This is a genomic window from Acetobacter sp. ESL1128 (assembly GCF_058505085.1).
The window spans coordinates 672,156-902,841 of sequence record NZ_CP196369.1; the positions used below are offsets into that span (position 1 = coordinate 672,156).

Here is a 230,686-nt window from a genome sequence, read left to right on the forward strand (position 1 = left end):
CTAAGCGGTAGGCCGGTCCTCTGCTGCATGGAGCGCCATTTTGGCCGGGTTGCCGCGCGGGAGGATTGTCCGCGTTGGTATGGGAAAAACCTGCTCACACCTGTTTAGGACTGGGGGCTGAGAACGCGGAAGGGGGAGGGGGCTGATCGTAAAAATCCACCCTCATCGCCACCTTGCCCATGGGTGTTACAAAATGAGGCTGCAGCGGTTCGATCAGGCCGGGGGTGGCCGGTGTCAGCAGAAGTTCAGATGGAGGGGCCAGATAAGTGAGCTTCAACTCCCCTTCAAGCACACGGATCACGCCCCACACACCCGCCTTGGTATTATGGCGCGTGCGCAAGGCAGCAGGTAGCGTGTCCTGATCGAATACGGGCGTGGAGCGATAGGGCAGGACTTCGGTCATGGGTATCACTTTTCGGGGAACAGCGCCTCAAGGTGCTGTGTTGCGCCGGGGCATGGCCCGTTTGGCGTAAAAAGAGAGAGCAAGCTGCAAGCTTCTGGCAATGTTGGCTGCCTTGTCCTGTAGAACAGCGGCCACATCTGCTGGCATGTGCGTGGAGGTGGTCTCACCCCACAGTGCCAGCCACCGATCAAACAGTTCTGGCGTCATCCGGTCACGGTGCTGCATATGCACGGGCACTGGCTGGCCTTTGTAACGCCCGGTACCCAGCATGACGGAAGACCAGAAAGCCGTGAGCGTTTGCAGGTGCTCAGGCCAGTTGGTCACGGCATCTTCAAAAATGGGGCCAAGCTCGGGGTCCGCGCGCACACGTGTGTAAAAGGCGTTTACAAGTGTTGCCAGCCCGTCCTCGTTTAGTGGCAGCCTGCTCATAATATGAGCCTCCTTAACAGCCTGATGTTGCGCACAGTCTATCTGATGCGACTGGCAGAAAGGTTGCGCCAGCGCAAACCCGGCACGCCCCCAACGCAGTAGAAATATGGTGAGACAGGCAAATATGGCAATCTTCCCAAGGAGGGATGGATGAACGAACTGGCAATTGCCCGGGCACTGCACGTGATCGGGGTCGTGATCTGGATTGGCGGGGTCTCCATGGCGACAACAGCGGCTTTGCCTGCCCTGCGCTGTGGTGTGTTCGGGGCGGACAGGCTTGCAGCTTTTCAGGCTTTTGAGCGTCGTTTTGTGTGGCAGGCGCGCGGTGCTGTGGTTCTGGTCGGGCTGAGTGGGCTTTTTATGGTCATGAAAATGGACCTCTGGGCACGTTTTGCTGAACCCGGTTTCTGGTGGATGCACGCCATGGTGGGGTTGTGGTTGGTGTTTGCCATTGTTCTGTTTATTGCGGAGCCTCTTGTTCTCCATCGGCGCTTTAATGTCTGGGCAAAGCGTGACCCGGATGCCGCTTTTACCGCCTTGCATCGCGCGCATATTGTTCTGCTGGTGCTGGGTCTGGTAACCGTTTTTGGTGCGGTGGCGGGTAGCCATGGCTGGTCGCCGGTCTGATCGTATGCGTGGCACAATACCCTGCGCGGCATAAGGGGTGTATGGGTCATGGCATGTCTGAGCAAAAAGCGCCTTTGCAGAATACGGTCAGGGCCATATGCGCACTGGGTCTGGTAAAGGGGTTGCCGCCCGAAGTGGCAGAGCATGTTGCGTCTTTGGTGCGGGTTGATGTTCTGCCCGGTGGGGCTGGTGTGTTCACGCAGGGAGCGGTGGCGCAACGGGCCTATGCGGTGCTTGTGGGGGCGGTGCGTATCCGCCAGATCGGGAGCGATGGCGCGCAGGCACTCATGCGCATGATTGCACCGGGGGAGATGTTTGGCACCGTCGCGCTGTTTACCGAAGGGTATTACCCGGCGGACGCTGAAACAGCGATGCCCTCGCATATTGCAAGCTGGTCAAAAGCGGATTTTATGGCGCTGACCATGAACTCCCCGCAAATTGCGATCAACATTATCGGCATGGTCGGGCAGCGGTTGGCCAATGTTCAAAACCGCCTGCGTGAAATGGCAACCCAGAGCGCAGAGCAGCGCATTGCCCATGCCCTGCTTATGCTGGTTGAGCAGAGTGGGGCCATACAGGCCGGGGCTTGTGAGATTTGTATTCCCCTGCGCCGCAGGGATGTGGCGGAACTGGCGGGCACAACGCTCTATACCGCCAGCCGCCAGCTGGCCGCGTGGGAGAAGGTGGGGCTTTTGGCCCGCTCCCGCCAGATGCTGGTTGTGCGTGATGCCAATAAGCTGCGCAGAATTGCGCAGGGCGGGCTTCTTTAAAAACATTTTGAATGGACTACACTCTTTGCAGAGTGTCTTGCTGCTGCATGGCTTGGCTCCTTGCGCGGCCTGTGTGGCAAAAAACAAACAGCATCCTGCCAGGATGTCGCCTGCGCACAGAAACATTTTGACATCGGAATGATATGCCGTCATCCTTGGGTCAGATCTGGTAAATGTCAACGCTGGCATTCGATCCATAAGGTCATGATGATATCTACATTGGGGGCCAATGATGGCCTTCTTGCCCATGGTGGGCGTGCCTGACGTTTAGTCCGGCACTAGGTATTAGTGTTATGGATAGAGGTTTCCTCAAAGCTGGTCATCCCCGCACTCTGCTTGCTGCTTTTCTTTATTTTGATGTGTCTTTCATGGTCTGGGTGCTGCTTGGGCCGCTTGGCATAGCCATATCACATGACCTGCACCTGAACTCCGGCCAGAAGGGGCTTCTGGTGGCCATGCCTGTGCTTGCAGGTGCTTTGCTGCGGGTTGTTGCTGGCGCACTGGTTGACCATTATGGCCCGCGCCGTGTTGCCATAGGCATGCAGTCCTTTGTGATTGCAGGGCTTGCCGCGACGTGGGTGCTGGCACCACATAGTTACGCCGGTCTGTTTCCCGTAGCTTTTGTTCTGGGTGTGGCTGGGGCTTCCTTTGCTGTTGCTCTGCCTTTGGCATCTGGCTGGTATCCTCCGCAGTATCAGGGCACGGCACTGGGTATTGCCGGGGCTGGTAATTCCGGCACGGCGCTTGCCTCCCTGTTCGCGCCCGGGCTTGCGGCCCTTTATGGCTGGACCAACGTGTTCGGGCTGGCCACGCTGCCGCTTGTTCTTGTGCTGTGTGCCTTTATCTACCTTGCCAAAGAACCACCCCGCCGCCCGAGTGCCGGCCTTGTGGCGTGGCTCCCGGTTTTGAAAAAAGCCGATTGCTGGGCTCTGATGTTCTTTTACGGCGTAACATTTGGCGGCTTTGTTGGGCTGGCCTCCTTCCTGACCATCTATTTTAATGACCAGTATGGCCTTTCCCCCGCGGTGGCTGGGAGCTGCACCGCGCTGGTGGTGTTTGCTGGTTCCTTTATCCGCCCGCTGGGTGGCGCACTGGCAGACCGTATTGGGGGCGAGCGCGCGCTGTGCATACTCTATGGGGCCGCAACCGTTATTTTTGGCCTGATCGGTTTTGGTCTGCCTACGATCTGGCTGGCGTTCCCCGCTTTTTTTGCAGGCATGCTGGTGCTGGGTCTGGGGAATGGCGCCGTTTTCCAGCTTGTTCCCACACGTTTTGCGCAGCAGGTGGGCATATTGACCGGGCTGGTCGGCATGAGTGGTGGGGTTGGCGGGTTTTATCTGGCCTCCTCTCTGGGAGCCGCACGGCAGGCAACGGGGTCTTATAGTCTGGGATTTCTGGCTTTTGCCGGTATCGCTCTGGTGGCTCTTGTCTGCGTCTCCATCTGCCGCAGAAGCTGGAACAAACCAGCCGATGCACATGGGTCTGACACGACCGGCCTTTCCGCAATTTCCTGATCTTCCTTACAGCCACGGATTATGACACGTGACCTTGAACAAGAATCGCGTGCGCCCCAGGTGCGCCCTTTTTCAGACCTGGCCAATCTCGGTTCATGCGGCTGTGCTGCTGGGCACTGTGGGGATACACCCCGCCTTGGCGCAGGCTGCCAGTGCTCCCGCGCAGGATACAGCCCCGACTGCACGCCAGACCATTGTGGCGGTGGAGAAAAACAACACGCCCAAACCCGCAAAAGCGGCGGGGCACATCCCCCATACACAGGATTGGGGGGTGTTCAACGCAGGCAAGCAGGCTGCCAGCGGCTTTGGAACAATGGCAGGCTTTGGGCAGGTCCGCTGGGCCGAGGACTGGAGCGATCTCGCAAACGTTCCGGAATCAAAAAGAAACAAGGACTGGTTCAATCGCCTTAAATACATACGCCTGAACACCACAGGCAGTATCTGGCTCTCCCTGAGTGGGGAGGAGCGGCTACGCTATGTGTTTGAAAACCAGCCCATGATGGGCACCGCAGGCAAAACCAACGCCAACCGCGTGCTGTTGCGCAACATGTATGGTGCAGACCTGCATCTTGGTGAACATGTGCGCGCATACGCCGAGTTTTTGTGGGGGGTGGCCGGTGGCTCCAATTACTACGGGTATCAGGCAGGCACACAGCGCGAGCGGCTGGACCTTCAGCAGGGGATTCTGGAGGTAAAGGGGCATTTGCTGGGGGCGAGCGTGGGGGTTATTGGCGGGCGGCAGGTATTTTTGGATGCGCCGGTTTCCATGCAGTCGGCCCGTGACCTGCCTAACGTGCAGCAGACATGGGATGGCGTGCGGGGCTACGCGGTGTGGAAGTCCTTTCGTGTTGATCTGTTTGACTTCATGCAGACCAATAAAAAGCCGATTGATGTGTTTGCAGATGGCACAAGTTACAATGCCCGCATGTATGGGGCCTACACATCCACGGCACTGCCATCATTTTCTTTTATGAAGCAGAAGAGCCAGCTTTTTGCCGATGTGTTTTTTCTTGGCTACCTGTTTAACGGTGCCAATGCGGCCCTGCCTCTTGCTCAGGCAGGCAAGACGGAAGCAGGCTCCACCCGCCGGGATAATATAGGCGGGCGTTTATGGGGGAATGCCGGCCCGTTTGATGTTAATCTGACCGGGGTTTTTCAGGGTGGGCAGTTTCGTCCCGCGCAAAAGGATGCGCAAACCCGTCCGGTCCGGGCATTTGCGGTTAACGGCAGTATTAGCTGGAATGCAAAAAACCTTCTGGGTAAACCTTCTTTCGGGATTCAGGCCGATGTGTTTTCCGGCGGGAATTACAACAGCAAGAATGGTGCAGTTGGCACTTTTGCAACACCGTATGTCGCATTGCCATATTATAACGATGTTACACTCGCCCTGACATCCCAGAACCTTGTGGGGGTTGGCCCGCTGATTACAGCCGCCCCTAAACCCAACCTGCGCCTGAGGCTGCACGTGCCGGCCTTTTGGCGTGAGAGCACACAGGACGCCGTTTACGGAACAGGCAAGACCTATGCCTGGCGCAATAACCTGCATGGTGGCTTTGTTGGTGTTTCTCCCCAGGTGCAGGTTGCCTGGAGCTTTGCCCCACATTTTACATGGACGCACGATATTGCAGGTTTTGCCTCATCCCACGGTATGCGGGAGGCCGGGGCCAAAAGCGGCATGTTTTATATGCAGACCATGGAGTTCAAGTTCTAGGTCCGTATGCCATGAGCCGGGGCAGCTTTTGGCGTGATATGTGGTTCCCTATTTATTTTATTTCGTGTAAGGAACTAATTGGAAGCATCCCATAACAGTTACCGTCAACGGCGGTGGTAACGGGTTAACGGCGAGTTGTTCAGGGGTCAACGGCGGCTCCTTGGCCTGAACAAGGCGCGTTTGCACACAGTGCAAACGCAGGAACCGTTCCATAATGGTGCAGCGTTTTTCCCATTCTGTTTTCTGTAACATGCGTTCTTCCTTGTGTGCATGCCTCCTGCAGGGGCGGTTGCACGCTTCCGGGCAGCCATGCGCGCATATGGGCATTTGCGTTGCCACCCCCTGTTCCCAAATTGCGAGGAGTTACTGACCATGGCCACTACCGGCACTATCGTTATCATCGGCAATGGCATGGTGGGGCACTACTGTGCAGAACAGCTGGTCATGCACGGCCTGCACGAAAATTGCGCAATCCACGTATTTGGCGAGGAACTGCACGATGCATATGACCGCGTGCACCTGACCGAATACATGACCGGGCAGGATGCGCTGGCCCTGCGCCTGCATGCGGAAGATTTTCATGTAGCACACGGCATTACCCTGCACCGTGGGGTACGTGTGAGCAGCATAGACCGGCAGGCACAGACCGTACACAGTGCAGAAGGCGCTTTGCAGTACACAACCCTGATTCTGGCAACCGGCTCCACCCCCTTTGTGCCTCCGGTGCCCGGAAATACCGGTACGGCAGGGCTTGTTTACCGGAATCTGGAAGATCTGGACCTTATCCGCGCAGCAGCACAGGGTGCACAGCACGGCACGGTTATCGGGGGTGGTCTGCTTGGGCTGGAGGCCGCCAATGCCCTGAGAATACTGGGCCTGCACACAAGCGTTATCCAGCTTGGCGGGCACCTTATGTCTGCCCAGTTGGATAAGGAAGGCGGGGATGCGCTCAAATGCCGGATCGAGGCATTGGGGATAGATGTGCGTACCTCCCACGCCACAAAGCAGATTGTGCCGGGGCAGACCTGCCGGCACCGCCTGATTTTTGCAGACGATACGTTCCTTGAAACCGATATGGTGGTGTTTTCCGCTGGTATTCGTGCGCAGGACCAGCTTGGACGTGAGTGCGGGCTGGAGGTGGAAGCACGTGGCGGTATTGTGATTGACCAGAGCTGCCGTACGTCAGACCCAGCCATTTTTGCCGTTGGGGAATGTGCCTCCTGGCAGGGGCAGGTTTTTGGTCTGGTTGCGCCCGGCTATGCCATGGCCCGCACGGTTGCGTCCATTCTGGCAGGCGAGGAAGCGGCTTTTACCGGGGCAGACATGTCCACCAAGCTCAAGTTGCAGGGTGTGGATGTGGGCTCCATTGGCGATGCCTACGGGGCAACACCGGGGAGCAGGAGCTACCGCTTTATAGGTGAGGCAGATGGCACCTACAGGCGGCTTGTGCTGTCTGGGGATGGTACCCGTGTTCTGGGTGCCGTGCTGGTGGGGGATAATTCGTATTACGACACCATTCTCCAATACGTGCAAAACGCGATCAAACCCCCGGCCGACCCGGCAGCACTTATTCTCCCGCGTGGGGAAGGGGCGGAACTGCTGGGGGCCGATGCCCTGCCCGATACGGCCATGGTCTGCTCATGCCATAACGTGACCAAAGGGGCGATCTGCGCAACAATAGATGCCGGATGCACTGATCTGGGGGAACTCAAGCAGACCACAAAAGCCAGCACAGGGTGCGGCGGGTGTGCCGCCCTTTTGAAAAGTGTTTTTGAAACAGAGCTGGAAAGCCGTGGCATTACGGTTGATCGCAGCCTGTGCGAGCATTTTTCCCATACCCGGCAGGAGCTGTATTCTCTGGTCAGGGTGCACGGTATCCAGACATTTGAAGAGCTGATGCAGCAGCATGGCCATGGCGGTCTGGGGTGCGATATCTGCAAACCTGCGGTTGGGTCCATTCTTGCTTCGGCCTGGAACAAGCCCATAACCGACCCGCTGTATATTCCCCTGCAGGACACGAACGACACGTTCATGGCCAATATGCAAAAGAACGGCACCTACTCGGTTGTGCCACGCATAGCCGGGGGGGAAATTACACCGGACAAGCTGATCGTGCTGGGTCAGGTTGCAAAAAAATATGATCTCTACACCAAAATTACCGGTGGGCAGAGGATCGACCTGTTTGGCGCGCAACTGCACCAGTTGCCAGAAATCTGGACCGAACTGCTCGATGCAGGGTTTGAAACGGGGCAGGCTTACGGCAAGTCCACCCGCACCGTAAAATCATGTGTGGGGAGCACATGGTGCCGTTACGGTGTGCAGGATAGTGTGGGCAAGGCCCTTGATCTGGAAAACCGCTACAAGGGGTTGCGCTCGCCCCACAAACTCAAGTTTGCGGTTTCTGGCTGCACGCGTGAATGTGCGGAAGCACAGAGCAAGGATGTGGGGGTTATCGCCACAGAAAACGGCTGGAACCTTTATGTCTGCGGTAATGGCGGCATGCGGCCGCGCCATGCGGAACTGTTTGCAACCGACATCGATTCAGAAACTCTGATAAAATATATAGACCGTTTTCTCATGTTCTATATCCGCACGGCCGATAAACTCCAGCGGACTTCTGTCTGGCGTGAAAATCTGGAAGGTGGGCTTGATTACCTCAAGGACGTGATCATCAACGACAGTCTTGGCATTGCCGAAGAGCTGGAACGCCAGATGCAACTGGTGGTGGACCGCTACCATTGCGAATGGCGGGACGCACTGAGCGACAAGGACAAACTCAAGCGCTTCCGCACATTTGTAAACGATGCCCGCCCAGACCCCAACATTCGCACCGTGGCCGAGCGTGATCAGGTCAGGCCCGCTGCCAACCTGCCCGAGGCAGGGAGCCTTGCAGGCCCGCAGGCATGGACGGAACTGTGCGCGCAAACGGACCTTGTGGAAAAATCCGGTGTGGTCGCATGGTGCGAGGGTAATCAGGTTGCCCTGTTCTATGTTCCGGCCACGCAGGCCGAGCCCGCCTGTGTGTATGCGCTGGATAACCATGACCCGTTTTCGCATGCCAATATTATTGGCCGTGGGCTGATAGGGGAGATCAAGGGGCAGCGGGTTGTGGCCTCACCACTATACAAGCAGCACTTCCGTCTGGAAGATGGTCAGTGTCTGGAGGATGCATCTGTCCGGCTGCGCACATGGGATGCACGGCTGGTGGACGGCAAGGTGCAGATCAGGGTGCGCGCTGGGCAGGGCACACCTGAACTGACGCCTGCCTGACGTGGCCATGCCTGATACTTCATTCCGTTCTGTCTGCCCGTATTGTGGCGTAGGGTGCGGGATTATTCTGGATGTAAAGGATGGAAAAATTGCAAAGGTGCGGGGTGATGCCGCGCACCCTGCCAATGCCGGCCGTTTATGCACAAAAGGCAGTTCGTGCGATAAGCCCTTATATGCTCAGGAGCGTTTAAAAACAGCCTTGTTGCGCCCGCAACGTGGGGCGGATGCCGTGGCGGTTCCGCTTGAACAGGCTATTGGCAAAACGGCAGCAAGGTTAAGGAGCATTCTGGATACACATGGGCCGGACGCAATCGCGTTTTATGTTTCCGGTCAGATGTCTGTGGAGGCACAGTACCTCATTAACAAACTGGCAAAAGGGTATGTTGGAAGCCAGTATATAGAATCCAATTCCCGCCTGTGCATGGCAGCGGCAGGTACAGGCTACAAGCTCTCGCTCGGGGCAGACGCACCACCGGGCAGTTATGAGGATATAGACACCACCAACCTGTTTTTTGTCATCGGGTCCAATATGGCCGATTGCCATCCGATCCTGTTCCTGCGTCTGATGGAGCGGAAAAGGGCCGGGGCCAAGCTGATTGTGGTGGACCCACGCAAAACGGCCACGGCGGAAAAGGCGGACTTGTACCTGCCCATCCGCCCGGGAACAGATCTGGCCTTGCTGAATGGTCTTTTGCATATTCTTGTTGAAAATGGAGACATAGACAAACAGTTTATCGCGCAGGCAACCCGTGGGTGGGATGCCATGCCTGCATTTCTGGCAGAGTATGCGCCCAGCACTGTTGCCGAAATAACCGGCCTGCCTGTTGCGGATATTATGACCGCCGCCCGCTGGATTGCTCAGGCCGGGGACTGGATGAGTCTGTGGACCATGGGGCTGAACCAGAGCGTTGCGGGAACATGGAACACCAATGCGCTATGCAACCTGCACCTTGCCACAGGCGCGCTGTGCAAACCCGGTTGCGGCCCGTTTTCCCTGACCGGCCAGCCCAACGCCATGGGGGGGCGCGAAATGGGCTACATGGGGCCGGGGCTACCGGGGCAGCGCAGCGCGCTGGTGGCGGAAGACCGCGCGTTTGTGGAGGCGCAGTGGAAGCTCCCCCCCGGCACCCTGCGGGATGTGGGGGGCAATGGCGCCATTGCCATGTTTGAGGCCATGGAAGAAGGCCGCATAAAAGCCTGCTGGATTATCTGCACCAACCCTGTGGCCACTGTTGCCAACCGCGGCCATGTCATACGGGCATTGGAAAAAGCAGATTACGTGGTTGTGCAGGACGCTTTTGCAGATAGTGAAACCACAGGATTTGCCGATAGTCTGCTCCCAGCTGCCCTTTGGGCAGAAGCGGATGGCGTGCAGGTTAATTCTGACCGGACCATGACCTTGGCACAAAAGGCGGTTGCTCCACCGGGGGAAGCACTGGCCGACTGGGAGCTTATTGCCCGTGTTGCGTGCGCCATGGGGTTTGAGCAGGGTTTTTCCTTTACTTCCGCCGCTGAAGTGTTTGCTGAACTCAGCCGTTTTACAAACCCCAAAACCGGCTATGACTGTGCCGGAGTGAGCTATGAGCGCCTGCGCCAGGGCCCGGTGCAGTGGCCTGCCCCTGTGGGGGACACGCAGGCCCGCCACCCGGTGCGCTATGTGCCGGCCGGGCAGGTGCTACCGGTTTTTCCCACCCCCGATGGGCGTGCGATTTTTTACGCGCGCCCGTGGATGCGCCCGCAGGAATGGCCAGATGAGCAGTTCCCCTTTGTGCTCAACAGTGGCCGACTGCAACACCAGTGGCATACCCTGACCAAAACAGGCCGTGTTGCCAGCCTGAACCGCCTGAACCCCGGCCCATTTGTGGAGGTTTCGGTGCAGGATGCACAGTTGCTTGGGTTGCAGGTGGATGATTGTGTCAGGGTAACGTCCCGCCGTGGGCACATTGTTCTGCCTGTTCAAATCAGCCAGCGCGTGGGGGCGGGGCAGTGCTTTGCCCCATTCCACTGGAATGACCGCTTTGGCCCGGACATGGCCGTTAATGCGGTTACGTCGGATGATGTGGACCCGCTCTCTCTCCAGCCCGGCTTCAAGCTCTGTGCCGTTAAGCTGGAGCGGGTTGCGCCAGATGTCTTGCCGCTCCCAGCCCCCCGTCAGGAAGAAGGAAGTGCCCCTATGCCGCTTGATACCCTGATGCGCCATTTCTCCCTTGATGATCCAGCCCTCCAGCCAGATTTGCCCGAACAGGCCAGAATATGGCTGAAAGGTTTTCTGGAAGGGTTGCGTATGGTGCCCCCACAACCCGGTCTGGTGCCGGATGTACCCGCATCCGCCCCCCTGCCTGTGGAGGCGCGGAGTTATGTAAATGGCCTGCTGGCGGGCCTGTTCAGCCGTGTGGGGGAAGGGTGTGCCCAGCCTCTTCCCCCGGATGTTCTTGCCGTGCGGCAGAGCATCCGGGTTTGGTGGGCATCGCAGACTGGTCGGGCGGAGGCGCTGGCCGCTACCGTGGCTGTCTGGCTGCGGGAGGCTGGATATACGGTGGAACTCGCCTGTCTGGATCACTGCAAGGATGCGGACCTCGGGCAGGGGAAGGCGATTTTTGTTGTCTCCACTTTTGGGGATGGAGATCCCCCCGATTGTGCAACCCCATTCTGGGACACCCTGCGTGCGCGTAAGGAGGCACTGACTGGCCTCTCCTGCGCGGTTCTGGCGTTGGGGGATTCCTCCTATGCCAGTTTCTGCGGGTTTGGCTGTGCGCTGGATGGCCGCCTGCGGGAGCTGGGTGCCTGTATGATCATGGACCGCGTGGATTGCGAACCGGATTTTGAGGATACGGTAGAAGTCTGGCGTGGCCAGCTTCTGGCTGTGCTGGACAGCACAACACCCCCAGTGGACCCACCCGCCGGAGGGGAGGCCGCACCCACCACCACGCTGCCCGAGCCCAGAGTTGGCACAAGGGATGCGCCGGTTATTGCCCGCCTTGCACTGAACGAACGCTTGTGTCAGGGCGCTGCCAGCAAGGATACACGCCGTATTGGTCTGGACCTGGGCAAGAGCAGCCTGGACTGGAAGCCCGGAGATGCGCTGGGGATATGGCCCTGCAACGCAGTAGAGGTTGTCAAAACCACTCTGGCGGCACTGGGCCTGCCAGCGGATACTCCCGTGACCCTAAAGGGCGCAGGCACCGTTGGGCTGCACGATGCCCTGTTGCGCCATTTTGATCTGGCACGCCCCAACCCGGCAATGCTGCATGCACTTGGCCGGTCCGAAGGCGGTTACCTGCCCGCACTGTTGCAGGCGGCCCGCCTTGATGTTGCGGCACAGGATGTGCCCGCCCTGTTCCGCAGGATGCAGCCCCGGCTTTATTCCACAGCCTCTTCCCCGCTCGTGTCGGGGCGGGTGGTGGAACTGACTGTGGGCGTGAATAACGACCCATGGCCCGGTGTGTGCACAAACTGGCTTGCCGGGTTGCCCGCCGGGGCCGATGTGCCGGTTTTTGTTCAACCCACAACGCATTTCCATCTTCCCGCAGATGGCGGGACGGATGTGATCATGATCGGCCCCGGCACGGGTATTGCGCCATTCCGCGGGTTTTTGCAGGAGCGTGAAGCCCTTGGCGCAACAGGGCGCAACTGGTTGTTTTTTGGCGAACGGCACGCTCAGGAAGGATTTTACTATCAGGAGGAACTGGCCCGCTTTGCGCATGCCGGGTGCCTGACACGGCTTGATACCGCATTTTCGCGCGATCAACCCAAGCGGATCTATGTGCAGGACAGGATGGAGGAAGCCGGGGCAGAGCTATGGAACTGGTTGCAGGCCGGGGCTTTCCTTTATATCTGTGGAGATGCGGCGCGTATGGCGCGTGATGTGGATGCCGCATTGCGCCGTATTGTGGCACGGCATGGGGCCATGCCAGCAAGCCAGGCAGATGATTATGTTGCCGGGCTGACCAGAGGGGGCCGCTACCTGCGAGATATTTATTAATGGATAAATATCCTGCCCCATCCCCCATGCGCACCCGCATCAAGGTGCTGGTTGCCGATGAAAACCCCGGACGGGCAAAGGCCTTGTCCGATACGCTGCGGGCGGACCCGTCGCTTGATGTACAGTCCGTTCCTGTTGGCATGAGCCTGATAGAAGCCGTGCACCAGTACTACCCCGATGTTGTGCTTGTGGACATGGCCCGCGCAGACCGTGATGCGCTGGATAGCGTGCGCGCACTGTCTGTTCCAGCACTGGAACGGCCCATTGCCCTGTTTGTGGATGAGGACGATGTGGACCTTATGGAAACCGCGTTTGATACAGGGGTATGCTCCTACAATGTTCTGGATGCCCCCCCGGATGATGTTAAGCCGCTGCTCCGTGCAGCCATTGCGCTCTATGCGCGTTTTCAGCGCACACGGGCGGAACTCAGTGCCGCACAGCAGGAAATTGAAGAGCGCAGGATTATTGATCAGGCCAAAAAGCTGTTCATGAAAAATGAAAAAACAAATGAAACACAGGCATATCGCTGGTTCCGAGGGCGGGCAATGCAAACATCCCAGCGTATTGTCACCGTGGCCACCCAGTACCTCGCCGCCCAGCAGAAAAGCGACACACCATGACCAGACCTCTCCGTATCGGGTTGTTGCGCCTGTCTGATAGTGCGCCCGTTATGCTTGCCCATAATGCGGGCCTGTTTGCACAATACGGGCTTAGGACGGAACTGGTGGTTTCTCCCTCATGGGCCAATATCGCAGATGGTCTGGTCTGGAAAACACTGGATGCAGCCATTATGTTTGCGCCACTGGCTATGATGACCTCTTTGGGCAGGCGTGGGCATATGCCAGCACTCAAGCCCCTTGCGACGTTAAGCTATGGGGGCAACACCGTTATACTGCGTGGCACCAACCCGCTGATGGGCCAGTGGCCCACGGGGGATAAAGGGCGTGAGGCCTTTGAGACATGGCGCGCTACAATCGGCCGCCGTCCAAGGCTTTCTGTTGTGCATATGTATTCAACTCATTTTCTTATCCTCAAGCGGTTCCTGTTATCCATAGGGGTGAACATGGAGCAGGATATTGAAATTCAGGTCATGCCCCCACCTGATATTATCAGCGCCCTGATGAATGGCTCCATAGATGGCGGGTGTGTAGGCCCGCCATGGGGGACAGAAGCATGCCTGCAAAACCTTGCTTTTCTGGCTGGTGGTTCTCAAACCGTTATGCCGCGCCATATTGAAAAGCAGTTTGTTGTGCCACAAGGCACGTCTCAAAATCAGGATGTCTGCAAAGCAATTATCAACGCGCTGAACGATGCCAGGATTTTTTTGCGCAATGCGGAAAACAGGCAGACTGTTGCGCATGACCTAGCCGCACCGCTGGAAGAAAAAGGATTAAACCTGCCCGAAGCCGCAACCCTTAAAACCTTGAGTGGCGAAGGCTTTACAGAAAAAACACATTACATCCATGGTCATACAGAAGCAGGGAACGTGGCGTGGATGCTGGATGACATGCAGGGGCTGGGCTGGATTACTCAAACGGAACACAGTTTTCTGGAAGAAAAATGGAACGTGCCATTGTTGTTTTAAGCAATGATGGCACGCTTCTGTGCGCATTCTCTGGTTGGTATGGTGGGGCGCAATCAGTGGAGATATTCCACAGGAAGTGGAACAAAACCTGCCATGCAATTTATTGAGTACAGACAGAATTTTGAAATAGAAGACAATGTATTACAACAAGGCGTGACGCTCATAATGTGGGGAGCGGATGGACCATGTCTGACAGACGAGACAAGAAATCCGGTGTGTTCGATTTTTCACTCAACCCGATAAAGGACTAGTCATGTTTGGCCTGTTTTTAGAAAAAAGTGGTAATTACTATGATGAAGACGGGTACTGGGGAAAAATAATCATCAATGATTTCAATGAGAGGTTTTTTTCGAATACAACTTTTTTCGATAAGGCTTCTTACCAGAAGCAGTGGCGGCATGCCGCAGAGTTACTTTTAAAGAAGAGAAAATCTTATTTTCTTGTTGATGTTCATAATCCAAACACATCTAATTTCTTTATGTCTTGGCCGTGTTATTTACAAGGTGATATTGTTTATTTGCAAAATTGGATGATTCTTGCTGATCAACATCCATTGGATAAAATAATTTCTAATGAGGCTGATTTGGGAGATTTAAGGTTTACCAATGAAGATGATCAAAAAATATCAACTTGGGAAACCGACATACAGTCATTTGTTAATTTTAAAGATAAAATCAATAAAATCAATAAAATCCAAGAATGATAATTCAATAGAAACTTCGAAAAAATATTGATTAAAGAAGCAAGTATCAGAGTTTAGTAGCAATTTTGACGAAGCCAACTGGAAGGCCAATTATGGGCGCACTTTGCTTGGAGTGGCCGGAAGCACTGGCATTGTGGTTCCGAGGCATAGGAATATAGCCATTTCTGGCTTGGGGGGCAGCGATAGCGTGGGAAGTCAGCGGTCTCGGTCAGGCTGTTTCCTATGGGCTGCCCTGCAATATAGTAGCCCGAACACGCAGACAATTCCGGTCAGTGTAATGATGAACAAGCCTTACGGATGCAGTTTCCGCATCGGGGGCAGCACCTGGCAGAAGCCAGACAGATACCATTCTCAACCGGGTGGGAAGGTGCTCACTATTGAACGAACACTTAGGCTTCTTGCTGTTGAAGTTGTTTCCATCGCTCTGGAAGTAAGTAAGGAGATGGCAGCCAACAGGGGCCAGTGTTGTTCGAACTGTCGCAGTGCCCTTGTAGGCGAGTGTAAAAATGCGAACACGCACAAAGAGCGATGAGCACAAATTACATCAAATTGTCACGGGAGATGCAGTTTACTGCGTTATAATGGTGCCCAAGACCGGGATCGAACCAGTGACACTGCGATTTTCAGTCGCATGCTCTACCAACTGAGCTACTTGGGCACCGCAGCCTTGCGGCGTGAGAGAGGATTTATCTCAGCTCGCTGTAGAGATCAAGTCATGTTTCATCATTTATTTCAGGTTTTTCACCATCTGGTTCCTGAACAGGTTCGCCGGGGATGCGGTAGTTGCCGCCAAACCAGCGGCCAAGGTCCACATCCGCACAACGGCGGGAGCAGAAGGGGCGGTAGTCAGGGGTACTGGGTTGCCCGCAGATCGGGCATTTGGTGGCTTTGCTCATCAGGATTCCTGAACAGTCCATGTCAAATCGGGCAGGGCGTGGTTTGTGTGCAGGCTCAGTTTGTGGCCAAGCTGGCGTGCGCAGTCGGCCACGGCTTCGGGGTCCTGCTCCAGTGCGCGAATAATGCCTGCTCCACCCGTTATCTGCGTTGTCTGGGGGGCATGCACCAGAATATGCCGGAGCACCCGCAGCGCGCGGCCGTGCGGGCTGTTCAGCAGCTCGGGCAGGGAGGGATAAATACGGGCACGCACAATTTCTATCAGCCCAAGGGCAGTAATGCCCAGGCAGCGCGGGTTAAGCGGGTCTGGCTTGAGCGCGGCATTAACCGGTTCCAGCAAGGCCTGGCGCTTACGGGTGGCAAGGCCTGCCGGGTCTATCAGAATGGCACCAGACAGGTTGCGTAGCCGGATCTGGCGCATAAGTGCGGGCAGGGCATCGCGGTTGGCAGCAAATTGCGCGGTCTGTTTGGTACGGCCCGTTTGTGCGGGGGGCGCGTCCATATCAATCGCGATCAGGGCAGGAGTGGGGGTTATGGTCGCTTCCATACCACCGGGCAGGGCAACAAGCGGTTCCTCCAGCGCATCACAGGCTGCGGCTATGGAGTCGGGGTAGGGGGCAAAACCCGGTTCACGCCGGTCACGGAGTGCGGGTGGAATAAGGGCTGCTGCTGCCGGGCTGTCCACCACCACAGCGGCGGTAGGCCACAAAGCTGCCAGCCGGGCCAGTGGTGTGGGGCCGGGGGTTACAAGCCCCTTTTGCTCCGAGGTTACGTCAGCGGCCAGCAGGCGCAGGCGCAGGCCCTTGCCACCCTGCGCGGCACGGCTGACCTCCACCGTGACGGCCTGCCCCTCCGTTAGTTTAGGGGCGTTGTTCTGCAAGGGTAAAAAACCGCTCTGGTTACCACCAAGTGCAACAAAAGCGCCCCCCATGGCTGGGGTCAGGGTTTCTATGCGGGCGTGGTATACGCTGCCCACCATGTCCGGGGCAGCGGGGCGCCAGAGCGCAAAATCCAGCAACGTGTCGTTTTTGGTAACGGCAATGCGCATTTCGCCGGGGAAGGTGGCAATGCGCAGGAACAGGCTCACGCTAGCCAGCCACCGGGTTGCCCGCGCAGGAGTTGGCCTGTTTCAAACAACGGGAGGCCAATAACGCCCGAGGCACTCCCGGACAGAGCCCGGATAAAACCAGCCGCATGGCCTTGCAGGGCATACCCGCCCGCTTTGCCAGACCAGTCCCCCGCATCCAGCAGGGCATCAATCTGGTAGGGTGTCAGGCGTGAGAATGTTACGGCGGTTTCCACCAGCCGTGTGCCATGCCGCCCAAGGGGCCAGCTGGCTGTGGGGGCAACCACAACGCAGGTCAGCACGGTGTGCCGCCTGCCAGAGAGACGCTCCAGGCAGAAGCGTGCACTCTCCCGGTCTTCGGCCTTGGGCAGAATACGCCGGCCAAGGGCCACCACCGTATCGGCTGCCAGTACCAGAGCAGGGTCTTCCAGCGTTGCGGCAACGCATCTGGCTTTTTCGGTTGCCACGCGCTGGGCATAGGCCCTTGGCGTTTCACCCTTTGCGGGTGTTTCGTCAATATTGGCAGGCAGAACGCGGTCGGGCACAAGCCCGATCTGTTCCAGCAAAGCAATACGGCGGGGGGAGGCGGACGCAAGAACCAGCAGAGGGGCTGTAGCCTGCCCCGCCTGTGTCTGCCCGGAGGAAGTCATGCTTACTTGAAGCGGAAGGTGATACGACCTTTGGACAGGTCATAAGGGGTCATTTCCACATTCACCCGGTCACCCGCCAGAACGCGAATACGGTTCTTGCGCATCTTGCCGCTGGTGTGGGCGAGAATAACGTGTTCGTTGTCCAGCTTTACGCGGAACATGGCATTAGGCAGCAGTTCGGTCACTGTGCCGCTAAATTCGATCATGTCTTCTTTAGACATTGCATCCTTCGTGTATGTTGAAACTGACGGGAGTTTGGTCAGCAGATATGGTTGAGGGGCGCTTGGCGGTCAAGCATTAGGTGTTTGCTCTGCCAGGGCATCCAGCCGGGCAGAAACGCTAAGGGCGTGGGCTTGCAGCCCTTCGGCATGGGCCAGAGCCACGGCGGAAGGGCCAATCCGGCGCAGGGCATCCGGCCCGCCGGAAAGGAAAGTGGTGCGCTTCATGAAGTCGTAAATCGACAGGCCAGAGGCAAAGCGCGCGGTGCGTGATGTGGGCAGAACATGGTTTGGCCCCCCCACGTAATCGCCTACCGCTTCCGGGCAGAAACGGCCAAGGAATGCGGCTCCCGCGTGCCGGACATGGACAAAAAGGGCCTCGGGGTCATCCACCATCAGCTCCAGATGTTCGGGTGCCAGACGGTTGGCCAGCTCCACGGCTTCCAGCAGATCGCGGGTGATCAGCACAGCCCCGTTACGGGCCCAGCTTGCACTGGCAATGGCCGTGCGGGAGAGAACCTTAAGTTCTGCATCCACAGCCGCAATGACCTTGTCGGCAAAAACTGAATCGGGGGTAATCAGGGTGGCCTGTGCAAGCTCGTCATGCTCGGCCTGCGCCAGCAGGTCGAGTGCGATCACACGCGGGTCGGACCCCGAATCGGCAATGACCACCACATCGGACGGTCCTGCAATGCTATCAATCCCCACATGGCCAAAGACCTGCCGCTTGGCTTCGGCCACATAGGCGTTGCCGGGGCCAACAATGCGGTCAACGGGGCGGATGGTCTGGGTGCCATAAGCCATGGCCCCAACGGCCTGTGCGCCACCTACCCGGTAGATTTCGGTCACGCCTGCGCGTGCGGCTGCGGCAAGCACCAGCGGGTTGATCACCCCGTCAGGCGTTGGCACACACATGGCCAGCCGACTGACCCCGGCTACCTTGGCGGGAATGGCGTTCATCAGCACGGAGGAGGGGTAAGCCGCCTTGCCACCGGGCACATACAGCCCCGCCGCATCCAGCGGAATCCAGCGCATGCCCAGAGTCATGCCCTCGGCATCCGTGTAGCGCATGTCGGATGGAAGCTGCTTTTGGTGGAAGCTTTCAATCCGCCGGGCCGCTACGTCCAGTGCTTCAAGCAGTTCGGGGCTGACCTGTGCAGTGGCTTCGGCAATTTCCTGCGCTGTAAAGGCCAGCGTGGCCGGGGTTACAGGCAGGCGGTCAAAGCGTTCGGTCAGGGCGCACAGGGCGTCGTCGCCCTCCTTGCGCACGGAGGCCAGAATATTGGCCACGGGGGTTGTAACTTCCTGCCCCTGTTCTTCCCGGTTGGTCAGCAGCGCGTTGAAGGCGCTCTCAAAACCGGCATCACGCGTATTAAGCCGTTTCATGGAATCCGATCTGCCTTACACATTATTTTGCAGCGGTTGTGGTGCCCGCAAGCGCCGTGCGGAAGCGGGAGAGAATGCAGTCAATCTGGTCAGGGCGGGTTTTGAGCGCCGTGCGGTTGATAATCAGGCGGCTGGAAACCTGCGCAATGGTTTCAACCTCTTTCAGCCCGTTGGCCCGCAGTGTGGAGCCGGTGTCCACCAGATCCACAATCAGGCGGGACAGGCCAAGCATGGGGGCCAGTTCCATCGCGCCGTGCAGGTGCACAATGGTGGCGTTAATACCGCGTGCGGCAAAAAAGCGGCGGGTAATGGCGGGGTATTTGGTCGCCACCCGAACTTCCGACCAGCGCGCCCATTCCTGCGGGTCATGCGGCAGGTGGGCTGGCTGGGCCACGGCAATGCGGCACGCCCCTATGCCAAGGTCCAGTGGTGCATAAATTTCGGGGTAGTCAAATTCCATCAGCACGTCAGAGCCGCAAATACCAACCTGCGCGCCGCCTGCGGCAACAAAGGTGGCTACGTCAAACGAGCGAACGCGCACGATGTCCACGCCGGGGTCTTCGGTGGAAAAACGCAGCTTACGGCTGCTGTCACCAAGGCAATCGGCCGAAGGGGCCATGCCGGTACCCGCCATAAGGGGGGTTACGGCCTTGAGAATACGGCCCTTGGGCAGGGCCAGAACCATCTGCCCGTCATGGCCCGCACCGAGCGCGTTGGCGGTCTGGGGGTCTGGAAAGGGCTGGTTCATGCAAACTCCGGCAGGCAAGGCATTGAAATGCGGCCTGCTCTCCTAGCACAAGGTGGCCGGGAAGAAAAACCGGCAGCCTGTTTTCCGGGTGGAAGACGTTCCTCCACCCGGAAAAGACAGTGCGGGTTTTAGCGCTTCCACCACCCGGTACGGCGGCGGGTAGCGGGTGGGCTGTCTTCAATCACGATCGGCTGTACCAGAGGTTCGGCTTTTTCCTCTGTGACAGGGGCGGTCGTGGTGTCTGCCTGCGGTGCGGCCTCTGCGCTGGTTTTGCGCGTGGTGCGGCGGCGGGTTGGCTTTTTGGGTGCCTCCTCCTCCGCGCCCTGTGCAGCAGGGGTATCCTGCACCGTTTCGGCTTCCGTGCTTGCAGCAGCGGTTCTGCTGCGTGCTGCGCGGCGGCGTGCCGGCTTTTTGGGAGCTGCCTCGGCAGTTTCACCCGCATCGGCCACTGGGGCTGCTGCCTTGGGTTCTGCCGGTGCGTCTGCCGTATCCGCCGGTGCCTCGGCCTTGGCTGAAGCAGGTTTGCGCGCGGCGCGGCGGCGGGTTGGCTTTTTGGGGGCCTCCTGCTCCTCAACCTGTGCGTCTGCCTGCGGGGCTGGTGCGGCTTCGGCCACCACATCCTTGCGGGCGGGTTCTCTGGCTGCGGGGGCAGGGGCGGGCTTGGCCTGCGCACTGTTTTCCAGCAGTTCAAAAATATCCGGCCCATCGCCAAACGGGTTGGCAGGGGTTGGCCCGGTCCAGACCGCGCGTTGCGGGCGGGGAGCGGGGCCTTCCTCTATGGTTACGCGCTGTTCTGCCCCCGATTCGGGAGCCTGACGCTGCACACGGGAGTGGCGTGTGCGGCGGCGACCGGGAACAAGGTGCTGCCCATCGGCACCCTGCTGCTGTGCGGGAGCACTTGGAGCGGCCTCGTTTGCTGCGGGTTCCTCGGTGTCTTCCGCGTCCGTTTCGGCGGAAGCGGGCGTGCCATTCTGGCCCTGCGCATTACCGTTGCCATTCCCGCCACGGCGACGACGGCGACGGCGACGACGGCGTGGTTCCTCATCCCCTGTGGCGGCTTCTGCCGTGTCTGGGGTGGGGCTGGAAGGTGTTGCCGCGGGGGCGGATGAGGGAACATCCACATCCACATTTTCAACCGGAGGCAGCGCGTGCTGCTGTGCGGCCGCCATGGGGCGGGCCGGGGAGCGGCGTTCGATGCGGATTTCCGGCGCGGGGAGTGTGTTATCGGGCGAGAACAGCACTTCCATCTGGTGGCGCTGCTCAATATTGGCCAGCCAGTCACGCTTGTTGTTGAGGATGTAGAAGGCAATCTCGGCCGCTACATGCACCGTAATGGCGCCAGCGCGGCGGCGTGCGCCTTCCTCTTCCACGGAGCGCAGCACGTGCAGGGCGGAGCTTTCCACGCTGCGGGTCATGCCGGTGCCGTTGCAGTGCGGACAGACCGTAAAGGCCGCTTCTGCCACAGACGGGCGCAGCCTCTGGCGGGACATTTCCAGCAGGCCAAAATGCGATATGGAGCCGATCTGGATACGGGCGCGGTCGTGGCGCAGGGCGTCCTTCAAGCGGCGCTCGATGGTGGCGTTATGGCGGCGGGATTCCATGTCAATAAAGTCAATGACAATCAACCCGGCCAGATCGCGCAGGCGAAGCTGGCGGGCCACTTCGTCCGCTGCTTCCTGATTGGTACGGAAGGCGGTTTCTTCAATATTCCGCTGGCTGGTGGCCTTGCCGGAGTTTACGTCAATGGCGACGAGTGCTTCGGTCTGGTTGATGACCAGATACCCACCCGAGCGTAGCGCCACCACGGGGGAGAACATGGCATCCAGATGCCCTTCCACATGGTAGTGGGTGAAGAGCGGCTGATGCTCCTTGCTCCACAGGCGCACTTTTTCGGCGTGCTGGGGCATAAGCATGCGCATGAAGTCGCGCGCGGCTTTCCACCCGCTTTCACCATCCACCACAATCTCGCTGACATCACGCGTGTACACATCGCGGATGGCGCGTTTGACCAGACTGGCTTCCTCATAAATCAGGGCCGGGGCCATGGACTGGAGCGTGTGCTCGCGAATGTCGTCCCACAGATGGAGCAGGTATTCGCAGTCACGCGTAATTTCGGGGCCGGGGCGCTGGGCACCGGCGGTGCGCACGATCATGGCCATGCCGCGCGGCAGGTTCAGGCTGCTGACAATATCGCGCAGGCGGCGGCGGTCGGCCACGGATGTAATCTTGCGGGAAACACCGCCCCCACGCAGCGCGTTGGGCATGAGCACGCAGTAACGGCCGGCGAGCGAGACGTAGGTGGTGAGCGCTGCACCCTTGTTGCCGCGTTCTTCCTTGACGACCTGCACCAGCAGAACCTGACGGCGGCGGATAACTTCCTGAATACGGTAGTTGCGCAGGAAGCGTGCAATCCGCTTCTGAATAAGCGCTTCCTCGCCCGTATCGGTTTCACCGCTTACGTATTCGGGTGTTTCCTGCCGGTCTTCATCCCCTTCGGCGCCGTCGTTCTCGGCGGTGCTGGAGGTTTCATCCGCTTCGGCATCCGCATTGTGGGCGGTGGCTTCGTCCTCATCGGAATCGGAGCCAGCGTCGTCCATCAGCGTTTCTTCTTCGGCCTGAAGGGCGAGAAGTTTTTCGCGGTCAGCTACCGGGATCTGGTAATAATCCGGGTGAATTTCGCTAAAGGCGAGAAAGCCGTGCCGGTTGCCGCCATATTCTACAAAGGCAGCTTGCAGGCTGGGTTCTACACGAATAACGCGAGCGAGGTAGATATTGCCTTTAAGCTGTTTTTTTGCAGCAGATTCAACATCATAATCTTCGAGTCTATTTCCGTCCATCACAACAACACGCGTTTCTTCTGCGTGTGTTGCGTCGATCAGCATCCGCTTTGACATAAAAAGAAAAACTCCGGTGCGCTGGTGGCCAGCCTGAGCGGTGCTTTTGCCAACGTGGCGCAGCACGGAGCAGGGGCGCTTCCAGCGGGTATAAACAGGCGTGAAATGGAAAACCGAAGGTGCACCCAACGCCCGCTGGCAGCCGCGCGCCAGTGCCCGGCAGGCATGCTGGTGCCTGTGGTCTGGCCGAGATACTCAGGGCAATGGGGCGAGCTATGGTCGTGTATCCTTCAATCATCACTTTGCTCGGCTTCCGGGTGCTGGGTGGTGGCGGGGCATGCCGCGCAAACACAACGCCCAAAAGGCTACAAGCAGGGCGCACGGCAGGTACACTAATGCCCAGATGCCATGCACATTAAGCATGACCCAAATACAGCAAGACTGCAAGCTATTCGTAATAAAGGCTTTGGGGTGTAAATGGGTGGTTATTTTTTTGCCATTTTTCGGGCACAGTGTCCGCCAGATAACCCAAAGATAAAGGCGCGCTTGATGGCACCGCACAGGCCGGACCACGTTTGGTCGGATACGCACCTGCTGCTCCCTGCACCGCAGAGCCTGTCCGTGCCGCGCAGAACCTTCCTGACCACTGCGGCAGGCGGGCTGGTGGGGGCTGGTATTGTGGCCAGTTCTCTGGCTCCCGCCAGTGCGCGTACGGCGCATCATACTGCGGCGGTGCATGCACCTGCTGTGGTCGGGCGTGCCCAGCCACCCAAGCCGCTGGTCATGCTGGACCCGGGGCATGGGGGCAAAGACCCCGGAGCCATTGGTTTTTCCGGCACCTATGAAAAGCACGTGGCCGAGGCCGCAGCGCAGGAATTAGCACGGCAGTTGCTGGCAACGGAGCGCTACCGCGTAGCCCTTACGCGTTCGAGTGACCACTTTATTCCGCTGGACGGGCGGGTGGATATGGCCCAGCAGCACGGGGCGTCTCTTTTTGTGTCCATGCATGCAGATGCGCTGCATAATGCCAGTGTGCGTGGGGCGAGCGTGTACACCCATGCTCACGGGGCATCGGACAGCCAGACGGCAGATCTGGCCCGTACAGAAAATAGTGCAGACCGCTTTGGTGGCCCCATGGTGCACGGAGCTTCGCCCGAAGTGCAGCGTATTCTGGCCAGTCTGGTAACGGAGGAAACCCGCAAGGGGTCCTCGCATATGGCGCAGGCGGTGGTGTCTGCTTTTCAGTCCCGCGTGCAGCTTTTAACGCACCCGCACCGCCATGCGGCATTTGCGGTGCTTAAATCCGCACAGATTCCCTCGGTTCTGGTGGAAATGGGCTTTATGTCCAACAGGCTGGATGAGGCGGCTCTGCGGCAGGCAGGGCACAGGGCTATGGTGGCAGGGGCCATGTGCCATGCCGTTAACCTGTATTTTGCCTCTGCTGGTGCGGGGCTGGCAGGCTGAAACTATTTTGGGGTGTGTGCTGTTGCCGGGGTAGCAGGAATAGCCTGCGGCCAAAATGCTGGCGGCTTGCGCTCAGGGCATCAGCATTTTTGAAGAGGGGAGAGTAAAGCGGGAGGCCAGAAAAGCAGAAGCCCCCTTGCGGGGGCTGCTTTGCTTGACAAATTCCCGGGGGAGAATTTGGTGCCCAGAAGAAGACTCGAACTTCCACAACCTTTCGGTCACAGGTACCTGAAACCTGCGCGTCTACCAATTCCGCCATCTGGGCTCAAATGGCAACCCGGAGTGTTCCGGGCTGGTGAAGAGGCATTTACCCCGCACGCATGCTACCGTCAACAGGTAAAATGATTTTTTTTGACGAATTTGTGTCGGCCCCTCCTCTGGCCTGTTGGGAGCGAATGCAACACAGTGCATGTATTGCGTGAAGCGCAAGAGACTGAAGCAAGGGAATGCGGGCATGAGTGGGAACAAGACTGCGGCCGTGCTGGGCGGGAATGGATTTGTTGGCCAGTATGTTGTGCAGTGTCTGGCGCAGGCCGGGTACACGGTGCGTGTTGCCAGCCGAAGGCCGGACCAGGGTGCCCTGCTGCGCCCCATGGGACGGGTGGGGCAGGTTGCGCCCTTTTATGCCTCGGTGCTGGATGACAGCACGGTAGCCTGTGTCGTGCGCGGGGCGGATGTGGTGGTCAACCTTGCGGCGGTTCTGTCCTCCTCCTCCGCGCAGAGCCTTCAGGCGGTCAATGTGGAAGGGGCGGGGCGCGTGGCCCGCCTTGCGGCGGAGGCCGGGGTTGCGCGCTATGTGCATATGTCCGCCCTTGGTGCTTCGGCCGATGCGCCCTCTGCCTACGGGCGGAGCCGCGCTGCGGGGGAAGAGCTGGCCAGGCAGTTCCGTCCGGATGCCTCCCTTGTTCGCCCTTCGGTTATTTTTGGGCCGGAAGACAAATTCTTTAATCTGTTCGGTACGCTGGCGCGCTACCTGCCGTTTATGCCGGTCTATGGGGCAACTACCCGCGTGCAGCCTGTTTATGTGGGGGATGTGGCGCAGGCCGTGGCGCAGTTGGCGACCACGCCCGAACTGGCCGGGCGGGAATGGCTGCTTGGCGGGCCAGATATTATGACCATGCAGGATATTGCCGAGTTCGCATTGCAGCAGACGCAGCGTGACAAGCCCGTTATGCGTGTGCCTCTGGCGCTGGCGCGGTTGCAGGCAGCGGTGCTGGAGCGCTTGCCGGGCAAGCTGCTCACGCGCGACCAGTTGCTCATGCTCTCGCAGGATAATGTTGTGCCACCAACGGAATCGGGGTTCGAGGTGCTGGGTATTGTGCCGCGCAGTGTGGCGGCCTGTGTGCCCTTCTATCTGGAACGGTACAGGGCTGGCGGCGGTCGGTCCGGGGTTTTTGTTCCGCAACGGTAGGTTGGGTTCATAAAGGTCCGGAATGGAACCAATTATTTTATAAAAAATACGCCATTTAACGCCATTCCGGGCCTAAAATTAAAATAGGTAAGCAATGCTGTCTTTTTATCCGGAAGGATAACAGGCACTTTCCCTCCTGCTTGATTTTAGGGGGGCGAGGACTGTCTGCCGCGCCCTTGTTAGCCGGGGATGGCGTATGACAACCAAGATGCTGAAATTTGTCTCCGTTCCGCAAAAGCAGCCACAAAAACGCACGGCGGCTGAGCGGCGGACGGATTTTGACGAAATTTACGACGACTTTAAGCCAGAACAGGCCACCGAACAGGCTAGCCGCTGCTCGCAGTGCGGCGTGCCGTTCTGCTCTGTTCACTGCCCGCTGGGGAACAACATTCCCGACTGGCTGATGCTCACGGCGCAGGGCCGGCTGGAGGAGGCTTATGGTGTTTCCTCCGCTACCAACACCTTCCCCGAAATCTGTGGCCGCATCTGCCCGCAGGATCGCCTGTGTGAAGGAAGCTGCGTGATCGAACCGGGGTTCGAGAGCGTGACCATTGGCGCGGTTGAGCGGTTTGTAACGGACACGGCGTTTGAAAACGGCTGGGTCAAGCCGGTTAGCCCCCTGCGTGAGCGCACCGAATCCGTAGGGATCGTCGGGGCTGGCCCCGCAGGGCTGGCCGCGGCAGACCAGCTGCGTGCGCAGGGTTATCAGGTCCATGTCTATGACCGGTATGACCGCGTGGGCGGCCTGCTGGTGTATGGTATTCCCGGCTTCAAGCTTGAAAAGCATATTGTGGCCCGCAGGCATGAACTGCTGGTGGAGGGCGGTGTTGTCTTCCATCTGGGGCAGGGTATTGGCAACGGTCCGGGCGAGTTGTCCTTTGCTGAACTGCGTGGGCGGCATAATGCGCTGCTGATCGCAACAGGCGTGTACAAGTCCCGCGCAATTGGTGGCCCCGGTGCGGGCCTTGCCGGGATTGAAAAGGCGCTGGATTACCTGACCGCCTCCAACCGTCGCTCCCTTGGGGATGTCCTGCCTGATGAGGCGCAGGCGCTGGATGCCGCAGGTAAAAACGTGGTGGTGCTGGGTGGTGGTGACACGGCCATGGACTGCGTGCGTACGGCTATCCGCCAAGGTGCCAAATCGGTGCGCTGCCTCTATCGCCGTGACCGCGCGAACATGCCCGGCTCCACGCGTGAGGTGAAGAACGCGGAAGAAGAAGGTGTGCAGTTTGAATGGCTGGCCGCCCCCGAAGCTTTTCTGGGCGACACCCACGTAACAGGCGTGCGCGCATCCCGCATGAAGTTGGGCCTGCCCGATGCCTCGGGCCGCCAGTCGGTGGAACCGCTGGAAGGGTCTTCCTTTACACTGGAAGCGGATCTGGTGATCGCAGCCCTCGGCTTTGACCCCGAACCCCTGCCGCAGTTGTGGGATGAGCCCGCTCTGGCGGCATCGCGCTGGGGTACGCTCAAGGTGGACCAGAAAAGCTTCATGACCTCGCTGCCCGGTGTGTTTGCGGCAGGGGATATTGTGCGTGGGGCCAGTCTGGTCGTGTGGGCGATCAAGGACGGGCGGGAAGCCGCCCAGAGCATCCATGAGTGGATCAAGGCCGATGCAATGGCTCGTACGGCGGAGCAGGGATAATGGATATGGAACAGTTTTCGCACACTGTTTCCGCTGAAAGCGGTGAAGAGTTTCTCAAGGCGTGGGACGCCAACGTACAGGCGCTGGATGGGCTGTATGACCCGGCGGACGAACGCGATTCCTGCGGTGTGGGCCTTGTGGCGGCACTGGACGGCAAGCGCCGGCGTGAGGTGGTGGAAGCCGGCATTGCCGCGCTTAAAGCCATCTGGCACCGTGGCGCGGTTGATGCCGATGGCAAAACGGGCGACGGCGCGGGCATTCATGTAGAAATCCCGCAGGAGTTTTTTGCTGACGCCATCACCAGCACGGGCGACCGCCCGAGCGATGGCCCCATTGCCGTGGGGCAGGTGTTTTTACCCAAGACCGATTTTGTGGCGCAGGAACAGTGCCGCCAGATTATCGAAACCCAGATTCTGGCCTTTGGCTATGGCATTTACGGCTGGCGTCAGGTGCCGATCGACACCTCCTGCATTGGTGAAAAAGCCAATGCAACCCGCCCCGAAATCGAGCAGATCCTTATCCGCAACCTGCCGGGCAAAACGGAGGAAGCGTTTGAGCGCGACCTCTACGTTATTCGCCGCCGGATAGAAAAGGCTGCCATTGCGGCGCAGGTGGACCTGTATATCTGCTCGCTCTCCTGCCGCTCCCTTATCTATAAGGGCATGTTCCTTGCCGAGCATCTGACCGAGTTCTACCCGGATCTGCTGGACGAACGTTTTGTCAGCCGCTTTGCCATTTACCACCAGCGGTATTCGACCAACACCTTCCCCACATGGAAGCTGGCTCAGCCGTTCCGCCGTCTTGCTCATAATGGTGAAATCAACACCATTTCGGGCAACATCAACTGGATGAAAAGCCACGAAACACGGCTGTCTCACCCAGATCTGGACCCGTGGATGGCGGACATCAAGCCGCTGGTGCAGGCCGGTGGGTCGGATACGGCAACGCTGGATAACGTGTTTGAACTGCTGACCTTTGCCGGGCGGGATGCGCCCGCTGCCAAGGCGCTGATGATCCCCGCCAGCGTGGGCGGCAATGCGGCCATGAAGCCCGAACACCGGGACATGTTTACCTACTGCAACGCGGTTATGGAACCGTGGGACGGCCCCGCCGCCCTGTGCGCGACCGATGGCCGTTGGGTTGTGGCCGGGCTGGACCGCTCCGGCCTGCGCCCGCTGCGCTATACGGTTACAACCGATAACCTGCTGATTGTGGGTTCGGAAACCGGTATGGTGCGCGTGCCTGAAAACGCCATTGTCAGCCGTGGCCGCCTTGGCCCGGGCGAGATGATTGGCGTGGATCTGGACGACGCCAAACTCTACGGCAACAGCGCCCTGCTGGATGTGCTGTCCTCCCGTCAGGATTTTTCTGACTGGATCAAACGCACCCAGAAGATCGGCCATCTTGTCCGCTCCGAAGTGACCGAGCCGGTTTACTACACGGGCGATGAACTGCGCCGCCGCCAGCTGGCCGTAGGCACCACGCTGGAAGAGCTGGAAACCCTGCTCCACCCGATGGTGGAAGACGCGAGCGAAGCCATTGGCTCCATGGGGGATGATACACCTCTGGCCGTGCTGTCGCCCCGTTACCGTGGCCTGTCGCACTATTTCCGCCAGATGTTCAGCCAGGTGACCAATCCGCCCATCGACAGCCTGCGTGAATCGGGGGTGATGAGCCTTGCCACGCGTCTGGGCAACCTTGGCAACATTCTCGACCAGTCGGCCGAACAGTGCGACATGCTGCAACTGCCCAGCCCGGTTCTGACCTCGGGCGAGTATGAGGCCCTGCGCGGCTTCTGCGGTACGTCCGCCAGTGTGATTGACTGCACCTTCCCCGCAAAGGATGGTGAGGCCGGTCTGCGTGAGGCCATTGCCCGCATCCGCCGCGAGGCGGAGGAAAGCGTGCGGGGTGGCTGCACCCATGTCTTCCTGACGGATGAAGGCCAGTCCCCCGACCGGGCTTCCATCCCCATGATTCTGGCCACCGGGGCCGTGCATACGCATCTGGTGCGGACGTCCCTGCGTACCTTTACCTCGCTTAACGTGCGCACCTCCACGGCGCTGGATGTGCATGCCATTGCCGTGACCATTGGTGTGGGGGCCACAACGGTTAACCCGTATCTGGCGCAGGAAAGCATTGCAGACCGCCATCGTCGTGGCCTGTTTGGCAGCCGCAGCCTGCGTGAATGCATGGAGCGTTACCGCAAGGCGGTGGACAAGGGTCTGCTCAAGATCATGTCCAAAATGGGTATTTCCATTGTGGCGTCCTACCGTGGTGGCTGCAACTTTGAGGCCGTGGGCTTGTCCCGCGCGCTTACGGCGGAGTTCTTCCCCGGTATGCCTTCGCGCATTTCCGGTATTGGCCTGTCGGGTATTGCCCGCAACGCGCTCAGCTTCCACGAGCAGGCATGGGGTTCGGCTTCCGCGCTCACCCTGCCGGTTGGCGGGCTGTACAAACTGCGCCGCAGTGGGGAGCAGCACGCATTTGATGGCGGGCTGATCCATATGCTCCAGACCGCCGTGGCAACAGACAGCTTTACCATTTACCAGCGTTATGCCGATGCCGTGCGTGCCCAGCCGCCCGTGGCCCTGCGTGACCTGCTCGACTTCCGCGAAGGGCGCACGCCTATTCCGGTAGAAGAGGTGGAAAGCATTACGCAGCTGCGTAAACGCCTGATCTCGCCTGCCATTTCGCTCGGCGCACTCAGCCCTGAAGCGCATGAGACCCTCTCCATCGCCATGAACCGGATTGGCGCAAAATCCGATTCCGGTGAGGGCGGGGAAGACCCGGCACGCGCCAAACCACGCCCGAATGGGGATAACGCATCCTCCGCCATCAAACAGGTCGCGTCTGGCCGCTTTGGGGTGACCGCGCAGTATCTGAACGACTGCCGCGAGCTGGAAATCAAGGTGGCCCAGGGAGCCAAGCCGGGTGAGGGCGGGCAGTTGCCCGGCTTCAAGGTCACCGAGCTTATTGCCAAGCTGCGCCATGCAACGCCGGGGGTCACGCTGATCTCCCCGCCGCCGCACCACGATATTTATTCCATCGAGGATCTGGCCCAGCTTATTTATGACCTCAAGCAGATCAACCCCGATGCCAGCGTAACCGTTAAGCTGGTGGCCCGTTCGGGTATTGGTACCATTGCCGCGGGTGTGGCCAAGGCCAAGGCCGACGCCATTCTTATTTCCGGCCATTCCGGTGGTACGGGGGCAAGCCCGGTCAGCTCCATCAAATACGCGGGTCTGCCGTGGGAGCTGGGGCTGGCGGAAACGCATCAGGTTCTCATGCTCAACCGTCTGCGCCACCGCGTGCGCCTGCGTGCCGATGGTGGCATCAAGACCGGGCGTGATGTGGTGATCGCCGCCATGCTGGGTGCGGAAGAGTTTGGTATTGGCACGGCCAGCCTTGTGGCCATGGGCTGCATTATGGTGCGCCAGTGCCACTCCAACACCTGCCCGGTTGGCGTGTGCTCGCAGGACCCGGCCATGCGCGCCAAGTTTGAAGGCACGCCGGAAAAGGTGATCAATCTGTTCTCGTTCATTGCGGAGGATGTGCGGAACATTCTGGCCTCTCTTGGCTTCCGTACGCTGAACGAGATTATCGGCCGCACGGACCTGCTGCGTCAGGTTTCCCGCGGGGCGGATTATCTGGACGATCTGGACCTGAACTCCCTGCTTTCGCAGGCAGACCCGGGGCCGTTTGCCCGTTACTGCACGCTTGAAGGCCGTAACGAGGTGCCTGATACGCTGGACGCGCAGATGATCAACGATGCCCGTCCGCTGTTTGACCATGGTGAGAAAATGCAGCTGCATTACAATGTGCAGAACACCCAGCGCGCCATTGGCACGCGCATTTCCTCCCTCATCGTGCGCCAGTTCGGCATGAAAACGCTGGCTCCGGGCCACCTGACCGTGCGCCTGCGCGGCTCGGCCGGGCAGTCCCTTGGGGCGTTTGCGGTGCAGGGCCTCAAGCTGGAAGTGCTGGGCGATGCAAACGATTACGTGGGTAAGGGCCTTTCGGGCGCGACCATTACGGTTCGCCCGTCTCCGTCCTCTACGCTTGTGTCCAACCAGAACGCCATTATTGGCAACACGGTGCTTTACGGCGCTACAGCGGGTGAGCTGTATGCCGCAGGGCAGGCGGGTGAACGCTTTGCCGTGCGTAACTCTGGCGCGACAGCGGTTATTGAAGGCTGCGGTTCCAACTGCTGCGAATACATGACCGGTGGTACCGTTGTGGTGCTGGGTGAAGTGGGCGACAACTTTGGCGCAGGCTTTACCGGCGGCATGGCCTTTGTGCTGGACAGCAATGGGGGCTTTACCAAGCGCATCAACCCCGAAGCTCTGCTGTGGTCGCGTGTAACCGACCCCAAATGGGCCGAAAGCCTGCGTGCTCTGGTGGAACGCCATGTGGAGGAAACCGGCTCGGCCTACGCCTCCATGCTGCTGCATAAGTGGGACGAGGTTCTGCCCCAGTTCTGGCAGATTGTGCCCCGCGACTACGCCAGAATCATCGGCTTTGATGTTGAAGGCGCAGAACAGGCCAAATCGGCCTGAACCAGCCTTAACAGGGCATGCGTGCACAAAACGGGCGGGGGCTTATGGCTCTCGCCCGTTTTGCCGTTCTGGTGCCTTGTCTTTGCATGTAAGGGCTCTCGCCTCTGGTGGATTTGCGCGGTAGAGTGGGGGCATGGAACATACCGCGCATTTTTCCCGTTCGCTGTCACTTCCGCTCATGGCGGCGGAAGCCGGACCTGCCCCTTCCTCCGACCAGAGCGTTGCTGCCCTGCCGCGCTGGGACCTGTCGGCCCTGTACGCGGGCATGGACGACCCGCAACTGGAGGCCGATCTGGCTGGAGCTGCCGCGGCTGCCAAAAGCTTTGCCAAGCTGTATCAGGGCCGCCTGAACAGCCTGAACGGCGGGCAGCTGGCGCAGGCCATGAGCGAGTTTGAAGAGATAGAGGAAAAACTGGGCCGGGCAGGCTCCTATGCCTCCCTGCTGTTTGCTGCGGATTCGTCCAACCCGTCCATCAGCCGCTTCAGCCAGTCCATTAACGAACGGCTGACCGATATTTCCACCGACCTTTTATTCTTCGGGCTGGAACTCAACCGGCTGGAAGAGGCCGACCTTCAGGCCAAAATGGACGATCCCGCTCTTGCCCGCTGGCAGCCTTACCTGCGTGACGTGCGCATGTACCGCCCCCACCAGCTTGGCGATGACGTGGAAAAAGTGCTGCTGGAAAAATCCGTAACCGGCGCGCAGGCATGGTGCCGCCTGTTTGATGAAACCATAGCCGCTCTGCGGGTTACGGTAGACGGGCAGACCATGACGGTGGGCGATGCGCTTAACCGCCTGTCCGATACAGACCGTGGAGTGCGCGAGCGCGCAGGCAAGGCTGTGGGGAGCGTGTTTGAAGGGAATGTGCGCCTGTTTGCGCTCATTACCAACACGCTGGCCAAGGACAAATCCATATCCGACGGGTTGCGGCATTTTGCCCGCCCCACATCCTCGCGCAATCTGTCCAACATGGTGGAAGATGGCGTGGTGGATGCGCTGGTTTCAGCCGTGCGCACGGATTATCCGCGTCTGTCCCACCGTTATTATGCGCTCAAGGCCAAATGGATGGGGCTGGACAAGCTGGAGCACTGGGACCGCAACGCCCCCCTGCCCGGTTGCGAGGACCGCCAAATTCCGTGGACTGAAGCCAAATCCATTGTGCAGAAGGCGTATGACGGGTTTGACCCGCGCATGGGCAAGGTGATCAACACCTTCCTGACCAGCCCGTGGATTGATGTGCCGCCTGCTCCCGGCAAGTCCCCCGGCGCGTTTGCCCACCCCACCGTGCCATCGGCCCACCCCTATATCCTGCTCAACTACCACGGCCGCATTCGGGATGTGATGACGTTGGCGCACGAACTGGGGCACGGCGTGCATCAGGTTCTGGCGGCAAAGCAGGGTTACCTGATGTCCGACACCCCGCTCACACTGGCCGAAACCGCCAGCGTGTTTGGTGAGATGCTTACTTTCCAGTCCCTTCTGGATACGGAAAAAGACCCCGCCCGCCGCCGCCTGCTGCTGGCTGGTAAGGTGGAGGATATGCTCAACACCGTGGTGCGCCAGATTGCGTTCTACGAGTTTGAAACCCGCGTGCATGACGAGCGGAAAAAAGGCGAACTGCTGCCCGAACGGATTGGTGAAATCTGGCGCGCTGTGCAGACCGAAAGCCTTGGTCCGGCCTTTAACTTTACCCCTGATTACGATGCGTTCTGGGCGTATATCCCGCACTTTATCCATTCCCCCTTCTATGTGTACGCCTATGCGTTCGGGGATTGTCTGGTAAACGCGCTGTACAAGGTGTTCAGCGAAGGGGCTCCGGGTTTTCAGGACAAATACATTGCCATGCTGGAAGCCGGTGGCACGCTGCGCCACAAGGAACTGCTGGCCCCCTTCGGGCTGGATGCCTCGGACCCCGGTTTCTGGCGCAAGGGGCTGGATGTGATTTCCGGCTTTATTGACCAGTTGGAGCAGGCAGAGCATGGCGCGTGATCTTGATAACTCCGGCATGTTCGGGGAATTGCGGCGTATGGTGCAGACCACCGGCACGGTGGGGGGCATTGCCGCACGTATGGCCGGGCACAAAATGGGGATCCGCACCACGGGCCTGACCCACGCGGAAGACCTTAAATCCGTGCTGGGGGGGCTTAAAGGCCCGCTCATGAAGGCCGCGCAGCTTCTGGCCACCATCCCCGGCGCATTACCGGAAGAATATGCGGAGGAACTGGCCCAGCTCCAGTCCAACGCACCACCCATGGGCTGGAACTTTGTGCGCCGCCGCATGACGGCGGAACTTGGGGCAGGGTGGGAGAAAAACTTCCGCGCCTTTGGCAAGGAGGCCGCCGCCGCTGCAAGCCTTGGGCAGGTGCACCAAGCCATTCTGGCCGATGGCCGCCGCGTGGCCTGCAAGCTCCAGTACCCGGACATGAACTCGGCAGTGGAGGCGGACCTCAAGCAGTTCCGCATGGCCATTGGTGTTTACCACAAGCTCGACAATGCCATCCGTCAGGATGATGTGGTGGAAGAACTGGCCGAACGCCTGCGGGAAGAGCTGGATTACCGGCGTGAGGCTGCCAATATGCGCCTCTATCACGCCATTTTGCGTGACTGCCCGGATGTGACCGTACCGCTGCCGGTAGATGAGCTGAGTACCCGCCGCCTGCTGACTATGGAATGGGTTGCTGGCCAGAACCTGAATGCCGCCATCAAGGCCGGGCTTTCAGATGAACAGAAAAAGAAAATTGCCCGTGCCCTGTTCCGGGGGTGGTACGTGCCACTCTACCAGTATGGTGTGGTGCATGGTGACCCGCATATGGGCAACTTTACCGTGCGTGAGGATGGCGGGCTGAACCTGCTGGATTTTGGGGCGATCCGCATTTTCCGGCCCTCGTTCATCAAGGGCAATATCGACCTGTACAACGCCCTGCGCACGAAGGATGAGGACCTGGCAGCCCATGCGTACGAGGCATGGGGCTTCAAGGATCTCTCGCGCGAGAAGGTGCGTGTGCTCAATGAATGGGCAAGCCTGCTTTATGCCCCGCTCATGGATAACCGCGAGCGTTACATTCAGGAAGAGAACACCCCCGAATACGGGCGCGAGGTGTTGAGCCGTGTGCATGAAGGGCTGCAAAAAACAGGAGGTGTGCGCCTGCCGCGCGAATTTGTGCTGGTGGACCGCTCGGCCATTGGGCTTGGGTCGGTGTTTATGCGGCTCAAGGTTAAAATGAACTGGAGCGAACTGTTCCACGAAATTGTGGAAGGGTTTGATGAGCGGGCCCTGACCGACCGGCAGAACGCCGCCATAAAAGAGGCCCGCTTCCCCCCTGACGCACCGCCCGCCACCTAATGGGCGGGGCGCGCGTTACAGGCTTGTAAAGGTGGGGTGCACAAGGGCGGATGCTCCCTTGCGCACCCCAATTTGCTTAGTAAGCCTGATAGTTCGCCCGTTTGAGGTGCGTCTGGTTATATTCAAGCTGGCGTGGGCTTAGCTGGAATCCCACCTCGAACCGGTAGTCGGAATCGACATTGCGGGGGGGAATTGGCAGGTCGATCGTGACCACCTTGCTGGTGGTGTCAAACGTTGCAAGGTTGGCCGGGAACGTAACGGTGTGGCGGAAGATGTGCTTGTTCACAATCCGGTCGCCATGCATCACGGCAATAAACCACGGTATGTTCAGCATCTCGGTAGAGGAGGCTGGGCCGCGTTCAACCGTAATATGCAGTACGACTCGGGTCTTCAGGTCCTTGGGGCCGCCGGCGGAGCATTCTCCCTCCAGCTTGACAATACTGGCCCGCGCCACCAGATCACCAAAACCGGTACCTTTCCCGTTATACAGGTAATAGTCCGCTGCCTCGGAGGGGATATGTGTAATGGGGCAGGCAGGTGCGAACTCCATGGAGGCGCTTTCTCCGCCACTGCATGCCGCCAGAGTTGTCAGCAGGCCCATGGCCAGTGCGCCACAAGCAGTTACGCGGGGGAGCAGGCGGCGCAGGCGGGTAAGATCATAAGGCATGGAGTGATCCGGCATTATAAGGGGTGGAGGAACAAAAATAGGTGACGCACCAACCCGCAACGCCCGGCAGCGCGCGTGTTTCACGTCTTGAATGCTGCAAAACGGGTTGCATCACATGCGTCCTTTGCGTAGGCCACAACTGCCACGGCCTTTACCGGGTTTCGGGCGTAGCCTGTTTTCAGTATGCGTCTTCATAGCCAGTTATCTTCTCTATACAGTCCGCTGCAACTTTGGGGAACACCATGCCCGATCAAACTGACACCCTTACCACCACCCAGACCGCGGATACGCAGCATGGCCGCTCACTCAAGGTCCTTCTGGCTGGCCCGCGCGGCTTTTGTGCCGGGGTGGACCGCGCCATCCGTGTGGTGGAGGAAGCCATTCGCCGTTACGGCGCGCCGGTCTATGTTCGACACGAGATCGTTCATAACCGCACCGTTGTAGAGGAGCTGGAGGCACAGGGTGCCATCTTTGTGGAGGAACTGGACGAAGTTCCCGCAGATGGTCACGTTGTTTTTTCCGCCCATGGCGTGCCCAAGACCGTGCCGGCCGAAGCCGAGCGCCGCAACCTTTTGTATCTGGATGCCACATGCCCGCTGGTGTCCAAGGTCCACCGCGAGGCCGAGCGCCATTATGCCGCAGGTGGCCCGGAAAGCCGCCATATCCTCATGATCGGCCATGCCGGCCACCCCGAGGTTGTGGGTACCATGGGCCAGCTCCCCGCCGGGGCTGTAACCCTGATCAACGATGCAGACGAAGCCCGCAGCGTGCAGCCTGCGGACCCGAGCATGCTGGCGTTTATTACCCAGACCACCCTCTCGGTTGATGATACGGCAGAAATCGTGGACATCCTGCGTGAGCGCTTCCCCCTGATCGAAGGGCCAAAGCGCGAGGATATCTGCTACGCCACCACCAACCGGCAAGAAGCGGTCAAGACCATAGCCCCCGAGTGCGATCTGGTTATTGTTATTGGCTCGCCCAACTCCTCCAACTCCCAGCGTCTGCGGGAAGTGGCTGAACGCTCTGGCGCTGCCCGTGCCCTGCTGGTGCCCCGCCTGGATGCGCTGGACTGGTCCGTGCTTGATGGCGTGGGTACGCTGGGCATTACGGCGGGTGCCTCCGCACCGGAAGCACTGGTGCAGGAAATGCTGGCAGAAATGGCCAAGCGTTACACCCTGTGCATTGAAGAACGGATCGTGAAGGAAGAAAACGTAACGTTCCGTCTTCCCGCACCCTTGGGCTAAAGGTGGTTTATGGCCGTTTACACGGACGTTAGCGACGAGGCGCTGCAGGACTTTCTGGCAGATTTTGCCATTGGGGATCTGGTGTCGTTCCGTGGCATTGCCGAGGGGGTGGAGAATACCAACTTCCAGCTGCGTACAACCGAGGGGGATTTTATTCTCACTCTGTACGAAAAGCGGGTGAATGCGCGCGAACTGCCCTGGTTTCTGGGGCTGATGCAGCACCTTGCGCGGGAAGGGGTTACCTGCCCGCAGCCGGTGGCAGACCGGCGGGGGGAAACGCTAAAAACCCTTGCGGGCCGTCCTGCGGCCATTACCACGTTTTTGCCCGGTGTCTGGCCGCGTACGGTGCGTGGCGAGCATTGCCGCCCTCTGGGCCGTGCGCTGGCGCAACTGCATGCGGCAGGTCGGTCCTATGCCCCAGAGCGCGCCAATGCGCTGGGGCCAACCGCATGGGCACCCCTGCTGCAAAGCTGCGCGGGTGGGGCCAACACGGTGCAGCCGGGTTTGCAGGCGGAGCTGGAGCAGGCTCTGGCCCGTATTGTGCCCGCATGGCCGGGCCACGGTGGCAATCCAACCCTGCCGCGCGGGCAAATTCATGCCGATCTGTTCCCCGATAACGTATTTTTCCTCAACCACGGTGTATCGGGGCTGATTGATTTCTATTTTGCCTGCACGGACTACCTTGCATACGATGTGGCCATCTGCCTGAACGCGTGGTGCTTCCAGCCCGATGGCGCGTTTAACGTGACCTTTGCCCGCCAGATGCTGCTGGGGTATGAGGAAGTGCGGAAGCTTGATGAGGCCGAGTGCTGTGCCATGCCGGTTCTGGCCCAAGGTGCGGCCATGCGCTTTTTGCTGACCCGGCTGTACGACTGGATCAACACTCCGGCCGATGCGCTGGTCACGCCCAAAAACCCGCTGGATTACCTCAAACGGCTCAGGTTCCATCTGGCAACGCAGACTGTGGGTGGTTATGGACTCTGAACCTTCTTCCCCAACCCCGGAAAACCGGATGCAGGTTGAAATCTGGACAGATGGCGGGTGCAAGCCCAACCCCGGCCCCGGCGGCTGGGGGGTGTTGCTGCGCTGCAAGGGCGTTGAGCGCGAACTCTCGGGCGGGGAACTGGCAACCACCAATAACCGCATGGAACTGACAGCCGCCGCTGAAGCACTGGAAGCGCTGACCAAGCCCTGTACCGTTAACCTGCATACCGATAGCGAATATGTGCGGAACGGCATTACGCGCTGGCATACGGGCTGGGTTCGCCGGAACTGGCGCAATGCGGCGGGGGACCCTGTTGCCAATATGGATTTGTGGCGGCGCCTGCTGGATGCGGCCAAACCGCATGATGTGTCATGGCACTGGGTCAAGGGCCACTCTGGCGTGCCGGAGAACGAACTGGTGGACCAGTTGGCCACACAGGCCCGTATCCGCATGGAAGAGCAAAAAGCAGGCGCGTAGTGCCGCCTGCTGACCACCTTTACCTTACAATCTGAGTGGTTTGTGCATCGCCCCCGGCAGGCTGGGGGCGAGCCGTGCGCCGTAGCGGCTTATGCCGCGTTATGGCTCCATGTCAGACTGGTAAATATCAATATAGTCCTGTGGCGCATCTGGCTTGGCGTTCTGGGGCTGACCAATAACCCGCACATAAATTCTGGTCGAAGGCGTTCCGCCGTTCATCAGCACGCTCCGCGCTGCCAGGCCGCGGGCAAGAGCCATGCGCCGTGGGAGCGAGGGGTCATCCGCCGACCCTGAACTATAGGCATCCACAAGGGCGCGAACATGCGGCTTGTACGCAAGGTTCTGCCCGAATGCCAGAATAGCCTGATGCGTTTCGGGGTTAAGGTCGGCCGAGCCGGGGGCAAATGTCAGGCGCACACCACCGGGAATGGGCGTGAGAGTGCCGGTCGCCTGAAGCTGCACGGCAGGCTGCGGCGGAATGGGGAAGGGGTGCACCTCCACATCGGAGGGGGGCGGAGTAAGCTGCGGCACGCCCGGTGGCGCATTGGGGATAGTGGCTTCCGGCGCGGGGCGTACCGGGGCAGGGGCTGCAACCGGTTGTGCCTGCGCGGTGCCAGCCCCACCCGCAGGAGCAGGAGCAGGAGCAGGAGCAGGAGCAGGAGCAGGAGCAGGAGCAGGTTGGGCCGTGCCGGGATTACCTGCTGGCGTTGGCAATGGCTGCGTGTTCTGCCCTGCTGGTGCTGGTGCTGGTGCTGGTGCTGGTGCTGGTGCTGGTGCTGGTGCTGGTGCTGGTGCTGGTGCTGGTGGCGTTGTTCGGGTGGCGGCAGCATTTGCCGTGGCGGCTGGCTGGGTGGTTCCGGGTGTGGAGGTCTGTGCCTGCGGCCGCGACGTAGGCCGGGGGGCTACGTGGCGCTGCGTGCGTGGGTGCTGGGGTGTGTTCTGCCTTGCCTGCGTGGCGGCTGTTCTGGAGGCCGCGGGGGGCTGTGCGTCTGCCAGACTGTCGAGTGCCTGTGTGTTGGTCGTGATCTGGGCATGGGCCGTGCCCGCTCCGACCAGCCCTGCGGCGCAGAGCAGGGACAGACGGCACGAAAGGGAGAACATTTTTTTCATTGCAGTGCAGACTAGCCCAGAAGGTGGGAGGGATAAAACGGGGTATTCTGGCAAGATGGGGCAAAACGGCGCGCAGTCATGCGGAAAATTGCTCTTCTGCAATACGTTCGGAGAGTGTCTGCCCCGGATCAAACAGCAAGGTTACGGTCAGGTTACGGTCTTCGCGCACCTGAACCGAGGTCACGTCGCGTACTTCTACCGAATCGGCCACAGCAGCCACGGGCCGTTTTTCGGCCTCCATGACCGTAAAACCTACATGGGCGGTGGAGGGCAGCAGCGCGCCACGCCAGCGGCGGGGCCGAAAGGCGCATATGGGGGTAAGCGGGAGCAGATTGCCCGAAAGCGGAACAATAGGCCCGTGAGCGGAAAGGTTATAGGCGGTGGAGCCTGCCGGTGTTGCCAGTAATGCGCCATCGCAGATCAGCTCAGGCACACGGACCAGCCCATCCACATCTATGCGGAGCTTGGCGGCCTGGCGTGTCTGGCGGAACAGGTACACGTCATTCAGGGCGAGCGCTTCGTGCGTTTCATTGCTGCTGGTTGTGGCGGTCATGCGCAACGGGTGCAGGGTGGCGGCCTGTGCGTGAAAAAGGCGGTGGGGCAGGTCTTCTTCGTCCATCGGGTTCATCAAAAACCCAACGGAGCCACAGTTCATGCCATACACCGGGGCGGTGAGCTGTGTTTCCAGCACCACGCGCAGGGTTTCGAGCATAAAGCCGTCCCCCCCCAGACAGACAATAATTTCCGCATCGCCAGGGTGGCAGTTGCCGTAATGGGCTACCAGCCGGTCAAACTCCATCCGTGCCTCATGCGTGGGGGCGGCCATAAAGGCCAGCTTGCGCGGCGTCTGGGCAAAAAGGGGCTGCGTGGAGGGGGATGCGGCACTCATGCTCTGCCCTGTGGGTGGAGGAAGGAAGAGTGTGTCTTACCCCGCAAGACCGTGGTCCTGAAAGGGGGCGGTCTCATTTTTGGTGTGGAGGAAGGCAGGGGCCAGCCGGGTGCCCAGTAACTCGTCATAGACGCCCAGTGTTGCGTGCTGCATGGCCTCGGTTGTGTAGTGCGCCATAACTGCCTGCCGGGCGGCCGTGCCCATATGGACGAGTGAGGCTGCCGGGGCATTGAGTACGGCCAACATGGCATCGGCCAGCGCCTCCACATTGTTGGGAGGAACAGATAGACCGGTTACACCATTCTCCACCGTTTCCACCGCCGCCCCGTGGTGGGAGACAATAACCGGGCGGCACATGGCCTGTGCTTCCACCACAACACGGCCAAAGGGTTCGGGGCGGAGGGAGGGCACAAGCACCATGGAGGCCAGTGCCATGGCGGCGGGCATGTCCTCGCAGTGGCCGGCAAAGCGGATTCTGTCGTCCAGCCCAAGGCTGCTGGCCAGTTGGGTGAGTTCCTGCACGTAGCGCCCGTCTGCCTTGTCGGACCCGGCAAACACGCAGTGCCATGGCTGGTCGGGCAGCCCGGCTTCCAACTGCGCCAATGCCTGCAGCACAAGGGTCTGCCCTTTCCAGCCGGTAAGCCTGCCGGGCATGAGAATAATGGCTGACCCTGCGGGAATGCCCCATTGCTCGGCAAGCTGGTGCATGCGCTGCCCGCTGACCGCATGGGGGCTGAACTGCCCTATATCCGCCCCGCGCGGAATAACCCGCAGGCGGGTGGCAGGCACATTGTAGTCTTTGTGGAGCATCCGCCCGATATGCGCGCTTATGGCAATAACCCGGTCCCCGCTGGCCAGCACGGAATTATACAGCTTTTTGCCCGGCATGGTGTTGGCATGCACGCCATGCCATGTGGTGACAAACGCGGTGCGGGTACGCTTGCACGCCATTCTGGCTGTCCAGGCGGGAATGCGGGAGCGGGCATGCACCAGAGCTACATTGTGCTGGCCCAGTATGCGGGCCAGTACACGGGCATTCTTCCAGACATGTGCGGGGTTGCGGCTGCCACATTCGGGGAGGGTAATATGCTCTGCCCCCAGACTCCGCAGCATGGGCACAAGGCGGCCACCGCTGCTGGCAACAAGGGCCTTACCCCCGGCCTGAGTAATGGCCTGCGCCATTTCCAGCGTGCCGCGTTCAACCCCCCCCTGCTGCAGGGCAGGAAGAATTTGCAAAATAACAGGAGAGCTTAGAGAACTGGCCATGGTGCTCCTATTATCACGCACAGGGGCAAAAGTGCCATATTCTGAACATGCTGGGGTCCGCGCTTGACCAGTATGGGCCAGAGTTTGCTATGGATGGTCTATGAAAGCAGTTTTCTCTGCGCGTCGGTCCTTGCCCTGCATGCTGGCTGGCGCTGTTGTTCTGGCGGGAGCATCTTCGTTTGAAGATGTCGCACAGGCCCGCACGCAGCAGGCGTCGGGGGATAAAAAACAGGTCTGGTCCGTGACCACCTGCATGGCCATGATCGGTGATGACCCCTACGGCGCGCGGGATTACGCGCTGGACTGGCTGCACCATGGCGGCGGGCGGGATGCCCGGCACTGCCACGCTCTGGCCCTGCTTGAAGCGGGGGATGAAGACGAATCCGCACGTGAGCTGGATGAACTGGCCCACCAGACCGCACCCAAGGGGGATGTGCCTCCGCCAGCCCTGCGTGCAACTCTGGAGGATGAGGCCGCCGAGGCATGGCTAGCCGCCGGAGTGCCGGGCAAGGCGCAGGCCAGCGCGGATTTTGGGCTGCTGGCCCAACCCCATGACCAGTCCTTGCAAATTGCGCGGGCGCGCAGCGTGCTGGCCCAGAACCGGGCCGATCTGGCGGAGCAGGAACTCACGGCCCTGATAGCCCACCAACCCGGTGCCATGCCCGAAGCCTATGTTCTGCTGGCCGAGGCCGAGCGCAAGATGGGGCGCCTTGACCTTGCCATGCAGCATGTTGCCCATGCTCTGGCTGTGGCGCCAGACAGTGCAGCCGCCCTGCTGGAGCGCGGGATTATTCGCGAACGCAAGGGCGATGCCACCGGTGCGCAGCAGGACTGGCAGAAGGTGCTGGACCTCTCCCCCGATAGCCACGAGGCAGACATGGCCCGTCAGGATCTGGCCGTGATGGCGGCAGACCCCGATTCTCCATGAGTGGAGTGCCGGGGCTGGACCCGCAGCGTATTCTGGTTATCCGGCTGAGTGCGCTGGGGGATTTTGTGCAGAGTTTTGGCCCGTTCGAGGCCATAAGGCGCGCACACCCCAACGCCAGCATAACCCTGCTGACAACCCGCCCCTTTGTGGAACTGGCCCGCCTTGCCCCATGGTTTGACCATGTGGAAGTGGACCACCGCCCCCGCTGGACCAACCTTGCCGGGCTACGCACCCTAAGGCGGCAGTTGCGCGGGTATGACCGGGTTTATGATTTGCAGACATCGGGGCGCACTGCGCGGTATTTCTGGCTGGCGGGGCGGCCGGTGTGGTCCGGGCATGTGGGGCGCGCTGCCTTGCCCCACGCCAATCCGTGGCGGGACATCATGCACACACGCCCCCGCCAGCGTGACCAGTTGCGTATGGCGGGCGTTACCCCGGTGGACCGGCCCGACCTTGGCTGGCTGGTGGGTGGTGGGCCGCACCTGCCCCAGCCCTATGCCTTACTGGTACCCGGTGCGGCCCCCCATCGTCCCGCCAAACGCTGGCCCGCCGGGCATTACGGCCAGTTGGCGGCCCAGATGGTAGCGCACGGCATAACCCCCGTTGTGGTTGGCAGTGCCGGGGAGCAGCCTCTGGCAGCACAGATCCTGCGGCATTGCCCGCCGGCGCTGGACCTGACAGGCCAGACCAGCCTGCCCGACCTAGCGGGCCTTGCCGCACGGGCATGGGGGGCGGTAGGGAACGATACAGGCCCCATGCACCTGGCTGCCGAGGTTGGATGCCGCTGCCTTGTCCTGTTTTCGCGTGACAGTACGCCTGCGCGCACAGCCCCTTTGGGGTATGCGCCGGGGCAGGTGGACGTGTTATGGGCGCGTGATCTTGCATTCCTTTCGGTGCAGAGGGTTGCAGCCGCGCTCTGGTAGCGCCATTAAACACTCTTTGCTTTTATTCTTCCTATCCTTTTGGAGCTTGCACCTATGCCCGCTATCACCCTGCCCGACGGTTCTGTTCGCAGTTTTGACGGGCCAGTTACGGGCACTACGGTGGCAGAGTCCATTGGTGCAGGACTGGCCAAGGCCGCTTTGGCCATGGAAGTAGACGGCCAGCTCAGCGATATTCGCCAGACCATAAAAGCCGATGCCAAGGTCCGCTTTATTACCAAAAAAGACCCGGAATCGCTCGAACTGATCCGCCACGATGCCGCCCATGTGCTGGCCGAGGCCGTGCAGGAACTGTTCCCCGGTACTCAGGTGACCATTGGCCCGTCCATTGAACACGGGTTCTATTACGACTTTTTCCGTGCCGAGCCGTTTACCCCCGAAGACTTTGCCGCCATCGAAGCCAAGATGAAGGAAATCGTGGCACGGGCCGAGCCGTTCGAGCGCGAAGTCTGGCCGCGTGATGCCGCCATTGCGTTTTTTGAAGAACGCGGCGAATCGTTCAAGGCCGAGCTGATCCGTGACCTGCCGGAAACGGAAGATATTTCCATCTACCGGCAGGGCCAGTGGCTGGACCTGTGCCGTGGCCCTCACCTGCGCACCACCAAGGATGTAGGAACTGCCTTCAAACTGATGAAGGTCGCCGGCGCTTACTGGCGCGGGGACCACCGCAACCCCATGCTGACCCGCGTGTACGGCACCGCATGGCGCGACCAGAAGGAACTCGACGCCTACCTGCTCCAGCTTGAGGAAGCCGAAAAGCGTGACCACCGCCGTATCGGGCGGGAGATGGGGCTGTTCCACTTCCAGGAAGAAGCCGTGGGGCAGGTCTTCTGGCACGCCAAGGGCTGGCGCGTTTATTCCGTGTTGCAGGACTACATGCGTCGCGCACAGACCCGCCACGGATACCAGGAAGTGCGTACCCCCCAGCTTGTGGACCGTGGTCTGTGGGAGGCATCGGGCCACTGGGACAAATACCGCCACCACATGTTTGTCGCCACGGTGGAGGATGAGGATAAAACCCTCGCCCTCAAACCCATGAACTGCCCGTGCCATGTGCAGATTTTCCGCCATGGGCTGCGCTCCTACCGCGAGCTGCCGCTCCGCATGGCCGAGTTTGGGGCCTGCCACCGGTACGAACCCTCGGGCGCGCTGCATGGCCTGATGCGTGTGCGTGGCTTTACGCAGGATGATGCGCATATCTTCTGCACCGAGGACCAGATTGCGGCCGAGACCGTACAGTTTGTGAAGATGCTGCACGAAGTGTACCAGGACCTCGGGTTTGAGCACGTACGCGTCAAGTTTGCTGACCGCCCAGAACAGCGCGCAGGCAGCGAAGCGGTGTGGGACAAGGCCGAAGCCGCACTCAAGGAAGCCTGCACCGTTGCCGGGGTTGAGTACGAATATAACCCGGGTGAGGGGGCATTCTACGGTCCCAAGCTCGAATTCGTGCTGCGTGACGCCATTGGCCGTGACTGGCAGTGTGGCACCTTGCAGGTGGACCTTGTGCTGCCCGAACGGCTGGATGCCAGCTATGTGGGCGAGGACTCGGCCAAGCACCGCCCCGTTATGCTGCACCGCGCCATTCTGGGCTCGTTCGAGCGGTTCCTCGGGATTCTGATCGAGCAGCACGCTGGGCGCTTCCCGCTGTGGCTGGCACCTGTTCAGGTGGTTGTGGCCTCCATTGTCAGCGATGCCGCACCCTATGCGCAGGATGTTGCCGCGGCCCTGCGTAATGCCGGGCTGGTGGCTGAGGCGGATGTCCGTAACGACAAGATCAACGCCAAGGTCCGTGAGCATAGCGTAGGCCGCGTACCGGTTATTCTGGTCGTCGGGCGGCGTGAGGCGGAGGAAGGCACTGTGGCCATGCGCCGCCTTGGCTCGCAGGCGCAGGAGGTGCTAACGCTGGATCAGGCCATTGCTGCACTCAGCCACGAAGCGACACCACCCGATCTGCGCAAAAAGGCGTGAAGCAGGCCGGGTTTTTGTGGCAATGCTGCAATGCCCCTGATTTATTGCATGGACCGCTTGATAAACAGCGGAGAATTGCGCACATACTAACCGCAGGCGGAGCACCGGGTAACGGTGCTTCTGTTTGTTTTTGAAATGTATTACAGGAGCCGACCATAGTCAGATCCCCTTACCCCGCGGCACCCAGCAAAGAAGGGCCGCGCGTGAATGAAGAAATTCGTGTGCCGCAGGTTCGCCTGATTGATGAAACAGGCGAAATGGCGGGCGTTATGTCCGTGCGTGATGCGCTTGCCCGTGCCTATGGCGTTGGGCTGGACCTGCTGGAAATAAGCCCCAATGCTGAGCCGCCGGTAGTAAAGATTCTTGACTACGGCAAGTTCAAGTACGAGCAGCAGAAAAAGCGCAACGAAGCCAAGAAAAAACAGAAAGTTATTGAAATCAAGGAAGTCAAGGTTCGTCCGAACATCGACGAAAATGACTACCAGGTTAAGATGCGCTCTGTGAAAAGCTTTATTGGCGACGGGGATAAGGTCAAGGTCACACTGCGTTTCCGTGGGCGTGAAATGGCGCATCAGGAACTGGGGATCAAGGTCCTGGAACGGATTCGGACAGAGATTGATGAACTGGCCAAGGTTGAGCAGATGCCCCGCCTTGAAAACCGCCAGATGATTATGGTGCTGGCACCGCGTTAAGCATTTTTTTGTCTGGACTGGTTATAAAAAACCGCCCGGGGTTGGCCCCCGGGCGGTTTTTTTGTGCGTGCATTCTTCTATGCCGCGTTTATGCGCCCCGGTTTTGGGGCGCAGCTTACCACTATGATACCCGACCCCAGAGATCTGCTCAGGGTTCGAGAAGAACGGTTGCCCGCAGGTCTGCGCGCACGGTCTGGGTTTCCGCCGTGCTGGAGGGGCTGGCATCGAGCGAATCGTTTGCCGCACCGGCAACAGCAGCCCGGAGCATAATGGGCATAGGGTGGGGGTAGCCCTGGTCGGAAACACTGATCTGCGTAAACCGGGCTACGTGGAGGCCAAGGGACTGCGCAAGTGTATCGGCCTGTTTTTTAAGCTCGATAATGGCTTTTTTCTCGGCTTCCAGAAACAGGCTCTGGCGTTTTTCGTCCGAAAGTGACCAGTCCAGCCCTTCCAGAATAAGCCCCTTGGCTTGCAGCTGCCCGGCCAGTGGCAGCAGGTTTTTGCCATCTGTGGCAGAAAAGCTCAGGGTCTGGCTGGCAGTCCAATAAGGGGAGGCTTTTTCGGGCCGTGTCTCGTACACCGAATACTGGAGAACAGCGGCTTTGATGTCGGCATTTTTGGCGGCTTCATCCGTGGCTTTTTTGACCACAGCATTGACGCCCCCTTGGGCGGAGGCCGCATTCTTGTTCTGGCTTTCCGCCCTGAAGCGCGCACTCAGCTTGTCTGGAGCCGCCTCTGTGGTGCCCGTGGCATGGATTTCCAGCCGGGTATAAGGCTCTTTGTTGTCCTCGGCATGGGCGGCAGGCGTGTGGGCCAGCACGGCCATGCCCGAAGCCAGAGCCACAAGACCCATGGATTTGAAAGATGGGAGGAGAGTCACGATGGTGCTCCTTCTGCATTCAGTAGGGCGCGGCGCAAGCGCACCAGTCCGGGGCGGACATGCCCGTTTTCGCAAAGGTTTATGCCTTCCGCCTTCAGGCTGGAGACGGAGGCAGAAGACTTCGTGGCTGAATATGAATCTATCAAATGGGCAAGTTCAAGGCAGAAGGAGAGACTGTCAGACGTAACAACAACTGGGGTGGATAATCTGGGAGCGGGAAAAAAGTGCCAGCCAAACGGCAGCGATGTTGGCAGGTGCGTGTTACTGGCAAGGGTGACGGAACCGCCCGTAATAACGCACGCCAAAGCTAATGACAGAACAAGGGGTAAGCGGAAATTCATAGAGACACTAAGAGACGCAATTGCATGTTATTTCAACAAAACTATCCACCAAAAACGATCTATTAACGTTAATAGATTTACGTCATCATTGTAATATTACGTATAGTTTAGGTTTTATCTGGATAATCATGTATTGCGGGCACATCTATAGTCACCGCAAGACCGGGATTGTTGTGCGACAAACGCAATGTGCCGCCATGCAGTTCTACAATGGCCTGCACAAGGGATAAACCCAGCCCCGAACCGGGGGTATGGCGCGCCCGCTCTGCCCGAAAGAAGCGTTCCGATGCCCGGGCAAGGTCTGCTTCGTTCATGCCAATGCCCCTGTCCACCACCATAATGCGGATGGTGCCTGACTGCTCACGCTCCGTAGCGGGCGGGGCGGGAATGTGCCACGCGCTCAGGCTTATGGCCCCTTGTGGGGGGGAGAATTTGATGGCGTTGTCCAGAATATTGGCCAAAGCCTGCTGGAACATGGCCTGATCCCCCCAGAATGGCAGGTGGGGGGGTAAATCTGTCCGTAATTTAAGGCCGTGGTCATCTGCTACGGCTTCATACAATTCCGTAATGTCGCGCAAGGTGGTGGCCAGATCGAATATGGCAAAGGCCGAGCGGCGTGTGCCTGCCTCAATCTGGGCAATGCGCAGCAGGGCTTCGCAAATGCCGGTCACGTTATCCAGATTGACCACGGCCTGATCTATGGCAGCACGGAGAGCCTGCTCGCTTGTGGCGGAGCGGGAGGCATCTTCCAGCTCGGCACGGGCACGGGCAATGGGGGTGCGCAGGTCATGGGCAATGGAGTTGGAAACCTGTTTGACCCCATCCATCAGCCGGGTAATGCGGTCTAGCATCTGGTTGATGGTCAGGGCCACATCGTCCAGTTCGTCCCCCATGCCGGATACGGGAATCCGGCGGGACATATCACCCTGCGTAATGGCAAGGGTTGTACGGTTGATGGAGTGGATGATCCGCCGGAACAGGATGCGCACAACCCAGCCCCCGCCAATGGCCAGCAACCCGACCATAAGGCAGGTCCAGACCATGGCATCGGTGAGCATGCGCTGGATCTGGGTACGTTCGCTAATATCGCGCCCGATGAGCAGAAGGTAATCGCCTTGCAGCGTCCATACGCGGACCTGCGCAAGGTTGAGTTGCCCATCACGGAGCACGGGCAGGGTCTGCCAGATCTGGGTAGGGTCGAGCCGTACGGGCCAGTGGGCCAGATTGCCAGCCAGCAGTTTGCCGTCCGGCGCACTCAGCAGGTACAGGGCGTTGTCGTCTATATCCTGCGCCAGACGGTTGCTGATCAGGTTTTCCAGCCCCAGAATACCGTCATGCCGCCATTCCGTCAGCAGGGCATGGGCATCAAGCGCAATGGAGTGGCGTACGCGCTGTTCCAGCAGGCCAATGGTGCCCCACCATACAAACGACAGGAACAGTATGGCGGAGCTGATAAACAGAACACTGTAAACAAGACCAAAACGCAGGCTGACGGATTGTATGCGGACCTTGCGTAAAATGGTCTGCATAAATCGGCCTGGTCCGGTCATTCTTGCAGCATGTATCCGGCGTTGCGCACGGTATGCACCAGCGCGTGCTCAAAAGGTTTGTCTATTTTCTGGCGCAGGCGGGAGATGTGGACGTCAATCACGTTGGTCTGCGGGTCAAAGTGGTAGTCCCACACGCCTTCAAGCAGCATGGTGCGGGTTACGACCTGCCCGGTGTGACGCATTAAAAATTCCAGCAGCCGGAACTCGCGCGGTTGCAGGTCTATTTTCTGCCCACCCCGGCGCACAGCGCGGGAGAGCAGGTCTATTTCCAGATCGCCCACGCTCAGTTTGGTCAGGGGCTGGGCCTCGTTGCGGTTGCGCCGCACAAGGGCTTCCAGCCGGGCCTGTAGCTCGGAAAAGGAGAAGGGCTTGCTTACGTAGTCATCCCCACCTGCTTTAAGCCCGGCGACTTTCTCGTCCACATCCGCCAGAGCGGACAGCAGGAGAACGGGGGTCAGGTTCCCTTCACGGCGCAGGGTTTCCAGAATATGGAGCCCCTCCACCCCACCGGGGAGCATACGGTCGAGGATGATGACATCGAACTTATCCTGGCAGGCAAGGGAGAGCCCCTGCTTGCCGTCTGCCGCCTGTTCCACCAGATGACCTGCTTCGGACAGACCCTTGGCAACAAAGTTACGGACCGTTTGATCATCTTCTATTAGAAGAACACGCATAGACAGACCTCAATTACCCAAACGGATTACCAAATTCTTACAAGGAATATATGTTCTTGTCACGGGTTAGTGCGGAAATGTTTCATATACGGTCTGTTTCGGCTAGGGGTTTTGTGAGGGAATCAAGGATTGCCAGCAGAACCGCCGTAAGGGGAGAAGCAAAAATCAGCCCCGGAAAGCCCAGAATAGCCCCGAACAAAGTCTGGGAGAGCACGGTAAGGGCCGGTGGCATCTGCACCGCATGGCGCTGGATAACGGGGGCAAGCACGTTGCCTTCAAAAAACTGGATCACGCTATACAGCACGGCCACCATAATGGTCTCACGCGTGCCGAGCGAGAGAGCAAGCAGCAGGGCAGGCACAGCCCCCATAATGGCACCAATATAGGGGATAAAATTACACATCCCCGCCAGTACACCCAGTGCCAGTGCCAGAGGCACGCCAATAAACCACAGCCCGATGCCCGAGAGCGTGCCAACCACCAGCATGTCCAGAGACTGGCCAGCAACCCATGCCCACAGGGTCTGCCCCGCGCGCAGCAGCAACTGCCGGATGACCGGGCGGCGTTCTTCTGGCACCAGACGCAGCAGGCCATTGGCATAGGTGGCGGGGGACATGGCAAAATACAGCCCGGCAATCAGCACCACAACCAGCGTGCCTATGGCACCAAAGGCAGAGCCCAGTATGCCGGTCATGGACCCGGCAATACGTGAGCCAAGCGAGGCCAGACCACTATCGCCCCCGGTATGGTGCCCCCCGAGGGAGGCAGGCAGGTAGTTGAGGATCATCTGCCCGGTGGGTGTGCCCTGCAGGGTGCCCCGCAAGGCCATTTCCTGCTGGCGCAGGGCTTCTTGCAGGCGGATGGCCTCGCTCACAATGGCAGGGCCACTGTTCCAGACCAGCAGGGCGGCACTGGATAGCAGGGCCAGCACGACAATGCTGAGCGCCCATGCGTGCGACACGCCAAGGTGGCGGCGCAGGATGCGGGCCAGCCCGTAAAGTACCACCGCACACAGCACGGAGGCAAACACCACCATAAGCACATCACCCAAAAGCCATATGAGCAGGCCCATGCACACAGCCCCCACGGACAGGCGCAGGATGCGGGCAATATGTTCGGGGCCAAACACTGGCGAGTCCGGCCGTGGCGTGGGTGGGGGAGGGGAACCGCTATCGGATGGCATGCAAGAAAACTCTTTCAGGATCGGGGGAGGCTGTGTAACGGCTGTCCGTTCGTTAATCTGTAAGCACACGATGTCTTACTTTTTTGTGTACTCTTATCCATTCATGCACGGATGTGAGAAGAAAATTCTTTATATAGTTGCAGGAGCATAAACGGACATGTCTGGCGGGAACGACGGTGGGCTGGCGGCTGCCTCCAAAGCCATTCTCGCTCTGGCGGTGGGCACTTTTGCCATCGGCACGGGAGAATTTGCGGCAATGGGGCTGCTGCCCCAGATGGCGGACAGCATGCATGCCAGTATTCCACGCACGGGGGAGGCTATTTCAGCCTATGCTCTGGGGGTTGTGGTGGGGGCTCCTGTTGTGTCGGTCATGGCCGCGCAAATGTCGCGCAGGCAGTTGCTGGTGCTGCTTATGGGCTGGTTTGCCGTAGCCAATGCACTGGGCACACTGGCCGCCTCGCTGGGTATGCTTGATCTGGCGCGGTTTGTAACCGGGCTGCCACATGGCTCCTTTATGGGGGTTGCGGCACTGGTTGCTGCGGGGCTGGTGGACCGTGGCTACCGTGGGCGGGCCGTGGGGCGTGTTTTTTCAGGCCTGACCATTGCCAATGTGGTGGGGGCTCCCTTTGCCACTTATGCCGGGTCGTATTTCGGGTGGCGGCTGTCCTACCTGTTTATTGGCCTTATTGGCGTTGCGTGCTGCCTTATGGTGCTGGCATGGGTGCCGTATGATGCGCCTAACCGGGCGCGCTCGGCCTTGTCGGAGCTTGGTGCGTTTTCACGCAAGCAGGTCTGGTACGTCATGGGCACCGTGGCGGTGGGGTGTGGTGGCATGTTCTGCGTGTACACCTATTTTTCCGTGACGTTGCAGGATGTGACCCATGTGCCGCTCTGGGGTGTGCCGCTTTTTCAGGCGCTCTGGGGTGTTGGCATGTGTGCGGGCGCATGGGCAGGTGGCCACCTGATGGACAGGAACCTGAAATGGGCAACCATTTTTGCGTTTTTGTGGAATGCCGCCGCACTGGGGCTGTTTGCACTGGTTGCACATTCGGTCTGGCTGACGGCGCTGGCCGTTTTTATGCTTGGCGGTGGCATTGCCATTGGCCCGGCCATGCAGGTCCGCCTGATGGATGTGGCAGCCGATGCACAGACCCTTGCCGCTTCCATGAACCACGCGGCCTTCAACCTTGCCAACGCCATTGGGGCCTGGCTGGGCGGGATGGTGCTGGCTGTGGGGTTTGGGCTGGAAGCCACAGGCTGGGCCGGTATGGCGCTCTCGCTCGTGGGGCTGGTGCTTTTCCTGCTCTCGCTACGGGTGGAAACGCTGGACGCCAGAAAAGCTGCGCTGGCAGAAGGTGGTGCTGCGTAAGCCGAACAACAGGCCCTGTACGCGCATAAGGGCTGCTTTGCGGCCCGGAGGGCGCACAGGGCCGTTACCGCAGGTATTGCCGTGGTTTTTACTCGACCTGCTTGCTGTTTATTTATAACCCTGAGCGGGCAGGTGCAAAAAGCAGATCAATACTGAAGGTGTGTGAGCATGGAAATCAGCAGCCCCTACCAGATCCTGAACAGCCCGGCGAGCGCGGCCCAGCAAAGCCAGAACAGGAAATCCCTCGGGCTGGATTTCAGCAACATGACACCACAGGAAATGGAATCCGCACGGCGGGAGCTGTCGCTGGAGGGCAAGATTTCGCTCCATCAAAGTGTGACAATGGCTCTGATGGATGGCTATGCGCTGGAAGGCGTGAATGGTGGAAAGCTCGTGAGTGGCTCAACCAACATGTACGCCATGATTGATTCGCTACTGGATTATCAGGAAAAAAACGGCGTCTTCAACGTCCAGCAAAACATTGAATCGCTTAAGTCTCTTCGCAAGGTGCTTGAGGAGAACGATGTGAATTACACCTCCTCCACAACATCCATAACGGCCTGAAAGCCCCCCCCTAGCCCAACCGGAAAGGGGGAGGTGGAAAGGCACCGGGTTGCGCCTATGGGGCGCTGGCCGTGTCCTCTTCCATCTGGGCTTCGGCGGTTAGCCAGCGTTCTTCGGCTTCGGATTCCTCTTTGGCAATGGCGGCCAGTCGGGTGTTCAGGCGGGTTACTTCTGCCGCCTTGCCCGGTTCGTACAAAGCCGGGTCAGCCAGTGCGGCTTCCAGCTTTGTGCGCTCAAGGGCCAGCTTGGCCAGCTTGGCTTCCGCATCCTTAACAATTTTACGCAAGGGAGCCTGCGCCTTGCGGATTTCGGCCCGGTCGCGGCGTTCGTCCTTGCGACTGTTCTGGCTTGTGGCGTCCTGTTTGGGGCGGTTGCTGGCGCGGCTACGCTCAAGCAGCCATGTGCGGTATTCGGTCATATCCCCTTCAAACGGGGTGACCTGCCCATCTGCCACCAGCCACAGCCGGTCCGCCACCAGTTCCACCAGATGCGGGTCATGGCTGATCAGCACCACGGCCCCTTCAAAATCCGCCAGAGCGCGGATCAGCGCATCACGCGCGTCGAGGTCCAGATGGTTGGTGGGTTCGTCCAGAATAAGCAGCTGGGGGGCATCTCGCGTGGCAAGGGCCAGCAGCAGGCGGGCTTTTTCCCCGCCCGAGAGGTCTTTGACCGCGGTTTCCGCCCGGTCCACATCCAGCCCGAAGCGGGCTAGCTGCGCGCGTACAACCGGCATGGTGGCTTTGGGCAGGGCACGCGCCATGTGCTCGATCGGGGTCTGGTCCAGATGCAGTTCTTCGGTCTGGTGCTGGGCAAAATACCCAACCCGGAGCCGGGCATTGCGCTCCACATCGCCCGAAAGCGCCTCAAGGCGGCCAGCTATCAGTTTGGCGAGGGTGGATTTACCATTGCCGTTGGCGCCAAGCAGGGCAATCCGGCTTTCCATATCCAGCCGGAAGGAGAGGTTGCTCAGCACAGGCCTGCCCTCATACCCCACGCTTGCGCGGTTGACGCTCAGGATGGGGGGAGGGAGCTGCTCGGGCTCGGGGAAGGAAAAATGTGCAGCGGTATCTTCCACCACAGCGTCGATCACGGGCAGTTTTTCCAGCGCCTTGAGCCGGGCCTGTGCCTGTTTGGCTTTGGTGGCCTTGGCCCGGAAGCGATCCACAAAAGACTGCATATGAGCGCGGCGGGCGGCAATTTTTTCGGCCTGCCGGGTCTGCTGCAACGCCTGTTCGGTACGGATTCGGACAAAATTTTCGTAGCCACCGGGGGTCAGGCTCAGCTTGCCGCGTTCCAGATGGGCAATGGCGTCCACACAGGAATCGAGCAGGCCACGGTCATGGCTGACAATAAGGGCAGCCCCTGCGAATCGGCGTAACCAGTCTTCCAGCCAGAGTGTGGCTTCAAGGTCCAGATGGTTTGTGGGTTCGTCGAGCAGCAGCAGGTCAGGTTCCAGAAAAAGGGCCGTGGCCAGCGAGACACGCATGCGCCACCCGCCCGAAAAGTCCGATACCGGGCGCATCTGCGCCTGAGCACTAAAGCCCAGTCCCGCCAGCACGGCCCCGGCACGCGCGGGGGCGCTGTCTGCCCCTATGGCGCGCAGGCGTTCGTGTATTTCGCCAAGGCGCATGGGGTCTGTGGCCTGTTCGGCCTCGGCCAGCAGGGCTGTGCGCTCGGTATCGCCTGCCAGAACGGTGTCCAGCAGGTTGGCGCCATCTGCTGGGGCTTCCTGTTTAACGCGGGCCATGCGCGCGCGTGAGGATAGGCGGATTTCCCCCCCATCGGGGGCAATGTCCCCCGCAATGGCGGCCAGCAGGGTGGACTTGCCAGCACCATTGCGCCCGACCAGCCCGACCTTGCGGCCGGGGTCGATGGAAAGGCTCGCCTGGTCCAGCAGAACGCGGCCAGCCATACGCAGGCTAAGGTTGGAGATGACAAGCAGGCTCAACTCAAGTCTCGTTTCTTCTGGAATTGTTCATTACATTCTGTGTGGTACCTACCAGCCAGCGCCGATATGCTCTAGATGGAAACGCTGAACGTTCGCCAGACCAAGGCGGATATCTGCGTTTATACCCAAGGAGGGCCTTATGGCTAAAGAACGTACTCTGTCCATTATCAAGCCGGATGCAACCCGTCGTAACCTGACCGGCAAGATCAACGCCGTGTTTGAAGATGCAGGCCTGAGCATTGTTGCGCAAAAGCGCGTCCAGCTGTCCCACGCTGTGGCTGGCGCTTTTTACGCTGTGCACAAGGAACGCCCTTTTTACAACGATCTGGTGTCCTTCATGATCTCCGGCCCGGTTGTGGTGCAGGTGCTTGAAGGCGAAAACGCCGTTGCCAAAAACCGTGAAGTCATGGGTGCAACCGACCCCAAAAAGGCCGACCCCCAGACCATTCGCGCCCAGTTTGCTGAAAGCATTGAAGCAAACTCCGTGCATGGTTCCGACAGCGCGGAAAATGCTGCAAACGAAATCCGCTTCTTCTTTGCAGAAACGGAAATCCTGCCCTAATTCTGGCAGGTCACACCCCGGCGTTGTGCCTTGCGCATACGTCGGGGCCGCCATAATGGCGGTTAAACGCCAAGCCAGACGTCTTGCGCATGGGAGATACCCGGCTGCAGGATAGGGCAATGGGGTGCATTTCTTATATAATCATTTCTTATGCTCGAGCGTTATGGGCAAGGCGGGATGCCGTTCGCATTCCCGGCCCGCAGTAGGCAGAAAGGAATGTCATGAAAGTTCTGGCGGTTCATCCCAGCGCCCTGATGTACACCAAGGTTTTCCTGCGGCTGGAGCCGCTGGGGCTGGAACTGGTGGCAGGTGCTGCGCGGAATGCCGGACACGACGTGCGGATTATCGACCTTCAGGCCGAAACGCACGAAGATTACTGGAAGCTGGTTGACGAGTTCCAGCCTGATGCCGTGTGCTACTCGGGCAGCTATCTGGCCAATGTGCCGGAAATTCTCGATCTGTGCCGCGAAACACGCTACCGCTTCCCGCAGGTGTTCCAGTTTATTGGCGGGCATTCGGTTTCGTTTATCGCCAAGGATGTGCTTGATCTTTCCGAAGGGACAGTCAACTGCATTCTCAAAGGGGAGGGCGATGCTACGGTCGGCCTGCTGCTGGATGCGGTGCAGAACGGCACGGATATTCTGGAAGTTCCCGGCACCATTACGCTGGACGGGGAAGGCCCGCCCCCCATTTTTGTCAAATCGCTTGATGAGGTCCGCCCCGCGCGTGACCTGCTGCGCCACCGCAACAAGTACTTTATTGGCACGCTGGACCCCGCAGCCTCCATTGAATTTGCCCGTGGCTGCCCGTGGGACTGCACGTTCTGCTCGGCTTGGACCTTCTATGGTCGCTCCTACCGCACGGCCAGCCCGCAGGTCATTGCGGATGAGCTGGAGGAGATCAAGGAACCCGGCATCTTTATTGTGGATGACGTGGCCTTTGTGCATGAAGAACACGGCATGGCCATTGCCAACGAAATTAAAAAGCGTGGCATTAAAAAGGAATATTACCTTGAAACCCGCGCAGACGTGCTGCTGCGCAACAAGGAAGTGTTCAAGGTCTGGAGCGAGATCGGCCTCTCCTACATCTTCATCGGTCTGGAAGCGGTGGATGAGGAAGGGCTCAAGCAGTTCCGCAAGCGTGTTTCACTCGACAAGAACTTTGAGGCCCTTGAATATGCCCGCTCTTTAGGGCTGATCGTGGCCATCAATATTATTGCCGATCCATCGTGGGATCGTGCGCGGTTTGAGGCTGTGCGGCAGTGGTGCCTGGAAATTCCTGACATTGTGAACATTTCCGTCACAACGCCTTATCCGGGGACGGAAATCTGGCACAAGGAAGCACGCCGCCTGACCACGCGTGACTACCGCCTGTTTGACATCCAGCATGCCGTGCTGCCCACCACACTGCCTCTGCCCGAGTTTTATGAAGAACTGGTCAAGACCCAGCAGGTGCTCAACACCAAACATATGGGCTGGCAGGCACTCAAAGACACGGCAGGGATTGCGGTTAACCTGCTCAAGAACGGCCAGACCAACTTTGTTAAGATGTTGTGGAAGTTCAACTCGGTCTTTAACCCCGAACTCCAGCTTGCCGACCACCAGCGCCCTGCGCGCTACCTTATGCCCGTGCAGCCCGATGCGGTGGACAAGGTGGACCGTAACGACCTGTACGTGCATGGCCCCGGCGGCCGCAAAACCCGCGCGCTGGATGATGCGACCGAAACCTTTGTGGACAAGACCCGTATGGGGGAAGATGCGTAACCCGCATCTTTCAAACAGTTTTACCAGCACTCAGGCGTTTGCCTGAGTGCTGGTGCTGCCTCTGCTGGCCTGTGCGGTGTTTAACGCACAGGGGGCGGAGTAAAGGCAAAGGCCTGCGGGGTGTAGGTTTCCACCACCAGACTGAACGGCGTGCCGGCATGGGTCCGTAACAGGGCAATATGCCGGAAAAGATGCGGGGGCAGAGCCAGTGGGTCTGCCCCCGTTGTGCTGTTTGGCGGCTGGGGCTGCATTTCCCACAAATCTGGCAAGGGGGACCATAGGGTTTCCCGCCGGATCAGCTGGCGGGTAAACCGCAGGGGGGATACAACACGGCCAAAGGGTGTGTCGGTTTGCTCCAGTGCCTCGGTCATGGCTTTTGTCAGGCGCTCTGGCACAAACCAGTTTTCCGCTTCCGAATAAATGCGGTTGTGCCCTGCCAGCCGTATTTTGCGGTAGCGCAGGCTTTGGCCACCTTGTGTGGTGGGCAGGTCCAGTGCGGCCAGCAGGTCGGGTGGGCAGGGGCTGTGGGCACCGGCTTCACGCTCGGCGCGCAGGGTTTCATGCGCGCCAAGGAGTGCGTGCTCGCGCAGCCAGTGTTCCAGCGTCTGTGTGGCGCTGTTTTCGGCCAGCAGGCGGTTTTCCATCTGGCTGATCAGGGTTGCCAGCATAAGCCGGTGCATAAAACTGTTCCGCCAGAGGGGGCGTGCAGGCTCCGTGGCGGGTTGAGGGGGCGCAAAGTTGGGCATGTGGGTCTTATATCATGCTTTGGGGCAGGTATGGGCTGCACATCACTGTTTCGCATCAAGGCGGAGTTGCGTTATGGAAGAAGCAGAATGGCCGTGTAAAAATGCCATGTATGGAATTTTGTAAAAAGGATGCAAACGCAATGAGCCAGACGACAGCAAGCTTTATGGTCGAAGGAATGACATGCGACGGTTGTGTTTCGTCCGTAAAACGTGCGCTGGCCGCAATTGACGGTGTGGATGGTACGGATGTGAATCTGGCCAATGGTGAGGTCAAGGTAACGTATGACCCCGCACGTGTTGGTGTTTCTTCCCTGCGGGACGCCATTCGTGGTGCTGGTTACGAGGTAAGCTGAGCGGCATTGTGCCGTGTCATGCAACCAGCGGAAAGGGGGCGTGAGCTGCGCTCTCTGGTTGTTGGGGGGCAGGCATGGCACCATGGGGTGTGCCGGAGTAACCGGTGCTTAAAAGCCGCTCGACAGGCAAAAACAGAGGTAAGCTGGTCCGTGACGCAAAAAACAAACAAATTTGCTCTGGGTGTAATGGCGGCGGGCGGTTTGCTGCTGGCTGGGTGTTCATCCGAAATCGGGCGTGTGCCCATGCTGGATACGGATATAAGCTGCCTGCACAAGCAGATGGCTGGCCCCATGTTTTTGAGTTTTCCACTGGCGGCCAATACCTGCCAGCGCATGAGCAATAATGGTTTTGTGCTGGGCGAAGCCAAGGCCAAGCCGCTTCCCCTTGACCTGAAGGGCGCACCGGACCTGCAAAAACTGGCGGATGAATACGGCTACACCTACACCCGCTAGGGCGTGTGGGCGGGTTTAACCTTCCAGTTCCGCATCCCAGTATAAATAGTCATGCCAGCTTTTGTGCAGGTAGTTGGGTGGAAAAGCCCGCCCGTTTTCCTGCAGTTCCCATGATGTGGGGCGTACAGGGGTGCGGCGGGGCAGCATGCCAATATGGTGCGGCATGTGCGGGCCCTTGCGCAGGTTGCAGCAGCCACACGCGGTAACAACATTTTCCCAGCTTGTGCGCCCGCCCTTGCAGCGGGGAATAACGTGGTCAAATGTCAGTTCCTGCGTGGGGTGGCGCTCCCCGCAATACTGGCAGGAAAAGTTGTCGCGCAAAAATACGTTAAAGCGCGTAAAGGCCGGTTTGCGGGCGGCGGGCACATAGTCCTTGAGGGCAACCACGCTGGGCAGGCGGAAGGCCTGGCGGGGTGAACGTACTTCCATGTCATATTCGCTCAGGACCGAAACCCGGTCGAGGCACACCGCTTTTATGGCATCCTGCCATGCCCAGAGGGAAAGCGGGAAATAGGAAAGTGGTCGGAAGTCTGCATTCAGAACAAGGGCTGGGTAGTTTAGAGTACTGCCATCGGCCAAGATGTGTCTCCTCGTTAGCACGAGAACACAGTCCCGAAGGGGTCAGAACAACTCAAGCCGACCGCCAGCAGAAGTGCGTCGTCGAGATAATTACCGCCAAGACTATTGCAGACACAAAGAGGTGTGGCAAGAAAATGCGGGCCAATAGTCACCGATATTTGGCATCTTTATATATCTGGTAAGATTAATATGACTATTCGATTACAGTACAATGAACATTGCAAAACAGAATGGGTTACGCGGTTCGCCCCCAGCCCCACAGGGGCGCTGCATCTGGGCCATGTGGCGTCTGCCCTGTTCGGGTGGGAACTGGCGCAGCCCGGCGGGCAATGGCTGGTCCGCATGGAGGATATAGACCCCCAGCGCTGCAAACCTGCCTATGCCACCGCTCTTTTGGAAGACCTCGCATGGCTCGGGCTGGTGCCAGATGGGTCTGTTCTGTACCAGTCCACCCGTATGGCGGTTTACGGGGCCGTGCTGGACACGCTTGAACATATGGGTGTGCTGTATCCATGCTTTTGCACCCGATCGGATATTGCGCGGGAGAGTGCGGCCATGTTCTCCGCCCCCCATACCGCCCCCGATGGCAGCCTGCTCTACCCCGGGCGTTGCCGCCAGCTTGATGCCCACACACGGGCGCAGCGTATGGCGCAGGGCCAGCCATACGTGCTGCGCCTGCACATGGCGCGCGCCATGGAGTGTGCCCGCACGCTGGCCCGCACCCGGAGTGGTGGGGAGCATGGCGGGGCAGGGGCCTGTGGTCCGCTCACCTACCATGATCTGGCCTGTGGCCCGGTCCCCTGCCACCCCGAACTGTTTGGCGATGTGGTTCTGGCCCGGCGGGACGTGCCTGCATCCTACCACCTGTGCGTGACGTGTGATGATGCCGCGCAGGGTGTCACGCTGGTCACACGGGGGGAGGACCTGCGCCCCGCCACCAGCCTGCACCGGTTGTTGCAGACCCTTATGGGCTGGCCCGCCCCGTATTACGCGTTCCACCCCCTGCTGTGCGATGCCACGGGCCGCCGTCTGGCCAAGCGTGATGGTGCGTTGAGCGTGCGCGCCATGCGCCAGAACGGGCTGAGTGCCCAGCAGGTGCGGGACAAGGCCGTGTTTGCGGCGGCTCCCCATGGCAGCGCGCCCTTGCAGGGTTAGGTGTTCCTGCCCACTGCCCTCCTTTTTGCATGACAGGGAAAAAGCCCGCGCAGAACAAAAAAGACAGAGCAGGTGGAATCTCCGGTTCCGCCCTGACCGGAAGAGGATTACTGTGCGCGCCGGAGCAGCGCATTTGCCGCCTTTGTCCGGGTCTGTGCCCGCGTAGGTGCCGAGTGCCTTAAAATATTGTGTCGGAAAGTAAGAAAACCATGAGCCTTGTTGCTGACCGCCTGAACAGGATCAGTCCTAGCCAGACAATCGTCATTTCAACGCGTGCACGGGCGCTGAAGGCAGAGGGGCGGAATATTATCAGCCTTTCTGCGGGTGAGCCGGACTTTAATACACCCGACAACATTGCTCAGGCTGCCGTAAAGGCCATTGCCACAGGCCAGACCCGCTATACGGATGTGGCTGGCACGCCAGAACTGCGCAAGGCCGTGGCAGAGCGCTTCAAGCTGGATAGCGGGCTGGATTACACGCCTGAGGAAGTTATTGTTTCCACCGGCGGCAAGCAGATCATTTACAATGCCATGATGGCGACCCTGAACCCGGGTGATGAGGCCATTATTCCCGCGCCATGCTGGGTGTCCTACCCCGATATTGTCACGCTGGCCGAAGGCGTACCCGTGGTGGTGCCCTGCAAGCGCGAAAACGGTTTTCGCCTTCAGGCGGATGAGCTGGAAGCCGCCATTACCCCGCGCACCAAATGGGTGTTCCTGAACTCGCCCTGTAACCCCACCGGGGTTGCCTACTCGGCCGAAGACCTGCGCCCGCTGTGTGATGTGCTGCTGCGCCACCCGCATGTGTGGATTTTTACGGACGATATTTACGCCAAGCTTGTGTACGACGGTTTTCGCCCCGCAACATTCGTGGAGGTCGAACCCCGCCTGCGCAGCCGCACCGTAACCATGAACGGCGTATCCAAGGCTTATGCCATGACCGGCTGGCGTATTGGTTTTTCCGGCGCGCCGGTGGAACTGACCAAGGCCATGAACAAGTTGCAGGGGCAGTCCACCTCCAATACCTGCTCCATTGCGCAGGCCGCAGCGGTGGAAGCCCTGACCGGCCCGCAGGACTTTATCCAGACCATGGTCGATACCTATCAGGGGCGGCGGGATATGGTGGTCAGCATGATCAATCAGGCCAAGGGCATGGAATGCGATGTTCCCCAAGGGGCGTTCTATGTTTTTCCCTGCATTGAAAAATGCCTTGGCAAAACCTCCGCTGGCGGAAAACTGCTTAAAACGGATGAGGATTTTGTAACGGCCCTTCTGGAAGAAGAAGGCGTGGCAGCCGTGCATGGGTCGGCCTTCATGTATCCGGGGTATATGCGTATTTCCTACGCAACCGATACGCAGAGCCTGCGGGACGCCTGCACCCGGATCCAGAATTTTTGTGAAGGTCTGCTGTAAACCATGTCCCGGAGTTTCGCGCACCGCCTGAATGGCCTGCCAGCCCCTGCAACAATAGAGATGGCCCGGCGCGCCCGGGCTCTCAAGGCGGAGGGCAGGCCGGTTATCTCGCTTGCTCTGGGCGAGCCCGATTTTGCAACGCCGCCTGCGGTGGTGGAAGCCGCCCATCAGGCTGCGCTGGCCGGGCAGACCAAATACCCCCCTGTGGATGGTACGCCCGCGCTCAAGGCGGCCATTGCCCGCAAGTTCGCGCGGGAGAACGGGCTGGACTACACGCCCGAGCAGATCATGGTTTCCAACGGGGGCAAGCAGGTCATCTTCAACGCCTTCATGGCGACCCTGAACGCGGGGGACGAGGTGGTGGTGCCAACACCCTACTGGGTCAGCTACCCCTTGATTGCGCGCATGTTCGGGGCAACGCCGGTGTTTGCTCCATGCCGGGAGGAGGACGGGTTCAGGCTCCGGGCAGATGTGCTGGCGCAGGCTCTTACGCCCCGTACACGCTGGGTTGTGCTGAACTTCCCCAACAACCCTACCGGGGCCATCTGCCCGGCCGAGGATCTGGCCGCTCTTGCCAAAATCCTGCGCGATTACCCCGATGTATGGATTTTGTCGGACGAAATATACGAACATCTGGTGTTTGACGGAGCACGCTCCGCATCAATTGCCGCCGTGGCGCCCGACCTCAAGGACCGCACCATTACGCTTAATGGTGTTTCCAAGGCTTATGCCATGACCGGGTGGCGCGTGGGGTTTGCCGGTGGACCAGCCGACCTTCTAACCGCAATGCGCGGTGTGCAGGGGAACGCCACATCGGGCGTGTGTTCCATTGCGCAGGCGGCTGCCGCTGCCGCACTGGATGGGCCGCCGGACCTTGTGCAGACCATGGTTGCCACATACAGCCGCCGCCGTACCAATGTGGTGCAGGCCCTGCGTGCAGTGCCGGGCCTGACCTGCGCCATGCCCGAAGGGGCTTTTTATGCCTATCCCGGTGTGGCCGCCTGCCTTGGGCGCACAACAGCCGCCGGACGCCTGCTAGAGACTGACCACGACTTTGCCGCAGCTTTGCTGGATGAAGAGTTCGTGGCAACAGTACCCGGTAGCGCCTTTGGGCAGTCCCCCTACCTGCGTCTGTCCTGCGCAACCTCGGACGAGGTTCTGGCCGAAGCCTGCCAGCGTATTGCGCGCTTTGTAGGCGGATTAACGTAATCATACGGTCGGGCAGGTTCCAAGGCCCGGCCAGGAGTGCCTGAACGTGCCTGACCAGCCCCAGCCCGCGCCGCTACCTGCGGGGGAGAAACGTGTATTCCGGAGCTTCTCGCGTGAGGAGATGGCTCTGGTCTGCATTACCGTTCTGTGGGGGGTAACGTTTTTGGTCGTGCATACGGCCATGCGTTACACGGGGCCCATGTTTTTTGTGGGGCTACGCTTTACCACGGCGGCTCTGCTTTCCATGCTGCTGTTCCGCCGCCTGCTGCTGGACCTGACCCTGCGGGAAGTGCAGGCGGGGGCCTGTGTGGGGGTGGCCATTTTTTTTGGCTATGCGCTGCAAACTCTGGGGCTTGGGAGCATTTCCAGCAGCCAGTCGGCCTTTATTACGGCTATGTATGTGCCTATTGTGCCGTTTTTGCAGTGGTTTTTCCTGCGTAAACCCCCTCATCTTATGGTGTGGCTGGGGGTGCTGTTCGCTTTTTCCGGTCTGGTGCTATTAACCGGCCCGCAGGCCATAGCCCATATGCACCTCCAGTTTGGGGAGGTTGTAACCTTGGTCAGCGCTGTGGCCATTGCGATGGAAGTTGTGCTGATCAGCCGTTTTGCCTCCCCCGCCATTAACAGTTTTCGGGTAGCGATCGTGCAGCTGCTGGTTGCCGGGCTGCTGGCATTTGCTGCCATGCCCATTATGCACGAACACGTACCGGCTCTGACGTGGTGGTGGGTGCTGCCCGGTCTGGGCCTTGGTGCCATGAGCGCGGTTATTCAACTGGTTATGAACTGGGCGCAAAAAACAGTTTCTCCCACACGGGCAACACTTATTTATGCGGGTGAGCCCGTATGGGCCGGGCTGGTGGGGCGTCTGGCGGGGGATATGCTGCCAGCCAGAGCGCTGGCAGGTGGCGCGCTGGTTATTCTGGGCGTGTTGGCCAGCGAGGTGCGCCTGCCACGCAGGCAGGGGCGTTCCCTGTAAAGAGGCTCCGGTCATTCTGCCTGAGCGTGTGGCACAGGCAGCCAGTTAGAAAAAACCGTTTATTCGTGCAGAACATTCAAGGTGTAAGCACGGGAAAGGGCGGTGGAATCCTCTCCATCGGCCATCATGCCCACAAGCTGGAGTTCATCGCAGTACTGCGCGATCTGCTCACGCAGGCCGTGGCCTACAAGGGGGCGGATAACCGGCTCGTTGCGCAACATGCTGCGGGCACTGGCCACGGGCAGACCGGCGGCGTTATCGGCTATCAGGGTTGCGGCATCATCGCGGTGGGTGTTGACCCATAGGGCCGCGTCGCGCAGGGCCATAACCAGTGCCGTGGCGGCTGTGGGGTCTTTGTCCTGTGCGGTGTCTGCAACGCCCAGAATAAGGCTGGTGCGTGCGGCGTAATGGCCTGTATCGCTGCCAACAAGTTCGTACAGAAGGTCCGGGTAGTTCTGGAGCAGGCTCCACGCATCGGGATCATGCGTGACCACAGCTTCTATTGTCTGGTCATGCAGAGCCTGTTCTATTTGCGGGATGGGCAGGTCAACCCAGTTGATGTGGTTGAGTGCATCCATGCCCTTGCGGCGCATCATGATACAGAAGAACAGTTTGTCTGCCGCGTTCTGGTCTGGCACCGCCACGTTGCGGCCCATAAGCTGGTCCAGCCGTGTAATGCCGCTGCTCCGCCGCACCAGCAGGCGGCGGCTGCCCGACTGTACCCCCATAACCAGATGAGCCGGCAACCCCGAATGCAGGTGTTGAAGCCATGTGAGAGCAGGGGCCAGCGCGTAAGAGGTTTTTTGCTGCGCCAGTGCTGCAAGCGCTTCCTGCCCGTTATGAATATTGGGCAGGGGGTCCACGTCCAGATTGTACTGGGCAAAAAAGTTCTTTTCCAGTGCTGCTGCCAGCACGGGGGACATGGCGGCCTCTGGCCAGGCAATCCGGAGCTTGCGGTAAACGCCATCGGGCTGTTTGCGGGGCTTGCGGGGGTGCTGCTGGCTGGCCAGAAGCACAACGCCACCTACGGCAACGCAACTTCCGGCCCCCCAGAGCAGGGCACGGCGTGAAAAGGGGGAAGGTGCGGGTGCGCTCATATGCGTTATCTTACACCGTGTTGGCGGAGGTGTCCCGGTTAAGGGGGCAGAAAATCAAAAAAACAGGAGCATGCCAGAGCCTTATAGCCGCAGTGGTGAAGAGGGAACTATGCCGTTATTTTTATTGTTTGTTGTTTTGGAAAGGTTTTTCAAAAGTTCTTTGTGCATTCTGGCGACGTGTGCGCAGGTATGTGTTCTGCCAGTTTGGATGCGGCGCAAAATGTGCGGCGCGAGGGTAGGTCATACAGGCCAGCGCATTGGCCAACAGGCAGCAGATAGGGGTTTTGGCAGAGACGGTGCGGGCGGAAACAGCGGGGCAAACGGGGTGCGTTTACAGGGGAAGATTGATTAACATTTTGTAATATAAAAAGGGTCTTGCACCCTCAAAGGGTTGCCGTTATACACCCATTCAGCAGCACAACGGGCGGCATCTTGAAAAAGATTATGCCCTGAAATGCCGCTAAGTGGTTGTAAAATAATTATTCCCGAATAGCTCAGTTGGTAGAGCAAGCGACTGTTAATCGCTGGGTCGTAGGTTCGAGTCCTACTTCGGGAGCCACACTTATTCCCCCCTAAAATACAATTCCTTACGCCATAGCTTCAAACGCTCTGTGTGCGTTCGCGCATGTCTTTGCCGCCCGAGTGGTGTGCCAGCACGGGCGGCGGAATGTGGAGTGTGTTGCGTGGGCTCAGGCCTGAGCGGCAACGCCAGTGAGTTCCACCTTCCAGGACGGATCAGCCAGCTTGGCTTCTACCGTGGCGCGGGCGGGTTTGTTGCCCTTGTCCAGCCATGCATCCCATGCGCGGTTCATGCCTGCCATATCGGCCATGTCGGCCAGAAAAATCTGGACTGAAATCAGGCGGCTTTTATCTGTTCCGGCTTTGGCCAGAATGGCATCCACCTGACGCAGAATATCTTCCATCTGCCCCTGCGCATCCAGTGTGGCGTCATCCGCGACCTGCCCCGCCAGATAGACCAGACCGTTGTGAATAACAGCGCCGCTCAGGCGTTCTTCAGGTTCAAGGCGGGTTATGCTCATGCTGTTGTCTTTCCTGTGCAAAAAAGCTTGGTGGGTAACGGAGTTTACGCAGCTGCCATGTTGTCAATCAGGCGGATGTCGCCCAGACTTGCGGCAACAAACAGGCGTGCATCGGGTGTGAGCGTTTCGGTCGCAAGGAGTGTATCGCCCGAACGCAGGTCCAGATAATGCACGTTAAAGCCATGGCTTTTCAGGTTTTCACGGCAGGATTGCAGGCAGGTATCAACCGCTTTGCCAGCCTGAATCTCCGCAATGCAGGCCCGTAATGCCGCAGGCAGGGAAGGAGCCTGTTCGCGCTGCTGGGGGGTGAGCCTGCGGTTGCGTGAGGACAGGGCAAGTCCATCGGCCTCGCGCACGGTGGGGACGGGTTTTATGCGCACGGGCAGGTTCAGGTCTTGCACAAGGCGGCGGATCAGGCAGAGCTGCTGGTAATCTTTTTCGCCAAACGCGGCTATGTCGGCCCCGGTCTGGAGCAGCAGCTTGGTAACAACCGTTGCAACGCCATCAAAATGGCCCGGTCGGTCCGCGCCACACAACATGCCATCCAGCCCGGAAACCGTAATGCGGGTTGCAAAACCTTCAGGGTACATTTCCGCTCCGTCCGGGGCGTAAAGCACATCTACTTTGCCTGTGCCTTCCAGCAGGGCGGCATCGGCTTCCAGCCCGCGGGGGTAAAGTTGGAAGTCGGCTGCGTTATCAAACTGGATTGGATTGACAAAAATACTCACAATCCGGCGCGTGGCCTGCCCGTCCAATGCGTTAACAAGGGTAAGGTGGCCATTGTGGAGCGAGCCCATGGTGGGCACAAAACCTATGGTTTCGCCCGCGTTGCGCCATTGGGCTACCAGTGTGGCCAGTTCGGTTCTGGATCTGATAATCCGCATGAAAAATCCTGAAAAACAGATGAACCCCCATAAGGGGATTGCCCGGACAGGGCAGGAATATCCGCATTGTAGTGCTGATTGGCGCGCGGTTCCAGAGAGGGCGGTTTTACAGCATGCGGGATTTAAAGTGCAGACAACCCGGTGGAGAGGGGCCGGGCCTGTGCTATAGGGGGCGTATGTCCTACGCTGATTTTGTTCATCTTCGTGTGCACTCTGCCTACTCGCTTAGCCAGGGGGCAATCCGGGTGCCGGAAATTGCATCCCTCGCGCAGGAAATGCATATGCCTGCCGTGGCTATTGCCGATTCGGGCAATCTGTTCGGCGCTTTGGAATTTTCGCAGTACTGCACAAAAAGTGGCATTCAGCCCATTATCGGGGCCCAGATCGGCCTGCCTGCCCGCAATGACAAACCCGGGGCCCCGGCTGAACCGGTGGTGTTGCTGGCCCAGAACGAGGTGGGGCTGACCAATCTCCAGTTCCTCTCATCCGAAGGGTTCAAGACATCCGACCCGTCTGACCCGTTTGTAACGCTGGACACACTCTGCGCACGCGCTGAAGGGCTGATGCTGCTTAGTGGCGGCACACGCGGCCCGCTGTTCCAGATGCTGGCCGAAGGGCAGAAGGACGAGGCCACACGCTGGCTGGCCCGTATGCAGGAAGCGTTTGGCGATAGGCTGGTGGTGGAACTGCACCGCCACGGGCTGGCTGTGGAAAAAGCGGTGGAGCCGGGTGTGCTGGGCCTTGCAAGCCAGTTTGGTCTACCACTTGTGGCCACCAATGAGTGCTTTTTCCCCAAGCCGGAAATGTACGAGGCGCATGACGCGCTGGTGTGTATTGCTCAGGGCCGCACCATGGCGGAAAAAGACCGCTTCCGCGTGACCCCCGAACACTGGTTCAAACCCCCGCAGATGATGCGCGCCCTGTTCGCGGACCTGCCCGATGCGTGTGACAATACGCTCGAAATTGCCCGCCGCTGCGCCATAAAGGTGGAAACCCGCAAACCCCTGCTGCCCGTCTGCCCCAAAGTGCGTGAAGGTGCGACCGAGGACCAGACCCTGCGCGCCATGGCGTGGGAAGGGCTGGAGCGCCGCATGGCCTCCATGACGCTGGATGACGCAACGCAGGACCGCTACCGCGAACGGCTGACATTCGAGCTGGATATTATCTCCAAAATGGGGTTCCCCGGTTACTTCATGATCGTGGCGGACTTTATCCAGTGGGCCAAGGCGCATGATATTCCGGTAGGCCCGGGGCGTGGTTCGGGTGCAGGCTCGCTGGCAGCATGGGCGTTGACCATTACGGATATTGACCCCATTCCCTTCAACCTGCTGTTCGAACGGTTTCTTAACCCCGAACGTGTCTCCATGCCTGACTTTGATATCGACTTCTGTCAGGACCGACGAGACGAGGTGATCGCGTATGTCCGGCGTGAATATGGGGGCGACCGGGTTGCCCAGATCATTACCTTCGGTAAGTTGCAGGCCCGTGCGGCCGTGCGTGACGTGGGGCGTGTGCTGGGGCTGCCCTATGGCATGGTCAACCGTGTGGCCGAGCTTATTCCCAACAACCCTGCCAAGCCTGTTACGCTCAAGGAAGCCATAGCAGGCGAACCCAAATTGCAGGAAATGCGCGATAACGACGAGGCTTTGCGCAGACTGCTCGAAATTGCCCAGCAGCTTGAAGGGCTGTTCCGTCACGCCAGCACCCATGCCGCCGGGGTGGTGATCGGGGACCGCCCGCTGGTGGAACTGGTGCCGCTGTACCGAGACCCCAAGAGCGATACGCTGGTCACCCAGTATAACATGAAGTTTGTTGAGCAGGCCGGTCTGGTCAAGTTCGACTTTCTGGGCCTGACAACACTGACCATTCTCAAACGCGGTGTGGATTTTATCCACCGCATGGGCAAGGACGTGGATCTGGCGAGCATCCCGCTCAATGATGCGCCAACCTATGACATGCTCAGTAGGGGGGATACGGCAGGCGTTTTCCAGTTCGAAGGTGCTGGCATGCGCGATGTTCTCAAGCAGATGCGCCCCACCCGGCTGGAAGACCTGATTGCCGCCGTGGCCCTGTACCGCCCCGGTCCAATGGCCAATATTCCCGATTACTGCCGCCGTAAACATGGAGAGGCATGGGAACCCCCGCACGAGGAAATCCGCGATATTCTTGAAGAGACCTACGGTATTATGGTCTATCAGGAACAGGTCATGCAGATTGCCCAGAAGATGGCGGGCTACAGTCTGGGTGGGGCAGATTTGCTCCGCCGCGCCATGGGTAAAAAAATCCGTGCGGAAATGGACCACCAGCGCGAGATCTTTACCAAAGGGGCCACCGGGCGCGGCATAGATCACGACAAGGCGGTAGAGGTGTTCGACCTCATGGCCAAGTTTGCGGATTACGGGTTTAACAAATCCCATGCTGCGGCCTATGCTCTTGTCTCTTACCAGACTGCATGGATGAAGGCTAACCACCCTGTGGCCTTCCTTGCGGCCTGTATGTCACTCGCGCGGGAGCGGACGGAAAAACTGGCCGCTCTTCGGCAGGAAGCCGAGCGCATGGGCATTGCCGTGCTGCCGCCAGACATCAACCGTTCAGAGGCCGACTTTGCCGTGGAGGTCATGCCCAATGGTGAATATGGCATTCGTTATGCACTGGCCGCGGTTAAAAAAGTTGGTTTTGGGGCCATGGAGGTTCTGGTTGCCACAAGAGGGGACAAGCCTTTTGCCGATCTGACCGATTTTGCAACGCGCATAGACCCCAAACACATCAACCGCATGCAAATGGAAAATCTGGCCAAGGCAGGCGCGTTTGAATGTCTGGATAAAAACCGGGCGCGTGTTTTTCATTCTGCCGATGCCCTTTTGCGCCGTGCCCATAGTCAGGCGCAGGAGGCGGCATCTGGCCAGATTGGCCTGTTTGGGGGTGGCGGGCAGAAGGAACCCCTGCGTCTGGCCGAAGGGCCGGACTGGCCGGAGTTTGAAAAACTGGCTATGGAAGCAGAAGCAATTGGCTTCCATATGACAGCCCACCCGCTGGATTCCTACGGCCCGGTGTTGCGCAGGTTGGGGGTTGTTAAATCCTCCCAACTGCTTGCCGCAGCAGAAGCCGGGGTGGGGCGGGTTAAAATTGCGGGCTGCGTGGTGGACCGCAAGGAACGCCCGACCCGCACAGGCAATAAAATGGCATGGGTGCGCCTGTCCGATGCCACAGGTGGGTGTGAGGTCACGGTCTTTTCCGAAGTGCTGGGCCGTGTGCGGGAAAGTCTGGTGGCGGGCCGGGCTGTGCTGGTTACGGCCGAGCTTAAGCTGGAGGGCGAGGCCATGCGCATAACCGCGTCCGACATTGTGGAACTGGAGGACGCAGCCGCCCAAGGCCAAAGCGAATTGCGGATATGGCTGGAAAAGGAAGAGGCTCTGCCCGCCCTGCAAACCGTGCTGAGCGACCAGAAAGGCGGAGCAGGCCGCATTGTGCTACTGCCCGGTGTGGCTGAAAGCTGCGATGTGGAAATCCGGTTGCGTGGTGGCTACAAGGTGACCCCTCTGCTCGGGCAGAAGCTGCGTACCCTGAATGGTATTTCCCGCGTGGAGCAGGTCTAGCCCGTGGCATGGACGCGCACCCTGCCATGGCGGGAGCCGGATACGGTTCTGGCCCTGTGGGGCAGTGCCCCGTGGTGCGCTTTTCTCGATAGTGGCGGAGTGCTGGACGCGCGCAGCCGGTGGCGTATCTTCTGCCATAATCCACGCCACACCCTACAGGTTTTTGCAGATAGGGTGGAAGTGGATGGGGTGTCTCAGGCTCGGGGAACGCCTGAGCAGATATTGGATATTCTGCGTCAAATACAGGCAGGTTTCAGGGGTGGTGCCTGTCAGGCTGATGTGCCGTTCTGCGGTGGCTGGGTTGGCTTTGCCAGCTACGCATTTGGTCGGGCCCTGCAAGGTGTTCCGTCCCGGCATGCGGAAGGGGATGCTCCTGTATTTTCCGCAGCTTTTTACGATCATGCTTATATATGGGACCGCAAAAACCGGCAGGTGGTGCTGGCAGGGCTGGCGCATGGTGGGTTAACGGCCCTGGCTCGTGAGCAGGCTCAGGCACTCTGGTCCGCCCTGCCTGAACGCGCGGAGCCTGCGCCACAGGTGCCCCCGTTGCATTTGCGGGCCAGTCAGACACAGGCGGAATACTGCCGGGCAGTTAGTGCGGCGCAACGCTATATTGCTCAGGGGGATATTTTTCAGGTTAACATCACCTGCCAGCATGTTGCGGACCTGCCGGCAGATGTGTGTTCATCTGGCCTGTATCGCCGGTTGCGGCAGGTGGCCCCGGCACCCTTTGGAGCGTTTTTATCCTGTGGGGCAGGGTTTTCGCTGCTTTCATGCTCGCCAGAGCGGTTTTTGCAGGTTGACCGGCACGGGCATATGACAACCCGCCCCATAAAAGGCACAGCCCCACGGGGCCAGAGCGGGGCGGAGGACCAGCTTCTGGCTCAGGCTCTGGCAGCAGACGACAAGGAACGTGCTGAAAACCTGATGATTGTGGACCTCATGCGCCATGACATCGGGCGTGTTGCCCGTATTGGCAGCGTACGTGTGCCAGAATTATGGGCGGTGGAACGGTTTGCGCATGTGCATCATCTTGTTTCCGAAGTGCAGGGGCATTTGCGGCAGGGGTGTGATGTGTTTGACCTGCTGGCAGCGACCCTGCCGCCCGGCTCCGTAACAGGTGCGCCCAAACACCGCGCCATGGAAATTATTGACGAACTGGAAGCCACACCCCGCGGGGCTTACTGTGGGACGGTTTTTTGCCTTGGTGTGGATGGGCGGATGGATAGCTCCGTGATCATCCGCAGTTTTGTTGCCCATGGGGGGCAGTTGCGTATGGGCACGGGGGGCGGGATTACCATTCTGTCCGACCCGCAAAAGGAATATGAGGAAATGCGCCTGAAGCTCGCCCCTTTTGCTGCCTTTGCGGAGGGAGCATGACCGTCGTCTGGCTCAATGGTGCGCTCCTCGCGCGTGATGAGGCCCGCATAAGCCCGGCAGACCGTGGCTTTACGTTGGGTGATGGCCTGTTTGAGACCATGCGCGCGGTTGGCGGGCAGGTTCTGCATCTGCCCCGGCACATGGCGCGTCTGGCATCGGGCGGAGGTGTGCTGGGCATGCCCGTGCCGCAGGTGGGTGTGGTGGAGGAGGCGGCCACGGCGCTGCTACAGGCATGCGGGTTGCAAAACGCGGTGCTGCGGCTGAGCGTGGCGCGCGGGGAGGGGCCAAGGGGGCTGCTGCCTCCGGCTCATCCGCACCCTACCGTGTTGCTTACGGCGGCCCCGGGGGAGTTTAGCCTTGCCCGTATTCAGGCCGTGACCAGCCGGTTGATCCGGCGGGATGAGGCCTCTCCCCTGTCTTATATCAAGAGCCTGAACTATCTGCCCGGTATTCTGGCCCGGCAGGAGGCCGAGCGTTTGGGGGCGCAGGATGCGCTGTTGCTCAATACGCAGGGGCGGGTGGCGGAAAGTACAATCAGCAACCTGCTGGTAGCAACGGATGCGGGGCTGCTCACGCCCCATGGGGCGGAAGGTGCGTTGGCGGGCATTGCTCGTGGGCGCCTGCTGGAGCAGAATCTTGTGCGCGAGGCTCGTCTGGCCCCGGCGGACCTGCTGCGCGCGCGTGGCGTGTGGCTGGTCAACTCTCTTTCGCTCCGGGTGGTGACCGCACTGGACGGAACGCCCTTGCCGGTGGACGAACCACATACCGCGCAGCTGGAGCAATGCCTGCGGCAGAGCGTATAAGCCGGTTTTGATTTATGCCCTTTTCGTTTAGAGGGCAGGCATGCGACGATAAGGGCTTGTGCAGACCTGCCTGAATGCTCAATCGTTCGCCCGTCCTTTTCAGGCCGGAATGATATGCATCGGAACAGCCGGTCTGTGGTATTCTGATGAGGTGACACCATGCAACAGGCAGCAACAGCCACGGAGCAACAGGCGGAGCAGGGTCATGCCCCCCGTTATGATCTGAGGCAGATCGATGTTGATCCCAATTTCTGGTACCCTGTGGCATGGTCCAGCAAGGTACGGCAGGGCAAGGCATTTGCCGCCCGCTTTGCAGGCCACCCCATTGCGCTTATCCGCCCCGAATACGGCCCGGTCTATGCGCTGGAAGACCGTTGCGCCCACCGCCAGGTCCCGCTGAGCAAAGGCGTTGTGGACGATAAGGGCTGCATCAAGTGCTGTTATCATGGCTGGGCGTTTGACCAGCAGGGCAAATGCGTAACCGTGCCTTACCTGAACAAGGAAGGCGTGGGCCGCCCGGTTAAATCCTACCCCTGCCGCGAAAAAAGCGGGCTGATCTTTATCTTCCCCGGCGACCCCGATCTGGCGGACAAGGTGCCTGTGCCCGACATCGCGCAGGTGGGGAATCCCGAATACAAGACCCGCCAGTTCAGTCCGCGCCTGAAGTGCCACTACACGTTCATGCACGAAAACCTGATGGACATGAACCATCAGTTCCTGCACCGCCGCCAGATGGGTTCCATCACGGCCCGTTTTCTGGGGCAGGACAAGGGCGACAACTTTATGGAAGCCCGCTACAGCTTTGCGCGCAAAGGGGGCAACCAGCCGCTGGCCGAAGCCCTGATTTTTGGCAAACACCATGATGACGGGCGCGAACAGCCGGTGGAAGAGGTCGTGTCCATCCGCACTACCTATCCGTACCAGACGCTCCAGATCCACGATAAGGACGGCGACCTGATCATGGACCTGTGGGCATGTTACCTGCCGCTGGGGGAAACCCAGCAGGTTACTCAGGCGTTTGGTCTGCTGTCGGTTAAAAAGCCCAAATGGACTTTCCTGCTTGATATGGCATGGCCGGTGCTGGGTCTGTTTACGCATCGCATCTTTGAAGAAGACCGCGAAATTGTGGAAATGGAACAGAACGCTTGGCGTGAACTGGGCGGGGACCACAACGTGGAAGTGTTCCCTGTTGTCAAAAGCCTGCGCGAGCTGCTGGCCCGCAGCGGGGTGCCCAACCGTTACGCCAAACCGCTCAAGCAGGGCTGAACGCACTTTTTGGCCTTGCCCGCAGGGCCAAAAAACGCCATATAGAGCCGCCCCGGCGCAGGCCGGGGTATAACACACGCGGGGCCATACACCTCTGGTGCCCAGTCAGATGGCTGGGTGGTGTCTCGCGGAGGTTTAACCAGTTAGGTAGGAATACGCCCCATGGCGATGCCCGATTTCACACTGCGCCAGCTGCTTGAAGCTGGTGTTCACTTTGGTCACCACACACGCCGCTGGAACCCGCGCATGGCGCCGTTCCTGTTCGGTGTGCGCAACCAGGTTCACATCATCGACCTCCAGCAGACCGTTGGCCTGCTCGACCGCGCCCTTAAGGCGATTCGCGATGTTGTAGCTGGCGGTGGCCGCGTTCTGTTCGTTGGCACCAAGCGCGCCGCACAGGACCCGATTGCAGAAGCAGCACGTCGCTGCGGTCAGTACTACGTCAACCACCGCTGGCTGGGCGGCATGCTCACCAACTGGAAGACCATTCAGGGCTCCATCAAGCGTCTGCGCCAGATTGAAGAAACGCTCGAAGGCGCGACTTCCGGCCTGACCAAGAAGGAAGTGCTGGAACTGACCCGCCAGCGTGACAAGCTGGAACGCTCCCTTGGTGGTATCAAGGAAATGGGTGGTCTGCCCGACGTCCTGTTCGTGATCGACACGAACAAGGAAAAGCTGGCCATTGAAGAAGCCAACAAGCTGGGTATCCCGGTTGTGGCCATTCTGGACAGCAACTCCGACCCGCGCGGCGTGACCTACCCGGTCCCCGGCAACGATGACGCCATTCGCGCCATTGGCCTTTACTGCGACCTTGTTTCCGCTTCCGTGCTCGACGGTATTTCCGCCGAACTGGGTGCAGCGGGCCATGACGTGGGTGCATCTGAAGAACTGCCGGTTGAACCCGCTCTGGAAGCGGCTCCGGTGGCGGAAGAAGCTCCGGCAGCAGGCTGAAGCCTTTAAAAAACAGCCCGGCTTAAACCGGGCTGTTTTTTTGCATGAGATGCCTGTGGTTTTTACAGGCAACGGAATGTTCTGCCACGCGCCCTGCCAGGGGCGCGTTGCGGTTTTCTAAGGAGTAGGAATATGGCGGAAATTACCGCAGCATTGGTCAAGGAACTGCGCGAAAAAACCGGCGCAGGCATGATGGATTGCAAAAAGGCGCTGAACGAAGCGCAGGGTGATATTGAAGCCGCCATTGACTGGCTGCGCACCAAGGGCCTTGCCGCCGCCGCCAAAAAATCCGGCCGCGTGGCAGCAGAAGGTCTGGTTGCCGTTGCCTCTGGCGACAAAACCGCCGCCATGGTGGAAGTCAACGCCGAAACCGACTTTGTTGCCCGTAACGAAGCGTTCCAGAACTTTGTGGAATCCGTTGCTCAGGTTGCACTCAAGGTTGGTGATGATCTGGAAGCCATCAAGGCAGCTACGCTGGACACGGGCCGCACCGTTGCTGACGAACTGACCCACCTGATCGCCACCATCGGCGAAAACATGACCCTGCGCCGCGCACGCGTGTTCACCGTACCGTCTGGTGTGGTGGCAACTTACGTGCATGGCGCCCTGCGCCCCGGTCTGGGCAAAATTGGCGTTCTGGCAGCTATTGAAGCTCCGACGGCTGATGAAGCCATTGAACAGCTTGGCCGCCAGGTTGGCATGCATGTTGCAGCTACCCGCCCGTCCGCGCTGGATGTCAGCAGCCTGAACCAGGAAGAAGTCGAGCGTGAACGCGCTGTTCTGATCGAACAGTCCCGCGCATCCGGCAAGCCTGAAGCCATTATTGAAAAAATGGTCGAAGGCCGTATCCGCAAGTTCTATGAAGAAGTGGTGCTTCTGGAACAGGTTTGGGTGCATGACGGCGAAACCCGCGTGAAGGACGTTGTTAAAAAAGCTGGCGTCAAGCTGGCTGGTTTTGACCGCTTCCATCTGGGTGAAGGCATTGAAAAGACCGTTGATGACTTTGCCGCTGAAGTGGCGAAGGTTTCCGGCGTCTAAGACCGGGTCTTTTGCATGTTGAACAAGAGCGGGACTTCTCTGCAAAGGGAGGCTCCCGCTCTTGTTGTTTTTGTGGCCCCGCAGGGCGAAAATGGCGCGCGGGTTCATATGCTGACCGAGCAGGACGGGCTGGTGCGTGCCCTGGCTTACGGGGGTGCTGGCCGTGCCGGTCGTGCCTTGTGGCAGCCGGGTAATGTGGTCAAGGTCCGCCTGACACAACGGGGCGAGGGGGCTCCTGTTCAGGTATCGGGGGAGCTGCTGTACGGCTGTGCGGCGCGTATCCTGAGCATGCCGCTGGCACTGGCCATGATGCAGTCGGCCTGTGTTCTGGCCGATGCGACCCTGCCCGAGGGTGAACCTTGCCCGGCATTTTTTGGGGCGACCCTCAAACTTCTTTCCTTTATCGGCTACAGCCCCGACGTTGCGGAGCAGACTGGCCTGCCCAATTACATTGAGTGGGAGCTGGCCTTGCTGGACGTGCTGGGCTTTGGGCTGGATTTAAGCTGCTGCGCCGTGACCGGGCAGACGGGCGACCTCGCTTTTGTCTCCCCCCGCACAGGGCGTGCCGTCAGCCGCGAAGGAGCAGGAGTGTGGAAGGACCGGCTTCTGCCCCTCCCTGCTTTTTTGCATGACCCCACACAGGCCGGTTCCTGGCCGGACTGGCTGGATGGCCTGCGCCTGAGTGGGCATTTTCTGGCGCGGGATGCTTTTGGCCAGCGGCATCTGCCACTCCCTGCCGCCCGGCAGAGGCTGCTCGGGCGTGTGGAAAAACTGGTAGCAGGGGCGGGCAACACCTGAACTGCGCACCAAGGCTGGCACAACTTGGCCTGTGGCGGTATGTCATGGCCATCACACATCGCACCGTTTTATCTGGGGCAGAACATGAACGAGACATTCGAAGGCCATATTGAGGAGACAAAACTGGCAGATGCGCTAAGCGAGCGTTATCTGGCCTATGCTTTGTCCACCATCATGTCACGTTCGCTGCCAGATGTGCGCGATGGGCTCAAACCCGTGCACAGGCGGCTGGTTTACGCCATGCACCAGCTCAAGCTGGACCCGGCATCGGGGTTTAAAAAATGCGCGCGTGTTGTGGGGGACGTCATTGGTAAGTTCCACCCCCATGGTGATGCCTCGGTTTATGAGGCACTGGTCCGTCTGGCGCAGGATTTTGCCGCCCGTTACCCGCTGGTTGAAGGGCAGGGGAACTTTGGCTCGATTGATGGCGATAACGCAGCCGCCATGCGGTATACGGAATCCCGCCTGACCGAAGTGGCCGTAGCCCTGCTGGACGGGATCGAGAGCGATGCAGTCGATTTTCGCCCCACCTATGATGGTGAGGAGCAGGAACCCGTGGTGCTGCCAGCGGCGTTCCCCAACCTTCTGGCCAATGGTGCCGCGGGTATTGCCGTGGGCATGGCCACCAGCATTCCCCCCCATAACGCGGCAGAAGTGTGCGCGGCCGCAGCGCTGCTGGTGCGCAAACCCACCGCCACCACGCAGGACCTGCTGGCCCTTATGCCGGGGCCGGACTTCCCCACCGGCGGGCTGATTGTGGAGGATGCCTCGGCTATTCTGCAGGCATACGAGACAGGGCGTGGGGGCTTCCGCATGCGTGCACGCTGGGCCGTGGAGCAGGGGCGGTTTGGCACATGGCATATTGTTGTGTCGGAAATACCGTACCAGGTGCAGAAGTCCCGCCTGATCGAACAGGTAGCAGACCTGCTGGAGCAGAAAAAACTCCCGCTGCTAGGCGATATTCGCGACGAAAGTACGGATGAAATCCGTCTGATCCTTGAGCCAAAAACACGCGGGATCGAACCCGAAGTGCTGATGGAAACCCTGTTCCGCGCCACGCCGCTGGAAAGCCGCTTCCCCCTGAACATGAACGTGCTGGGGGCGGACCGCTCCCCCGGTGTGCTGGGGCTCAGGCAGGTGTTGCAGGCATGGCTGGACCACCGGCACGAAGTGCTGGAACGGCGCAGCCGCCACCGCCTTGCCGCCGTGGAAAAACGGCTGGAAATTCTGGCAGGCTTTCTCATCGTTTACCTCAATCTGGATGAGGTCATTCGCATTATCCGCGAGGAGGATGATGCCAAAGCCAGCCTGATGGCCACCTTTGGCCTGACAGACATGCAGGCCGAATCCGTGCTGAACATGCGCCTGCGCAGCCTGCGCCGCCTTGAGGAAATGGAAATCCGCAAGGAGCATGACGCCCTTGCTGCCGAAAAAGCCGGACTACTCGCGCTGCTGGGGGATGAAAAACAGCGCTGGAAGCAGATCGGGCAGGAACTGGAGGGCATGGTCAAGACGTTTGGCAAGGGCCGCGTTGGACCACGGCGCAGCACCATTCTGTCCGCTCCCAAGCCGGTTGATATTTCGGTGGTGGAAACAGTGGAGCGCGAACCGCTGACCATGATCCTGTCCCAAAAAGGGTGGGTGCGGGCCATCAAGGGCCACAATGTTGATCTGGAAAGCCAGAAGTTCAAGGAAGGGGATGGCCTCAAGCTGGCCCTTCCGTGCCAGAGCACGGACAGGCTGTGCTTTTTTGCGACCGATGGCCGTGCCTTTACGCTCAAGGGTGTGGACCTGCCACGCGGGCGGGGTGATGGCCAGCCGGTACGCCTGCTTATGGACCTCTCCAATGATGAAGAACTGCTAGCGGTTTTTGTGCTCGAGGAAGGCGGTAAGCGCCTTGTGGCTTCCAGTGCCGGGCGTGGCATGGTGGTGGAGGATGATAACCTCGTCTCCGAAAAGCGCTCAGGTCGGCAGGTGCTTAACCTCAAGGGCGATGAGTCCGCCCAGTTGTGCATTCCTGCACAAGGGGACCACGTGGCAGTGCTTGGGGATAACCGCCGGTTTTTGATTTTTCCGCTCGATCAGCTCCCCGTCATGGGGCGTGGTCTGGGGGTGGCGTTGCAGAAATACGCTGATGGCGGGCAGCTGCGTCAGGCTGTGGTGTTTACTGCATCCGAAGGGCTGGTCTGGCCCGGAGCCGTACGGAACCGCGTTATGGCGGATTTGCAGGACTGGCTGGGCAAGCGTGCAAGTGTTGGCAAGCTGGCTCCCACCTGGGCGAACAAAAAAGCCTAAGCCTGTTATCAGGCCTGCTCCTCGGGCACATGGCCTGCGGAGGTGGGCCCATGTCTGGCAGGTGGGTCAGAATAACGGCGCATCCGGGAACAGGGCGTCCCGCGTGGTGTTGATGGGCTGCTCCGGGTCCAGCGGCTGCCATGTATCATCACGCAGGATTTCTGCCGGTCGGAAGCGGCTTTTGTACGCCATCTTGGGGCTGCCCGGAATCCAGTAGCCCAGATACAGATACGGGCGACCGAGCAGGAATGTCTGGTGAATAAGAAAAAGCACAACATACACCCCCAGTGAGCGGGTGGTCTGCTGGGGGTCGTAAAAGCTGTACACGGCCGAAAGCCCGTCATCGAGCGTATCGGTCAGGCTGACGGCGATCAGTTTGTTGTCTGCCGTGCGGAATTCTATGATCTGTGTATCAACCGTCGTCTCCTCCACCATAATCCGGTAGTCGCGCGCGGTCATGTTTGCCATTTCGCCATCTGCGTGGCGGGTGTTCAGGTACTGGCGGAACAGCTCGTATTGTTCGCCTGTTGCTACAGGGGGCAGCAAGGTCGCGCTCAGGTCCGTATTGCGGTTCCAGACCCGTTTTTGTGTGCGGCTGGGGGCAAAGGCCGCCACAGGCAGGCGGATGGGAATACAGGCAGAGCATCCTGCACACAAAGGCGCGTAAGCGAGTGTGTGGCTGCGCCGGAAGCCCGTGGCAGACAGGCGGCTGTGCAGGGTGTCGGCATCGGGGACTGCCAGATCAACCAGAATTTTGCGTTCCATGCGCGCAGGCAGGTACGGGCAGGGTTGTGCCGTGGTGGTGTAAAAAAACTGCGGGTTGCGCAGCGGAGGCGTCATAATCGGCAATCCCGGATGCATGGCGGGCCAGTAGAACCGGCCCGCTTATGCCCGGCATGGGCCAGGCGGTGGTTACAGGCCCGATCTTTCCCGGATGCGCTGTGCAGCTTCAATGGCAAAATATGTGAGTATGCCATTGGCTCCAGCACGGCGGAAAGCCATCAGGCTTTCCATGATGGCACGGTCGCGGTCGAGCCAGCCATTGTTGATGGCTGCCATGAGCATCGCATATTCTCCCGAGACCTGATACGCAAAAGTCGGCACGCTAAAGGTGTCTTTTACGCGGCGGATAATGTCCAGATACGGCATGCCCGGCTTGACCATGACCATGTCCGCGCCTTCGGCAATGTCCATTTCCACTTCGCGCAGGGCTTCGTCGCTGTTGGCGGGGTCCATCTGATAGGTTTTTTTGTCGCCTTTCAGCAGCCCGCCAGAGCCAAGCGCATCACGGAACGGGCCATAAAAGGCGGATGCATATTTGGCGGCATAGGACATGATGCGGGTGTTGATCAGGCCATTGGCGTCAAGGTCCTGCCGGATAACGGCAATGCGCCCGTCCATCATGTCCGAAGGGGCAATAATATCCACCCCTGCGCGGGCCTGATTAACAGCCTGCTGGGACAGGATCTGGACCGAAGCCTCATTGACCACGTAGCCATCTTCGATCACGCCGTCATGGCCGTGGTTGGTGTAGGGGTCCAGCGCCACGTCCCCGATCAGGGCCATGTCGGGGAACTCTTTTTTCAGCAGTCTGGCTGCCCGACACATCAGGTTGTCGGGGTTGAGCGCTTCGGTCCCGACGTCATCACGGGCTTCTGTCGGGGTGATGGGGAACAGGGCAAGGGCTGGAATACCCAGTTTGGCGGCTGGTTCCACATGCTTGGCAAGCCGGTCCAGCGTAACGCGGTGCGCACCGGGCATGGAGGAAACTTCGGTTGTAACACCTGTTCCTTCCATGAAAAAAATCGGCCAGATCAGGTTGCTGATGCCCAGTGAGTTTTCGGCAACCAGGCGGCGTGTCGCATCGTCAAACCGGTTGCGGCGCGGGCGGGTCAAAGGGAAACGACCAGCCATCATGGGCGGGATCTCCTTGCACGGTGTTTGCCACGGGGCAGGCTTGGCTGGTTGTCCATGGCAGCACAGGGGTGAACAAAACGGGGGGAGTATGCGCTCCTGCCCCTGTTATGCAACCCCGCTGGGGTAAAGGTCAGCTCCGCGTGGTTTTGCAATGCCCACAGTATGCGAATCCGCAGCTACCGCGGGGGCCAGCCCCCGTGCCATGCCGGGGCTGGTGCTTGTGGTGTATGCAAGCCTGTGCGGTGGGTAAAAGTGCAGGGCTGCAAAAGGGGGAGAGTTCCGCCCCTTTTGCGTTTTTCTCCTGTCAGGGGCGCAAGGAACGGAGTAAGAGAGCACCCAGCGCTTGTGTCTGTTATAAAAAGCAGTGTGGAACATGGTCTGGCAAAGAGCGAGCCAGAACCGTATAGAGTGACCACCATCTGCCGCCCGGCAGGCATGTTGCCAAACGACAGTTTGATTTTGAGGGAACACCCGAATGAGCCACACGGATCTGGACCGTTTTTTTCATGCGCCGCTGACCCAGACGGATCCGGACGTTGCGTCCGCCATTGCCGCAGAGCTGACCCGCCAGCAGGATGGGATTGAGCTGATCGCCAGCGAAAACATGGCCTCCGAGGCTGTTTTGCAGGCGCAGGGCAGTGTGCTGACCAACAAATACGCCGAAGGCTACCCCGGCCGCCGCTACTACGGTGGCTGCGTGGAAGTGGACAAGGTGGAAACCCTGGCCATTGAACGGGCAAAAACCCTGTTTGGTGCCGCTTTTGCCAACGTGCAGCCGCATTCGGGCGCCAATGCCAATCAGGCCGCGTTCATGGCCATGGGCAAGCCGGGTGACACCGTTCTGGGCATGAGCCTTGCAGCGGGTGGGCACCTTACACACGGTGCAGCTCCCAACTATTCGGGCAAATGGTTCAATGCCGTGCAGTATGGCGTGCGCCAGCAGGACGGCATGCTGGACTACGACCAGATGGAAAGCCTTGCGCGCGAGCACAAGCCCTCCATTATCGTGGCTGGTGGGTCCGCTTACCCGCGGATTATCGACTTTGCCCGTTTCCGCCGCATTGCGGACGAAGTGGGTGCGCTGCTTATGGTGGATATGGCGCATTTTGCCGGTCTGGTTGCTGCGGGCCTGTACCCCAACCCGCTGGAATATGCGGACATTGTAACCTCCACCACGCATAAAACCCTACGTGGCCCGCGTGGCGGCCTGATCCTGACCAACAGCGAAGCACTGGCCAAAAAGATCAACTCCGCCGTGTTCCCCGGTCTGCAGGGCGGCCCGCTCATGCATGTTATTGCCGGTAAAGCCGTAGCTTTTGGCGAAGCCCTGCGCCCTGAGTTCAAGGAATATCAGAAAGCCGTGCAGAAGAACGCCGCAGTGCTGGCCGAAGTGCTGGTGGAGCGTGGGTTTGATATTGTGACTGGTGGCACGGATTCCCACCTGCTGCTCGTTGACCTGCGGCCCAAAAAGGTGACCGGCAAGGCAGCGGAACAGGCACTGGAACGTGCGGGCATTACAGCCAACAAAAACGCCATTCCGTTTGACCCGGAAAAACCTGCCATTACCTCTGGCGTGCGTCTGGGCAGCCCTGCCGCTACGGCACGTGGCTTCCGCGAAGCAGAGTTCCGCCAGGTTGGTGAAATGATCGACGAAGTGCTGACCGCCCTTGCCGCTTCGGGTGGGGAAGGTGATACCGCAGTGGAAAACGCTGTGCATGAACGGGTTAAGGCCCTGTGTGCACGCTTCCCCATTTATACGCGCTAATCCGCGTTTAAATCGGTTCTGCCTTAAAAGGCGCGGGAGCTTTCTCCCGCGCCTTTTTTGCTGGTCTGTTCATGCCCGACCCGTGTGCGGCGTTTCTGCGCGTTCCTGTGGGGAGGAAGCAGGTAGACCATGACTGGAATATGAAAAGATATGCAGCCTGTTTTATAAAAAATGAAATTTATGCAGCGGCGTATACAACAGAAAAAAAATGAAATAAATACAACGCAAAAGCCTTGGACAACATGGATGGATTGAGGTGTGGAAAAGTAGTTTTCGCCATCCATATAGTAGAGTGTAAGTGATTCAATGGATGTTTCTAAGTCATTTTTAGCTGATATTAAAGTTGTGGTTTTAATACCCTGCTATAATGAAGAAATAACCATAGGGTCAGTTGTTCGGGATTTTCGGGCAGCACTGCCTAATGCGCCAATCTATGTTTATGACAATAATTCCACGGATCAGACGGTCAAAACCGCGCTGGCCGCTGGTGCCATTGTTCGCTCTGAATCCCTTCAGGGCAAAGGCTACGTGATCCGGCGCATGTTTTCAGATATTGAAGCCGATTTTTACATTCTGGTGGACGGGGATGCCACATACGAGGCCGCTGCTGCACCAGAGATGCTGAAAACCGCCTACACCAACGGGCTGGATATGGTGAATGGCGCGCGTGTTACCGACCGGGTGGATGCCTACCGGCGCGGCCATGTTCTGGGCAACAAGGTGCTTACCGGGCTTGTCACCAGTGTGTTCGGGCGCCGGTTGTCGGACATGCTTTCGGGTTACCGGGTTTTTTCGCGGCGGTTTGTCAAATCCTTTCCCGCCCTGTCTTCGGGGTTTGAGACGGAAACGGAATTTACCGTTCATGCGCTGGAACTGGCCATGCCTATTGGCGAGCAGCCAACCCGTTATGTGGAGCGGCCCCCCGGATCGGCCTCCAAGCTGAATACCTATAGCGATGGCTTCCGTATTCTGGGCATGATCATCAATCTGGTCAAACAGGAACGGCCATTGATGTTCTTTACCACCATTGGTGTGGTTGTGCTGGTTTGCGCCATTGGTCTGGGCTTGCCGGTTATTCTGGACTTTTTCCGGACCGGGCTGGTGCAGCGCCTGCCCACGGCTGTTCTGGCGACCGGGCTGGTCATTCTGGCCGTATTTTCCATGGGGTGTGGCCTTATTCTGGACAGCGTTGCGCTGGGGCGGCGGGAAACCAAACGTCTGGCCTATCTCGCGCTGCCGCCTCCTCCCCGCCTGCCCGATGCGCAGGGCGATGTTCCCCCGGTTGCAACAGCAGAGCCTTAAGGCAAACCCTGCCTTGAGCCTGTACTACCCGGCCTGATTTTAAAGAAGGCGCGCCAGCCGGACAGCCGTATGCCCCCGGCGGGGGCGCAGGTTGGGTATGACCAGCATGCAGTTGTCGTAGGGGGTGCGGATTTCGTCCATACCATCCACGGCAATCAGGGTTTGGGCGCGTTCAATAATATCTCCACCCGTATAGCGGCGCAGGAAGGCAAAGCCTGCGGTATGGGCTTCCACGCAATCGGTCACCACGGCATTGATCCCGCCTTGGTGTGGGGTGGTGGGTAAAGGCGGCCCCATGCCATGCTGGGCCAGAAACGCGCGGGCCATGCTCAGGCTGTGCTGGGTGGCGCTGCGGGTCCAGTGTTGCCCGGCTTCAAGCAGGCAGGCCCGTGCCGTGCCTGATGGCGTGGAAAAACGCTCGTAATCAATCAGGCGGGGCCCGGTGGGGTGGCCCTGATCCAGCACAACCTGTGGAGGGTTTGCCTGCTGGCAGGCCAGTGTGTTGGCCATGCGCAGGTTGCGTTCTGCCATGCTGGTCAGCAGCAGGGGGGCGGAAGGCCATGTCATGGTGTGCAGGTCAAGCAGCACGTCCACCGTGTCAATCACGGGTACAAGTTCGCGCACGCGCTGCATTTCTAGGGATGTGTGTGTGGAGTGGATAAGCTTGGGGGCCCACAGCCTGTTCATGTCCTCCTCAATATAGCGGAAGCGGGAGGGGTGGCGGGGGTCGAACGCCGCGTAGGCATCCGGGTTAAGAAAAATCAGGCTCAGCCGCCCCCGTGTGGGGGTAGGGGGCGTTGCCAGCAGGTGGGTAAGGGCTCCGGCCCCGGCATATTCGTTGCCGTGCATCAGGGCCGTTATGGCAATGTGGGGGCCGGGCCTGTGGCTTTCAAAATGATGGACCCCTCTTATGCCGCAGTTCCCCTGCACCCATGGTGTTATGTCCGGCAAGGGGTCTTGCGGTGGTGCGTGGGGGAGCGGTGGCGGAGGGGGAGGCAGAACCTCTGGCAGGGTGCGGAAGCGGTAGGAGCTTTTGCCACCCCGTTTGCGCTTTGCGGCACAGCTCATGGCTGCCCCGGTGCTTTGCAACGGAGTGTTGTCCCCAAAGATTGGCACAATGGGTGAGGGAGAAAAAAACTGCACCACATGAGCCTGAGTATGGTTCGGGTTGCGTGTGGCTGCAATCCCCTCCCTGCACGGTGGTGTGGAGGTGTTGCGGGCATGGGGAGCATGCCCGTGTTGTGGTGGCGGGTGTGGTTATGCGCCTTTGGTTTTTGGGCGCGGCTTACCTGCCACAGCGCGCGGGCCAGACGGCGTTGCAGGCGGGAGTGCCTGCTCCGTGCTGAGCACGCGGAGTTTGACATGCGCGCCAACCTCCACCTGCCGCAGGCGCTTGCGTTCGGCCCCCGAACACAGGGTGAGTGCGGAGCCCTTCTGCCCCGCGCGGCCTGTGCGGCCAATGCGGTGCAGGTAGGTTTCGGGCTGTTCGGGTACGTCGTAGTTAATAACTTGCGTAACTGAGGCAATATCCAGCCCACGGGCGGCCACATCGGTTGCGACCAGAATAAACAGGCGGCCAGAGCCAAAGCTGGCCACAGTGCTGGTGCGTTTGTCCTGTGTCAGGTCCCCATGCAGGGGGGCCACGGCCAGACGTGCTTTTTTGAGTGTGGCGGCCAGCACATCCGCCTCCGCTTTGGTGCGGACAAACACAATGCTGCGTGTTTTGGGGCTGCGACCAAAAAATGTCTTGAGGAAGGCGGCCTTCTGTTCGTCTTCCAGAAACAGCACACCCTGACGGATGGCGGGGCGCTCCTCGGGTGGTTTTTCAACACTCAGTTCCACCGGCTTGTACACAATGCTGGCCAGCATGGCCTTGCACGCGGCCGGCATGGTGGCGGAAAAAGCCAGTGTCTGGCGCGGTGTGGGCAGGTAGTTGAGGATCGTGCGGGTTTCCTCCTCAAACTCGTGGGTGAACAGGCGGTCGCACTCGTCCATTACAAGCTGGAAGCAGTCCGTAAGGTCGCATGTGCCTGTGCCAATAAAATCCAGCAGACGCCCCGGTGTGGCAATAAGAATACGGCTCATGCCGCTGGTCTGGATGAGTTCTGCGGCCTGCTCGTCCCGGTCCGCGCCGCCATACAGGCAGATAATGGGGGGGGTATGCGTTCTGGCGTTTGCCTGCTTTTTGCCCCCTTCGCCCAGACAGGTGTGAAAGACCTTGGCGGTCTGCAACACAAGTTCACGCGTGGGCACCATAACCAGCAATGTACGGGGTTTGCGGGCCTTGAGCAGCCTGTGCAGCATGGGCAGCGCATAAGCTGCGGTTTTGCCCGTGCCGGTCGGGGCGGTGGCCAGAATGTCCCGCCCTTCCAGTGCTGCGGGAATGGCCGCTAGCTGGATGGGGGTCGGATGTGTCATTCCCGCCTGCTGTGCATGGGCGCAAAGGGCTGGGGACAGACCCGTATCCTTGAAGCTAGCGGACATACTGTTGCCTTTCTCGTGGTCTGGAATGCGTACAAGGTGCCTTGCTTTTAAAGACAAACCGATAGCAAGGACAAAGCGGACCATGCAGGGCGCGTGGTTGCAAAGGCCGATGTGTAGCGGAGGAATGCGCGTTATGGCGAGCGCAATGTATGCAGGTGCGCAAACTGGCTCGAACCCGGTAGAGGATTTGCCGCGTGCGGCACCCCACGCTTTTGTGGTGGGGGAAAATTTTGCCGGTATGCGTTCGCAGGCATTGGGGCTTGCCCACCGTGCCGGGTGGGACGGTACGTTCCAGCCCGTATGCCCCAGCCGTGTGGCGCGTGTGGCACTGGCTGGCCCGCGCTGGCTTGGTCGCACATGCCTGCGTGGTAGCAGCGGGCAGATGCTGGAATCCCACAAGGACCTGCTGCGCGCGGATGTGGTGATCAGCATTGGCGGCAAGGGTGGCGCCATTGGCGCAGCCCTGCGCGCGCACCACCGCCCGGTGGTGCAGATTCAGAACCCCCGGCAGTCGCTCGCCCGTTTTGACCTGATTCTGGCCTGCCGGCATGATGATATTTCTGGCCCCAATGTTCTGCTCGGCCGCACCGCGTTGCATGGCCTTACCCCCGAGGAGCTTGCAAGTGCCCGGCAGGAGTGGGAGCCACGGTTTGCCCATTTGCCCCGCCCGCTGGTAGCCGCCCTTGTTGGTGGCTCCAACGGACGCTTCCAGCTGGGTGAGGCAGAAGCCCGCAGGCTGGCCCATGTGCTGGTGCAGACCCGCAAGGATGAAGGCGGCAGCCTGATTGTGACCGCCTCCCGCCGGACAGACCCGCAGGCACTGGCCGCGCTCAAGGAAATTATAGAACCCGCAGGCGGCTTTGTATGGGATGGGGAAGGGGATAACCCCTATATCGGACTGATCGCCTGTGCCGACAGCCTGCTTGTAACCATAGACAGTGTTTCCATGATGTCCGAATCCGTGGCAGGGCGTGCGCCTGTTACGGTTTTTCCGCTGCCTGGCAAATCCCGCCGGATCAATGAGTTTGTTGAGGAACTCGAACTGGCCGGGCGCGTGCGTGTGCTGGGTGAGAGTGCTATCCGCCTGCCCACGCCATGGTACGTAACCCCACTGGATGATACGGCCGAACTGGTGGGGGAAATGCATAGCAGGCTCGGCTTCTAGCCAGCCTATAGTGCATGGAAGGCAGGGGCAGTACCCAGTGTGCTGCCTCCGGCCCAGTATTGGGCTGGCTGGAATGTATCAGGCTACAGGGGAGCCGGTTCGGGGGTGTCCGGGTTGTCTGCGGGCCAGACCAGAGACGCCAGTGCCGTGGCCATAACGGCCAGCACGCATAACCCCATAGCGGCAACAGGCAGCCCAAACGCAGCCCCCACACGCCCGGCCAGTGGGTAAGCCAGTAACCAGCATAAATGAGAGAGCGAAAACTGGGCCGCGAACAGTGCGGGCCTGTCCTCCGCCGTGCCGGAGCGGCGGAGCAGGCGGCCAGACGGTGTTTGTGCAACGGAATACCCAACGCCCAGCACGGCCCAGAGTGGCAGTAGCCAGCCATAGCTGGGCACGCTTATGGCCAGAGCAGCCCCCACACACAACACACTGGCCCCACCCAGCATAACCGTGCGGTCTGCCCTGCGTGCCAGCACCCGGGGTAAGCCAAGGGCTGCCAGCATGGAGCCCGCCCCAAAACAGGCCAGTGCGAGCGCTGTTGCGCTCTGCCCCAGCCCGAATGTGCCCTGCACATAAACAACCGTGTTGACCAGCACGATGGAGGCTGCCGCGGCAACGGCCATGTTAATACCCAGCAGGCCCCGCAGGCGCGGAGTAGCAAGGTAGAGGCGTATGCCACGGGTTGTGCGCTCGTACACACTCCGGTGCGGTGCAGGTCTGGGGGCGGGCAGGCGAACAGACATGACAAGAGCGGCAGAACCCAAAAAGCCCAGCGCAGTCCCCACGAACAGGGCGTGGAAGGACACGACACTCAACAGGGCTGCGGCCAGTAACGGGCTGAGTACGCTCTCCATGTCATACGCAATGCGGGAGAGGGAGAGCGCATCGGTATAATCCTGCTCGTCGGGCAGAATATCGGGGATGGTCGCCTGAAACGTCGGTGTAAATGCAGCCGAAGCCGCCTGGAGGGCAAAGATCAGAACGTAAATCTGCCAGACCGTGTTCACAAACGGCAGGCAGGCGGCCACACCACAGCGTACAAGGTCCAGCAGAACCAGTGCCGTGCGGCGGGGCAGGTGGCCTGCAAAAGCTGCGGCAAGGGGGGCTAGGCCCACATAAGCCAGCATTTTTATGGCCAGTGCGGTGCCCAGCACAGCCCCGGCATGCCCCCCCGCTACGCGGAAGGCCAGCAACCCCAGTGCAACGGTGGCAAGGCCTGTGCCGGTCAGGGCAACAAGCTGTGCCCCAAACAGGTGGCGGTAGGTGCGGTGGCGCAAAACATGCAGCATGCGTTTACAGGTATTTGGTCAGGGCGGCAAAAGCCTGCAAGGCGTCCTCGCGGCTCATCTCGCCTGCGGCAATGGCGTCTATAATGCAGTGCTCAAGGTGGTCCTGCACCAGCATGCGCTTGGATTTGCGGATCGTGCTTTCCACGGCCTCAAGCTGTTGCGCAAGGTCGGAGCAGCTTCGGCCTTCGTCGAGCATGGCAATAACTTTGGCAAGGTGCCCGTGGGCCTGTTGCAGTTGCCGCCGGATAAGGGGGTGAGAATGATGAACCATACATCACCCTACCCTAGGGGGGAGGGGTAGGCAACGCACAAACACACGTTGGAATAGAAGTAGGATTGAACTTTTTTAAAATTTCACCGGAATAAATCTGGATTTATCAAATCCAACGTTATTTTCTTCGAAAATATGGTTCAATTTCTTCCAATAAGCCTGATCATTCCCAGATATATTCCATTCATCCAAAAACTCCTGTCCTTTATCAGTCAAATAAAACTGATGGGTTGACCATATCGCAAGACCACTAAACTCATTAGGAGAGTTTTGAGACATTTGTTCAAAAATATCTTTTAGCTCTTCGGGGGGTGGCCCTTCATCAGGGTAATCGATCCACATTAGATGAGAGTAGATCATTCTATATATAAAATCCAAAACATCCTGGCACCACTTTTTTGAATAGGTCCATGGCTCATAAACTGGATACATACAGAAAGGATCAGATATTTCACCACCATTGATGCTAAGTATTGATTCTTTATAAAGGTTCAGCATTATTGTTACTTTTCTGTGATTTTAAAATTTATTATTTAGGAAATGTATTGCATATTTTTTGGTTTTTACAGTTTCTATATCGTCTGCTGTGCAAAAACTTGCTGATCCAGAAGGTCTATATGTTGTAGTATTTCCGTCAGAAAATTTTGCACCTCATGCTCCGGCCTGTTCTTTAATGGTCAAGGGTTTGACTCATATAGATATTAGTTGCTGGGATTATCCGCGGATCAAAGCTGTTCGTCAGTGAGTGATTGGCGCTCGAAGGGATACGTGAGAGCGTACCTCATAGGTACAAAGTTGTAGGGAGGTCTAAACTCTTTCGAGGTAGCTTTACACTGGAAACCGTTGGGGATCGCAATGCGATGCTCAGTTCAGTAAATTAATGAAGTCCTGACCTTAGATCCAGATGCTGCCCAGCAGCAGAATGGTGCCGACAATCAGCGCTGCCACATGCCGCATGACGTGCTCGGGTGTGTCCTGTGGCAGAGTCAGGTAGAAGTTGAAGCAGTACAGCACCAGCCCCACGCCCAGTACAATACTGATGACGCGGGCTATGGGGTAGGTTGAAATATCCCTTGGGTCAAACTGCATGGTGCTGCCTTACTTTTTTACAGGCGCTCAGCGGCTGGTGTTACGAGTTATGCGCTTACAAAGGCGGATGCGGGGTAGCCCTGCATGAATAGTGCCGTGCGGAGCGAGGTATGGTTGATCTGGGCCGCTACGGCCTGACGCACAACCGGCTTGGCAAAAAAGGCAATGCCCAGCCCTGCGGCGCGCAGCATGGGCAGGTCGTTTGCGCCATCGCCAATGGCCAGAGTAGCCTCGGGGGCCAGCTTGTGGCGCGTGCTGAGTTGTTCCAGCAGGTCCAGTTTGGTTTGCGCGCCCAGAATGGGCAGGCCGGGGGCACCGCTCAGGTGGCCGGTCGCATCGGTCAGCAGGGTATTGGCGTGGTTTTCCTCAAACCCGCAAAGGGCGGCCACGCGGGAGGTAAAAAAGGTAAACCCGCCCGATACCAGCGCCGTGTAGGCTCCATGCGCACGCATGGTGCGCACCATTTCCACCGCGCCGGGGTTCAGGCGTACATCCTGCCATGCTTTTTCCAGCAGGCTTTGGGGCTGGCCTTTAAGCAGGGCTACGCGTTCGCGCAGGGAGGTGGCAAAATCCAGCTCGCCGTTCATGGAGCGGGTGGTAATGGCGGCAACCTTGTCCCCAATACCGGCAAGGGCTGCCAGGTCATCGAGTGTTTCGTTGGCGACAATGGTGCTGTCCATGTCCGAGACCAGCAGTTTTTTGCGGCGGCCCTCTGCGGGGGTCAGTACCACGTCCATCTTGCTGCCAAGATGTGTGTGTAACTGGGCCAGCACGTCTGGCGCGCAGGTCGGGCAGGGAATATCCACTGCCTCCCCGGGGGAGAGGATAACGGTTTCACCCTGGGCACGGATAATATCACGCGCGAGGGAGATTGTGGCGGTATCGAGTGTTGTTGCCTCACGGGGGGCAACAAGGGTCAGAACAAGGCTCGTCATGGCACTTGGGTGTGTGGCAGGAATACGGACATGAAGCAAGCAGAACACCCATGCCCCAGCCCGGCAACCCGCTACACGCAAAGCCAGCCCCCGGCCCTTGTGCTGGCAGGGCCGACCTGTTCGGGCAAATCCGCCCTAGCACTCAGGCTGGCCCAGCAGTTGGGGGGCGTGGTCATTAACGCGGATTCCATGCAGGTTTATAAAGACCTGCGTGTGCTGACGGCCCGCCCGGACAAGGCGGAAGAACAGCGCGTGCCGCACCGGTTATATGGTGTGCTGCCCGCCGCCCATAAGGGGAGCGTGGCATGGTGGCGCGAGCAGGCGCTGGCAGCCATGCAGCAGGCATGGCACGCGGGGCAGTTGCCCATACTATGCGGGGGCACGGGCATGTATATGCGCGCCCTGACCGATGGACTGGCCCAGATTCCACAAAGCCCCCCCGCCGTGCAGCAGGCTGCCCGCACTCTGGTGGTGGAGGAAGGGGCCCCCGCCGTGCATGAGCGGCTTATGGCGGTGGACCCGCAAACGGCATCACGCCTCAAGCCAGTGGATTCGCAGCGTGTGGCCCGTGCGTGGGAGGTATGGCAGGCCACAGGCCATGGGTTGGACTGGTGGCTGGCCCAGCCCGGCCTGCCGCCCGCCCCGGCCCGGTTTGTCGCTGTGCGTCTGGACCCGTCCCGGGTGGAACTGCGTGCGCGCATACAGGCCCGGTTTACCGCCATGCTGGAGCAGGGCGGCGTGGAGGAGGTGCGCGCTCTGTTACAACAGAATCTGGACCCGGACCTGCCCGCCATGCGCGCCCATGGCGTGCCCGAACTGGCCGCCATGCTGCGGGGGGAGATTACACAGGCCGAAGCCGCAACCCGTGCCGTTGCCGCCACAGGGCGCTACACCAAGCGGCAGGCCACATGGTTTGCCCACCATCCGCTTACTGCGGAGGGGCTGACCTGTATGGTTAATGCCTGTTTTTCCGATTTTGAGCAATTTTCGGAAAGAAAGTATGATGAAATTGTTTCTTTTATTCTAAAGGGGATTGACGCACCCAATATCGGGTCCTAAACAGGCGACCTGCTCCCAATTCCGGGAAGAGAGGACGCTATGACACGCACAACGGGTTCGACCACACTGGACGCTCAGACAACCACCACCCTGCCGGGTGCGGAAGTTCTTTTGCGCGCATTGGTCGAACAGGGTGTGGAGGTTATTTTTGGCTACCCCGGTGGCGCCGTTCTTCCTATTTATGATGCCCTGTTCAAGCAGAATCACATCCGCCACGTTCTGGTGCGCCACGAGCAGGCGGCCGTGCACGCGGCGGAGGCCTATGCCCGCTCTACCGGCAAGGTGGGGGTGGTGCTGGTGACCAGTGGCCCGGGGGCGACCAACGCCGTAACCGGCCTTCTGGACGCCATGATGGATTCCATTCCGCTGGTCTGCCTGTCCGGGCAGGTGCCCACCCCCCTGATTGGCAATGACGCTTTTCAGGAAGCGGATACAACGGGCATTACCCGCCCGGTTACCAAATACAACTATCTGGTGCGCAAGCCTGAAGATCTGGCTCCTGCGGTGCATGAGGCTTTTGCCATTGCCCGCTCCGGCCGCCCCGGCCCGGTGCTGATTGACCTGCCCAAGAACATTACGGTGGGCGATGCCCCTTATGTGGAGGCACACGCCGTAACCCCGCGCACCACCCGCATGGGTTCCCAGCCAGACCGTGCGGCCATTACCCGCGCCGTGGCAGCCATGAAGGCAGGCAAACGCCCGCTGTTTTACACGGGTGGCGGGGTTATCAACTCCGGCCCGCAGGCCAGTGCCGCTTTGCGCCGGTTGGTGGAGTTGACGGGTTTTCCCGTAACATCCACGCTCATGGGGCTGGGGGCGTTCCCCGGTACGGACCAGCGATTCCTTGGCATGCTGGGCATGCACGGGACGTATGAGGCCAATCTGGCAACCCACGGCTGCGATGTGCTGATCGCCCTTGGCAGCCGGTTTGATGACCGGGTAACCGGGCGGCTGGATGCGTTCTCCCCCAGCTCGTTCAAAATCCATGTTGATATTGATCCCTCCCAGATCAACAAGATCGTGCATGTCAACGAAGGCATTGTGGGGGATGTCGGGCAGATTATCGATCTGATGATCGAAGAGTGGGAAAAACAGCCCGCTTACGCCCATAAGTCTGACCTGGATGCCTGGTGGACACAGATTGAAAGCTGGCGCGCGCTGGACTGCCTGCGCTTTGGGCAGGACAAGGCCCCCGATGCCGTGATCAAGCCGCAGCAGGCCATCCAGCGGATTTACGAACTGGCACGCCAGACCGGGCGGGATACGTACGTTTCCACCGAAGTCGGGCAGCACCAGATGTGGGCGGCGCAGTTCTTCCGCTTTGATGCCCCCAACCGCTGGCTGACATCGGGCGGGCTTGGCACCATGGGCTACGGCCTGCCTGCTGCCGTTGGCGCGCAGATTGCGCACCCCGATGCGCTGGTTATGGATATTGCGGGGGAAGCCTCAACCCTGATGAATATTCAGGAACTGGGGACCATCGCGCAGTACCGCCTGCCGGTTAAGATTTTCATCATCAACAACCACTACATGGGTATGGTCCGCCAGTGGCAGGAACTGCTGCACGGTTCGCGCTATTCGGAAAGCTATTCCGATGCCCTGCCGGACTTTGTAAAGCTGGCGGAAAGTTTCCATGCCACCGGCCTGCGCGTGACCCGGCTGGACGAGCTGGATGCCACCATCCAGAAGGCGCTGGAGCATAATGGCCCCGTGCTGGTGGATATTTGCGTGGCGGAGGGGGAAAACTGCTTCCCCATGATTCCATCTGGTGCCGCCCATAACCAGATGATCCTTGGCCCGGAGCAGGAAGCAAGCAGTGCCACGATCAGCAAGGAAGGGCAGATGCTGGTCTGATTGGCCAGTTCTGTTCTTTTAGGTTCCGTCTTGTCCCTTCTGCCTTGATTGCGAGAAACATGAGTATGCAGGTCGAAGTTTCCGGTTCCGCTGTTATTTCCCTTCTGGTGGATAACGAGAGCGGGGCTCTTGCCCGTATTGTGGAGCTGTTCTCGGGCCGTGGCTACAACATCCAGAGCCTGACCGTGGCTCCGGTGGATGAGCATGGCCACACTTCCCGTGTGAACATTGTCACCACGGGCACGCAGTCTTCCATCCGGCAGGTCAAAACGCAGCTTGAGCGGCTTGTGCCCGTCTCGCGCGTGGTCAACCTTACGGCGGAAGGGCCTTATGTTGCGCGGGAAATGGCTCTGGTCAAAGTGGTGTCCTCTGGCGAGCCACGGACCGAAGCCCTGCGCATTGCACAGGCTTTTCGGGCACGGGCGGTTGATACAACCGCCAGTTCCTTTGTGTTTGAACTGACCGGCTCCACAGACAAGCTGGACAGTTTTATTGAGCTGATGCGCCCGCTCGGGCTTGTTGAGGTGTCCCGCACCGGGGTTGCCTCCATTTGCCGCGGGCCGCAGACAATTCAGAACTTCTGAAGTATAGACAGGTGCAACGCCGGGGACTGACCCCCGGCAACAGGGAGAAAAGTATAATGGCTATGCGCGTGTATTATGATCGTGACGCCGACGTTAACCTGATCAAGTCCAAAAAGGTGGCCGTTATCGGTTACGGCAGCCAGGGCCATGCCCATGCCAACAACCTGAAGGACAGCGGTGTTTCCGACGTTGTGATCGGCCTGCGTGAAGGCTCCACGGCAGCGGAAAAAGCCCGCAATGCTGGCTTTACGGTTATGACGCCCGACAAGGCCGCTGCCTGGGCAGACGTTGTTATGGTGCTGACCCCCGATGAAGGCCAGGGCGCACTGTACACCGAATCCCTGGAAAAGAACCTCAAGCAGGGTGCAGCACTTGCCTTTGCTCATGGTCTGTCCATCCACTTCCGCCTGATCGAAGCCCGCCCTGACCTGGACGTGTTCCTGATCGCACCCAAAGGCCCCGGCCACACCGTGCGTTCCGAATACCAGCGTGGCGGCGGCGTGCCCTGCCTGGTGGCCATTGCACAGGACAAGTCCGGCAAGGCTCTGGACATCGCCCTGTCCTACGCATCCGCCATTGGTGGTGGCCGTGCAGGCACGATCGAAACTTCCTTCAAGGAAGAAGTGGAAACCGATCTGTTTGGTGAACAGGCCGTGCTCTGCGGTGGTCTGGTCGAGCTGATCCGCGCTGGCTTTGAAACGCTGGTTGAAGGCGGTTACGCCCCGGAAATGGCTTACTTTGAATGCCTGCACGAAATGAAGCTGATCGTGGACCTGATCTACGAAGGCGGCATTGCCAACATGAACTACTCTATCTCCAACACTGCGGAGTATGGTGAGTACGTGTCCGGCCCGCGCGTGATCACGGCGGAAAGCAAGAAGGCCATGAAGGACATCCTGACGGACATCCAGAACGGCACCTTCGTGCGTAACTTCGTGCTGGAAAACAAGTCCGGCAACGTGTTCTTCAAAGCAACCCGCGCTCGTAACGATGCCCACCAGATTGAAGCCGTTGGCGAAAAACTGCGTGGCATGATGCCCTGGATCGCCAAGTCCCGTCTGGTTGACAAAACCAAGAACTAAGACCGCGACCCTTACGGCGTTTACGCTGTGCTTAAAGGCTCCCCCACCAGCAGGTGGGGGAGCCTTTTTTGTATCTGCACCGCTCCCAGCCTTGCAAATGAGGGCGCATTGCGTGCCGGGGCTGGCTGAAAAACGGTAGTCTTCAAATTGTTGTAGGGGTCATTGTTATCCTGCGTGACGGCTCTTTATGATCTTGCTGACCCGCAAGAGAAATGGAGAGTGTTGACGATGACAACCCTTGGTCTGGTTGATGAACAGCAGCGCGGGATGGTGGCGTCGTTTCCAGCCTTCAACCCTGAGCAGGATGATCTGGCAGAATTCCGCCGTGCGCTGGTTGAAGGCACAACAGAACTCCTGCAATCCGCCGCAGCCAGATTTGAGGAGCGCATCATCCCCGGCCCCAAGGGTGCGCCAGATGTGCGGATTATCCTGTTCCGCCCGGTGGGTGTTCAGGGCGTTGTGCCTGTTATTCTCAATATTCATGGTGGCGGCATGATCGCGGGCACGCCAGACATGCAAGCCGGGGCACTGGAGCGCCTTGCGGCAGATACGGCGGCTCTGGTCGTGTCGGTTGATTACCGCCTGGCGCCGGAAACGCCTTTTCCCGGTGGTCTGGAGGATATTTACGCCGCGCTGGTATGGGTGCATGAGCACGCGCGCGCGCTTGGGGCAGACCCCTCGCGCATTATGGTCATGGGCGATAGCGGGGGCGGTTGCCTTGCGGCGGCTACCGCTCTTCTGGCACGGGACCGCGCACAGGTAAGGCTGTGCGGTCAGGCCCTGATCTACCCTATGCTGGACCTGCGCACAGGTAGCCCCGATGCTCCGGGGGATGACCCCACAACCGGGGAGTTTGTCTGGACTCGCGCACAGAACCGGCACGCATGGTCCGCAGTGCGGGGGGCGCTGGCAGGGGATGACCCGCGGTTTGCTTACCTGTCCCCCACCTTTATGCATGACCTGTCGGGGCTGCCTGCAACATTTATCGTAACCGGCGCGCTGGACCTGTTCCGGGATGAGGATGTGACGTTTGCACACCGCCTGTGGCATGCAGGCGTGCCAACCGAACTGGTGGTGTATGCCCGTGCGGTCCATGGGTTTGACCTGCTGCCTTCTGCTCTGGCCGAACGTTGCCGCCATGATCTGGTGGCTGCCGTGCGGCGCATGCTGGGGACGTAAAGCGCACAGGCAGGCTTCTGGTTGAGCACTCATGCTGCTGCGTTGGCCTGCTGGCTGGCGCAGTGGAGGCATACTGGCTGTTAAAGCGGGTGTGGGGGGGGAGCAGGCACGCTCCCGTTTGCCTATGCCGGTCATTGCCTTGCCGGAAAAAGTGATGAGCAGGAAGTGAACACCCGGCACAGGATATGCGTTGCATAAGTGTACGGCGAACACGCGAAGGAGACCGTGGTGACAAATGATTCAACCGTGAAAATACACACAACGGAATCCGGTATCCCGGTTTCGAGCGATGAGCACTCGCTCACTGTTGGCGCGAATGGTCCCATTGTTCTGCATGATCATTACCTGATCGAGCAGATGGCGGCCTTTAATCGCGAGATGATCCCCGACCGCCAGCCCCATGCCAAAGGGAGCGGCGCATTTGGTACGTTTGAAGTCACGCACGACATGAGCGCGTACACCTGTGCAAAGTTTTTGCAGCCAGGTGCGAAGACCGAGGTTGTGGCCCGGTTTTCAACCGTGGCAGGGGAGGCTGGCAGCCCCGATACATGGCGGGACCCACGCGGTTTTGCCCTGAAGTTTTATACGGATGAAGGCAACTTTGATATGGTCGGCAACAATACGCCGATCTTCTTTGTGCGTGATCCGCTCAAATTCCAGCATTTCATTCACTCCCAGAAGCGCCGGGTCGATAACGGCCTGCGTGATAACGACATGCAGTGGGATTTCTGGACCCTCAGCCCCGAAACCGCACATCAGGTTACCTGGCTTATGGGGGACCGGGGTATTCCGGCGTCATGGCGGCATATGGATGGTTTTTCCAGCCATACCTACATGTGGGTCAATGCGCGGGGGGAACGGTTCTGGGTTAAATACCACTTCAAAACCGATCAGGGTATTCAATGCCTGACGCAGGAGCAGGCTGATAAAATTGCTGGGCAGGACGCGGATTATCACCGCAGGGATCTGTACGCGGCAATCCGGCGTGGGGAGTACCCAAGCTGGACACTCAAAATGCAGATCATGCCGTATGAGGATGCCAAAACCTACCACATCAATCCGTTTGATCTGACCAAGGTCTGGCCGCATGAGGACTATCCGCTGATCGATGTCGGCAGGCTCACGCTTGACCGGAACCCAACGGATTTCCATTCCCAGATCGAACAGCTTGCGTTTGAACCGAACAATTTTGTATCCGGCACCGGCCTGTCGCCTGACAAGATGTTGCTCGGCCGTGCGTTTGCTTATGCGGACGCCCACCGTGCGCGCCTTGGCGTGAATTACAAGCAGATCCCGGTTAACGCACCCAAATGCCCCGTTCATGGTTACACCAAGGGCGGCACAATGCGCATGAACCCCGCGCACGACCCGGCTTATGTGCCCAACTCCAAAGGTGGGCCGGTGGCGGATGCACAGCGTTTTCCCGATAACGCAGTCTGGGCGGCCGATGGGGCTTTTGTGCGGGAAGCCTACACCTTACGCGCCGATGATGATGATTTTGCGCAGGCCAATACCCTGATCAACCGTGTTATGGACAGTGCCGCGCGGGACAGGCTGGTGAGCAATATTGTCGGCCATGTTCTACAGGGTGTTGAAGAACCTGTGCTGTCTCGGGTGTTTGAATACTGGACTAATATTGATGCCACCATAGGCCAGCGCGTGCGTGATGGCGTGGCTGCTGCACGGGACTAAACAACCAAACCCGTGCGCGCGGTAACCGGGGCAGGCATGGCAGCGTTATGCCATGCCTGCCTGTAAAAATAGCCGTATTATTCAGGCTGTTTTTTGGGATGCAGCGCGTGCAGCCTGTTTTTCTTCCTCAGTCCAGACCCGGCGCTCACGCTTGACCTGCGGTTTGACCTGCTTGACCGGCCCGCCACCCAGCACGGGCGCGCGCATGGTGGAGTTCCGGGCGTCTTCTGAGTGCCATTCATGCTCGGTATGGACGGTCAGGGTCTGCCCGATCTCCCGTTCCACATCATGGAGCCATGCGCGCTGTTCGGCATCGCACAGGGTTACGGCAATGCCCCGCCGCCCCGCACGCCCGGTGCGGCCTATGCGGTGGACGTAACTTTCGGGCAGGCTTGGCAGGTCGTGATTAAAAACATGGGTGACTGTATCTACGTCAATCCCGCGGGCTGCAATATCCGTTGCAACCAGAACCTGCACCGTGCCCTCACGGAACGCATTGAGTGCGCGCTCCCGCTGCCCCTGTGAGCGGTTGCCGTGCAGGGCTTCCGCCGTAATCCCGGCATCGGTCAGAAAAGAGCAGACTTCGTTGGCAATGTTTTTCTGCAAGGTAAAAACAACCGCCTGACCAATATCAGGTTCCTGCAACTGTGCGAGCAGGGCTGTTTTTTTGTCGGCGGCATTCACAAACATGACCGACTGTTCAATCCGGTCCACGGTGGTGGAGGGGGGGGCAATTTCCACCTTGGCCGGGTCGCGCAGTAGGTTTTCCACCAGTGCGGCAATGGATTTGGGCATGGTGGCGGAAAACAGCACGGTATGCCGGTCTTTGGGCAGGGTTGCCACAATCCGCTCAATCGGTTTGGCAAAGCCCATATCAAGCATCTGGTCGGCTTCGTCCAGCACCAGGGCTTCAAGCTGAGACAGGTCACAAAGCCCCTGTTCGATCAGGTCCAGCAGGCGTCCGGGGGCGGCAACAAGAATATCCACACCATCCTTGAGCGCGTTGACCTGATGCATCTGGCTTACGCCGCCAAATACCGTTGTGACGCTAAAGGGCAGGTGGCGGCCAAAGTTTTCAAAACCATCGGCAATCTGGGATACAAGCTCACGCGTGGGTGCCAGAACCAGAATACGCGCCCCCCCTTTGGGGGCCGGGCGCGGGTTTGCGGCAAGGCGGTGCAGGAGCGGCAGCGCAAAAGAGGCTGTTTTGCCCGTGCCTGTTTGCGCCAGCCCCAGCAGATCACGGCCTTCAAGCAGCAGGGGAATGGACTGGGCCTGAATGGGGGTGGGGCTTACGTAGCCTGCCTCGGCCAATGCAAGGAGCAGCGGCTCCATCAGGGAGAGGTCGGCAAAAGTCATGGACATGGGAAAGCGGCGCCTCCGGCGCTCAGTAAAGCTGCGCCTGATGGGGCATCGCGGGATGAAAACTGACGCTTTTTACGGAGGATGTCTGGCCGGGTCAATATAGCGGGAGGGCGGTCTTTTGGCAGAATGTCCTATTTTACCATTTTGCGGATAACGCCCATGAGTTCCTCCAGTGCTTCCTCCCCGCCGTTTTCAGCAATGGCGGTGCGCACGCAGCCTTTGGCGTGGGATGTCAGGATTTGCACCCCCACGCCATCCAGCGCGGATTTAACGGCGGAAAGCTGGGTCAGAATATCCACGCAGTAGCGGTCATCCTGCACCATGTTCAGTATCCCCCCGACCTGTCCCTCAATCCGTTTAAGGCGGTTGATCAGGGCAGTCTTGTCCGGCTGGGTTACGTGCCGTTCCGTGCTGGCCGGGGTGGGGGGGGTGCAGGCATGGCAACCGGGTTTGTCTGTGGACATGGGCTTCTACAGGCTGTTCTGAACAAAAGAGGCAGGGGCCGGAACGGGTAAGAGCCTTTCAAGCCCCGCAGCCGTTCCGGAGTGTGATCTTGCTCCCTGTGTAGAATGTCTGCGCGCCGGACGCAAAAGGGAGTGTGCGGGTCAGGCGCTGGCAGGGGTTAGAACCATGTGCGCACGCCAAAGGTAAAGCGGATGTCCTCTGGCCCGTTATCGGCTGTGCCGTGCCAGTTGGGCCTGCGGTTTGCGGTGTTGCCGTAATGACCGGCATAGGTCACGGCAATATAAGGGGCTATTTTGCGCTTGAATTCGTAACGCAGGCGCAAACCCGCATCAATGTCGGAAAAACCCCGGCTGACGTCGCGCTGGGCATCGGTATGGGAATAGAAGTTGAACTCTGCCTGAGGTTGCAGGATCAGGCGGTTGGTAATCAGCAGGTCATAGGACCCTTCCAGCTTGCCCGCCACACCTTGGGCATTAAAATAGGCTGTGGCTGATACATCAAAAAAGTACAGGGCAAGCCCCTGTACCCCAACAGCCCCCCACGCACGGGTTGGGCCACTATCCAGATCAAGCCGCACACCGGCCTGTAGGTCAAAATAGGTGGAAATGGCATGGTCATATAAAAATTCGTGGTCGCCATCACTCATATGGCGGTGCCCGTCCACCGTGCCTTCGGACTTGATCCAGAGCTTGTCGTGGTCGGTGCCAAACCAGCTTTGCCCGGAATAGCGCAGCAGGCTGTCCCCCGCAGTATAGCGGCCTTCAAATTGCTCCATCAGAACATGAAAATAAGTGCTGTGGTCCATGACCGGGGGCATGTTGTGCACATAATGCACGACTGGCGTTGCCGGTGGGGTCGCCGGCCACTGGCTGCTGGGTGTCAGGGGGGGCAGACTCACGCGAAATGTAGCGGGGGCCGGGGGCTGTGTGCTCACCCCGCTGGTGGCGGAAGTGGCTGGGGGGGGCGTGCTGGCATGGGTGGTAGGCGCAGACGGGGCCGCCGTGTGGGAGGGAGCCGCAGGGTGCGCCGCACCATGCGTGGTGGGCTGCGAGGCCGGGTGGGCTGGCATATCCATGCCCTCGCTCATGTCCATACCGGGCATATCCTCCATGCCTGCCATACCCGCCATGGCGGGTTGTGGGCTGGCGGCACGGGCGGGGCTGGTGTTTGGCAGGTTTATGCCAAGCAGCAGCAGGGCCGCGCAGGCGGCGGGGGTGTATCTGCTCATGACACCACCACTGTGCGGAACATGCCAAGGTCCATATGGTAGAGCAGGTGGCAATGATAGGCCCACAATCCGGGCGTATCGGCCGAGACAAGGTAGCTGAGCTTGCTGCCCGGCTGCACAATAATGGTATGTTTGACCGGGTTGTAAGCGCCTTGCCCGTTTTCCAGTTCGCTCCATAACCCGTGCAGGTGAATGGGGTGTTCCATCATGGTGTCATTGATCAGGGTAAAGCGGACACGCTCGCCCAGCCGCAGGGGAATTGGCTCTGCTTCGGAAAATTTTTTGCCGTCAAAGCCCCATATGTAGCGCTCCATGTTGCCGGTCAGGTGGAGCGTGATCTCCCGCGAGGGGGGGCGGGTATCTGCCACTGGGTGCAGGGCGCGCAGGTCGGCGTAGGTGAGCACCCTGCGGCCATTATCGCGCAGTCCATCCCCCGGGTCAGCAAGCCGGTCGGTGGGCATGCGGGCAATGTTCTGGTTTTCAACATTCAGCGGGGGCGTGTGGGCGGCAAGCGGTTTGGGGGCGGACATATCCATGCCTTTCATGTCCATACCCTGCATGGTGGAGGGCATGCCCATGTCCAGCATGGTGCGCACGGGGCGTGGGTCCATGGGGGGAATGGTGGCCCGCATACCTTGCTCGGGGGCCAGCGTGCCGCGCGCAAAGCCCGTGCGGTCCTCCGTCTGGGCAAAAATGGTGTAGGCTCTGCTGTCCGTAGGCTGCACGATGCAGTCGTAGGTTTCGGCCACACCAATGCGGAACTCATCAACCCGCACGGGTGCTACGTCATTGCCATCGGCCTGCACCACATCCATTTGCAGGCCGGGAATGCGGATGTCGTAAAAGGTCATGGAAGAAGCGTTGATAAAGCGCAGCCTGACCCGCTCGTTCGGGCGGAACAGCCCGGTCCAGTTGGTATCGGGCGTGCAGCCGTTCATCAGGTAGGTGTAAATAATCCCGGTTACGTCTGAAATATCGGTGGCGGACATGTTCATGCCTGCCCATTGCAGGCGGTTTTTTATGGCGGCCCCCAGACCATCTCGCTTGGCGTCATGCACAAGGGAGACAGCCGTCCGCTGGCGGAAGTTGTAGTAGTCGTCCTGAAATTTCAGGTTATTCATAATGTCGTGCGGGGCCACGTCCGACCAGTCAGAGAGAAGAATAACGTAATCCCGCTCCCATGTTGTGGCCGGTGGGGTGCGGGGGTCTATGATAATGGCCCCATACAGCCCCCGCGCTTCCTGCATGTTGGAATGACTGTGGTACCAGTAGGTTCCGCTCTGTTTGACGGGAAAACGGTACGTAAAGCTCCGCCCCGGCGCAATGCCGCCAAAGCTCAGGCCGGGTACGCCGTCCATATCGGCCGGGCAGCGTATGCCATGCCAGTGGATGGAGGTGTCCTCGGCCAGATGGTTATGCACGTTCAGGGTTACCGTCTCCCCCTCGCGCCAGCGCAGGGTGGGGCCGGGCATGCTGCCGTTCATGGCCGGTATGGTCTGGGTTTTGCCGGCAATGGTGCAGGCCATCGGGCTTATGGTCAGGTCATAAACCTGCTGTGGGTTGGGGGGAATAATGGGGTCAAACAGGGTATCCGCCTGCGCACGGGGTGTGGCAGGCAGGGTGGCCATGGCGGCAAGCGCGCTGGCACCAGTTATAAACTGGCGGCGTGCAATGCCCCTGCCATGGCGGAGGGAGGAATTGAGCATGGTCTGGTCCATACTGCGCGCTCTGCACGGGGGCAGGGCGTCTGGCTGATCGGGCGGAGCTGTGGCTCCGGCGGATGTGTCAGGCCGTGTGCAGTCTGGGTGGGCGGAGCAGGGGGGCGGCCCTGCGGTCGGGCAGGGTAGGGGGTGTTGCAAAAACCGGGCGTGCCCGGGTGTGCCACAACAGGCCATTGGGCAGCATGCCAACCGCTGTATCAACAACAGACAGGGCATTCCCCGTCATGCAGCATGCGCCGTGGTGGTGCATAAGGTGGTGTGTGGCGGCCGTGGTTGTGGGGCAGCTTATGGCTGTTGGTGTGTGGTTGTGCAGGGGGGGTGTGCCCGCCATGCTGTGCCCGGCCATGTGCATGGCTGTATGGGCCATGGCAGGTTGTGCCGCCCGCGCGGGTGTATGCGCAGCCCAAAGCCCCAGTGTTGCGGCCAGCACAAGCAGGCAGCCCATCACCATCTGATGCAGGAAAGAACGACACAGCATCTTTTAAATATACCCCTAGGGGGCATATATGGCAAGAAGAATGGATGCGGTTCCAACCCGACCACCCCCTGTGTGTAAGCATGTTTGGCCCCGGTCTGTGCGACCACGGGCGCGGAGCAACAAGAGCATGAGCCAGATTGTCAGTTTTCCCATAGAGGGCATGAGCTGCGCCAGCTGTGCCACCCGGCTGGAAAAAGTGCTTAACCGCCAGCAGGGTTTGCAGGCGTCGGTCAATTTTGCCACGGGAAGGTCGCAGGTCACGCTGGAGGACCCCACCACCCAGTTGCCACAGGTGTTTGCTGCCGTGCGCAGCGCGGGCTTTGCGCCCCAGACGACCAGTGTGGATCTGGCCTTGACCGGGCTGACCTGTGCTTCCTGCGTAAGCCGGGTGGAAAAAGTGCTTAATGCTCTGCCGTCTGTTCAGGCATCGGTCAATCTGGCGACCGAGCGTGCGCATGTCAGTTTTGTGCCCGGTGTGGTGGATACCGCAGCCCTGATCGCGCGGGTGGAAAAAGCGGGTTACGGTGCAGCCCTGTACAGCCAGCAGGACCCGGATGCGCAGGCAGCGCAGCACAAGGCCGCGTTGCGGGATGAATGGCGTAATTTTGTGCTTGCCGCGGTGCTGAGCCTGCCTTTTGTGGGGCAGATGCTGGGCATGCTGGCAGGGCTGCACGCAGCCATGCTGCCCTTGTGGGCGCAATGTGTGCTGGCAGCCATTGTGCAGGTCTGGTGTGGGCGCTCCCTGTATGGCGGGGCCATGCATGCCTTGCGCAGTGGGGCTGCCAATATGGATGTGCTGGTGGTTATGGGCACCGGTATTGCCTTTGTGTTCAGCACCGTTGTCATGCTGTTTGGCCTTGACCAGCCTGTGTATTTTGAAACCAGCGCACTGGTCATGACCCTTGTTCTGCTTGGGCGGCTTCTGGAGGCCCGCGCCAAGGCCCGTGCCAGCGCAGGTATGCAAAGCCTGCTGCACCTGCAACCCCGCACGGCACAGGTGGAGCGCAATGGCCAGTGGGTGGAACAGCCGGTGGAACAGCTTGTGCCCGGTGACGTATTTATGGTTCGCCCCGGTGAGAGTGTTGCCGTGGACGGGCAGGTGCTTGATGGCCAGTCCGATCTGGATGAGGCCATGTTAACGGGGGAAAGTGCTCCCGTTGCCAAAACCGCAGGGGACCGCGTGTTTGCAGGTACGCTCAACCAGACCGGGGCATTGCGCGTGCAGGCCACCAAGGTGGGCACGCAAACCGTACTTTCGGGCATTGTGCGCATGGTGGAGCAGGCACAGGGCAGCAAGGCCAGCGTGCAGCGTCTGGCCGACCGCGTAGCGGCTGTATTTGTGCCTGCCGTACTGGTGCTGGCCGTGCTGGCCCTTGGTCTTGGCTGGGTTATCACGCATGACTTCGGGGCCAGTCTGGTCAATGCCGTGTCCGTGCTGGTTATTGCTTGCCCGTGCTCTTTGGGGCTGGCAACGCCCACGGCCATTATGGTTGGCACGGGCCTTGGCGCACAGGCGGGTATTCTGTTCCGCAATGCGGATGCGCTGGAACAGGCCCGCAAGATGGACATTCTGGTTACGGACAAAACCGGCACGCTCACCATGGGACGGCCCGGTGTGGTGCAGGTGCAAAGTGCGCAGGGTGTGGCGGAACAGGCCATGCTGGGGCTGGCCTGTGCGCTGGAGCAGAGTTCCGAGCACCCGCTGGCCCGAGCCATTGTGGCTTATGCCACGGAGCGGGGTGCCCAGCCTGCGGCCCTGAGCGACTTTAAAGCCATACCGGGGCAGGGGGTGCAGGCCCGCGTGGATGGGCAGGATGTGCATATGGGCTCGCTGGCCTACATGCTCCAGCTTGGCTACGCGGTTGACCATACCTTGACCGATGGTTGGCAGGCACGGGGGCAGAGCATTGTTGCACTGGCCCGTGCCGGTGCGGTGGTCGCCTATTTTGGGCTGGCTGATCAGGTGCGGCCAGAAGCCCAGCTTGCTATTGCCGCCTTGCGGAGCGAGGGCCTACGGGTTGTCATGCTCAGCGGGGATAACGCGCGTGCAGCGCAGGCTGTAGCCCGGCAGGTGGGTATTGATGAGGTCGTGGCCGATGTGCTGCCAGATGGCAAGGCCGCCCAGATTGCGCGGTTGCGGGCCGATGGCCAGCATTGCGTAGGCATGGTGGGGGACGGCATTAACGATGCGCCCGCCCTTGCGCTGGCCGATGTCAGCTTTGCCATTGGTGCCGGGGCCGATATTGCGCTCGAAACAGCTGATGTCGTGCTTGTGCGCAGCCAGTTGACGGCACTGGTGGATGCGCTCTCGCTGTCCCGCGCAACGGTTTTCAAAATCCGGCAGAATCTGTTTTTTGCCTTTATTTACAACATACTTGGCCTGCCATTGGCAGCCTTTGGGCTGCTGGACCCGGTCTTTGCCGGGGCAGCCATGGCCATGAGTTCCGTCTCGGTGGTCAGCAACTCCCTGCTGCTCAATCGCTGGAAGCCGCGCAAGGTCTGGTCCGCGTAATCTGCCTGTAGTCCAGCCTGCTCCCCTGTGCCCGGTGGTTCAGGCTGGCAGGGTGGGAGTTGTGCTGCCCAGCAGCAGGCTGCTGGTATGGGGCCGCCATTCGCCCGTGTTTTCGTCCCGCCCCTGTAGGTAGAGTCTGCGGGGCGTGCCTGCCGGGGCGGGCTGTGCGGCCTCGCGCAGGAAGACCTCCATATCCTCGGACTGTTTGCGGTTGATCAGGCAGCATAGCGGTGTATCGGGGAAGGATTTGAGCAGGTTGGCCGTGCTGCTTTCCCCCGCAAAGATCATCAGGGGGGGCTGTTTGCGTTTCTGTTCAAAATGGAGGCGGATCAGCTCGGTTTTTCCAACCCCTGCGGGGAATGGGTAGTGGGAGACCTCGGTGGGTTCCATAACGCCCTTGCGCTCGACCAGCCGCGCGCCAAACACGTGCTCGTGCCGCAGGTTGTAGCCGTATTCGGCCGAGGTGGCGAACAGGGCAATCAGGTCCTCCAGTGCGGAAGAGCAGATAATGGGGTCTATCCCGTGTTCCTGCAAAATCTGGAGCAGGTTGCCCATTTCGGGCGTTAGCCGCAGCATTTGCGTTATGTCCGCCTGCACAGGGCCAGCTTTGCCGGGGCGGGAGGCAGGGCAGACCCACCTCTGGTTGCTGATCGACGCCCCAAGGCACCATTCATTGGCGGCGCGGCTCAGGGTAATCACATCGGTCTGGGTTTGCCCTGCAACCAGCCGGATCAGCCATTGCTGTGCCGCATCGGGGCCATGCAGGGCGGCCACTGCCTGATGGCAGAATGCCATACGTGCCCTGAAGGCCAGCATGGCGGGGTTGTCCTGTAATTCCTCACGCGCAATGGGGTGGGGCATGTGCCCGTAGCGGGCGGCCAGTGCGCTGTAATCCTCTACAATATCGCTCACAAGGTCGGGAAAAGTAACCGGCTGCCCGGCAAGGTTTGCAAAGGGGGCTGGCAGGGGGTGGCTGGATGCGTGCACATGGATCAGGCTGCGGAACTTCTGGGCTGGCAGCAAAAAGCAGAAGTGTTCCAGCATGAACAGGAACAATGTCTGCTGCACATCACCCACTATGGCGGTGTTGTTCCAGTCCATCACCACATAAGGGGGGGCGTTGCCATTATAGGTGTCGGAATAATGGCCATGCGCGTTAATGAGTGCCTGAATGGCCTCCCGGAGCGGGGGGTGCCACTTTAACTCCTCCAGTTCGGGCGGAGGGCGGTCCATCAGGTCGGGTATGCTGGTGGCCCGTCCGGCTGTGGGGGCGGCCAGAAGCGTGGTCAGGCCCAAACCAAATGTACGGCGGTGCAGAACAGGGCGCATACAGATTCCAGACTGACAGATAAAGCGGTGCAGCCCCCTATTGAAAGGCGGGAACACGCACGGTCAAGTCATGTTATGCGCAATGGACAAAAAGACACGGGCCAGAAGATGCTCAGCCAGACCCGCTACAGGGCAGCACACATGGCCCCGGCAGCCTATACCGGGGCCATATGGCGTTGCCGTTGGTTTAGACCTGAGAAGGCAGCAGGCGGGCCAGTGCGCGTTTGCGGCCGATAAGGGGGAGCAGGTCGCGCAGTTCAGGCCCGTGTTCTTCCCCCGTCAGGGCAACACGCAGGGGGTGGAACAGGCTTTTACCGCTGCGGCCTGTTTTGTCCTTGATCGCGGCTGTCCACGCCTTCCATGTTTCCACATCCCACGGTTCGGGTGGGAGCAGGGCTGCGGCATCCTGCAGGAATGCTTCGTCCTCTTCCTGCACGGGGGGGATAATGTCCCCCTCCACAACGTTCAGCCACAGCTTGGCTTCCGAAAGCAGGTCGATATTGCTGCGAATAGCCAGCCAGAAGGCTTCCGTAGCCCCTTTGGGCAGCTTGTCGGCCACCGTGGTAAAGGGAAGCTGGGCAAGGTAGCGGTGGTTCATGGCCAGAAGCTGGCGCGTGTCAAACCGTGCAGCCGAGCGCGAGACATGTGACAGGTCATAGCTCTGGGCCAGCGCATCAAACGGCATGAGTGCCGGGTCGTCCGAACTGCCAAGGCGTGCGAGGTAGGAGATCAGGGTTTCCGCCTCCACCCCGTCCTGACGCAGGGTGCGCAGGGAGCAGGCATCAAACCGTTTGGAAAGCTTGCCGCCGTTTTCATCCAGCAGCAGGGGCAGGTGGGCAAAGCGGAAGTGGTCGGGGCGCGCGCCCAGAGCCTCGGCTATGTCAATCTGCACACCGGTATTGGTAACGTGGTCTTCCCCACGGATAATGTGGCTGATCCCTGTTTCCAGGTCATCCACAACCGAGGCCAGCGTGTACAGCACCGTGCCGTCGGTACGGACCAGAACCGGGTCGGATACAGATGGCAGCTTGACCTGACATTCCCCCATAACAAGGTCGCGCCAGCGCACAATGCGGCCAGAAAGTTTGAAGCGCCAGTAAGGTACCTTGCCATTGGCCTCGGCCTGTGCGCGCTGCTGCTCGGTCATTTTGAGCATGGCGCGGTCATACACAGGAGCACGGCGCTGGCGGATCTGGGTTTCGCGCTTTGCGGCCAGTTCCTGCTCGCTTTCAAAGCAGGGGTACAGGTGGCCGGATGCCTTGAGCTTTTCAATGGCGGCAGCATAGCGGTCCAGCCGCTCGGTCTGGCGGAAGGTCTCGTCCCACGTAATGCCCATCCATTCCAGATCCTGCTGGATGGCGCCTACCAGTTCCTCGCGCGAGCGACCGGTATCCGTATCATCAATACGCAGTTGGAATTTGCCCTTGTTGCGGCGGGCAAACAGGGCGTTGGCAAGGGCAAGGCGGGCATTGCCCACATGGAGAAGGCCCGTAGGGCTGGGCGCAAAGCGGAGTTTCATAACAGGGGCTTATGCCGTGAATGGGCTGGAAAGACCAGCGCGAAGGAAACATAAAACAGGGGCAGGGGTGGCATGCCGGGTGGGGCTGCCTGCCGCTGCCGCCTGTGGGCGGGAATTAGTGCAGGTTGTGCAGGCCGGGGTCGAACGTGTCCGTGTCGTCCTCTTCCACTCCCGCATCTTCTTCATCTTCAAGCAGGATGTCTTCCCCGTCCACCAGCCGGCGGGGGTCCAGCATGCGCCAGTCACGCTCCATGGGGGTTGCCGGGGTTGCGGTAAAGTCATCCAGTTCGTTGGCGGAGCGCCAGCCATCGTCTTCTGCGTCTATAACCACGGCGTCCTCGCCAAAGCTGGTCCATGTGTCCAGCACGTCCTTGGCGGAGGCACCGGGCGTGCGGCAGCGCTCCACACTGTCACGCACATAGGCGCGGGCAAAGGCGTTGGCGTGGGCAAGGTCATGAAAAACGCCAACCTCTTCCACAATATTGTCTTCGGCGCCGCCGGACAGGTCCAGAATACGGACTTTCCAGCCCTGCTCCTGAGGGGCTTCGGTTTCGCTCATGAGGTTTTCCTAGCTGTCTTTTTGTTGCGGGCGGAGGCAAACAGGAATTCACGCCCGATTTTAACCCGCTCAACACCGTTGTACGAAATAATATCGGCTGTGGCGTAGGTTTCGTTCCATATTTCGGGAATGAACGAGCCTGTGCCAACAACATCTATGGGGGCATGCGCATCGGCCATACAGGCGCATTTGGTGACCCCAAAGCCCGAGGAGGCGATAATCCGCACCTGTTGGAACCCTGCCTCGTCCAGTGCCTCACGCATTTTCCAGATGGATGCGGCGGAAACGCCTGTGCCAATCAGGTAGCGCAGCTCACGGTCCGAGCGGTAGCGGCGCAGGGCCTCGGGGGCGTGGCGGTTGACCACGGTATAGGATTCCTGCGGGTTCAGCCCTTCCATAAATCGCCCGCCATGCGTATCCAGCCGCACGGCAATGCGGCCTGCTTTGGCCAGGTCTTCAAACCGGCGGCATACGGCCAGTGCGTCGGTTATTTCCTGCCCAAAATAGTCCACCAGCACCACAAGGTCGGAATCGGGGAATGTCTCGTGGAACATTTCCGCCGCCCGCACGGTGGAACCCGCATACCCAATAAGCGCGTGGGGCATGGTGCCTGCGCCCTGTGTGGTGCCAAAAAAGGCGGAAACGGCATCATTGGCTGTGCCAACAAAGCCTACCGCCCCGTCCTGTTGGGCAGCCCGCCCACCAACCGAGGCCGCATAGGCCATAAGTTCCTGCATTTCGTAGCCTGCGCAATGCCGGGCATCCATGGCCAGAAAGCGGGTTTGTGGCAGGGAGAGCGCCATCTGGTAAGCCCGCAGGGCCGCAACGCAGGAACTCCCCAGCTTCTGGAGCAGAAGTGTTTCCAAATCCGCCAGATGCAGGAACGAGCCGGTCACATAGACCAGCGGTTCCCCCGCCCCAACCCATTCGCCCTCGGGGTGGAGCAGGTCCACGGTGTAATGGCTGCCGCGTTCGGCCATAACGTTCTTCAGCCATTCCAGCATAATGCCGGGGGCGGAAATAACAGGGCAGCGCAGGAAAAAGGCGTAAGTGACCTCACAATCCCCAAAGTGGCTGACAATCTGACTGGTGCGGTTGAAGTAGGAATCCGTGCGTGCCCGGATTTCTGCATCTGTCAGGGCGGTTGCGGCCTGTGCCGTAGTAATGCCGGGAGCCGTTACGCCAGAGGGGGACTGCGTCATTGCTGAAATGCTCTTTTCTGCCAAATACACTGCACAGATGATGGGTGTGATGGAGGGTGGCGTAAAGACCACCCCCCGCTTCTGTGATCAGGCAAAGAGCAGCGCGGCCTTAGTTGCGGCCGGTCAACTCCTCCGCGATCAGGAATGCCAGTTCCAGAGACTGTTCGGCATTCAGGCGCGGGTCGCAGAAGGTTTCGTACCGTGCGCCAAGGTCTGCTTCGGTCAGGCGCTGGGCACCGCCTACGCATTCGGTCACGTTCTGGCCGGTCATTTCCAGGTGAACACCACCAGCAGGTACGCCCTCGGCTGCGCACACGGCAAAGAAGCCTTTGACTTCCTTCATCACCGCATCGAACGAACGGGTCTTGACCTTGTTCTCGGTCGAGATGGTGTTGCCGTGCATGGGATCGCTGATCCATGTCACAGGCTGCCCCGTTTCCTTGACCGCCCGCATGAGCGGAGGCAGGAACTGTTCGATTTTTTCCGCCCCCATGCGTGAGATCAGGGTAATGCGCCCGGCCTCGCTCTGGGGGTTGAGGATGGTGGTCAGGCGTTTGATGTCTTCCACGCTGGTGGTGGGCCCAACCTTGATGCCAATGGGGTTGCGCACCCCACGCAGGAATTCCACATGCGCGCCATCGGGCTGGCGGGTGCGGTCCCCGATCCACACAAAATGGGCCGAGCAGTCATACCATTCGCCCGATGTGGAATCGACGCGCGTCAGGGCCTGCTCGTAAGGCAGCAGCAGGGCTTCGTGCGAGGTGTAGAACTCGGTTTCGTCCACCTGGGCGGAGGAGGCTGCGTCAATCCCGCAGGCCTGCATGAAGGCGAGGGTCTCACCAATACGTTCGGCCATGGTGCGGTAGCGGTTGGCCAACGGGGAGCGTTCCACAAAACCCAGGTTCCAGCGGTGCACTTCGTGCAGGTTGGCGTACCCCCCGCGAGAGAAGGCGCGCAGAAGGTTCTGGATTCCGGTGGACTGGAAATACCCTGTTTCCATCCGTGCCGGGTCGGGAATACGGGCTTCAGGGGTGAATTCCGGCCCGTTGATGATGTCCCCCCGGTAGGATGGCAGGCTGACACCATCTATCGTTTCCATATCGGAAGAGCGCGGTTTGGCGAACTGGCCAGCCATACGGCCGAGCTTGATGACCGGCACCTTGGCCCCAAAGGTGAGCACCACGGCCATTTGCAGCAGCACACGGAAGGTGTCGCGCACAATATCGGCCTTGAACTCGCCAAAGCTTTCAGCGCACGGGCCGCCCTGAAGCACAAAGGCCTTGCCCTGTGCGGCCTGGGCCAGATGGCTGCGCAGGCGACGCACTTCACCAGCAAAAACCAGCGGCGGGTAGGCGCTCAGCCGGTCCTCAACGTTTTTAAGGGCCGCTGCGTCCGGATAGGTGGGAATCTGCTTGAACGGAAACGAACGCCAGCTATCCGGCATCCAGGTCTCAGACGTCGGGTTGGGCTGGGTGAGCGTAGCACTCATAACGCGTTCCTGTTCAGTTGGGCTGATTACACACAAATGGTAAGCAGATGGGTAAAAACAATCTCTCTTGGGCATGAATTTGCCAAAGGCGGCTGCCTTTATGTCTAATATGCACAAATTACGCAAATAGCGTTTGCTGGCCCAAGCCATGTTCTGGTCAATGGTGTGGCATCTGCCCCACTCTTGACCAGAGGATTTGGATTTTTGCACTTTTGGTGTGATAAGGGGGACCAGTATGGAACCTGCGCGGCCATGTGCTTTATGGTTTGTGTGGGGTGTTTTTTCTTTTTTCTTGCGGGGTAACGCGCAATGGCGCAGCTGCGTAGACCGTTTGTAAACGTGATGTCCGGCCTTCTGGTGGGGGCCAGCCTTGTGGGGGCAGTAAGTGTTGCTCACGCGGACCCCCTGATGACCCCCAATGACGATGTTTCCTTCTCCGAAGGGAATGGCAACATGGACACGGGCGCGGGCAAATCAACCGAAGCAAAGACCGTGCACGGGCACCGTAGCCTGCCCCCCGGTTATCAGGATGCTCCGTCCATGGAGTTCCAGCATGGGGATGACCCGGACCATCTGGCCAAGGTGCACAGGGATTCGGTCACGGGCTCGGACCTGTCCCGCTATGGTTCCGCTTACCAGAGTTCCGGTCCGTTTGGTTCGGGGCAGGTGGGGGATTCCACAGGCAATGGCTGGGTTACCCCGCGCTAAGCCGGTGTGGGTTCGTCCTCTATAAGACGAATATCGGCCTGGCCACTGGTCAGGTCGGTCAGCTTTGCACAGACGTCCTGTTGCAAAGCCTGTGGGAGCAGAAGCTGGAACCACGCCCCGTTTTCATCAAAAACGGGTGGCTCGGCCTCCACTCCCCACTCAGGCAGACGGGCCTGAATAATTCCCAGTAATGAAAACGGGCAGTGGAACCCAAGCCTGATCCGCTCGATCAGCTCTTCCTTCGGGGCTTCACGCAGGCATTCGGCTGCCGTGCCGGCATAGGCCCGCACCAGCCCACCCGCACCCAGTTTGATCCCCCCAAACCAGCGGGACACCACAATAGCTACGCGGTCCAGCTTTTGGGCAACAACCACCTGCAAAATCGGGCGGCCTGCCGTGCCCGAGGGTTCTCCCGCATCGTGGCAGCGGCAGTGGGGGCCAAACTGCCATGCCCAGCAATGGTGGGTGGCATCCGGCTCGGCAGCGGCAATGCTGGCAATAAACGCATCGGCTTCCGCAATACTGGCAATGGGGGTTGCGCGTGCGAGAAAACGGCTTTTTTTAATATCCCGTTCCAGCAAAAAAGGGCCGACCAGCGTTTGTGTCATGCGCCCTTCTTATCCTTTCCGTTCCGGTTCGGGCAAGTCGGGCGGGGGCAATGCGCAGCTTCACGAGGGGCATATGCCAAAACTGGGGGCTGACAGTCTTTTGTAACAGGAGTAACGCGGTAACAGATGTTAACCTGTGTTACGCTAGCCCGGAACTGGCAAACCCTGCCACCAGAGGTCTGAACAAAGGAGAAAGCACCCACATGATGCCGGTATTCCGTAAAAAATGGAAAATCCTGTTTGGCTTGTGTGCGCTTGCACTGCCCCTTATGGCCGGTGTGCCCGCCCACGCCGATGGTGACCCGCTCAATGGTGGGGATGATGATGACACGGACGCCCACCGTGCCTCCAGCATGCATAATCTGGCAGGCAAGTTACCTTTGCCACGCGCGCACAAGGACTTTAGCAAATACCGTTTTGTGCCACCGGGGGACAGGGTGGTGGAACAGGCCGATACAAACCGGCTGCTGTTCTGGACCAAAGGCGGCCAGCCAGATGGGTATGCCCAGCGGCGCGGGAGCAGTGTGATTTATTACAACGCCCAAGGGCAGGCTGTGCGGGTACAAAGGCTGACAGCGCAGGAAATGAACGACTAAATGCCTCGCCCAGCCCATGGTTCTGTTCAATCAAAGCCAGAGGCTGGGAGATACCCCTGTGGCCCCGTTAAAAAGGGGCAACAGGGGCGTGTTTTCAGGCTGTGGTGGCAATCAGTTCCAGAATGGAAGCAGACGACTCCTCAATGGAGCGGCGCGTTACATCTATGACTGGCCAGTTATGGCGGCGGCATAACCGCCTTGCCCAGTGCAGTTCTTCCTGCACTTTTTCCAGATCAATATAGGCGTAATCGGTTATGGCCTCTGGGCGGGACTTGCCCGGGATCATCTGGTTCAGGCGGTTGCGGCGGATTTCAATCAGCCGTTCGGGGTCTATGGTCAGGCCAATAACCGGCTTGGTTGTAGTAAACAGGGCTTCTGGTGGTTCTATGCCCATAACCAGAGGTACGTTAGCCGCCTTTATGCCCCGGTTAGCCAGATAGAAGCAGGTCGGTGTTTTGGAAACGCGTGAGACGCCAACCAGAATAACATCCGCCTTGTTCAGGCCGCGTGTTTCCTGCCCATCATCATGGGCCAGCACATAATGCATGGCCTCAATGCGCTGGTAGTAGTTTTCGTCCATAATATACTGGCCGCCGGGGTGGCGGGTTGCCTCTTCCCCGGTTTCTTCGGCCAGAAAGTTCAGGGCGTTGTCCAGCACGTCCAGAAGCCTGATCTGCAGGCTGGCGCAACCGGCTTCCATATCCGCCTGAAGGATCGGGTCTGTCAGGGTGGACATGACCGGCCCACGGTTATTGGCAATATGCCGCAAAACCCGCCGGAGCTGGATCTGGGTGCGGATCAGGTTCCAGTGCCGTAGCCGGACTTCAGTGTTGGGGAACTGTGCAATGCAGGCCCGCGCCACAGAATCGAGCGTTTGCCCCGTAGCCTCGGAAACGAGGTGGAGAGTAAGAATTTTTTGCATGGTATCAGATTGAAAAATGGCCGCCTCAAAGCGAGGCGGCCACTTTTTCCTTAGGCTTTAACAGCCTTGTTATTGCGTGCGGCAAGAGCTGCCTGTGCTGCGGCCAGACGGGCGACCGGCACACGGAAGGGGGAGCAGGAGACGTAATCCAGCCCGACTTCTTCAAAAAAGGCGATGGAGAGCGGGTCCCCACCATGTTCACCGCAAATGCCCAGCTTGAGGTCGGGCTTTGCGGCTCGGCCTTTTTCCACACCCATGCGCACCAGAGCGCCCACGCCTTCGCGGTCGATGGAAACGAAGGGGTCCTGGGGCAGCAGCCCTTTTTCCACGTATTCAGGCAGGAAGGAGCCTGCATCATCACGCGAGAGGCCAAGGGCTGTCTGGGTCAGATCGTTGGTGCCGAAGGAGAAGAAGTCAGCACTCTGTGCAATCTGGTCCGCAGTCAGGGCTGCACGGGGCAATTCGATCATGGTGCCAATCTTGTAAGCAAGCTTGACGCCACGTTCGCTCAGCACATCGGCAATAACGCCTTCGCAGGATTTACGAACCAGATCCAGCTCGGCTTTGGTGCCGATCAGCGGGATCATGATTTCGGGTTCCACAGCCTTCCCGGTTTCCTTTGCAATGTCCAGTGCGGCCTCGGTAATGGCACGCACCTGCATGGCGTAGATTTCGGGGTAGGTAATGCCAAGGCGGCAACCACGGTGGCCCAGCATGGGGTTGGATTCGGAAAGAGCCGAGCGGCGTGCGCGCAGGCTTTCCACATCCTTGCCCAGTGCCTTGGCCACATCAGCCAGCTCGGCCTCACCATGCGGCAGGAACTCATGCAGCGGCGGGTCGAGCAGGCGGATGGTGACCGGTAGGCCAGCCATAATACGGAAGAGTTCCGTAAAGTCGCTGCGCTGGAACGGCAGAAGGGCCTCAATAGCGCGGGCGCGTGTCTGTGCGTCATCCGCCATGATCATCTGGCGCACATGGCCAATACGGTCAGGGCCGAAGAACATGTGCTCGGTCCGGCACAGGCCAATGCCTTCCGCACCAAAGCGGCGGGCGGTCTGTGCATCTTCGGGTGTTTCGGCGTTGGCGCGCACACCAAGGCGGCGTACGCCATCTGCCCAGCCCATAAGGGTGGCAAAATCGCCCGAAAGGGTGGGCGGAATGGTGGGAACGCGACCCTTGTAAACAGCACCCGTACCACCGTCGAGCGTAATCCACTCGCCCGCTTTGAGCGTGTGGCCATCCACGGTCATGGTCTGGGCCTTGTAGTCCACGGCAATGCTGCCAGCACCGGCCACGCAGACACGGCCCATGCCACGGGCCACAACGGCTGCGTGGGAGGTCATACCGCCGCGGGTGGTCAGCACGCCACGGGCTGCGTGCATGCCGTGTACGTCTTCTGGCGAGGTTTCAATACGCACCAGAATAACGTCTTCACCCTTGGCTGCGCGGTCTTCCACATCCTCGGCGGAGAAGGCGATTATCCCGGTTGCAGCACCGGGGGATGCGGGCAGGCCGCGGGTCAGCAGCTGGCGCTCGGCCTTGGGGTCCAGCACAGGGTGGAGCAGCTGGTCGAGCGATGCGGGAGGAACGCGGGTTACCGCTTCTTCCTGCGTGATCAGGCCTTCCTTGGCCATGTCAATGGCTACGCGCAGGGCTGCGGCGGCGGTCCGTTTGCCCGAGCGGGTCTGGAGCAGGTAGAGCTTGTTGGCCTGCACCGTAAATTCAATGTCCTGCATGTCGCGGTAGTGGCGTTCAAGCAGGTCGCGCACCTTGAGCAGTTCGCTGTACGCGTTGGGCAGGGCTTTTTCCATCGAGGTCTGACCCTCGACCGAACGACACTCCGCCATGGGCTGCGGGGTGCGGATACCGGCCACAACGTCCTCGCCCTGTGCGTTGATCAGGTATTCGCCGTAGAAGATGTTTTCACCCGTGGACGGGTCGCGGGTGAAGCACACGCCCGTTGCACAGTCATCCCCCATGTTGCCGAACACCATGGACTGAACGTTAACAGCCGTGCCCCAGCTTGCGGGAATGTCATGCAGTTTGCGGTAGGTGTTGGCGCGTGGGTTCATCCATGAGCCAAAGACGGCTCCAATGGCGCCCCACAGCTGGTCTTTGGGATTTTCGGGGAAGGGGGTTCCCGTTTCGGACAGGACAATCTGCTTGTAGCTTTTTACAACGTCCTGCCATTCTTCGGCGGTCAGGGCGGTGTCATCAATCTTGCCAGCGGCGCGTTTGGCCTGTTCAAGCAGGTCTTCAAATTCGTGGTGCGGCACGCCGAGCACAACGGAGCCGTACATCTGAATGAAGCGGCGGTAGCTGTCCCATGCAAAGCGGGCATCGCCCGAGGAGCGGACAAGGCCTTCAACCGTTGCGTCGTTCAGACCAAGGTTGAGCACTGTGTCCATCATGCCGGGCATGGAAACGCGCGCACCGGAGCGGACAGAAACCAGAAGCGGGTTTTCGGCATCGCCAAAGCGCAGGCCCATAGCCTGTTCTACCAGCCCCATAGCCGCTTCAAGCTGGGATTCCAGCTCGGCGGGGTACTTCCGTCCGTTGTCGTAAAAGGCGGTGCAGACTTCAGTGGTAATGGTAAATCCTGGGGGCACCGGCAGGCCAATATTGGCCATTTCCGCCAGATTGGCGCCCTTGCCGCCGAGGAGATTGCGCATCCCGGCGTTGCCTTCGCTTTGGCCAGCGCCGAAACTGTAGATCCACTTGGTCATTTTGCCGTTCACTTCATTCTTTTGTGCCAGATGAGCTGAAGTTCCGACCGAGGGGATGGGAACAGGGGATACCGGAACAGCAGCCGGACTGGGCACGGAATTTTTATTTTTGGTTTGGACGACGAACTCCACCCCTTCGTTGCCCGGCAGCATGGCGCAGATTTGGCCGTCGGGCAATCTCTCTTTTACACGTAAATGGTAAAAAACTGCGGGTGTGGTGGTTCTATCCGTTTGTTACGCAAAAGGTGTTCCATTCTGCTTCGTCCATGGTGGGAATGTTCAGCTCCGCCGCTTTTTTGGCCTTGGAGCCTGCCTTTTCCCCCAGCACCACCAGATCGGTCTTTTTTGATACGGAGTCGGACACCTTGGCCCCCATGCGTTCGGCCGTGGCCTTGGCCTCCGGGCGGGTCATGGTGAGCAGCGTGCCGGTAAACACAATGGTCTTGCCCGCCAGAGGGCCGCCACTGGCGGCACTTTCCTCGGTAATGGTCAGCTCGGCGCTCAGTTCGGCCAGCGTGGTCTGGTTGTGGGGCTCAGCAACAAAGGCCACTACATCCGTTGCTATGGCGTTACCAATGCCGGTAATGGACCCCAGTTCCAGCCGGGCGTCAGAGCCGATAATGGTGGCCGCCTCCATCTGCTGCAGCCAGTTGGCATAGCTGCCGTAATGGCGGGCCAGCAGGCGGGCGTTGCTTTCCCCAATACGGCGGATGCCCAGCGCGTAAATAAAGCGCGAAAGTGGGATTGTGCGCCGGTCGTCTATGGCCTGAAGCAGGTTGCGCACAGACTGCTCACCCCAGCCATCACGCTGTTCCAGAGCTGCTGCGTGGGCCTTGAGCCGGAAGATGTCGGTGGGGGTGTGGATCAGCCCGGCGTCATAAAACTCGCGAATACTGCGCTCACCCAGCCCTTCAATGTCAAAGGCAAGGCGGGAGGCAAAATGGATCAGTCGCTCCACGGCCTGTGCGGGGCAGGTCAGCCCGCCGGTGCAGCGGCGCACCACTTCGCCTTCAGGCCGCACGGCCAGCGCGCCGCATACGGGGCAATGATCGGGAAAATGAAAAAGAGGTTGCCGTTCGGGCGCTGGCTCACCTGCTGGGACCGTACCAAGTACCTGCGGAATAACATCGCCTGCGCGCTGGACGTACACAAGGTCACCTTCGCGCACGTCCTTGCGGGTAATCTCGTCTTCATTGTGCAAGGTGGCGCGGGTTACAAGCACCCCGCCAACGTTAACCGGTTCCAGATGTGCAACTGGAGTCAGGGCACCGGTGCGCCCGACCTGAATTTCTATGGCGTTTAGGCGCGTGATGGCCTGTTCTGCCGGGAACTTCCACGCGATGGCCCAGCGGGGGGCACGCCCGGCAAAGCCCAGACGTTCCTGCAGGCTCAAGTCATCTATTTTGTAAACAACGCCATCAATATCATAGGCCAGACTGGCGCGCTCGCGGTTGATTTCCTCAAAAAAAGCTTCGGCATCGGCCGCCCCCTCAATCTGGCGGGAGAGCGGGTTGACCGTAAACCCCCATGCCTTGAGCTGCTCCAGATAAGCCCAGTGGCTACGGGTTGCCTTGTCCGAGCAGAAACCCTGCGCATAGGCAAAAAGGGAGAGCGGGCGCTGGGCTGTAATGCTGGCGTCCAGCTGCCGCAAGGACCCCGCCGCCGCATTGCGCGGGTTGGCAAACAGGCGCTTGCCTGCTGCCTCCTGTGCGGCATTGAGTGCGATAAAGTCGGTTTTGGAGAGGAAGACTTCCCCGCGAATTTCGATCAGGTCGGGGTAGGGGGCGGGGAGCTCCAGAGGTAGGGTGCGCAGGGTGCGCAGGTTGGCGGTTACGTCTTCCCCTTCCGTGCCATCGCCCCGAGTGGTGCCCCGGATGAACTTGCCGGATTCGTAAGTAAGGCTGATGGAAAGACCATCAATCTTGGGTTCACCCACCAGACGCAGGCTGGACGTATCTGCCTGATCCAGCCCTAAAAACCGTGCTGCACGGGTGATGAAGCCTTCAAACTCCTCACGGTCAAACACGTTGTCGAGCGAGAGCATGGGGGCAAGGTGGACATGCTTGCCAAGCCCCGTATCCGCGCTGGCCCCGACTGCATTGGCTGCGCTGTTCTGTGGTTCGGCATCGGGGTAAAGGGCGGCAAGCTCGGTGTAGCGCTTGCGCAGGGCATCATACTGCGCGTCGCTTATTTCCGGGGCGTCATGACCATGGTAGGCGGTGTTGTGGTAGGCAATCTGGCTGGCCAGTTCAGCCAGTTCCGTGCGGGCCTGATCACTGTTCATTTCCGTGACCGGGGTGGTGTTCGTTGTCATTTTTTGGAGTCCAGCAGGCTGGCGGCGGCAGCGCGGGCTGCATCGGTAATGGTGTCTCCTGCCAGCATGCGTGCGATTTCTTCCCTGCGTTCGGTTTCTGCCAGAGCTATGGCGTGGGTTGCGGTTTGTCCGTTACGGGTCTGTTTGCCAATCCGTAAATGCGCATCAGCACTGGCGGCAACCTGCGGGCTGTGCGTAACGGCCAATACCTGCACATTCAGTGCCAGACGGTGCAGGCGCTCACCAATGGCGGCAGCGGTGGCACCACCTACGCCTGCGTCAATTTCGTCAAAAATGAGCGTGCCAATGCCAGATTGCCCGGCCAGAACCAGCTTGAGTGCTAGCATCAGGCGGGATAGTTCCCCCCCCGATGCCACCTTGGCAATGGGGCCGGGGGGCTGGCCGGGGTTGGCGGCAATAAGGAACATGACCTGCTCCATGCCGTGGCGGCTCCACTGCTCGGAGGGGAGGGGCTGCAACTCGGCCAGAAAACGGGCTTTTTCCAGTTTAATGGGTTTGAGTTCGGCCGTTACGGCCTGCTCCATTTTTTTTGCGGCAAGGGCGCGGGCATCGGTCAGGGCGCGGGCGGCCTCCATATAGGCAAGCCGGGCGTCTTCAGTGGCTTTGCGCAGGCCCTCCAGCTCGGTGGCGCCATTGTCCAGTGCATGGATGCGCGCAGTCAGTTGCGCCAGCAAAGCTGCCAGTTCATCCACCAGCACGTTGTGTTTGCGCGCAACGGTGCGCAGGGCAAACAGCCTTTCTTCCGTTTCTTCCAGCTCCCGTGGGTTGGCTTCCGTATCTGCCATAAGGCGGGAGAGCAGGCTTTCAGCTTCGGCCAGTGCGTTTTCTGCATTTTCCAATGCGCTCAGGGCTTCGGCGGTGCGGCCTGCAAGCTCATCGGTTTCAGGCGGTGTGCTGTCCGATGTGGTGGAGGGGACCAGACGCAAAAGGGCGCGGTTGGCAGCGCGCAGGGCGGCGGCTGGCCCGGTGGAGCGGCGGTCACGCGGCGTTAGTTCGGACAGGGCGGCTGCCACGGCCTCGCCCCGGCGTTCGGCCTGCTGGAGCGCGTGGCGTTGCTGCGCCAGCTGGCTTTCCTCCCCTGGCTGGGGGGCCAGGGCGGAGAGTTCGCTCACCGTATGGCGCAGCCATTCTTCCTCACGGGCGGCGTCTTCCAGTGCCTGTTGTGCGCTGGCAAGGCTCTGGCGCAGGTCCTGCCAGTGGGTAAAGGCCTGTGCGACTTTTTTAAGGAGGGAGGGCTTAATGCCGTAAGCATCCAGCAGGCCGCGATGGGTGGAGGCATCGGCCAGCCCCATCTGCTCATGCTGGCCCTGAATTTCGATAAGAGCGGAAGCAATTCGACGCAGCAGGGTCAGACCCACGGGCTGGTCGTTAATCCATGCGCGTGACCGCCCCTCGCGCGAGATAACCCGGCGCAGCACAAGGGGTTCGCCTTTGTCGGCCGGAATGCCCTGTTCTTCCAGTTGGGAGTAAACCGTATGGCTTGCCGGGGTTTCAAAACAGGCGGTTACACGGGCTTCCTCCGCACCGGCGCGGACAAGGCCCGCATTGGCGCGCTCGCCCATGGCAAGGCCCAGACTATCCAGCAGGATGGATTTGCCTGCCCCGGTCTCCCCCGTTAAGGCGGTAAAGCCGGGGTGGAGAGCAAGGTCTAGTGCCTCGATCAGCACAACGTCTCTGATGGAAAGATGTGTCAGCATAGCGACATCCGGCTTTTAGGTTCACACCTGAAATGACTGGAGTCTGCGGAACAGACTAAACAAATGCGCCTGCTCCCGCCTGAGCGTGAACAGGCATACCCTCGCTGCGAACAGGAAAGGTGAGTCCTGTATGTTCCTGTTGTGTTCTTAGTTCAAGAGTGAAAGTGAAAAAGCCGTATTACTTTTTGGTGGCCGCCGCAGGAGCCGGGGCCGGTTGTGTGCTGGCCGCAGGTGTGGAGGAACCCGCCGCAGGAGTAGCGGTTGCAGGCTGCTGCATGGCTGCCGGGGTGGCCATACGCTCATCCCGTGTGTCTGACGCCTGTGCTTTGAGCAGGTCCGGCTTGGCAGGGGTTGTAACTGCCTTGCCCGGAGGCGGCAGTTTGCCGTCGATCAGGTGGTAGCTCTTCAGCTTGTTGTAAGCGTAGTGGTACCACTGGCTACCGGGGTAGTTGTAACCCAGAACAATGGCGGATTTGCGCGCCTGATCGGTTAGCCCAAGGTCCAAGTACACTTCCACCATGCGTTCGAGTGCTTCAGGCACATGGTTGGTGGTCTGGAAGTCCTGCACAACGCGCTGGTAACGGTTAATGGCACCTTCATAATTACGTTCGCGCTGGTAATAGCGGCCAACCAGCATTTCTTTGCCAGCCAGATGGTCACGGCACAGATCGATTTTAAGCTGGGCGTCGCGGGCGTATTTGCTCTGGGGGAAGCGGGTAACCACTTCTTCCAGCGCGTCCATGGCTTCCGCCGTACCCTGCTGGTCACGCTGCACGTCTGCAATCTGCTCATAAAAGCAGAGCGAGCGCAGGTAATAGGCATAGGCGGAATCGGTGCTGGTGGGGTGCAGGCTGATAAAGCGGTTCAGCTGCTGCACGGCTTCGGGGTATTTCCCTTTAAGGTAGTAGGAATACCCTTCCATCAGCTGGGAATTGGGGATGTAACCCGAATAGGGGTAGTTCTGCTGGAGTGTTTCAAACTCGGCAGCAGCCAGCTCGTAGCGGCGTGTGCGCAGGGCATCAATGCCGTTGTTATAGAGCGTCTCCGGTGGTGCAATTTTGGGCGTAATTGGCCCTTTTTTGCTGCCGGTCAAAAGACTGCAACCCGTAAGCCCGGTCAGCACCAGAGCTGAGAGCACGAACGGCAGACGACGACGGACTGACTGTGTTTTTATAGAAATATCAAACATACCGGCTCTTCAGATCGAGACGAAATCTTATAGCATGTCAGCGGGTCAAGAAAAGCAAAGAAACGCCGATTATTGAAAGAGCCGTGCAAAAAGCTGGTCAGGCCGCAGCAGAGGTGGATTGCAGGTCTGTTGTGTCCTGCCATGCGGTCCTTTGGGCAAACAGGGTTTTGAGCAGCATGTTGTTGAGCGTGTGGCCCGAGCGGTTACCCCGGAAGCTGGCGTTGAGCACGCAGCCCGCCAGATACAGATCCCCCACCGCATCCATGATCTTGTGGCGGATGAACTCATCCGGGCAGCGCAGGCCCGCCGGGTTGAGCACAACGTCATTATCCACAACAATGGCGTTATCCAAAGACCCGCCCAATGCCAGCCCGGCCTGATGCAGGGCTTCAATTTCCTGCCGCATGGCAAAGGTGCGGTTACGGGCCAGCTCATTGCGGAAGGAGGTCGGGGTCAGGTCCAGAGCATAGCTTTGTGCGCCAATGGCGCGGGCGGGAAAATCAATGCTCATGGATAAATGCGGGCTTGGGCTGCTGTGGGGGAGCAGTTCCACCCAGGCATTCTGGTGCTCCACCCGAACGGGTTCCAGCACTTGTACCACCTTGCGTGGCAGGTCCTGCGTTTTGCGTCCGGCGCAGTCGAGCAGAAAAACAAAATCTGTGGCGGAGCCATCAAACACCGGGGTTTCCGGCCCATCAACCAGAACAAGTGCGTTGTCTATGGCGCATCCGCAAAGGGCAGCCATCAGGTGTTCAACGGTTGCAACCCGGTTTTCGGGGCGCGCTTTTTCGCCCAGAACGGTGCTCAGATGTGTTTCCACTACGTAATCATAACGCGCGGGCAGGGGGGCTGCCTGTGGCAGGTCGGTCCGCTGGAAAACAATACCGTGTCCTGCGGGGGCCGGGGCAATGGTCATGTTAATGGAGCGGCCTGTGTGCAGGCCAATACCTACGGCAGAAATGGCATGGTGCAGCGTGTGCTGGGCCGGTGCGGTTTTTTGGCGCATCTGTCGCATGGTGGTGGGGAGGATCTCCACAGATTTGGAACATGGGGTAAGCTCCCCAGACAGATTATCCATGATTCCGACCGCCCCGTATTGGTGTGGAAAGTTATCTCACACTAACGCTAGGGCCTGTTTGGGGCAGATGCGAGTCAATGATTATTGCCGTCTGTTTCATCCCCCGCCATGCGGCACACAGGTGCCGGGCGGGGGTAGCCCATAAGGCTTAGCGGCGCAGAAAGGTTGGAATTTCCAGCCCGTTATCGCCTTCACCATGGCGGGGTGCACCCTGCTCTGCCTGGCTGATGGTGGGGTGAGACTGCGCTACAGGCTCTTCCCGTGTTTCTGGCGTGGTGGCCCGGCGGAATGCACCAGTCACGCGGCCAAACAGGCTCCGTGCATTGGGGTCCTGCACAGGGTAGGCCGAGGGACGCGGCGGTTCGCTGAACAGATTGGCATGTTTGGATGCAGCAGGCGCTGGTGCGGGGGCCGGTGCAGGCTGGCGGGGCTGTTGTGCCGCAGCGGCAACCTGACCGGGAACCATGTGCGCCGGGGGGGCGGCATGGCCGGGTTGGGGAGCATAGGCCTGCTGCTGTACGGGGGCACTCTGCTCGGCCACGGGGGGCTGAGGCTGTGCAGGCGGCGGCGCGCTGGGCTGTGCCGTAGGAGCAGCGTAGGTCTGTTCTGGCTGGGCTTCGGTTTCCACTGCTGCCAGATGCGGGCGTTCAGCCGCGCCTGAGGGTACGTCAATCCCCGTGGCAACAACGGATACGCGTACGCGCCCGCTCATTTTTTCTTCAATGACCGTACCAAAGATCATGTTGGCGTCTTCTGGTACTTCGCGGCAGATGCGGTTGAAGGCTTCTTCCGCTTCAAAGAAGGTCATGTCTTCACCACCGGTAACATTGACCAGCAGGCCCTTGGCGGTGGCCATGCAGGTATCTTCCAGCAGTGGGTTGGAAATGGCGGCTTCGGCAGCTTCCACCGCACGGTTTTCACCTTCGGCTTCGCCCGTACCCATCATGGCCTTGCCCATTTCCGCCATAACGCTGCGGATGTCGGCAAAGTCGAGGTTGACGTAGCCGCGTTCCATCATCAGGTCGGTAACGCCGCGCACACCCATGTTCAAAACTTCGTCAGCCAGCTTGTAGGCTTCGCGCAGGGTGGTGCGTTCGTTGGCAATACGGAAGAGATTCTGGTTGGGGATGACAATCAGCGTATCAACATACTGCTGAAGTTCCTGAATACCTTCATCCGCCACACGTGCGCGGCGCTTGCCTTCGTAGGCGAAAGGCTTGCTGACCACGCCAATGGTCAGAATGTTCCGCTCACGCGCCATGCGGGCAATAACCGGTGCTGCCCCTGTACCCGTGCCCCCACCCATGCCGGTGGTGATGAACACCATATGTGCGCCGTCCAGGTAGCGGGCAATTTCGTCCGCGGCTTCTTCCGCTGCGGCACGGCCCACTTCGGGCTTGGCACCTGCGCCAAGGCCGTGGGTCAGGTGCGGGCCAAGCTGGATGCGGCTGTCGGCCAGACTTTTGGCCAGACTCTGCGCATCGGTGTTGGCTACAACAAACTCCACACCCTGCAGGTTGGAGGCAATCATGTTGTCAACCGCGTTCGTCCCCCCGCCGCCAACGCCTATAACGGTGATCTTGGGCGAAAAATCAGCATGAGTCTGGGGTGGAACGGTTAGGTTGAGTGTCATGTGTCTCTCCCGGACTGCGGCGGGTTAACAGGGGCGTTGTAGATAAGATTGCGAATAGTTTACCAACCTTTTGCGGGGCAAATCAAACCCTCTCACGAATAAAAGCAACCAGTTTTTGTAAAAAACCAGTTGGCGCGGCTTCGCGGAATTCCACATCACTGAACGGACGCTCCGCACTGGCCGCCCAGAACAGCAGGCCAGCAGCCGTGGCAAAGCCTGCTGCGGCTGCCGTATCTTCTGGCAGACCGGCAATATTCTTGGGCCTGCCCAGACGGACCGAGCGCGTAAAACCAGGGCCGGAATGACGGCCAACACTTACCGGCACCCCCAGAATACGCTCGGCCAGCGGGCGGATTCCATCCAGCAGGGAGCCTCCTCCGGTCAGCACAATGCGACCACTGGCCGCCATGCCAAGGCCCGCGCCATCCAGTTTTTCGCGCACCAGTTCCAGTGTCTCTTCCATACGGGGGCGAATGATGCGGCCAAGCTGGGCGCGGGAGATCTGCTCAAAATGAGGCACATCATTGCCCAGCAGTTCCACGGTCAGGATTTCGTCCTCCACGTCGGAGGAGAGGTCCGCACTGCCATACACGGTTTTCAGCCGCTCGGCATTGTCGAGCGATGTGCCAAGCCCGCGGGCTATGTCACGCGTAACATGCAGCCCGCCAACCCCGATCTGGGCGGTGTGCAGGATCTGGCCTTCACCAAACACGGCAAAGGATGTGGTGCCCCCGCCCATGTCCACAACCGTTGTGCCAAGGTCGCGTTCATCCCTGTCCAGCACGGACAGGCCGGATGCCAGCGGGGAGGACACAAGAGCCTCCATGCGCAGTTCGGCACGGCTCAGCACGGTTTCAAGGTTCAGCAGGGCGGTGGTGGCGGCATCAATAATATGCAGGCGGGCTTTGAGCGTTTCGCACAGGTGCCCCCGTGGGTCAGACACGCCCTCAGTATCATCCACCGTAAAGTCTATGGGCAGGGTGTGAATGACCTCGCGCCCCTGCACGGTGGCCTGCACGCGCCCTTCCGTAACCACGCGGCGGATGTCCGCTTCGGTTACGACCCGCCCGCCAATGGGCCAGCGCACATTGAACAGGCGGCTGGCCGGATGCCCGCAGGACAGGTTGACCACCACCTTGTCGATGGTGCGCTCGGCCATGTTCTCAGCCTGCGCTACGGTCGCGCGTATGGCAGCTTCGGCCTCCTGCAACTCGGTTATGGCGCCATTGCGCACACCAGCGGAGCGGCGCCAGCCAAAGCCTGCCACGCGCAGCATGCCGTTGGGCTCCCCCTTGCCAATAAGGCAGGTAATTTTGGTCGAGCCAATATCCAGCACCGCACTGTAGCCGTTGCGCCATGTGTGCGGGCGTTTATTGCGCTCACTGGGTGGGAGCGGAAGGGATGCTTCCCCCCCGCTCATGCGCAGTGTGGGGGAGGCTGAAGAATGGCTCCGCTTTTTGTGCAGCCGGTCCGCCAGACTGAGTGCGGGGGAAGCAGGGGAGTGCGCGGTGTCATTCATCTCGGCTTTCCTCCGTGGGGGATCGGGTGGGCTGGGTGTGGTGGGGGGTGTGCTGCGGGCTGCTTTTTGCGCCATCCCCTGCCGGTGCGGAGGGGGCAGGGGGCGGTTCAGGAGGGCGTTCGCGTATGGTCAGCCGGTCGGGCAGGCGCATGTCAATCAGTTCAACGGGGCGGTCAAGCAGCTGTGTTGTGGCGTTAATTCTGGCCAGCCGGTGAATGGCCGGGGCTTCCTCCCCTTCGGGCAGGAGCACGGTTGCGCCATCTTTCAGACTCAGGTTCCAGCGGCGGTCGCTTACCCGCACAGCAGCTGTTACGTGGGATTTTACGTCCGGTTCCTGTGCCAGCACGTCTATCAGGGCGGCGGCGTTTTCGTTCGCGCCGTCACCTACGACCAGTGGCAGTTTGGCAAAGGCAGTGGCGTCCTTGTCGTTCGCGCCCTGATCTGGCACTTTCTGCCCCTGCCGGTCGATCAGGATAAAATGGCCCTGATGCTGCCACACCGCATAAGGCGGGCGCTCGGTAATGTGCACGTCAATCTCGCCAGACAGGTGGCGCTCAACGCTTACATGGTCAATAAACGGCAGGGCGGTCAGGTTCTCACGCGCGCGGGTGACGTTGAAGTTGAGAACCGGATCCCCCACGGCAATGTTCAGGGCGGTGTGAATGGCCTCGTCACTGGTCAGGTTGGCCCCTTCAACCCGGATACTGGTCACACGCAGGGCGGAGGTGCCCAGTAATTTGTCCCGCAAGGGGGCAATCTGTTTTTGCAGGGCCGGAAGAGGCACCGCCAGATAAACCGCAGTCCCGGCCCCCGCCAGCAGCATAAGCCCGATAACGGGCCGCAGCAGGCGTTTTTGGCGCTTGAGGAATAATCCCGTGCGGGAGGGGCGGCTGGCGGGGCGCTTCATTGGCGGCAGGTGGCCTGCTCAACAAGCCAGTGGCACAATGCGGGGTAGCTAATGCCGCAATAGGCGGCCTGTTCGGGCAGGAGCGATGTTGCGGTCATGCCCGGCTGGGTGTTGACTTCCAGCAGGATCAGGCGCGGGTTGGCCGGGTCTGCATCATCCAGCCGGAAATCCGAGCGCGATGCCCCGGCACATCCCAGCGCCTTATGGGCTTCTACCGCCACGTCCAGTGCGCGCTGGGCAACATCGGGGGCAATGCGGGCGGGCAGTTCATGCCGTGAGCCGCCGGTGTTGTATTTGGCGTCGTAATCGTAAAAATCGTGGCCGCTGCCGGTGGGGGTAATGTCTGTTATGGTCAGGGCGCGTTCGCCCATTACACCCACGGTAATTTCGCGCCCGGGAATAAACTCTTCTACCAGCGCATGCGGGCCAAATGTCCAGTCCCGCACAATGCGTTCGCGCACATTGGCACCGGGCCGCACGATGGAGACACCAACGGACGAGCCTTCGCTAACGGGTTTAACCACGTAGGGGGCTGGCAGGGGGTCGCCTTCGGCAAGTTCGGCAATATCAATGACCCGGCCTTCGGCCACGGGCAGGCCAGCGGAAACAAACGCGGCGCGGGCGGCCGCCTTGTTCATGGCTGTGGCGGATGCCCGTACGCCAGAATGTGTATAGGCAAGGCCCATCCAGTCCAGAATGCCCTGAATACAGCCGTCCTCGCCAAATCGGCCATGGAGTGCGTTAAACACGACATCGGGTTTTTGTGCGCCCAGTTCGGCAACCAGCGCGCCCAGATCGGCCCCGGCATCAAGTGTGCTGACCGTATGGCCCAGACTGCGCAGGGCCTCGGCCACGCCCTGCCCGGAAGACAGGCTGACAGTCCGCTCGGACGATATGCCGCCCATAAGCACGGTAATCCGTTTGGAGGTGCTCATGCGCGGGCTCCCTGTGTGCGGCCAAGACGTTTGATTTCCCAGTGCAGTTGCACGCCCGAATGCTGGGCGACGCGCTGGCGTACGGTATCCCCCAGTGTTTCGAGGTCATGGGCGGTGGCATTGCCGAGGTTGATCAGGAAGTTGCAGTGTTTTTCACTGACCTGGGCATCGCCCTGGCGCAGGCCACGGCAGCCAGCCTGATCAATCAGCTCCCACGCCTTGCGGGCGGAAACCTCGGGTTCGGGGTTGCGGAAGGTGGAGCCACCCGTGCGTGCGCGCACAGGCTGGGACTGCTCACGCGCTGTGCGGATATCGCCAATGCGTGCGGCTATGTCCGCCGGGCTGGCAGGCATGCCGCGCAGGCGCGCACGCACCACCATGGCCCCTTCGGGCAGGCCGGAGCGGCGGTAGCCAAAGCGCAGGGCGGCGTTGCCAAGGCGGACCATATTGCCATCACGGGTCACAATTTCCGCCCAGTCCAGCACGCTGGCAATATCCGCTCCATAGGCTCCGGCGTTCATGCGCACGGCCCCCCCGATGGAGCCGGGAATACCTGCCAGAAACTCCAGCCCCGCAAGCCCCGCCTGTGCCGCGTGTTCGGCTACTGTGGCATCCAGGCAGGCGCTGCCCACCACAAGCCCGTCCGCTTCCACAGCAATATCGGCAAAGCCGCGGGCCATGCGCACCACAATGCCGTCCAGCCCGCCATCGCGGATAATCACGTTGGAGCAGGCTCCAAGGGCAATAACGGGCAGTTCGGGGGAAAGGCGCTGGAGCATGCCTGCCAGATCATCCGCATCCCTGGGCTGGAACAGCCATTCCGCCGGACCACCAACGCGGAACCACGTACGCGCCCCCAGCGGGGCCTGCGCGGTAACGCGTCCATGCGTGCCGGCAAAGGCGTGGCGAACCATATCTTCCAGCGTGGTTGCGGGCGTGCTGTTCATGCCGCGCTTCCACCTTTCTGTTCAGCCTGCAAGGCGGCAAGCTGGGCAGGCAGAGCCTGCGCCCAGTTGGTGATGGTGCCCGCACCCAGACACACAACATAGTCCCCCGGCTTGGCAATGGCGTTGATCATTTCTGCCAGATGTTCAGGGCTGGAAAGCGGGACAACAGAGCGGTGGCCGCGTTCACGCAGCCCTTCTATCAGCCTGTCGCGGCTGGCATCGGGCAGGGGGTCTTCGCCTGCGGCGTATACGTCGGAGACAATAACCGTGTCGGCATCGTTCATGCAGGTGCAGAAATCGGCAAACAGGGTTCTCAGGCGGGAGTAGCGGTGCGGCTGCATGACCGCAATAACCCGGCTGGCTCCAGCCTGGCGGGCGGCCTTGAGCACGGCGGCAATTTCCACCGGGTGGTGCCCGTAATCATCAATCACGGTAATGCCACCGGCTTCCCCCGTACGGGTAAAGCGGCGCTTGACCCCACGGAAGCTGGCCAGCCCGGAACGGATCACATCATCACTGATGTCCATTTCGGTTGCGACGGCAATGGCGGCAAGGGAGTTCTGCACATTATGCGCGCCCAGCATGGGCAGGCGGAAAGGCCCGGCCTTGCGGGTGCGGCGGGTAACGCGGTCTGTCAGCGTGACCTCAAACGTAGCGCCCAGCTTGTCGGTAATTACCTTTTCGGCCCGCACATCCGCCTGTGGGGAGAAGCCATAGGTGACAATCCGGTGGTCAGACAGGCGCGGGATCATCTGCTGCACGGCAGGGTGGTCTATGCACAGTACGGCAAAACCATAGAACGGCACGTTGGAGACAAACTGGTCATACGCTGCCTCCATGGCCTCGGCAGAACCCCAGTGGTCCAGATGCTCGGGGTCCATGTTGGTAACGACCGAAATAACGGAGGGCAGGCGCAGGAACGAGCCATCGCTCTCATCCGCTTCCACCACCATCCAATCGCCCTTACCCATGCGGGTGTTGGTGCCGTAAGCCTCGATAATGCCGCCGTTGATAACGGTGGGGTCCAGTTTGGCGGCTTCCAGCACGGCAGCCACAAGGCTGGTGGTGGTGGTTTTGCCATGTGTGCCGCCAATGGCCACGGACCAGCGCAGGCGCATGAGTTCGGCCAGCATTTCCGCCCGGCGGACAACAGGGATCAGCTTGGCGCGGGCTGCAACAACTTCGGGGTTGTCACGCTTGACCGCGGTGGAAATGACCACAACCTGCGCATTGCCCAGATTGGCGGCGTCATGCCCGATTGTAACCGGAATACCCGCAGCCCGCAGGCGTTTGACATTGGCGTTTTCCGCTATGTCCGAGCCCTGTACGGAGTAGCCCAGCAGGCACAGAACCTCTGCAATGCCGGACATGCCAATGCCGCCAATGCCGACAAAATGGATGGTTCCGATGGAAAGGGGCAGGGCTCTCATGTGCGTGTCTCCGTCTCGTGTGAGGGCGGATGGGCGGGTGAAGGAGAAAGTTGGAGGCATTCTTCTACTATATCAGCCAGACGGAGGGCGGCATCCGGGCGGGCCAGCGTGGCAGCGGCGGCTGCTGCACGGGCCAGGTCGTCCGGGGCGGTGAAAAGGTCTTGCAGGCGGGCTGCCAGTGTTTGTGCGGTAAAGTCGGGCTGGCGGATCATCCAGCCTGCGCCCGCGTCGGTTATGGCGCGGGCGTTTTCGGTCTGCTCATCGGAGGCGGCAATAGGCAGGGGGACCATGACCGCAGGGCGGCCTGCGGTGGTAATTTCCGCCACCGAGGAGCCTCCTGCCCGCCCGATGACCAGATGGGCTGCGCGCAGGATGTCGGGCACATCGTTCAAAAACGGCTCCACACGGGCTTGCACGCCAATATCGGCATAGGCTTTGCGCACGGTGTCCACGTCATCCGCGCGGGCCTGCTGGGTAATGTGGATGCGTGCGCGCAGGGCGGCTGGCAGGCGGCCAATGGCTGCGGGCACCACCTGCGAAAAAATGCGCGCCCCCAGCGAGCCACCCCAGACCAGCAGGTTGATCGTCCCGTTCGGGGTAGGCCATGCTTCCCCCGCCAGCGCGGCAATGCCGGGGCGCACGGGCATGCCGGTCAGCACGGTTCTGGCCCCCATGGGCAGCTTGGCCACGGTGGGGAAGGAGGTGGCAATTACGTCAGCAAAGCGGGAGAGCACGGCATTGGCCTTGCCCAGAACGGCATTGCCTTCATGAATGATCAGCGCAGGGTGCCTGCGGCCGAGCAACCGCGCGCCCAGCAGGGGCGGAATGGAGGGGTAGCCGCCAAAACCGATAACCGCATCAGGCTGAAGAGTGTGCAGGATGCCCCGCGCCTTCCATGCGCTGGCCAGTAGCGTAACCCCTGCGCGCAGGGCGCGTATGGGGCCACGCCCGGCCACACCTGCACCGCGCAGCACAAACTGTGGTGCATTGGAAAAAACACCGCTGGTGCGTTTGCCTGCGCGGGCATCGGTCATCAGCACAATGTGGTGGCCACGGGCAACCAGTGCGTCAGCCAGTGCTTCGGCGGGGAAAAAATGACCGCCAGTGCCCCCGGCCGCGATCACAATAGTCTGTGGCTTCATGCTGACCGCCATTGTCTGAGAGTGGAGATAAAGCCATTGCCCGAGCGCAGGCCCCCCGGTTGCTGCCGGGTCAGGGCCAGCACCATGCCAATAGCCAGAGCAACAGACATGGCCGAAGACCCCCCATAGGAAATGAATGGCAGCGTCATGCCCTTGGTGGGGATAAGATGCAAGGTGGAAGCCATGTTAACAAACGCCTGAAGGCCAAAACCCGTTAGCAGCCCGGTCGTGGCGATGACCACAAACGGGTCATCCTCGCGGATCAGGCGCAGCAGGGTCCGCACCACAATGGCGGCAAAAACGCAAATGATCAGCAGGCAGATGACAAGCCCGTATTCTTCCCCCGCCACGGCAAACACAAAGTCCGCATGAGCGTCGGGGAGCAGGTCCTTGACCCGGCCTTCACCCGGCCCGCGGCCCATAAGCCCGCCATTGCCAAAGGCGCGCAGGGCCGTATCAATCTGGTAATGGTCCCCCACATTGGGGTGCATGAACCGCTCCACGCGCGAGCGCACATGCGGGAAGATAAAAAACGCGGCAATGCCTGCCGCAATCATGCAGGCAAAACCAAACCCCACAAAAATCAGGTTCAGCCCGTCCACAAACAACTGGACCAGAAAAACAGCGGTAATAACCGTAAGCATGCCAATGTCTGGCTGGGATTTAAGCAGCAGCAGAATAAGCCCATACAGCCCGAATGCGATGAGCATCCCCGGAAAATAGCGCGAAATACGGCGCTGGGTCAGCAGCCACCCCGTGACCACGGCAAAGCAGGGCTTGAGAAACTCCGATGGCTGCAAAGACATGAGCGGCAGCGCAATCCAGCGCCGTGCTCCCTTGATCTCGATCCCGTGGACCAGTGTAAGCATGGTTGCCCCCAGCATGAGCGCCCCCCCGATCAGGGAGAGCCGCAGCACCGTCCGGCGCGAGAGCATGGAAACCCCGGTGACAATAACCCCCGCCACGCTCAGGAACATGACCTGCTTGAAAATGAACATGTTGCGCGACGCACCAATGCGCACCGCAACTGCCGGGCTGGCCGCAAGCATGAGAATGTAGCCAAAGCCGATAAGAATGAAGGTGCAGACCAGCGTTGTCCGGTCCACGTTCCGCCACCAGCGGCCAAAAGGCGAATCATCAGTGCGGGAATAACCGGCCATGCTTGTCCTACTGCCCCGTCGTGCTCATCTGCTGCGTACGCACAGCATGGGCCAACGCCTGAAAATGCTGCCCGCGTGCCTCAAACCCGGCATACTGGTCAAAGCTCGCACAGGCGGGTGAGAGCAGGATAACGGGCGTATGGGTCTGCTGTGCAAGACTGTAGGCTTGGGGGACTGCTTTTTCCAGTGTCTCCACCACGGTATGGGGCACGTTGTGGCGCGTAAGGGTTGCTGCCAGCTCCGCTGCATCCCGCCCGATCAGGAAGGCATGGGTGATACGGCCAAAATATGGGCTCAGGCTTTCTATCCCGCCTTCCTTGGCCATCCCCCCTGCAATCCATACCAGCCGGTCATAGCACCCCAATGCGCGGGAGGAGGCATCGGCATTGGTGGCCTTGCTGTCGTCTATGAAGGCAATGTTGTTGCAGGTTTCAACCAGCTTCTGCCGGTGTGGCAGACCGGGGAAGGAGGCAATGGCCTGTGCTGCCACGGTATCCGCAATACCCAGAAAACGGGCCATGGCCAGTGCGGCGGCTGCATTCTGGGCATTATGCGCACCCGGCAGGGCGGGGGGGAGTGTGGCCAATGCCGCGCTGTTGTGCCAGACCGCGCCATTCTGGCCGTAATAGCTGGCGGCAGGGTTGGTGCCGGACACGGTTATGCAGGGTGTGGCCGACTGGGCCAGATGCCCGGCAATGCGGGTGCATTCAGCATCGTCAATGCCAACCACGGCAATATCGTGTGCTGTCTGGCCCGCAAACACACGTTGCTTGGCCTGTGCATACCCGGCCATGCCTGCGTGGCGGTCCAGATGGTCCGGGGTCAGGTTGAGCAGGCAGGCGGCATCAAAATGCAGGGTGTCCAGCCGTTCCAGCATGTAGGACGACATTTCCAGCACATACACGCCGTTATCGGGGAGCAGGGGCAGGGCTAGTGCTGCGGGGCCAAGGTTGCCACCGGCTGCAACCGGCACACCGACCTGTTCCAGAATATGGGCGAGCAGGGTGGTAGTGGTGGATTTACCGTTGGTGCCGGTAATGCCCGCAAAGCGCGCCTTGCTGCCTGCGGCGCGGACTGCGCAATAAAGCAGTTCCGCATCGGACAGAATGGGCACACTCGCTGCAATGGCCAGTGCGGCAACCGGGTGTACACGCGGCAGGTGGTGCGGAATACCGGGGGAGAGAACAAGCGCGTCAAACCCCGCCATATCCTCCAGCGGGGCGCAGGTAACGCGGGCAGCCTGCTCGGGGGGCATGTGGGCCAGCGCCTGGGTCAGGCCTTGGCGTCCGGCCTCTCCGTCATCCCATGCCTGAACATGTGCGCCACATGCGGCCAGTGCCTGCACGGCAGGCAGGCCATTGCGGCCAAGGCCCAGCACGGCAAAACGTTTCACGGCAAACACAGAGGGAGGGAAGGTGCTCATCGCAGTTTCAGCGTGGCCAGACCACACATGCCCAGCACGATGGAAACAATCCAGAACCGGATGACAATCTTGGGTTCAGCCCAGCCCTTTTTTTCAAAATGGTGGTGGATGGGCGCCATAAGGAACACGCGGCGGCCCGTACGCTTGTACCAGAACACCTGAATGATGACCGAGAGTGTTTCCACCACAAACAGCCCACCAACAATGCACAGCACCAGTTCGTGCTTGATGGCAACGGCCAGCGAGCCAAGTGCCCCACCGAGGGAGAGCGAGCCCGTATCCCCCATAAATACGGCGGCAGGTGGTGCGTTAAACCACAAAAAGCCTAGCCCGGCCCCAACAAGGGCTGCGCAGAACACTGCCAGTTCCCCCGTGCCGGGCACGGCATGGACCTGAAGGTAGTCTGCAAAAACATGGTTGCCCACCACGTAGGACAGAATGGCAAACACCAGCGCCGCCACCACCACGGGGCCAATGGCCAGCCCGTCCAGCCCATCGGTAAAGTTGACCGCATTGCCAAAGCCGGTAATCACGATCATGGCGAACACGGGGTAGAGCAGGCCGAGGGGGAGCAGCAGCTCCTTGGCAAAAGGGAAGGCCAGATGGTTGGCCAGTTCAGGCGGCATCAGATACTGTAACCACCCCCCGCATATGAGCGATATGGCAAATTCCGAGCCGAGGCGCGCCCGTTTGGAAAGCCCATCCGTGTTGCGCCGTGCCAGCTTGCGGTAATCATCGGCAAAGCCAATCAGGCCAAAGCCCAGTGTTGTCAGCAGCACGGCCCATACAAACCCGTTTTCCAGATTACCCCAGAGCAGCGTAGCCACCGTGAGTGCGATCAGGATAAGCATGCCGCCCATTGTGGGGGTTCCGGCTTTTTCAATAATATGCCGTTCAGGCCCAACCGCGCGGATGGGCTGCCCGTAACGCTGGATACGGCGCAGCATGGTAATGAGCGGCCTGCCCAGAAGCAGGCTGATCCCCAGTGCGGTCATGCAGGCACAACCCGCCCGGAAGGAAATGTAACGCAGCAGGTTGAGCAGCGTAATGTGCCCGTCATGCACCGCGTGAGAGACCAGTAGATACAGCATTCAGGTGGGCTCCACGGTGTTAAGGGTTTCAAGGGCTGCAATGACATCGCGCATGCGACTACCCAGACTGCCTTTGACCAGCACGGCATCTCCCCCGCGCAGGGCGGCACAGGCCAGAGGAGCAAGGGCGGCGGCGTTGTCCGCCCATGCGCCCTGTCTGGCGGGGGGCAGGGCATCGAAAAGGGTTTTCATGTAAGGTCCGCAGCAAAAAACAAGATCGGCCGAGGCAGCCGCTACTGGAGCAAGGGCTGCGTGTTCAGTTGTAGAGAATGTTCCCAGTTCGCGCATATCGCCCAGAATGGCAATGCGGCGGGTGGCAGGCAGGTGGTGCAGGACGTCCAATGCCGCGCGGATGGAGGCAGAGGAGGCATTATAGCTCTCGTCCAGCAGGGTTATGGCTCCCCCCGCAATGTGGCTGAGTGCCCCCCGGCCCTTGCCGGGGGCAAAGCCTTGCAGTGCCGTGGCTGCTTTGGGCAGGTCCGCCCCAAGGGCTGCGCAGGCGGCCAGTGCGGCCAGTGCGTTGCGGGCCAGATGCAGGCCGGGTGCTGGCACATGCACGGCTACCTCTACCCCGGCAATGCTGGCGATAAACTGTGTGCCATCGGCCCCGGAGTGCACAGCGCCCATATGCGCGGTGCTGCCAGGGCTGGAGCCCGTGCGCCACAGGGTTGCATGGGCCTGTTGTGCGGCCTGAACAAAAAAAGAAGCACCGTGCGCATCATCCGGCACCACAGCCACGCCATGGGCTGGCAGGGTGGTGATAATGGAGGCTTTTTCTGCCGCAATGGCGTCCAGGCTCCCCATATGGCCCAGATGGGCGGAGCCTATGGTGGTAATAACCGCCACATCGGGGCGAACCATGCGGGCAAGGGGGAGGATCTCGCCGGGGTGGTTCATCCCGATTTCACTAATGCAGAAGGCTGCATCTCGTGGCAGGCGGGCAAGGGTCAGGGGCACGCCCCAGTGGTTGTTATAGGAGGCCTCGGCCGCATGGGTCGGGCCATTGGCGCTCAGGCACAGGCGCAGCATTTCCTTGGTGGTGGTTTTGCCCACGCTGCCGGTTACGGCCACGACCTTGCCGGTAAAACGCGCACGCGCGGCTTGGGCAAGCTGTTGCAGGCCCACCATTGTATCGGCCACCACCAGCACGCGCGGGTCGGTCAGCCCGTCTACCGCATGCACCATGGCGCATGCCGCTCCCTTGTCCAGTGCAGCCTGAACATGGGTGTGGCCATCGCTGGTATCCCCCTTAAGGGCAATAAACAGATCACCGGCGGCAAGGGTACGTGTGTCGATGGAAATGCCGGTTATGGCCTGCTCAGTCAGGTTTCTGGCAGGGACTTCAGGCTGTGTGCCTGTGAGGGCAGAAGGGCCTGCTGCGGGCAGAAAATACCCACCCGTTGCCTGTTCCAGTTCCGTGCGGGTCCATAAGGTGGTCATGGCTGCCCCACTACGGCGCGAATAACTGCGGCATCATCAAACGGCAGCACGGTTGTACCTATAATCTGCCCCTGTTCATGGCCTTTACCTGCCACCACCAGCACATCCTTTGCTCCAAGCATGGACAGGGCCTCTGTTATGGCCTGCCTGCGATCCCCGATTTCCAGCGCATCGGGCGCGCCCGCGCGGACCTCTGCACGGATTTGTGCGGGGTCTTCCGAGCGGGGGTTATCATCTGTGATTATGGCAATATCAGCGCCATGTGCAGCCGCCTGTGCCATAAGGGGGCGTTTGCCCTTGTCGCGGTCTCCGCCTGCGCCAAAAACCACCACCAGTCGCCCCTGTGCATGTGGCCGCAGGGAAGAGAGCAGGCGGGCCAGTGCATCTGGCGTGTGGGCATAATCCACATAGGCACTGGCACCATTGGGTAATACGGCGGCCCGTTCCATGCGCCCGCGTACCCCGACCAGAGCGGGCAGCAGGTCCAGTGCTGCGGGCAAGGCGGCCTCGTCCTGCACAGCCAGAGCCAGAGCCAGCAGGGCGTTATCGACCTGAAAACGCCCGGGCAGAGGGAGCATGACGGTTTTAACCAGCCCGTTGCAGCTTATGCGCAGTTCCTGCCCGGCGGGAACGGCCTTGCAGTCCAGCAGGCGCAGGGTCGTGCCGTTGGTGCCGGTCAGGCGCAGGTGCAGGTTGCGGGTCTTGGCAATGCCGTGCAGTGCATCAAGCGTTGTGGCATCCATGTCCGCATTGGCGGCGGCAATGGCGCCTTGGGGGAGCAGGGTATCAAACAGCCGCAGCTTGGCCGTGCGGTAGGCGGCCATGGTGCCGTGGTAGTCCATGTGGTCACGGGTGAGGTTGGTAAACCCGGCGGCCTGAAGGTGCAGCCCATCCAGCCGCCCCTGCTCCAGCCCGTGGGATGATGCCTCCAGTGCTGCGTAATGCACCCCTGCGCGCTCCAGCGCGGCCATCCCGTTGGCCAGTGCAACCGGGTCCGGTGTTGTCAGGGGGGGGAAGGTAACCCCCGTACCTTCGGCCCCGGTCAGCCCCAACGTGCCAATGCCGGCTGCCTTGTGGCCCTGTAATGCCCAGATCTGGCGCAGGAAGTCGGTTGTGCTGGTTTTGCCGTTGGTGCCGGTTACGGCAACCAGATGTGCTGGCTGTGGGCCAGCCAGCATGGCAGCCCAAAGGGCCAGCACGTGGCGCGGGTCGGGGCAGGTGACAAATGGCCGCTCTGGCACACCCTGCGGCCAGAGCGTGCCGGTTGGGGCCAGAATGGCCGCCGCCCCCTGTTGCACGGCTGCTGCAATATAGGTGCGGCCATCTACCCGCGTGCCGGGGAGTGCGGCAAATACAACGCCCGGACCTGCCTGCCTGCTATCGGCCGTAATGGCGCTCACATGCGGGTCGGTGGTGGTCGCGCTCAGGTTAAGGGCGCGCAGCAGGGTGGAAAGGAGTGTGCTCATTCGTCCATGTTCTCCCCTGCTGTTTTTTTGCGGATTGCCAGAGTATGCGCAGCCGTGGTGCGTGCCAGTTTTTCTGCCTGCCGGGTGGCGCGGTGTTCGGCCTCAAGCTTGCGCGGGTCTCCGGGGTCGTTCCCCGGGCCGAGCGGGCGAACGCCCCGTGGCACCGCCGGGTGCATGGGTATGGCCAACTGGGCATCAATCTGGGCCGCGTGCTCCACATCGGGGAAAATCTGCAACATGGGGCCAATGCGTGAGATCACGCGCGAGACTGTGGGGGCCGCGTTCCAGCCTGCTGTTGTCCAGCCGTGGGTCTGGGGGGTGGGCTGTGGGCTGTCCAGCATGACGTACACGGCGTAGCGCGGCGCGTTCATGGGGAAAATACTGGTAAAGGCAGAAATATTGACGTGTTTGAGGTAGCCGCCATGCGGGCCGATTTTTTCTGCCGTGCCGGTTTTTCCGCCTACAAAATACCCGGGGGATTCAGCCGTTCGGCCTGTGCCCTGCGTCACGTCCAGCCGGAGCAGCCTGCGCAGCAGCGCCGAATTGCTTTCGGAAAGAACGCGCACGCCCTGCGGAATAACCGGGGCTTCGGGCATGGGGGCACCGGTGCCTGTTGGCAGGGTGGGTAATGTCTGCCGCAGGGCTGCACTTTGCACACCCTGCTCGAACTCCTCTGCGGGGGAGGCGTCTGGCGCGGGTGGGTCGGGGTCTTCTTGGTCCAGCAGGGTGGGTGTGACCAGAATGCCACCGTTAACCGTGGCCGCCGTGCCGCGTACAATAGCCAGTGGTGGTTCGGCCACACCGTGACCAAACCCTACGGTCATGGTTGTGGCAAGGCCCCACTGGCGGGGTACCAGCGGGCGGGCGGCTTCGGGCAGTTCCACCGGCACGGGGGCAAAAAAGCCCATGCCGCGCAGCCACTCGGCCTGCCGCTTGCCGCCCACATCCAGTGCGATATGTGCTGCCGCAGGGTTGGAGGAATAGGCCATGACCTCGGGTAGGGACAACCATGGAGCAAAATGGTCGTTCTTCATGTCCCGGATGGTAAAACGCCCGATTTTGAGCGGAACGGAAGAAAAACTGTCCCATATATGGATGGTGCCAGTCTCCAGCCCCATGGCTGTGGTTTGCAGCTTGAAGGTAGAGCCCGGCTCATACAGCCCGGTTACAGCGCGATTGAACCGCTCATCGTTTGTGGCGTGGGAAAACTCGTTGGCATCATAATCGGGCAGGCTGACCATGGCGATAATTTCGCCCGTGCGCACGTCCATGACAATGCCGCATGCGCCAATGGCCTGGAATGTGTCTTTGGCAGCAGCGACCTCTTCACGCACGGCGGACTGCACGCGAATATCCAGTGAAAGCCGCAGGGGCTTGCGGTCCACCAGCAGGCGTTTGTTAAAAAAGCGTTCCACGCCGGCAATGCCGTTATCATCAATATCCACGGCCCCCATAATCTGGGCGGCCATGTGGCCCAGCGGGTAGTGCCGTTGTTCCCCCGGCTCAAAATAAATGCCGGGAATGCCCAGATTGTTAATGGCCAGTTCCTGCTGGGGCGTAATGTTGCGCGCGATGTACACAAACTGCTTGTGGCGGGCCAAACGCTCGGCGGTTTCAGGCTCGTTCAGGTCATGCAGGACGGATTTGAGCTTGTGGGCAACATCAACCGGGTCGATCAGCTCCTGTGGGTTGGCGTAAACCTGCGCTACCGGCAGGGAAAGGGCGAGTGTCTGCCCGTTACGGTCCACAATGGAGGCCCGGTGGACCTGCGGCAGAACGTAATCTCCCGCCAGACTGCCCTTTGGGTCAATTTTGGGTATTTTTGGCACCTGTGGTGCAATCTGGCGCTGCTCGGGCACCATGGGGTGCAGTACTGTGGCGATTGTCAGCTTGATGGCAACGCAGGCAAATAGCGCGCAAAACCCGGCGGACACACACAGCAGCCGCACATGCATTGTTTCCCTGTGCGCGCGGGCGCGCAGGTCATCCCCCGTTACACCAATTGTGCGTGTTGTTTCGGAATCATGGCGTGGGGGGCCGACCATATCGTATCAGAAGGACTTTCAGCCAAAACAATCAGTTGGTTACGGGAACAGGGGCGGGCAGGGCGTCGCTACCGCGACTCAGCAGGGACCCGTTCGTATAACCGGAAGTTGCGCGGGCTTCCATATAACCCTCAGCTACGGGTGTTCTATGTGCGCGAACAGGGTGCCAGCTTGCTGCGGCCACAGGCAGGGGGTGGCGCACAGGCGTTATGTCATCACTGTTCTGGGCAAGGCGGCGTGGGGCCATGGCCTCCGCCCGGCTGGCAGCAGCCAGCGTTGCACGCCGGGAGGCTGAGGTATCCGCATCATCCGCGCTGGCTGTTGCAAGGTTCTGGTGCAGGCTGGGGCGGGGGGCATCAGCCACCTGCACGGGCTGGTGGCGGGGTGCCACCGCTACGCGGGCAATGGGGGCATCATGCTGCGTAACTGGCGGCGGCAGTGCTGCGGGTGCAACCAGAACATGCGGTGCCTGTGCCGGGCTTTCCATGGCAACAGTTACCGGGTGTGGGCGCACAGCGCGCACAGGCAGCGGACGCGGGGGCGTGGGGGCTGCATCGGCTACAGCCAGAGTGTGTTCACGCTCGGGCTGCGGCGGGGGCAGATGCGCCGTGGTGCTGCTGGCAACCGCCACGGGGGCTGCGGGCTGGGCTGCGGTTTTGCTGGCCTGTGCCACCTGTGCCACCTGTGCGGGTGTGCTGGCCTGCGCCACGGCCACGGGTTCGTGGACCACATTGGGCAGGTGCTGCACAAGGTCTGCCATCCGCACAAACTGGGCCGGGTCCATAGACTGGAGGTAAGCCGCGTGTTTGACAACAAGAGCCGCCAGTCGCTCCGGCTGGTTTTCCAGCGCCCATTCCGTGCGGAGCATGGCGGTCTGCCCGCGCACGTGTTCGGTTTCGCTGACAATGGCGGAAATCTGCTGGTCCAGCAGGGTTGTCTGGTGCTTCTTTGTATAAAGGAAGAACCCCGATGCAATCGCCAGAACAGCGCAGCAGCATGTAAATGGGCGGGGGATCATGCACTCAATCCTTTAGTCAAAGAAGCGGATGGAGAAGGACGTTTCATCATGGCGCGCAGGCGTGCGCTGCGGGCACGGGGGTTGGCCCGGCATTCGGCATCGCTTGGGCGAATGGCCTTGCTGGTCAGGCCCACAAAAGCAGCCGGGGCCGCCGGGGCGAGTGATGCACGCGGGTCATGGCGGGAAAAGCTGACATCCTTGCCCAGAGCGCGCTGCATGGCGCGCTTGACCAGACGATCTTCCAGCGAGTGGAAGGAGACAACAACAAGCCGTCCGCCGTCATTTAACAGGGTCAGGGCCTGTTCCAGACCACGTTCGATTTCGCCCAGTTCATCATTCACGGCAATCCGCAGGCCCTGAAAGCTGCGGGTTGCGGAGTCAATGCCCGAGCGGTCCTGCGGCACCACGCTCCGGATGACCTCGGCCAGTTGCAACGTGGTGTGGAGCGGGGTTTCCGCCCGCGCGGCCACAACGGCGCGGGCTACGCGGCGGGCGTGGCGTTCTTCCCCATAAAAATGGAAAATATCGGCCAGTTCCGCCTCGGGGGCGGTGTTGATGATGTCGGCTGCACTGCGGCCCTGTTTGGCCATGCGCATGTCCAGCGGTCCGTCAAACCGGAAGGAGAAGCCACGCTCGGCCTCATCAATCTGGAAGGAGGACACGCCAAGGTCCATAACAATGCCATCAAAACGGGGGGCATGGGCCTGCTCCGCCAGTTCGGCCATGTGGCCAAAACTGCCTGCCAGCATATGCAGGCGTGAGCGGCCTTCCACTTTTTCCATTTCGGCGCACAGCACCTGCCCACGGGCTATGGCGTCCGGGTCGCGGTCTATGGCCCACACGTTGCATTCCGCCGTGTTCAAAATGGCGCAGCTATAGCTGCCTCCGCCAAAGGTGCAGTCCAGAATGGCCTCACCACGGGTGGGAGCCAGATAATGCAGAACCTCATCAAGCATGACGGGTACATGCCCGCTGCTGGGGGGCTTGATGGCGGAGGGAAGTGGGAGCGCGTTCATGGCCTAGTCTTCCCTCTGGCTGGTCTGCGATGCCGCGGGAATGGTGACACGGCGGGACTTCTGGCGTGCTTCGGCCCGGCGCAGGCGCGCAGCCTCGGGTTCCCAGATCTGAAAGATGCGGCCAACCCCCATGAATGCGGCGGTAGAGACATCCTGCAACCCGGCATGTTCGCGCAGGAAGTCGGGCAGCATCAGGCGGCCTTCACGGTCAGGGTCCATGGGGTAGGCATCGGCGTAAATGGCGGCGGCAAGGTCGTCATGCTCGTCAGAGAACATGTCCAGCCGGTCCAGTGGCTCGGTCAGGCGGGCAAAGGCCACGGCTGGCCATGCCTCAATGCAGGGCAGCGTATGGGAGGGGCGGAGAATCACCAGCGCATCGCCTTCCTTTTGCTGTGACTTGAGAACGGAGCGGAACCCAGCAGGAATCGAGACGCGTCCTTTTGCGTCGAATCGATTTTCATGCGTGCCGAGGAACACACTCACGAAGTTCAGAAGTCCTTTTGAGCCAATGGTTTCTGTTCCTGGGAGGGGCGGGGAACATGGGACCGCAACCACTTTTATGGTCTGCCGTGGGATAGCATGGGATAGCATGGGACGCAAATTAAAAGCGAAGAAAAAACAGCAGAAAACCGCCGTTTATAAAGTATTCATACTTTGTTGGAGAGTCGCATGAATGTATTGATCGCGTAGAATCGAACCTGGGAAAGACATTATTTGTTCATGTTATGTTCTTTTGTAGTAAAAAGGGCATGCAAAAGCCCATGCGTGCCCAGCTTCATGCGCGGGAAAAGGGGGGGGGGTAAAAAATGCCAGACGGTCTGTAAGCCGGGTTCTGTCTAGCCCAAAAGGGCCTGGACGATCATTCCTCTGGGACATGTCTTGCAACATGCCTCACGCGACCAACCCGAACGACGGGGCGGGAGAACCCCCGAAACCCTAAGGTTTCTGCCGTTCCTATTCGGTCTTGCTCCCGGTGGGGTTTGCCGTGCCTCCCCTGTTACCAGCGGAGCGGTGCGCTCTTACCGCACCGTTTCACCCTTACCTTCAGCCCGTCCCATGGTTTCCCATGGCATGGAACCCGGAAGGCGGTCTGTTTTCTGTGGCACTTTCCCTAAGGTCACCCTCGCCGGTCGTTAACCGGCACCGTTCTTCCCGTGGAGCCCGGACTTTCCTCCATCATGCGCAAAAACGCATAACAGCGACCGTCCGACCGTCTGGCCCGCGCACCCTGCGTTGGCGGCTGGCGCAGGTCAAGGGCTTTGTGTTGGAAAAGCGCTCTTGGCAGGAACGGGCAAGAGCGCACATCATGCACATATGTCTGATTTTATGGTCCCCACCTCCGTTTCAACTCCGCTTCGGCCCAACCTGCCCTCTCGCGTGCTGCTTGGGCTGATCCGCTGGCAGGAGCGCCGTAAAAAACGCTTACCCAAAAAAGGGGCAGGGCAGGGCAATACTGCGCAGGGCAACAGTGCGCAGGGTCAGGGCGGGGTACAGGCACAGCCTGCGGCGGCACTGCCAGAGCAGCAGCATTTTCTAAAAATACTGCGCAAGGCAATGGATACGCCCTCTTTCCCCCAGCGTCTGTCTGCCCTGCCGCTGCGCAGGGTGGTGCGTGTGCAGGTGCCGGGGGCAACGGGGCCATTGGCAGCACGGCTTTATATTCCGCATGGGCGGGTGCGTGGGGCGGTGCTGTACCTGCATGGGGGTGGGTTTGTGCATTGCGGCCTTAACTCCCACCACGGCATATGCTGCCGCCTTGCGCGGGCATCGGGTGCGGCGGTGCTGCTGCCCGATTACGCACTGGCGCCCGAAAACCCTTTTCCCGCAGCGGTGGAGGATTCCCGTGCGGCACTGGTCTGGCTGGCGGGGGCCTCCGCCCGGCACTGGGGCGGACAGGTGGCAGTTGCGGGGGATAGCGCAGGGGGGAACATTGCCGCCGTACTGGCGCAGAATGGCCGGGCAGGCCTGTGCCCCAACCCGGCCCTGCAACTGCTGTATTACCCATCACTTTACGGGCGTAATAACCTGCCGTCGCAGTCTACATACGAGGAAGGGTATTTTCTCTCCCGCCGCTCCATGGAGTGGTATGCCGCCCAATACATCCAGCGGGAGGAGGACTGGACACACCCGCACTTTGTGCCCGGCCACACGGCTGATCTGGGCGGGCTGGCCCCGGCCGTTATTGTTACGGCAGCATGTGACCCCATGCGGGATGAAGGGCAGGCCTATGCCTCAGCCCTCAAACGGGCCGGGGTGCCGGTGCTGTACCGCTGCTACCCCGGAACCCTGCATGCGTTCCTTAATTTTTACGCGCTTATGCCCCACGGCAAGGCAGCACTCCGCCTTGGGGGGCGCGCCTTACGCAAGGCTTTTGCAGCCAGCGCGTAAGGCCCGGTGCTGGGGCGCAGGCTACGCTCTGCTCAGGGAATAGGGTGGAACTGGCCGGGGGAGCCTTGGTCGGAGAGGACAATCCGGTTCATGCGGTCCACCTTGAGTGTGAACAGCTTGGGCAGTTCACCCTTGGGGGCTGGGCATGTGCCGGTGCTTTTTTCCATCACGTCAATGCGTGACGCGGTGGGCTGGTCGTTGCCGTTGACAACAAACAGCAGGCAGTCTGGCCTGTCATGCGTCATGCCGTTCTGGGTGACCTTGAGCCGCAGATGCTGGACCAGAGCCGTATCATCGTACCAGCTCTGGGCCGAAAACGTGTACCGGTCCACCAGGCGTTCCAGTATGCCGCTTTTGGCCAGAACGATCATGAGCAGCGTAAGCGGCAGCACCAGTGCCAGCCTGCGCAGGACATGCTGGCGCAGCGTCCGCTGGGCAAAGGGGCCACGTTTGGGTTTGGGGGTAGGTGTGTTGGTGTCTGTCATGTCAGCATATCTTCGTGCCACAGGGCGCCATCGCGGGCCAGCAAGGAGCGGGTGGAGGCAGGACCCCAGCTTCCCGCCGGGTAGGGTTCCAGCGGGGTCATGGCGTGCCGCCATGAGTTGAGAATGGGTTCAATCCACTGCCAGGAGGCTTCAACCTCGTCCCGGCGGATGAACAGGGCGGGGTCCCCGCGTACGGCATCGAGCAGAAGGCGCTCGTACGAATCCTGATACGTGACCGAAAATGCGTTTTCGTAAGACATGCCCAGCGTGGCATTGCGCACGCGGAACCCACCTGCACCGGGGTCACGCACCGCCATGACAAACGAGAGTTCCTCATGCGGGGCAATGCGGATAACCAGCCGCCCCGGAGAGGGCATGTTGGTAAAGATCGGCCACACCTGCGGGCGGAACTGGATGACAATTTCGGTGGTTTTGGTGGCCAGCCGCTTGCCGGTCCGCAGGTAGAAGGGAGTATGCCCCCAGCGCGCGGTACGGATTTTGGTGCGGATGGCAACAAAGGTTTCCGTATTGCTGGCACGTCCGGTGCCCAGATCCTCGTTATAGCCGGGTACGTCCTGACGTTTGATCTCGCCTGCCACGTACTGCCCGCGAATAACGTTGCGGCGCACCATGTCCGGTGTCATGGGGCGCAGGGCGTTGAGCACTTTCAGCTTTTCGTTGCGCAGATCATCGGAGCCGAGGGAGGCTGGGGCATCCATGGCCACCATGCACAGGACCTGCAACAGGTGGTTTTGCACCATGTCACGCAGAGCGCCCGATTCATCGTAATAGGAACCACGGCTGCCCACCCCTACGGTTTCTGCCGCAGTAATCTGCACATGGGCTATGGCCTCGGACGACCACAGTTTTTCCAGCGCGGGGTTGGCAAAGCGCAGGGCCAGAATGTTCTGCACCCCTTCCTTACCCAGATAATGGTCAATCCGGTAAATGGATGCTTCGGGGAAGAACTGCCCCACCCCCTGATTGATGGCGCGTGCGGTTTCCAGATTAACGCCAATGGGTTTTTCCAGCACCACGCGGGAGTGCTGGTTAATCAGGTTATGCCGGGCCAGTGCCTCGCAGAGCGGGGAGTAGAGTGCTGGTGCGGTGGCCAGATAAAAAACACGGGGGCGGTCGTTAGCGCTTAGCAGGGTATCAAGCGTATGCCAGTCCCCACCGGGTTTGAGCGCATCGAGCGTAATATAGGTCAGCAGGCCCAGAAAATGGCGCAGGGTCTGTTCGTCCTGTGCGGTTTCGGGGGCGAACTCGCGCAGGGCGGCCTCGGTCTGCTCACGGAACTGCTCCGTGTTCAGTTCCGTGCGGGCAATGCAGATGATCTGCGCATCGTCACTGAACTCCTGCGCATGGAAGCGGCGCAAAAAGGCAGGGAGCAGCTTGCGGCGCGACAGGTCGCCCGTTGCGCCAAAAATAACAAAGTCAAAAGGTCCCGTGTGATTGACCAGAGCCATGGAAAAAACATTCCCGCAAGGGTGGTGGGCAGGGCCGCCGTCAATAAAGGCGTTTGCAGGCGCTGTTACGCCACAGCGCACAAAGGCTGCTCCGCTTATGGAAGGCTCAGGACGTGTTTGCAAGGGTTAGAATGGTGTGTGATCATTGACCCCGTGCACACAGCACGATAAGCCCGCGCCTTTGGCAAGCAGCAGGATACGGGTTTTTGGTCTTCCGTATTCCTGCGCCTGAGATACGATGCGCAACTAAAGGGAGCCGAACATGGATGGCGAACAAGAAGACGCAGCAGTAGGCGGCATTGCCGCAGACCGTCTGAGAAGCATTATCGAACGGGTTGAACGGCTCGAAGAAGAGCGCAAGGCGCTGGCAGGCGACATAAAGGACATTTTTACCGAGGCCAAATCCGCCGGGTTTGATGTCAAGGTCATTCGCCAGATTATCCGCCAGCGCAAACAGGAACCTTCGGAAGTGGAAGAGCAGGAAACCCTGCTGGACATCTACCGCCGTGCGCTGGGCATGTAAGATCATCCACGCAGGCGCAACACAGGGTCGGGGCGGCTTTTGATGATGACATTGTCTTTTCCCGAATGGGTACCGCTATGGGGCCAGTTGCTGGTTCTGGCGGTGGGCATTGTGTTCGGGCTTGCGTTCATGATGATGCCTTTTGCCGTTTTTGGCGTCAAAGGCAGGCTGGCTGAACTCTCCCTCCAGTTGGAGGAACTTCAGGCAGAACTGCGCGCGCGCGCCATGCAGGGCAACAGGGTGCCGGAAGGGTATGCGGGGCATGGGGCGGAACCCCCACTCCCCTTTACCCGCCGCGCAGAGAGCGAGAGCCGGCCCGTGGTGGAGGAAGTGCGCCCCCCCGCGGTGGAAAAACCAGCCACCCCACGGGGTGTGCCCGTTTTTGCGGAACTGCGCGCACCAAGGGTGTCCGACGCCTACGAGGCCCGGCAGGAAGCTCCTCCGGCGCCTTCCATGGAATCCGACCCCTACAAGTCTGCTCCGGTCAGGCGCATGCCCTGGCATGAGGAGGAAGACGAACAGCCGGCAAAAAGTGCCGAGGCACAGCGCCGGCAAAAAGCGCCGGATGCCAACCAGGAAGCCTACCGCCCCGATTTCTCGCGTGAAGGGGGGCAACCCCGTTCTGGCACAACGAGTGGGCGGTACGATGATTATATGGGCCGGGCCGAGCCCGTGCTGCATTTTCCCTCCCGCAACAAACCTTAACATCGGGTGTTGCGGGGGTTAGCCCCGTGGTGGCTTTGGGGCTGCTGTGTCAGACCATCACAAGGTCATCACGGTGGATGATCTCATCACGCCCCTGCCAGCCCAGAATACTGGCGGTCTCGCTTGAATGGTGCCCGGCTATGCGGCGTGCATCGTCCGCATCATAGGCGGCAAGGCCGTGGGCCAGTATGCGCCCGCTGGCATCCACCACCTCCACCAGATCACCCTGCGTAAAGCTGCCCTGTACGTGCAGAACGCCCGCAGGGAGCAGGGACCCACCTTTGCGCAGGGCTTCGGCAGCCCCCGCATCCACTTTAATTTCCCCCGTGGGGTTCAGGCTGCCGGCAATCCACTGCTTGCGGCCCGTATGCCCGTTGCTCTGGGGCAGGAACCATGAGCAGCGCGCGCCATCCATAAGAGCCTGAAGCGGGTGCATGGTTTTGCCAATGGCAATGGCCATGGCGCAGCCCGAGCGTGTGGCAATGTTGGCCGCCAGCAGCTTGGTGCGCATGCCGCCCGAGGAGTAGCCCGGTGGCGGTTCCCCCCCCATGGCCTCGATTTCGGGTGTCAGGGCCTCAATAACCGGCAGGTGCTGCGCGTTGGGGTTGGTGCGTGGGTCGGCTGTGTATAGCCCATCAATATCGGAGAGCAGCACAAGCTGGTCCGCATCGGTCATCTGCGCTACGCGGGCGGCCAGCCGGTCGTTATCCCCAAAGCGGATCTCGGCTGTGGCAATGGTGTCGTTCTCGTTAATCACCGGCACACACCCCAGTTCCAGCAGGGTATTCAAGGTGGCGCGGGCGTTCAGGTAGCGCTTGCGGTCTTCTGTATCTTCGGGGGTTAGCAGCAGTTGGGCGGCTGTCAGCCCGTGGGCGGAAAGGGCGTGGCTCCATGCCTGGGCAAGGCTGATCTGGCCTACGGCTGCTGCGGCCTGTTTTTCTGCCAGCCGCAGTGGCCCACCTGCAAGCCCCAGCGTATGCCGTGCCAGTGCTATGGCCCCGGAGGACACAACACTCACCGCCACGCCCTGTTTGCGCAAAACCGCTATATCTGCGGCAACGCTAGCCAGCCACTCCTGCCGTGGAGCGGCTTTTTGTGGGTCCACAACCAGAGCACTGCCGATTTTGATAACCAGCCGTTTTGCATGCAGGAGTGAAGGGCGGGGGCTGTCTGTGGTCATGGGCTCATCCGTTGGGGGACAAGGCCCCCTCCAGCTATGGCATTGCGGGTTGGTGGGTCAGGACTGGTCCTGCGCGTCCTTGCGGGAGGCCGTTACTTTATCCTGCAACAGGCGCAACAGTTCCGGCACACCCTGCCGTGTTGCCGCGGAGATCAGCAGCACAGGAGCACCACTGGCTTTTTGCAGTGCCGCCCGGCGGGCAGATGCCTCACGCGGGGTCATGGCGTCTGTCTTGTTCAGGGCAATAATTTCCGGCTTTTCTGCCAGACCGCCCCCATAGGCCGCCAGTTCGTGGCGGATGGTGCGCCATGTGTCCACCACGTTGCCTGCGGCACCATCAATCAGGTGCAACAGCACGGCGCAGCGTTCCACATGGCCCAGAAAACGGTCGCCCAGCCCCGTGCCTTCATGGGCCCCTTCGATCAGCCCCGGAATGTCCGCCACCACAAATTCTTCGGTCATGGACAGGCGCACAACGCCCAGCTGGGGGTGCAGGGTGGTAAAGGGGTAGTCGGCAATTTTTGGGCGCGCTGCGGAGACAACGGACAGGAAGGTGGATTTGCCAGCATTGGGCAGGCCTACAAGCCCGACATCCGCAATCAGTTTAAGGCGCAGCCATACCCAGCGCTCTTCGCCCGGCCAGCCCTTGTCCGAGCGGCGGGGAGCGCGGTTGGTGCTGCTTTTGTAGTTGGCATTGCCAAACCCGCCATCCCCCCCACGGCACAGGGTCACGCGCTTGCCGGCTTCGTCCAGATCGGCCAGCAGGGTTTCGCGGTCATCATCCATGATCTGGGTGCCAATAGGCACCTTGATGACAACGGCGGGGGAGGCCGCACCCGTGCGGTCCGAGCCAGCACCATTGCCACCCTTGCGGGCACGGAAATGCTGGGTGTACCGAAAATCAATCAGCGTGTTCAGGTTGGGCACGGCTTCGAATATGATGTCCCCACCACGGCCGCCATTGCCGCCATCGGGGCCACCGAATTCGATGTATTTTTCCCGACGGAAGGCTGTCACACCATCTCCACCGTCGCCTGAGCGAACGTAGATTTTAGCCTGATCTAGAAACTTCATGACATACCTTCCGGCCCGGAACACGAAAAAGGGCCGAACCTTCCGGCCCGGCCCTGTTTTGCGTTCCAGCTACGCTAAAACGTAGGCTGGAAAAACCCAGCCTGCTTATTCGGCTGCGAGGGGCAGCGCATCAACAGAAACGTGGACGCGGCCTTCTGCACGGCGTTCAAAACGCACATTGCCGGGAACCAGAGCAAACAGCGTGTGGTCGCGGCCAACGCCGACGTTCACGCCAGCCTTTACCTTTGTGCCACGCTGGCGAATGATGATGTTGCCAGCAAGAACCTGCTCGCCACCAAACTTTTTTACACCAAGGCGGCGTCCGGCGCTATCGCGCCCGTTACGGGATGAACCGCCAGCTTTTTTTTGTGCCATGACCTAAGTCCTCCGTGGTCTAACCGGCCTGTTGTTTCCCCAAAGGGAAATCAGGCGGCGTTAATTTCCTGAATGCGCAGAACGGTAACCGGCTGACGGTGGCCGTTTTTGCGGCGGCTGTTCTGCCGACGGCGCTTCTTGAAGATGATGACCTTCTTGAGGCGGTCCTGAGCGATAACGGTAGCCGTTACCTTTGCGCCAGCAACTGTGGGAGCGCCAATGGTCGTGCCGCTCTCGCCACCAACGGCCAGAACGTCATCAAAGGTGATGGTGGAGCCGGCTTCGACTTCCAGCTTTTCAACCTTCAGCACCATGTTGGGCTCAACCCGGTACTGTTTGCCGCCAGTGCGGATAACTGCGAACATAAACTGTCTCTCTTTCCGATCTCTTGACCCTCGCGGCACCTTGGGCACAGGCGAAAAATCAGCTCGCTTTTTATTCTTTGGCCGCGACTTTGCACGGCATGCTTCCATCTGCGTGGATTAGCGGGGCTTTTACTGGCAGACTCGCCGCCACGTCAATCAATAACTTGCGCTTTGGCGTAATTTTGGCGGTGAACCGGGGGTATGGCCCTGTTACGCCCCTTTGGGGTGGAAAAGTCTGGCACCAAGCCGCCTGACCTCACGCCATGCCTGCAAACCAATACCGTAGGCGGAGAGGTCCGTATATTTTGCATCAATCAGTGTAACGGGGCCAACGCCGGCCAGCGTATGCATGCCTTCTGTGTAAGGAGCAAAACTGTCGCTCTGGCCGATGGCGGCCCCGGCGTGGGTTACAACCCGGTCGGGGGTCAGGGTGTCAAAGGTCAGGGGGCGGATTGCCCCACCATATGTATGCGTGCAGTCCTGCACCGGGAGCACCAGCTTGCCGTTGTGCACGCAGGGTGTGCCGCCGGGGCGGGTGCTTGCATTGTCCAGCCGGACAGGGTTTGCGTGGTGGCGCTGCCACGGGCCAAGCAGGCTGGGGGCATATGCCAGATGCAACGCCCCTATGGCTGCGCCGCGGCTGGTGGCGGGCATATAAAACAGCCACCACAGACCATCATGAAAAAAGGGTGTGGCGTCTATGGCAATGTCATCACCCAGATCAATTACCGTGGCTTCCTCCCACTGATCGGGGAAGTGCTTACAACGGTAAAGGGTTAGTTTGCCCGAGCGAAAAGCCTCGGGCAGCATCCATGTATGGCCATCGGCTTCAAAAACATATGGGTAGGAGAGGTGCCACGGAGTCTGCAACACCTTGCGCTGCTCCAGCAGATGCAGGGATTTATCGTAGATCAGGACATCTATGGAGCCTACGCGTACGCGGTAGTCATAGTCCTCGACAAACACGTAAAGCCTGTCATCGCGCCACAGGCCAAACGGGTCTGCACGAAAGCAGAACCGGCGCATGGGAGGGGTCCAGACAACGGGCAGCCCTTCAAGCGTGCCCTGTGCCAGAATATGCTGGAGCGGGCTGTTTACAATGCCCACACGCCAGATGTCTTTGCGCAATCCCATGGTCAAGAAAATCCCTGTTTTGTGCAGCCGGACTGAGGGGAGGCGGGGTTACACCCTGTGTCTCAAATCATTCTTGAAAAGCCATATCCCCACAAAGCGGGAGAGCAGAACCCCGGCGCTGGACAGTACGGTGGCAATGCAGGCACCGTAAAGTCCCATCTGGCTGGTAAAAATGTATAAAACCGGAAAATACAGTACCGTAATAACGGTGCGGTTAAGGGTTAAAAAGCGCACGCGGTTCATAACGGTCAATAACGGGTCTAGCGGTACAAGAAGCAGGTTGCAGGCAGTGGCAACCAGCATCATGGAAATATAAAGGGATGAGTTTTCAATTGTTTCATGAAACATAAAGGAAAATATTTTCCCGCCGGAAAAAAATGAAAGAACAATAAGCGCGGAAGACAGCAGCAATAGAGCTGAAAACATGATGAAGGTCAGCTTTTTTAAGCCGCGCCAGTTGTTCTGATCCCGCATTTTAATCAGCTCCGGGTAAAGCACCGGGGTCAGCAGTTGTGCCGGCGTGGCTATGCCATCGGCAATCTGCCGCGATACCCGGAAAATAGCCGCATCCGCCGGGCCAAGATGGCCACCAATAATAAGCGTTGCAATCTGCCCCGAGACAGAGCCGAGTGTCTGGTTCAGGGTCACATTGCGTGTGAAATCCCACATTCCCGGCAGCTTCCATTTGCGGTTGTGGAAGGCATGTGCGTAGATTTTAAAAATATTCATTTTAATGGAGGAAAGTGCGAAGCACACGGAGCCAGCATAATCAATAACCCGCGTAAGCCCCCAGATCAGCAGGAAGTAACCCAGAGTATAGTGGAGCTTGTAGCCAACAAATGTTGCGGATGTCTGAAATGTTGAGCACAGAAAATCTATGATCGGGGCAACGTGAAATTTGCCAGACAGGCGCAATATGCCATTGGACCACCCGGTGTACATAAACGGACTGCAAAAAGCATAAAGCAGGGCTAGCGTTATAATATGCTGGGGCCAACTGGCGAGGGTGCCATAAATCAGAACCAGCACAATGCCTAAGCTTAGGGCAATTGCAGCGGATAGCGTGTCCAGGCGTATGGAAAACCCGATAACCTGCTTGATAAGGGGGGTGTCCTTGCGGGCGAATGCCTCGCTCCCAAAGTGGATGAGCGTCTGCCATGATTGCATGCGTGAAACCATGGAGGCGGCGGAAGCTAGGGAATGAATGAGAATGAGCAGGCCAAAGTCCGCCAACCCCAGAGTGCGCACGGCAAGGGAAATGTAGATAAAGCTGCAAAGCGCATTGCCAATGCGTCCTGCGGTCAAAAAACCTACATTGCGGAATATGCTGTTAAAGAGTGATTTATCGCTGGCCATGAGGGTGTCGAACACAAACTTGCGGATTTGTCCATGACCTGAACCCCCGATGTCTGGGAATGATCCCGGCCATGCTCCGTATGGACAATAAAAGCCATTATTCCGCCAGCCTTTAATGCTCCCACAGGCAGAGTGTGCTCAGGTCGGGGCCAGATAATGCATGATGGCTTCGGCCCCACGTTGCGAAGCACCAAGCAGGGGGGCGCAGAAGGCGTCCTGGAAAAACTTTTCCTGCGCAGGGCGGTACAGGGCGTGGCGCTTTGCAGCATTGGCTATGGTGGGCATGAGGTCGTGCAGGTTTTCTACGACGTCGCCCAAGGTCCAGTACACAAAGTGCGGGTCATTCTTCCATGCGATTTTGTTGGGGTTTAAAAAAACGCAGGGGCGGGGAATGGCAAGGAATTCGTAAATCTGGCTGCTGACATCCCCAATATAAAGGGCAGCCTGGGACGTGTATGTCATGTCCAGCATTGCAGGTGAGCCGGTATCAACCAGAATACCCGGCCCTTCCTGCCGTTTTAAGGCGCGCGCCTTAAACCCGAAACCCTTGTGAAACATTTTGATATGGGGGGCCACCACCAGATTATACCCCTCGGGTTTGTCCAGTTGTGCCCGAAATCCCTTGATAAGCGGCATCATCCATCTGGAGGCAGATGTCAGGGATCGCTGGCAATGGGGGTTGTAAAGGGCAAAGGGATGGCCGTTGGCAAAATGAATCGGCTTTTCGTGGCGCATGGCGGCAAAAACATCGAACTTCGGATAGCCGATAATTTTGCTGGCATGGTTTTGCAGCAGCCCATGGCTTTTGAAAAAAATTTCTTCCTTGGGGCCGGACAGTAAGGTCAGGTCAAACTGGTCTATCAGGTTCTGGTCTTTTACGTAACGCCCTGCGGCCCCATGCATGAGTAGAATGAGCTTTGGTTTATTCAGCCCCATCTGCTTTAAAATGCCGGCTGAATACTCTGTTGCAATGACCGCATCATACGTATTCAGCTCGTCAACATTTTCTTTCAGAACAAGGGTACGTTCCTGATCAAGGCGTCTGGCGCGCTTGAGTGCCTTTGCCCTCCATGATTTGGGAAAGGGCTTAAGGGGCAGGTCTGGTAAATCGAGCGAACGCCTGATGCGTTGCAGATGTAATGGTGTGTCGGGGAAGCTGTAATACTCAGTTACCTGATTACCCGGTATTGCCGCCAGCGCGCTCGCCACGGTTGCCGTGTGGTAGCATTGGTATGGCTCGGCAATGTAGATAAAGGCAATTTTCACGACTAGTCTTTCTGGTCAGATTTACAGAGTGCTGAAATTTCAGGTTCTAAAATAGACAGGGTTTTATGGCATAAGAATGCAATCTTCAGGGCAGGATCAGGCCGTTGTGGTTTTTATGTTATGGGCCACAATCTGCTCAACGCGGGCCAGAATGTCCCGGCCGATCCGGTCAAAATGCTGCGCGCCAAAACGGGCCAGTACTGTAGCGCGGGCATGTTGGCCCATATCCGCCAGATGCTGGGGCTGTTTGAGCAGGTCTTCCAGCGCACTGGCAAGGGCCGCACTATCCTGCGGTGGCACAATGCGGCCGGTTTGCGGGGTAATGGAAGACGGGATTTCCCCCGCGTTGGAAGCAACAACCGGCAGGGATGCCAGCATGGCCTCATGCGCGGCCAGACAGAAACCTTCCCACAGGGAGGGTTGGACATAAAGGTGCAGCCGGGACAGAAAAACCGATGGGTCTTTAATATGGCCAAGGATCTGTATGGGGAGCTGGCCTTTGGCAATCAGCGCCTCAAGGTGGGGGCGTTCTTCCCCTTCACCACCGATCAGGACTTCAAAAGGGGGGAGGTCAGGGCAGTTTTGCAGCAGGGCAATGGCCGCGCACAGCGTGTCATACCCCTTGACCGGATGCAGTCTGCCTAGTGTGCCAATGCGTACAGGCGTGCCCGGTTGCCAGGGGGATGCGGTAGGAACATCGGGGTCCGCCCTGAAGATGGGCCATTCCACAAGCCTGTCGGGTGTAACACCCAGCGTGCGGCGTGTCTGTTCTGCCACACAGGAGGAATCGGCCACCCACAGGGCGCTTCTGTTTTTAAAGCGGCGTAACAGGGCCGCGTTCAGGGGTTTGAGGCGGGCGGAATGCTGCCAGCTTACAACGGGAATATGCTGCCATTGTCCAACCATCTGCCCCAGCAATGTGGCCCGGCTGAGCGATGTCCAGATCACATCGGGTTTATAGGCGCGCATTTGCTTGTGCAGCCAGCGCAGGGCAGGGAGGTGGTCCTTGCGTGTGCCGGGGCGGATATGGAGTGTAAGCCCGGCATTTTCCAGCGGTTCAATCGCCAGACCGTTGCGTCGGGTCAGGGCAAAAACCTCAACATGGTGCCCGGCGTCCCGCATGACCTTTGTAATGGCCGGAACGGGTAGCGCCGCGCCACCGCTTTCCACGGAGTTTATAATATATGCGATTTTCATCGGCGCGATTTTTGCACGGATCAGACCAATAGGCGAGGGACAAGCACGCTGGGCATGCTTGCAGGAGCAGGGAGGGACTTAGACCTTTTTTTGCAAAAAGCGCATAATGGCATCCGCCGCTCCGGGGGATGTCGGGCTTTTGTCCTGATGTTCAAAGGTTTCAGCAACATAAGCGCGCTGCCTGCCTTCAAACTCATCCTGACGGGTAAAGGCAACGGAAAGTGCGTGGCCCAGTTCATCGGGGGTGTCGATGACCTGCCCCAGTGTCCAGAACCGGTAGTCCTTGTTGTTCTGCCAGTGCGCGTGATGCGCATTGAGGAAAATGCATGGTCTGGGCCGGATCAGGAACTCGGCAACCTGACTGCTGACATCCCCCAGATAAAGGTCCGCCGCCATGGTGTAGGTCATGTCTATGCTGCGGGTGCTGCCGGTATCGATCAGGATATTGGGGTATTTGGCAAAGCGCTTGACCAGTGCTTCGGCCTGTTTTTTGTGGCCGTTGAACAGGCGGTAATGCGGTGCGCAGATCAGGTTATAATGATCCTGATTGGCAAAGTAGTTCAGGATTGTCTCGCCAAACTGGTACCATGATGTCAGCCCGCGTGAAAAATGCGGGTTGTACAACACAACGGGTTTGTCGTTATCAAACAGCCTGGCCTGCTGCTTGTGCAGACGCTCCACAATGTCGAACTTGGCATAGGTGCCCATGTGGTATTCGCCGGGGGTTATAAGGCCCCGTTCAAGCAGCCTCTGTTCCACTTTTTTGCCCGAAAGAAGCACAAAGTCGAACTGCTTGATGTCATCAGCAAATCCGATGGCCCGGTCGCCTGCACCGTGGCGGGTCCAGATGTAAAGGGGTTTGGTCACGCCCATGCGCTTGAGGTAGAGCGATGTCCGCTCCGGCACCACAATGGCCTGAAACTGATTGAAGTAATGGCGGCTGAAAAACAGGGAAGCCAGCCGCTCGAGCGGGCCGTGGCCATTACGCTCGACCAGCCTGCCAAGCCATGCGGGAATGGGGAGCAGGTCGTAGATGACCTTTGCCGCCGGGTAGAGCCGGCCGAGCGAGCGGGCGTAATCCAGATGGTTCTGGGTTGGGCAGGCCACATGCACTTCCGCATTGGGGTGGCGGGCTGCCATTTCAAAGGCGATGGGGAGAGAGTGGAGCGTCTGGTGCGGCTGGGCAATCAGCAGGAAAACCACTTTCAGCGTTTTAAGGGCGCTTTGTGGCGGTGTCTGTAGTGCCGACACGCCATGAGGACCGCGCCCCAGACTCTGAAGGTGTTTCTGCTGGTCTGTCATATCGAAAAAAAATGGCTGCACAGGCACATAGGTCAAGCTACGGCTCTTTCCTCTTGGGAAGCGGGCACCATAACCCGGCTACCACAAATACACCTCAATTCTATTCAGCGTTTGGTAAGGACATGTATAGTGCACGCTGACTTGCACCAGATAGCGCACAGCGTCAAGACGCAAACACATGCGGTAAGGGTCTGAACATACACATAAACCCTCACTTAATATGGATGTTTGACACATATCTTGACCAGCCTGCGCGCAGGGTATGCCAGAGCAGCCATAATATGGCCAATGGCGGCAGGGATGCGCTCGCGGTTGGTTCGGCCACAAGCCTTGGGGATATGGTGCAGGAAGCCAGTACATGTTCCTGCGGATAGCACTTGCGTATTTGTGCCAGCACACCTATAACGCACCCCCACGGAGAGGTGCCAGAGCGGTCGAATGGGGCGGTCTCGAAAACCGTTGTGCGAGCAATCGTACCGAGGGTTCGAATCCCTCCCTCTCCGCCATTCCTTATTCTTATAAAAATATACTGGGTATCAAACAGCCTGTTCCTTTTGGCTGTTGAGTTGGCACCCGTTCGGACATGAGCCGCTATTGGTGCAGTGTACTGGATGCCTGTGCCATCACCCCCATATAGGGGCTGCGCTCTGCCCGATATGTTGTGGTTTTCCATGTTTATAAAACAGGAAAACGTATGAATATATCATGCGTATTCCGGAAATAATTTTTATTCCCGCTTAAGGTGATGCGTACATATTAATTTTGTTTTTATATCAATAAAATTTTTTCTAACAGATTTTTGAATAAAAAATTCCTAGCTTCAGGCCAATCCCAACCACAATCCATCGAGAACTGGGAACGCATGAATGCTCTCGTCATAACCGCATTGAAACGGCCCTATACTTTTGTGGTCCTTTCTCTGCTCATTCTCGCATTTGGCGTCATGTCCGTACTGCGTGCGCCAACCGACGTGTTTCCCAACATCAAGCTGCCTGTTGTGTCTGTTGTGTGGACATATGGCGGCATGCTGCCAGAGGAGTTTGCCGGACGCATAACCTATAATTACGAACTGGCCGTGACCTCCACCGTGGAGGGCATAGAACACATGGAGAGCAGTTCGTATTACGGTCGCAGTATCGTCAATATCTACTTCCAGCCCGGAACGGATATTGGTGAGGCGGAAGCCGAAGTTACGGCTATTTCCCAGACTGTTATCAAACAGCTGCCAGACAATATTCCCGCCCCCATGGTCATGCGGCTGGATGCATCCTCAGTGCCGGTTCTGGCCTTGCAGGTCACATCGGACAAGCAGACCCCCTCAGACCTGTTCAAGATCGCAATGACGCGCATCCGCCCCATTCTTGTTACCGTGCCGGGCTCGGTTCTGCCGCAGGCTTACGGGGGGATGGACAGCTTTATTATGGTTGCGCTCAACCAGACGCAGCTTCAGGCGCACCATCTTTCCGCCATGGACGTGCAGAACGCCCTGCGCAAGCAGAACATTGTTCTACCCGCCGGGGATCAGAAAATAGACCGCACGGACTGGATGGTTCAGACCAACGCCACCCCGCGCTCCATGCAGGAACTGGGGGATATTCCCGTCAAGCGCGTGGGCAATTCGGTCATTTATGTGCATGACGTTGCCAACGTTTACCGTGGCGGCCACCCGCAGACCAACCTTGTGCTGGTAAAAGGCAAACAGGGTGTTGAGGTCATTGTCATGAAAAGTGGTGATGCCTCAACGCTGGATGTCGTTTCCAGAACCAAGGAGCTGTTGCCGCGTATCCAGCAGCTTGTGCCGCCGGATGTGCATATTTCGGTCCTGAGTGATGCATCGGTTTTTGTGAAGGACGCCATCCGTGACGTCGTGCGCGAAATGCTGACAGCCGCAGTGCTGACTGGTCTGGTTGTGCTGCTGTTCCTTGGCTCGTGGCGCTCCACCATTATTATCGCCACGTCCATTCCCCTGTGCATTCTGGCCGCCATTATCTGCCTGCTATGGGCTGGCCAGACCATTAACGTGATGACACTGGGTGGCCTTGCTCTGGCGGTGGGTATTCTGGTGGACGATGCGACCGTCATGATCGAGAATATCGATACCCATCTGGAAATGGGCAAGGATCTGGAAACAGCGATTATCGATGCTGCCAACCAGATCGTTATTCCCACGCTGGTTGCCACCTTGTGCATCTGCATTGTGTGGACCCCGCTGTTCCGCCTGAGTGGTGTTGCAGGGTGGCTGTTCATGCCCATGGCCGAAGCCATTGTTTTTGCCATGCTGGCATCGTTCATTCTGTCGCGCACACTGGTGCCGACCATGGCCAAATATCTGCTGGCAGGGCAGGTGCATCCCGGTTTGCACGGGGATGAGCATGAAGCTCTGCCCAAAGGTGTTTTTGGCCGGTTCCAGAACAGGTTTGAACATGCTTTCCATGCCTTCAAGCTCCGTTACGGGCGGGTGCTGGAACGTGTGGTAACCCGGCGTCACAGGTTTGTGGCTGTGTTTTTGGGTGTGTCTGTTCTCTCCCTCGCCCTGTTTGCGGTGGTGGGGCAGGACTTCTTCCCCGAGGTTAAATCCGGTGCATTGCAGATGCACATGCGCGTGCCCCTTGGTACCCGGATTGAAACCACAGGGCGCATAGCCAGTCTGGTGGATGACCGTATCGAGCAGCTTCTGCCCGGTCAGGTGGAAGGGGTTATCAACAACTGCGGTCTGCCGGAAGGTCCGCATAATCAGGCGTTTATTCCAACACCCACAATTGGCACGCAGGATTGCGATCTGAGCATCACGCTCAAGAACGAGCTTTCTCCCGTATGGGATGAGCGCGCTCTGCTGCGGCGTGAGCTTTCGGCCAGTTTTCCCGGCACGGTCTTTACATTCCAGCCTGCGGACCTGACGGAAAAAATCCTTAACTTTGGCTCCCCCGCCCCGGTTGATATTCAGGTATCAGGCCCGAATATCCGGGATAACTACCGCTATGCCCGCCTGCTGGTGAACCGCCTGCGGCACATACCCGGCGCGGTGGATACGACAATCCAGCAGACCATGGCCACGCCAACGCTGTTTGTGCAGGGGAACCGCACATTTGGTCAGGCCACGGGCATGACCGAAGGGGATATTGCCAGTAACGAACTCATGACTCTCTCGGGCAGTCAGACAGTCGACCCACAATACTGGCTTGATCCCAAAACCGGCATTACCTTCCCGCTCAATGTCTATGTCTCCCAGGACCAGCTCACACATTACAACAACCTGCTGACCATTCCGGTGGATAAGGGGGACAACGACCCCGAAGGCAAGGATATGCAGCTGCTGGGTAGCATCAGCACCATCACGCCCATCGGCACGCCGGGGCAGGTGTCTCATTATAACTCTATGCCTGATATAGATATTTACGTTTCCACCGAGTTTACCGACCTCGGCTCCGTTCTAAGTCAGGTCAAGCAGGAAATCGCTGCAACACAAAGCGATCTGCCACGCGGTGTGGCGGTGGACATCCGCGGGCAGGCCACCACCATGCATAGCGCTTATGTGGAGCTTATTGCCGGTCTCGTTGTATCGGTCCTGCTGATTTACATGCTGATTGTGATCAACTTCCAGTCTTGGATTGATCCTTTCATTATCATCTCGGCATTGCCGGGGGCTCTGGCGGGTATTGCGTGGAGCCTGTTCCTGACCCATACGCGCCTTTCCGTGCCTGCGCTAACAGGTGCGATCATGTGCATGGGAACAGCCACGGCTAATTCCATTCTGGTCGTGTCCTTTGCCAAAGAGCGCTTTGCCATGCACCGCAGTGCCGCGACCGCAGCAATTGAAGCCGGTATTGGCCGTATCCGCCCGGTTATTATGACAGCTTCGGCCATGATCATCGGCATGGTGCCAATGGCCATCAGTAATTCCCAGAATGCGCCACTCGGTAAGGCGGTTATTGGCGGGCTGGTGGTGGCTACGGTTTCCACCCTGCTTTTTGTCCCCTGTGTTTATGCAATTTTCCACCATCGTCCGGCCCGGCCATCCAGCACGGATGCCGCTAACCAGCAGGAGACTGTCTGATGTTTGTTGCTAGCAAAGGCAGAATTGTCATTATTTTCTTCGCGGCTGTCATGATGGCGGATATTGCGTATCTGCTGGTCCAGCGCGCCCATAATACCGTGCGCATCCAGCAGGATGCCGCCTATGACCGGGTGCCCGATGTTGCGCTGGTCAAGCCCACACCCGCACCACCAACAGTGACCATGTCCTTACCGGGTACAATCAGCGCATGGTACGAAGCGCCCATGTATGCGCAGGTCTCTGGCTATGTAAAAATGTGGTACCGCGATTACGGCGCAGTCGTTAAAAAGGGTGATCTGCTGGCCGAAATCAATACGCCCCGGCTGGATGCGGAATACGCACAGGCGCAGGCGGACCTGAAGGTCGCGCAGACCAAATACGGCCTTGCTGCCATAACCGCCACCCGCTGGCGGTCCATGGGCCAGTCGCAGGCTGTATCTGGCCAGTCTGTTTCCGTGCAGAACGCCAATGAACAGTCCGCCAAGGCAGAGCTGGAAGCCGCTGAACACAAGGTGGCCCAGTATCAGGCCATGATCCACTTCAAGAGCATTGAAGCACCGTTTGATGGCGTGGTTATCGCGCGTAACATCAACGTGGGGGATTATGTGGGGGCCGGGAGCGGCAGCATGAATGCAAACGGCACAGCCAGCGAGTTGTTTACCGTGGCGGACACCCATGCCATGCGCCTGTTTGTATCCGTGCCGGAAACATTTTCCTCCATCCTCCAGCCCGGACTGGTGGCAAAGGTGTCCGTTCCACAGTTCCCCAATGCCGTGTTCGAAGCAAAGTTCCTGACAATTGCTAAAGGTTTTGACCCCAACACCCGTACGGTCATTACGGAGTTTTCCATCGACAATGCGGAACAAAAACTATGGCCGGGCAGTTTTGCTTCCGTCACCCTGACCGCTCCGGCCCGCAAGGGGGTTTATACCATTCCCACTGGCGCACTGGTGTTTCAGGAACACGGTATGCAGGTTGCCACGGTCAATGCGCAGCAGATTACGCATTACCAGAACATAACCGTGGGGCGCATGTCGGATGCCTATACGGAGGTCAGTGCAGGTCTTGCCCCCGATGACCGGATTATCAACAACCCGCCCGCCGATCTGATGGAGGGGGGCAAGGTCAGGCCCGTGGAGCCGGAGCAGGGCTACCTCAGCACACCCAACGCAACGGCGGAAACAAAGGGGGATGATGACGAATGAAACATATATCTGCATATTTTCGTCCCCTGCCTGTGCGCACTCTGGCGGCGCGGGCGGGCCTGCTGCTCTCCCTGAGTGCGCTGAGCGCGTGTGATCTGGCTCCCCGTTATGCGCCGCCACATTATGTTGTGCCGGCCTCCTGGCACGGGCAGGGGCCTTTTAAGGATGCGGCCCCCAGCACCGTGGCGCTGAAACCAGACTGGTGGACCCTGTTTGATGATACCGTGCTTAACGGGCTTGAGCAGGAAGCACTGGCCAACAATGCTGACCTTCAGGCTGCTGCGGAGCGTTTTTCGCAATCCCGCGCTATTGTTATGGAAGCGCGCTCCGACCTTTTGCCGCATTTTGGCATGGCGTTTGGCTCAAGCGACAACAAAAGCTCGGCAGACAGGCTGTTCCGCTACAAAGGCCCGATTACTGCAACGGATGAGTTCTATTCCGGCCTTGCAAGCTGGGAGCCGGATATCTGGTCTGGTATTCGTAACCGGGTCAGGGTGCAGAAATACTATGCGCAGGAACAGGCGGCAGACTATGCCGCCGCACGGCTCAGCTTGCAGGCGGAACTGGCAACGGATTATTTTGCCCTGCGGGGGCTGGATGCCCAGCACGCCATTTATACCCAGTCCATTGCCTATTATCAGCAGGCGTTACACGTTACCCAGACACGGCTGGATAACCAGAATGCCACCGGTATTGATGTCGCCCGCGCGCAGAACCAGCTGTACATGACACAGGCCCGCCTGCTGGACGTGCAGGCCCAGCGGGACGTGCTGGAACACGGTATTGCCGTGCTGGTCAATGAGCAGCCATCCACTTTTCATATCCAGCCGGTGGATGATCTGAGCAATGCAGAACCTAATGTTCCTGCGGGTCTGCCGTCTGACCTGCTGGAACGCAGGCCCGATATTGCTGCGTCGGAAAGACGTATGGCACAGGCAAACCGGGCTATTGGTATTGCCCGTGCGGCGTTTTATCCACATGTGTTTTTTAGCGCCAATGGCGGGTTTGATTCCAATGGCTTCAACCTGGCCAATCTGGCCAATAGCATGTGGTCTTATGGGGCGTCTGTTTCCATGCCTCTGTTTGAGGGCGGGTTGCGCCGTGCCCAGTTGCAGCATTCCTGGTCCGTCTACCGTGAAACGCTGGATCATTACCGCATGACCGTGCTCTCCGCCTTTGCAGATGTAGAGAACGGGTTTTCCATGACCAACCGACTGCGGGCAGAAACCGAACGTTTGGGGCAGGCGGTAGGGACGGCGGAAAAAGCCCAGACCCTGACAATGACTTTGTATAAAGGTGGTGCTGACAATTACCTTGATGCGTTGATTGCTCAGGTCAACACGCTGGATGCACGGATTGACCGGGTGCAGGTTCAGGCCCGCGCCTTGCAAAGCACAGTCGGGCTGATCCGCGCTTTGGGTGGGGGCTGGCGGCAGAAAGACCTCCCTACGCCAGATGCCACGATGACATTTGGTGTCATGCAGTATTCAGGCCTGCAAACACCATCGGATACGCTTCAGCAGCTTAATAAATACTAAGGACTTTTCTTTCTGGAACTTGTAGGAATTTTTCATAAGTTTTTGAAAACAAGACCATGCGGCTGTTTATGTGGCGTCTGGTCATAAAAGCGCATGATGGGGACACGCGCAGGCATGAGAGTATAGGTGGGTGATCCTTGCTCTCATGCTTATTCTGCCGCTGTCTTTTGTTGCCAGAGCATCGAAGGGCAGGGGGCAGGCTCTCTTAACTTTTTTGGGCAAGCCCTGCAGGTTTTGTGCGTAAAAGCCGCAGGGCGTTCAGGGTGACAAGAACAGTGGCGCCGGTATCGGCCATAATGGCCAGCCACAGGCCCGTCATGCCAATAATGGTTGTTACCAGAAAAACCCCCTTCAACCCGAGTGCGATGGATACATTCTGCCGGATATTGCCCATGGTGGAACGGGCAAGGCGAATAAGGGCCGGAATGTCCGTAATACAGTTGCGCAGTATGGCGGCGTCCGCAGTTTCCAACGCGACATCTGTTCCCGATCCTATGGCAACACCAACGGTTGCCTGTTTAAGGGCTGGGGCATCGTTAATACCGTCCCCCACCATCATAACCGGGCCATGTGCTGCCAGTTCGCGGATGGTCTGCTGTTTCTGTTCCGGTAGCAGTTCGGCTTCGTAATCCACATGCAGCAGGGCTGCAATGGCTGCAGCTGTGCGTTGGTTATCCCCTGTCAGGATAAGGGGTGTAACCCCAAGGTTGCGGAGCTGCCGTATTGTTTCCTGCGCATCCTGCCGTGGCTCATCCCGCAATCCGATCAGTGCCAGAGCCGTGCTGGTATAAAGGACAACAACCGTTTTGCCTTCACTTTCCATGGCAGTAGCCTGTGCTGCGGCTGTGCTGGACAATGCGCCATCCTGCATTGCATGCCGGGGGCTGGCGATTGTTATGATCTGCCCATCAAACACGGCAGACACACCCTTGCCCGCAATGGCGCGGCTATCCTGCACAGCAGGCAGCGCCATGCCTGCCGCCTTGCGTAAAATGGCCTGAGCCAGCGGGTGGTTGGAGGCTTTTTCCACTGCTGCGGCAAGAGCAAGAACTTCGGCCGTGGAGTGCTGATCCAGGCAGAGAATATCTGTTACCTCGGGCTGGCCCATGGTCAGGGTGCCTGTTTTATCCAGTGCAACCGTTTTGATCGCCGCCGTGGCTTCAATAACGGCACCACCCTTCATAAGCAGGCCATGCCGTGCCCCAGCGCATAGAGCCGATGCAATGGCGGCAGGGACCGAGATAACCAGAGCGCACGGGCACCCAATAAGCAGCAGGGACAGGCCACGATAGACCCAGACCGACCACGCCTGCCCAAAAAACAGGGGCGGGATAGCCACAACCAGCGCGGATAGACCCACAATGGCGGGCATGTACCAACGGCTGAAGCGGTCAATGAACCGCTGTGTTGGTGCGCGTGAGTCTTCCGCCTGCTCAACCAGCCGGATAATCCGGGCAATGGTATTGTCTGCTGCGGCACGCGTTACCTGTACACGCAGGGCTGTTTCGTTATTAATTGCCCCTGCAAATACCGGGTCGCCCGGCCCACGCGTTACGGGCATGCTCTCACCCGTTACGGGGCTTTCATCCACACCGCCGGTGCCTGAAATAATTTTGCCATCGGCAGGAATACGGTCCCCCGGCCGCACAATAACAACATCGCCGGGTACGAGTTCCGTTGCCGCGACGTCTTCCATCATGTCATTTTTTTCGCGCAGGGCCGTTTTGGGTACCAGCGTGCTTAATGCCCGAATGCCATCGCGCGCATGGCTTACGGCAACGCCTTCAAGCAGTTCGCCCACGGCAAACAGAAAGACAACCAGAGCCGCTTCCTGCGCTGCGCCAATAAACAGCGCACCTGTTGCGGCAATGGTCATCAGTGCTTCAATGGAAAAAGGCTGCCCTGCACGGATGGCGGCAAAAGCCCGTAAGGCAATGGGTATAAGGCCCGCAAGGCACGCCACAATAAAAGGCCAGTTCCCGGAAGCTGGCAGCAGAAGTGCCAGCCCCCATGCTACCACAAGCAAGGTTGCGGTGAGCAGAACCAGATGCCCTTTTCCCGTTCGGTACCAAGGGGCATCGGTTTGCGTGGTGTGCTCGTCAGCCCCCGTGTGCGGGTTAGGTGCGCTGCCTGCCTGTGCAATGGCTTCAATACCGTAGCCAAGGCTTTTTACACGGTTTTCAACATCTGTCGGGGGAGTGGCATGTGCCGTTGCCATAACCCTGAGTTTTCGGGACATGACAGATATTTCAACCGCTTCAATGCCGGGTAGCTGGGCTACGGCTCCTTTTATTTTTGCAGCGCAGGATGGGCAGTCCATCCCTGTTACGAGCCATTCTTGTGTATCCGGCATTTTATCCTCCTGTCCCGACGCGAGAGAATGAGATAGCTACATCCTCTAGTGACTAGAGGTTCAAGGGGATTCTGCATGTTGAGTATCGGAAAACTGTCTGGGCTGACTGGTGTAAAAGTGCCAACCATCCGGTACTACGAGCAGATCGGGCTGCTCCCCAAGCCTGAACGGAATGAAGGCGGGCAGAGGATTTACAATAATACCAGCCGCGAACGCCTGAACTTTATCCGCCATGCGCGCGAACTGGGTTTTCCGCTGGACGATATTCGGGAATTGCTGGCCCTGTCGGATGACCCCGACCAGAGCTGTGAGGCCATTGATGCCATTGCAAAGCGCCAGCTGGCGGAGGTGGAACACCGCCTTGTAAGGCTGAATGCCCTGCATAGAGAACTTGAGCGTATGGTTGCGCAATGCACCTGTGGCACAGTGCAGACATGCCGGGTTATTCAGGTTTTGGGGGATCATGGCCTATGCGCGGCTGATCATCAGAAAATCATGTCTCATGATATTGACCAGTAATGCTGCAAATGGCTGCTTGCTTGGAGTGCCCTGCCAAACTTCATTTTACGGTATAAATATCAGGCGTGACTATGGCCTGATTTATCAGGATTATTGTGAGTAAAACTCAGCAATATAGTTCTATGAAATGCATATTATTCATGAAAAAATACTCAGGACTGAGAGCGCTAGGCCGTAACACAGGCCGGGCCGGAATGATGATCTGATCAAACCTGCCAAGTCTAATGCAGGCGCTCTCGTGCTGATCGTTTTGGGAGAGAGTGCGTGTCAAAACCGGACAAGAACACACTGCGTCTTATTTTTCCGCAATGGCAGGGTGGGGATAACCCACCATATTATCTGGGGTCCAGATTGCTGGCATGGCTGGCACCCCCATCCCACGGACCGGTTGAGGAAGTACCTGTTGATGCCCCGACAGATACCCCATTGCCGCTGGAAAACGACATGCGCGGGCGCAGCGTTCTTGTAAAACAGATCAAGGCGGCACAGGCAATTATTGCGCGCCACCAGCCCCGCTCCATTGCGGTGCTGGGTGGGGACTGTCTGGTATCCCTTGCTCCGTTTGCTTGGCTGGCTGAACAATACGGGGATAAGCTGGGTGTTCTGTGGATTGATACACACCCGGACGTGCAGACCCCCGAACAGTATAAAAACGCGCATGCGCATGTGCTGGGTGCCCTTATGGGCCATGGTGACCCTGACCTGACCAATGCGGTCAAGCAGCCCATAGCGGCCAAAAATGTCATGATCGCGGGTATTCATGATCCACTGCCGTATGAGACCCGGTTTATTGCCGAGCACGGCATTCGCACATGCTCACCCCAGCAGGTGCGGGAGGGTGCTCAACCCGTTATGCAATGGCTCAACGATAGCGGGATTGAGGTTCTGGCCATTCATCTGGATCTGGATGTGCTGGACCCGCACAACTTCCGCTCCCTGCTGTTTGCAAAGCCCGGCCGTGGCAAACACGATTTTGGTGATGTGGCGGAAGGAAAGCTCAATATTCCAGATGTGTTGAAGCTGGTCGGGGAGGTCATGACCGAAAAGCAGGTGGTGGGCATGACAATTGCCGAGCATATGCCGTGGGATGCGCTGAATTTACAGCAGATGATGCAACAGCTCCCCCTGCTAGGGGCGTAAGCGGCTGTGTATATGCAAGGGTATGCGGGGTTTACGCATGCCCTTGCGTGGCATCATGCCAGTTTCATTTCTTCGATAAAAAGGGCCAGCGGCATGGAATACTGGTTATGCCGTGGGTAAAAAAGATGGAACCCCACATGGGTGGGGCAGATTTTTTCCAGCGCAGGAACAAGCTCGCCTGATGCAATATGGCTTTCCACCACAACCCTTGGCAGGTACGCAAGCCCTATGCCATCCAGGCAGGCATCCCGCGCAGAAAACACATTATTGCAAATAAACTGCCCGCTTGGCTGGAACTTAACGTCTTTTCCATTCTGCCGGAAAAGCCATTTATAGAGCTTTCCGTAGGTTGGTAGCCTAACACCAATACAATTGTGCTCAGTCAGGTTATTGGGCTTTTTGGGAGCCGGATGTTCCCTGAAGTAGCTGGGGGCTCCAATAACTACAAACTCAATGGCGGGGGAAACAGGGACGGACATCATACCCTGTGCAACCATCTCGCCCAGCCTGATCCCTGCATCAAAGGATTCATCAACAATATCGACAAGTTTCATGTCGGTTGAAACTTCGATTGCAATATCAGGGTATTTTTTAAGAAAATTGGCTAGTTTGGGGCGTAGAAAATACGTCAGGGCTTCATCTGTCGCGGTAATTCTCAGCTCACCTCTCGGTGCGCTACGAAATTCATCCAGACTGGCAATTTTATTTTCAATTTCGTCAAATAACGGCTGAATGTTGCTCAGTAGGTATTCCCCTGCACTTGTGGGAACAACCCGCCGGGTTGTTCTGGTCAGCAGTGTAACTCCCAGCCTTTCTTCCAGCAGCCGCATGGTATGGCTTAAGGCCGAGGGCGTTACGCCGCGCCGTGCAGCAGCACGTGTAAAGCTTCTTTCCTGAGCAACCGCAAGAAAGGAAAGAAGTTCATTAAAATTCTCACGGGACATTCTAAAACCCTGACACTTGCGGTTGTCTTTTAACATACAACATATTTTTGCAGTGCATCAGGGTTTGGTCATGCAAAATGTTCTGTGCGGCAGAATACTGTTTTTACAGGTTCAGGCACGCGCCATTCGCACCCCGTCACGAAAGTTGATGCCAAGGAGTGCAAGGTTTACGGCTCCTGCCAGAAGTTCGAGTAATTGCACACCATAAAACAGTCCGTCGAATGTTTGTGCAGATGCGCGCAAGGCGAGGAAAAACGCGCAGGGAACCAGCACACAAAGACCATTGGCCCCAATGACCCGCATGCGCCTGAATTTGGCCAGTGCCAGCCCGCGTGGTGCCCCGCCTGCCATCTGGTAGCCAGAAAAACCAGTGAGTGCGAGGCAGGGAACCAGCACCAGCAGCCCCCACAGAATGGTACGTTTGGTGATGATAATGGTTTGTGGGTCACCATGGAGTTCTGCAACAAGGGTGCTGCCCATAAAAGTGGCTATGCACAGAATGGCCAATCCCCCCGCCAGAGGGTGGATGTGGCGGAGAACCGTCTGCATGCTATCGTCCTTGCATGAATGAAGCTGAGAGATCAAATATAGCTAGCCATGAATATAGATAGCAAGCCATATAAATGGCAGCCCCGGGAACAGTCCCTTGGTTATATGATCAATTGGGCCGCACGGCTTTTTGCGCGGGAGATGGATGAAGCTCTGCGGCCGTTCGGGCTTATGTCGGGGCAGTTGCCGGTATTTTTTGCTCTGGCGGATGGCAAACCACTGGCACAGCGCGACCTGGCACAGCTTGCCGCAGTAGAGCAGTCCACCATGGCCAAGACCCTCGCCCGTATGGAACGGGATGGGCTGATCCAACGCACACCAGACCCGAAGGACCGGCGCAGTGCGTTTATATCATTATCGCCTTTGGCGGAGGAAAGACTGCCAGATATTGCGGCGGCCGTTGCGGCAATCAATGCCAGAAGTCACGCGGCTCTGGCGGGGGAAGACAGCGCACATCTGCTGGAACTGTTACGCCGCGTGATTAATGGGCTAACAGATACCGCATGAGTCATGCGGGCAAGGGCACAAGCAGCCCGCCCTGCGTTGATACCTTAATTTTTTGTGGTGTGTTGGTTCTGCCCCCGGGCTGCCTGCGCAAAAGGCGGGGGCAGAGTGGTCTGACTTAAGTGGTCTTGTTGCTTTTTCTGTAGTGTGCACGGCGGGATTTGGCCCATGCCGTCATCAATGGCAGGCAAAGGCGCAGGAAGCCAGGCGACCAGAGGAAAAGACTGCAAAACAGCCTGTCAAAGCTGGACGGAAAGTTCTCAACATGTTTGCGCACATGGGGGGAAAGAATCCACGCCGCAATGGCTTCTGGCTCCTGCGGGGCAGACATGAAGTTGAGGACCGACCCGCCACGTTCCATTTCCGTCGCCAGCATGGACGTATTGACGCTGCCGGGGAATACGGAGGACACCCGGATATGGCGTGGCTTGAGCTCCTGCTCCAGTGCCAGTGCAAAACCGCGCAGGCCAAATTTGGAGGCCGTATAGGCGCTGCTGCCCGCCAGAGGAAAAATGCCCGCCATGGAGTTGGCGTAAATAATGTGGGAGTCTTTTGCCATTATTGGCAGAATGGCATTGGTCAGCAGCATAACGCCGAGCAGATTGGTCTGGATCTGCTCAATAACCGGAGCATGTTCCAAGGTCGCCACAGACTGTGGGGAAATAACACCGGCACAGAATATAAAGAGATCAACGCTGGCACTGGTCTGCCCGATTGTGTGGGCAGTTTCATTGATGGAGTGTGAATCGGTCAGGTCGCATGCCAGCATGCAGTCAACATAAGCTGTATCGGCTGCCGGAGCGTTCTGGCGTGACAGGCCAATGACCCGGTACCCACGCTGGCGCAACTGAAGGCACAAAGCACGCCCAATGCCGCCGGATGCACCGCTGACGACAGCTACTTTCTGAGGAGTTTCCTTGTTTTTTCTAAACAAAACAATTGCCTATCTCAACAATTCCCAATCCGACTTACATGCGGCAGGCCATGATGATGCCGCCAGCAATTGTGTTTTTCGTCTAACATACCTTATCAGCCTTGTCTTGCATGATCGCACGTCGCGCTAATCCAACATAGATTAGAATAACGCATGATTTATGCCCTCATAAGCGTGACAAAGTTAAGGCTAAAGGGCTTTTATCTTCAATACTGCAAAGCGTTCTGGCGCAAAGCGGAAATTATTTTTTAATTCTTTAATATTTAATCGCCATTGCGGCGGATGTCATAACCCACACCTGAGCAGGGCTTGGAGGCATGACGAGTGCCAAAGGCGGAAGGCAGCTCCCGTGTTGGGGGAGGAGGGCGTGAGTAAGCACTATAAGAACACGCGCCCCCGTAGTGGAGGGCGCGCGTAACTGTGTAATCTGTATGGCTTAAAAGCCGATCACTGCGTCACCACCAAAGGTGAACATGCCGTTGTTGCGGCCACCGTTAAAGGGTGAGGTGCTGTTGAGCGCGCGGTCAAACCGGATTTCAGGACGCAGCTGGAAAACGCGGATATGGTGGCCCAGATCAGGCCGATAGGCAACGTTAAGCGACAGGTCGCCGTAGGTGGTGCCATGCCCGCTTGCGCCGGTCATGGTGGTGTAGGAGCGCCCTGCAATGGCATTCATGTAAGAGTTGTTGCCGGTAAAGGTTGCCACCATCGAGTTGTTGTTGTCGCGGTAGATTTCGCCACGATAGTTGAAGGTGAAGTCCTTGTTGATCTTGTAGCTGAGGAAGCTGACAAAGCTTTCGGCATCCGTGCCGGCAAACTGCCCGCGCGCACCAATACCGCGTATGCCCTCGTCATGCAGGTAATTGAATTCGGCTGTCAGGCTCAGCTTGTCGTTAACCTGATAGGTCGCGTTAATATCGTTCCAGAAGCGCTGTGCGTGGTCTGCCTCGTAATGCCCGACACTCTGCCAGACATTTTCCGGCCCTACGCGGCTGAGTTCCACAATACGGAGTTTACCACCCAGCAGGTTGTTCAGGTTAAAGCCAAAATACCCGGCGGGACGGCTGTTGTTGTCCGATGCGCCAAAGGTGGTCTGGTTACCTGTATCAATCCCGAATGTTACGTCCAGAATAGGCGTAACATGCCAGTTGAACATGGCGCCCACATGCTGGAACGGCACGGAATATTCAGATGTATAGGCCAGCGTGTAGAATGCGCGGGAGGCGGGGTCCAGCCCCTCCACACCCATGGGGGCCTGTAGAATACCGGCCTGCATGTCCAGCCCGCCAGAGGTCAGCCAGGGCAGATGTACATCCACATGGGCCTGTGCGGGAATAAGCTGGTAGCGGGCCTTCCATTCCTGATCGGAGATGCCGACCAGATGGTAGTAACGGGCATCCGAGCCATAAAGACCTTCCAGCGTAAAGCCGACCTGATAGGTGTTTTTGCTGGGGTCGATGGCTTTGGAGAGAGTAAACTCCGCCTGATTTAACTGGACCTGATTGGCATGGTCGGCCAGAAAGTCGCCAAAGTTGTAACCGGGGTTGGGGCGGGCCGGGTTGGCCATGATGCCGCCTTCAATCTGACCGATCAGGGTAACGTCCGACAGCCAGTGTGACAGGTCGGAACTACCACTGGAAAAAGCTGAAAAAGGGTGAACCTGCGCCTTTGCCGATTTAAGGGGAACGGCTGCCAGAACCGAGGCGACACTTAGGGCAACGGCAAGACCTGTTTTTTTTCCGGACAGATTCATTACTCAGATTCCCGCACTTTAAGTATTATATTTATATGTGCTGCTAAGGTGATTGACTACTCCGATAGGTAACATTCCGGTTTCATAATGAAACTGGAAAAACGACAAGCGGGTATCACTCTTCCGTGATACCCGCTGACCATGCGGCAGTTTTATTTATCTTTTTTAAGAATAGACTGCCTGCGCACAACTTTGTGCCGCATGAATGGATTTTTCATGCAAATTGTTCTGTAATTTCGGCAATGCGCGCACCAAATGCTGCGGCTGTGTCCAGCCCACCTTGGGGGATTTCGTCCACGCTGGCATCAGACGGGCTTTGGACGAGCAGGCCAGTGGAACCGCCCAGAGCGTTCAGGTCCGTGTTCTTGGCGGCTTTTGTGTTGGAAGGCAGCATGCCAAGGCTGATCCATATGCCGCCGTGCTGGCCTGCAAGGGTTTGCAGCCATGCCAGTGTCAGCCCTTTGTCCCCCACAGGGCTTGCGCTGTTGGTAAAGCCCGCAAACAGCTTGTTCTGCCAGCCGCGCATGAACCAGATTTTGGATGTGGCATCGGCGAATTTTTTAAACTGCCAGCTTGCGTTGCCCATATAGGTCGGTGCGCCAAAGACAATGGTTTTGGCTTCGGCCAGCTTGTCCCATGCGCTTTCGGGCAGCTCCCCATTGTCATCAATGGCAATCAGTTCGGCCTTGGCGCCGCGCGCAAGGTATTCGGCCACTTTGCGGGTGTGGCCATAACCTGAGTGATAAACAACAACAATTCCCGACATATCAGCAACTCCCTGTGGGTTGGGCCGGGCTGGAGCAGACCGGCTTTGAGCAAGCCGAGCATGGCGCAGTCCGCTATGGCTGATAAGTTGCTTTTGGGCAAAAGCATCTCACACTACGGGTGTGAGGCTTGCCGGGGGTATAGCCCGGTAAAAACCCCGCCAGACACAGGCTGGCGGGGGAGAAGATCAGATCTGTTCTATGGTGGAAAAGTCGAAATTTTCCCCCTTGGGGTTTTCCCCCAGCCGGATAACGGTGGCCGAGGGCATGACATAAGGTGGCACGGGCAGGTTGTAAGGAGCGGGAGCACCTTTTTGCACCCGCCCTGCCAGATCAAACTTGGAGCCATGGCAGGGGCAGCCGTACCCGCCAGATGCCTCCGGCCCGGACCCCTGTGGAGGAGTGTAGGCAGGTACGCAGCCCAGATGCGTGCAGATGCCAACATAAACCCCGTATTCGGGCACAATGGAGCGGTGCCAGTTGCGGGCATAACCGGGCTGCTGGTTGGCCGTGGAGTTGGCATCCTTGAGCAGGGCGCTCAATTCCGCATTCTGCAGGCTTGCCAGTTCTTCTGGTGTGCGGCGGATAATAAAGATGGGCTTGCCCTGCCATACAGCCACTATCTGCTGGCCGGGGGCCAGATGGGCAATATCCACATCAACCGGCAGGTGTGCGGCGGCGCTGTCTTGCGGTTGCAGGCTTTCCACAAACGGAATGGCGCAGGCCGCAATGCCTGTGACCGTGCCAGCCGTGGTGACCATGCCCAGAAAGTCACGGCGGCCGGGGGCCTGTTCGGGAGCTGGGGTGGTGTCAGTCTCGCGTGTCATGGTTCTTGCGTGCTTTCTGTTCTTCACTGCGTTTTCAGGCGTTTCCAGATTTTGCGCTTCCATGCAATGGCCAGCACAAGCAGCACGGCCAGATAGACCATAACGGCCTTGCCAATGCTGTGGCGGTCATTGCGGTGCGGATCGGATGCCCAGACCAGAAAAGTGGTTATATCGCGGGCCTGCTGTTCCACCGTGGCAGGGGTGCCATCGGGGTACTGGATCATGCCGTTCATGAGCGGAGGAGGCATGCCAATCATGTGGCCTGCGGCCCAGTCATTATAAAACTTGCCGGGGACCATGGGCGCATCGGCTGGCGGGGGCATGCGGTAGCCGGTCAGGAACGCGTACAGCCAGTCCGGCCCGCCCGGATGGGTCATGGCAAGGCGGGACTGATCAGGCGGGGCTACGCCGCCCATCATGGCCGCAGCTGCCGCATCGCTGGGGAAGGGGGAGTTCAGGTGGTCATCGGGCAGCCCCGGGCGCGTGGTGGGCTGGCCCATGGCGTCCGGTGTGCCGGGCTGCGGTTTGGCTTTTGCGGTTTCTTCAATCTGCTGGCGGGTCAGGCCAATGCCTGCCAGATCGTTATAGGTCAGGTTGTGCATGCCGTGGCATGTGGAGCAGACGCGCTGGAATACCAGAAAGCCACGTTGCAGGCTGGGCTGGTCATACTGGCCCAATGGCCCTTCAAAGCTCCATGCCTGATGGGGTGGTGCTTTGTCTGGTTCGTGTGCCAGTGCAACACCAGACAGGCCGAGCGCCAGCAGCAGGCCAGCGGCAGGACGGGAAAAAGAACCCTGCATTACTGATCTCCTTCCGCAGCGGCTATGGAGGTGGGGAGGGGGCGTGTTTTTTCCTTGCGTGAGGCAAGGGGGAGCAGCACCACAAAGTAGCTGAAGTAATAAATACCCGCCAGACGCGCCACAATCAGCCATCCGCCCTGTGCGTGGTGCTTGCCTGCAACCGCCAGCAGAATAAATGCGGCTACCAGCCCGAACAGGCCAATACGGCAGAGTGGGCGGAAGCGCATGGAGCGCACGGGGGAGCGGTCCAGCCATGGCAGGGCAAACAGGATCAGCAGCGATGCAGCGGAAGCCAGCAGGCCACCAAATTTGGAGGGCACGGACTGGAGCAGGCCGTAAAATGGCAGAAAATACCATTCAGGCTCAATATCAGCCGGTGTGTGCATGGGGTCGGCGGGGGTGTAGTTGTCCGCCTCGATCAGCAGATTGGGCCAGAAGAACATGAGCGCGGCAAACACCATGGCGAACACAATAAGCCCAACCAGATCCTTGCTGATATAGTAGGGGTAGAACGGTACGGTGTCGCGCGGGGTGCGCGGTTCAATGCCCAGCGGGTTGTTGGAACCATTGACGTGCACAATGGTCACATGCAGCCCCACAACCCCAACGACCAGAAAAGCAAGCAGGAAGTGCAGCACAAAAAAGCGGTGCACAAAAACATCGCCCAGATGGTCGCCCCCGGCCATAATATGTTCAAGGCTGGGACCAATGCCCGGTACGGCACCCACGGCCTTGGTAATCACGTCCGCACCCCAGTAGGACATCTGGCCCCATGGAAGCATGTAACCGGCAAAGGCGGTGGCCATGACCATAACCAGCAGCACAAGCCCGCTCAGCCACAGCAGTTCACGCGGGGCTTTGTAGGAGCCGTAATACAACCCACGGAAAAGATGCACATAGAGTGCGGCCAAAAACAGGTTGGCCCCGGTCATATGCATGGCCCGCAGCAGCCACCCGCCGGCAAGCTGGCGGTCTATTGCCTCGACCGACAAAAAAGCCCCCGCATTGGTCGGGGTGTAGTTCATGGCCAGAAAAATGCCGGTAGCCAGCATAAGCAGCAGAACAACGGTCAGGATGGCCCCAAAATTCCACAGCCCGTTCAGGTTACGGGGCAGGCGGAAGTCTATGTATTCTGCCCGGAAGGCAGAAATAACAGGCAGGCGTGCTTCTACCCATCCGGCAAGGCCGGTCATGGCTGCGGGAGGGGGCGTGGTCTGGGGTGCCGGGTCTGGCTGGGTCATGGCTGGTCCATGGGGGTTAAAAAAACTCCAATATACAGTGCATATGCACCCGCAGGGCAGGCACTACAGGGTGCGTAAGCGTGCACCAACTGCTCCCGCAGGTTGCAAAAAGCGGCCCGGCTGGTCCGTGTCCGGGGCCAAGGCTGCCTGTCCTCTCTCATAACAGTAACGGAATGTTAGGCAAGGGGGGCGGCTTTTGGGGCCGGTCCGGAGCAAACATTAAGCAGATGTGAAAAGTTTTATCCTTGCAACACACGGGGGTTGGGGCCATCATATTAACAGAGCGCCCGTTTTGTGCGGGTGTGACGTTCTCAGGGCAGGGTGTAATTCCCTACCGGCGGTAAAGGGGTGGTGCGCTACCCCAAGCCCGCGAGCGCCTGCTTCGGCAGGGTCAGCAGATCCGGTGTAACTCCGGAGCCGACGGTCATAGTCCGGATGAAAGAGAACGAGAAAGAGAGACTCGTTTTTTGTCCGTTAAGCCGGAGTCCGGCTTGCGTGCATAAGGCGTGTAACCCTTTTTGACGCCCTGGGTCCGTCTGTCATGAGCAGGTATGGACTAAAAGAGACACCAGGGTGAACAGTATTTCTCAACCTTTCCCCCACACTATGCCAGAGCATGTTGGCGCGGCCTTTGATATGGCTGTGTCCGAAGCATGGCGTTTTGCCGGGCAGACCGCGCCAAACCCCGCCGTGGGGTGTGTGCTGCTGGATGCACGGGGGGAAGTGCTGGTTATTGCCGCCCACCACAAGGCAGGCGCATTGCATGCCGAGCGTCTGGCTGTGGAGCAGGCGCACGCACTGGGTGTGGTGGAGCGGATCCATACCGCTGTGGTTACGCTGGAGCCGTGCAATCACACCGGCCGCACCCCGCCATGCACGGAAGCGCTTTTATCCACGCCCGTACAGACGGTGTGGATTGGCTGCGCGGACCCCAACCCCCATGTGCCCGGTGGCGGTGCTGCATATTTGCAGGCCAAAGGGCTGGATGTGCGGTGGCTGGTCCATGCTGCCAACGGTGGTGCCTGTCTGGCGCGCTGCAAGGCTCTGCTGGTCCCGTTTGCATGGCGCATGGTGCATGGGCGGCCGTGGATTACGGTTAAACAGGCGGTTAATGCACAGGGCAACATGGTGCCCCCGGTTGGCAGCACAACGTTTACAACCCGGCAATCGCTCGAGTTCGCCCACGCCCTGCGGCGCGTAACCGATGGTATTGTAACAGGCACAGGCACAATACAGGCCGACCTGCCCGCCTTTACCGTGCGGCATGTGCCAGACCACGCCAACAGGCGGCGGGTGCTGGTGGTGTGTGGTGCGCCCAACAAGGTGCCCGCACACTGGCAGGAGCAGGCACAGGCGCGCTTTGATGTTCTGTTCTGCCCCGACTGCGCCGATCTGCCCGCAGTGCTGGCCAGCACGCCCGCCTTGTGGGTCATGGTCGAGGCTGGTCCCACCCTGCTGCGTGCGATCAGCGCGCAGGGGTTGTGGGATGACTGGCTGCATATCCGGCAGGATGCGCAGGGCTGCGACCACTTTTCTGTTTCAACCCGACACGACATCTCCCCCCTTTCCCTTTTTCCGCAATGGGCGCGATGCACGCAGGAGCAGGCATGTTTTCCGGTATTATAGAATCTCTCGGTCAGGTCCTTGCAGTCGAGCAGGGTGCGCGCTCCCTTATGCTGGAAGTGCAGACTGGCCTGGCCGACGTGGCCGAGGGCGAGAGCATTGCCGTCAATGGTGTCTGCCTGACAGCCGTTGCCCCGGCGCAGAATATGCCCGTGCGCTTTTTTGTCAGCAGTGAAACACTGGACCGCACCATGCTGGGCTCCCTTGCGGCCGGGTCCCGGGTTAATCTGGAGCGTGCGGTAACGCCGTCCACCCGTCTGTCCGGCCATATTGTGCAGGGGCATGTGGATGGGCTGGGCAGTTTTGTCGGGGCGACACCTTCGGGCGATGCCCGGCGCGTGGAGTTTGATATTCCTGCCGAGCTGCGCCGCTACATGGTGGAAAAAGGCTCGGTCGCGCTGGACGGGATTAGCCTGACCCTGAACGAAGTGGGGCCGGTGCAGGACGGTAAGTTCCGCATCGCCCTCATGATCATTCCGCACACATGGGACCACACCACACTGGGTACGCTCAGGGTGGGGGATGCCGTGAATGTGGAAGTGGATATCATTGCAAAATATGTGGAGGCACAATGTCAGGCAAAATGACACAGGGGCAGACCGCACCGCTCCAGCCTTCCGAGCGTCTGCTGCGTGCGCTGGATGCCGTGCGGGCGGGCCGCATGGTTGTGATGGTGGATGATGAAGACCGCGAAAACGAGGGCGACCTTGTTATGGCGGCACAATTCATGACCCCGCAGGCCATGAACTTCATGATCACCCATGCCCGTGGGCTGGTCTGCCTGCCCCTGACCGCCGAGCGCGTAGAGCAGCTTGAACTGCCCATGATGGTGCGGCAGAGCGACAACACCGCGCAGTATGGCACGGCGTTTACCGTGTCGATCGAGGCGCGTGAGGGGGTCAGCACCGGTATTTCCGCCGCCGATCGTGCCCAGACCGTGCTGGTTGCCACGGCAGATGATGCTACGTCGGCAGATATTGCCTCCCCGGGGCATATCTTCCCCCTGCGGGCCGAACCCGGTGGCGTGCTGGCGCGTATTGGCCATACCGAAGGCTCGATTGACCTGCTGCGCCTTGCCGGGCTCAAACCCGCCGCCGTGATCTGCGAAATTCTGAACGAGGACGGCACAATGGCCCGCCGCCCTCAGCTGGATGTGTTTGCCCGGCAGCATGACATGCCCATTATTTCCATTGCCGAACTGGTGGCATGGATTGGCGCGCATGGTCTGGCACCGCTGGAGCCACAGCCCGCACAGGCCGCAGCCCCCGCGGCGGAAGACGTTGTGCCCGATCTGGCCAAGGCCGCCCTGCCTAGCGTGTATGGTGGGAATGAGCTGGTTATTCACGCCTTCCGGGACGAAAAAGGCGTGGAGCATGTTGCGCTGGTCAAGGGGGATGTCCGCCCCAGCGGCCCGGTGCCGCTGGTGCGCCTGCATTCCGAATGTGTGACCGGCGATGCGCTCGGCTCCCTGCGGTGCGATTGCGGGTCCCAGCTTCAGGCAGCGTTGCAGGCCATCGGGCAGGCCGAGTGCGGGGTGCTGGTTTACGTGCGTGGGCATGAAGGGCGCGGCATTGGCCTTGTGAACAAGATACGCGCTTACGAATTGCAAGATGCCGGGCTGGATACGGTTGAAGCCAATCACAGGCTCGGCTTTGCAACCGATGCGCGCGACTGGCGTGCAGCGGCAGGCATACTGCGCAGCCTTGGTGTGGGCCAGCTCGACCTGCTGACCAACAACCCCGAGAAGGTCCGGGCACTGGAAAGCCGGGGCTTTGTGGTGCGTAAAAGACTGGGGCTGGAAATTCCGGCCAACATGTTCAACCGTGCCTACCTGCATGCCAAACGCAAACGCATGGGCCACCACCTGAGCTGCGATGCACCGTCCCCCGTTGTGCACAAGGTTCCTGCCTGAGCTGTCTGTATTCAAGACGCAGTGATTCAAAAGGATAATACGACTTATGGGTACACGTTCCCCCGTTACTCTGCCTGACCTCAAGGCCCTTTCCCCCGCACCCCGTCTGGCACTGGTTGTCAGCCGGTTTAATGAGACGGTGACAGGTGGCCTGCGGGATGGCGCCATTGCATGGCTGGGCGAACACGGCATTGCCGTGGCTGAAGGCGATGTGTTTGCAGCCCCCGGCGCGTTTGAAATGCCGCTGCTGGCGCAGGCACTGGCCAAGACCGGGCGGTATGAAGGGGTGATCTGCCTTGGCTGTGTGGTCAAGGGCGATACCGCGCATTTTGAATTTATCAGCCTTGGGGCCACTCTGGGCATTGTGCAGGCCAGCCTTGCAACCGAGGTGCCGGTGGCATTTGGTATTCTCACAACCTACACAGAAGAACAGGCAACTGTGCGTTCTGCGGATGATGTGCATAATAAAGGGCGTGAAGCCGCCGCCGCCTGTGTGGAATCTCTTGCCCTCCTGCGTCAGATCAGGGAGGGATAAAAGGAGCGGCATGCCGGAGTAAGCGCCAGCTCTGGCATGAAATGGGGAGACTGCATGAAGCGCATCACTCTTGTGGCCGGCATTCTGGGGCTTGGCCTGACATTATGGATGCTCTCGCGCTTTGGCGCGCAGGCCATTTTTGCGCTTGTCATGACTGGCGGCTGGGGAATCCTTGCCGCCATTGTCTTTCATGCCGTTCAGGTGTCTCTCTCCGCGCAGGCATGGCGCATTATTGCGCGCCGTGACCTGCCGCCCCATCTGCCCCTGCGTGATTTTTTCATGCTCCGCTGTGTGCGTGAGGGGGTAAACAACCTGCTTCCCGTGGCGCAGGTTGGTGGGGAGGTGGTGGCCAGCCGCCTGTTATCCCGGCGGGGGCTGGGTTTGCGCCGCGCAGCAGCGGCGACAATCTGTGACCTTACGATTGAACTGCTCAGTCAGGTTCTGTTTACGGTAGCGGGGCTGCTTTTGCTGCTTGTCCTGGTCCAGCGTTCGGCTGTGACCGACAGACTGCTTGAAAGTGCCCTTGTTCTTGCCGTGATTGGCATAGCCGTATTTGCCAGCCAGTGGCTTGGTGCCGTTGCTCTGGTGGAAAAACTGCTGGAGCGGATTGCCGCCCACCTGGGTTGGGGCGGGGTTGAGGGTATTCGCGGGATTCATCAGGAAGTGCTGGGCCTGTACAAGACCCGCAACAATGCGGTGAGCAGCCTGATCCTCCAGTTTGCCGCATGGGCGCTGGGGGCGGTGGAGGTCTGCCTGATCCTGCATTTTATGGGCCATGACTGCTCTTTGGCGACCGGCTTTGTTATTGAAGGTGTGGGGGAAGCCGCCAAATCCGCAGGGTTTGCCGTGCCCGGAGCACTGGGGGTGTCGGAAGGGGGCTATATGGTGGTCGGCGGGCTGTTTGGTATTGCCCCACCCGTTGCCATTGCGCTCTCGCTGATCAAGCGCCTGCGCGAAATTGCTTGGGGCGTGCCAGCACTGGTGCTGTGGCAATGGCTGGAGCACACATGGTCGGACCACCGGGATGGCCCGGAAAAATCCCATTTTCCGCACTCCGGGCGGTAAAAGAAGAGTGGCTTGCGCAGATAGTCACTTGCATCGTGCGAAGCGGTTAGGCAAACCAAGGCGGTTTTGTGCCTGACGCCATGACTTTTCTAGGATCCTGTCGTTTATCATGCTCTTTGCACCCATAGGTCGTTTTATCACCCTTTGTGCGCGCCATGCTTGGCTGGTCGTGGCACTCTTTTGCGTGCTGTCAGGCGCTGGCGTTTATGCGGGCATGACCCAGCTTGGCGTGACCACGGATACGAGCAAAATGCTCTCCCCCCGTTTGCAGTGGAAGCAGCGCTCGGATGAAATGGCCCGCCTGTTCCCGCAAAAAGAGAATCTTCTGGTCGCGGTGGTGGAAGCCGACCTGCCAGAAGAAGGGCAGGAAACCGCACGCAAACTGGCCGAAGCGCTGGCAGCGGATCACAAACACTTTGCCTTTGCCAACCGGCCGGATGCCAACCCGTACCTTGAGCGCAACGGGCTTATGTTTCTGGAGCCCAAACCCCTTGCGGGCATCCTGAACGACACGATTGCCGCGCAGCCCTTCCTATCCGCCCTTGCGCAGGACCCTTCCGCCCGTGGGCTTTTTGGTGCGCTCTCCCTGATTGCAGAAGGGGTCAAGACCGGACAGGCCAATCTGGCCGGTTTTCAGACACCGCTGACCGGCTTTGCCAATACGCTGGAAAAAGCGGCGGATGGTCAGGCATCCCCTCTCTCGTGGCAGCGTCTGCTCGGGGGGCAGTTGTCTGACCTTGCCGGGCGCTACCAGTTTGTCATGACCCAGCCCATTCTGGACTATGGCTCCTTCCAGCCCGGGGGTGAGGCCACGGACGCCATGCGTGCCGTGATCAAGAACCTTGAGTTCGTACGCAGCGGCCACGCCAAGGTCCACCTGACCGGGCAGGTCCAGCTGGATGATGAAGAGTTCGCAACCGTGGCCGAGGGCATGGTGGCCGGGCTTGTGGGTTCTTTGCTGCTGGTAACGCTGTGGCTTACGCTTGCCGTGCGCTCCTGGCGTGTGGTGCTGCCTATTGTGGTTACGCTGGTTGTGGGGCTGCTGCTGACCACGGGCTTTGCCGCCGTGGCGGTTGGCACGCTTAACCTGATTTCGGTCGCATTCGCCATTCTGTTTGTGGGGATTGCGGTGGATTTTGCCATCCAGTTTTCTGTCCGTTTCCGTGCACAGATCCCCACCGCTACCGGCAAGGAAGGCATGTACGAAGCCCTGCGCATGACAGGGGAGGAAACGGGGCATCAGATTCTGGTTGCCTCCCTTGCGACCTCCGCAGGCTTTCTGGCGTTTACGCCCACCGCTTTTCTGGGTGTGGCCCAGTTGGGGCTTATTGCGGGTATTGGCATGCTGGTGGCTTTTGTCTGCACCACCACCTTGCTGCCTGCACTGCTTTGCATCTGCCACCCGCCGCTTAACTGCCCCAGCATGGGGTATGTGTGGATGAAGCCGGTGGACACCAAAATCCGCCAGCATCGCAAATGGCTGCTGGCCTTTTTTGGTGTGGTGGCCGTTATCGGGTTGGCGCTGGTGCCGGCCTTGCAGTTTGATGGCGACCCGCTGCACACCAAAAACCCTAATTCCGAAGGGATGCGCGCCCTCAGCCTGCTGATTGATAACCCGCAGACATCCCCCTACAGCGCGGAACTGCTGGTGAAGTCTCTGGATGACGCAGCAAAACAGGCTGATCGGCTGGATGAACTGCCCGATGTGCATGATGTCATGTGGCTCGGCTCATATGTGCCTACGCAGCAGCCTGAAAAACTTGCTCTTATTCAGGATGCCGCATCCCTGCTGCTGCCAACGCTGATTGTGCCAAACCCCAAACCTGCGCCAGATGCCGCCGCCCTGCGTGCAGCAGCGGCCAGCACCGCCAAAGCTCTGGCGGAAGTACAGGACAAGCTGCCTGCCAATGACCCGTTGCGCAGGATTCAGGCTGCTCTGGCCCGTCTGGCTACAGCCCCCGATGCCACGGTGGAGGCCGCCAATACTGCTCTGGTACGGTTTTTGCCACCGGAGCTGGATCAGTTGCGGACCATGCTGCAGGCTGGGCCTGTTACCATGCATGATGTGCCCCCAAGCATTGCGAACGACTATCTGCTCCCCGATGGTCGCGCTCTTGTGGAAGTACACCCCAAAGGGGTGATGAGCAGCTCAGGCGCATTGCGCAAGTTTGTCGGGTCCTTGCAGAAGGTTGAGCCCGATATGGCCGGTACGGCGGTGGATATTGTGGAAAGCGCGCGCTCCATTGTGCGTGCGTTCGAACAGGCCGCCGGGGCCGCCGTGGTCATGATCGCCATTATCCTCATGATCGCTCTGCGCCGGATCAAGGATATGGCGCTTGTGCTGGCCCCGCTGCTGCTGTCTGCGCTGATGACGGTTATTCTGGTCGTGCTGCTGCCAGAAACGCTTAACTTCGCCAACATTATTGCATTGCCGTTGCTGCTTGGTGTGGGCGTATCCTTCAACATCTATTTTGTCATGAACTGGCGCGATGGGGTTAAATTCCCGCTGGCATCCCCCACCGCACGAGCCGTGCTGTTTTCTGCCCTGACCACGGGCACGGCCTTTGGCTCGCTTGCCCTTTCGCACCACCCGGGCACGGCCAGCATGGGGCGTTTGCTGTTGCTCTCTCTGGCCTGCACGCTTCTGGGGACTTTGGTGTTTGTGCCAGCTCTGCTCCCCAAACGCGCTATTGATGAGGAGTGAGCCGGAGGCATTTCGGCCACATATGGCAGTTGCCCCTAGGGCATAAAAAAAACCTCCCCGTAACTGGGGAGGTTTTTTTATGGGCTTATTCACACTCTCTGCCCCACGGGTTGAACCCGGTGGGGCAGGGGGAGAAGTATCAGTCCTTGGACCATTCCGGGTGGTGCGGCATTTCAATGTCGCGGCCTTTGAGCATCATGTCCCAGTAAACATGGGGGAACACGGTGGTTTTGAGGAACCATGCAAACCGGCTGGGCTTGCGCTGGTCGTAGGGGAAGCTCGGAGCTGGTTTGCCGCCGTACAGGAACTCGGCCAGCACGATCTTGCCGTAAGCCACGGTCAGCGGGCATGCGCCGTACCCGTCATATTGCCCGCTCAGTGGGCGACCATCCAGAGAGGCCAGAACGTTGCGGACGACCACAGGGGTCTGTGCACGTGCGGCTGCCATGGTTTTGGCGTTGGAGGTGTTCATGACATCCCCGATACCAAAGATGGTGGGGTATTTGGCGTGCTGGAGTGTTGTGGCGTTCACATCCAGCCAGCCGGCAGCATCGGCCAGCGGGCTTTTTTTAACGAAGTCAGGCGCGCTCTGGGGCGGGGTGACGTGGAGCATGTCAAACTCACGCACCACTTTTGTCACCTTGCCATCGGGGCCGGTAACCGCAAAGGTTGCCTTGCGCTCGGGGCCGTTCACGGCAATCAGATTATGTTTGTACTGCAGGTTAATGCCGTAATAATCCACCGCCTGCTGCAGCGCGGGGCGGAAATAGGCCACGCCAAACAGCGCATCGCCCGCAAGGCAGAAGTCTACGTTGGTGCGGTTCAGTGTGCCCTGCTTGCGCCAGTGATCTGCGGCCAGATAGGCAATTTTCTGCGGAGCACCAGCGCATTTGATCGGCATGGGGGGCTGGGTGAACAGGGCTGTGCCCCCGGCAAGGGACTGGATGCAGGTCCAGGTATATTCCACCGTGTCTTTGGAATAGTTGGAGCATACGCCATTGCGGCCCAGTGTTTCGCTCAGGCCTTCAATCTTGTCCCAGTCAAGCTGCAGGCCGGGGCAGACAACCAGGCGGCCATAGGCAACGGTGCGTCCGTCGGCCAGGGTCAGGGTGTTGCTCTCGGGCTCAAAGGTGCTTACGGCAGCACGCAGCCATGTGCAGCCTTTGGGAATAAGCCCGCCTTCCTGTTCCAGCGTGTCGCGCAGCTTCATGACCCCGGCACCAACCAGTGTCCAGCCGGGCTGGTAGGCGTGGGTTGTCGCGGTGTCAATAATGGCCACGTCCAGCGTGGGGCGCTCACGCAGCAGCTTGGCTGCAACGGCAATGCCAGCGGACCCGCCGCCAACAATAACAATGGTGTGCCGGAGATCGGCTTCCGTGCTGGGTGCTGTCTGGGTCATGGCATGGTGTTCCTTCTGGTCTGCCTTGAACTATGCGTGACACTATTCCAAACACTGACAATTAAATAAAGTATTTAATTGTCAGTGTGCCATGTGCTGGCGGAAGGTCAGTCCTTAAGCCAGACCTCAACCGGGCCATTCAGCTTCATGGTCAGGGCGTTGCCACGGCGGTCCACGGTTTTGCCAACGGCAACGCGTACCCAGCCTTCGCTCACGCAGTATTCTTCAACATTGGTTTTTTCCACGCCTTTGAACCGCACGCCAACGCCGCGCTCAAGCAGGGCTTCGTTATAGAACTCGCTGTTGGGGTTGACGGAAAGACGGTCAGGCATTGCATCGGACATAATGGACACTTCCTTGGTAAAACGGTTGTTCAAACGGTGTTTTAAAAGCTTTTGAGCAGAAAGGCCATGCAATGCCCGCCGTGTTATGGCGCAGTATTGGGGTGGGTGCCTGCCCAGCCAGCCAGTTTGCGCTGGAGCCATGTTGCGGCTCTGCGGGCAAAAGCTGCCAGCCGGTGCATGAGCAGATACACAACAGGGGTGGAATACAGGGTAAGCAACTGGCTGGTTGCCAGCCCGCCCAGAATGGCAACGCCAAGGGGCAGGCGCAGTTCCGCCCCATAGCCGCGCCCTATAATCATGGGTATGGCGGCAAAGGCTGCGGCCATGGTGGTCATGAGAATGGGGCGGAAGCGGGTCAGGCAGGCTGTTTTTATGGCCTCATGCGGGGGCAGGTTCTGGGTCCGCTCGGCATGCAGGGCAAAGTCGATCATTAAGATGGCATTTTTTTTAACAATGCCTACGAGCATGATCACCGCAATCATGCTGATGAGCGAGAACGGTTGCCCGCACAGCCAGAGCGTAAGCACAGCCCCAAAGGCGGCCGAAGGCAGGGTGGAAAGAATGGTCAGGGGCTGAATGTAGCTTTCGTACAGAATACCCAGTGTGATGTACATGGTGGCAATGGCGGCAACAAACACCAGAGCTTCGTTGACCAGGTCCTTGTGCAGATCGCCCGCTTCGCCTGAAAAATCACCTTTCAGGCTTTCGGGGGCATGCAGGTTGCGCATGGTCTGGCGGATTTCGGCCTCTGCCTCGCTCAGCGAGTGGCCGGCAGCAAGGTCGAAGGAGAGCGCACCAGAGACAAAACCGTTTTCGTGGCTGACCTGTAGCGGTGTGGGGGCGCTGGCTATGCGTGCAACCGTGGGCAGGGGCACCATGGTTTCGGATGTTGCGGAAACGGCCGAACCGTTGGAAGCCCCGGCCCCACCCCCTGCCAGCCTGTTGGCAATGGCATTGCGGAAGGACTGTTCTGAAAGGCTGTCGCTGCGGGCGGCAGGGGCATCGGCAGGTTTGCGTACCCGAATGGTGTTGGAGGCCACAGCACCCGATGCCGTGCCACCAGCGGTGGATACCCACAGGGTTTTCAGCATTTCCGGGTTGTCACGGAACTGCTTCTGCACCTCCATGATCACGTAATAAGTGGTGAGCGGGGTGGAAATGCTGGATGCCGTGCGTTGGCCATACGCATCGTACAGGGCATTGCCAATAAGCTGGGGGGTAATCTGGTAGCGGGCGGCATTGTCGCGGTTGATCAGCACATGCAGTGCCATGCCATGCCCCACCGTATGGCTGCTAACCCCGCTTAAAACCGCACTGTTGCGCAGGGCTTCGGTTACGCGGGGCACCCACTGGTCAATATCGGCCTCGTTTTCGCTGCGGAAGACAAAGCTGTATGCGCCTTCATGCACGCGCTGGCCGCCGCCGTTAATATCACCCGCATTGGAAATGCTGGCCGTAAGCCCCGGTATGGTGCGCACGGTCTGCTGTATGGCATCGGCAATGGCTTCTGGGGTTTGCGTCCGCTGGTTTTTGGGTTTGAGCTGGGCATAGACCTCTGCTTCGTTTGCGGCGTCTTCGCCCGTAAAGCCGATGACGCCCTCCACGCCCGGAGCTGCCTGCATGGCATCAAGCACCGTGCGGGTCTTGGCCGACATGGCGGAAAAGGAGGAGGTCTGGTCCACGCTCAGATACCCCTGCAAAAGAGCAATATCCTCCGCAGGCAGAACGGTTTTGGGGATGATGAAGATCAGCCCGATGGTTGCCACAAAGCTGAGCGGGAGCGAAAGCAGCGTCAGCCACGGGTGGCGCAGGGCAACGTCCAGCGTGGAGCGGTAGAGCCGCATCATCCATGCCATGGCGTGGTCCGTGGCGTCGGCCAGCAGATGGGCGGCCCGCACAAACGGGTTGGCAGAACGCTGCGCTGGAGCCTGTGGGCCGGGGGCCACGTCCAGAAACCGCGCGCACATCATGGGGGTGAGCGAGACCGCCAGAAAAAACGAGACCGAGACAGCAATGGTCAGGGTCATGGCGAATTCAAAAAATATCTTGCCGGCAATGCCCCCCATCAGCAGCAGGGGCAGAAACACCGCGATAAGGGAAATGGTGATGGACAGAATGGTAAAACCGATTTCCTGCGCACCTTGTAAGGTGGCCTGCATGCGGTTCATGCCCTCTTCCATGTGGCGGGCAATGTTTTCCACCACCACAATGGCATCATCCACCACAAAGCCGGTGGCAATGGTCAGCGCCATGAGTGAGAGCGTATCGAGTGAGAAGCCCAGCAGGTGCATGAAGGCCAGAGACCCCGCGAGCGAGACCGGCACCGTAACGGCGGGAATAAAGGTGGAGCGCCAGCTCCGCAAAAATGCCAGCACGACCAGAACGACCAGCAGGACGGAACCAAGCAGGGTTTCCTGCGTGTCCTCCAGAGCGCCACGGATGGATACGGAGCGGTCCGAGACCAGCGTAAACGCAACATCCGCAGGCAGGGCATTGCGCAGCAGGACCGCGCGCGCGCGAATGGCGTCGGTGACTTCAATAACATTTGTGCCCGGTTGTGCGCGGATAATGGCCAGCACGGCAGGCTGCTTGTTGTACCAGCCCGCCGTGCGTTCATTCTGCGGGCCGGAGCGTACTGTTGCCACGCTGCTCAGCCGCACGGGCCGGTTATTGCGGTAACCGATTACCAGATCACGGTACTGCTCGGGGCTGTGGGCCTGATCATTGGTCTGGAGTGTTAGCCGCTGGCCCCCGGTTTCTATGAACCCTTTGGGCGTATTGGCGTTGGCTGATGCAAGGGCCGAGCGGACATCCTCAAACCCGATCCCGTACTGGTAGAGGAGCTGGGGGTTCACTTCCACACGGATGGCGGGCTTGTCCGAGCCCACAACATCGACCCAGCCAACCCCCTTAACCCCGGCCAGCATGGGTTTGAGGTGTGTCTCCCCCAGATCCCGCAGGGCCGTGGCGTTGCGTGTGGCCGATGTAAGGGCCGCAACCATGATCGGGCTATCCGATGGATTGGCTTTGTAATACTGCGGCTGGTCGAGCAGCGTGTGGGGCATGTCCGCCCTTGCCGCGCGCAGGGCGGCCTCCACGTCCCGCGCGGCACCATTGATGTCACGGTTATTGTCAAAGAACAGCAGGATAAATGCGCTGGAATCCGTTGTGTCCGAGCGCATGCTGCTTACGCCCGCAATCTGGCCAAGCCTGCGCTCCAGCGGGGTGGTTACCGCACTGGCCAACTGCTGGGGAGAACTGCCGGGCTGGGAGGCAATAACGTATATGACCGGAACGGAAATATTGGGCAGGTCCGCTACCGGCATGGCGCGGTAGGCAAAAAGACCCGCCACCATAAACGCAACCGCCATAAGGGTTGTGCCAACGGGGCGCATGATGAACAGCCGACTAAAAGACACCGGCAGGGCTCCTCTGGCTTTGCGGGGTAGTTAAGGTGTGTGTTGACCCGGTCGTGCTAGTTCTGCTGCGTGGGGGAGGCATCGGGTAAGTTGACATCAATCCGCCCCTTGCCATCACGCTCCGTTGCCACGGTGCCGGTGGCTTTGTGGACACTGATGTTGCCACTCCCCTGCACATGCAGGGCGGCAACACCCGTGGTGCCGCCAAAACTGGCATTGCCCTTGCCAGCGTTGTTGATGTCCAGCGCCTTGAGTTTTCCCGCAGGTGCGCTCAGGCTGGCTGTGCCGGCCAGATAGACGGCCAGAGCCGGAGCCTTGACCTGGCGGATGGTAATGGGGGCGGAGGTGGTGGAGCGCAGGCGCGCCGAGCCTGCCAGTGTGTCAATGCGGATAGGCCCCGAGGAGTCCGATGCCAGATCAATCGGCCCGGTCCGGCCCAGCTCAATCCCCCCCGAGCCGGACTGGATGGACATGGAACCTTTACGGCCGTCAATAACAATGCGGGTTGCCTGCGGGCTGTCTATGGCCAGCGGCATGGCCGATGGTGTGTGCAGTTCAAGGCTCTGCCCGCTGGCGCAGTCCGTCTGTGTCAGGGTGATGGTGCCATCTGCCGCGGTGGAGCTTTGCAGGCCTGCGGGCCATGCCCCCGGAATGTCCACTCCGTCAGACAGGGTGTTGTCGGTTACAACATGCAGGGTGCTCAGGCAGGGAGCACTGACCTGTACGCGCTGGCCGGGTATGGTCCGCGCCTGTGCGCCCGCGCTCAGGCACAGGGCAAGGGCGCAGAACATGGCAGTACGGCAGGGCAGGGCAAAGGAATGGTACATGCCTGCGTTTGTGCCAGCATGGGGGGCGGGCGTCCATACTCTATCCTAATGCCGTGCGCCGTTCCCGCCTGTGCCGCCCATAAGGGCATCATGCAGCCTGTCCAGTGCTTCGGTCAGGGAATCATGGGCACGTTTGCCCTTGCTGCCAACAATGGTGACTGTGGTGGTCATACCCGCGGCAAGCTGGGTGCCGGGGGGGATGCTGTCGATCTGCACACGGACGGGAATACGCTGTGCCAGCCGCACCCAGGTATAGACCGGGTCCACCGATGGCAGGCCCTGTGTGGAAGGTGTTGCATTGGGGGTGGCAATCCCGCGGGTAATGCTGGTGATATGCCCCCACATGGGCTGGCGGTAGCCCATAAGGTCCAGCCGGGCGCGGTCACCAATATGGATGGAGCGGATTTTGGTTTCCTCAAAATATCCGTCCACCCAGTAGGAGGAAGCATCAATGACCTGAATGTTCGCCTTGCCTGCGGTGGCATAGTCCCCCACACGCATGATCAGGTTGTTGACGTAACCGGTTACGGTGCTGCGCACATGAGTTCGGTCAAGGTTGATATTGGCCTGCGAAAGAGCCGCCATGGCCGAGGCATACTGCGCCTTTGCAACTTCCGCCGTGGCCTGGAACACCTGTTTTTCCTCGCGGGAGGCTGCGGCGTCGGTCAGGTTGTTGCGCCGGTATTCCTGCGCGTTTTTGAGCACCATATCCGCCTGCCGCTCATTCACCAGAGCGGTAGCGGAGGCCACATCCACCTTAAAGTCAAAGGGATCAATGTCGTACAGAACATCACCCGCATGGACAAACTGGTTGTCGCGCACCTTTATGTCTATAATCTGCCCCGAAACACGCGGCGCAATGTCGGCCACCTGCACGCGCACCTGCCCGTTACGGGTCCAGGGTGCTGCGGTATAGTAATCCCACAGGACAAAGCAGACCACGGCTGCAATAGCCAGAATAATGCCGGTCGTAACAAATTGCAGAAGGCGGCGCGCACGTTCAAACACGGCGGAAAAGCCCTTTCACAAAAGGATGGTGTAAAGGCCGATAAGGCCGATCAGAATACCAAATTCGGCCAAGGGCAGGTTCCATACCACGCGGCGGGCGCGTACCTTGGCCAAAAGCGGGTTAAGCGCCAGCAGGGTGGCAATGGCCAGCCCCGCATGCACCACAAAGGAGGACACCAGCAGGCCCCCAATATCCAGAACAGGTTGGAGCTGCATGTTAGCGGGCCTTCCACTGCTGGTCCGGCACGGGCAGCAGGTCATACAGGTGCAGGGCGGAACGGTTGTGTTCAAGCAGGCGGATTGCACCCACCATGGCAGAAACCGCAGCAAGGGCTGTGGCCATCTGCCCATGGGGCAGGCCAATGGCATGGTCGAGCAGAATGCGGGCCTTGTGCCGCATACGCACCAGAGCGGCATCCACGTTGTAGATAATGGTGGCGCGGTAGGCGGATTCCGCATCCAGCCGGATAGCGGGAATGGTGGCGGCGCGTTGCAGGTGGCGGCGTGCGCGGGCCAGTTCAAGGTTGAGGGTATCCAGGCTGGCAAGGCGGGCAAAAACACGTTGGCGTGCCTTGTTGGCGGGCAGGTAACGGTTCCATTCCAGAATACGGCACAGCCGGTCGTAGTGGCGGCTGATCAGGGCGGAGCCGGCCTGTTCACCATGCCCTTCAAACTGGAGCAGCAGATCATGCCCGATGGTAATGCCCACCCTGAACCGCCTGCGGGAGGCGGAGGGTGGTAGCAGCAGCACGAGCGAGATAAAGATCATGATCGCGGCAAACAGGTACAGCACATTACGGTCAATAAAAGCGGATGGCTCGTAATTCTGCTGGTCAGCGACCCCAAGAATAACAAAAAAGAACACCCCGGCGTTAAACCCGACCGTGGCTGTTCTGGGGTGCATGAGCAGCAGGCAGCCGCCAAAAATAACGGGAATGATGGCCATGGCCAGAAAAGGCATGTCCGCCCCGTGGGGGAGTATGCCAAAGTTCAGCACCGCGGCCACAATAATGGCCAGTGGTGTGCCCAGCAGTGCCCCCATGCCAAAGCCGCGCACATTGTAGGTTGTGGCGGCAAGGGTCAGGATAATGGCCACCTGCGACAGTGCTGAATACGTTGCCGGAATATCGGAAATAATGCACAGTCCGGCCGCGACGGAAAAGCCTATAAGCGTGCGCAGGCCGTTGAGCAGTGCGGCAATGACGTCATCATGCTGTTCAATCTTGAGCTCTGGGGCCTGTGTGCGTGCGCGCTGGCCGTGCTCAAACGCATCTATGCCATCCACCGCCCAGCGTGCATCGGACAGCAGAGCCATGGAGCGTTCAATCAGCCAGGCTTCATCCAGCGTTGGGCCGAGGCTGAGCTCGTTTTTATGCGCCTCGCGCGCAAGGTCTTCCAGATCATGCACTGCCTGTGCGGGGGAATCGACTGGCGTACCATCACCAAAGGAATCACGGATGTGCTTGAGCACCGTGGCCGAAACCTCGCCCTTGCGCAGCACAAGGGCAATGGCCTGGCTGCACGAGAGCATTTCCAGCAGCGCCACCATGGCCGAATGTGCGCCTGCAAGCCGCAGCCGTGCATCGGGCAGTTCGGTCTTGGCGAAGGAGATCTGCGATGTCAGGGCAATAATTTCCCCCGCAAGGCCTGCGCAGGCCATGCTGTCGGGAATGCTGTGGCCAGCCAGTGCATCCTTGGCAATGCGGCGCACCATGTCCGATGTGCGGCGCAGGTTGGCGGTCAGTTTTTCAAACGCGGTGGGGGAGCCAAAAATGTCATTGATCGCGGCGGTGGAGGCAATGCCCACCACAATGCAGGACACGCGGTTAACCGTAACGTCAAAAATACCTGCCGGGTTATCAATGCAGCTGATCCCCACAATGGCAACCGTATAGCCCGAGAGCATGGCCGCATAAGCCCGGAAGTCGCGCTCCAGTGTGCCCACAATGGTGCAAAGGGTTAGCCACAACGCCACACCACCCAGAAAAACCCCGCGTTCCTGATTAAAGCAGGCGGTCAGGAAAAGGGCGACAAACGCACCGATAATGGTGCCCGCCAGACGGTAAAGTGCCTTGGAAAGAACCTGCCCACGCAACGGCTGGGCCAGAATCATGACCGTAACCGCCGCCGTACCGGGGGAGGAAAGCTGGAGCCAGAACGCCGTGCTCAATGCCAGCACGGCAGACAGCCACGTACGCAGGCAGAACAGGAACCAGCCGGGAGAAAACACGGAGGGCGGGAGCTGGAGGAACCAGCCCTTCCACCCAGGTCTGTGCATGAAAGCTGTTTTCTCAGCGGTCATTTGGGTCTGCTTTTGTTGTGGCCACTGAGTAAGGATTGCACCCGAATCCGTATTGTCAGGCGCATATTAAAATAAAATATAATGTTTGAGGGAAGTTCTGCCCATAGTCTGGCATTGCGTTCAACGCGCAGCAGACCTGAAGCATAAGCCTGCAAACTATAATGGGGCTAATCAACTCTGGGTCAGGTGCGTACAGGGCTGTTTCCGGCCGCAGGACTATGCTGGCCGTCATGCCATATTCTGTCTTGTCGAGCTATTGGTGGTGCGGGCACAACTGTGTGTATGAAAATTGTTCATACCTCCGACTGGCAGATAGGCCGGACCTTCAGCTTTGTGGATGATGATGCACTGGGCGCGCTTCAGGCCGAGCGGCTGAATGTGATCGAGCGCATAGGCATGCTTGCACGGGCGCAAGGGGCCGCCCATGTGCTGGTCGCAGGCGATGTGTATGAACACGAAACCCCCTCGGGGCATACTTTGCGCCAGCCCATGGAGCGCATGCGCCAGTTTGCGGATATAAGCTGGCACCTTATTCCCGGTAACCACGATGCCCATACCCCTCAGGGCGTATGGACCCGTCTGCAACGTGATAACGCAGTGCCTGCCAATGTTAAGCTCCACCTTGCCTCCGCACCGGTTGAGCTGGATGGCACGCACAATGCCTGGCTGCTGCCTGCCGTTTTGCAGCGGCGGCACACCCTGTCGGACCTGACGGCTTACATGGACGATGCCCCCACCCCCGAAGGGGCTTTGCGCATAGGGGTTGCGCACGGCTCGGTCGTGGGGTTCGGGAATGAGGGAGAAGCCCAGAACAACCCCATAGCCATTGACCGGGCCGCCCGGGCGGGGCTCGCCTATCTGGCGTTGGGGGACTGGCACGGTTTTAACAGGATCAATGACCGCACGGTGTACGCTGGCACGCCGGAGGTGGACCGGTTTGGCACCGGGGGTAATGGCGGGGGGGAATGCGTTGTGGCGGCGTTTGATGGCCCCACAGCTCCACCACGGCTGAGCACGCACAGAACAGGCCGCTTTACGTGGTGCAAGTTTGAAAACGTGGTGCTGACCAGCAGCGCGGACATCCATGCGCTGGAAAGCCGCGTGCGCGCTATAGCCCCCGAGCAGCCCCATACCATTCTGGCATGGCTGGAGGTTGGCGGCATGCTGGGGGTGGACGATCTGGCACTTTATGAAAGTCTGATCGACCACCGCCTGCGGAGTGCACTGGCCTGCCTGCGGCTGAGTGGTGCCCCCAGCCTTGCCGCCGGGGCGGATGATCTGGATATGCTTGGCACATCCGGGCCAGTGCGTGCGGCGGCGGCCGCCCTGCTGGAACGGGTGAATGCCGGTGGGGCTGAGGCCAGTGTTGCACAGGAGGCGCTGCAAAGGCTCTTCCTGCTCTGGGGTGAAGTGCGGAGGGCAACGCCATGATCCTGACAGACATCCAGATCGAGGCCGTGCGCCGTTTTGCCTCCCCCGTTCGGGTCGAAGGGCTGGGCGCTGGGCTGAATATTCTGGCCGCCCCTAATGAGGCCGGTAAATCCACCGTGCTCAAGGCGCTGCGTACCGCGCTAACCCTGCGGCACACCTCCAAAGCCCAGCCGTTCAAGGACCTGCTGCCTTATGGTGGAGGTTCACCCCATATTGGCGTGGCCTTTACATGGAAAGGTCAGCCCTGCTGGCTGGAAAAAAAGTTTGGCAGTAGCAGCCTCGCCCGGCTGGATCTGGGCGCTGAACGGTTTGATGGGGAGGAGGCGGAGGAACGCTTGCAAGCCCTGTTCGAGCTGGAAAAGGTCAGTAAGTCCGAAGCGGCGGGGCTGTGGAACGCCCTGCTGGTGGAGCAGGGTGAAAGCTTTGCCCAGCCTGCGCTGCAAGGGGCCGGGCGTGCCAGCCTTCAGGCCTGTCTGCAACAGAACATCCAGGGCGTAACCGGCACGGCCGAGGCCAGCGCCATGCTGGCTCTGGTCAGCAAACGGCTGGCCCAGTACCAGACTGCAACAGGCAAAACCAGCCAGCGCATGCGCCAGATACAGGAGGAGGGCGAGCAGGCCCGTGCTCTGGTGGCCACCCTTCTGGCCCGCAAGGAAGCTTTGCAGGAGGATATAAGCGGGCTGGAGCAGATCCGACGCACGCTGGCCCAGTGCAACAACCCCGAACGGCGTAGGCAGGACGAGGCAAAACTCGTGGCCCTGCGGCAGACGCGTGACCAGTTGCGCGGGCTTGTGGCGCAGGAGCAGGCTGCACAGGCGCAACTTAGTGCGGCCGAGCAGAGCGTGCAGTATATTCAGGCCGAGCAGGACCGCCGCCAGACCCGCCGGGCAGATATTGCCCGGCTGGAGCAGGTTCTGGCCGATGCCCAAAGCGGGCATACCCAGCTCAGCCTTGTTGCGGGGGAGGCAGACCAGAAACTGGCTCATGCACAGGCCAGCCATAAAGCCGCTTTAAGTCGGCACCAGCAGGCCCGTACCATGGTGTCGCGCGTTATGCACAAGGCTGCTCTGGCCCATAACCAGCAAGCCATAGCGCAGGAGCGTGCCGCGTTCGAGCGGGCGAATACCGCCTGTGCAAGGCTGGAAAAAGCACAGGCGGCCCTGCGCATCATGCCTGTGGATGCAGCTTTTATGCGCCGTCTGGCCAAGGCCGTGCAGGCGGTGCATCAGGCACAGGCCAGCATGCAGGCGCAGGCCACACGGTTTGAGGCAATCCTGCTCCCGGATGCAGCAGGTACGGTATGGCTGAATGGCAACCCCTGCCCAGTTGGCCCCCTGTCCCTGACCGATGTGAGTGAACTGGTGGTGGACGGTGTGGGCCGCTTTACCATAACCCCCTCAACCCAGCAGAGTGACGCGCTGCATGCAGCCCTTGCTACAGCCCAAAGCGCGCTGGACAGTCTGTTGCAAGAGGTCGGATGCCACAGTGTGGAGCAGGCTGAAAGCCAGCACGAGGCCCGCAGGCAGGCCGAGCGGGAAGTGGAGCAGGCCAGTGCCGAGTGTATGGCGCTATTATGTGTGCCCAAGCCCAGCGATATTGCCGCTGCTCTGGGCGCACTGCGCCAGAAGCTGAACGAGCGGGAAGCCCTTTTTGCCAAGGAGCAGGCCGCTCAGGCGGATTGCCCCGAAGATGAAGGCGCTCCGCCGGATGTAGAGCAGGCCCGTGCGCAGGAGCAGGATGCACTTATGGCGGTGGAAGCCGCCCGCGCGCAGGAGCAGGAGGTGCTTACCCTGCACCGCATGGCCCATACCCGGCTGGAGCAGGCTCTTGCCCAGTTTGCACAGCAGCAGCAGGCGCTCCAGCGCGACCGGCGTGAACTGGACGTATGGGTTGAGCGCGAACCCGACCCGGCTTTGCAGACCCGCGCCACAAGCAGTGAGCAGGACAGGCAGCGCGCACAGGCCGAACTGGCCCGGATTGCCCATATACGCCAGCAGGAGGAACCGCTGAGCGTGGTGGAGCAGGGTATTCTCCGTCGCGAACAGGCTATGGAACACCTGCACGAGCAGATTACGCGCCTGTCCGTGGACCAGACGGAGCGTGAAACACGGATCCGTCAGGCAGAAGGGGATGGGCTGGATGAACAGCTTGCCTGTGCGGAACGCCACGCAGCACAGGCGCAGGGGGAGCTGGAGGCATGGGAGCGCGAGCGCGCAGCCCTTGCATTGCTGGAGGCTACGCTGCTTCAGGCCGAAACCACACAGACCGAGCGGTATCTGGCCCCGCTGGTGCAGGCCATGCAGCCCGCTTTTTCTGCCCTGTTCCGTGGGGCAACACTGGAGGTGGATACGCAGTTCGCCCTGACCGGCCTGACGCGTCAGCGCGCGGAGGAGGTAAAGGATCTGTCGGATGGCACAAGGGAACAGATAGCCGTGCTGGTCAGGCTCGGGTTTGCAGAATTGCTGCACAAACGCGGGGCCCCAGCCATTCTGGTGCTGGATGACGCGCTGAGTTTTTCAGACTCCCAGCGGCTGGAAACCTTGTTTGATGTGTTGTCCGATGCCGCAACGCGTTTGCAGGTCATACTACTGACCTGCCACGCGGAGCAGTTTACCCCCCTGCAGGGCAGGATGCTCAGCCTGCGCCCGATGGAGCGGTTTGTGGTTCCGAACTGATTACAGAACCGCGTTGAACTGAAGCCCCATAACGGCCGCATCGTGGAATACGGTGCTGCCACCGGGGCGGTTGATGTACTGGAAGTCCGGCTGCAGTGAAATACCGGGCGCTACGTGCGCGTTATAGAACACTTCATAAATGTTCTCGTGCGACTGAATGCCCCATACGGTGCCCCACTGGTTGGAGGGGAAGGGCACACCGGCCATGCTTGCGGCTTCCTGCTGCAAGGTAGAGGCGCGGCTCATCAGCTCCCACTGGTACATGGCCCCCACGCTATCCATCGGGCGGCCCCATTTGGCCCCGGTTTCCACCATACCAGCCCAGATATGGTGAGACATGGCGGTAGTGTGCCCATCGGCCCACATCCATCCAGCCAGAGCGATCAGGCCGTTGGTTGGGCCATCCCCATTGCGGACCAGCATCTGGTCGGCCATGACCCATGCGCTGGCACGGCCTGCGCGGTAGCGTTTGGGCATGCCGGTTTCAATCCAGGCATTGCCGTGTATGTCATCAAGCAGGTCGGGGTAGCTGGAATTGTCATAGCCAAAACCGGCCTTGTAGTGCCCGTTCAGGTGGTCTTTGCCAAATTTGGGCAGCCAGCCCACTTCCACGGGGGAGGAGAACTTGCCCAGACCGTCCTGCGCCCATGCCCAGCCGGAAATACCGCCGTTGAACGCATGGGGGGAAACAGCAAACAGCCCACCCATGATATAGGTATCGCTTGTGGGCATCACGCGTGCCACAAACCCAAGGTTACCCGATGGCCAGTCACGCGCGCCTTCGGTGTATTTGGTGGGGGCGGGGTTACCGCACATGGCCACGTTCATGTACATACAGAACAGGGGGGATGCGGCAAAAAAGCTGCCCGGCGGGATCCAGCCAGCACTGATGTCCACATGGTTATGGAAAAACGAATGCTCGGCATACAGGTAAACAAGGTGGGCTACCACGTTACCACGCGCGCCATAAATCTGCTGCACGCCGCCAATGGAGTCCCCGATGTAATCCGTGCTCAGGTTCCGCCCATGGCCGTTCACAACCATCATGTGGGTCCAGAGGTTCTTGAACAGGTCCGTATTGGTCAGCTTGCCCCAGTCCACATCCAGTTCAACACCAACCTGCCCCGCATTGGTCACGCCCTGCTTGCGACCCCCACGGAAGTTGCCTGCCAGTTCCTCATGCACATCGGCCAGAATGTGAATACCGTGGTTGAGCAGCCATGGCTGCGCACCACCCCAGTCACCAAAAAAATGGTCCTTGCCATAGGGGGCAGAAAACAGGGGGCCGGGGTCTTCGACCAGATTGGCCTCGTTATCAACTTCCAGACTGGGTAAAAGACCAATAGAACTGTTGCCACCGGGCAGGAGTTGCGCCCGCGCGGGAAGGGCCGTGGCCAGAAGGGGGAAAAGGAAGGCAAAAAGCCAGAACGTGCGAAAAGGAAAAAAAATACGTTTGGTCATGATCCCAATTTTGTTGTCTTTGGATTGGTCTTGCGCGTGAGCGAAAAGATCAATCATGGTTTATCGGGGTGTAACAACCCCAATCCCTAAATGTTTTTTAGGGCCGATGCAGGCAAAAGGTTGCCTTTGAGGGCTTATTTTCTGCCCCAGACAGCTATTATTCATTCCCCTGATGCGTTTTTGCATCATACTTGCGGAGATATAACAGTCAGCCATGTCCAAGATAGATACGAACCGACCGTTTTTGCCTGTGCGTATTGCTGTTATGACTGTTTCGGATTCGCGCACACTGGAGACGGACACCTCCGGCGCAGCCCTTGTGGCGCGGGTTGAGGCCGCAGGGCACACCGTAGCAGCACGCACCATTGTTTCCGATGATGCGGACCTGATCGTAGCGCAGCTGAGCGCCTGGATTGCAGACCCGCTGGTGGATGTGGTCATCACCAATGGTGGCACCGGTGTAACCGGCCGGGATGTGACACCAGAAGCATTCGAGCGCGTTATGGAAAAGCGCATAGAAGGCTTTGGCGAGCTGTTCCGTATGCTGTCTTACCAGAAAATCGGCACATCCACCATTCAGTCACGCGCCGTGGCGGGTGTTGCAGGCGGGACTTACCTGTTTGCGCTCCCCGGCTCCACGGGTGCGGTCAAGGATGGATGGGACGATATTCTGGTGTTCCAGCTCGATAGCCGCCACCGTCCGTGTAATTTTGTGGAACTGATGCCCCGCCTGCGCGAAGGGCTGAAGGAGACCTCTCACCATGACTGATGATGTAAAACTGCTGATGCTGGCAGGGGACTACGTAGAGGACTATGAGATTATGGTCCCGTATCAGGCCCTTTCCATGCTGGGATATACGGTGGATGTGGTCTGCCCGGACAAAAAAGCGGGGGACAAGGTTCTGACCGCCATCCATGATTTTGAAGGGGCGCAGACCTACAGCGAAAAACCCGGCCATGCCTTTACGCTGACCGCGGATTTTGCTGCGATCGACACGGATGATTATCTGGGTCTTATCGTCCCCGGTGGCAGAGCGCCTGAGTATCTGCGGCTTAACCCAAGAGTGCTTGAGATTGTGCGCGCCTTTGCGGACCGGCCTCTGGCAGCGATCTGCCATGGTGCACAGTTGCTGGCAGCGGCTGGGGTTATTAAGGGGCGCAAGGTTTCGGCCTACCCGGCATGCAAGCCGGAAGTGGAACTGGCTGGCGGCATTTATGCCGATATTGCCGTAACAGACGCCGTAACGGATGGTGAGCTGGTCAGTGCTCCCGCATGGCCTGCCCACCCGGCATGGCTGGCCCAGTTCCTGAAGGTGCTTGGCGCAAATATCAGCATTTAAGCCACGCAGCGCATGACCTGACCTGAGTTATGGAAGTGCGCTGGTCTGGCCTGCGCAGGCCCCCGGTCCCGTATGGGGTGCCGGGGGTGCTGGCAGTTTAGTAGCCGTTGACGGCGGGGCGGTTGAGAATTGCCATCAGCTCACGCCGGGTATCGGAATTGTCACGGAACACGCCCAGCATGGTGCTGGTGACCATGGACACGCCGGGCTTGTGCACGCCGCGTGTGGTCATGCACTCATGTGCGGATTCAATAATCACGGCCACGCCTTGGGGTTCAAGCACGTCATTAATGGTGTTGGCGATCTGGGCGGTCATGCGTTCCTGAATCTGGAGGCGGCGGGCATAGGCGTCCACCACGCGGGCCAGTTTGGAAATACCGACAACCCGCTGGCGCGGCAGGTAGGCAACATGGGCCCGGCCAACAATAGGGGCCAGATGGTGCTCGCAGTGGCTTTCAAAGCGAATGTCACGGAGCAGAACAATCTCGTCATACCCATCGACTTCGGAAAAAGTCCGGCGGAGCAGGTTGGCCGGGTCAATGGCATAGCCTGAAAAAAAGTCGGTATAGGCACGGGCAACACGGGCGGGTGTGTCCAGCAGACCTTCACGCGTCGGGTCATCGCCAGCCCAGCGCAGCAGAGTGCGCACTGCCTGTTCGGCTTCCTGTTGGGTGGGGCGGTCTGTGTTGTGCTCAGGCACGCTCATGCCGGTCTCCTGCTTTGGTTATTGGAGCTGGTGGTTCTGGAAAGGGCTATCCAGGCTGAAGGCGGGAATGGTCACGTCAAACCGGGTGCGGTCCGTGGTGGCTTGCAGCAGGTAAGACCCGCGCATGAACCCCCCGGGCGTGGAAAGAGACGCGCCAGATGTATATTCGTAAAGCGTACCGGGCTGGATAATGGGCTGCTCCCCTACAACACCCTGCCCATGCACATGCTCCGTGCGGCCGGATGTGTCGGTAATATGCCATGTCCGCTCAAGCAGTTGCACCGGTCTGTTGCTGTCGTTGCCAATGCGGATACGGTACACCCAGCAGTAACTGTGCTCATCCGGCTCGGACTGGTCAGACAGCCAGAAGACCTGCACTAGCACACGAATGCCATCGGTCACGGCTTCGTACACAGGGAGGGGGGAGAACAGTTCGTTCAGAGCTTCTTCCGGGGATTGTGGAAGGGGGGCAACGGCCCAGTCGGCCATGGGTCTCCATGCTCCTGCAAAATGGAAAGGGGTTCGGCCCTGATCAGCCGTTCCGTGTGCTAGGTCCGCATTGGGTGCGAGAGCGTGCCAGTATCATGAACATGGGGGTTGTGCAAAGCTGCATCCAGTAAGGGGAGTGCAGGCCATGCCCCTCTGGCCATGGCCCTTGCCCCTAGGTGGATGGGGGCAGGCCATGGCCGGGCAGGCGTGTGTCGTGCTTACAGCGCCTTGAGTGCGGCAACGCCGCGTGCCAGATCGTCTATCAGGTCCGCGCTGTCTTCAAGGCCGACGGAAAAGCGGATGGCGCCATCCGTAATGCCAAGGGCTGCGCGTTCTTCGGGGCTGATCTTGGAGTGCGTGGTGGTGGCCGGGTGGGTCACCAGCGAGCGGGAATCCCCCAGATTGTTGGAAATGGCGATCAGTTGCAGAGCGTTCATGAACGCAAAGGCTTCTTTTTGTCCGCCTTCCACTGCAAAGGCGACAAGTGTGCCGTTGCCGCTCATCTGGCGCTGGGCCAGTTCGTATTGCGGGTGGTCCTTGCGGCCGGGGTAGCGCACCATCTTGATCCCCGGAGCCGATGCCAGATAATCCGCCACTGCGGCGGCATTGCGGGCCATGGCTTCCACACGCAGGGACAGGGTTTCCAGCCCCTTGAGCATGACCCATGCGTTAAAGGGGGAAAGCGCATTGCCGGTGTTGCGCGTAAAGGGCTGGAGGGTTTCGGTTATCCAGTCCTTGCGGCCCAGCACGGCACCACCCAGCACTCGGCCCTGACCATCAATGTGCTTGGTACAGGAATAAACCACCACATCCGCGCCCAGTTCGAGCGGTTTCTGGAAGATGGGGGAGGCAAACACATTGTCCACAACCACAATTGCACCCGCTTTGTGGGCGCGCTCGGAAATGGCTGCAATGTCGAGAATATCGAGCATGGGGTTGGAGGGGCTTTCCAGCAGCACCGCATCCGTGGGGACAGACAGGGCCTCATCCCATTCCGCCAGATTGCCACCATCCACAAACACGGTTTCCACGCCGTAGCGGGGCAGCAGGTGGTTTACAATCCAGTGGCAGGAGCCAAACAGCGCGCGGGAGGCCACAACACGCCCGCCCGCCGTAACGTGGGAGAGCAGGGCGGAGGAAACAGCCCCCATGCCCGTTGCCGTGGTTACGCAGGCTTCTGCCCCTTCCAGATCCGCCAGACGGGCTTCAAGTGCAGCGGTGGTGGGGTTGCCAAAACGGCTGTACTGGTAGTGCGTAACCTCACCCGTAAAGGTTTTGGCAGCCTGTTCGGCGTTGTCATACACAAAGCCGGAGGTCAGGAAGAGAGCTTCGCTGGTTTCACCATATTCGGTGCGCTCCAGACCGGCATGGAGCTGGCGTGTGGCAGGGCGCCACGCCTTGGAAGGGGATGTCTGGTTATCACTCATGGGACTTGTATCCGGTTCTTTCGTGTCTGATCCACACCTTGGGGCAGGCGCAGGGCGTGCGTCCATCCGCGGGGGTGCATCTCTCAAATTGACCGTGGAAACCATGACGTCGGGTTATGCGCGCCGTCAAAGCCTCTTTAGCGCGTTTCTTTTACCTCGCCGCAAGCCGGCCTAACAAATCACGAGGGAAGGTTTCGTGCAGAAACATTCTGCCTTCTGGTTAGTCCCGCTCCTTATCATTCGTCAAGAATGTATTTTAGCGTTTTCCTGCTGCATTCCACAAATCAGAGCTGTGGTTTTGGCTAGAGCAGGGCTTGTAGCAGGGGAATAAACGGCAGATCGGCCTCGGGCATGGCGTAGCTGCGCAGATCAGCCGGGGCCACCCACGCCAGTTTCTGCCCCTCACGCGCGGTGGGGGTGCCATGCCAGCGGCGGCAGATATACAGCGGCATCAGCAGGTCAAAGCCGGGGTAGGCGTGCGAGGCAAATGTAAAGGGCGCCAGGCATGCGCGCGACATATCCAGCCCCAGTTCCTCATGCAGTTCGCGCACAAGAGCGGCCTCTGGTGTTTCTCCCGCTTCCACCTTGCCGCCGGGGAACTCCCATAGACCGGCCATGCTTTTGCCCTCCGGCCTGCGGGCGAGCAGAATATGGCCCTGTGCATCTATTAACGCGGCGGCGGAAACCAGCACCAGCTTGCGCTGTGTGGTGGTGGGGGCTGTGCTCATGTCCAGATCAGTCCGGTTGGCTTCCATCATGGCAACAGGCAGTTCCGTGCCACGGGCGGTAAACATCTGCCGGTCAGTGCCACAATGGCGGAAGCCTGCGTGTTCAAGAACGCGGATGGAGGCAGGGTTATCCTGTGCTGCCGTTGCGCGCAGGGCGGTAATATCCAGATGGGCCAGTGCCCAACGCGTCATGCGGGTGGCGGCATGGGTGGCAATGCCCTGCCCCCAGTAGGGGCGGCCAACCCAGTAGCCCAGAATACCCACACGCCCCACCTGCGGCATGGTGTGAATGCGCACCCCAATGCAGCCCATAAAAGCCCCGTCGGGTGCGGTTATGGCAAAATGATAGCCTTCGCCACTGGCCTGCATCTGGCAGGTGGAGGCGATCCAGCTATCCGCCAGATCCCGGGGGTAGGGGAAGGGCAGGCGGCTGAGCATGCGCACCACCTCCCAGTCATTGACCAGGTGGTGCAGGGTTGTTGCATCATCAGGGTGGAGCGGGCGCAGGCGGTATGGACCCGCATCCAGTAACAGTGGTCCGGTATCAGGCATGAGACTCGCTGGCGGGGGGAATGCCACATTCAACCAGCAAAGCCCGGAGCGCGTTAATCACGGGGAAGACCTCCACATTGTGGTCCCCACCCAGTTCGCGCCATGCGTTCTGCTCCAGTTCTACAATCTCGCGGTCTTCGGCAAAAATCCGCTCTGTAAACGCAACAAGCAACGGCCATGCCATATCCAGAATACCGGGGATTTTGGGGCGTTTGACCGAGAGCAGGCCAAAGGTCCGGTTGGTCAGTTCATCAGCACTCTGGGGGGTGTACACAATCCACAGGTCCATTACCGGGTCTTCATCCCCGGTCTGGATGCGTAGGGTCTGGTAGGGGTATTCCGTGCGGATGGTCATGACATCCCGGTGCTGGAATTTTTCCGACACGTCACGCCGCTCGCCAAAAATCAGGGCTTCGCCAAAGGGCTGTTTGCCCCCTGTGCGCGCAAAGCTGTAGCGGGCTTCTACCAGACCGGGCTCGCGCTTCTGGCCCAAAAAGCGGGGCTTCATCTGGCCCATCTGTTTGGAGTGCATGAACTGGTGGTTCATATCCATCAGGTTTTCATGCATGAAGCTGTAGTGGCAGCCAACGGTGCGGCCAAAATAGCGGGTTTTGTAGGCGGGGCTATCCGCCCTTGCCAACTGCGGGGCCAAGGGCACGCTATCGGCTTTTTCCGGGTCGCCGGGAAAAACAAAGATCATGCCGTTCTGTTCGCGGCAGGGGTAGGTACGTACCCCGTTGGGCAGCTTGCCCTTGCCCAGATAAGGTACGTCAATGCACCGGCCGGAGCGGCCATAGGCCCAGCCGTGGTAGCAGCATTTGACCGAACTGCCCGCAACAACCCCTTTGCTGAGCGGCACCTGCCGGTGGGCGCAGCGGTCTTCCAGCGCAAAAATGGGGCCGTCCACCGGGCGCACCAAGGCTATGGGCTGGCCAGCGTAACGCGTGCCTATGGTTTTTCCGGGTTTGAGTTCGCGCGACCATGCAACCGGGTACCAGTAGTCCGGGTTGGAGCGTACCCTGCGTATGTCCGTTGTGTTCGGGCGTGTTTCGGCCCCAAAGGACGTATCATCAGAATTGGGCGGTACTGTCTGGTTCATGTCGCCTCGAATCAGGGGAACCCCCACGGCATCGGGCCGATGCCGCCATTTGCGAACGCTATCTCAACTCATACCCATGTGGGATGCAAGACCATTGGGGCCGGTTGCGCAAATTAATGCGCCGCCAGCTCGGCTGTCAGGGCCTCTATGAACTGATATGCCACACGGCCCGAGCGGCTGCCACGGGTAATGGCCCATTCATTGGCGCGGGCCAGCAGCACATCGGCGGAAATGGGCAGGTTGCGCGCCTGAGCATAGGTCTGGACCATATCGGTATAGGTATCCTGCTCGCAGGCATGGAAGCCAAGCCACAGGCCAAACCGGTCGGAGAGGGAGACTTTTTCTTCCGTGGCTTCGGAGGGGTTGATGGCGGTTGAACGCTCGTTTTCTATCATGTCGCGCGGCATCAGGTGGCGGCGGTTGGATGTGGCGTAGAACAGAACATTCTCCGGCCGCCCGGCAATGCCGCCATCCAGCACGGATTTGAGGGCTTTGTAATCCCGGTCTTCTTTTTCAAACGACAGGTCATCACAGAACAGAATGAAGCGGCGGTGGTTCTCACGCAGCAGGCTGAGCAGCAGGGGCAGGCTTGTCAGGTCCTCACGCTGGATTTCTATGAGTGCTACCAGCCCCTTGCCCGGCGTGCAGGGTTTGCCGTCCACCTGGTTGACCAGCGCATGCGCCCCCTTGACCAGCGAGGACTTGCCCATACCGCGCGCCCCCCACAGCATGGCGTTGTTGGCGGGCAGGCCGTGGGCAAAATGGCGCGTGTTTTCCAGCAGAATGCGCCGTTGCAGGTCTATGCCCTGCAACAGGTCCACGCGGACATGGGCCACATGGGGGATGGGCAGCAGCCGCCCGCGTTCTGGCAGCCAGACAAAAGCATCCGCCGTATCCACCCCTTCCAGCGTTGCGGGGGGAGGGGAAAGGCGCTCCAGAGCCGCGGCAATACGGTCCAATGCTGGCAGCAGGGTCTGGTCCATCGGCTTTTATTCCTTATTAAAGGTCTTTCTGGCGGTCTTTCGTCAGCATGGGAGCTTGACGCGGGAGGATTGAAAATTATGGTCACTTCTTCTGTTTTCGCAACCAGCCATTGTTGAAGGTCTGTACCCTTATGTCCAATTTTCTTATCCCCGCTGCTTATGCCCAGACAGCCGGAGGCTCTGGCGGTGCTTCGGGCATTATGTCCTTTTTGCCGTTCGTGGCTGTTTTTGCCATCATGTATTTTCTGCTCATCCGCCCCCAGCAGCAGCGCCAAAAGCAGCTTAAATCCGAGCTCAAGGCCCTGCGCCGTGGTGACCGGATTGTAACAGCCGGTGGTGTTATTGGTGTTGTGCAGCGCACCAAGGAAGAGTCGAACGAAGTGGAAGTGGAAATCGCACCTAACGTGCGCGTTATGGTCATGCGCGAAACCATTTCCACCGTGCTGACCAGCACAGCCAAACCCGCCAACGACTAAGCCCCAGCCGGGGCTGGTTACCGTTACAGGAACGAGACGGGGTCTATATCCACCTCAACGCGCACGTGCCTGTCCAGTGGAACCAGCCCCAGCCAGCGGCGCAGAATAGGTTGCACCGCAATGCTGCGCCATGTGCGGAGCAGCAACCGGCGGCGGTGCCGCCCACGTAGGATGGCAAGCGGGGCCGGAGCTGGCCCCAGTACCTGAATACCCTCCCCATACGGGGCGGTGCGGCCAAAGCGGGCTGCGGCATCATCCGCCGCCTGAGGTGTGTCCGCGCTGATGATCAACGCCGCCAGCCGCCCATAAGGCGGCCAGAAGCCGGGGCGGCGCTGTTCGGCTTCCTGCTCCATGAACTGGTCAAAATCGCCCGAAAGCAGGGCCTGCATAACCGGGTGTTCGGGCGTGTAGCTTTGCAGCACCACGCGCCCCGGTGCGCTCGCACGGCCCGCGCGGCCTGCAACCTGATGCAAAAGCTGGATCGTGCGCTCCCCGGCCCGCAGGTCCGCCCCCCCAAGCCCCAGATCGGCATCCACAATGCCAACCAGTGTCAGATGGGGGAAGTGCCAGCCCTTGGCCACAATCTGGGTGCCAATAATCAGGTCCACTTCACGGCGGGCAATTTTGGCAACCGCTTCTGCCGTGGCGGCAGGCCCCCCAAGCGTATCGCTCGACATGACAAGAATACGCGCATCGGGGAAGCTCTGGCGGGCCTCCTCGGTTATGCGCTCAATCCCCGGGCCAATGGCGGTCAGGCTGTGTTCGGTTTTGCAGTTCGGGCATACGGGGGGCATGGGCTCCGTATGGTCGCAGTAGTGGCAGCTAAGCACCTGCCGGTTGCGGTGTTCCACCAGCCATGCGGTGCAGTGCGGGCATTCCATGCGGTGGCCACAGGTGCGGCACAGCGTAAGGGGGGCGTACCCCCGGCGGTTAAGGAACAGCATGGCCTGCTCCTCCCGCCCTAATGTGGCAGCGATGTCTTCCACCAGTCTGGGGGAGAGGAACAGCCCGCGTTCAGGCGGGGCCTCCCGCATGTCCAGTAGGTGGGTTTGCGGCAGGGATGCGCCGCCGTGGCGGGTGGGCAGCACAAGGCGCTGGTAGCGCCCGGCCTGTGCATTGGCCAGAGTTTCCAGGCTGGGGGTGGCGGATACCACCACAGCGGCAAACCCCGCCAGCCTTGCACGCACCACGGCCATGTCCCGCGCGTTGTAGATTACGCCTTCTTCCTGTTTGAATAGGGATTCGTGCTCTTCATCCACAATAATCAGGCCGAGGTTGCAAAAAGGCAGGAACAGCGCCGAGCGCGCGCCCACAACCACCGTCGCGGACCCATCGGCCGTTCCCAGCCAGGTCTGGCGGCGGGCCTTCTGCCCGATTTCGGAGTGCCAGACAGCGGGGCGCACGCCAAAGCGGCGGGTAAACCGGTCCATCCACTGGGCGGACAAGGCAATTTCGGGCAGGAGCACAAGGGCCTGTTGCCCCTGTTCCAGACAGGCGGCTATGGCTTCGAGGTAGATTTCGGTCTTGCCCGAGCCTGTTACCCCTTCAAGCAGGGTCACGGAAAATTTTTTGTCCTGCACGCTGTGGCGCAGGGCTGTAGCGGCTTCTTTTTGTGCCCCTTCCAGCACAGGCAGGTGGTGCAGCGGGTCGGGCTGGGCAAAGGGGCTGGCAGGTTCAAGCAGGACCGGGCGGAGTGCTCCTGCATCTGCCAGCCCTTTGACCACACCGGCACTGACCTTTGCCGCACTGGCAATATCGGTTGTGGTGCGGGGGCGGCCATCCGCCATAAGGGCCAGCACCTTCTGCCGCGCGGGGGTTAGGCGCAGTTCTTCCGGTGGGGTGGGGGGAGCGATCCAGCCCATGGCGGGGGCAGGTGTGGCCCCTTTCATGTGCAGGCGCAGGGTCATGGCCAGTACCATGCCGGGGGGGGAGAGCGTATAGGCGGCTACCCAGTCCACAAACCGGCGGAGTTCGGCATTAAGCGGGGGAAGCTCCAGCCGTTCGGCTACGGCACGCAGGCGGTTATCAGCCACTGTTTTGGCGGGCGTAGGGTGGGCAAGGTCTGCTGGCAGGGTGGTGTGTGTGTCCCAGACTACGCCGGTCTGGCGGCGGTTGCCCAAGGGTACGCTCACAATATCGCCCGGCTTGAGCGCCATGCTGGCAGGGGCTTTGTAGTCAAACGGGCCAGTAAACGGCATGGGCAGCAGGACGGGCACGCGCAGCCCACCCGTTGTGGGCTGGTCCGCGCCGGAGGCATGCGTAGAAGAAGGGGGAGGAGCCACTGCCATGCCCTTATGTTTAAGCGCGCAGCAGCGCAAAGAACAGGGGTTGTCTGTTGGGCTTTTTGCCCGAACATAGGATAGAAGGGAGCAGAAGGCAGGAGGCACATAGGCATGACGGCCGAAGACGCAGTGCAAAAATTTCTGGCATGGATGGCGGTGGAAAAACGGGCCTCCCTTTTGACCATAGATGCCTATCGGGGGGATCTGGCCCGTTTTCTGGCTTTTATGACCACACATCTGGGTGGCCCACCGGTCATGAGCGGGCTGGCCAGCATAACCCTGCGCGACCTCCGGGCATGGCTTGCGCATGAGGTGGCACAGGCGCAGGAGCAGGCCAGCCGCCCCCATGCGCGCCGGAGTACGCCAGACCAGGCTGCCCGCACCCGAGCGCGCCGGGTTTCTGCCCTGCGCTCATTTTTTAAATATCTGGCACGTAGGGAAGGGGTGGAGAATCCGGCGGTCTCGCTGTTACGCCTGCCCCGTACCAAAAAAACACTGCCCCGCCCTCTGGCGCGCGAAGATGCACTGGCCGCCCCGGATGATATTGCCAGTATGGCCCACACCCCCATGGAGGAGCAGCGGAACGCCACCCTGTTCCTGCTGCTATATGGCTGTGGATTGCGGATTTCTGAAGCGCTGAACCTGAATATTGCTGACCTGCACACAATGGAAGGCAGTGGCGTCCTGCGTATTCACGGCAAGGGGGGCAAGGAGCGACTGGTGCCCGTGCTCCCTGCCGTGTGCAGGGCGCTGGAAGCATGGCGTAAACGCCACCCCGCCCCCGCGCCGGACAGCCCGTTATTTGTCGGGGTTCGTGGGGGGCGCCTGCAACCTGCTATTGCCCAGAAGGCCATGCGGGAATGGCGGGTCAGCAACGGGCTGCCCGAGCACGTAACCCCCCATGCCCTGCGCCATTCCTTTGCCACCCATTTAATGGAAGGGGGGGCAGACCTGCGTGTTATTCAGGAACTGCTGGGCCATGCCAGCCTGTCCACAACACAACGTTACACACTGGCGGATGAGGCACGGCTGCTGGATGTCTGGACGCGTGCGCATCCACGTGCGCAAATGGAGCATAACGCCCATAAAAAAGAAGGTTGAGGGTTATGATCACCACAGCACACCGCACCCCGTGGCCGGAAATAGAACCCTACGCGCAGGGGTATCTGGATACCGGGGAGGGGCATCAGGTTTACTGGGAGCAGTGTGGTAACCCCGATGGTATTCCGGTTGTGTTCCTGCATGGTGGGCCCGGTGGTGGGTGTTCGGCAGCACAACGCCAGATGTTTGACCCTGCCCGCTACCGCATTGTGCTGTTTGACCAGCGCGGATGTGGGCGCTCGCGCCCGCATGCCTCGCTTGAGGCCAATACAACATGGCATCTGGTAGCCGATATTGAACGCCTGCGGACCCTGTTCGGGCTGGAAAAATGGGCTGTTTTTGGCGGATCATGGGGGTCCACGCTGGCTCTGGCCTACGCCCAGACCCACCCCGAGCGCGTGAGTGCTCTTATGCTGCGCGGCATTTTTACCCTGCGTAAGGCCGAACTGCTCTGGTATTATCAGGAAGGAGCATCCTGGCTGTTCCCCGATAAATGGGAGGATTTTGTAGCCCCCATCCCCCCCGAAGAGCGGGGAGACATGATGGGCGCTTACCGCAAACGCCTGATTTCGGACAATGTTGAGGAACGGCTGGCCGCCGCGCGGGCGTGGAGCCTGTGGGAAGGGCGAACCCTGACCCTGCTCCCCTGCCCGGAAATGGAACACCAGCATGATGAGGCCGATTATGCACTGGCTTTCTCACGCATAGAAAACCATTACTTTGTTCACGGTGGCTGGCTTGAGGAAGGCCAGCTTATCGCCAATGTGGCGCGTATCCGCCATATTCCCACCGTGATCGTGCAGGGGCGGTACGATATGGCAACCCCGGTGCGCACGGCATGGGACCTGCATAGGGCATGGCCCGAGGCGGATTTTCAGCTGGTCGATGCCGCAGGCCATGCCCTGTTTGAACCCGGTATTCTTACCGCCCTGCTCAACGCCACGGACCGTTTTGCACAGGAACTGGCATGACACATCGGCACGGCAGGCAGAAGAACCTGCGGGGGTGGCGGTACTGTGCCACCGTTGCGGCTGTTGTTGTGGGTATGGGGGCAGGGGCTCATGCCGCCAATGCCCAGTCCTGCCATAAGCTGATGGCGCGTGTGGCCTTGCGCAATGATCTGGGTTTTTTGAATAGTCCGGTCAGCCTGAACGGCCACGCCGCACGCATGATTGTGGATACAGGCTCGGAAGGGAGCCTGCTCTCGCCCGAGGCCGCCGCTTTGTTTGATACGCAACTGGACCGCTCCATGCACACCATGGTGCATGGCACGGGTGGGGCTGGGCGTATTGTGCCCAATGCGGTGGTGCGGTCCTTTAAAATGGGTGGGCTGGAGTTTGGCCCGGTTTCCATCCCCGTGGATGCACTGCCTGCCGTGCCGCGCACGGAACCCGCGGTGGAAGGGCTGGTGGGGGGGGACCTGCTCTCACGCTATGATGTGGAGTTTGATGTAGCACAGGGCACGCTCTCTTTCTGGTCCGCAAGCACGCCCGGCTGTTCCGGACCGGAGGGGTGGCGCTACATCTACCGTGCGGTTCCGTTGCAGAATGCGGGGGAGAGGGTTATTGCCCGCGTGGAACTGGATGGCCATGCCCTGCAGGCGCTGGTGGATAGTGGGGCGCGCTCGTGCATTGTCTCAACCCAGGCGGCGGAGCGTATGGGCGTAAGCCAGCACATGCTGGCTACCGACCCCGGCGGGCTGACAACCGGCGTGGACGGCCACCAGCAAACCTACCACTGGCATAAATTTGGTATGATGCAGATTGGACAGGAGCAGGAAAAATCTCCCGTGCTCACAGTTGCTCCGGTGCAGGACACGGTCGATATGCTGCTGGGGGCGGACTGGTTTGCTGCCCATAAGGTATGGATTTCATACCGCACGCATATGCTCTACGTCATGCCCGTAACAGGGCGTACCCGCTAGAGCGCCGGTCTGGCGCGTTGATCATCAGGGGCTTTGATCGGGCAGGCTGTTATAGGCCGCCGTCAGTGTTGGGGGATTCCTTCCCCAACACTGAACGAGGTTTGGAGGGCGTTATTCGCCCTTGAGGCGTTTGTTGCAGATGCTGTAATAACCGCCGCCTTTTTCAATCCACTTCAGCCCGCCATTGGCGTTGCTGGCCTTATTGGCGTTGTACTGGTCAAGGCAGGTCTGCATACGGGCCTTGCCAGCGCTGAGCTTGGCGTATTGCGGCGCAACTGCGCTAGGCAGGGTTGCGTTGGAGGGGGCGACTTCCGTGGCGGCTACGCTTTTGGCAGGTTTGGGTGCTTCAGCACTGGCAGGTGTTGCCGGTGTGGCGGCTTTGGGGGCGGCACTTGCCGGAGTGGTGGCAACATCGCACGAACTGGCCTTGAATTCCTTGAAGGACTGGCCCTTGAGCGTGTTGGCGGTTTTGGCCTCCTTGAACTTCTCGTGGCACTCCTTCACCGTCATGGCGTGGGCGCTGGGGAGGGAAAGGGCTGTGGCACAGCCAAGCAGCAAAGCGGCCAGTCCGGTGCGGGCTACAACAGTCATGAATAGACCTCATGCAAGGAGGATAATAGCGCGGCAGCCCCATGCTGCCAGCGTTCCATCAGTATCATGAAAAATCATGCGCAAGAAATGCAAGCCTTAAGGCTTTTTGTGCGTAGCAGAAAATTAATATCAAAATGTGCTGGTGCTGGTGCTGGTGCTGGTGCTGGTGCTGGTGCTGGTGCTGGTGCTGGGTAGCCCGTGTTTGGCGTAATTGCCCGGCCAGAGTGCGTGTTTAGTCCTCAAACCGGGCTGAGCGGGTGCGCTTTATGTTGGCGCGGTGGGCTTTGCCGTCCAGCCTGCGCTGGCGTGCGGCCCGGCCCGGGCGCGTGGCAACCCTGAAGGCAGGGCGGTGGGCGGCCTCGCGGATCAGGGCTACCAGCCGTTCTATGGCATCCTCACGGTTGCGTATCTGTGTTCTGAAGCGCCGGGCGGTTATGACAATAACCCCCTCCCGTGTCGCGCGGGTCCCAGCTAGTTCCAGCAGCCGCACACGGATCCGCTCGGGGAGGGAAGGGGAGCGTGCGGCATCAAAGCGTAATTGCGCAGCTGTTGCGACCTTGTTCACGTTCTGCCCGCCGGGGCCGGATGCCAGAATATAACTGACCTCCAGTTCGGATTCAGGCAGGGAAAGTGCGGGAAGGATCGGAATGGCCATAAGCGGGGCATAGCATGGTTTGCCTGCCGGTGTGTGCCCTGTACCCATAAAAAAAGCCCCCATGCCAGAGCATGGAGGCTTTTTGCCCAAAAGGCGGAGAGGTTAACGGATCAGTTGTTAATCCGCTCACCATGCAAGGACATATCCAGCCCTTCCAGTTCCTGATCCGCGGTGACGCGCAGACCCATGACCAGATCAATGGCCTTGAGGATGATGAAGGAGGCAAAAGCACACCAGACAATGGTCACCAGCACCGCTTCGCTCTGCACAACAAGCTGGTGCAGTGAGCCAACAATACCCGAGGGGTTGGCATCGGTTGCGGAAAGCGGGCCATAGGCCAGCACGCCGGTCAGCAGCGCACCAACAATGCCGCCCACACCATGCACGCCAAAGGCGTCCAGGCTGTCGTCATACCCCATCATGTGCTTGAGGGAGGTTGCACCCCAGTAGCAGACAACACCCGTGATCAGGCCGATAACCAGTGCGCTGCCCGGCAGCACAAAGCCAGCCGCGGGGGTAATGGCAACCAGACCGCCAACAGCGCCGGAGATTACGCCCAGAACAGTCGGTTTGCCCGAACGCAGCCACTCCGCCAGCATCCACGATACGCCAGCACCAGCGGCGGCAATCTGGGTTGCAGCCATGGCCATGCCTGCACGGCCGTTGGCACCAACAGCGGAACCTGCGTTAAAGCCAAACCAGCCTACCCACAGCAGGGCAGCACCAATGACAGCGTAGGTCAGGTTGAAGGGGGAAAGGTCGTCCTGCCCGTAACCCTTGCGGCGGCCAAGCACCAGAGCGCAGACCAGACCGGCAACACCGGCGTTGATATGGACAACCGTGCCACCTGCAAAGTCAGCCGTACCAAGGCCAGCCAGCCAGCCGATCGGGCTCCAGACCCAGTGCGCAATGGGGGCATACACCACCAGAGACCACAGGATGGAGAACACGCACATGGCGCTGAACTTCATGCGTTCTGCGTAAGCGCCGGAGATCAGCGCGGGGGTGATAATGGCAAAGGTCATCTGGAACATCATGAAGATGCTCTCAGGAATGGTCATGGTGGTGGCGTTGGGGCTATCCGCACCCAGTGTAAAGCCAACATCCGCACCATTATGGATATGCGCGCCAATACCGTTGAGCAGCACGCGGGAGAAGCCACCAATCCACGGAGACCCGGTTGTAAAGGCGAGGGAATACCCCGCGACCATCCATACGATGGACATGATGCAACACAGGGCAAAGGACTGCATGAGCGTTGCCAGCACGTTTTTCTTACGCACCATGCCGGCATAGAACAGGGCAAGACCGGGAATGGTCATCATAAGCACCAGTGCGGTGCTGGTGAGCATCCATGCCGTATCCCCCGTGTCTATGGGTGGGGGGGCGTCTGCGGCATAAGCCTGGGAGCAGCCAAGGGCTGCTACAAGACAGGCCGACAGAATAGCCGTGGTCTTGCGAATAACTGGACCTCTCGCCGGATTGACAGCTTGGAAGGGTCGCGCTGACATGATGATGCGTTCTCCTTAAAATACGCAGCCATTGACGCTCGCCAGATTCGTGTAAGGAGCGATGGGCCTAATCTTATTGTATCTATTCCGGAATGACCGGGGTGGCAATCCAGTTTGATACCGAATTGTTTCACAATCTGATTTATGGCTGAAAAAAGCCACAAAAAAAGAGGTCGCTGCTGCGGCCAGCTCAAATAAAAAAAGGCGTGCAAACCATAATGGTCTGCACGCCCTTATACCTGTTCTGGGGGATAATGGAGGCACTGGACGGGCCAGTACCTCCAAAACCCTTAAAAACCGGTTTGGGTAACTTAGAAGTCCATGCCACCCATGCCGCCCATGTCAGGACCGCCAGCAGGGGCTGCCTTCTTTTCAGGGCGTTCAGCAACCATGGCTTCCGTGGTGATCAGCAGGCCAGCAACGGAGGCTGCATCCTGCAGAGCGGTACGGACAACCTTGGCCGGGTCAATAATACCGGCTTCAACCAGGTTCTTGTATTCGCCAGCCTGTGCGTCGAACCCGAAGTTGTAGTCAGCGTTTTCGAGCACCTTGTTGGCGACAACCGCACCATCTTCACCCGCGTTGAGGGCGATCTGGCGCAGGGGAGCCTGCAGGGCGCTGAGGATGATGTTGCCACCAACGCGCTGGTCGTCGTTGTGGTAGTGCAGGTTGGCAAGAGCCTTGGTTGCGCGGGCCAGAGCCGTACCACCACCGGGAACAATGCCTTCTTCAACTGCTGCGCGGGTTGCGTGCAGGGCGTCGTCCACGCGGTCCTTGCGTTCCTTCACTTCGATTTCCGTGGAGCCACCAACGCGGATCACGGCAACACCGCCAGCCAGTTTGGCCAGACGTTCCTGCAGCTTTTCACGGTCGTAGTCAGAGGAGGTTTCCTCGATCTGCGCACGGATCTGCTTGACGCGGCCCTTGATGTCGTCGCCGTTGCCAGCACCGTCAACAATGGTCGTGTTTTCTTTGTCGATGTGAACCTTCTTGGCGGTGCCAAGCATGTTCAGCGTAACCGTTTCGAGCTTGATGCCGAGGTCTTCGCTGATAACCTGACCACCGGTCAGGATAGCGATGTCTTCCAGCATGGCCTTGCGGCGGTCACCGAAGCCAGGAGCCTTGACAGCAGCAATCTTGAGGCCACCGCGCAGCTTGTTGACAACCAGGGTTGCCAGCGCTTCGCCATCAACATCTTCGGCAATGATCAGCAGCGGACGGCCGGACTGAACAACGGATTCCAGCAGCGGCAGGATCGGCTGAAGAGAAGAGAGCTTCTTTTCATGGATCAGGATGTAGGGGTTTTCCAGATCGGCCGTCATCTTTTCCGGGTTCGTCACAAAGTACGGAGAGATGTAGCCACGGTCGAACTGCATGCCTTCAACCACGTCCAGTTCGGTCTGGAAGTGCTTGGCTTCTTCAACGGTGATAACGCCTTCGGAGCCAACTTTCTGCATGGCTTCGGAGATCATCTTGCCGATTTCGGATTCACCGTTGGCAGAGATGGTGCCGACCTGAGCGGTTTCCGCCGGGGTGGTAACCTTTTTGGCGTTCTTCTTCAGCTCTTCAACAACCACGGCAACGGCTTTGTCCACACCGCGCTTGAGGTCCATCGGGTTCATGCCAGCGGCAACGGCCTTCAGGCCTTCGCGCACAATGGCCTGAGCCAGAACGGTTGCAGTGGTCGTGCCGTCACCAGCAACGTCGTTGGTCTTGGATGCTACTTCACGCAGCATCTGTGCACCCATGTTTTCGAACTTGTCAGCCAGTTCGATTTCCTTGGCGACGGAAACGCCGTCCTTGGTGATGCGGGGTGCGCCGAAGCTCTTGTCCAGAACAACGTTACGGCCTTTGGGGCCCAGCGTTACCTTTACGGCATCAGCCAGAATGTCCACACCGCGCAGCATGCGCTGGCGTGCGTCTGCACCAAACTTTACGTCTTTGGCAGCCATTGAATTTCTCCTGTGAAGATCTTTTGTAAGTTTACGGTCGGATCAGTGCGGATCAGGCTGCAACAATGCCCAGAATGTCGCTTTCCTTCATGATCAGCAGCTCTTCGCCGTCGATCTTCACTTCCGTGCCGGACCACTTGCCGAACAGAACGCGGTCACCGGCCTTGACATCAAGCGCCACAATCTGACCCTGCTCGTTGCGCGCACCCGCGCCAACAGCAACCACTTCGCCTTCCATAGGCTTTTCTTTGGCCGTGTCGGGGATGATGATGCCACCGGCGGTCTTCTGTTCGCCTTCAAGGCGCCGTACAACTACCCGGTCGTGTAAGGGACGAAACTTCGTCATTATGGATCACTCCACATTCATTTGCTGTGATGACGCCCTTTGTCAGAAAGCAGCGCCACCCGTTTGAACCGCGCGTAACATAACGCCGCGTCGCGTTAGCACTCCACCATCAGGAGTGCCAAGGCAGAAAGTAGGTACGCCCCAGAGGGGAGTCAAGGAATGGGGTAAAGTTTCTTTTTGTTTTAACGTCATTCCAGACAAGGAGATTGAACATGGGACAGATACGCACATTGGAAGCCGCCGATGGCCACCAGTTTAGCGCGTGGGAGACCGAGCGCGGCACACACCCCTACGCTTTGGTGGTGTTGCAGGAAATTTTTGGCGTAAACCACCATATCCGCACGGTATGCGAGCGGTTTGCCCAGGCGGGTTTTCACGTTATTGCCCCTGCGTTGTTTGACCGCGCAGAACGTGGCGTGGAACTGGAATACACAACAGATGGCGTGCAGAAGGGCCTTGCCCTGCGTGCGCAGATACCCACCGCCAAAACCCTGCTGGACGTACAGGCCGCAGCCCGTGCGCTAAAGGCCCGCAAGGTCGGGGTGATCGGGTATTGCTGGGGTGGCACTCTGGCGTGGGATGCTGCAACGGGCACGGATGATTTTGCCGCGGCCGTAAGCTGGTACGGCGGGGGCATAGCCGCCCATAGGGAGGAGACTCCACGCTGCCCCGTGCAATTACATTTTGGTGAGCGGGATACGAGTATTCCCCATGCCGACATAGCCGCCATCCGGGCTGCTCAGCCCAACGTTGAACTTTATGTTTATGACGATGCAGAACACGGTTTTGGCTGTGAGGAGCGCGCATCTTACAATGCGCAGGCCTTTGTACAGGCACAGGAACGCAGCCTTGCCTTCCTCAAAAGTACGCTCAATCCGTAAGGTGTCCGGGCAAAAGGAATTGGGGTGCGGGTTGAATTGTGATTGACAAGCGCCCCCGGTCGTGGGGGAGAATGTCATCTCTCCTCGCGGCACGTCGTGTGCAGGAGGAGTAACTGGCCGAAATAAGGATGACTTCGCTCATGTCGACAGGTACCGTTAAATGGTTCAACGCCACCAAAGGGTTTGGTTTTATTGCCCCCGATGATGGAGGGAAAGACGTGTTTGTGCATATTACCGCTGTACAGGCAGCCGGTCTGCGCGCGTTGAATGATGGACAGAAACTGTCCTACGACATGGTGGAGGAACGCGGCAAGCAGGCGGCCACCAACCTTAAGCCGCTCTAATCAGGCGGTCTGGGGCGGGCTGGTCAGTTTTGTCCGGCCTGCTCCGCCAGAAAAGCGGTGATCTGGCGTGCCGTTTGCGCAAGGCCACACCGCTCGACGGCAACCCCGTTGGGGAAGGCGCTTAAAAGTCTTGTGGGTGTGCGCCGGTCCAGCAGGACAAACACCCCACGGTCTGACTGCCGGCGAATCAGCCGCCCAAAGGCCTGCCGTAGCCTAAGCCGGGCTATGCGGTCATCAAACCCTTTTGGGTCTCCACCAGACAGATGAATCCGCCGCTCACGGTGCAGAATATCTGGCCGGGGCCAAGGCACGCGCTCAAACACAACCAGACGCAGGGCATTGCCCGGAACGTCCACCCCATCCCGCATGGCATCCGTGCCGAGCAGGCAGGCATGTTCCTCGGTCCGGAAAATATCAACCAGCGTGTTGTTGTCCATGGCATCCACATGCTGGGCGTAAATGGGCAGGCCTTCTTCCTCCAGCGTAGGGGCTATGCGGTCATACACACCGCGCAGGCGGGAGATAGCGGTAAACAGGCCAAGCCCGCCACCGCCAGAGGACTGGAAAAGGGTACGGAATGCCGCAGACAGGTCCACAAGGCTGCTATTGTCCACGTCCGTTACAATAAAGGCGCGGGTCTGGCGGGCATAATCAAACGGACTGGCCAGACTGGCCCGCAGGGCAGGGGAGGGAAAATGATTGGCCCCGGTGCGGGCTTCGGCAGCCTCCCACGCGGTTTCGGCCTCGTCACTCTCTGTTCCACCGCCTTGCTGGTCACGCAGGGTGGCGGAGGTCATGAGCATGCCTTGCGCGGGCATGGCCATAATGCCCGCAAAGGGAATGGTCGGGTCCAGCCAGTGGCGGTAAAGCCCTACGTCTTGTTCGTTCATGCGCTGCTTGTCGCGCCGTTCAAGGCGAATGAAGTGGATATGCGCAGGTGTGCTGCCCGGCTCTGGTGGCTGGTCCAGTGCGGCAAGCATGGTAATCCATGCATCCAGCCGGGATATGGCGCGGCGGCGCAGGGCGCGGGTCATGGCCTCTATGCGGCCACGGGTTGTGGTGTCCAGCGTGTCTGCATCTTCTTCCAGCCGAGCTTGCAGGCGTTCGCTTAGTGTGCGCAGGGGCTCCACAATCCGGCTGAGCGCGCGGGCCAGTTGCTGGCCTGCCTCGGCCATGTCGGGCACAAGCGGGTGCAGGTCGCATTCCATGGCTGTGTGGATGGACTGTTTGCCCCCCTCGGCCGCACGGGCCATGGCCTGCTGGCGCAACAGGCGTAAAAAAGCTTCTGTCGGGTTTTCCATAATCGGCTGGTCAGCCGGAGGTTCGGGCGGGAACAGGGTATTCAGTTCCATGGGCTCCGGGGGCGGAGGTGTGTTTGCCGCCTCTGGCGCCAGACGTGTGGACCAGCCCGGTGCCGGCAGGGCCGTGGCCGCCAGCAAGGCGGCATCCAGCGGGTTTTCAAGCTTGGGGTGGCCGACAACCAGATCATCCAGCCTGCGCTTGAGCCCCCTTGCGCGTGAGCGTCGGCCTTCCGCCCCCAGCAGCCAGCGCCGCAGTTCGGCCGTTTCCAGCCCCGAAAGCTCGGCGGAAAAAGCACTGTCTGCCGCATCGGCCAGATGGTGGCCTTCATCAAACACATAGCGTGTGGGAATGTTACCCTGTTCGCCTGCCTCGTTATCATCACTCATGCCCGCCTGAGCGTAGGCGGCCTGTGTCATGACCAGCGCATGGTTGGCAATGACCAGTGCGGCATCGTGCGCACGGCGTATGGAGTGTTCAACAAAGCAGCGCTGATAATGCGCGCAGGCTCCGTGGATGCACTCCCCCCTGCGGTCAGCGACACCGGCAAGGTTGCCGTGGCCGAACAGGTCCCCAAACCAGCCGGGTAGGTCCCCGCCAAACAGGTCTCCGTCTGCTGTGGCCATGGCCCAGCGTGCGAGCATACACAGGGCAATGGTAATGCCTGCGGGGCGGGAGGCAGCGGAGTTGACTGCTTCCTCCATGTTCAGCAGGCACAGGTAGTTTTCACGCCCTTTGCGCAGCACTACCTTCTGGCGGTGTGTTGTGGGGTCGGGGTAGAGGCGTTTTGTTTCCTGCTCGATCTGGCGTTGCAGGTGGCGCGTATAGGTGCTGAGCCACACCGCACCGTCGTTCCGCTCTGCCCACAGGCTGGCCGGGGCTATGTAGCCCAGTGTTTTGCCGGTGCCTGTTCCGGCTTCGGCCAGCACAATGGCGGGGTCGCCGCGCATGGTGCGGGGGGCAAATGCCTCGGTTGAGACACTGGCAAAATCTGCCTGCCCGGACCGGACCTCAGCATCGCTCCCCAGAATGTTGACCAGCCGCTCCCGTGCTTCCGCCGGGCTGATGGGGTGGGAGGCAGGGGGAGGGCGTTGCGCGCTTTCCTCCCATTTGGGTAGGTGCCGCCATACACGCAGGGCATCTGCGGGCTGGGTGGCTTCTTCCGCCAGCCTACCATTGTTGGTGAGCCGGCTGTGCAGGTCTATGGTTTCCGCCACAGTGCCGGTCCATATCCAGCCAGCCTGCCCCAGCCGGACCGTAAAGGCCGCCAGAAGTTCAATCTGCCCGCTTCTGGCCTGCCGTGCCAGCTCACCCAGCAAGATGGACAAAAGGTTGGGCAGCAGGTCTGCCTCTGCCCGGTCAATATTTTGCTCGTCCAGTCCGAGGGCCAGAGCAAGGCCGCGGGGAGTGGGGGCCACAGGGCGGGCGGGATACACAAATGTAAAAAGTTCCAGCAGGTCCAGCCAGGGGGAGGGCTGGCCTGTGGGGGGGAGGTCCAGCTTGCGGGCCAGTGCCGGGGCATGCACTACCAGTGGGCACGGCATGGCGTGCAGTCGCTCGCGTACCTCGGCGGCACTCAGGCTGAGCAGTTCGCCATCTTCTGTCAGGAGCGAAAACCGCCCCTGATGGGGAACAAGGGCTGGGGCTTCGTGGGCAGAGGGGAAGGATGGCTGCATGGTTTACTTTACATGAGCTATTCTTGCGGCAAATGCCAGAGCCGAGCCGTAATGGTGTGGGTCAGGAACTCTTGCGCCGGAAAATGACCGAGTGGGCTGGCGTGCGGCTTTTCATGGTTTTGTGCAGGGTAAAGCCGTAGCGTTCAAAAATCAGGCAGAGATTACGGTGGTTGAAAAACTGCAAATGTTCGGGGGGGCAAATATCCGTCCAGGAAGGAAGGTCCTGTGGCACGGCAGGGTGCCCTATATCTGGGGCCGAAATATAGACAAAGCCATTGGGGCGGGTAATTGCGGCCAGTGTCTGCATAAACTCGTTTGGCCCGGCCACATGCTCCAGCACTTCGGAGCTGAATACAAAGTCAAACGTCAGGCCACGCTGGCGGAAGATGGTTGAATCTTCGCAGTAGAATGTGGCCTGCGGGAAGTGGCGCTTGGCGTAGGCAATGCTGTTCTGGCTGATGTCCAGCCCCGCAGCGCGCGCACCCAGCCGGCTGAATGCCTCGGCCATAAAGCCGCCGCCACACCCAAAATCCAGAACATCCTTACGCCAGACATAAGGCAGGAACTGGAGGCTCCGCCACAACGCACGCCAGCGGCGGCTGGAAGCCTTGGGATAAAAATCGGCCGATGCACCGCGATACGTCGTTTCGTAAAACGCACGGAGTGTGGCGGCATCCGGGTAGGGATGCACGAACAGAAAATCACAGTCGGGGCAGCGGAACAGGTCGTAGCCATTTTTGCTGAATGCAAAAGCGGCCCCCTGTGCGCGGCAGAGTGGGCATTCTGTTGGGGTATGGGGGGATGCCAAATCGGCCTCTGGACCCGCCGAGATTGTGTGGGGAGGTAAATGCGTAGTCATGCAGTGTTACTCTCCCCAGCTCAGGCGTAGTCCGGAGGCTGGTCGGCGGGGTGTTATTCCGGGTTTTTCAGGCTGTCGGCAACAATGTCGAGCAGCTTGCCGTGCATGTTGCCATTGCCAGCAACAATCATCACATCGTCGGGCAGGTCATCCAGTTCCGTGCCGTCGGGGGCTGTAACCTGACCGCCCGCTTCACGCACGATCAGAATACCTGCAGCACAATCCCACGGCTTGATGCCGAATTCCCAATACCCTTCGTAACGGCCTGCCGCGACCCATGCGAGGTCCAGCGAAGCCGCGCCAAAACGGCGCACGCCAGCCACGCGGGGCATAAGGTTGCCCAGCACGCGTGCAAAAGGCAGGCGCTGGCGGGCAGGCACCTTGGCAAAGGGAATGCCTGTGGCAAACAGGGATTCGGGCATTTCCCGCCGGGCGGACACACGAATGCGCCGCTCGTTCAGGAATGCGCCACTCCCCTTTTCGGCCCAGAACATTTCACCCGCTGCGGGGTTGTAGATCAGGGCCGCGGCCAGCTCCACCTTGCCATCGGGCAGGCGGCGCTGGAGACCAATGGAAATGGCCCAGTGCGGAATGCCGTGCAGGAAGTTGGAGGTGCCGTCGAGCGGGTCAACAATCCAGCGCCATGTCCAGTTATCGCTACCCGATTCCCCGGATTCTTCCATAAGGAAGGCATAGCCCGGACGGGCCCGTTCCAGTTCTTCGCGCAGGGTCTGTTCTGCACGGAGGTCCGCCTGGGAAACAAAGTCACCCGGCCCCTTGATGCTTACCTGAAGCTGCTCGACTTCGTTAAAATCGCGCAGGAGACGCTTGGCCGCCTTCTGGGCTGCGGTTTGCATCACCATCATGACGGGGGAGAGACGCATGGCCACTGTAATTAAGTCCTGCTCTGGAGAGAAAAAAACTGAAAAAATCAGTCCTTGGCGCGTTCGACGTAAGACCCGTCTTCCGTGCGGACCACAATGCGTTCACCCGCTTCGATAAACGGCGGGACCATGGTTTTGACACCATTGGACAGCATGGCGGGCTTGTAGGAGGAGCTGGCAGTCTGGCCTTTGACAACCGGATCAGCTTCAACCACTTCCAGCGTAACATGCGGGGGCAGGTCAATGCCAACCGGGTCCCCTTCAACCAGATGCAGGTTGATGGTCATGTTGTCCTGAATGAAGGGAGCCTGGTCGCCCAGCAGATCGGTGGGGACAGAAAGCTGTTCAAAGGTTTCGGGGTCCATCAGAACCAGCAGTTCGCCATCTGTATAGGAATACAGATATTCGCGGTCTTCGGTCATCAGCCGTTCGACCGTATCAGCCGTGCGCCAGCGTTCGTTGGTTTTGTTGCCAGTCTTGAGGTCGCGCATTTCAACCTGAATGAACGCACCACCCTTACCCGGGGTAATAATCTGCTGTTTTAAGACCGTCCAGCGACGGCCATCATGCTCAATCACCTGACCGGCGCGGATCAGGTTTGCCTGCTGTTTCATACTTGGTTCCTGAGAGGAATGGCTATTCTGTTTGGGGCTTGTACAGTTCCAAGGCAGGAAGGGCAAGCGCTACGCGGTGAACTCCCCCGCTTTGTCCCGCTGGACAGAACCGTTGCATCCTGTTTATAAGGCTGCACCTGAACAGGTTAAGGAAGGGTGGCCGAGCGGTTTAAGGCACCGGTCTTGAAAACCGGCGTGCGTGAGAGCGTACCGTGGGTTCGAATCCCACCCCTTCCGCCATGACAGCAAATGCCCGGTAGCTGTTTTATTCTATCTGTGGTTTTTTCTTGTGGCGAATGCTAAAATTACTTCCAAAGATGGCTCCCGGGAGGGCGTTCGTTATGGGAGTGGTAAAGCGCGATGAAAATCAAACAATCCTTGACTATTGTTTTTTTCAACGGGTTATACGATTTTCTCTAAGCGGAAAAATGAGGTTTAGAGTTCTGTAATTTATGCTGTTAAACCTATTGAAAATTCAACATATACCAATTTAGTCTGAGCTTGTTCCTATAAAAACCAAAGAAAAATTATTTCTTACAAATAAAAAAGAAAAATCCCAAAAAACAGGATAATATGGATGGCCATCCTTGATGAAAAAAGAGTAAGTTCCTGTAGATAAAGAAATTATTTTGGTTAGTGAGATTGTTAGATCCCTAAGCAATGATTTGAATTTATGTGAGTTTATATTCCCTTTTGAGGGGCCTGATCCTTCGTCTCCAGCATACATTAAAGATGACATGACCGTATGTAAAATTTCCTGTTTTTCTACGGAATGCATTTCATAAAAAGAAACATTGCTGTTTAGAGCCTTACATATAATCTCTTCATGAGTGAGTGATTTTTTATGCTGTGACGTAAAAATTCCGAGAGATACAGAGTAATTGAGAGAATTTTCGTGTAATGTTTCTGCAATTTCATTAAGTAATTCTTGTTTCATTTTTAATTATCCAATTACATGAAGTGGTATTTTATAAAAACGGCCACTTCAGGCTGGAGTGCGTTCTGTTACAAACCGCACGCCAAGCCCCATGAAGGTTATTCCGGCACAGCGGTCAATCCAGCGCCGATTCTTCAGAAAAATTGCTGAAACGCGATCAAGGCTCAAAAGCATTGCAACGCATGCGAACCAGGCAATCGCGATCATGAACATGGAGGCAACACAGGCCAGCCCCAGATAGATGGGGGCATGTTGTGGCATTGAGGCGGCAAACAGGCTGGATGTAAAAATGGGTGCCTTTGGGTTGGCCAGATTGGTGAGCAGGCCAGCAAAAAAGCTGTTGGAGCGTTGTTCCGCATGCGGTGTGGTTGCGTCTGCAGTTGCTTCCTTTTTCCAGCTGTTGATCAACAGCTTTGCACCAATGGTTATCAGGTAAAGCCCGCCACCGATTTTAAGCGTGAGATACAGCCATGGGGCGGCAATAAAGAGTGTGCGAATACCAAAAAAACCCGCAATGCCCCAAGCGGCTACGCCTGTTGCAATCCCAAGGGTTGCCTGTAGGGCAACGGCTCGCCCCTTCATGACCGCCAAACGTGTGACGAGCATAAAGTCCAGCCCCGGTACCATCATGGCGATTAACCAGAAGGCGGAGATTGCGGTAATGACGGATAAATCCTGTGTCAGATTCATAAGAATATATTTTCTCAAAAATTAAAAGACGTAACTATACTTTCCAGTATTGTCCCTATTTTTATGCCACATCTTGCGCAACAAAAAACAGGTGATCTGCCGGTTTTTCTGTCATGCTGTCTCTGAAGCATCTGCCTTGGTAAGGCGGCGGGTTACGCGATGCATGTGCAATACCCGTAGTGACCCCAAACCAAATATCTTTTGGACGAGCAGGTTACTAACCGCCCAAAAGAGCGCTTAGTCTGTTCGTTGTTGCTCTGTAGCCAGACAGCCACGCCGCATGCATTTGCGGTGCTGGAACTCTCCGCTACCATCCCATGACCGCTGGCGCTGCCATGGTCCCCATTTATGCCCGAGGATGCGGCAGATCATGCTTGTTGCAAACCATCTCATGGGTTTTTCTTAACCGCTTTTTTCGTAAAAAGTCCAGAGAGTCAGCTTTTCCATTCCCCGCCTGTTTGCGTGCGCAGTTTGCGCTGTGGTTATTGTCCGCTCAGGGACGGGCTCATCTGATCTACGGCTTCAAGCGCATTCCGTATGCTCTGGAGGTCGGTATCGGCTGGGGCGTCTGTTTTCTTCTGGTGGTGCCTGTTTGCGGGTAGCAGTGCTTTAATCTGTGCGGCTAACCCCCGTACCGATTGTGCAAAATCCTGATCTTCGCTGTTTTTTGTGTTTGTCGCGTTAGTGGGGGAGGTCTCGGCCGGTGCGCTATCCAGCGTGGTGCTGTTTTGGGCTGTAGCGGCATCGGTCTGTTGTGTTTGCGTGGTCGCGTTGTTTTGCTCAGGGGCATCCTGTGTGTTGGACGGTTCTTGCGCTGTGCCTTGTGGGGTTGCCAGCAAGGCATTGCCCATGGCGGCATTGCTGCCGCCACTTTGCGTATATTGGGCAACGGCAGCAGCCAGTTGCCGTGCAAGCTGTGCCAGAGCCTGCGCCAGTGCTTTGGGCGACATGAATGCTTTAAACTGCATCAGCAGGCGTATCTGCGCCTTGAGAATATTAACCTGATCTTCTGCCTGTTTTTTGGCGGAAGCGTGGCTTGATTTGGCAAGCTGATCCAGCCTGCTCAGTGCCTCCTGTGCGGAGGCGAGATACGCGCTGGTGGCAGAGGATGAGTTTGCTAAAAAATCAATGCCAGCCTGAGATAATGTTATTTGCACAGGGTCTTCTGCGCCCGACTGCCCTGCCGTGCTGGTGGGGGTAGCGTCTGCGGCGGTGGTGGAGGCTGCACTGCTCGTGTTGAGTGCCGTATTGTAGGACCCAGCCGTGTGGGAGAAGCCCCTATGAGCAGTCTGGGCTGTGTTGAGAGTTGTCATGGAAAGGTCCTGCCATACGTCAATGTCGTACAGCATGGGCAGAAGGGATTATTAAAAAGTTAAAAGCGTTGGGTGAAGTTGGCAGGGGAGTTCGGGCAACGGTCACGTTGTTCTGGCTGGGGGCGTGATTGCAGGAATATGGTGTTGGCTATCGCACTGGTTTTTCTGGCCAGCATATTCACGGGTTTTGCCTGTTGAGGGACAGAATAATGTTGAGCGCTATGGCGCTCAGGCAGCCCGTAACAACGGGAGATTGCAGGATGGGCTGAGCCCACTGGGGCATGAAAATAAAAAAATCCGGCTTGAGCACAATAGTCATGGCCAGAACAATACTGACCGAAGCAACAATAAAGGGTCTGTTCCCCGGCTGTAGTTTTTGCGTGCCCAGTATCTGTATGCCAACCATCATCAACGTGCCAAAAATCATCAGCCCCGCACCTCCGGCAACGGCAGGGGGAATGGCCGCAACTGCTGTTGCCAGAAAGGGGGAAAGCCCCAGACCAAACAGCAAAGCTCCGGCCAGAGCCACAATCCAACGGCTACGCACCCCTGTAATGCCCAGCAGGGCTACGTTTTCGGAAAAAGCGGTATAGGGGAAAGACCCCATAATCCCGCCCAGAAGCGTTGCCACCCCATCGGCCCGCAACAGCCTGCTGACCAACCCCGGCGTAGCAGGGCGTCCGGTCATGGTGCCGACAACAACTGCATCGCCAATGGATTCAACCCATGTAATGGCAACAATAACGATCATGCTCAGTGAGGGCATGATATGAAAAATCGGCCACCCTAGCGGGAAGGGCGGCACAGGTGCCAGCAGTGGGGGCATGTTGCTCAGATGCGGTGTTATCTGGCCCATGGCAAAGGCCACAGCCAGCCCCACACCCACGCCAATAATAACCGCAAGGTTTTTAAATACCCCATGCCCCGCAATGGATAAACCAATTGCGCAGGCAAAGACGCTCATGGCGACAAGCATGTTTTTTCCCGCCTGTAAGCCTGTGCCCGCGGCTATTTCGTTCACCGCCACAGGCAGGAGGCTAAGCCCCATAATGGTCAGGGCGGTGCCAACCACAAGGGGAGGGAAAAGGCGCATGACATACCGCCCCAGAGGGGCTGCGAGGATAGCGGTCAAACCTGCAATAATTACCGCGCCATAAACCGTGCGCAGGCCTTCGTTCTGCTGGCTGTGAGCAAAAGCGGGGGAGGAGGCAATGCCCACCACGCAGGACACCGTTGCAAACGAGACGCCCTGCATAAGGGGGAGGCGTGCGCCCAGCCAGCGTGTGCCAATTGTTTGCAGTAGAGTTGCAATACCGCTGGTGAGCAGGTCCGCTTGAATCAGAATTGCCGTTTGTGCCGCAGGTAATGCCAGCACACGCCCGATAACAAGGGGGACCGTAATAGCCCCCATATACATGACCATAACGTGCTGCACGGCCAAAGGCAGCATACGTGTGATGGGCAGAACCTCATCCACGCCGGTTGGGGCATGGTGTTGGGGCTTCTGGGGCGTGGTGGCATGGGGCATGTTTTTACCAGAACCCTTCATGCACATGGGCAATTCTGGCTTCCATGTCCTGCACCGGGCCAACAACAACAACCTTGCGTTGTCCTGCGTCCAATACCTGTGTGCAGGGCATGTTCATGGTCAGGTTTTCGGGGTTGTTCCCTGTCAGGCTGGCCAGGCGTTTTTCGGTCATGCCGTAAACAAGCCGCCCGATCCCGGCCCAGTACAGGCCGCCTGCGCACATGCAGCATGGCTCCACGGATGTGACCAGCGTGCAGGTGGACAGGGCTTCTGCCGTAAACAGGCTTGCTGCCTTGCGGGCCACGTTCAGTTCCGCATGGCCGGTGCCACGGTCCGTGGCGGCGGTGTTCCCTGATTCCAGCAGGATTTTTCCATCAGCCGTGGCCAGCAGAGCACCAAACGGATGGTTGCCGGTTTTACGGCTTTCTTCTGAAATCTGTATGGTTCTTTCAAGCAATGCCCGGTCTGTGGCGGTCAGGTCGGGTGGCAGTAAGGTATTTTTTGGCAAGAGCGCGCTCCCTTAAAAAACGTGGCAAGGAAGCCTGAACATTAGACATTGTCTTTTTGTTATTGTAGCGCAATGAGTTGTTAACGGTGTTCTGATTTTTTATACACAAGGGGGAAACAGGAAGAATGTCCGCCTTCTCGCGCGAGTTGCTCTCTTTTGTGGAAATCAGCCGCCACAACTCGGTTCGTCGGGCCGCAGAAGTGCTGAATGTTGCGCCTTCCGCACTCATCCGGCAGATGCAAATGCTCGAACGCGCCTTTGGGGCCCCGTTAATGGCCCGCACGCCCCAAGGCTCCAGCTTGACCGATGCCGGTAAAAAACTGCTCGAACAGGCAACACGCTGGATTGATGCGGAGCGCGAACTGCGTGCCGTTATCTCGCGCCCCAATGCCACAGGCATGCGCGTGGGTATTATGGAATGCCTGCTACCATTTGTTATGGCCCAACCGGAACTGCGTACCGGCACACTGATCCTGAAAATTATTGTGTCGGATACCAGCACCCTTTTGCAACAGCTCCGCTCGGGGGAGCTGGA

Annotated in this window: 194 protein-coding genes, 5 tRNA genes, 1 other RNA gene and 2 riboswitches (1 of these 202 running past the window's edge); of the genes, 82 read left to right on the plus strand and 118 right to left on the minus strand. The window is 59.4% G+C overall.

Annotation, left to right across the window (positions count from 1 at the left end; translation table 11 throughout):
• Positions 1–94: 94 nt before the first annotated feature.
• The gene (locus ACSYTG_RS03200; RefSeq protein WP_489783727.1) at positions 95–403 is read right to left on the minus strand and encodes a TehB family protein; all 309 of its coding nucleotides are present in this window, start codon (positions 401–403) and stop codon (positions 95–97) included.
• Between the two features lie 27 nt (positions 404–430).
• The gene (locus ACSYTG_RS03205; protein WP_489783726.1) at positions 431–832 is read right to left on the minus strand and encodes a group III truncated hemoglobin; all 402 of its coding nucleotides are present in this window, start codon (positions 830–832) and stop codon (positions 431–433) included.
• 150 nt (positions 833–982) lie between these two features.
• Between ACSYTG_RS03205 and ACSYTG_RS03210 the strand changes: the two genes are divergently transcribed.
• The 4 genes from ACSYTG_RS03210 (at position 983) to ACSYTG_RS03225 (ending at position 5,454) form a co-directional block, all read left to right on the plus strand.
• A complete protein-coding gene (locus ACSYTG_RS03210) occupies positions 983–1,459 on the plus strand; it encodes a hypothetical protein (protein ID WP_095349275.1) in 477 nt (158 codons plus the stop codon).
• 53 nt (positions 1,460–1,512) lie between these two features.
• Positions 1,513–2,229, plus strand: coding sequence for a Crp/Fnr family transcriptional regulator (locus tag ACSYTG_RS03215; protein WP_489783725.1), 717 nt, complete (start codon positions 1,513–1,515; stop codon positions 2,227–2,229).
• 293 nt (positions 2,230–2,522) lie between these two features.
• Positions 2,523–3,743: a nitrate/nitrite transporter gene (locus ACSYTG_RS03220; RefSeq protein WP_095349273.1), complete on the plus strand. Its 1,221-nt coding sequence runs from the start codon at positions 2,523–2,525 to the stop codon at positions 3,741–3,743.
• A 103-nt stretch (positions 3,744–3,846) separates the two neighbouring features.
• The gene (locus ACSYTG_RS03225) at positions 3,847–5,454 is read left to right on the plus strand and encodes an alginate export family protein (RefSeq protein WP_489783792.1); all 1,608 of its coding nucleotides are present in this window, start codon (positions 3,847–3,849) and stop codon (positions 5,452–5,454) included.
• A 57-nt stretch (positions 5,455–5,511) separates the two neighbouring features.
• Here ACSYTG_RS03225 and ACSYTG_RS03230 read toward each other — a convergent pair whose 3' ends face one another.
• The gene (locus tag ACSYTG_RS03230) at positions 5,512–5,706 is read right to left on the minus strand and encodes a hypothetical protein (protein WP_003631118.1); all 195 of its coding nucleotides are present in this window, start codon (positions 5,704–5,706) and stop codon (positions 5,512–5,514) included.
• Between the two features lie 120 nt (positions 5,707–5,826).
• Here ACSYTG_RS03230 and nirB point away from each other — a divergent pair, with 120 nt between their 5' ends.
• The 5 genes from nirB to ACSYTG_RS03255 all read left to right on the plus strand — a co-directional run bounded on the left by nirB (position 5,827) and on the right by ACSYTG_RS03255 (position 14,994).
• Positions 5,827–8,724: a nitrite reductase large subunit NirB gene (nirB, locus tag ACSYTG_RS03235; protein ID WP_489783724.1), complete on the plus strand. Its 2,898-nt coding sequence runs from the start codon at positions 5,827–5,829 to the stop codon at positions 8,722–8,724.
• Positions 8,725–8,731: 7 nt separating this feature from the next.
• Positions 8,732–12,706: a bifunctional nitrate reductase/sulfite reductase flavoprotein subunit alpha gene (locus tag ACSYTG_RS03240; RefSeq protein WP_489783723.1), complete on the plus strand. Its 3,975-nt coding sequence runs from the start codon at positions 8,732–8,734 to the stop codon at positions 12,704–12,706.
• Entirely contained in the window at positions 12,706–13,326 is a 621-nt protein-coding gene (locus ACSYTG_RS03245; protein WP_019088894.1) for an ANTAR domain-containing response regulator, read from the plus strand. The genes ACSYTG_RS03240 and ACSYTG_RS03245 overlap by 1 nt, the downstream gene beginning before the upstream one ends.
• Entirely contained in the window at positions 13,323–14,291 is a 969-nt protein-coding gene (locus ACSYTG_RS03250; protein WP_086646656.1) for an ABC transporter substrate-binding protein, read from the plus strand. The genes ACSYTG_RS03245 and ACSYTG_RS03250 overlap by 4 nt, the downstream gene beginning before the upstream one ends.
• 253 nt (positions 14,292–14,544) lie before the next feature.
• Complete coding sequence (locus ACSYTG_RS03255) at positions 14,545–14,994, plus strand: hypothetical protein (RefSeq protein ID WP_489783720.1); 450 nt, start codon at positions 14,545–14,547, stop codon at positions 14,992–14,994.
• Positions 14,995–15,576: 582 nt separating this feature from the next.
• Here ACSYTG_RS03255 and ACSYTG_RS03260 read toward each other — a convergent pair.
• From ACSYTG_RS03260 to ACSYTG_RS03295, 8 genes are all read right to left on the minus strand, one after another.
• Positions 15,577–15,652 (minus strand) — tRNA-Phe (locus tag ACSYTG_RS03260).
• Between the two features lie 55 nt (positions 15,653–15,707).
• A complete protein-coding gene (locus tag ACSYTG_RS03265) occupies positions 15,708–15,893 on the minus strand; it encodes a DNA gyrase inhibitor YacG (protein ID WP_369823049.1) in 186 nt (61 codons plus the stop codon).
• Positions 15,890–16,975 carry a ribonuclease E/G gene (locus tag ACSYTG_RS03270; protein ID WP_489783718.1) on the minus strand — a complete coding sequence of 362 codons (1,086 nt, stop codon included), beginning with the start codon at positions 16,973–16,975 and terminating at the stop codon, positions 15,890–15,892. The genes ACSYTG_RS03265 and ACSYTG_RS03270 overlap by 4 nt, the downstream gene beginning before the upstream one ends.
• Positions 16,972–17,604, minus strand: a complete 633-nt coding sequence (locus tag ACSYTG_RS03275; protein ID WP_095349267.1) for a Maf family protein — start codon at positions 17,602–17,604, stop codon at positions 16,972–16,974. Before ACSYTG_RS03275 ends, ACSYTG_RS03270 begins: the two co-directional genes overlap by 4 nt.
• Positions 17,605–17,606: 2 nt before the next feature.
• Positions 17,607–17,825 (minus strand): translation initiation factor IF-1, encoded by a 219-nt coding sequence (infA, locus tag ACSYTG_RS03280; RefSeq protein ID WP_003623225.1) that lies wholly within the window; start codon positions 17,823–17,825, stop codon positions 17,607–17,609.
• Positions 17,826–17,894: 69 nt separating this feature from the next.
• Positions 17,895–19,208, minus strand: a complete 1,314-nt coding sequence (gene hisD, locus ACSYTG_RS03285; RefSeq protein WP_489783715.1) for a histidinol dehydrogenase — start codon at positions 19,206–19,208, stop codon at positions 17,895–17,897.
• A 22-nt stretch (positions 19,209–19,230) separates the two neighbouring features.
• Positions 19,231–19,956, minus strand: a complete 726-nt coding sequence (hisG, locus tag ACSYTG_RS03290; RefSeq protein WP_086645659.1) for an ATP phosphoribosyltransferase — start codon at positions 19,954–19,956, stop codon at positions 19,231–19,233.
• A gap of 128 nt (positions 19,957–20,084) precedes the next feature.
• The gene (locus ACSYTG_RS03295; protein ID WP_491706443.1) at positions 20,085–22,850 is read right to left on the minus strand and encodes an Rne/Rng family ribonuclease; all 2,766 of its coding nucleotides are present in this window, start codon (positions 22,848–22,850) and stop codon (positions 20,085–20,087) included.
• Between the two features lie 489 nt (positions 22,851–23,339).
• Between ACSYTG_RS03295 and ACSYTG_RS03300 the strand changes: the two genes are divergently transcribed.
• Complete coding sequence (locus ACSYTG_RS03300; RefSeq protein WP_489783105.1) at positions 23,340–24,254, plus strand: N-acetylmuramoyl-L-alanine amidase family protein; 915 nt, start codon at positions 23,340–23,342, stop codon at positions 24,252–24,254.
• A 178-nt stretch (positions 24,255–24,432) separates the two neighbouring features.
• Here the strand turns inward: ACSYTG_RS03300 and ACSYTG_RS03305 are convergent.
• Positions 24,433–24,519, minus strand: a tRNA-Leu gene (locus ACSYTG_RS03305).
• Between the two features lie 189 nt (positions 24,520–24,708).
• Between ACSYTG_RS03305 and ACSYTG_RS03310 the strand changes: the two genes are divergently transcribed.
• From ACSYTG_RS03310 to ACSYTG_RS03330, 5 genes are all read left to right on the plus strand, one after another.
• The gene (locus tag ACSYTG_RS03310) at positions 24,709–25,665 is read left to right on the plus strand and encodes a complex I NDUFA9 subunit family protein (RefSeq protein WP_489783104.1); all 957 of its coding nucleotides are present in this window, start codon (positions 24,709–24,711) and stop codon (positions 25,663–25,665) included.
• Between the two features lie 196 nt (positions 25,666–25,861).
• Complete coding sequence (locus ACSYTG_RS03315; protein WP_489783103.1) at positions 25,862–27,307, plus strand: NAD(P)-dependent oxidoreductase; 1,446 nt, start codon at positions 25,862–25,864, stop codon at positions 27,305–27,307.
• Entirely contained in the window at positions 27,307–31,863 is a 4,557-nt protein-coding gene (gltB, locus tag ACSYTG_RS03320) for a glutamate synthase large subunit (RefSeq protein WP_095349263.1), read from the plus strand. Before ACSYTG_RS03315 ends, gltB begins: the two co-directional genes overlap by 1 nt.
• A 133-nt stretch (positions 31,864–31,996) precedes the next feature.
• Positions 31,997–33,853, plus strand: coding sequence for a M3 family oligoendopeptidase (locus ACSYTG_RS03325; RefSeq protein ID WP_489783102.1), 1,857 nt, complete (start codon positions 31,997–31,999; stop codon positions 33,851–33,853).
• Entirely contained in the window at positions 33,843–35,207 is a 1,365-nt protein-coding gene (locus ACSYTG_RS03330) for an ABC1 kinase family protein (RefSeq protein WP_489783101.1), read from the plus strand. The genes ACSYTG_RS03325 and ACSYTG_RS03330 overlap by 11 nt, the downstream gene beginning before the upstream one ends.
• A gap of 76 nt (positions 35,208–35,283) precedes the next feature.
• Here ACSYTG_RS03330 and ACSYTG_RS03335 read toward each other — a convergent pair whose 3' ends face one another.
• Positions 35,284–35,874 (minus strand): hypothetical protein, encoded by a 591-nt coding sequence (locus ACSYTG_RS03335; protein ID WP_086645711.1) that lies wholly within the window; start codon positions 35,872–35,874, stop codon positions 35,284–35,286.
• A 242-nt stretch (positions 35,875–36,116) separates the two neighbouring features.
• Here ACSYTG_RS03335 and ispH point away from each other — a divergent pair, with 242 nt between their 5' ends.
• Genes ispH through rnhA form a run of 3 tightly spaced genes read left to right on the plus strand, consistent with a single transcriptional unit; the run spans position 36,117 to position 38,580 of the window.
• The gene (gene ispH / locus ACSYTG_RS03340; protein ID WP_086645653.1) at positions 36,117–37,118 is read left to right on the plus strand and encodes a 4-hydroxy-3-methylbut-2-enyl diphosphate reductase; all 1,002 of its coding nucleotides are present in this window, start codon (positions 36,117–36,119) and stop codon (positions 37,116–37,118) included.
• 9 nt (positions 37,119–37,127) lie between these two features.
• On the plus strand, positions 37,128–38,102 hold the full coding sequence (locus ACSYTG_RS03345) for a homoserine kinase (RefSeq protein ID WP_415424051.1): 975 nt from the start codon (positions 37,128–37,130) through the stop codon (positions 38,100–38,102).
• Positions 38,092–38,580, plus strand: coding sequence for a ribonuclease HI (gene rnhA, locus ACSYTG_RS03350; protein ID WP_086645651.1), 489 nt, complete (start codon positions 38,092–38,094; stop codon positions 38,578–38,580). The genes ACSYTG_RS03345 and rnhA overlap by 11 nt, the downstream gene beginning before the upstream one ends.
• 99 nt (positions 38,581–38,679) lie before the next feature.
• Here the strand turns inward: rnhA and ACSYTG_RS03355 are convergent, their stop codons facing one another.
• From ACSYTG_RS03355 to ACSYTG_RS03365, 3 genes are all read right to left on the minus strand, one after another.
• Positions 38,680–39,681: an OmpA family protein gene (locus ACSYTG_RS03355; RefSeq protein WP_489783100.1), complete on the minus strand. Its 1,002-nt coding sequence runs from the start codon at positions 39,679–39,681 to the stop codon at positions 38,680–38,682.
• Between the two features lie 85 nt (positions 39,682–39,766).
• Positions 39,767–40,579 (minus strand): NAD kinase, encoded by an 813-nt coding sequence (locus tag ACSYTG_RS03360; RefSeq protein WP_086645649.1) that lies wholly within the window; start codon positions 40,577–40,579, stop codon positions 39,767–39,769.
• A gap of 36 nt (positions 40,580–40,615) precedes the next feature.
• Positions 40,616–41,845: a glycosyltransferase family 4 protein gene (locus tag ACSYTG_RS03365; protein ID WP_489783099.1), complete on the minus strand. Its 1,230-nt coding sequence runs from the start codon at positions 41,843–41,845 to the stop codon at positions 40,616–40,618.
• Between the two features lie 100 nt (positions 41,846–41,945).
• Between ACSYTG_RS03365 and ACSYTG_RS03370 the strand changes: the two genes are divergently transcribed.
• The 4 genes from ACSYTG_RS03370 (at position 41,946) to infC (ending at position 46,374) form a co-directional block, all read left to right on the plus strand.
• Positions 41,946–42,773: a tetratricopeptide repeat protein gene (locus ACSYTG_RS03370; RefSeq protein ID WP_086645647.1), complete on the plus strand. Its 828-nt coding sequence runs from the start codon at positions 41,946–41,948 to the stop codon at positions 42,771–42,773.
• On the plus strand, positions 42,770–43,696 hold the full coding sequence (locus ACSYTG_RS03375) for a glycosyltransferase family 9 protein (RefSeq protein WP_489783098.1): 927 nt from the start codon (positions 42,770–42,772) through the stop codon (positions 43,694–43,696). Before ACSYTG_RS03370 ends, ACSYTG_RS03375 begins: the two co-directional genes overlap by 4 nt.
• 54 nt (positions 43,697–43,750) lie before the next feature.
• The gene (gene thrS, locus ACSYTG_RS03380; protein ID WP_086645645.1) at positions 43,751–45,682 is read left to right on the plus strand and encodes a threonine--tRNA ligase; all 1,932 of its coding nucleotides are present in this window, start codon (positions 43,751–43,753) and stop codon (positions 45,680–45,682) included.
• A 155-nt stretch (positions 45,683–45,837) separates the two neighbouring features.
• Positions 45,838–46,374: a translation initiation factor IF-3 gene (gene infC, locus ACSYTG_RS03385; RefSeq protein WP_059024330.1), complete on the plus strand. Its 537-nt coding sequence runs from the start codon at positions 45,838–45,840 to the stop codon at positions 46,372–46,374.
• A gap of 148 nt (positions 46,375–46,522) precedes the next feature.
• Here the strand turns inward: infC and ACSYTG_RS03390 are convergent, their stop codons facing one another.
• The 4 genes from ACSYTG_RS03390 to ACSYTG_RS03405 all read right to left on the minus strand — a co-directional run bounded on the left by ACSYTG_RS03390 (position 46,523) and on the right by ACSYTG_RS03405 (position 50,891).
• The gene (locus tag ACSYTG_RS03390) at positions 46,523–47,254 is read right to left on the minus strand and encodes an SIMPL domain-containing protein (RefSeq protein ID WP_233129054.1); all 732 of its coding nucleotides are present in this window, start codon (positions 47,252–47,254) and stop codon (positions 46,523–46,525) included.
• A 448-nt stretch (positions 47,255–47,702) separates the two neighbouring features.
• Complete coding sequence (locus tag ACSYTG_RS03395) at positions 47,703–49,124, minus strand: sensor histidine kinase (protein WP_278740845.1); 1,422 nt, start codon at positions 49,122–49,124, stop codon at positions 47,703–47,705.
• Positions 49,125–49,141: 17 nt separating this feature from the next.
• Positions 49,142–49,819: a winged helix-turn-helix domain-containing protein gene (locus tag ACSYTG_RS03400; protein ID WP_086645642.1), complete on the minus strand. Its 678-nt coding sequence runs from the start codon at positions 49,817–49,819 to the stop codon at positions 49,142–49,144.
• A gap of 82 nt (positions 49,820–49,901) precedes the next feature.
• Complete coding sequence (locus ACSYTG_RS03405) at positions 49,902–50,891, minus strand: AI-2E family transporter (RefSeq protein WP_233129063.1); 990 nt, start codon at positions 50,889–50,891, stop codon at positions 49,902–49,904.
• A gap of 268 nt (positions 50,892–51,159) precedes the next feature.
• Here ACSYTG_RS03405 and ACSYTG_RS03410 point away from each other — a divergent pair, with 268 nt between their 5' ends.
• Positions 51,160–52,371 (plus strand): MFS transporter, encoded by a 1,212-nt coding sequence (locus ACSYTG_RS03410; RefSeq protein ID WP_086645640.1) that lies wholly within the window; start codon positions 51,160–51,162, stop codon positions 52,369–52,371.
• 168 nt (positions 52,372–52,539) lie between these two features.
• Complete coding sequence (locus ACSYTG_RS03415; RefSeq protein WP_194301282.1) at positions 52,540–52,935, plus strand: hypothetical protein; 396 nt, start codon at positions 52,540–52,542, stop codon at positions 52,933–52,935.
• A 55-nt stretch (positions 52,936–52,990) separates the two neighbouring features.
• Here ACSYTG_RS03415 and ACSYTG_RS03420 read toward each other — a convergent pair whose 3' ends face one another.
• Complete coding sequence (locus ACSYTG_RS03420; protein ID WP_489783097.1) at positions 52,991–54,883, minus strand: ABC-F family ATP-binding cassette domain-containing protein; 1,893 nt, start codon at positions 54,881–54,883, stop codon at positions 52,991–52,993.
• 139 nt (positions 54,884–55,022) lie between these two features.
• On the opposite strand from ACSYTG_RS03420, the gene ndk reads away from it, so the two are divergent.
• Complete coding sequence (gene ndk / locus ACSYTG_RS03425) at positions 55,023–55,445, plus strand: nucleoside-diphosphate kinase (RefSeq protein ID WP_086645638.1); 423 nt, start codon at positions 55,023–55,025, stop codon at positions 55,443–55,445.
• Positions 55,446–55,666: 221 nt separating this feature from the next.
• The gene (gene hpnR, locus ACSYTG_RS03430) at positions 55,667–57,208 is read left to right on the plus strand and encodes a hopanoid C-3 methylase HpnR (protein WP_086645637.1); all 1,542 of its coding nucleotides are present in this window, start codon (positions 55,667–55,669) and stop codon (positions 57,206–57,208) included.
• Positions 57,209–57,288: 80 nt separating this feature from the next.
• Here the strand turns inward: hpnR and ACSYTG_RS03435 are convergent, their stop codons facing one another.
• Positions 57,289–57,954 (minus strand): hypothetical protein, encoded by a 666-nt coding sequence (locus ACSYTG_RS03435; protein WP_489783096.1) that lies wholly within the window; start codon positions 57,952–57,954, stop codon positions 57,289–57,291.
• 140 nt (positions 57,955–58,094) lie between these two features.
• Here ACSYTG_RS03435 and ACSYTG_RS03440 point away from each other — a divergent pair, with 140 nt between their 5' ends.
• Positions 58,095–58,307 (plus strand): heavy-metal-associated domain-containing protein, encoded by a 213-nt coding sequence (locus ACSYTG_RS03440; RefSeq protein WP_025826709.1) that lies wholly within the window; start codon positions 58,095–58,097, stop codon positions 58,305–58,307.
• Between the two features lie 186 nt (positions 58,308–58,493).
• Positions 58,494–58,760: a hypothetical protein gene (locus tag ACSYTG_RS03445; RefSeq protein ID WP_086645709.1), complete on the plus strand. Its 267-nt coding sequence runs from the start codon at positions 58,494–58,496 to the stop codon at positions 58,758–58,760.
• Positions 58,761–58,775: 15 nt separating this feature from the next.
• Here ACSYTG_RS03445 and ACSYTG_RS03450 read toward each other — a convergent pair whose 3' ends face one another.
• Positions 58,776–59,339 (minus strand): HNH endonuclease, encoded by a 564-nt coding sequence (locus ACSYTG_RS03450; protein WP_253527860.1) that lies wholly within the window; start codon positions 59,337–59,339, stop codon positions 58,776–58,778.
• Between the two features lie 189 nt (positions 59,340–59,528).
• Between ACSYTG_RS03450 and gluQRS the strand changes: the two genes are divergently transcribed.
• From gluQRS to ACSYTG_RS03470, 4 genes are all read left to right on the plus strand, one after another.
• Positions 59,529–60,494, plus strand: a complete 966-nt coding sequence (gene gluQRS, locus ACSYTG_RS03455; RefSeq protein WP_489783095.1) for a tRNA glutamyl-Q(34) synthetase GluQRS — start codon at positions 59,529–59,531, stop codon at positions 60,492–60,494.
• Positions 60,495–60,703: 209 nt separating this feature from the next.
• Entirely contained in the window at positions 60,704–61,906 is a 1,203-nt protein-coding gene (locus ACSYTG_RS03460) for a pyridoxal phosphate-dependent aminotransferase (protein WP_086645633.1), read from the plus strand.
• Positions 61,907–61,909: 3 nt separating this feature from the next.
• Positions 61,910–63,115, plus strand: coding sequence for a pyridoxal phosphate-dependent aminotransferase (locus tag ACSYTG_RS03465; RefSeq protein ID WP_489783094.1), 1,206 nt, complete (start codon positions 61,910–61,912; stop codon positions 63,113–63,115).
• A 46-nt stretch (positions 63,116–63,161) separates the two neighbouring features.
• Positions 63,162–64,091 (plus strand): DMT family transporter, encoded by a 930-nt coding sequence (locus ACSYTG_RS03470; protein ID WP_489783093.1) that lies wholly within the window; start codon positions 63,162–63,164, stop codon positions 64,089–64,091.
• A gap of 59 nt (positions 64,092–64,150) precedes the next feature.
• On the opposite strand, the gene ACSYTG_RS03475 is transcribed toward ACSYTG_RS03470, so the two are convergent.
• On the minus strand, positions 64,151–65,188 hold the full coding sequence (locus ACSYTG_RS03475) for an ABC transporter substrate-binding protein (protein WP_489783092.1): 1,038 nt from the start codon (positions 65,186–65,188) through the stop codon (positions 64,151–64,153).
• Positions 65,189–65,671: 483 nt separating this feature from the next.
• Here ACSYTG_RS03475 and ACSYTG_RS03480 point away from each other — a divergent pair.
• A tRNA-Asn gene (locus ACSYTG_RS03480) sits at positions 65,672–65,747 on the plus strand.
• A gap of 130 nt (positions 65,748–65,877) precedes the next feature.
• Here the strand turns inward: ACSYTG_RS03480 and ACSYTG_RS03485 are convergent.
• Together ACSYTG_RS03485 and panC are read right to left on the minus strand one after the other, a co-directional pair.
• The gene (locus ACSYTG_RS03485) at positions 65,878–66,228 is read right to left on the minus strand and encodes a RidA family protein (RefSeq protein ID WP_086645629.1); all 351 of its coding nucleotides are present in this window, start codon (positions 66,226–66,228) and stop codon (positions 65,878–65,880) included.
• Positions 66,229–66,272: 44 nt separating this feature from the next.
• On the minus strand, positions 66,273–67,112 hold the full coding sequence (gene panC, locus ACSYTG_RS03490) for a pantoate--beta-alanine ligase (protein ID WP_489783091.1): 840 nt from the start codon (positions 67,110–67,112) through the stop codon (positions 66,273–66,275).
• A gap of 176 nt (positions 67,113–67,288) precedes the next feature.
• On the opposite strand from panC, the gene dnaE reads away from it, so the two are divergent.
• The 8 genes from dnaE to parC all read left to right on the plus strand — a co-directional run bounded on the left by dnaE (position 67,289) and on the right by parC (position 79,239).
• Positions 67,289–70,708: a DNA polymerase III subunit alpha gene (gene dnaE / locus ACSYTG_RS03495; protein ID WP_489783090.1), complete on the plus strand. Its 3,420-nt coding sequence runs from the start codon at positions 67,289–67,291 to the stop codon at positions 70,706–70,708.
• A gap of 3 nt (positions 70,709–70,711) precedes the next feature.
• Positions 70,712–72,088, plus strand: a complete 1,377-nt coding sequence (gene pabB / locus ACSYTG_RS03500; protein WP_489783089.1) for an aminodeoxychorismate synthase component I — start codon at positions 70,712–70,714, stop codon at positions 72,086–72,088.
• Positions 72,085–72,891 (plus strand): aminotransferase class IV, encoded by an 807-nt coding sequence (locus ACSYTG_RS03505; protein ID WP_489783088.1) that lies wholly within the window; start codon positions 72,085–72,087, stop codon positions 72,889–72,891. Before pabB ends, ACSYTG_RS03505 begins: the two co-directional genes overlap by 4 nt.
• A 159-nt stretch (positions 72,892–73,050) precedes the next feature.
• Positions 73,051–74,157: a Rieske 2Fe-2S domain-containing protein gene (locus ACSYTG_RS03510; RefSeq protein ID WP_086645624.1), complete on the plus strand. Its 1,107-nt coding sequence runs from the start codon at positions 73,051–73,053 to the stop codon at positions 74,155–74,157.
• 162 nt (positions 74,158–74,319) lie between these two features.
• Complete coding sequence (gene rpsB, locus ACSYTG_RS03515; RefSeq protein ID WP_086645623.1) at positions 74,320–75,108, plus strand: 30S ribosomal protein S2; 789 nt, start codon at positions 74,320–74,322, stop codon at positions 75,106–75,108.
• Positions 75,109–75,240: 132 nt separating this feature from the next.
• A complete protein-coding gene (tsf, locus tag ACSYTG_RS03520; protein WP_086645622.1) occupies positions 75,241–76,146 on the plus strand; it encodes a translation elongation factor Ts in 906 nt (301 codons plus the stop codon).
• Between the two features lie 39 nt (positions 76,147–76,185).
• Complete coding sequence (gene recO / locus ACSYTG_RS03525) at positions 76,186–76,944, plus strand: DNA repair protein RecO (RefSeq protein WP_489783118.1); 759 nt, start codon at positions 76,186–76,188, stop codon at positions 76,942–76,944.
• An 84-nt stretch (positions 76,945–77,028) separates the two neighbouring features.
• A complete protein-coding gene (gene parC, locus ACSYTG_RS03530; protein ID WP_415437490.1) occupies positions 77,029–79,239 on the plus strand; it encodes a DNA topoisomerase IV subunit A in 2,211 nt (736 codons plus the stop codon).
• Between the two features lie 66 nt (positions 79,240–79,305).
• Here parC and ACSYTG_RS03535 read toward each other — a convergent pair whose 3' ends face one another.
• Positions 79,306–80,079 carry an arginyltransferase gene (locus ACSYTG_RS03535; protein WP_489783087.1) on the minus strand — a complete coding sequence of 258 codons (774 nt, stop codon included), beginning with the start codon at positions 80,077–80,079 and terminating at the stop codon, positions 79,306–79,308.
• 72 nt (positions 80,080–80,151) lie between these two features.
• Positions 80,152–81,156, minus strand: coding sequence for a porphobilinogen synthase (gene hemB / locus ACSYTG_RS03540; protein ID WP_086645619.1), 1,005 nt, complete (start codon positions 81,154–81,156; stop codon positions 80,152–80,154).
• A gap of 475 nt (positions 81,157–81,631) precedes the next feature.
• On the opposite strand from hemB, the gene glyA reads away from it, so the two are divergent.
• Positions 81,632–82,921: a serine hydroxymethyltransferase gene (gene glyA / locus ACSYTG_RS03545; RefSeq protein WP_086645618.1), complete on the plus strand. Its 1,290-nt coding sequence runs from the start codon at positions 81,632–81,634 to the stop codon at positions 82,919–82,921.
• 306 nt (positions 82,922–83,227) lie between these two features.
• Positions 83,228–84,223, plus strand: a complete 996-nt coding sequence (locus ACSYTG_RS03550; RefSeq protein ID WP_278740858.1) for a glycosyltransferase family 2 protein — start codon at positions 83,228–83,230, stop codon at positions 84,221–84,223.
• A gap of 39 nt (positions 84,224–84,262) precedes the next feature.
• Here ACSYTG_RS03550 and ACSYTG_RS03555 read toward each other — a convergent pair whose 3' ends face one another.
• Both ACSYTG_RS03555 and ACSYTG_RS03560 read right to left on the minus strand, forming a co-directional pair.
• Positions 84,263–85,291 carry a M14 family metallopeptidase gene (locus ACSYTG_RS03555; RefSeq protein ID WP_489783086.1) on the minus strand — a complete coding sequence of 343 codons (1,029 nt, stop codon included), beginning with the start codon at positions 85,289–85,291 and terminating at the stop codon, positions 84,263–84,265.
• Positions 85,292–85,480: 189 nt separating this feature from the next.
• Positions 85,481–86,707 (minus strand): DEAD/DEAH box helicase, encoded by a 1,227-nt coding sequence (locus ACSYTG_RS03560; protein ID WP_489783085.1) that lies wholly within the window; start codon positions 86,705–86,707, stop codon positions 85,481–85,483.
• A 133-nt stretch (positions 86,708–86,840) separates the two neighbouring features.
• Here ACSYTG_RS03560 and ACSYTG_RS03565 point away from each other — a divergent pair, with 133 nt between their 5' ends.
• Positions 86,841–87,872: a mitochondrial fission ELM1 family protein gene (locus ACSYTG_RS03565; RefSeq protein WP_086645706.1), complete on the plus strand. Its 1,032-nt coding sequence runs from the start codon at positions 86,841–86,843 to the stop codon at positions 87,870–87,872.
• An 83-nt stretch (positions 87,873–87,955) separates the two neighbouring features.
• Here ACSYTG_RS03565 and ACSYTG_RS03570 read toward each other — a convergent pair whose 3' ends face one another.
• From ACSYTG_RS03570 to serB, 5 genes are all read right to left on the minus strand, one after another.
• Complete coding sequence (locus tag ACSYTG_RS03570; RefSeq protein ID WP_489783084.1) at positions 87,956–89,164, minus strand: MFS transporter; 1,209 nt, start codon at positions 89,162–89,164, stop codon at positions 87,956–87,958.
• A gap of 4 nt (positions 89,165–89,168) precedes the next feature.
• Positions 89,169–89,435 carry a metal-sensing transcriptional repressor gene (locus tag ACSYTG_RS03575; RefSeq protein WP_086645614.1) on the minus strand — a complete coding sequence of 89 codons (267 nt, stop codon included), beginning with the start codon at positions 89,433–89,435 and terminating at the stop codon, positions 89,169–89,171.
• 75 nt (positions 89,436–89,510) lie between these two features.
• Complete coding sequence (locus tag ACSYTG_RS03580; RefSeq protein ID WP_489783083.1) at positions 89,511–89,933, minus strand: hypothetical protein; 423 nt, start codon at positions 89,931–89,933, stop codon at positions 89,511–89,513.
• Positions 89,934–90,329: 396 nt separating this feature from the next.
• Positions 90,330–90,524, minus strand: coding sequence for a hypothetical protein (locus tag ACSYTG_RS03585; protein WP_086645613.1), 195 nt, complete (start codon positions 90,522–90,524; stop codon positions 90,330–90,332).
• Between the two features lie 47 nt (positions 90,525–90,571).
• On the minus strand, positions 90,572–91,459 hold the full coding sequence (serB, locus tag ACSYTG_RS03590) for a phosphoserine phosphatase SerB (protein ID WP_253527890.1): 888 nt from the start codon (positions 91,457–91,459) through the stop codon (positions 90,572–90,574).
• Positions 91,460–91,489: 30 nt separating this feature from the next.
• On the opposite strand from serB, the gene miaA reads away from it, so the two are divergent.
• From miaA to ACSYTG_RS03625, 7 genes are all read left to right on the plus strand, one after another.
• Positions 91,490–92,518, plus strand: coding sequence for a tRNA (adenosine(37)-N6)-dimethylallyltransferase MiaA (gene miaA, locus ACSYTG_RS03595; RefSeq protein WP_489783082.1), 1,029 nt, complete (start codon positions 91,490–91,492; stop codon positions 92,516–92,518).
• 39 nt (positions 92,519–92,557) lie between these two features.
• Positions 92,558–94,372: a biosynthetic-type acetolactate synthase large subunit gene (gene ilvB / locus ACSYTG_RS03600; protein WP_086645610.1), complete on the plus strand. Its 1,815-nt coding sequence runs from the start codon at positions 92,558–92,560 to the stop codon at positions 94,370–94,372.
• Positions 94,373–94,437: 65 nt separating this feature from the next.
• Entirely contained in the window at positions 94,438–94,956 is a 519-nt protein-coding gene (gene ilvN / locus ACSYTG_RS03605; RefSeq protein ID WP_086645705.1) for an acetolactate synthase small subunit, read from the plus strand.
• Positions 94,957–95,018: 62 nt separating this feature from the next.
• The gene (gene ilvC, locus ACSYTG_RS03610) at positions 95,019–96,038 is read left to right on the plus strand and encodes a ketol-acid reductoisomerase (protein ID WP_086645704.1); all 1,020 of its coding nucleotides are present in this window, start codon (positions 95,019–95,021) and stop codon (positions 96,036–96,038) included.
• A gap of 228 nt (positions 96,039–96,266) precedes the next feature.
• Complete coding sequence (locus ACSYTG_RS03615; protein ID WP_489783081.1) at positions 96,267–97,217, plus strand: alpha/beta hydrolase; 951 nt, start codon at positions 96,267–96,269, stop codon at positions 97,215–97,217.
• A 31-nt stretch (positions 97,218–97,248) separates the two neighbouring features.
• The gene (locus ACSYTG_RS03620) at positions 97,249–97,386 is read left to right on the plus strand and encodes a hypothetical protein (RefSeq protein ID WP_489783080.1); all 138 of its coding nucleotides are present in this window, start codon (positions 97,249–97,251) and stop codon (positions 97,384–97,386) included.
• Between the two features lie 77 nt (positions 97,387–97,463).
• On the plus strand, positions 97,464–98,909 hold the full coding sequence (locus ACSYTG_RS03625; protein ID WP_489783079.1) for a catalase: 1,446 nt from the start codon (positions 97,464–97,466) through the stop codon (positions 98,907–98,909).
• A gap of 81 nt (positions 98,910–98,990) precedes the next feature.
• Here ACSYTG_RS03625 and ACSYTG_RS03630 read toward each other — a convergent pair whose 3' ends face one another.
• The 5 genes from ACSYTG_RS03630 to ACSYTG_RS03650 form a co-directional block, all read right to left on the minus strand.
• The gene (locus ACSYTG_RS03630) at positions 98,991–100,274 is read right to left on the minus strand and encodes a DEAD/DEAH box helicase (RefSeq protein WP_086645608.1); all 1,284 of its coding nucleotides are present in this window, start codon (positions 100,272–100,274) and stop codon (positions 98,991–98,993) included.
• A 131-nt stretch (positions 100,275–100,405) separates the two neighbouring features.
• The gene (locus tag ACSYTG_RS03635; RefSeq protein WP_086645607.1) at positions 100,406–100,738 is read right to left on the minus strand and encodes a metal-sensitive transcriptional regulator; all 333 of its coding nucleotides are present in this window, start codon (positions 100,736–100,738) and stop codon (positions 100,406–100,408) included.
• 158 nt (positions 100,739–100,896) lie between these two features.
• Positions 100,897–101,673 (minus strand): copper resistance protein B, encoded by a 777-nt coding sequence (locus ACSYTG_RS03640; protein WP_489783117.1) that lies wholly within the window; start codon positions 101,671–101,673, stop codon positions 100,897–100,899.
• 290 nt (positions 101,674–101,963) lie between these two features.
• A complete protein-coding gene (locus ACSYTG_RS03645) occupies positions 101,964–103,673 on the minus strand; it encodes a copper resistance system multicopper oxidase (RefSeq protein WP_489783077.1) in 1,710 nt (569 codons plus the stop codon).
• Between the two features lie 79 nt (positions 103,674–103,752).
• The gene (locus ACSYTG_RS03650) at positions 103,753–104,166 is read right to left on the minus strand and encodes a hypothetical protein (protein ID WP_086645605.1); all 414 of its coding nucleotides are present in this window, start codon (positions 104,164–104,166) and stop codon (positions 103,753–103,755) included.
• 127 nt (positions 104,167–104,293) lie between these two features.
• On the opposite strand from ACSYTG_RS03650, the gene ACSYTG_RS03655 reads away from it, so the two are divergent.
• Positions 104,294–106,678, plus strand: coding sequence for a heavy metal translocating P-type ATPase (locus ACSYTG_RS03655; RefSeq protein WP_489783076.1), 2,385 nt, complete (start codon positions 104,294–104,296; stop codon positions 106,676–106,678).
• A gap of 39 nt (positions 106,679–106,717) precedes the next feature.
• On the opposite strand, the gene ACSYTG_RS03660 is transcribed toward ACSYTG_RS03655, so the two are convergent.
• The 5 genes from ACSYTG_RS03660 to ACSYTG_RS03680 all read right to left on the minus strand — a co-directional run bounded on the left by ACSYTG_RS03660 (position 106,718) and on the right by ACSYTG_RS03680 (position 112,776).
• Positions 106,718–108,007, minus strand: coding sequence for a lipoprotein pyruvate-formate lyase (locus tag ACSYTG_RS03660; protein WP_489783075.1), 1,290 nt, complete (start codon positions 108,005–108,007; stop codon positions 106,718–106,720).
• A 187-nt stretch (positions 108,008–108,194) separates the two neighbouring features.
• Entirely contained in the window at positions 108,195–109,526 is a 1,332-nt protein-coding gene (gene gltX / locus ACSYTG_RS03665) for a glutamate--tRNA ligase (RefSeq protein WP_489783074.1), read from the minus strand.
• A 115-nt stretch (positions 109,527–109,641) separates the two neighbouring features.
• Positions 109,642–110,085, minus strand: a complete 444-nt coding sequence (locus ACSYTG_RS03670) for a hypothetical protein (protein WP_354857184.1) — start codon at positions 110,083–110,085, stop codon at positions 109,642–109,644.
• Complete coding sequence (locus ACSYTG_RS03675) at positions 110,082–111,287, minus strand: nicotinate phosphoribosyltransferase (RefSeq protein ID WP_253527917.1); 1,206 nt, start codon at positions 111,285–111,287, stop codon at positions 110,082–110,084. Before ACSYTG_RS03675 ends, ACSYTG_RS03670 begins: the two co-directional genes overlap by 4 nt.
• A gap of 109 nt (positions 111,288–111,396) precedes the next feature.
• Complete coding sequence (locus tag ACSYTG_RS03680; protein WP_095349224.1) at positions 111,397–112,776, minus strand: class II 3-deoxy-7-phosphoheptulonate synthase; 1,380 nt, start codon at positions 112,774–112,776, stop codon at positions 111,397–111,399.
• A gap of 309 nt (positions 112,777–113,085) precedes the next feature.
• Here ACSYTG_RS03680 and ACSYTG_RS03685 point away from each other — a divergent pair, with 309 nt between their 5' ends.
• On the plus strand, positions 113,086–113,484 hold the full coding sequence (locus ACSYTG_RS03685) for a hypothetical protein (protein ID WP_086645599.1): 399 nt from the start codon (positions 113,086–113,088) through the stop codon (positions 113,482–113,484).
• Here the strand turns inward: ACSYTG_RS03685 and ACSYTG_RS03690 are convergent.
• The gene (locus ACSYTG_RS03690) at positions 113,481–114,092 is read right to left on the minus strand and encodes an IMPACT family protein (protein ID WP_278740872.1); all 612 of its coding nucleotides are present in this window, start codon (positions 114,090–114,092) and stop codon (positions 113,481–113,483) included. The genes ACSYTG_RS03685 and ACSYTG_RS03690 overlap by 4 nt on opposite strands.
• Positions 114,093–114,295: 203 nt before the next feature.
• Here ACSYTG_RS03690 and ACSYTG_RS03695 point away from each other — a divergent pair, with 203 nt between their 5' ends.
• Complete coding sequence (locus ACSYTG_RS03695; RefSeq protein WP_233129051.1) at positions 114,296–114,688, plus strand: hypothetical protein; 393 nt, start codon at positions 114,296–114,298, stop codon at positions 114,686–114,688.
• 94 nt (positions 114,689–114,782) lie between these two features.
• Here the strand turns inward: ACSYTG_RS03695 and ACSYTG_RS03700 are convergent, their stop codons facing one another.
• The 23 genes from ACSYTG_RS03700 to rnpB form a co-directional block, all read right to left on the minus strand.
• Positions 114,783–115,610, minus strand: coding sequence for a pyruvate, water dikinase regulatory protein (locus tag ACSYTG_RS03700; RefSeq protein WP_086645597.1), 828 nt, complete (start codon positions 115,608–115,610; stop codon positions 114,783–114,785).
• Positions 115,611–115,660: 50 nt separating this feature from the next.
• A complete protein-coding gene (gene ppdK, locus ACSYTG_RS03705) occupies positions 115,661–118,336 on the minus strand; it encodes a pyruvate, phosphate dikinase (protein WP_086645699.1) in 2,676 nt (891 codons plus the stop codon).
• Between the two features lie 223 nt (positions 118,337–118,559).
• The gene (gene ligA / locus ACSYTG_RS03710; RefSeq protein WP_489783116.1) at positions 118,560–120,620 is read right to left on the minus strand and encodes an NAD-dependent DNA ligase LigA; all 2,061 of its coding nucleotides are present in this window, start codon (positions 120,618–120,620) and stop codon (positions 118,560–118,562) included.
• A gap of 26 nt (positions 120,621–120,646) precedes the next feature.
• Positions 120,647–122,368, minus strand: a complete 1,722-nt coding sequence (gene recN / locus ACSYTG_RS03715; RefSeq protein ID WP_489783073.1) for a DNA repair protein RecN — start codon at positions 122,366–122,368, stop codon at positions 120,647–120,649.
• A 178-nt stretch (positions 122,369–122,546) separates the two neighbouring features.
• A complete protein-coding gene (locus tag ACSYTG_RS03720) occupies positions 122,547–123,557 on the minus strand; it encodes an outer membrane protein assembly factor BamD (protein ID WP_489783072.1) in 1,011 nt (336 codons plus the stop codon).
• 97 nt (positions 123,558–123,654) lie between these two features.
• Positions 123,655–124,635 (minus strand): UDP-3-O-acyl-N-acetylglucosamine deacetylase, encoded by a 981-nt coding sequence (gene lpxC, locus ACSYTG_RS03725; RefSeq protein WP_489783071.1) that lies wholly within the window; start codon positions 124,633–124,635, stop codon positions 123,655–123,657.
• Between the two features lie 148 nt (positions 124,636–124,783).
• Entirely contained in the window at positions 124,784–126,268 is a 1,485-nt protein-coding gene (ftsZ, locus tag ACSYTG_RS03730) for a cell division protein FtsZ (RefSeq protein ID WP_489783070.1), read from the minus strand.
• Between the two features lie 82 nt (positions 126,269–126,350).
• Positions 126,351–127,787, minus strand: a complete 1,437-nt coding sequence (gene ftsA / locus ACSYTG_RS03735) for a cell division protein FtsA (RefSeq protein ID WP_086645592.1) — start codon at positions 127,785–127,787, stop codon at positions 126,351–126,353.
• Positions 127,780–128,694 carry a cell division protein FtsQ/DivIB gene (locus ACSYTG_RS03740; protein ID WP_489783069.1) on the minus strand — a complete coding sequence of 305 codons (915 nt, stop codon included), beginning with the start codon at positions 128,692–128,694 and terminating at the stop codon, positions 127,780–127,782. Before ACSYTG_RS03740 ends, ftsA begins: the two co-directional genes overlap by 8 nt.
• Positions 128,691–129,629 (minus strand): D-alanine--D-alanine ligase, encoded by a 939-nt coding sequence (locus ACSYTG_RS03745; RefSeq protein ID WP_086645590.1) that lies wholly within the window; start codon positions 129,627–129,629, stop codon positions 128,691–128,693. Before ACSYTG_RS03745 ends, ACSYTG_RS03740 begins: the two co-directional genes overlap by 4 nt.
• The gene (murB, locus tag ACSYTG_RS03750) at positions 129,626–130,576 is read right to left on the minus strand and encodes a UDP-N-acetylmuramate dehydrogenase (RefSeq protein WP_354857165.1); all 951 of its coding nucleotides are present in this window, start codon (positions 130,574–130,576) and stop codon (positions 129,626–129,628) included. The genes ACSYTG_RS03745 and murB overlap by 4 nt, the downstream gene beginning before the upstream one ends.
• Positions 130,573–132,006 (minus strand): UDP-N-acetylmuramate--L-alanine ligase, encoded by a 1,434-nt coding sequence (gene murC, locus ACSYTG_RS03755; RefSeq protein ID WP_086645588.1) that lies wholly within the window; start codon positions 132,004–132,006, stop codon positions 130,573–130,575. The genes murB and murC overlap by 4 nt, the downstream gene beginning before the upstream one ends.
• Entirely contained in the window at positions 132,003–133,148 is a 1,146-nt protein-coding gene (murG, locus tag ACSYTG_RS03760; RefSeq protein WP_489783068.1) for an undecaprenyldiphospho-muramoylpentapeptide beta-N-acetylglucosaminyltransferase, read from the minus strand. The genes murC and murG overlap by 4 nt, the downstream gene beginning before the upstream one ends.
• On the minus strand, positions 133,145–134,308 hold the full coding sequence (locus ACSYTG_RS03765; protein ID WP_086645587.1) for an FtsW/RodA/SpoVE family cell cycle protein: 1,164 nt from the start codon (positions 134,306–134,308) through the stop codon (positions 133,145–133,147). The genes murG and ACSYTG_RS03765 overlap by 4 nt, the downstream gene beginning before the upstream one ends.
• A gap of 7 nt (positions 134,309–134,315) precedes the next feature.
• Positions 134,316–135,731 carry a UDP-N-acetylmuramoyl-L-alanine--D-glutamate ligase gene (murD, locus tag ACSYTG_RS03770; protein WP_489783067.1) on the minus strand — a complete coding sequence of 472 codons (1,416 nt, stop codon included), beginning with the start codon at positions 135,729–135,731 and terminating at the stop codon, positions 134,316–134,318.
• On the minus strand, positions 135,728–136,822 hold the full coding sequence (gene mraY / locus ACSYTG_RS03775) for a phospho-N-acetylmuramoyl-pentapeptide-transferase (protein WP_086645585.1): 1,095 nt from the start codon (positions 136,820–136,822) through the stop codon (positions 135,728–135,730). Before mraY ends, murD begins: the two co-directional genes overlap by 4 nt.
• The gene (locus ACSYTG_RS03780) at positions 136,823–138,262 is read right to left on the minus strand and encodes a UDP-N-acetylmuramoyl-tripeptide--D-alanyl-D-alanine ligase (RefSeq protein WP_489783066.1); all 1,440 of its coding nucleotides are present in this window, start codon (positions 138,260–138,262) and stop codon (positions 136,823–136,825) included.
• On the minus strand, positions 138,259–139,728 hold the full coding sequence (locus ACSYTG_RS03785; RefSeq protein WP_489783065.1) for a UDP-N-acetylmuramoyl-L-alanyl-D-glutamate--2,6-diaminopimelate ligase: 1,470 nt from the start codon (positions 139,726–139,728) through the stop codon (positions 138,259–138,261). The genes ACSYTG_RS03780 and ACSYTG_RS03785 overlap by 4 nt, the downstream gene beginning before the upstream one ends.
• Positions 139,725–141,773, minus strand: coding sequence for a peptidoglycan D,D-transpeptidase FtsI family protein (locus ACSYTG_RS03790; RefSeq protein ID WP_086645582.1), 2,049 nt, complete (start codon positions 141,771–141,773; stop codon positions 139,725–139,727). Before ACSYTG_RS03790 ends, ACSYTG_RS03785 begins: the two co-directional genes overlap by 4 nt.
• Before the next feature lie 31 nt (positions 141,774–141,804).
• Positions 141,805–142,791: a cell division protein FtsL gene (ftsL, locus tag ACSYTG_RS03795; protein ID WP_489783064.1), complete on the minus strand. Its 987-nt coding sequence runs from the start codon at positions 142,789–142,791 to the stop codon at positions 141,805–141,807.
• Entirely contained in the window at positions 142,788–143,807 is a 1,020-nt protein-coding gene (rsmH, locus tag ACSYTG_RS03800; RefSeq protein WP_095349212.1) for a 16S rRNA (cytosine(1402)-N(4))-methyltransferase RsmH, read from the minus strand. Before rsmH ends, ftsL begins: the two co-directional genes overlap by 4 nt.
• Before the next feature lie 3 nt (positions 143,808–143,810).
• Positions 143,811–144,290 (minus strand): division/cell wall cluster transcriptional repressor MraZ, encoded by a 480-nt coding sequence (gene mraZ, locus ACSYTG_RS03805; protein WP_086645696.1) that lies wholly within the window; start codon positions 144,288–144,290, stop codon positions 143,811–143,813.
• 322 nt (positions 144,291–144,612) lie between these two features.
• Positions 144,613–145,025: RNase P RNA component class A (gene rnpB, locus ACSYTG_RS03810), an RNA gene on the minus strand.
• A gap of 96 nt (positions 145,026–145,121) precedes the next feature.
• Here rnpB and ACSYTG_RS03815 point away from each other — a divergent pair.
• Positions 145,122–146,195 carry an alpha/beta hydrolase gene (locus ACSYTG_RS03815; RefSeq protein ID WP_489783063.1) on the plus strand — a complete coding sequence of 358 codons (1,074 nt, stop codon included), beginning with the start codon at positions 145,122–145,124 and terminating at the stop codon, positions 146,193–146,195.
• A 32-nt stretch (positions 146,196–146,227) separates the two neighbouring features.
• Here ACSYTG_RS03815 and ACSYTG_RS03820 read toward each other — a convergent pair whose 3' ends face one another.
• Both ACSYTG_RS03820 and zwf read right to left on the minus strand, forming a co-directional pair.
• Positions 146,228–146,680 (minus strand): hypothetical protein, encoded by a 453-nt coding sequence (locus ACSYTG_RS03820; protein ID WP_095349210.1) that lies wholly within the window; start codon positions 146,678–146,680, stop codon positions 146,228–146,230.
• On the minus strand, positions 146,677–148,149 hold the full coding sequence (gene zwf, locus ACSYTG_RS03825; protein WP_489783115.1) for a glucose-6-phosphate dehydrogenase: 1,473 nt from the start codon (positions 148,147–148,149) through the stop codon (positions 146,677–146,679). Before zwf ends, ACSYTG_RS03820 begins: the two co-directional genes overlap by 4 nt.
• Before the next feature lie 262 nt (positions 148,150–148,411).
• On the opposite strand from zwf, the gene ACSYTG_RS03830 reads away from it, so the two are divergent.
• Together ACSYTG_RS03830 and ACSYTG_RS03835 are read left to right on the plus strand one after the other, a co-directional pair.
• Positions 148,412–148,672, plus strand: coding sequence for a DUF2312 domain-containing protein (locus ACSYTG_RS03830; RefSeq protein ID WP_086645576.1), 261 nt, complete (start codon positions 148,412–148,414; stop codon positions 148,670–148,672).
• 42 nt (positions 148,673–148,714) lie between these two features.
• Complete coding sequence (locus ACSYTG_RS03835; protein WP_489783062.1) at positions 148,715–149,377, plus strand: hypothetical protein; 663 nt, start codon at positions 148,715–148,717, stop codon at positions 149,375–149,377.
• Between the two features lie 49 nt (positions 149,378–149,426).
• Here the strand turns inward: ACSYTG_RS03835 and proB are convergent, their stop codons facing one another.
• The 9 genes from proB to ACSYTG_RS03880 form a co-directional block, all read right to left on the minus strand.
• The gene (gene proB / locus ACSYTG_RS03840) at positions 149,427–150,557 is read right to left on the minus strand and encodes a glutamate 5-kinase (RefSeq protein ID WP_489783061.1); all 1,131 of its coding nucleotides are present in this window, start codon (positions 150,555–150,557) and stop codon (positions 149,427–149,429) included.
• A 57-nt stretch (positions 150,558–150,614) separates the two neighbouring features.
• Entirely contained in the window at positions 150,615–151,631 is a 1,017-nt protein-coding gene (gene obgE / locus ACSYTG_RS03845) for a GTPase ObgE (protein WP_086645573.1), read from the minus strand.
• Positions 151,632–151,736: 105 nt separating this feature from the next.
• Positions 151,737–152,006, minus strand: a complete 270-nt coding sequence (gene rpmA, locus ACSYTG_RS03850; protein ID WP_048854263.1) for a 50S ribosomal protein L27 — start codon at positions 152,004–152,006, stop codon at positions 151,737–151,739.
• A gap of 50 nt (positions 152,007–152,056) precedes the next feature.
• Positions 152,057–152,371, minus strand: a complete 315-nt coding sequence (gene rplU, locus ACSYTG_RS03855) for a 50S ribosomal protein L21 (protein WP_025826492.1) — start codon at positions 152,369–152,371, stop codon at positions 152,057–152,059.
• Positions 152,372–152,581: 210 nt separating this feature from the next.
• Complete coding sequence (locus ACSYTG_RS03860) at positions 152,582–153,505, minus strand: glucosamine inositolphosphorylceramide transferase family protein (RefSeq protein ID WP_489783060.1); 924 nt, start codon at positions 153,503–153,505, stop codon at positions 152,582–152,584.
• Positions 153,506–153,553: 48 nt separating this feature from the next.
• Complete coding sequence (locus ACSYTG_RS03865) at positions 153,554–154,876, minus strand: lipopolysaccharide biosynthesis protein (protein WP_489783059.1); 1,323 nt, start codon at positions 154,874–154,876, stop codon at positions 153,554–153,556.
• Positions 154,877–154,999: 123 nt separating this feature from the next.
• Complete coding sequence (locus ACSYTG_RS03870; RefSeq protein WP_489783057.1) at positions 155,000–156,127, minus strand: CDP-glycerol glycerophosphotransferase family protein; 1,128 nt, start codon at positions 156,125–156,127, stop codon at positions 155,000–155,002.
• 96 nt (positions 156,128–156,223) lie between these two features.
• Complete coding sequence (locus ACSYTG_RS03875; RefSeq protein WP_489783055.1) at positions 156,224–157,324, minus strand: glycosyltransferase; 1,101 nt, start codon at positions 157,322–157,324, stop codon at positions 156,224–156,226.
• A gap of 78 nt (positions 157,325–157,402) precedes the next feature.
• Positions 157,403–158,533: a CDP-glycerol glycerophosphotransferase family protein gene (locus ACSYTG_RS03880; protein WP_086645695.1), complete on the minus strand. Its 1,131-nt coding sequence runs from the start codon at positions 158,531–158,533 to the stop codon at positions 157,403–157,405.
• Between the two features lie 509 nt (positions 158,534–159,042).
• Here ACSYTG_RS03880 and ACSYTG_RS03885 point away from each other — a divergent pair.
• The 4 genes from ACSYTG_RS03885 to ACSYTG_RS03900 all read left to right on the plus strand — a co-directional run bounded on the left by ACSYTG_RS03885 (position 159,043) and on the right by ACSYTG_RS03900 (position 165,423).
• Positions 159,043–159,132 (plus strand) — tRNA-Ser (locus tag ACSYTG_RS03885).
• Positions 159,133–159,488: 356 nt separating this feature from the next.
• Positions 159,489–162,680 (plus strand): efflux RND transporter permease subunit, encoded by a 3,192-nt coding sequence (locus ACSYTG_RS03890; protein WP_489783054.1) that lies wholly within the window; start codon positions 159,489–159,491, stop codon positions 162,678–162,680.
• Entirely contained in the window at positions 162,680–163,885 is a 1,206-nt protein-coding gene (locus ACSYTG_RS03895) for an efflux RND transporter periplasmic adaptor subunit (protein WP_086645567.1), read from the plus strand. The genes ACSYTG_RS03890 and ACSYTG_RS03895 overlap by 1 nt, the downstream gene beginning before the upstream one ends.
• Complete coding sequence (locus ACSYTG_RS03900; RefSeq protein WP_095350223.1) at positions 163,882–165,423, plus strand: efflux transporter outer membrane subunit; 1,542 nt, start codon at positions 163,882–163,884, stop codon at positions 165,421–165,423. Before ACSYTG_RS03895 ends, ACSYTG_RS03900 begins: the two co-directional genes overlap by 4 nt.
• Before the next feature lie 205 nt (positions 165,424–165,628).
• Here ACSYTG_RS03900 and ACSYTG_RS03905 read toward each other — a convergent pair whose 3' ends face one another.
• Entirely contained in the window at positions 165,629–167,776 is a 2,148-nt protein-coding gene (locus tag ACSYTG_RS03905) for a heavy metal translocating P-type ATPase (RefSeq protein WP_489783053.1), read from the minus strand.
• Between the two features lie 75 nt (positions 167,777–167,851).
• Here ACSYTG_RS03905 and ACSYTG_RS03910 point away from each other — a divergent pair, with 75 nt between their 5' ends.
• Together ACSYTG_RS03910 and ACSYTG_RS03915 are read left to right on the plus strand one after the other, a co-directional pair.
• Positions 167,852–168,295: a MerR family transcriptional regulator gene (locus ACSYTG_RS03910; RefSeq protein ID WP_095349998.1), complete on the plus strand. Its 444-nt coding sequence runs from the start codon at positions 167,852–167,854 to the stop codon at positions 168,293–168,295.
• 264 nt (positions 168,296–168,559) lie between these two features.
• The gene (locus ACSYTG_RS03915) at positions 168,560–169,435 is read left to right on the plus strand and encodes an arginase family protein (protein WP_253527961.1); all 876 of its coding nucleotides are present in this window, start codon (positions 168,560–168,562) and stop codon (positions 169,433–169,435) included.
• 53 nt (positions 169,436–169,488) lie between these two features.
• Here the strand turns inward: ACSYTG_RS03915 and ACSYTG_RS03920 are convergent, their stop codons facing one another.
• Both ACSYTG_RS03920 and ACSYTG_RS03925 read right to left on the minus strand, forming a co-directional pair.
• Positions 169,489–170,379: a LysR family transcriptional regulator gene (locus tag ACSYTG_RS03920; RefSeq protein ID WP_165925366.1), complete on the minus strand. Its 891-nt coding sequence runs from the start codon at positions 170,377–170,379 to the stop codon at positions 169,489–169,491.
• A gap of 111 nt (positions 170,380–170,490) precedes the next feature.
• Positions 170,491–170,928 carry a hypothetical protein gene (locus ACSYTG_RS03925; RefSeq protein ID WP_489783052.1) on the minus strand — a complete coding sequence of 146 codons (438 nt, stop codon included), beginning with the start codon at positions 170,926–170,928 and terminating at the stop codon, positions 170,491–170,493.
• A gap of 141 nt (positions 170,929–171,069) precedes the next feature.
• Between ACSYTG_RS03925 and ACSYTG_RS03930 the strand changes: the two genes are divergently transcribed.
• Positions 171,070–171,435 (plus strand): MarR family winged helix-turn-helix transcriptional regulator, encoded by a 366-nt coding sequence (locus ACSYTG_RS03930; protein ID WP_491706444.1) that lies wholly within the window; start codon positions 171,070–171,072, stop codon positions 171,433–171,435.
• A 115-nt stretch (positions 171,436–171,550) separates the two neighbouring features.
• On the opposite strand, the gene ACSYTG_RS03935 is transcribed toward ACSYTG_RS03930, so the two are convergent.
• The 6 genes from ACSYTG_RS03935 to ACSYTG_RS03960 form a co-directional block, all read right to left on the minus strand.
• Entirely contained in the window at positions 171,551–172,366 is an 816-nt protein-coding gene (locus ACSYTG_RS03935) for an SDR family NAD(P)-dependent oxidoreductase (RefSeq protein ID WP_489783050.1), read from the minus strand.
• A 436-nt stretch (positions 172,367–172,802) separates the two neighbouring features.
• Positions 172,803–174,119, minus strand: coding sequence for an outer membrane beta-barrel protein (locus ACSYTG_RS03940; RefSeq protein ID WP_086645560.1), 1,317 nt, complete (start codon positions 174,117–174,119; stop codon positions 172,803–172,805).
• A gap of 214 nt (positions 174,120–174,333) precedes the next feature.
• The gene (locus ACSYTG_RS03945; RefSeq protein WP_086645559.1) at positions 174,334–174,885 is read right to left on the minus strand and encodes a flavodoxin family protein; all 552 of its coding nucleotides are present in this window, start codon (positions 174,883–174,885) and stop codon (positions 174,334–174,336) included.
• A 186-nt stretch (positions 174,886–175,071) separates the two neighbouring features.
• Entirely contained in the window at positions 175,072–175,710 is a 639-nt protein-coding gene (gene petA, locus ACSYTG_RS03950) for a ubiquinol-cytochrome c reductase iron-sulfur subunit (RefSeq protein ID WP_095349993.1), read from the minus strand.
• A gap of 23 nt (positions 175,711–175,733) precedes the next feature.
• A complete protein-coding gene (locus tag ACSYTG_RS03955; RefSeq protein ID WP_489783049.1) occupies positions 175,734–176,510 on the minus strand; it encodes a cytochrome c1 in 777 nt (258 codons plus the stop codon).
• Positions 176,510–177,751, minus strand: a complete 1,242-nt coding sequence (locus tag ACSYTG_RS03960) for a cytochrome b (protein WP_086645556.1) — start codon at positions 177,749–177,751, stop codon at positions 176,510–176,512. The genes ACSYTG_RS03955 and ACSYTG_RS03960 overlap by 1 nt, the downstream gene beginning before the upstream one ends.
• A 303-nt stretch (positions 177,752–178,054) precedes the next feature.
• Positions 178,055–178,202, plus strand: a riboswitch (FMN riboswitch).
• Positions 178,203–178,324: 122 nt separating this feature from the next.
• Between ACSYTG_RS03960 and ribD the strand changes: the two genes are divergently transcribed.
• The 6 genes from ribD to ACSYTG_RS03990 all read left to right on the plus strand — a co-directional run bounded on the left by ribD (position 178,325) and on the right by ACSYTG_RS03990 (position 185,590).
• On the plus strand, positions 178,325–179,377 hold the full coding sequence (gene ribD, locus ACSYTG_RS03965) for a bifunctional diaminohydroxyphosphoribosylaminopyrimidine deaminase/5-amino-6-(5-phosphoribosylamino)uracil reductase RibD (RefSeq protein WP_489783048.1): 1,053 nt from the start codon (positions 178,325–178,327) through the stop codon (positions 179,375–179,377).
• A complete protein-coding gene (locus ACSYTG_RS03970) occupies positions 179,359–179,961 on the plus strand; it encodes a riboflavin synthase (protein WP_489783047.1) in 603 nt (200 codons plus the stop codon). Before ribD ends, ACSYTG_RS03970 begins: the two co-directional genes overlap by 19 nt.
• Complete coding sequence (gene ribB / locus ACSYTG_RS03975) at positions 179,946–181,286, plus strand: 3,4-dihydroxy-2-butanone-4-phosphate synthase (RefSeq protein ID WP_489783046.1); 1,341 nt, start codon at positions 179,946–179,948, stop codon at positions 181,284–181,286. The genes ACSYTG_RS03970 and ribB overlap by 16 nt, the downstream gene beginning before the upstream one ends.
• Before the next feature lie 46 nt (positions 181,287–181,332).
• Positions 181,333–181,821: a 6,7-dimethyl-8-ribityllumazine synthase gene (gene ribH, locus ACSYTG_RS03980; RefSeq protein WP_086645552.1), complete on the plus strand. Its 489-nt coding sequence runs from the start codon at positions 181,333–181,335 to the stop codon at positions 181,819–181,821.
• A 54-nt stretch (positions 181,822–181,875) separates the two neighbouring features.
• Entirely contained in the window at positions 181,876–182,886 is a 1,011-nt protein-coding gene (locus tag ACSYTG_RS03985; protein WP_489783045.1) for a lysylphosphatidylglycerol synthase domain-containing protein, read from the plus strand.
• A 109-nt stretch (positions 182,887–182,995) separates the two neighbouring features.
• Complete coding sequence (locus tag ACSYTG_RS03990) at positions 182,996–185,590, plus strand: MMPL family transporter (protein ID WP_095349988.1); 2,595 nt, start codon at positions 182,996–182,998, stop codon at positions 185,588–185,590.
• A gap of 139 nt (positions 185,591–185,729) precedes the next feature.
• On the opposite strand, the gene ACSYTG_RS03995 is transcribed toward ACSYTG_RS03990, so the two are convergent.
• The 7 genes from ACSYTG_RS03995 to ACSYTG_RS04025 all read right to left on the minus strand — a co-directional run bounded on the left by ACSYTG_RS03995 (position 185,730) and on the right by ACSYTG_RS04025 (position 194,865).
• Positions 185,730–186,989, minus strand: a complete 1,260-nt coding sequence (locus tag ACSYTG_RS03995; protein ID WP_489783044.1) for an NAD(P)/FAD-dependent oxidoreductase — start codon at positions 186,987–186,989, stop codon at positions 185,730–185,732.
• A 107-nt stretch (positions 186,990–187,096) separates the two neighbouring features.
• Positions 187,097–187,333 carry a DUF3297 family protein gene (locus ACSYTG_RS04000; protein ID WP_025826566.1) on the minus strand — a complete coding sequence of 79 codons (237 nt, stop codon included), beginning with the start codon at positions 187,331–187,333 and terminating at the stop codon, positions 187,097–187,099.
• Positions 187,334–187,416: 83 nt separating this feature from the next.
• On the minus strand, positions 187,417–190,752 hold the full coding sequence (locus ACSYTG_RS04005; RefSeq protein WP_489783043.1) for an efflux RND transporter permease subunit: 3,336 nt from the start codon (positions 190,750–190,752) through the stop codon (positions 187,417–187,419).
• A 56-nt stretch (positions 190,753–190,808) separates the two neighbouring features.
• Positions 190,809–191,579, minus strand: coding sequence for a GIN domain-containing protein (locus tag ACSYTG_RS04010; protein WP_489783042.1), 771 nt, complete (start codon positions 191,577–191,579; stop codon positions 190,809–190,811).
• 45 nt (positions 191,580–191,624) lie between these two features.
• Positions 191,625–192,587, minus strand: a complete 963-nt coding sequence (locus ACSYTG_RS04015) for an HlyD family secretion protein (protein ID WP_095349985.1) — start codon at positions 192,585–192,587, stop codon at positions 191,625–191,627.
• Between the two features lie 15 nt (positions 192,588–192,602).
• Positions 192,603–192,803, minus strand: coding sequence for a DUF1656 domain-containing protein (locus tag ACSYTG_RS04020; RefSeq protein ID WP_086645545.1), 201 nt, complete (start codon positions 192,801–192,803; stop codon positions 192,603–192,605).
• A gap of 1 nt (position 192,804) precedes the next feature.
• A complete protein-coding gene (locus ACSYTG_RS04025; RefSeq protein ID WP_233129045.1) occupies positions 192,805–194,865 on the minus strand; it encodes an FUSC family protein in 2,061 nt (686 codons plus the stop codon).
• A gap of 306 nt (positions 194,866–195,171) precedes the next feature.
• On the opposite strand from ACSYTG_RS04025, the gene ACSYTG_RS04030 reads away from it, so the two are divergent.
• Both ACSYTG_RS04030 and ACSYTG_RS04035 read left to right on the plus strand, forming a co-directional pair.
• Positions 195,172–196,320: a metallophosphoesterase family protein gene (locus ACSYTG_RS04030; RefSeq protein WP_489783041.1), complete on the plus strand. Its 1,149-nt coding sequence runs from the start codon at positions 195,172–195,174 to the stop codon at positions 196,318–196,320.
• Positions 196,317–198,995 (plus strand): AAA family ATPase, encoded by a 2,679-nt coding sequence (locus ACSYTG_RS04035; protein ID WP_489783040.1) that lies wholly within the window; start codon positions 196,317–196,319, stop codon positions 198,993–198,995. The genes ACSYTG_RS04030 and ACSYTG_RS04035 overlap by 4 nt, the downstream gene beginning before the upstream one ends.
• Here the strand turns inward: ACSYTG_RS04035 and ACSYTG_RS04040 are convergent, their stop codons facing one another.
• Positions 198,996–200,456: a carbohydrate porin gene (locus ACSYTG_RS04040; RefSeq protein ID WP_489783039.1), complete on the minus strand. Its 1,461-nt coding sequence runs from the start codon at positions 200,454–200,456 to the stop codon at positions 198,996–198,998.
• A gap of 214 nt (positions 200,457–200,670) precedes the next feature.
• On the opposite strand from ACSYTG_RS04040, the gene moaB reads away from it, so the two are divergent.
• Positions 200,671–201,225: a molybdenum cofactor biosynthesis protein B gene (gene moaB / locus ACSYTG_RS04045; protein WP_253527986.1), complete on the plus strand. Its 555-nt coding sequence runs from the start codon at positions 200,671–200,673 to the stop codon at positions 201,223–201,225.
• The gene (locus ACSYTG_RS04050) at positions 201,218–201,796 is read left to right on the plus strand and encodes a DJ-1/PfpI family protein (protein WP_086645540.1); all 579 of its coding nucleotides are present in this window, start codon (positions 201,218–201,220) and stop codon (positions 201,794–201,796) included. The genes moaB and ACSYTG_RS04050 overlap by 8 nt, the downstream gene beginning before the upstream one ends.
• 97 nt (positions 201,797–201,893) lie before the next feature.
• On the opposite strand, the gene folE is transcribed toward ACSYTG_RS04050, so the two are convergent.
• From folE to ACSYTG_RS04080, 6 genes are all read right to left on the minus strand, one after another.
• A complete protein-coding gene (gene folE / locus ACSYTG_RS04055; RefSeq protein ID WP_086645539.1) occupies positions 201,894–202,502 on the minus strand; it encodes a GTP cyclohydrolase I FolE in 609 nt (202 codons plus the stop codon).
• Positions 202,503–202,520: 18 nt separating this feature from the next.
• Positions 202,521–202,991 carry a Co2+/Mg2+ efflux protein ApaG gene (gene apaG, locus ACSYTG_RS04060; RefSeq protein ID WP_086645538.1) on the minus strand — a complete coding sequence of 157 codons (471 nt, stop codon included), beginning with the start codon at positions 202,989–202,991 and terminating at the stop codon, positions 202,521–202,523.
• Positions 202,992–203,209: 218 nt separating this feature from the next.
• Positions 203,210–204,418 (minus strand): O-succinylhomoserine sulfhydrylase, encoded by a 1,209-nt coding sequence (gene metZ / locus ACSYTG_RS04065; protein WP_086645537.1) that lies wholly within the window; start codon positions 204,416–204,418, stop codon positions 203,210–203,212.
• A 116-nt stretch (positions 204,419–204,534) separates the two neighbouring features.
• Positions 204,535–204,614, minus strand: a riboswitch (SAM riboswitch).
• Between the two features lie 106 nt (positions 204,615–204,720).
• Positions 204,721–205,698 carry an 8-oxo-dGTP diphosphatase MutT gene (mutT, locus tag ACSYTG_RS04070; protein ID WP_489783038.1) on the minus strand — a complete coding sequence of 326 codons (978 nt, stop codon included), beginning with the start codon at positions 205,696–205,698 and terminating at the stop codon, positions 204,721–204,723.
• Positions 205,691–206,797 carry a Rieske 2Fe-2S domain-containing protein gene (locus ACSYTG_RS04075; protein WP_179290153.1) on the minus strand — a complete coding sequence of 369 codons (1,107 nt, stop codon included), beginning with the start codon at positions 206,795–206,797 and terminating at the stop codon, positions 205,691–205,693. Before ACSYTG_RS04075 ends, mutT begins: the two co-directional genes overlap by 8 nt.
• Before the next feature lie 113 nt (positions 206,798–206,910).
• The gene (locus tag ACSYTG_RS04080; protein ID WP_086645535.1) at positions 206,911–207,780 is read right to left on the minus strand and encodes an ATP-binding protein; all 870 of its coding nucleotides are present in this window, start codon (positions 207,778–207,780) and stop codon (positions 206,911–206,913) included.
• Between the two features lie 131 nt (positions 207,781–207,911).
• Here ACSYTG_RS04080 and yajC point away from each other — a divergent pair, with 131 nt between their 5' ends.
• The gene (yajC, locus tag ACSYTG_RS04085) at positions 207,912–208,256 is read left to right on the plus strand and encodes a preprotein translocase subunit YajC (protein ID WP_086645534.1); all 345 of its coding nucleotides are present in this window, start codon (positions 207,912–207,914) and stop codon (positions 208,254–208,256) included.
• A gap of 23 nt (positions 208,257–208,279) precedes the next feature.
• Here yajC and ACSYTG_RS04090 read toward each other — a convergent pair whose 3' ends face one another.
• Entirely contained in the window at positions 208,280–210,454 is a 2,175-nt protein-coding gene (locus ACSYTG_RS04090; RefSeq protein ID WP_491706459.1) for a primosomal protein N', read from the minus strand.
• A gap of 195 nt (positions 210,455–210,649) precedes the next feature.
• Between ACSYTG_RS04090 and ACSYTG_RS04095 the strand changes: the two genes are divergently transcribed.
• From ACSYTG_RS04095 to ACSYTG_RS04105, 3 genes are read left to right on the plus strand one after another with little or no spacing between them, the layout of a single operon-like run.
• Positions 210,650–211,639, plus strand: a complete 990-nt coding sequence (locus ACSYTG_RS04095) for a tyrosine recombinase XerC (RefSeq protein WP_489783036.1) — start codon at positions 210,650–210,652, stop codon at positions 211,637–211,639.
• A 5-nt stretch (positions 211,640–211,644) separates the two neighbouring features.
• Positions 211,645–212,610, plus strand: coding sequence for a prolyl aminopeptidase (gene pip / locus ACSYTG_RS04100; RefSeq protein WP_086645531.1), 966 nt, complete (start codon positions 211,645–211,647; stop codon positions 212,608–212,610).
• Entirely contained in the window at positions 212,607–213,563 is a 957-nt protein-coding gene (locus ACSYTG_RS04105) for a retroviral-like aspartic protease family protein (protein WP_489783035.1), read from the plus strand. Before pip ends, ACSYTG_RS04105 begins: the two co-directional genes overlap by 4 nt.
• A gap of 111 nt (positions 213,564–213,674) precedes the next feature.
• Here the strand turns inward: ACSYTG_RS04105 and ACSYTG_RS04110 are convergent, their stop codons facing one another.
• The 5 genes from ACSYTG_RS04110 to groES form a co-directional block, all read right to left on the minus strand.
• Entirely contained in the window at positions 213,675–214,154 is a 480-nt protein-coding gene (locus tag ACSYTG_RS04110; RefSeq protein WP_489783034.1) for a hypothetical protein, read from the minus strand.
• Positions 214,155–214,386: 232 nt separating this feature from the next.
• Positions 214,387–214,809, minus strand: coding sequence for an alternative ribosome rescue aminoacyl-tRNA hydrolase ArfB (gene arfB, locus ACSYTG_RS04115; RefSeq protein ID WP_489783114.1), 423 nt, complete (start codon positions 214,807–214,809; stop codon positions 214,387–214,389).
• 110 nt (positions 214,810–214,919) lie between these two features.
• Positions 214,920–216,320, minus strand: coding sequence for an ammonium transporter (locus tag ACSYTG_RS04120; protein WP_489783033.1), 1,401 nt, complete (start codon positions 216,318–216,320; stop codon positions 214,920–214,922).
• A 311-nt stretch (positions 216,321–216,631) separates the two neighbouring features.
• On the minus strand, positions 216,632–218,272 hold the full coding sequence (gene groL / locus ACSYTG_RS04125; protein ID WP_086645529.1) for a chaperonin GroEL: 1,641 nt from the start codon (positions 218,270–218,272) through the stop codon (positions 216,632–216,634).
• Positions 218,273–218,324: 52 nt separating this feature from the next.
• Complete coding sequence (gene groES, locus ACSYTG_RS04130) at positions 218,325–218,618, minus strand: co-chaperone GroES (RefSeq protein WP_086645528.1); 294 nt, start codon at positions 218,616–218,618, stop codon at positions 218,325–218,327.
• A gap of 212 nt (positions 218,619–218,830) precedes the next feature.
• On the opposite strand from groES, the gene ACSYTG_RS04135 reads away from it, so the two are divergent.
• Both ACSYTG_RS04135 and ACSYTG_RS04140 read left to right on the plus strand, forming a co-directional pair.
• Positions 218,831–219,499 carry a dienelactone hydrolase family protein gene (locus tag ACSYTG_RS04135; protein WP_253527995.1) on the plus strand — a complete coding sequence of 223 codons (669 nt, stop codon included), beginning with the start codon at positions 218,831–218,833 and terminating at the stop codon, positions 219,497–219,499.
• Positions 219,500–219,639: 140 nt separating this feature from the next.
• A complete protein-coding gene (locus ACSYTG_RS04140; protein WP_025827469.1) occupies positions 219,640–219,843 on the plus strand; it encodes a cold-shock protein in 204 nt (67 codons plus the stop codon).
• Positions 219,844–219,866: 23 nt separating this feature from the next.
• On the opposite strand, the gene ACSYTG_RS04145 is transcribed toward ACSYTG_RS04140, so the two are convergent.
• The 4 genes from ACSYTG_RS04145 to efp form a co-directional block, all read right to left on the minus strand.
• Positions 219,867–222,818, minus strand: coding sequence for an ATP-dependent DNA helicase (locus ACSYTG_RS04145; protein ID WP_489783032.1), 2,952 nt, complete (start codon positions 222,816–222,818; stop codon positions 219,867–219,869).
• A 61-nt stretch (positions 222,819–222,879) separates the two neighbouring features.
• Positions 222,880–223,677: a class I SAM-dependent methyltransferase gene (locus ACSYTG_RS04150; RefSeq protein WP_489783031.1), complete on the minus strand. Its 798-nt coding sequence runs from the start codon at positions 223,675–223,677 to the stop codon at positions 222,880–222,882.
• A 53-nt stretch (positions 223,678–223,730) separates the two neighbouring features.
• Positions 223,731–224,561, minus strand: coding sequence for an inositol monophosphatase family protein (locus tag ACSYTG_RS04155; RefSeq protein WP_086645524.1), 831 nt, complete (start codon positions 224,559–224,561; stop codon positions 223,731–223,733).
• Positions 224,562–224,608: 47 nt separating this feature from the next.
• On the minus strand, positions 224,609–225,175 hold the full coding sequence (efp, locus tag ACSYTG_RS04160) for an elongation factor P (RefSeq protein WP_048853086.1): 567 nt from the start codon (positions 225,173–225,175) through the stop codon (positions 224,609–224,611).
• Positions 225,176–225,325: 150 nt separating this feature from the next.
• On the opposite strand from efp, the gene ACSYTG_RS04165 reads away from it, so the two are divergent.
• Positions 225,326–225,415: transfer RNA gene (locus ACSYTG_RS04165), tRNA-Ser, on the plus strand.
• A gap of 250 nt (positions 225,416–225,665) precedes the next feature.
• Here ACSYTG_RS04165 and ACSYTG_RS04170 read toward each other — a convergent pair.
• From ACSYTG_RS04170 to ACSYTG_RS04190, 5 genes are all read right to left on the minus strand, one after another.
• Positions 225,666–226,112, minus strand: a complete 447-nt coding sequence (locus ACSYTG_RS04170; protein ID WP_489783030.1) for a hypothetical protein — start codon at positions 226,110–226,112, stop codon at positions 225,666–225,668.
• Between the two features lie 48 nt (positions 226,113–226,160).
• Positions 226,161–226,802: a LysE family translocator gene (locus ACSYTG_RS04175; RefSeq protein ID WP_179290114.1), complete on the minus strand. Its 642-nt coding sequence runs from the start codon at positions 226,800–226,802 to the stop codon at positions 226,161–226,163.
• Positions 226,803–227,284: 482 nt separating this feature from the next.
• Positions 227,285–228,115: a hypothetical protein gene (locus ACSYTG_RS04180; protein WP_489783029.1), complete on the minus strand. Its 831-nt coding sequence runs from the start codon at positions 228,113–228,115 to the stop codon at positions 227,285–227,287.
• 178 nt (positions 228,116–228,293) lie between these two features.
• Positions 228,294–229,664, minus strand: coding sequence for a solute carrier family 23 protein (locus tag ACSYTG_RS04185; protein WP_489783028.1), 1,371 nt, complete (start codon positions 229,662–229,664; stop codon positions 228,294–228,296).
• Positions 229,648–230,151, minus strand: coding sequence for a nucleoside deaminase (locus ACSYTG_RS04190; RefSeq protein ID WP_244896382.1), 504 nt, complete (start codon positions 230,149–230,151; stop codon positions 229,648–229,650). Before ACSYTG_RS04190 ends, ACSYTG_RS04185 begins: the two co-directional genes overlap by 17 nt.
• A 125-nt stretch (positions 230,152–230,276) precedes the next feature.
• On the opposite strand from ACSYTG_RS04190, the gene ACSYTG_RS04195 reads away from it, so the two are divergent.
• A protein-coding gene (locus tag ACSYTG_RS04195) for a LysR family transcriptional regulator (RefSeq protein WP_489783027.1) crosses the window boundary here: on the plus strand, positions 230,277–230,686 show its 5' end (the start). Its footprint extends 487 nt past the window's final position; the window shows 410 of its 897 coding nt (coding positions 1–410); its start codon is at positions 230,277–230,279; its stop codon lies beyond the right edge, outside the window.

Bases quoted from the DNA above. Each gene is read 5' to 3' on its own strand.
- ACSYTG_RS03200 (WP_489783727.1), bottom strand. From the start codon at position 403: ATGACCGAAGTCCTGCCCTATCGCTCCACGCCCGTATTCGATCAGGAC.
- ACSYTG_RS03205 (WP_489783726.1), bottom strand. From the start codon at position 832: ATGAGCAGGCTGCCACTAAACGAGGACGGGCTGGCAACACTTGTAAAC.
- ACSYTG_RS03210 (WP_095349275.1), top strand. From the start codon at position 983: ATGAACGAACTGGCAATTGCCCGGGCACTGCACGTGATCGGGGTCGTG.
- ACSYTG_RS03215 (WP_489783725.1), top strand. From the start codon at position 1,513: ATGTCTGAGCAAAAAGCGCCTTTGCAGAATACGGTCAGGGCCATATGC.
- ACSYTG_RS03220 (WP_095349273.1), top strand. From the start codon at position 2,523: ATGGATAGAGGTTTCCTCAAAGCTGGTCATCCCCGCACTCTGCTTGCT.
- ACSYTG_RS03230 (WP_003631118.1), bottom strand. From the start codon at position 5,706: ATGTTACAGAAAACAGAATGGGAAAAACGCTGCACCATTATGGAACGG.
- nirB (WP_489783724.1), top strand. From the start codon at position 5,827: ATGGCCACTACCGGCACTATCGTTATCATCGGCAATGGCATGGTGGGG.
- ACSYTG_RS03240 (WP_489783723.1), top strand. From the start codon at position 8,732: ATGCCTGATACTTCATTCCGTTCTGTCTGCCCGTATTGTGGCGTAGGG.
- ACSYTG_RS03245 (WP_019088894.1), top strand. From the start codon at position 12,706: ATGGATAAATATCCTGCCCCATCCCCCATGCGCACCCGCATCAAGGTG.
- ACSYTG_RS03250 (WP_086646656.1), top strand. From the start codon at position 13,323: ATGACCAGACCTCTCCGTATCGGGTTGTTGCGCCTGTCTGATAGTGCG.
- ACSYTG_RS03255 (WP_489783720.1), top strand. From the start codon at position 14,545: ATGTTTGGCCTGTTTTTAGAAAAAAGTGGTAATTACTATGATGAAGAC.
- ACSYTG_RS03275 (WP_095349267.1), bottom strand. From the start codon at position 17,604: ATGACTTCCTCCGGGCAGACACAGGCGGGGCAGGCTACAGCCCCTCTG.
- infA (WP_003623225.1), bottom strand. From the start codon at position 17,825: ATGTCTAAAGAAGACATGATCGAATTTAGCGGCACAGTGACCGAACTG.
- hisD (WP_489783715.1), bottom strand. From the start codon at position 19,208: ATGAAACGGCTTAATACGCGTGATGCCGGTTTTGAGAGCGCCTTCAAC.
- hisG (WP_086645659.1), bottom strand. From the start codon at position 19,956: ATGAACCAGCCCTTTCCAGACCCCCAGACCGCCAACGCGCTCGGTGCG.
- ACSYTG_RS03295 (WP_491706443.1), bottom strand. From the start codon at position 22,850: ATGTCAAAGCGGATGCTGATCGACGCAACACACGCAGAAGAAACGCGT.
- ACSYTG_RS03300 (WP_489783105.1), top strand. From the start codon at position 23,340: ATGGCACCGCACAGGCCGGACCACGTTTGGTCGGATACGCACCTGCTG.
- ACSYTG_RS03310 (WP_489783104.1), top strand. From the start codon at position 24,709: ATGAGTGGGAACAAGACTGCGGCCGTGCTGGGCGGGAATGGATTTGTT.
- ACSYTG_RS03315 (WP_489783103.1), top strand. From the start codon at position 25,862: ATGACAACCAAGATGCTGAAATTTGTCTCCGTTCCGCAAAAGCAGCCA.
- gltB (WP_095349263.1), top strand. From the start codon at position 27,307: ATGGATATGGAACAGTTTTCGCACACTGTTTCCGCTGAAAGCGGTGAA.
- ACSYTG_RS03325 (WP_489783102.1), top strand. From the start codon at position 31,997: ATGGAACATACCGCGCATTTTTCCCGTTCGCTGTCACTTCCGCTCATG.
- ACSYTG_RS03330 (WP_489783101.1), top strand. From the start codon at position 33,843: ATGGCGCGTGATCTTGATAACTCCGGCATGTTCGGGGAATTGCGGCGT.
- ACSYTG_RS03335 (WP_086645711.1), bottom strand. From the start codon at position 35,874: ATGCCTTATGATCTTACCCGCCTGCGCCGCCTGCTCCCCCGCGTAACT.
- ispH (WP_086645653.1), top strand. From the start codon at position 36,117: ATGCCCGATCAAACTGACACCCTTACCACCACCCAGACCGCGGATACG.
- ACSYTG_RS03345 (WP_415424051.1), top strand. From the start codon at position 37,128: ATGGCCGTTTACACGGACGTTAGCGACGAGGCGCTGCAGGACTTTCTG.
- rnhA (WP_086645651.1), top strand. From the start codon at position 38,092: ATGGACTCTGAACCTTCTTCCCCAACCCCGGAAAACCGGATGCAGGTT.
- ACSYTG_RS03355 (WP_489783100.1), bottom strand. From the start codon at position 39,681: ATGTTCTCCCTTTCGTGCCGTCTGTCCCTGCTCTGCGCCGCAGGGCTG.
- ACSYTG_RS03360 (WP_086645649.1), bottom strand. From the start codon at position 40,579: ATGAGTGCCGCATCCCCCTCCACGCAGCCCCTTTTTGCCCAGACGCCG.
- ACSYTG_RS03365 (WP_489783099.1), bottom strand. From the start codon at position 41,845: ATGGCCAGTTCTCTAAGCTCTCCTGTTATTTTGCAAATTCTTCCTGCC.
- ACSYTG_RS03370 (WP_086645647.1), top strand. From the start codon at position 41,946: ATGAAAGCAGTTTTCTCTGCGCGTCGGTCCTTGCCCTGCATGCTGGCT.
- ACSYTG_RS03375 (WP_489783098.1), top strand. From the start codon at position 42,770: ATGAGTGGAGTGCCGGGGCTGGACCCGCAGCGTATTCTGGTTATCCGG.
- thrS (WP_086645645.1), top strand. From the start codon at position 43,751: ATGCCCGCTATCACCCTGCCCGACGGTTCTGTTCGCAGTTTTGACGGG.
- ACSYTG_RS03395 (WP_278740845.1), bottom strand. From the start codon at position 49,124: ATGCAGACCATTTTACGCAAGGTCCGCATACAATCCGTCAGCCTGCGT.
- ACSYTG_RS03400 (WP_086645642.1), bottom strand. From the start codon at position 49,819: ATGCGTGTTCTTCTAATAGAAGATGATCAAACGGTCCGTAACTTTGTT.
- ACSYTG_RS03405 (WP_233129063.1), bottom strand. From the start codon at position 50,891: ATGGGCCTGCTCATATGGCTTTTGGGTGATGTGCTTATGGTGGTGTTT.
- ACSYTG_RS03410 (WP_086645640.1), top strand. From the start codon at position 51,160: ATGTCTGGCGGGAACGACGGTGGGCTGGCGGCTGCCTCCAAAGCCATT.
- ACSYTG_RS03415 (WP_194301282.1), top strand. From the start codon at position 52,540: ATGGAAATCAGCAGCCCCTACCAGATCCTGAACAGCCCGGCGAGCGCG.
- ndk (WP_086645638.1), top strand. From the start codon at position 55,023: ATGGCTAAAGAACGTACTCTGTCCATTATCAAGCCGGATGCAACCCGT.
- hpnR (WP_086645637.1), top strand. From the start codon at position 55,667: ATGAAAGTTCTGGCGGTTCATCCCAGCGCCCTGATGTACACCAAGGTT.
- ACSYTG_RS03435 (WP_489783096.1), bottom strand. From the start codon at position 57,954: ATGCCCAACTTTGCGCCCCCTCAACCCGCCACGGAGCCTGCACGCCCC.
- ACSYTG_RS03440 (WP_025826709.1), top strand. From the start codon at position 58,095: ATGAGCCAGACGACAGCAAGCTTTATGGTCGAAGGAATGACATGCGAC.
- ACSYTG_RS03445 (WP_086645709.1), top strand. From the start codon at position 58,494: ATGGCGGCGGGCGGTTTGCTGCTGGCTGGGTGTTCATCCGAAATCGGG.
- gluQRS (WP_489783095.1), top strand. From the start codon at position 59,529: ATGACTATTCGATTACAGTACAATGAACATTGCAAAACAGAATGGGTT.
- ACSYTG_RS03460 (WP_086645633.1), top strand. From the start codon at position 60,704: ATGAGCCTTGTTGCTGACCGCCTGAACAGGATCAGTCCTAGCCAGACA.
- ACSYTG_RS03465 (WP_489783094.1), top strand. From the start codon at position 61,910: ATGTCCCGGAGTTTCGCGCACCGCCTGAATGGCCTGCCAGCCCCTGCA.
- ACSYTG_RS03475 (WP_489783092.1), bottom strand. From the start codon at position 65,188: ATGAGCGCACCCGCACCTTCCCCCTTTTCACGCCGTGCCCTGCTCTGG.
- ACSYTG_RS03485 (WP_086645629.1), bottom strand. From the start codon at position 66,228: ATGAGCATAACCCGCCTTGAACCTGAAGAACGCCTGAGCGGCGCTGTT.
- panC (WP_489783091.1), bottom strand. From the start codon at position 67,112: ATGCGGATTATCAGATCCAGAACCGAACTGGCCACACTGGTAGCCCAA.
- dnaE (WP_489783090.1), top strand. From the start codon at position 67,289: ATGTCCTACGCTGATTTTGTTCATCTTCGTGTGCACTCTGCCTACTCG.
- ACSYTG_RS03505 (WP_489783088.1), top strand. From the start codon at position 72,085: ATGACCGTCGTCTGGCTCAATGGTGCGCTCCTCGCGCGTGATGAGGCC.
- ACSYTG_RS03510 (WP_086645624.1), top strand. From the start codon at position 73,051: ATGCAACAGGCAGCAACAGCCACGGAGCAACAGGCGGAGCAGGGTCAT.
- rpsB (WP_086645623.1), top strand. From the start codon at position 74,320: ATGGCGATGCCCGATTTCACACTGCGCCAGCTGCTTGAAGCTGGTGTT.
- tsf (WP_086645622.1), top strand. From the start codon at position 75,241: ATGGCGGAAATTACCGCAGCATTGGTCAAGGAACTGCGCGAAAAAACC.
- parC (WP_415437490.1), top strand. From the start codon at position 77,029: ATGAACGAGACATTCGAAGGCCATATTGAGGAGACAAAACTGGCAGAT.
- ACSYTG_RS03535 (WP_489783087.1), bottom strand. From the start codon at position 80,079: ATGACGCCTCCGCTGCGCAACCCGCAGTTTTTTTACACCACCACGGCA.
- hemB (WP_086645619.1), bottom strand. From the start codon at position 81,156: ATGATGGCTGGTCGTTTCCCTTTGACCCGCCCGCGCCGCAACCGGTTT.
- glyA (WP_086645618.1), top strand. From the start codon at position 81,632: ATGAGCCACACGGATCTGGACCGTTTTTTTCATGCGCCGCTGACCCAG.
- ACSYTG_RS03550 (WP_278740858.1), top strand. From the start codon at position 83,228: ATGGATGTTTCTAAGTCATTTTTAGCTGATATTAAAGTTGTGGTTTTA.
- ACSYTG_RS03555 (WP_489783086.1), bottom strand. From the start codon at position 85,291: ATGAGCTGTGCCGCAAAGCGCAAACGGGGTGGCAAAAGCTCCTACCGC.
- ACSYTG_RS03560 (WP_489783085.1), bottom strand. From the start codon at position 86,707: ATGTCCGCTAGCTTCAAGGATACGGGTCTGTCCCCAGCCCTTTGCGCC.
- ACSYTG_RS03565 (WP_086645706.1), top strand. From the start codon at position 86,841: ATGGCGAGCGCAATGTATGCAGGTGCGCAAACTGGCTCGAACCCGGTA.
- ACSYTG_RS03570 (WP_489783084.1), bottom strand. From the start codon at position 89,164: ATGCTGCATGTTTTGCGCCACCGCACCTACCGCCACCTGTTTGGGGCA.
- ACSYTG_RS03575 (WP_086645614.1), bottom strand. From the start codon at position 89,435: ATGGTTCATCATTCTCACCCCCTTATCCGGCGGCAACTGCAACAGGCC.
- ACSYTG_RS03580 (WP_489783083.1), bottom strand. From the start codon at position 89,933: ATGCTGAACCTTTATAAAGAATCAATACTTAGCATCAATGGTGGTGAA.
- ACSYTG_RS03585 (WP_086645613.1), bottom strand. From the start codon at position 90,524: ATGCAGTTTGACCCAAGGGATATTTCAACCTACCCCATAGCCCGCGTC.
- serB (WP_253527890.1), bottom strand. From the start codon at position 91,459: ATGACGAGCCTTGTTCTGACCCTTGTTGCCCCCCGTGAGGCAACAACA.
- miaA (WP_489783082.1), top strand. From the start codon at position 91,490: ATGAAGCAAGCAGAACACCCATGCCCCAGCCCGGCAACCCGCTACACG.
- ilvB (WP_086645610.1), top strand. From the start codon at position 92,558: ATGACACGCACAACGGGTTCGACCACACTGGACGCTCAGACAACCACC.
- ilvN (WP_086645705.1), top strand. From the start codon at position 94,438: ATGCAGGTCGAAGTTTCCGGTTCCGCTGTTATTTCCCTTCTGGTGGAT.
- ilvC (WP_086645704.1), top strand. From the start codon at position 95,019: ATGCGCGTGTATTATGATCGTGACGCCGACGTTAACCTGATCAAGTCC.
- ACSYTG_RS03615 (WP_489783081.1), top strand. From the start codon at position 96,267: ATGACAACCCTTGGTCTGGTTGATGAACAGCAGCGCGGGATGGTGGCG.
- ACSYTG_RS03620 (WP_489783080.1), top strand. From the start codon at position 97,249: ATGCTGCTGCGTTGGCCTGCTGGCTGGCGCAGTGGAGGCATACTGGCT.
- ACSYTG_RS03630 (WP_086645608.1), bottom strand. From the start codon at position 100,274: ATGTCCATGACTTTTGCCGACCTCTCCCTGATGGAGCCGCTGCTCCTT.
- ACSYTG_RS03635 (WP_086645607.1), bottom strand. From the start codon at position 100,738: ATGTCCACAGACAAACCCGGTTGCCATGCCTGCACCCCCCCCACCCCG.
- ACSYTG_RS03645 (WP_489783077.1), bottom strand. From the start codon at position 103,673: ATGCTCAATTCCTCCCTCCGCCATGGCAGGGGCATTGCACGCCGCCAG.
- ACSYTG_RS03650 (WP_086645605.1), bottom strand. From the start codon at position 104,166: ATGCTGTGTCGTTCTTTCCTGCATCAGATGGTGATGGGCTGCCTGCTT.
- ACSYTG_RS03655 (WP_489783076.1), top strand. From the start codon at position 104,294: ATGAGCCAGATTGTCAGTTTTCCCATAGAGGGCATGAGCTGCGCCAGC.
- ACSYTG_RS03660 (WP_489783075.1), bottom strand. From the start codon at position 108,007: ATGCGCCCTGTTCTGCACCGCCGTACATTTGGTTTGGGCCTGACCACG.
- gltX (WP_489783074.1), bottom strand. From the start codon at position 109,526: ATGAAACTCCGCTTTGCGCCCAGCCCTACGGGCCTTCTCCATGTGGGC.
- ACSYTG_RS03670 (WP_354857184.1), bottom strand. From the start codon at position 110,085: ATGAGCGAAACCGAAGCCCCTCAGGAGCAGGGCTGGAAAGTCCGTATT.
- ACSYTG_RS03675 (WP_253527917.1), bottom strand. From the start codon at position 111,287: ATGACGCAGTCCCCCTCTGGCGTAACGGCTCCCGGCATTACTACGGCA.
- ACSYTG_RS03680 (WP_095349224.1), bottom strand. From the start codon at position 112,776: ATGAGTGCTACGCTCACCCAGCCCAACCCGACGTCTGAGACCTGGATG.
- ACSYTG_RS03685 (WP_086645599.1), top strand. From the start codon at position 113,086: ATGGCGCAGCTGCGTAGACCGTTTGTAAACGTGATGTCCGGCCTTCTG.
- ACSYTG_RS03690 (WP_278740872.1), bottom strand. From the start codon at position 114,092: ATGACACAAACGCTGGTCGGCCCTTTTTTGCTGGAACGGGATATTAAA.
- ACSYTG_RS03695 (WP_233129051.1), top strand. From the start codon at position 114,296: ATGATGCCGGTATTCCGTAAAAAATGGAAAATCCTGTTTGGCTTGTGT.
- ACSYTG_RS03700 (WP_086645597.1), bottom strand. From the start codon at position 115,610: ATGCAAAAAATTCTTACTCTCCACCTCGTTTCCGAGGCTACGGGGCAA.
- ppdK (WP_086645699.1), bottom strand. From the start codon at position 118,336: ATGACCAAGTGGATCTACAGTTTCGGCGCTGGCCAAAGCGAAGGCAAC.
- ligA (WP_489783116.1), bottom strand. From the start codon at position 120,620: ATGAACAGTGATCAGGCCCGCACGGAACTGGCTGAACTGGCCAGCCAG.
- recN (WP_489783073.1), bottom strand. From the start codon at position 122,368: ATGCTGACACATCTTTCCATCAGAGACGTTGTGCTGATCGAGGCACTA.
- ACSYTG_RS03720 (WP_489783072.1), bottom strand. From the start codon at position 123,557: ATGTTTGATATTTCTATAAAAACACAGTCAGTCCGTCGTCGTCTGCCG.
- lpxC (WP_489783071.1), bottom strand. From the start codon at position 124,635: ATGGATAATCTGTCTGGGGAGCTTACCCCATGTTCCAAATCTGTGGAG.
- ftsZ (WP_489783070.1), bottom strand. From the start codon at position 126,268: ATGACACTCAACCTAACCGTTCCACCCCAGACTCATGCTGATTTTTCG.
- ftsA (WP_086645592.1), bottom strand. From the start codon at position 127,787: ATGAATGACACCGCGCACTCCCCTGCTTCCCCCGCACTCAGTCTGGCG.
- ACSYTG_RS03740 (WP_489783069.1), bottom strand. From the start codon at position 128,694: ATGAAGCGCCCCGCCAGCCGCCCCTCCCGCACGGGATTATTCCTCAAG.
- ACSYTG_RS03745 (WP_086645590.1), bottom strand. From the start codon at position 129,629: ATGAGCACCTCCAAACGGATTACCGTGCTTATGGGCGGCATATCGTCC.
- murB (WP_354857165.1), bottom strand. From the start codon at position 130,576: ATGAACAGCACGCCCGCAACCACGCTGGAAGATATGGTTCGCCACGCC.
- murC (WP_086645588.1), bottom strand. From the start codon at position 132,006: ATGAGAGCCCTGCCCCTTTCCATCGGAACCATCCATTTTGTCGGCATT.
- murG (WP_489783068.1), bottom strand. From the start codon at position 133,148: ATGAAGCCACAGACTATTGTGATCGCGGCCGGGGGCACTGGCGGTCAT.
- ACSYTG_RS03765 (WP_086645587.1), bottom strand. From the start codon at position 134,308: ATGGCCGGTTATTCCCGCACTGATGATTCGCCTTTTGGCCGCTGGTGG.
- murD (WP_489783067.1), bottom strand. From the start codon at position 135,731: ATGAGCACCTTCCCTCCCTCTGTGTTTGCCGTGAAACGTTTTGCCGTG.
- mraY (WP_086645585.1), bottom strand. From the start codon at position 136,822: ATGCTGTATCTACTGGTCTCTCACGCGGTGCATGACGGGCACATTACG.
- ACSYTG_RS03780 (WP_489783066.1), bottom strand. From the start codon at position 138,262: ATGACCACCTTATGGACCCGCACGGAACTGGAACAGGCAACGGGTGGG.
- ACSYTG_RS03785 (WP_489783065.1), bottom strand. From the start codon at position 139,728: ATGAGCACACTCCTTTCCACCCTGCTGCGCGCCCTTAACCTGAGCGCG.
- ACSYTG_RS03790 (WP_086645582.1), bottom strand. From the start codon at position 141,773: ATGGTCGGCCCCCCACGCCATGATTCCGAAACAACACGCACAATTGGT.
- ftsL (WP_489783064.1), bottom strand. From the start codon at position 142,791: ATGATCCCCCGCCCATTTACATGCTGCTGCGCTGTTCTGGCGATTGCA.
- rsmH (WP_095349212.1), bottom strand. From the start codon at position 143,807: ATGAACGCGCTCCCACTTCCCTCCGCCATCAAGCCCCCCAGCAGCGGG.
- ACSYTG_RS03815 (WP_489783063.1), top strand. From the start codon at position 145,122: ATGTCTGATTTTATGGTCCCCACCTCCGTTTCAACTCCGCTTCGGCCC.
- ACSYTG_RS03820 (WP_095349210.1), bottom strand. From the start codon at position 146,680: ATGACAGACACCAACACACCTACCCCCAAACCCAAACGTGGCCCCTTT.
- zwf (WP_489783115.1), bottom strand. From the start codon at position 148,149: ATGGCTCTGGTCAATCACACGGGACCTTTTGACTTTGTTATTTTTGGC.
- ACSYTG_RS03830 (WP_086645576.1), top strand. From the start codon at position 148,412: ATGGATGGCGAACAAGAAGACGCAGCAGTAGGCGGCATTGCCGCAGAC.
- ACSYTG_RS03835 (WP_489783062.1), top strand. From the start codon at position 148,715: ATGATGACATTGTCTTTTCCCGAATGGGTACCGCTATGGGGCCAGTTG.
- proB (WP_489783061.1), bottom strand. From the start codon at position 150,557: ATGACCACAGACAGCCCCCGCCCTTCACTCCTGCATGCAAAACGGCTG.
- obgE (WP_086645573.1), bottom strand. From the start codon at position 151,631: ATGAAGTTTCTAGATCAGGCTAAAATCTACGTTCGCTCAGGCGACGGT.
- rpmA (WP_048854263.1), bottom strand. From the start codon at position 152,006: ATGGCACAAAAAAAAGCTGGCGGTTCATCCCGTAACGGGCGCGATAGC.
- rplU (WP_025826492.1), bottom strand. From the start codon at position 152,371: ATGTTCGCAGTTATCCGCACTGGCGGCAAACAGTACCGGGTTGAGCCC.
- ACSYTG_RS03860 (WP_489783060.1), bottom strand. From the start codon at position 153,505: ATGGGATTGCGCAAAGACATCTGGCGTGTGGGCATTGTAAACAGCCCG.
- ACSYTG_RS03875 (WP_489783055.1), bottom strand. From the start codon at position 157,324: ATGAAAATCGCATATATTATAAACTCCGTGGAAAGCGGTGGCGCGGCG.
- ACSYTG_RS03890 (WP_489783054.1), top strand. From the start codon at position 159,489: ATGAATGCTCTCGTCATAACCGCATTGAAACGGCCCTATACTTTTGTG.
- ACSYTG_RS03895 (WP_086645567.1), top strand. From the start codon at position 162,680: ATGTTTGTTGCTAGCAAAGGCAGAATTGTCATTATTTTCTTCGCGGCT.
- ACSYTG_RS03900 (WP_095350223.1), top strand. From the start codon at position 163,882: ATGAAACATATATCTGCATATTTTCGTCCCCTGCCTGTGCGCACTCTG.
- ACSYTG_RS03905 (WP_489783053.1), bottom strand. From the start codon at position 167,776: ATGCCGGATACACAAGAATGGCTCGTAACAGGGATGGACTGCCCATCC.
- ACSYTG_RS03910 (WP_095349998.1), top strand. From the start codon at position 167,852: ATGTTGAGTATCGGAAAACTGTCTGGGCTGACTGGTGTAAAAGTGCCA.
- ACSYTG_RS03920 (WP_165925366.1), bottom strand. From the start codon at position 170,379: ATGTCCCGTGAGAATTTTAATGAACTTCTTTCCTTTCTTGCGGTTGCT.
- ACSYTG_RS03925 (WP_489783052.1), bottom strand. From the start codon at position 170,928: ATGCAGACGGTTCTCCGCCACATCCACCCTCTGGCGGGGGGATTGGCC.
- ACSYTG_RS03930 (WP_491706444.1), top strand. From the start codon at position 171,070: ATGGATGAAGCTCTGCGGCCGTTCGGGCTTATGTCGGGGCAGTTGCCG.
- ACSYTG_RS03940 (WP_086645560.1), bottom strand. From the start codon at position 174,119: ATGAATCTGTCCGGAAAAAAAACAGGTCTTGCCGTTGCCCTAAGTGTC.
- ACSYTG_RS03945 (WP_086645559.1), bottom strand. From the start codon at position 174,885: ATGTCGGGAATTGTTGTTGTTTATCACTCAGGTTATGGCCACACCCGC.
- petA (WP_095349993.1), bottom strand. From the start codon at position 175,710: ATGACACGCGAGACTGACACCACCCCAGCTCCCGAACAGGCCCCCGGC.
- ACSYTG_RS03955 (WP_489783049.1), bottom strand. From the start codon at position 176,510: ATGCAGGGTTCTTTTTCCCGTCCTGCCGCTGGCCTGCTGCTGGCGCTC.
- ACSYTG_RS03960 (WP_086645556.1), bottom strand. From the start codon at position 177,751: ATGACCCAGCCAGACCCGGCACCCCAGACCACGCCCCCTCCCGCAGCC.
- ACSYTG_RS03970 (WP_489783047.1), top strand. From the start codon at position 179,359: ATGTTTTCCGGTATTATAGAATCTCTCGGTCAGGTCCTTGCAGTCGAG.
- ribB (WP_489783046.1), top strand. From the start codon at position 179,946: ATGTCAGGCAAAATGACACAGGGGCAGACCGCACCGCTCCAGCCTTCC.
- ribH (WP_086645552.1), top strand. From the start codon at position 181,333: ATGGGTACACGTTCCCCCGTTACTCTGCCTGACCTCAAGGCCCTTTCC.
- ACSYTG_RS03985 (WP_489783045.1), top strand. From the start codon at position 181,876: ATGAAGCGCATCACTCTTGTGGCCGGCATTCTGGGGCTTGGCCTGACA.
- ACSYTG_RS03990 (WP_095349988.1), top strand. From the start codon at position 182,996: ATGCTCTTTGCACCCATAGGTCGTTTTATCACCCTTTGTGCGCGCCAT.
- ACSYTG_RS03995 (WP_489783044.1), bottom strand. From the start codon at position 186,989: ATGACCCAGACAGCACCCAGCACGGAAGCCGATCTCCGGCACACCATT.
- ACSYTG_RS04000 (WP_025826566.1), bottom strand. From the start codon at position 187,333: ATGTCCGATGCAATGCCTGACCGTCTTTCCGTCAACCCCAACAGCGAG.
- ACSYTG_RS04010 (WP_489783042.1), bottom strand. From the start codon at position 191,579: ATGTACCATTCCTTTGCCCTGCCCTGCCGTACTGCCATGTTCTGCGCC.
- ACSYTG_RS04020 (WP_086645545.1), bottom strand. From the start codon at position 192,803: ATGCAGCTCCAACCTGTTCTGGATATTGGGGGCCTGCTGGTGTCCTCC.
- ACSYTG_RS04025 (WP_233129045.1), bottom strand. From the start codon at position 194,865: ATGCACAGACCTGGGTGGAAGGGCTGGTTCCTCCAGCTCCCGCCCTCC.
- ACSYTG_RS04030 (WP_489783041.1), top strand. From the start codon at position 195,172: ATGAAAATTGTTCATACCTCCGACTGGCAGATAGGCCGGACCTTCAGC.
- ACSYTG_RS04035 (WP_489783040.1), top strand. From the start codon at position 196,317: ATGATCCTGACAGACATCCAGATCGAGGCCGTGCGCCGTTTTGCCTCC.
- ACSYTG_RS04040 (WP_489783039.1), bottom strand. From the start codon at position 200,456: ATGACCAAACGTATTTTTTTTCCTTTTCGCACGTTCTGGCTTTTTGCC.
- moaB (WP_253527986.1), top strand. From the start codon at position 200,671: ATGTCCAAGATAGATACGAACCGACCGTTTTTGCCTGTGCGTATTGCT.
- ACSYTG_RS04050 (WP_086645540.1), top strand. From the start codon at position 201,218: ATGACTGATGATGTAAAACTGCTGATGCTGGCAGGGGACTACGTAGAG.
- folE (WP_086645539.1), bottom strand. From the start codon at position 202,502: ATGAGCGTGCCTGAGCACAACACAGACCGCCCCACCCAACAGGAAGCC.
- apaG (WP_086645538.1), bottom strand. From the start codon at position 202,991: ATGGCCGACTGGGCCGTTGCCCCCCTTCCACAATCCCCGGAAGAAGCT.
- metZ (WP_086645537.1), bottom strand. From the start codon at position 204,418: ATGAGTGATAACCAGACATCCCCTTCCAAGGCGTGGCGCCCTGCCACA.
- mutT (WP_489783038.1), bottom strand. From the start codon at position 205,698: ATGCCTGATACCGGACCACTGTTACTGGATGCGGGTCCATACCGCCTG.
- ACSYTG_RS04075 (WP_179290153.1), bottom strand. From the start codon at position 206,797: ATGAACCAGACAGTACCGCCCAATTCTGATGATACGTCCTTTGGGGCC.
- ACSYTG_RS04080 (WP_086645535.1), bottom strand. From the start codon at position 207,780: ATGGACCAGACCCTGCTGCCAGCATTGGACCGTATTGCCGCGGCTCTG.
- yajC (WP_086645534.1), top strand. From the start codon at position 207,912: ATGTCCAATTTTCTTATCCCCGCTGCTTATGCCCAGACAGCCGGAGGC.
- ACSYTG_RS04090 (WP_491706459.1), bottom strand. From the start codon at position 210,454: ATGCCGTTTACTGGCCCGTTTGACTACAAAGCCCCTGCCAGCATGGCG.
- ACSYTG_RS04095 (WP_489783036.1), top strand. From the start codon at position 210,650: ATGACGGCCGAAGACGCAGTGCAAAAATTTCTGGCATGGATGGCGGTG.
- pip (WP_086645531.1), top strand. From the start codon at position 211,645: ATGATCACCACAGCACACCGCACCCCGTGGCCGGAAATAGAACCCTAC.
- ACSYTG_RS04105 (WP_489783035.1), top strand. From the start codon at position 212,607: ATGACACATCGGCACGGCAGGCAGAAGAACCTGCGGGGGTGGCGGTAC.
- ACSYTG_RS04110 (WP_489783034.1), bottom strand. From the start codon at position 214,154: ATGACTGTTGTAGCCCGCACCGGACTGGCCGCTTTGCTGCTTGGCTGT.
- arfB (WP_489783114.1), bottom strand. From the start codon at position 214,809: ATGGCCATTCCGATCCTTCCCGCACTTTCCCTGCCTGAATCCGAACTG.
- ACSYTG_RS04120 (WP_489783033.1), bottom strand. From the start codon at position 216,320: ATGTCAGCGCGACCCTTCCAAGCTGTCAATCCGGCGAGAGGTCCAGTT.
- groL (WP_086645529.1), bottom strand. From the start codon at position 218,272: ATGGCTGCCAAAGACGTAAAGTTTGGTGCAGACGCACGCCAGCGCATG.
- groES (WP_086645528.1), bottom strand. From the start codon at position 218,618: ATGACGAAGTTTCGTCCCTTACACGACCGGGTAGTTGTACGGCGCCTT.
- ACSYTG_RS04135 (WP_253527995.1), top strand. From the start codon at position 218,831: ATGGGACAGATACGCACATTGGAAGCCGCCGATGGCCACCAGTTTAGC.
- ACSYTG_RS04140 (WP_025827469.1), top strand. From the start codon at position 219,640: ATGTCGACAGGTACCGTTAAATGGTTCAACGCCACCAAAGGGTTTGGT.
- ACSYTG_RS04145 (WP_489783032.1), bottom strand. From the start codon at position 222,818: ATGCAGCCATCCTTCCCCTCTGCCCACGAAGCCCCAGCCCTTGTTCCC.
- ACSYTG_RS04150 (WP_489783031.1), bottom strand. From the start codon at position 223,677: ATGACTACGCATTTACCTCCCCACACAATCTCGGCGGGTCCAGAGGCC.
- ACSYTG_RS04155 (WP_086645524.1), bottom strand. From the start codon at position 224,561: ATGCGTCTCTCCCCCGTCATGATGGTGATGCAAACCGCAGCCCAGAAG.
- efp (WP_048853086.1), bottom strand. From the start codon at position 225,175: ATGAAACAGCAGGCAAACCTGATCCGCGCCGGTCAGGTGATTGAGCAT.
- ACSYTG_RS04170 (WP_489783030.1), bottom strand. From the start codon at position 226,112: ATGAAACAAGAATTACTTAATGAAATTGCAGAAACATTACACGAAAAT.
- ACSYTG_RS04175 (WP_179290114.1), bottom strand. From the start codon at position 226,802: ATGAATCTGACACAGGATTTATCCGTCATTACCGCAATCTCCGCCTTC.
- ACSYTG_RS04180 (WP_489783029.1), bottom strand. From the start codon at position 228,115: ATGACAACTCTCAACACAGCCCAGACTGCTCATAGGGGCTTCTCCCAC.
- ACSYTG_RS04185 (WP_489783028.1), bottom strand. From the start codon at position 229,664: ATGAAGGGTTCTGGTAAAAACATGCCCCATGCCACCACGCCCCAGAAG.